The organism is Streptomyces sp. NPDC093598, from assembly GCF_044764825.1.
In the GTDB taxonomy this organism is placed as follows: domain Bacteria; phylum Actinomycetota; class Actinomycetes; order Streptomycetales; family Streptomycetaceae; genus Streptomyces.
In genome coordinates, this window is sequence record NZ_JBIWIV010000004.1 from 494,623 (window position 1) to 703,662 (window position 209,040).

Annotated in this window: 196 protein-coding genes, 1 tRNA gene, 2 rRNA genes, 4 pseudogenes and 1 riboswitch; of the genes and pseudogenes, 82 read left to right on the plus strand and 121 right to left on the minus strand. The window is 70.7% G+C overall.

Going from position 1 to position 209,040, the window contains the following annotated elements; genetic code table 11:
- Nucleotides 1-2,249: FxSxx-COOH system tetratricopeptide repeat protein (gene fxsT / locus ACIRDU_RS17590; protein WP_403580105.1), on the minus strand; the 2,249-nt coding region annotated here is incomplete at its 3' end.
- A 113-nt stretch (nt 2,250-2,362) separates the two neighbouring features.
- On the opposite strand from fxsT, the gene ACIRDU_RS17595 reads away from it, so the two are divergent.
- Together ACIRDU_RS17595 and ACIRDU_RS17600 are read left to right on the plus strand one after the other, a co-directional pair.
- The gene (locus tag ACIRDU_RS17595; RefSeq protein ID WP_403580107.1) at nt 2,363-2,896 is read left to right on the plus strand and encodes a hypothetical protein; all 534 of its coding nucleotides are present in this window, start codon (nt 2,363-2,365) and stop codon (nt 2,894-2,896) included.
- Nucleotides 2,897-3,093: 197 nt separating this feature from the next.
- A pseudogene (locus ACIRDU_RS17600) lies at nt 3,094-3,951 on the plus strand (tyrosine-type recombinase/integrase); the annotation flags it as partial.
- A gap of 164 nt (nt 3,952-4,115) precedes the next feature.
- On the opposite strand, the gene ACIRDU_RS17605 reads toward ACIRDU_RS17600, so the two are convergent.
- Nucleotides 4,116-4,197, minus strand: a tRNA-Tyr gene (locus ACIRDU_RS17605).
- A gap of 221 nt (nt 4,198-4,418) precedes the next feature.
- On the opposite strand from ACIRDU_RS17605, the gene ACIRDU_RS17610 reads away from it, so the two are divergent.
- Nucleotides 4,419-4,907, plus strand: a complete 489-nt coding sequence (locus ACIRDU_RS17610; RefSeq protein WP_033309004.1) for a YajQ family cyclic di-GMP-binding protein — start codon at nt 4,419-4,421, stop codon at nt 4,905-4,907.
- Between the two features lie 92 nt (nt 4,908-4,999).
- Here ACIRDU_RS17610 and ACIRDU_RS17615 read toward each other — a convergent pair whose 3' ends face one another.
- A complete protein-coding gene (locus ACIRDU_RS17615; protein ID WP_403580110.1) occupies nt 5,000-5,266 on the minus strand; it encodes a GlsB/YeaQ/YmgE family stress response membrane protein in 267 nt (88 codons plus the stop codon).
- 193 nt (nt 5,267-5,459) lie between these two features.
- Between ACIRDU_RS17615 and ACIRDU_RS17620 the strand changes: the two genes are divergently transcribed.
- Nucleotides 5,460-6,716 carry an APC family permease gene (locus ACIRDU_RS17620; protein ID WP_403580112.1) on the plus strand — a complete coding sequence of 419 codons (1,257 nt, stop codon included), beginning with the start codon at nt 5,460-5,462 and terminating at the stop codon, nt 6,714-6,716.
- Between the two features lie 243 nt (nt 6,717-6,959).
- Here the strand turns inward: ACIRDU_RS17620 and ACIRDU_RS17625 are convergent, their stop codons facing one another.
- The 12 genes from ACIRDU_RS17625 to ACIRDU_RS17680 all read right to left on the minus strand — a co-directional run bounded on the left by ACIRDU_RS17625 (nt 6,960) and on the right by ACIRDU_RS17680 (nt 18,731).
- Nucleotides 6,960-7,352, minus strand: coding sequence for a YccF domain-containing protein (locus ACIRDU_RS17625; RefSeq protein ID WP_142160641.1), 393 nt, complete (start codon nt 7,350-7,352; stop codon nt 6,960-6,962).
- Nucleotides 7,349-8,212 (minus strand): zinc metalloprotease HtpX, encoded by an 864-nt coding sequence (gene htpX, locus ACIRDU_RS17630; RefSeq protein WP_403580115.1) that lies wholly within the window; start codon nt 8,210-8,212, stop codon nt 7,349-7,351. The genes ACIRDU_RS17625 and htpX overlap by 4 nt, the downstream gene beginning before the upstream one ends.
- Nucleotides 8,213-8,467: 255 nt before the next feature.
- Nucleotides 8,468-9,991 (minus strand): NADH-quinone oxidoreductase subunit N, encoded by a 1,524-nt coding sequence (locus tag ACIRDU_RS17635; RefSeq protein WP_403580118.1) that lies wholly within the window; start codon nt 9,989-9,991, stop codon nt 8,468-8,470.
- Nucleotides 9,988-11,562, minus strand: a complete 1,575-nt coding sequence (locus ACIRDU_RS17640) for a NuoM family protein (protein ID WP_403580121.1) — start codon at nt 11,560-11,562, stop codon at nt 9,988-9,990. The genes ACIRDU_RS17635 and ACIRDU_RS17640 overlap by 4 nt, the downstream gene beginning before the upstream one ends.
- A 6-nt stretch (nt 11,563-11,568) precedes the next feature.
- Nucleotides 11,569-13,563, minus strand: coding sequence for an NADH-quinone oxidoreductase subunit L (locus ACIRDU_RS17645; protein ID WP_403580124.1), 1,995 nt, complete (start codon nt 13,561-13,563; stop codon nt 11,569-11,571).
- Nucleotides 13,560-13,958 carry an NADH-quinone oxidoreductase subunit NuoK gene (gene nuoK, locus ACIRDU_RS17650; RefSeq protein ID WP_403580127.1) on the minus strand — a complete coding sequence of 133 codons (399 nt, stop codon included), beginning with the start codon at nt 13,956-13,958 and terminating at the stop codon, nt 13,560-13,562. The genes ACIRDU_RS17645 and nuoK (ACIRDU_RS17650) overlap by 4 nt, the downstream gene beginning before the upstream one ends.
- Entirely contained in the window at nt 13,958-14,629 is a 672-nt protein-coding gene (locus ACIRDU_RS17655) for an NADH-quinone oxidoreductase subunit J (RefSeq protein WP_403580130.1), read from the minus strand. The genes nuoK (ACIRDU_RS17650) and ACIRDU_RS17655 overlap by 1 nt, the downstream gene beginning before the upstream one ends.
- Complete coding sequence (locus tag ACIRDU_RS17660) at nt 14,626-15,291, minus strand: 4Fe-4S binding protein (protein ID WP_403580133.1); 666 nt, start codon at nt 15,289-15,291, stop codon at nt 14,626-14,628. The genes ACIRDU_RS17655 and ACIRDU_RS17660 overlap by 4 nt, the downstream gene beginning before the upstream one ends.
- A gap of 2 nt (nt 15,292-15,293) precedes the next feature.
- The gene (locus ACIRDU_RS17665) at nt 15,294-16,262 is read right to left on the minus strand and encodes an NADH-quinone oxidoreductase subunit H (protein ID WP_403580136.1); all 969 of its coding nucleotides are present in this window, start codon (nt 16,260-16,262) and stop codon (nt 15,294-15,296) included.
- Complete coding sequence (locus ACIRDU_RS17670; RefSeq protein WP_403580139.1) at nt 16,259-17,722, minus strand: NADH-quinone oxidoreductase subunit C; 1,464 nt, start codon at nt 17,720-17,722, stop codon at nt 16,259-16,261. The genes ACIRDU_RS17665 and ACIRDU_RS17670 overlap by 4 nt, the downstream gene beginning before the upstream one ends.
- Nucleotides 17,719-18,333 (minus strand): NADH-quinone oxidoreductase subunit B, encoded by a 615-nt coding sequence (locus ACIRDU_RS17675; RefSeq protein ID WP_403580142.1) that lies wholly within the window; start codon nt 18,331-18,333, stop codon nt 17,719-17,721. Before ACIRDU_RS17675 ends, ACIRDU_RS17670 begins: the two co-directional genes overlap by 4 nt.
- The gene (locus ACIRDU_RS17680) at nt 18,324-18,731 is read right to left on the minus strand and encodes an NADH-quinone oxidoreductase subunit A (RefSeq protein WP_403580145.1); all 408 of its coding nucleotides are present in this window, start codon (nt 18,729-18,731) and stop codon (nt 18,324-18,326) included. Before ACIRDU_RS17680 ends, ACIRDU_RS17675 begins: the two co-directional genes overlap by 10 nt.
- A 223-nt stretch (nt 18,732-18,954) precedes the next feature.
- On the opposite strand from ACIRDU_RS17680, the gene ACIRDU_RS17685 reads away from it, so the two are divergent.
- From ACIRDU_RS17685 to ACIRDU_RS17705, 5 genes are all read left to right on the plus strand, one after another.
- Entirely contained in the window at nt 18,955-20,163 is a 1,209-nt protein-coding gene (locus ACIRDU_RS17685) for a sensor histidine kinase (RefSeq protein ID WP_403580148.1), read from the plus strand.
- A gap of 110 nt (nt 20,164-20,273) precedes the next feature.
- Nucleotides 20,274-21,635 carry a sensor histidine kinase gene (locus ACIRDU_RS17690; protein WP_403580150.1) on the plus strand — a complete coding sequence of 454 codons (1,362 nt, stop codon included), beginning with the start codon at nt 20,274-20,276 and terminating at the stop codon, nt 21,633-21,635.
- Between the two features lie 227 nt (nt 21,636-21,862).
- Complete coding sequence (locus ACIRDU_RS17695) at nt 21,863-22,522, plus strand: response regulator transcription factor (protein ID WP_283974152.1); 660 nt, start codon at nt 21,863-21,865, stop codon at nt 22,520-22,522.
- Nucleotides 22,523-22,750: 228 nt separating this feature from the next.
- A complete protein-coding gene (locus ACIRDU_RS17700) occupies nt 22,751-24,679 on the plus strand; it encodes a 2-oxoacid:acceptor oxidoreductase subunit alpha (protein WP_403580153.1) in 1,929 nt (642 codons plus the stop codon).
- Nucleotides 24,672-25,751, plus strand: a complete 1,080-nt coding sequence (locus ACIRDU_RS17705) for a 2-oxoacid:ferredoxin oxidoreductase subunit beta (protein ID WP_403580156.1) — start codon at nt 24,672-24,674, stop codon at nt 25,749-25,751. The genes ACIRDU_RS17700 and ACIRDU_RS17705 overlap by 8 nt, the downstream gene beginning before the upstream one ends.
- 34 nt (nt 25,752-25,785) lie before the next feature.
- Here the strand turns inward: ACIRDU_RS17705 and ACIRDU_RS17710 are convergent, their stop codons facing one another.
- A complete protein-coding gene (locus ACIRDU_RS17710; protein ID WP_403580159.1) occupies nt 25,786-26,166 on the minus strand; it encodes a winged helix-turn-helix transcriptional regulator in 381 nt (126 codons plus the stop codon).
- 91 nt (nt 26,167-26,257) lie between these two features.
- On the opposite strand from ACIRDU_RS17710, the gene ACIRDU_RS17715 reads away from it, so the two are divergent.
- Entirely contained in the window at nt 26,258-27,112 is an 855-nt protein-coding gene (locus ACIRDU_RS17715; protein WP_403580162.1) for an SDR family oxidoreductase, read from the plus strand.
- A gap of 124 nt (nt 27,113-27,236) precedes the next feature.
- The gene (rarD, locus tag ACIRDU_RS17720) at nt 27,237-28,250 is read left to right on the plus strand and encodes an EamA family transporter RarD (protein WP_403580165.1); all 1,014 of its coding nucleotides are present in this window, start codon (nt 27,237-27,239) and stop codon (nt 28,248-28,250) included.
- 219 nt (nt 28,251-28,469) lie between these two features.
- Here the strand turns inward: rarD and ACIRDU_RS17725 are convergent, their stop codons facing one another.
- Nucleotides 28,470-29,093, minus strand: a complete 624-nt coding sequence (locus ACIRDU_RS17725) for a CGNR zinc finger domain-containing protein (RefSeq protein WP_403580168.1) — start codon at nt 29,091-29,093, stop codon at nt 28,470-28,472.
- Between the two features lie 21 nt (nt 29,094-29,114).
- Here ACIRDU_RS17725 and ACIRDU_RS17730 point away from each other — a divergent pair, with 21 nt between their 5' ends.
- Together ACIRDU_RS17730 and ACIRDU_RS17735 are read left to right on the plus strand one after the other, a co-directional pair.
- Nucleotides 29,115-29,588, plus strand: coding sequence for a VOC family protein (locus ACIRDU_RS17730; protein ID WP_403580171.1), 474 nt, complete (start codon nt 29,115-29,117; stop codon nt 29,586-29,588).
- Between the two features lie 152 nt (nt 29,589-29,740).
- Complete coding sequence (locus ACIRDU_RS17735) at nt 29,741-30,691, plus strand: M28 family metallopeptidase (RefSeq protein ID WP_403580174.1); 951 nt, start codon at nt 29,741-29,743, stop codon at nt 30,689-30,691.
- A 14-nt stretch (nt 30,692-30,705) separates the two neighbouring features.
- Here the strand turns inward: ACIRDU_RS17735 and ACIRDU_RS17740 are convergent, their stop codons facing one another.
- Nucleotides 30,706-32,166, minus strand: coding sequence for a tetratricopeptide repeat protein (locus tag ACIRDU_RS17740; RefSeq protein ID WP_403580177.1), 1,461 nt, complete (start codon nt 32,164-32,166; stop codon nt 30,706-30,708).
- A 159-nt stretch (nt 32,167-32,325) separates the two neighbouring features.
- Between ACIRDU_RS17740 and ACIRDU_RS17745 the strand changes: the two genes are divergently transcribed.
- The 3 genes from ACIRDU_RS17745 (at nt 32,326) to ACIRDU_RS17755 (ending at nt 34,675) form a co-directional block, all read left to right on the plus strand.
- Nucleotides 32,326-32,829, plus strand: a complete 504-nt coding sequence (locus ACIRDU_RS17745) for a DUF6668 family protein (protein WP_403580180.1) — start codon at nt 32,326-32,328, stop codon at nt 32,827-32,829.
- A complete protein-coding gene (locus tag ACIRDU_RS17750) occupies nt 32,826-33,974 on the plus strand; it encodes an amidase (RefSeq protein ID WP_403580631.1) in 1,149 nt (382 codons plus the stop codon). The genes ACIRDU_RS17745 and ACIRDU_RS17750 overlap by 4 nt, the downstream gene beginning before the upstream one ends.
- A gap of 119 nt (nt 33,975-34,093) precedes the next feature.
- Nucleotides 34,094-34,675, plus strand: a complete 582-nt coding sequence (locus ACIRDU_RS17755) for a flavodoxin family protein (RefSeq protein ID WP_403580183.1) — start codon at nt 34,094-34,096, stop codon at nt 34,673-34,675.
- A gap of 16 nt (nt 34,676-34,691) precedes the next feature.
- Here ACIRDU_RS17755 and ACIRDU_RS17760 read toward each other — a convergent pair whose 3' ends face one another.
- The 4 genes from ACIRDU_RS17760 to ACIRDU_RS17775 all read right to left on the minus strand — a co-directional run bounded on the left by ACIRDU_RS17760 (nt 34,692) and on the right by ACIRDU_RS17775 (nt 39,077).
- On the minus strand, nt 34,692-35,570 hold the full coding sequence (locus ACIRDU_RS17760) for an ABC transporter permease (protein WP_403580186.1): 879 nt from the start codon (nt 35,568-35,570) through the stop codon (nt 34,692-34,694).
- On the minus strand, nt 35,557-36,543 hold the full coding sequence (locus ACIRDU_RS17765; RefSeq protein WP_403580189.1) for an ATP-binding cassette domain-containing protein: 987 nt from the start codon (nt 36,541-36,543) through the stop codon (nt 35,557-35,559). Before ACIRDU_RS17765 ends, ACIRDU_RS17760 begins: the two co-directional genes overlap by 14 nt.
- Nucleotides 36,544-36,584: 41 nt before the next feature.
- On the minus strand, nt 36,585-37,835 hold the full coding sequence (locus tag ACIRDU_RS17770; protein WP_403580192.1) for an outer membrane lipoprotein carrier protein LolA: 1,251 nt from the start codon (nt 37,833-37,835) through the stop codon (nt 36,585-36,587).
- A 231-nt stretch (nt 37,836-38,066) separates the two neighbouring features.
- Nucleotides 38,067-39,077: a polyprenyl synthetase family protein gene (locus ACIRDU_RS17775; RefSeq protein ID WP_403580195.1), complete on the minus strand. Its 1,011-nt coding sequence runs from the start codon at nt 39,075-39,077 to the stop codon at nt 38,067-38,069.
- Between the two features lie 502 nt (nt 39,078-39,579).
- Nucleotides 39,580-39,755: riboswitch (cyclic di-AMP (ydaO/yuaA leader) on the plus strand.
- Between the two features lie 5 nt (nt 39,756-39,760).
- On the opposite strand from ACIRDU_RS17775, the gene ACIRDU_RS17780 reads away from it, so the two are divergent.
- The gene (locus ACIRDU_RS17780; RefSeq protein WP_403580198.1) at nt 39,761-40,540 is read left to right on the plus strand and encodes a transglycosylase SLT domain-containing protein; all 780 of its coding nucleotides are present in this window, start codon (nt 39,761-39,763) and stop codon (nt 40,538-40,540) included.
- Here the strand turns inward: ACIRDU_RS17780 and ACIRDU_RS17785 are convergent.
- Nucleotides 40,504-41,352 (minus strand): HAD family hydrolase, encoded by an 849-nt coding sequence (locus ACIRDU_RS17785; RefSeq protein ID WP_403580201.1) that lies wholly within the window; start codon nt 41,350-41,352, stop codon nt 40,504-40,506. The genes ACIRDU_RS17780 and ACIRDU_RS17785 overlap by 37 nt on opposite strands.
- A gap of 171 nt (nt 41,353-41,523) precedes the next feature.
- On the opposite strand from ACIRDU_RS17785, the gene ACIRDU_RS17790 reads away from it, so the two are divergent.
- The 3 genes from ACIRDU_RS17790 to ACIRDU_RS17800 all read left to right on the plus strand — a co-directional run bounded on the left by ACIRDU_RS17790 (nt 41,524) and on the right by ACIRDU_RS17800 (nt 44,805).
- Entirely contained in the window at nt 41,524-42,609 is a 1,086-nt protein-coding gene (locus tag ACIRDU_RS17790; protein ID WP_403580203.1) for a GNAT family N-acetyltransferase, read from the plus strand.
- A gap of 34 nt (nt 42,610-42,643) precedes the next feature.
- Complete coding sequence (locus ACIRDU_RS17795; RefSeq protein ID WP_403580206.1) at nt 42,644-43,945, plus strand: glycosyltransferase; 1,302 nt, start codon at nt 42,644-42,646, stop codon at nt 43,943-43,945.
- 104 nt (nt 43,946-44,049) lie between these two features.
- Complete coding sequence (locus ACIRDU_RS17800) at nt 44,050-44,805, plus strand: polysaccharide deacetylase family protein (protein ID WP_403580209.1); 756 nt, start codon at nt 44,050-44,052, stop codon at nt 44,803-44,805.
- A 7-nt stretch (nt 44,806-44,812) separates the two neighbouring features.
- Here the strand turns inward: ACIRDU_RS17800 and ACIRDU_RS17805 are convergent, their stop codons facing one another.
- From ACIRDU_RS17805 to ACIRDU_RS17825, 5 genes are read right to left on the minus strand one after another with little or no spacing between them, the layout of a single operon-like run.
- On the minus strand, nt 44,813-45,991 hold the full coding sequence (locus ACIRDU_RS17805) for a glycoside hydrolase family 26 protein (RefSeq protein ID WP_403580212.1): 1,179 nt from the start codon (nt 45,989-45,991) through the stop codon (nt 44,813-44,815).
- Nucleotides 45,988-46,428, minus strand: coding sequence for a hypothetical protein (locus ACIRDU_RS17810; RefSeq protein WP_403580215.1), 441 nt, complete (start codon nt 46,426-46,428; stop codon nt 45,988-45,990). The genes ACIRDU_RS17805 and ACIRDU_RS17810 overlap by 4 nt, the downstream gene beginning before the upstream one ends.
- Nucleotides 46,425-48,386, minus strand: a complete 1,962-nt coding sequence (locus ACIRDU_RS17815) for a glycosyltransferase (RefSeq protein ID WP_403580218.1) — start codon at nt 48,384-48,386, stop codon at nt 46,425-46,427. The genes ACIRDU_RS17810 and ACIRDU_RS17815 overlap by 4 nt, the downstream gene beginning before the upstream one ends.
- Before the next feature lie 57 nt (nt 48,387-48,443).
- Nucleotides 48,444-50,699: a lipopolysaccharide biosynthesis protein gene (locus tag ACIRDU_RS17820; protein ID WP_403580221.1), complete on the minus strand. Its 2,256-nt coding sequence runs from the start codon at nt 50,697-50,699 to the stop codon at nt 48,444-48,446.
- Nucleotides 50,692-51,951, minus strand: coding sequence for a DegT/DnrJ/EryC1/StrS family aminotransferase (locus tag ACIRDU_RS17825; RefSeq protein WP_403580223.1), 1,260 nt, complete (start codon nt 51,949-51,951; stop codon nt 50,692-50,694). The genes ACIRDU_RS17820 and ACIRDU_RS17825 overlap by 8 nt, the downstream gene beginning before the upstream one ends.
- Nucleotides 51,952-52,261: 310 nt before the next feature.
- Here ACIRDU_RS17825 and fahA point away from each other — a divergent pair, with 310 nt between their 5' ends.
- From fahA to ACIRDU_RS17865, 8 genes are all read left to right on the plus strand, one after another.
- Nucleotides 52,262-53,473, plus strand: a complete 1,212-nt coding sequence (gene fahA / locus ACIRDU_RS17830) for a fumarylacetoacetase (RefSeq protein ID WP_403580226.1) — start codon at nt 52,262-52,264, stop codon at nt 53,471-53,473.
- A 229-nt stretch (nt 53,474-53,702) separates the two neighbouring features.
- Nucleotides 53,703-54,641 (plus strand): M56 family metallopeptidase, encoded by a 939-nt coding sequence (locus ACIRDU_RS17835; protein ID WP_403580634.1) that lies wholly within the window; start codon nt 53,703-53,705, stop codon nt 54,639-54,641.
- A gap of 239 nt (nt 54,642-54,880) precedes the next feature.
- The gene (locus tag ACIRDU_RS17840; RefSeq protein ID WP_403580229.1) at nt 54,881-55,669 is read left to right on the plus strand and encodes a GntR family transcriptional regulator; all 789 of its coding nucleotides are present in this window, start codon (nt 54,881-54,883) and stop codon (nt 55,667-55,669) included.
- Nucleotides 55,670-55,702: 33 nt separating this feature from the next.
- Nucleotides 55,703-55,930 carry a ferredoxin family protein gene (locus ACIRDU_RS17845; RefSeq protein ID WP_003992261.1) on the plus strand — a complete coding sequence of 76 codons (228 nt, stop codon included), beginning with the start codon at nt 55,703-55,705 and terminating at the stop codon, nt 55,928-55,930.
- A 15-nt stretch (nt 55,931-55,945) separates the two neighbouring features.
- Nucleotides 55,946-57,292 carry an ABC transporter substrate-binding protein gene (locus ACIRDU_RS17850; RefSeq protein WP_403580233.1) on the plus strand — a complete coding sequence of 449 codons (1,347 nt, stop codon included), beginning with the start codon at nt 55,946-55,948 and terminating at the stop codon, nt 57,290-57,292.
- A complete protein-coding gene (locus tag ACIRDU_RS17855) occupies nt 57,289-58,155 on the plus strand; it encodes an ABC transporter permease (RefSeq protein WP_403580236.1) in 867 nt (288 codons plus the stop codon). Before ACIRDU_RS17850 ends, ACIRDU_RS17855 begins: the two co-directional genes overlap by 4 nt.
- Nucleotides 58,152-58,997, plus strand: coding sequence for an ABC transporter ATP-binding protein (locus tag ACIRDU_RS17860; protein WP_403580239.1), 846 nt, complete (start codon nt 58,152-58,154; stop codon nt 58,995-58,997). The genes ACIRDU_RS17855 and ACIRDU_RS17860 overlap by 4 nt, the downstream gene beginning before the upstream one ends.
- An 11-nt stretch (nt 58,998-59,008) precedes the next feature.
- Complete coding sequence (locus ACIRDU_RS17865; protein ID WP_403580242.1) at nt 59,009-61,840, plus strand: fumarate reductase/succinate dehydrogenase flavoprotein subunit; 2,832 nt, start codon at nt 59,009-59,011, stop codon at nt 61,838-61,840.
- 44 nt (nt 61,841-61,884) lie between these two features.
- Here ACIRDU_RS17865 and recQ read toward each other — a convergent pair whose 3' ends face one another.
- From recQ to ACIRDU_RS17940, 15 genes are all read right to left on the minus strand, one after another.
- Complete coding sequence (gene recQ, locus ACIRDU_RS17870) at nt 61,885-63,930, minus strand: DNA helicase RecQ (protein WP_403580245.1); 2,046 nt, start codon at nt 63,928-63,930, stop codon at nt 61,885-61,887.
- Nucleotides 63,931-64,165: 235 nt separating this feature from the next.
- Complete coding sequence (gene nuoN / locus ACIRDU_RS17875) at nt 64,166-65,815, minus strand: NADH-quinone oxidoreductase subunit NuoN (RefSeq protein ID WP_403580248.1); 1,650 nt, start codon at nt 65,813-65,815, stop codon at nt 64,166-64,168.
- Nucleotides 65,812-67,383, minus strand: a complete 1,572-nt coding sequence (locus tag ACIRDU_RS17880; RefSeq protein WP_403580251.1) for an NADH-quinone oxidoreductase subunit M — start codon at nt 67,381-67,383, stop codon at nt 65,812-65,814. The genes nuoN and ACIRDU_RS17880 overlap by 4 nt, the downstream gene beginning before the upstream one ends.
- A 5-nt stretch (nt 67,384-67,388) precedes the next feature.
- Nucleotides 67,389-69,353, minus strand: coding sequence for an NADH-quinone oxidoreductase subunit L (gene nuoL, locus ACIRDU_RS17885; RefSeq protein WP_403580254.1), 1,965 nt, complete (start codon nt 69,351-69,353; stop codon nt 67,389-67,391).
- Nucleotides 69,354-69,368: 15 nt separating this feature from the next.
- Entirely contained in the window at nt 69,369-69,668 is a 300-nt protein-coding gene (gene nuoK, locus ACIRDU_RS17890) for an NADH-quinone oxidoreductase subunit NuoK (RefSeq protein WP_403580257.1), read from the minus strand.
- The gene (locus ACIRDU_RS17895; protein WP_403580261.1) at nt 69,665-70,504 is read right to left on the minus strand and encodes an NADH-quinone oxidoreductase subunit J; all 840 of its coding nucleotides are present in this window, start codon (nt 70,502-70,504) and stop codon (nt 69,665-69,667) included. Before ACIRDU_RS17895 ends, nuoK (ACIRDU_RS17890) begins: the two co-directional genes overlap by 4 nt.
- Nucleotides 70,501-71,166 carry an NADH-quinone oxidoreductase subunit NuoI gene (gene nuoI / locus ACIRDU_RS17900; protein ID WP_403580264.1) on the minus strand — a complete coding sequence of 222 codons (666 nt, stop codon included), beginning with the start codon at nt 71,164-71,166 and terminating at the stop codon, nt 70,501-70,503. The genes ACIRDU_RS17895 and nuoI overlap by 4 nt, the downstream gene beginning before the upstream one ends.
- A complete protein-coding gene (gene nuoH, locus ACIRDU_RS17905; RefSeq protein ID WP_403580267.1) occupies nt 71,159-72,535 on the minus strand; it encodes an NADH-quinone oxidoreductase subunit NuoH in 1,377 nt (458 codons plus the stop codon). The genes nuoI and nuoH overlap by 8 nt, the downstream gene beginning before the upstream one ends.
- Nucleotides 72,532-75,036, minus strand: coding sequence for an NADH-quinone oxidoreductase subunit G (locus ACIRDU_RS17910; RefSeq protein ID WP_403580270.1), 2,505 nt, complete (start codon nt 75,034-75,036; stop codon nt 72,532-72,534). Before ACIRDU_RS17910 ends, nuoH begins: the two co-directional genes overlap by 4 nt.
- Entirely contained in the window at nt 75,033-76,382 is a 1,350-nt protein-coding gene (gene nuoF / locus ACIRDU_RS17915) for an NADH-quinone oxidoreductase subunit NuoF (protein WP_403580273.1), read from the minus strand. Before nuoF ends, ACIRDU_RS17910 begins: the two co-directional genes overlap by 4 nt.
- A complete protein-coding gene (gene nuoE, locus ACIRDU_RS17920; protein WP_403580276.1) occupies nt 76,379-77,239 on the minus strand; it encodes an NADH-quinone oxidoreductase subunit NuoE in 861 nt (286 codons plus the stop codon). Before nuoE ends, nuoF begins: the two co-directional genes overlap by 4 nt.
- Nucleotides 77,236-78,558 carry an NADH-quinone oxidoreductase subunit D gene (locus tag ACIRDU_RS17925; protein WP_403580279.1) on the minus strand — a complete coding sequence of 441 codons (1,323 nt, stop codon included), beginning with the start codon at nt 78,556-78,558 and terminating at the stop codon, nt 77,236-77,238. The genes nuoE and ACIRDU_RS17925 overlap by 4 nt, the downstream gene beginning before the upstream one ends.
- Nucleotides 78,555-79,316 carry an NADH-quinone oxidoreductase subunit C gene (locus ACIRDU_RS17930; RefSeq protein ID WP_403580282.1) on the minus strand — a complete coding sequence of 254 codons (762 nt, stop codon included), beginning with the start codon at nt 79,314-79,316 and terminating at the stop codon, nt 78,555-78,557. Before ACIRDU_RS17930 ends, ACIRDU_RS17925 begins: the two co-directional genes overlap by 4 nt.
- Nucleotides 79,313-79,867, minus strand: coding sequence for an NADH-quinone oxidoreductase subunit B family protein (locus ACIRDU_RS17935; protein WP_007383964.1), 555 nt, complete (start codon nt 79,865-79,867; stop codon nt 79,313-79,315). The genes ACIRDU_RS17930 and ACIRDU_RS17935 overlap by 4 nt, the downstream gene beginning before the upstream one ends.
- A gap of 13 nt (nt 79,868-79,880) precedes the next feature.
- A complete protein-coding gene (locus ACIRDU_RS17940) occupies nt 79,881-80,240 on the minus strand; it encodes an NADH-quinone oxidoreductase subunit A (RefSeq protein ID WP_003974383.1) in 360 nt (119 codons plus the stop codon).
- A 723-nt stretch (nt 80,241-80,963) separates the two neighbouring features.
- Here ACIRDU_RS17940 and ACIRDU_RS17945 point away from each other — a divergent pair.
- Nucleotides 80,964-81,809: a C40 family peptidase gene (locus ACIRDU_RS17945; RefSeq protein ID WP_403580284.1), complete on the plus strand. Its 846-nt coding sequence runs from the start codon at nt 80,964-80,966 to the stop codon at nt 81,807-81,809.
- A gap of 112 nt (nt 81,810-81,921) precedes the next feature.
- Nucleotides 81,922-82,399, plus strand: a pseudogene (locus ACIRDU_RS17950) (peptide deformylase).
- Nucleotides 82,400-82,715: 316 nt separating this feature from the next.
- Here ACIRDU_RS17950 and ACIRDU_RS17955 read toward each other — a convergent pair.
- Nucleotides 82,716-84,008 (minus strand): geranylgeranyl reductase family protein, encoded by a 1,293-nt coding sequence (locus ACIRDU_RS17955; protein ID WP_402614863.1) that lies wholly within the window; start codon nt 84,006-84,008, stop codon nt 82,716-82,718.
- Nucleotides 84,009-84,108: 100 nt separating this feature from the next.
- Here ACIRDU_RS17955 and ACIRDU_RS17960 point away from each other — a divergent pair, with 100 nt between their 5' ends.
- On the plus strand, nt 84,109-84,633 hold the full coding sequence (locus ACIRDU_RS17960; protein WP_403580286.1) for a GNAT family N-acetyltransferase: 525 nt from the start codon (nt 84,109-84,111) through the stop codon (nt 84,631-84,633).
- An 89-nt stretch (nt 84,634-84,722) separates the two neighbouring features.
- Nucleotides 84,723-85,061, plus strand: a complete 339-nt coding sequence (locus ACIRDU_RS17965) for a PASTA domain-containing protein (RefSeq protein ID WP_403580289.1) — start codon at nt 84,723-84,725, stop codon at nt 85,059-85,061.
- Here the strand turns inward: ACIRDU_RS17965 and ACIRDU_RS17970 are convergent.
- Both ACIRDU_RS17970 and ACIRDU_RS17975 read right to left on the minus strand, forming a co-directional pair.
- The gene (locus ACIRDU_RS17970; RefSeq protein WP_403580292.1) at nt 85,048-85,743 is read right to left on the minus strand and encodes a demethylmenaquinone methyltransferase; all 696 of its coding nucleotides are present in this window, start codon (nt 85,741-85,743) and stop codon (nt 85,048-85,050) included. The two genes, ACIRDU_RS17965 and ACIRDU_RS17970, sit on opposite strands and share 14 nt — an antisense overlap.
- A 61-nt stretch (nt 85,744-85,804) precedes the next feature.
- Nucleotides 85,805-86,002: pseudogene (locus ACIRDU_RS17975) on the minus strand (hypothetical protein); the annotation flags it as partial.
- Between the two features lie 603 nt (nt 86,003-86,605).
- Here ACIRDU_RS17975 and ACIRDU_RS17980 point away from each other — a divergent pair.
- Nucleotides 86,606-87,616 carry a chitinase gene (locus ACIRDU_RS17980; RefSeq protein WP_403580295.1) on the plus strand — a complete coding sequence of 337 codons (1,011 nt, stop codon included), beginning with the start codon at nt 86,606-86,608 and terminating at the stop codon, nt 87,614-87,616.
- A 13-nt stretch (nt 87,617-87,629) separates the two neighbouring features.
- Here ACIRDU_RS17980 and ACIRDU_RS17985 read toward each other — a convergent pair whose 3' ends face one another.
- From ACIRDU_RS17985 to ACIRDU_RS18005, 5 genes are all read right to left on the minus strand, one after another.
- On the minus strand, nt 87,630-88,277 hold the full coding sequence (locus ACIRDU_RS17985) for an imidazolonepropionase-like domain-containing protein (protein ID WP_403580298.1): 648 nt from the start codon (nt 88,275-88,277) through the stop codon (nt 87,630-87,632).
- A gap of 7 nt (nt 88,278-88,284) precedes the next feature.
- Nucleotides 88,285-89,484, minus strand: coding sequence for a cyclic dehypoxanthinyl futalosine synthase (gene mqnC / locus ACIRDU_RS17990; RefSeq protein ID WP_403580301.1), 1,200 nt, complete (start codon nt 89,482-89,484; stop codon nt 88,285-88,287).
- Between the two features lie 70 nt (nt 89,485-89,554).
- A complete protein-coding gene (locus ACIRDU_RS17995; protein ID WP_403580304.1) occupies nt 89,555-90,544 on the minus strand; it encodes a lysostaphin resistance A-like protein in 990 nt (329 codons plus the stop codon).
- A gap of 90 nt (nt 90,545-90,634) precedes the next feature.
- Nucleotides 90,635-91,363, minus strand: a complete 729-nt coding sequence (locus ACIRDU_RS18000) for a prepilin peptidase (RefSeq protein WP_403580637.1) — start codon at nt 91,361-91,363, stop codon at nt 90,635-90,637.
- Nucleotides 91,360-94,245, minus strand: coding sequence for a BTAD domain-containing putative transcriptional regulator (locus ACIRDU_RS18005; protein WP_403580307.1), 2,886 nt, complete (start codon nt 94,243-94,245; stop codon nt 91,360-91,362). Before ACIRDU_RS18005 ends, ACIRDU_RS18000 begins: the two co-directional genes overlap by 4 nt.
- 433 nt (nt 94,246-94,678) lie before the next feature.
- Between ACIRDU_RS18005 and ACIRDU_RS18010 the strand changes: the two genes are divergently transcribed.
- The 6 genes from ACIRDU_RS18010 (at nt 94,679) to ACIRDU_RS18035 (ending at nt 97,982) form a co-directional block, all read left to right on the plus strand.
- Nucleotides 94,679-95,347 (plus strand): hypothetical protein, encoded by a 669-nt coding sequence (locus tag ACIRDU_RS18010; protein WP_403580310.1) that lies wholly within the window; start codon nt 94,679-94,681, stop codon nt 95,345-95,347.
- Nucleotides 95,335-96,417 carry a hypothetical protein gene (locus ACIRDU_RS18015; protein WP_403580313.1) on the plus strand — a complete coding sequence of 361 codons (1,083 nt, stop codon included), beginning with the start codon at nt 95,335-95,337 and terminating at the stop codon, nt 96,415-96,417. The genes ACIRDU_RS18010 and ACIRDU_RS18015 overlap by 13 nt, the downstream gene beginning before the upstream one ends.
- Nucleotides 96,418-96,537: 120 nt before the next feature.
- Nucleotides 96,538-96,669, plus strand: a complete 132-nt coding sequence (locus tag ACIRDU_RS18020; protein ID WP_403580316.1) for a hypothetical protein — start codon at nt 96,538-96,540, stop codon at nt 96,667-96,669.
- A gap of 26 nt (nt 96,670-96,695) precedes the next feature.
- Nucleotides 96,696-97,088, plus strand: coding sequence for a hypothetical protein (locus ACIRDU_RS18025; protein ID WP_403580319.1), 393 nt, complete (start codon nt 96,696-96,698; stop codon nt 97,086-97,088).
- 46 nt (nt 97,089-97,134) lie between these two features.
- Entirely contained in the window at nt 97,135-97,602 is a 468-nt protein-coding gene (locus ACIRDU_RS18030) for a hypothetical protein (RefSeq protein WP_403580322.1), read from the plus strand.
- A 26-nt stretch (nt 97,603-97,628) separates the two neighbouring features.
- Entirely contained in the window at nt 97,629-97,982 is a 354-nt protein-coding gene (locus tag ACIRDU_RS18035; protein WP_403580325.1) for a hypothetical protein, read from the plus strand.
- Between the two features lie 79 nt (nt 97,983-98,061).
- Here the strand turns inward: ACIRDU_RS18035 and ACIRDU_RS18040 are convergent, their stop codons facing one another.
- From ACIRDU_RS18040 to ACIRDU_RS18095, 12 genes are all read right to left on the minus strand, one after another.
- The gene (locus ACIRDU_RS18040) at nt 98,062-98,292 is read right to left on the minus strand and encodes a hypothetical protein (RefSeq protein WP_403580328.1); all 231 of its coding nucleotides are present in this window, start codon (nt 98,290-98,292) and stop codon (nt 98,062-98,064) included.
- A 306-nt stretch (nt 98,293-98,598) separates the two neighbouring features.
- Nucleotides 98,599-99,069, minus strand: coding sequence for a pilus assembly protein TadG-related protein (locus ACIRDU_RS18045; RefSeq protein ID WP_403580331.1), 471 nt, complete (start codon nt 99,067-99,069; stop codon nt 98,599-98,601).
- A complete protein-coding gene (locus tag ACIRDU_RS18050; protein WP_403580334.1) occupies nt 99,066-99,494 on the minus strand; it encodes a TadE/TadG family type IV pilus assembly protein in 429 nt (142 codons plus the stop codon). The genes ACIRDU_RS18045 and ACIRDU_RS18050 overlap by 4 nt, the downstream gene beginning before the upstream one ends.
- Before the next feature lies 1 nt (nt 99,495).
- On the minus strand, nt 99,496-99,957 hold the full coding sequence (locus tag ACIRDU_RS18055) for a TadE family protein (protein WP_403580337.1): 462 nt from the start codon (nt 99,955-99,957) through the stop codon (nt 99,496-99,498).
- A gap of 32 nt (nt 99,958-99,989) precedes the next feature.
- The gene (locus ACIRDU_RS18060; RefSeq protein WP_031107180.1) at nt 99,990-100,241 is read right to left on the minus strand and encodes a hypothetical protein; all 252 of its coding nucleotides are present in this window, start codon (nt 100,239-100,241) and stop codon (nt 99,990-99,992) included.
- Nucleotides 100,242-100,314: 73 nt separating this feature from the next.
- Nucleotides 100,315-101,238 carry a type II secretion system F family protein gene (locus ACIRDU_RS18065; protein WP_403580340.1) on the minus strand — a complete coding sequence of 308 codons (924 nt, stop codon included), beginning with the start codon at nt 101,236-101,238 and terminating at the stop codon, nt 100,315-100,317.
- Nucleotides 101,238-102,188, minus strand: a complete 951-nt coding sequence (locus tag ACIRDU_RS18070) for a type II secretion system F family protein (protein ID WP_403580639.1) — start codon at nt 102,186-102,188, stop codon at nt 101,238-101,240. Before ACIRDU_RS18070 ends, ACIRDU_RS18065 begins: the two co-directional genes overlap by 1 nt.
- A gap of 46 nt (nt 102,189-102,234) precedes the next feature.
- Nucleotides 102,235-103,542 carry a CpaF family protein gene (locus tag ACIRDU_RS18075; RefSeq protein ID WP_403580343.1) on the minus strand — a complete coding sequence of 436 codons (1,308 nt, stop codon included), beginning with the start codon at nt 103,540-103,542 and terminating at the stop codon, nt 102,235-102,237.
- Complete coding sequence (locus tag ACIRDU_RS18080; RefSeq protein WP_403580346.1) at nt 103,539-104,429, minus strand: hypothetical protein; 891 nt, start codon at nt 104,427-104,429, stop codon at nt 103,539-103,541. Before ACIRDU_RS18080 ends, ACIRDU_RS18075 begins: the two co-directional genes overlap by 4 nt.
- Before the next feature lie 17 nt (nt 104,430-104,446).
- Nucleotides 104,447-105,184, minus strand: coding sequence for a hypothetical protein (locus ACIRDU_RS18085; RefSeq protein WP_403580350.1), 738 nt, complete (start codon nt 105,182-105,184; stop codon nt 104,447-104,449).
- A gap of 587 nt (nt 105,185-105,771) precedes the next feature.
- The gene (locus tag ACIRDU_RS18090) at nt 105,772-105,969 is read right to left on the minus strand and encodes a hypothetical protein (protein WP_403580353.1); all 198 of its coding nucleotides are present in this window, start codon (nt 105,967-105,969) and stop codon (nt 105,772-105,774) included.
- Between the two features lie 118 nt (nt 105,970-106,087).
- Complete coding sequence (locus tag ACIRDU_RS18095) at nt 106,088-106,219, minus strand: hypothetical protein (RefSeq protein WP_403580356.1); 132 nt, start codon at nt 106,217-106,219, stop codon at nt 106,088-106,090.
- Between the two features lie 157 nt (nt 106,220-106,376).
- On the opposite strand from ACIRDU_RS18095, the gene ACIRDU_RS18100 reads away from it, so the two are divergent.
- The 6 genes from ACIRDU_RS18100 to ACIRDU_RS18125 all read left to right on the plus strand — a co-directional run bounded on the left by ACIRDU_RS18100 (nt 106,377) and on the right by ACIRDU_RS18125 (nt 112,768).
- A complete protein-coding gene (locus ACIRDU_RS18100; RefSeq protein ID WP_403580359.1) occupies nt 106,377-106,712 on the plus strand; it encodes a hypothetical protein in 336 nt (111 codons plus the stop codon).
- Between the two features lie 8 nt (nt 106,713-106,720).
- Entirely contained in the window at nt 106,721-107,908 is a 1,188-nt protein-coding gene (locus ACIRDU_RS18105; RefSeq protein WP_403580362.1) for a putative T7SS-secreted protein, read from the plus strand.
- A complete protein-coding gene (locus ACIRDU_RS18110; protein ID WP_403580365.1) occupies nt 107,905-108,534 on the plus strand; it encodes a hypothetical protein in 630 nt (209 codons plus the stop codon). Before ACIRDU_RS18105 ends, ACIRDU_RS18110 begins: the two co-directional genes overlap by 4 nt.
- Before the next feature lie 7 nt (nt 108,535-108,541).
- Nucleotides 108,542-109,432: a hypothetical protein gene (locus ACIRDU_RS18115; protein WP_403580368.1), complete on the plus strand. Its 891-nt coding sequence runs from the start codon at nt 108,542-108,544 to the stop codon at nt 109,430-109,432.
- Nucleotides 109,433-109,494: 62 nt separating this feature from the next.
- Nucleotides 109,495-111,537: a hypothetical protein gene (locus tag ACIRDU_RS18120; protein ID WP_403580371.1), complete on the plus strand. Its 2,043-nt coding sequence runs from the start codon at nt 109,495-109,497 to the stop codon at nt 111,535-111,537.
- Nucleotides 111,527-112,768 carry a hypothetical protein gene (locus ACIRDU_RS18125; RefSeq protein ID WP_403580373.1) on the plus strand — a complete coding sequence of 414 codons (1,242 nt, stop codon included), beginning with the start codon at nt 111,527-111,529 and terminating at the stop codon, nt 112,766-112,768. Before ACIRDU_RS18120 ends, ACIRDU_RS18125 begins: the two co-directional genes overlap by 11 nt.
- A gap of 65 nt (nt 112,769-112,833) precedes the next feature.
- Here ACIRDU_RS18125 and ACIRDU_RS18130 read toward each other — a convergent pair whose 3' ends face one another.
- Nucleotides 112,834-113,058 (minus strand): hypothetical protein, encoded by a 225-nt coding sequence (locus ACIRDU_RS18130; RefSeq protein ID WP_403580645.1) that lies wholly within the window; start codon nt 113,056-113,058, stop codon nt 112,834-112,836.
- Nucleotides 113,059-113,375: 317 nt separating this feature from the next.
- On the opposite strand from ACIRDU_RS18130, the gene ACIRDU_RS18135 reads away from it, so the two are divergent.
- The 7 genes from ACIRDU_RS18135 (at nt 113,376) to ACIRDU_RS18165 (ending at nt 118,936) form a co-directional block, all read left to right on the plus strand.
- On the plus strand, nt 113,376-114,047 hold the full coding sequence (locus tag ACIRDU_RS18135) for a hypothetical protein (protein WP_403580376.1): 672 nt from the start codon (nt 113,376-113,378) through the stop codon (nt 114,045-114,047).
- Between the two features lie 65 nt (nt 114,048-114,112).
- The gene (locus ACIRDU_RS18140) at nt 114,113-115,129 is read left to right on the plus strand and encodes a hypothetical protein (RefSeq protein WP_403580379.1); all 1,017 of its coding nucleotides are present in this window, start codon (nt 114,113-114,115) and stop codon (nt 115,127-115,129) included.
- A gap of 531 nt (nt 115,130-115,660) precedes the next feature.
- Nucleotides 115,661-115,966 (plus strand): WXG100 family type VII secretion target, encoded by a 306-nt coding sequence (locus tag ACIRDU_RS18145; RefSeq protein WP_403580381.1) that lies wholly within the window; start codon nt 115,661-115,663, stop codon nt 115,964-115,966.
- A complete protein-coding gene (locus tag ACIRDU_RS18150) occupies nt 115,963-117,315 on the plus strand; it encodes a hypothetical protein (protein WP_403580384.1) in 1,353 nt (450 codons plus the stop codon). The genes ACIRDU_RS18145 and ACIRDU_RS18150 overlap by 4 nt, the downstream gene beginning before the upstream one ends.
- A 46-nt stretch (nt 117,316-117,361) precedes the next feature.
- The gene (locus ACIRDU_RS18155; RefSeq protein WP_403580386.1) at nt 117,362-117,733 is read left to right on the plus strand and encodes a hypothetical protein; all 372 of its coding nucleotides are present in this window, start codon (nt 117,362-117,364) and stop codon (nt 117,731-117,733) included.
- On the plus strand, nt 117,726-118,358 hold the full coding sequence (locus ACIRDU_RS18160) for a hypothetical protein (protein ID WP_403580389.1): 633 nt from the start codon (nt 117,726-117,728) through the stop codon (nt 118,356-118,358). The genes ACIRDU_RS18155 and ACIRDU_RS18160 overlap by 8 nt, the downstream gene beginning before the upstream one ends.
- On the plus strand, nt 118,355-118,936 hold the full coding sequence (locus ACIRDU_RS18165; protein ID WP_403580392.1) for a hypothetical protein: 582 nt from the start codon (nt 118,355-118,357) through the stop codon (nt 118,934-118,936). The genes ACIRDU_RS18160 and ACIRDU_RS18165 overlap by 4 nt, the downstream gene beginning before the upstream one ends.
- Nucleotides 118,937-119,711: 775 nt before the next feature.
- Here the strand turns inward: ACIRDU_RS18165 and ACIRDU_RS18170 are convergent.
- Both ACIRDU_RS18170 and ACIRDU_RS18175 read right to left on the minus strand, forming a co-directional pair.
- Nucleotides 119,712-120,308 carry a hypothetical protein gene (locus tag ACIRDU_RS18170; protein WP_403580395.1) on the minus strand — a complete coding sequence of 199 codons (597 nt, stop codon included), beginning with the start codon at nt 120,306-120,308 and terminating at the stop codon, nt 119,712-119,714.
- 96 nt (nt 120,309-120,404) lie between these two features.
- The gene (locus ACIRDU_RS18175; protein WP_033309092.1) at nt 120,405-120,707 is read right to left on the minus strand and encodes a WXG100 family type VII secretion target; all 303 of its coding nucleotides are present in this window, start codon (nt 120,705-120,707) and stop codon (nt 120,405-120,407) included.
- A 376-nt stretch (nt 120,708-121,083) separates the two neighbouring features.
- Here ACIRDU_RS18175 and ACIRDU_RS18180 point away from each other — a divergent pair, with 376 nt between their 5' ends.
- Both ACIRDU_RS18180 and ACIRDU_RS18185 read left to right on the plus strand, forming a co-directional pair.
- Complete coding sequence (locus ACIRDU_RS18180; RefSeq protein WP_403580399.1) at nt 121,084-125,724, plus strand: FtsK/SpoIIIE domain-containing protein; 4,641 nt, start codon at nt 121,084-121,086, stop codon at nt 125,722-125,724.
- A 140-nt stretch (nt 125,725-125,864) separates the two neighbouring features.
- The gene (locus ACIRDU_RS18185) at nt 125,865-126,071 is read left to right on the plus strand and encodes a hypothetical protein (RefSeq protein WP_403580402.1); all 207 of its coding nucleotides are present in this window, start codon (nt 125,865-125,867) and stop codon (nt 126,069-126,071) included.
- A 142-nt stretch (nt 126,072-126,213) separates the two neighbouring features.
- Here the strand turns inward: ACIRDU_RS18185 and ACIRDU_RS18190 are convergent, their stop codons facing one another.
- Complete coding sequence (locus ACIRDU_RS18190) at nt 126,214-127,959, minus strand: serine/threonine-protein kinase (protein WP_403580405.1); 1,746 nt, start codon at nt 127,957-127,959, stop codon at nt 126,214-126,216.
- A 93-nt stretch (nt 127,960-128,052) separates the two neighbouring features.
- On the minus strand, nt 128,053-128,901 hold the full coding sequence (locus ACIRDU_RS18195) for a menaquinone biosynthetic enzyme MqnA/MqnD family protein (RefSeq protein WP_403580408.1): 849 nt from the start codon (nt 128,899-128,901) through the stop codon (nt 128,053-128,055).
- A 321-nt stretch (nt 128,902-129,222) separates the two neighbouring features.
- On the opposite strand from ACIRDU_RS18195, the gene ACIRDU_RS18200 reads away from it, so the two are divergent.
- From ACIRDU_RS18200 to ACIRDU_RS18210, 3 genes are all read left to right on the plus strand, one after another.
- Nucleotides 129,223-129,426, plus strand: coding sequence for a cold-shock protein (locus tag ACIRDU_RS18200; protein WP_003992177.1), 204 nt, complete (start codon nt 129,223-129,225; stop codon nt 129,424-129,426).
- A gap of 111 nt (nt 129,427-129,537) precedes the next feature.
- Complete coding sequence (locus ACIRDU_RS18205; protein ID WP_403580411.1) at nt 129,538-129,828, plus strand: hypothetical protein; 291 nt, start codon at nt 129,538-129,540, stop codon at nt 129,826-129,828.
- A gap of 90 nt (nt 129,829-129,918) precedes the next feature.
- Nucleotides 129,919-130,581, plus strand: coding sequence for a methyltransferase domain-containing protein (locus tag ACIRDU_RS18210; protein WP_403580414.1), 663 nt, complete (start codon nt 129,919-129,921; stop codon nt 130,579-130,581).
- 105 nt (nt 130,582-130,686) lie between these two features.
- Here ACIRDU_RS18210 and ACIRDU_RS18215 read toward each other — a convergent pair.
- From ACIRDU_RS18215 to ACIRDU_RS18230, 4 genes and pseudogenes are all read right to left on the minus strand, one after another.
- Nucleotides 130,687-132,310 (minus strand): annotated as a pseudogene (locus ACIRDU_RS18215) (FAD-binding protein).
- 273 nt (nt 132,311-132,583) lie between these two features.
- Nucleotides 132,584-133,675 carry a sugar ABC transporter substrate-binding protein gene (locus ACIRDU_RS18220; RefSeq protein ID WP_403580417.1) on the minus strand — a complete coding sequence of 364 codons (1,092 nt, stop codon included), beginning with the start codon at nt 133,673-133,675 and terminating at the stop codon, nt 132,584-132,586.
- Between the two features lie 137 nt (nt 133,676-133,812).
- Complete coding sequence (locus tag ACIRDU_RS18225; protein WP_403580420.1) at nt 133,813-135,732, minus strand: AMP-dependent synthetase/ligase; 1,920 nt, start codon at nt 135,730-135,732, stop codon at nt 133,813-133,815.
- 231 nt (nt 135,733-135,963) lie between these two features.
- The gene (locus tag ACIRDU_RS18230) at nt 135,964-137,253 is read right to left on the minus strand and encodes an acetyl-CoA C-acetyltransferase (RefSeq protein WP_403580423.1); all 1,290 of its coding nucleotides are present in this window, start codon (nt 137,251-137,253) and stop codon (nt 135,964-135,966) included.
- A gap of 107 nt (nt 137,254-137,360) precedes the next feature.
- On the opposite strand from ACIRDU_RS18230, the gene ACIRDU_RS18235 reads away from it, so the two are divergent.
- Both ACIRDU_RS18235 and ACIRDU_RS18240 read left to right on the plus strand, forming a co-directional pair.
- Entirely contained in the window at nt 137,361-138,665 is a 1,305-nt protein-coding gene (locus ACIRDU_RS18235; protein WP_403580425.1) for a 3-oxoacyl-ACP reductase, read from the plus strand.
- Nucleotides 138,665-139,516 carry a MaoC family dehydratase gene (locus tag ACIRDU_RS18240; RefSeq protein WP_403580428.1) on the plus strand — a complete coding sequence of 284 codons (852 nt, stop codon included), beginning with the start codon at nt 138,665-138,667 and terminating at the stop codon, nt 139,514-139,516. Before ACIRDU_RS18235 ends, ACIRDU_RS18240 begins: the two co-directional genes overlap by 1 nt.
- Here the strand turns inward: ACIRDU_RS18240 and ACIRDU_RS18245 are convergent.
- From ACIRDU_RS18245 to ACIRDU_RS18285, 9 genes are all read right to left on the minus strand, one after another.
- Nucleotides 139,504-140,169: a TetR/AcrR family transcriptional regulator gene (locus ACIRDU_RS18245; RefSeq protein ID WP_403580430.1), complete on the minus strand. Its 666-nt coding sequence runs from the start codon at nt 140,167-140,169 to the stop codon at nt 139,504-139,506. The two genes, ACIRDU_RS18240 and ACIRDU_RS18245, sit on opposite strands and share 13 nt — an antisense overlap.
- 95 nt (nt 140,170-140,264) lie before the next feature.
- Nucleotides 140,265-141,578, minus strand: coding sequence for a dicarboxylate/amino acid:cation symporter (locus ACIRDU_RS18250; RefSeq protein ID WP_403580433.1), 1,314 nt, complete (start codon nt 141,576-141,578; stop codon nt 140,265-140,267).
- A gap of 63 nt (nt 141,579-141,641) precedes the next feature.
- The gene (locus ACIRDU_RS18255; RefSeq protein WP_329503596.1) at nt 141,642-141,743 is read right to left on the minus strand and encodes a putative leader peptide; all 102 of its coding nucleotides are present in this window, start codon (nt 141,741-141,743) and stop codon (nt 141,642-141,644) included.
- A gap of 140 nt (nt 141,744-141,883) precedes the next feature.
- Nucleotides 141,884-142,183, minus strand: a complete 300-nt coding sequence (locus ACIRDU_RS18260; protein WP_403580436.1) for a DUF4229 domain-containing protein — start codon at nt 142,181-142,183, stop codon at nt 141,884-141,886.
- 91 nt (nt 142,184-142,274) lie between these two features.
- Nucleotides 142,275-142,799, minus strand: a complete 525-nt coding sequence (locus tag ACIRDU_RS18265; protein WP_403580439.1) for a GNAT family N-acetyltransferase — start codon at nt 142,797-142,799, stop codon at nt 142,275-142,277.
- Nucleotides 142,800-142,815: 16 nt separating this feature from the next.
- Nucleotides 142,816-143,466 carry a UdgX family uracil-DNA binding protein gene (locus tag ACIRDU_RS18270; RefSeq protein ID WP_403580441.1) on the minus strand — a complete coding sequence of 217 codons (651 nt, stop codon included), beginning with the start codon at nt 143,464-143,466 and terminating at the stop codon, nt 142,816-142,818.
- A 69-nt stretch (nt 143,467-143,535) separates the two neighbouring features.
- Nucleotides 143,536-144,699 carry an aminofutalosine synthase MqnE gene (mqnE, locus tag ACIRDU_RS18275; protein WP_403580444.1) on the minus strand — a complete coding sequence of 388 codons (1,164 nt, stop codon included), beginning with the start codon at nt 144,697-144,699 and terminating at the stop codon, nt 143,536-143,538.
- 38 nt (nt 144,700-144,737) lie between these two features.
- Nucleotides 144,738-145,193, minus strand: a complete 456-nt coding sequence (locus tag ACIRDU_RS18280) for an Lrp/AsnC family transcriptional regulator (RefSeq protein WP_053669556.1) — start codon at nt 145,191-145,193, stop codon at nt 144,738-144,740.
- A 57-nt stretch (nt 145,194-145,250) separates the two neighbouring features.
- Nucleotides 145,251-145,913, minus strand: a complete 663-nt coding sequence (locus ACIRDU_RS18285; RefSeq protein WP_062928462.1) for a UbiX family flavin prenyltransferase — start codon at nt 145,911-145,913, stop codon at nt 145,251-145,253.
- 115 nt (nt 145,914-146,028) lie between these two features.
- Here ACIRDU_RS18285 and ACIRDU_RS18290 point away from each other — a divergent pair, with 115 nt between their 5' ends.
- Nucleotides 146,029-146,637, plus strand: a complete 609-nt coding sequence (locus tag ACIRDU_RS18290; protein ID WP_403580448.1) for a rhomboid family intramembrane serine protease — start codon at nt 146,029-146,031, stop codon at nt 146,635-146,637.
- On the opposite strand, the gene mqnP is transcribed toward ACIRDU_RS18290, so the two are convergent.
- Both mqnP and ACIRDU_RS18300 read right to left on the minus strand, forming a co-directional pair.
- Entirely contained in the window at nt 146,638-147,540 is a 903-nt protein-coding gene (gene mqnP / locus ACIRDU_RS18295; protein WP_403580451.1) for a menaquinone biosynthesis prenyltransferase MqnP, read from the minus strand.
- Nucleotides 147,537-148,988, minus strand: coding sequence for a menaquinone biosynthesis decarboxylase (locus ACIRDU_RS18300; protein ID WP_403580454.1), 1,452 nt, complete (start codon nt 148,986-148,988; stop codon nt 147,537-147,539). Before ACIRDU_RS18300 ends, mqnP begins: the two co-directional genes overlap by 4 nt.
- Before the next feature lie 66 nt (nt 148,989-149,054).
- Here ACIRDU_RS18300 and ACIRDU_RS18305 point away from each other — a divergent pair, with 66 nt between their 5' ends.
- Nucleotides 149,055-149,345: a PLD nuclease N-terminal domain-containing protein gene (locus ACIRDU_RS18305; protein WP_403580457.1), complete on the plus strand. Its 291-nt coding sequence runs from the start codon at nt 149,055-149,057 to the stop codon at nt 149,343-149,345.
- A gap of 3 nt (nt 149,346-149,348) precedes the next feature.
- On the opposite strand, the gene ACIRDU_RS18310 is transcribed toward ACIRDU_RS18305, so the two are convergent.
- Entirely contained in the window at nt 149,349-149,459 is a 111-nt protein-coding gene (locus ACIRDU_RS18310; RefSeq protein ID WP_403580642.1) for a DUF397 domain-containing protein, read from the minus strand.
- On the minus strand, nt 149,407-150,354 hold the full coding sequence (locus ACIRDU_RS18315) for a Scr1 family TA system antitoxin-like transcriptional regulator (RefSeq protein ID WP_403580460.1): 948 nt from the start codon (nt 150,352-150,354) through the stop codon (nt 149,407-149,409). The genes ACIRDU_RS18310 and ACIRDU_RS18315 overlap by 53 nt, the downstream gene beginning before the upstream one ends.
- 106 nt (nt 150,355-150,460) lie before the next feature.
- On the opposite strand from ACIRDU_RS18315, the gene ACIRDU_RS18320 reads away from it, so the two are divergent.
- Nucleotides 150,461-151,066: a hypothetical protein gene (locus tag ACIRDU_RS18320; RefSeq protein ID WP_403580462.1), complete on the plus strand. Its 606-nt coding sequence runs from the start codon at nt 150,461-150,463 to the stop codon at nt 151,064-151,066.
- Between the two features lie 17 nt (nt 151,067-151,083).
- Here the strand turns inward: ACIRDU_RS18320 and ACIRDU_RS18325 are convergent, their stop codons facing one another.
- Together ACIRDU_RS18325 and uvrA are read right to left on the minus strand one after the other, a co-directional pair.
- On the minus strand, nt 151,084-151,509 hold the full coding sequence (locus ACIRDU_RS18325) for a DUF6281 family protein (RefSeq protein WP_403580465.1): 426 nt from the start codon (nt 151,507-151,509) through the stop codon (nt 151,084-151,086).
- A gap of 75 nt (nt 151,510-151,584) precedes the next feature.
- Entirely contained in the window at nt 151,585-154,032 is a 2,448-nt protein-coding gene (gene uvrA, locus ACIRDU_RS18330; protein WP_403580468.1) for an excinuclease ABC subunit UvrA, read from the minus strand.
- A gap of 81 nt (nt 154,033-154,113) precedes the next feature.
- Here uvrA and ACIRDU_RS18335 point away from each other — a divergent pair, with 81 nt between their 5' ends.
- Together ACIRDU_RS18335 and ACIRDU_RS18340 are read left to right on the plus strand one after the other, a co-directional pair.
- Entirely contained in the window at nt 154,114-154,815 is a 702-nt protein-coding gene (locus ACIRDU_RS18335; RefSeq protein WP_403580471.1) for a MerR family transcriptional regulator, read from the plus strand.
- A gap of 191 nt (nt 154,816-155,006) precedes the next feature.
- Entirely contained in the window at nt 155,007-156,419 is a 1,413-nt protein-coding gene (locus ACIRDU_RS18340) for a condensation domain-containing protein (RefSeq protein WP_403580474.1), read from the plus strand.
- 16 nt (nt 156,420-156,435) lie between these two features.
- Here ACIRDU_RS18340 and ccsB read toward each other — a convergent pair whose 3' ends face one another.
- From ccsB to ACIRDU_RS18365, 5 genes are all read right to left on the minus strand, one after another.
- Entirely contained in the window at nt 156,436-157,515 is a 1,080-nt protein-coding gene (ccsB, locus tag ACIRDU_RS18345) for a c-type cytochrome biogenesis protein CcsB (protein WP_403580477.1), read from the minus strand.
- On the minus strand, nt 157,512-159,257 hold the full coding sequence (locus ACIRDU_RS18350) for a cytochrome c biogenesis protein ResB (RefSeq protein ID WP_403580480.1): 1,746 nt from the start codon (nt 159,255-159,257) through the stop codon (nt 157,512-157,514). Before ACIRDU_RS18350 ends, ccsB begins: the two co-directional genes overlap by 4 nt.
- A 3-nt stretch (nt 159,258-159,260) precedes the next feature.
- Nucleotides 159,261-160,034: a cytochrome c biogenesis protein CcdA gene (locus tag ACIRDU_RS18355; RefSeq protein ID WP_363120904.1), complete on the minus strand. Its 774-nt coding sequence runs from the start codon at nt 160,032-160,034 to the stop codon at nt 159,261-159,263.
- A 13-nt stretch (nt 160,035-160,047) separates the two neighbouring features.
- The gene (locus tag ACIRDU_RS18360) at nt 160,048-160,698 is read right to left on the minus strand and encodes a TlpA family protein disulfide reductase (RefSeq protein ID WP_403580483.1); all 651 of its coding nucleotides are present in this window, start codon (nt 160,696-160,698) and stop codon (nt 160,048-160,050) included.
- Between the two features lie 66 nt (nt 160,699-160,764).
- The gene (locus ACIRDU_RS18365) at nt 160,765-162,063 is read right to left on the minus strand and encodes a hypothetical protein (protein WP_403580486.1); all 1,299 of its coding nucleotides are present in this window, start codon (nt 162,061-162,063) and stop codon (nt 160,765-160,767) included.
- A gap of 285 nt (nt 162,064-162,348) precedes the next feature.
- Here ACIRDU_RS18365 and ACIRDU_RS18370 point away from each other — a divergent pair, with 285 nt between their 5' ends.
- Nucleotides 162,349-162,924, plus strand: coding sequence for a CGNR zinc finger domain-containing protein (locus ACIRDU_RS18370; protein ID WP_403580489.1), 576 nt, complete (start codon nt 162,349-162,351; stop codon nt 162,922-162,924).
- Between the two features lie 209 nt (nt 162,925-163,133).
- Nucleotides 163,134-163,757, plus strand: coding sequence for a LysE family translocator (locus ACIRDU_RS18375; RefSeq protein WP_403580492.1), 624 nt, complete (start codon nt 163,134-163,136; stop codon nt 163,755-163,757).
- Nucleotides 163,758-163,820: 63 nt separating this feature from the next.
- Here the strand turns inward: ACIRDU_RS18375 and ACIRDU_RS18380 are convergent, their stop codons facing one another.
- A complete protein-coding gene (locus ACIRDU_RS18380; protein WP_403580495.1) occupies nt 163,821-164,519 on the minus strand; it encodes a histidine phosphatase family protein in 699 nt (232 codons plus the stop codon).
- On the minus strand, nt 164,516-165,832 hold the full coding sequence (hemL, locus tag ACIRDU_RS18385; RefSeq protein WP_403580498.1) for a glutamate-1-semialdehyde 2,1-aminomutase: 1,317 nt from the start codon (nt 165,830-165,832) through the stop codon (nt 164,516-164,518). The genes ACIRDU_RS18380 and hemL overlap by 4 nt, the downstream gene beginning before the upstream one ends.
- A gap of 511 nt (nt 165,833-166,343) precedes the next feature.
- Here hemL and ACIRDU_RS18390 point away from each other — a divergent pair.
- The gene (locus ACIRDU_RS18390; RefSeq protein WP_003974483.1) at nt 166,344-166,781 is read left to right on the plus strand and encodes a hypothetical protein; all 438 of its coding nucleotides are present in this window, start codon (nt 166,344-166,346) and stop codon (nt 166,779-166,781) included.
- A 275-nt stretch (nt 166,782-167,056) separates the two neighbouring features.
- Here ACIRDU_RS18390 and ACIRDU_RS18395 read toward each other — a convergent pair whose 3' ends face one another.
- A complete protein-coding gene (locus ACIRDU_RS18395; protein ID WP_390991608.1) occupies nt 167,057-167,416 on the minus strand; it encodes a hypothetical protein in 360 nt (119 codons plus the stop codon).
- 678 nt (nt 167,417-168,094) lie between these two features.
- Between ACIRDU_RS18395 and ACIRDU_RS18400 the strand changes: the two genes are divergently transcribed.
- The gene (locus ACIRDU_RS18400; protein ID WP_403580500.1) at nt 168,095-168,454 is read left to right on the plus strand and encodes a MerR family transcriptional regulator; all 360 of its coding nucleotides are present in this window, start codon (nt 168,095-168,097) and stop codon (nt 168,452-168,454) included.
- A 121-nt stretch (nt 168,455-168,575) separates the two neighbouring features.
- Nucleotides 168,576-169,376: a GNAT family N-acetyltransferase gene (locus ACIRDU_RS18405; RefSeq protein WP_403580503.1), complete on the plus strand. Its 801-nt coding sequence runs from the start codon at nt 168,576-168,578 to the stop codon at nt 169,374-169,376.
- Between the two features lie 41 nt (nt 169,377-169,417).
- Here ACIRDU_RS18405 and ACIRDU_RS18410 read toward each other — a convergent pair whose 3' ends face one another.
- From ACIRDU_RS18410 to ACIRDU_RS18420, 3 genes are all read right to left on the minus strand, one after another.
- The gene (locus tag ACIRDU_RS18410; protein WP_403580506.1) at nt 169,418-170,836 is read right to left on the minus strand and encodes an ATP-binding protein; all 1,419 of its coding nucleotides are present in this window, start codon (nt 170,834-170,836) and stop codon (nt 169,418-169,420) included.
- Entirely contained in the window at nt 170,837-171,556 is a 720-nt protein-coding gene (locus ACIRDU_RS18415) for a response regulator transcription factor (protein ID WP_403580508.1), read from the minus strand.
- Between the two features lie 116 nt (nt 171,557-171,672).
- Nucleotides 171,673-172,749: an LLM class flavin-dependent oxidoreductase gene (locus ACIRDU_RS18420; protein WP_403580511.1), complete on the minus strand. Its 1,077-nt coding sequence runs from the start codon at nt 172,747-172,749 to the stop codon at nt 171,673-171,675.
- A gap of 158 nt (nt 172,750-172,907) precedes the next feature.
- On the opposite strand from ACIRDU_RS18420, the gene ACIRDU_RS18425 reads away from it, so the two are divergent.
- Complete coding sequence (locus ACIRDU_RS18425; protein WP_403580514.1) at nt 172,908-173,243, plus strand: YnfA family protein; 336 nt, start codon at nt 172,908-172,910, stop codon at nt 173,241-173,243.
- Nucleotides 173,244-173,261: 18 nt separating this feature from the next.
- Here ACIRDU_RS18425 and ACIRDU_RS18430 read toward each other — a convergent pair whose 3' ends face one another.
- Nucleotides 173,262-173,696 (minus strand): ester cyclase, encoded by a 435-nt coding sequence (locus tag ACIRDU_RS18430; RefSeq protein WP_403580516.1) that lies wholly within the window; start codon nt 173,694-173,696, stop codon nt 173,262-173,264.
- A 118-nt stretch (nt 173,697-173,814) separates the two neighbouring features.
- Between ACIRDU_RS18430 and ACIRDU_RS18435 the strand changes: the two genes are divergently transcribed.
- A complete protein-coding gene (locus tag ACIRDU_RS18435; protein WP_403580519.1) occupies nt 173,815-174,591 on the plus strand; it encodes an SDR family NAD(P)-dependent oxidoreductase in 777 nt (258 codons plus the stop codon).
- Between the two features lie 9 nt (nt 174,592-174,600).
- On the opposite strand, the gene ACIRDU_RS18440 is transcribed toward ACIRDU_RS18435, so the two are convergent.
- A complete protein-coding gene (locus tag ACIRDU_RS18440; RefSeq protein ID WP_403580522.1) occupies nt 174,601-175,794 on the minus strand; it encodes an RtcB family protein in 1,194 nt (397 codons plus the stop codon).
- 170 nt (nt 175,795-175,964) lie between these two features.
- Here ACIRDU_RS18440 and ACIRDU_RS18445 point away from each other — a divergent pair, with 170 nt between their 5' ends.
- The 3 genes from ACIRDU_RS18445 to ACIRDU_RS18455 all read left to right on the plus strand — a co-directional run bounded on the left by ACIRDU_RS18445 (nt 175,965) and on the right by ACIRDU_RS18455 (nt 179,159).
- The gene (locus ACIRDU_RS18445; RefSeq protein ID WP_403580525.1) at nt 175,965-176,783 is read left to right on the plus strand and encodes a DUF3558 domain-containing protein; all 819 of its coding nucleotides are present in this window, start codon (nt 175,965-175,967) and stop codon (nt 176,781-176,783) included.
- Between the two features lie 119 nt (nt 176,784-176,902).
- Nucleotides 176,903-177,796 carry a DUF3558 family protein gene (locus ACIRDU_RS18450; RefSeq protein ID WP_403580528.1) on the plus strand — a complete coding sequence of 298 codons (894 nt, stop codon included), beginning with the start codon at nt 176,903-176,905 and terminating at the stop codon, nt 177,794-177,796.
- An 88-nt stretch (nt 177,797-177,884) separates the two neighbouring features.
- Entirely contained in the window at nt 177,885-179,159 is a 1,275-nt protein-coding gene (locus tag ACIRDU_RS18455; protein ID WP_403580531.1) for a DUF2637 domain-containing protein, read from the plus strand.
- A gap of 60 nt (nt 179,160-179,219) precedes the next feature.
- Here the strand turns inward: ACIRDU_RS18455 and lysS are convergent, their stop codons facing one another.
- Nucleotides 179,220-180,965, minus strand: a complete 1,746-nt coding sequence (gene lysS / locus ACIRDU_RS18460; RefSeq protein WP_403580533.1) for a lysine--tRNA ligase — start codon at nt 180,963-180,965, stop codon at nt 179,220-179,222.
- A 149-nt stretch (nt 180,966-181,114) separates the two neighbouring features.
- Here lysS and argS point away from each other — a divergent pair, with 149 nt between their 5' ends.
- Complete coding sequence (gene argS, locus ACIRDU_RS18465) at nt 181,115-182,878, plus strand: arginine--tRNA ligase (protein WP_403580536.1); 1,764 nt, start codon at nt 181,115-181,117, stop codon at nt 182,876-182,878.
- A gap of 227 nt (nt 182,879-183,105) precedes the next feature.
- Here argS and ACIRDU_RS18470 read toward each other — a convergent pair whose 3' ends face one another.
- Entirely contained in the window at nt 183,106-183,606 is a 501-nt protein-coding gene (locus tag ACIRDU_RS18470) for a DinB family protein (RefSeq protein ID WP_403580538.1), read from the minus strand.
- A 96-nt stretch (nt 183,607-183,702) separates the two neighbouring features.
- Between ACIRDU_RS18470 and ACIRDU_RS18475 the strand changes: the two genes are divergently transcribed.
- Nucleotides 183,703-184,488 (plus strand): DUF4253 domain-containing protein, encoded by a 786-nt coding sequence (locus ACIRDU_RS18475; protein ID WP_403580541.1) that lies wholly within the window; start codon nt 183,703-183,705, stop codon nt 184,486-184,488.
- On the opposite strand, the gene ACIRDU_RS18480 is transcribed toward ACIRDU_RS18475, so the two are convergent.
- Together ACIRDU_RS18480 and ACIRDU_RS18485 are read right to left on the minus strand one after the other, a co-directional pair.
- The gene (locus ACIRDU_RS18480) at nt 184,454-185,686 is read right to left on the minus strand and encodes a PLP-dependent aminotransferase family protein (RefSeq protein ID WP_403580544.1); all 1,233 of its coding nucleotides are present in this window, start codon (nt 185,684-185,686) and stop codon (nt 184,454-184,456) included. The genes ACIRDU_RS18475 and ACIRDU_RS18480 overlap by 35 nt on opposite strands.
- A 127-nt stretch (nt 185,687-185,813) precedes the next feature.
- Complete coding sequence (locus ACIRDU_RS18485) at nt 185,814-186,716, minus strand: SAM-dependent methyltransferase (protein ID WP_403580547.1); 903 nt, start codon at nt 186,714-186,716, stop codon at nt 185,814-185,816.
- A 77-nt stretch (nt 186,717-186,793) separates the two neighbouring features.
- Between ACIRDU_RS18485 and ACIRDU_RS18490 the strand changes: the two genes are divergently transcribed.
- Nucleotides 186,794-187,159, plus strand: a complete 366-nt coding sequence (locus ACIRDU_RS18490) for a hypothetical protein (protein WP_403580550.1) — start codon at nt 186,794-186,796, stop codon at nt 187,157-187,159.
- A gap of 10 nt (nt 187,160-187,169) precedes the next feature.
- On the opposite strand, the gene ACIRDU_RS18495 is transcribed toward ACIRDU_RS18490, so the two are convergent.
- Nucleotides 187,170-188,525, minus strand: coding sequence for a helix-turn-helix domain-containing protein (locus tag ACIRDU_RS18495; protein WP_403580553.1), 1,356 nt, complete (start codon nt 188,523-188,525; stop codon nt 187,170-187,172).
- Between the two features lie 228 nt (nt 188,526-188,753).
- On the opposite strand from ACIRDU_RS18495, the gene ACIRDU_RS18500 reads away from it, so the two are divergent.
- Nucleotides 188,754-189,491 carry a DUF4232 domain-containing protein gene (locus ACIRDU_RS18500; protein ID WP_403580556.1) on the plus strand — a complete coding sequence of 246 codons (738 nt, stop codon included), beginning with the start codon at nt 188,754-188,756 and terminating at the stop codon, nt 189,489-189,491.
- A 10-nt stretch (nt 189,492-189,501) separates the two neighbouring features.
- Here ACIRDU_RS18500 and hemB read toward each other — a convergent pair whose 3' ends face one another.
- Complete coding sequence (gene hemB, locus ACIRDU_RS18505; RefSeq protein WP_403580559.1) at nt 189,502-190,500, minus strand: porphobilinogen synthase; 999 nt, start codon at nt 190,498-190,500, stop codon at nt 189,502-189,504.
- Between the two features lie 205 nt (nt 190,501-190,705).
- Here hemB and ACIRDU_RS18510 point away from each other — a divergent pair, with 205 nt between their 5' ends.
- Nucleotides 190,706-192,094, plus strand: a complete 1,389-nt coding sequence (locus ACIRDU_RS18510) for an FAD-binding oxidoreductase (RefSeq protein ID WP_403580562.1) — start codon at nt 190,706-190,708, stop codon at nt 192,092-192,094.
- Between the two features lie 24 nt (nt 192,095-192,118).
- Here ACIRDU_RS18510 and ACIRDU_RS18515 read toward each other — a convergent pair whose 3' ends face one another.
- The 5 genes from ACIRDU_RS18515 to ACIRDU_RS18535 form a co-directional block, all read right to left on the minus strand.
- Nucleotides 192,119-193,825: a uroporphyrinogen-III synthase gene (locus ACIRDU_RS18515; RefSeq protein WP_403580565.1), complete on the minus strand. Its 1,707-nt coding sequence runs from the start codon at nt 193,823-193,825 to the stop codon at nt 192,119-192,121.
- Entirely contained in the window at nt 193,822-194,781 is a 960-nt protein-coding gene (hemC, locus tag ACIRDU_RS18520) for a hydroxymethylbilane synthase (RefSeq protein WP_403580567.1), read from the minus strand. The genes ACIRDU_RS18515 and hemC overlap by 4 nt, the downstream gene beginning before the upstream one ends.
- Nucleotides 194,778-196,547, minus strand: coding sequence for a glutamyl-tRNA reductase (locus ACIRDU_RS18525; protein WP_403580569.1), 1,770 nt, complete (start codon nt 196,545-196,547; stop codon nt 194,778-194,780). The genes hemC and ACIRDU_RS18525 overlap by 4 nt, the downstream gene beginning before the upstream one ends.
- Entirely contained in the window at nt 196,544-197,305 is a 762-nt protein-coding gene (locus ACIRDU_RS18530) for a redox-sensing transcriptional repressor Rex (protein WP_403580571.1), read from the minus strand. Before ACIRDU_RS18530 ends, ACIRDU_RS18525 begins: the two co-directional genes overlap by 4 nt.
- Nucleotides 197,306-197,618: 313 nt before the next feature.
- A complete protein-coding gene (locus tag ACIRDU_RS18535; RefSeq protein ID WP_086603661.1) occupies nt 197,619-197,897 on the minus strand; it encodes a glutaredoxin family protein in 279 nt (92 codons plus the stop codon).
- Between the two features lie 161 nt (nt 197,898-198,058).
- Between ACIRDU_RS18535 and ACIRDU_RS18540 the strand changes: the two genes are divergently transcribed.
- The 3 genes from ACIRDU_RS18540 to ACIRDU_RS18550 all read left to right on the plus strand — a co-directional run bounded on the left by ACIRDU_RS18540 (nt 198,059) and on the right by ACIRDU_RS18550 (nt 201,577).
- On the plus strand, nt 198,059-198,976 hold the full coding sequence (locus tag ACIRDU_RS18540) for an HAD family hydrolase (protein WP_403580574.1): 918 nt from the start codon (nt 198,059-198,061) through the stop codon (nt 198,974-198,976).
- 349 nt (nt 198,977-199,325) lie between these two features.
- Complete coding sequence (locus ACIRDU_RS18545; protein WP_030840376.1) at nt 199,326-200,096, plus strand: ECF subfamily RNA polymerase sigma factor, BldN family; 771 nt, start codon at nt 199,326-199,328, stop codon at nt 200,094-200,096.
- Between the two features lie 236 nt (nt 200,097-200,332).
- Nucleotides 200,333-201,577 carry a DUF5667 domain-containing protein gene (locus tag ACIRDU_RS18550; RefSeq protein WP_403580577.1) on the plus strand — a complete coding sequence of 415 codons (1,245 nt, stop codon included), beginning with the start codon at nt 200,333-200,335 and terminating at the stop codon, nt 201,575-201,577.
- A gap of 205 nt (nt 201,578-201,782) precedes the next feature.
- Here ACIRDU_RS18550 and ACIRDU_RS18555 read toward each other — a convergent pair whose 3' ends face one another.
- The 10 genes from ACIRDU_RS18555 to ACIRDU_RS18600 all read right to left on the minus strand — a co-directional run.
- Nucleotides 201,783-202,838: a 1-acyl-sn-glycerol-3-phosphate acyltransferase gene (locus ACIRDU_RS18555; RefSeq protein ID WP_403580580.1), complete on the minus strand. Its 1,056-nt coding sequence runs from the start codon at nt 202,836-202,838 to the stop codon at nt 201,783-201,785.
- A gap of 14 nt (nt 202,839-202,852) precedes the next feature.
- The gene (locus ACIRDU_RS18560) at nt 202,853-203,914 is read right to left on the minus strand and encodes an NAD-dependent epimerase/dehydratase family protein (protein WP_403580582.1); all 1,062 of its coding nucleotides are present in this window, start codon (nt 203,912-203,914) and stop codon (nt 202,853-202,855) included.
- A 201-nt stretch (nt 203,915-204,115) separates the two neighbouring features.
- The gene (locus ACIRDU_RS18565; protein WP_003948845.1) at nt 204,116-204,214 is read right to left on the minus strand and encodes a 30S ribosomal protein bS22; all 99 of its coding nucleotides are present in this window, start codon (nt 204,212-204,214) and stop codon (nt 204,116-204,118) included.
- 156 nt (nt 204,215-204,370) lie between these two features.
- Complete coding sequence (locus tag ACIRDU_RS18570) at nt 204,371-204,583, minus strand: helix-turn-helix domain-containing protein (RefSeq protein ID WP_004984898.1); 213 nt, start codon at nt 204,581-204,583, stop codon at nt 204,371-204,373.
- Between the two features lie 129 nt (nt 204,584-204,712).
- A complete protein-coding gene (locus tag ACIRDU_RS18575; RefSeq protein WP_403580584.1) occupies nt 204,713-205,528 on the minus strand; it encodes a phosphatase in 816 nt (271 codons plus the stop codon).
- Nucleotides 205,529-205,612: 84 nt separating this feature from the next.
- Complete coding sequence (locus ACIRDU_RS18580) at nt 205,613-206,785, minus strand: acetoin utilization protein AcuC (RefSeq protein ID WP_403580587.1); 1,173 nt, start codon at nt 206,783-206,785, stop codon at nt 205,613-205,615.
- A complete protein-coding gene (locus tag ACIRDU_RS18585) occupies nt 206,736-207,956 on the minus strand; it encodes an MFS transporter (RefSeq protein ID WP_403580589.1) in 1,221 nt (406 codons plus the stop codon). Before ACIRDU_RS18585 ends, ACIRDU_RS18580 begins: the two co-directional genes overlap by 50 nt.
- A 60-nt stretch (nt 207,957-208,016) precedes the next feature.
- Complete coding sequence (locus ACIRDU_RS18590) at nt 208,017-208,688, minus strand: HAD family hydrolase (RefSeq protein ID WP_403580591.1); 672 nt, start codon at nt 208,686-208,688, stop codon at nt 208,017-208,019.
- A gap of 61 nt (nt 208,689-208,749) precedes the next feature.
- Nucleotides 208,750-208,866: ribosomal RNA gene (gene rrf, locus ACIRDU_RS18595) — 5S ribosomal RNA — on the minus strand.
- Nucleotides 208,867-208,950: 84 nt separating this feature from the next.
- A 23S ribosomal RNA gene (locus tag ACIRDU_RS18600) occupies nt 208,951-209,040 on the minus strand; the annotation flags it as partial.

The window sequence follows — 209,040 nt, forward strand, 5'->3', positions numbered from 1 at the left end:
ACACGGCCACGACGCGCAAGAACATCCTCATGCATGCGGCGGGCCCCAGCATGCTCCCCCAAACCCTGCAGGGCGCTGGCGAGGTTGTTGGCGGAATTGAGGGTCTCGGGATGGTCCTCACCCAGAACACGGCCACGACGCGCAAGAACATCCTCATGCATGCGGCGGGCCTCCGCATATTCCCCCAAAGCATGCAGGGCGCTGGCGAAGTTGTTGGCGGAAGTGAGGGTGTCGGGATGGTCCTCACCCAGAACACGGCCACGACGCGCAAGAACATCCTCATGCATGCGGCGGGCCTCCGCATGCTCCCCCAAGGTGTTCAGGGTGCTGGCGAAGTTGTTGGCGGAAGTGAGGGTCTCGGGATGGTCCTCACCCAGAACACGGCGGCGGCGGACAAGGGTGTCCTCGATGACGAGGCGTCCCTTGGCGTAGTCGCCGAGTTCGACGGTCGCGTGCCCCAGAAACTGTGCGCAGGTAAGGGTGTCGGGATGATCTGGCCCCACATCGGTGCTCCATGCCTCATGCAGTACTGCGCTGAGGTCATGGGCGGCGCGTGGCAGACCGCTGCAGATGAGGAAGTGAGCCGCCTTCGAGAGGGTGGCGCGCAGTGCAGGCCGGTTGGTGATCGCGGTGGTGACGTGAGGGGCGGTGAGGTGGACGGCGAGAGAGGCCCACGCTGGCCAGTCAGCAGGAGATTGCGGATCGCCCGGGTTGACTGCTGCAAGGACAGCGGTGACGTCGTCGCGGATTACTGCGACCAGATCAGGACTGGGCTGGGTGCGGAGAATGGCCTGGGTCAGTCGGTGGACCTGAAAGGCGTCGAAGTCCGTGCGGGCCAGTCCGAAGCGGCCGAGGGGCTGGAGGGCGTTGCGCAGCCACATCGGGTCGTCTGGGTCGCCGGGAAGGGTGGCCAGGCGGGGGCGGGCTGTCTCCAGCCAGGCGGTGGGGATGGGTTCGGGGCCGAGGAACGCGCCGAGACGGAGCAGTGCGGTGGCATCGGGGTGGCCATCGTCTACGAGGCGGGTGACGGCGATGTTGACCGTCGCAGCCAGTGGCGCGGGATAGTCGCGCACGTCACTCTCCTGCAGGAGGCGTGCGGTGTCGGTGGTCAGAAGCTGACGGTAGCGGTCCAGGGTCATGCCGCTGCGCAGCACTCCCGCAGCTTGGGCGAGCGCAAGGGGTAGGTCGCCGAGATCCTGGGCCAGCAAATCGGCGTGCTCGGTGGTCATTCCCGGGATACGACTCTTGAGGTAGGCCAAGGAGTCGGTGCGGGTGAACACGTCCAGGTCACTCTGGTGAGCGGTCCCGTGCCAGTCTGGGTTGCGTGAGGTGATCAGAACGTGACCTGGCCCCTCGGGGAGCCAGGGCTCGATCTGGTCAGGGTGTTCAGCGTTGTCGAGAATGAGAAGCCAGCGGTGCCGCGTCCGCAGATGCTGAAGAAGAGCACGGGCGTTGGGTTCGGAGCCAGCGTCGGATTTGGCAATGCCGAGGCGGTCGGCGAGTTCGGTGTAGCGGACGGGTAACTGGTCGGCCTGTTCGGCATCGACCCACCACACGAGGTCGTACTGGCTGGCGAAGCGGTGAGCGTACTCCAAGGCAATCTGGGTCTTTCCGATGCCGCCCATGCCGTGGAGCGCTTGGACCACTGCTTGGTGTCCGCTGAGCAGACCGGTACGAAGCTGCCCCATAACAGCCTCGCGGCCGGCAAAGTCGGGGTTGCGGCGACGGACATTCCACACCTCGGGCAGACCGACGCTGCTGGGTAGTCGGGGACGCTGTGTATCGAGTTCCGTAGTCGTATTGGCGGAGGCGGCACCAGGAAAGGCGACCGGACCGGTAGGGGTGACCGGTCCATGGACGGCTTCGAGCAGGGCAGCAGTAGCGGCGGTCTCGTCCAGACCGTGAACGTCTGTGCGCAGCATCCCGGCCAGAAGGGCGGGGATGTCGTCGTCGGACAGAAGCTCGATCGCCACCGGAATGAGGCGTCCCCGAAGGGCCACGGTGGCCGACCACTCCTCTCGAGTCCATCGTTTGGGAGCGAAGTAGTGCCTGGAGAACAGAGCCACCACCGCGTCGGCCCTGTCGAGAGCAAGGTTCATCTTCTGGACGAAGTCGTCTCCGGTGCGCCAGTGCCACCGGTCCAGCTCAACTTGGTGCCCAGCCTGCTGGAGCTGCCAGCTGGCCCACTCCGCCCAGGCCCGGTCCGGGCCTGCGTAGCTGACAAAAATCCGTTGCGTGGTGTCGGTCACCGTTGACCCCCGAATACCCTGACCCTCGTAACGCGGAGCACCGGCCATGATCTCGCGTATGGCGTGGGACAGGGCAGAGAACGCCGAGATCTCGTAGGTAGGAAGAGTAGGAAATGGCCCAGGCGCCGAAGAACGTCGAAGTCAGGCTGAAGCTCCCCATGCTTGAGATCGCAGGCAGCTGGGAGCCAAACGACACGGAACGGCGAGCTGCCTGGGAGCTGTATGTAGAGCTGATCACCCGAGTGTCTGTAGTGCCGCTGCAGGAGGACGAGGGTCTGCTGCGAGAGGCACTGACGAGCCTGTACTCGCTGTTCGGCACCACTCGCGAGATCCTGCGCCGTCACGGGCCGCAGATCGCCGAACCGAAACGGAACGGCGAGTACAACTTCGGGTACCTGGCGGTGGCAATGCTCAACTACGGTGTACGCCCGTTCCTAGCTGCCTGGCACCCTGCGTTGGAGGATTGGGAGAGCCGCCGCCCTGCGGACCGCTCCCGCGGCGACCATGAGCGCGCCTGGCCCCAGTCAGCTCAGCTGCGAACCGCCTTGGATGACACCCGTCGCATCCTTGCTGCGTACGCCGACCTCCTCGCCACCGCCTGCGGCGTACCCAACCTCCTCGGCTCCTATCCCAACCCCCGCTCCTGACGCACCACAAGGCGGGAGGAGGGCGTTCCTCGTGATCGCGAGTGAGCATGGCACCCGTCGCCCTGGCTCGGCTCGGCAGCAGATTTACAGCGGCCGGGTTCGGGCGCTTTGAGCTGCAGTTTCCTCCCGGGGGCCGCTCTCGGGGGACACATGGGGGATCAAGGGCGCTCAGGCTGCGCCTCTCGCCTTTGAACCGGCAACTACGCGCCGCCCTGGACGCCTTGACCAAGAAACTGGACGGCACCACGGCGGCGGCGTCGACCATCCGCCGGAAGCGGGCCATCTTTCACAACGCTCTCGGCTACGCCGTAGACGCCGGACGCCTCACGGACAACCCCCTGCCACAGGTGCAGTGGAAGTCTCCGGAGCAAGTAGCGGAGGAACTGGACCCCGCCTCAGTGCCGGACCCCCGACAGGCTCTCGCCCTGCTCGATGCCGTGCGTACGCAGAGCCCCCGTGGGCGACGCCTGGTCGCATTCTTCGGCTGCATGTACTACGCGGCGGCGCGGCCGGCGGAAGTCATCGGCCTCCGTCTCCAGGACTGCGACCTGCCCCGCCGGGGGTGGGGCATTCTGCGCCTCCGGGAGACTCGCCCGCGCTCAGGGTCGGCCTGGACGGACAGCGGTGAGTCGCACGATCGGCGAGGGCTCAAGCACCGGCCCCGGAAAGCAATCCGCACCGTTCCGATCCCGCCCGATCTCGTGAACCTGCTCCGGTGGCACGTCACGGCGTACGGAGTCGCCCCCGATGGGCGGTTGTTCCGGACGCAACGCGGCGGGCTCATCCAGGACACCGGATACGGCGAGGTGTGGGCGGAAGCCCGTGCGCGCGCTCTCACGCCCGCCCAGTGCGCGTCGCTGCTGGCGAAGCGTCCGTATGATCTTCGCCACGCTGCTGTGTCCACATGGCTCAGTTCCGGGGTGGAACCGCAGGAGGTAGCCGCGCGTGCCGGCCACAGCGTGGCCGTGCTGTTCCGGGTATACGCGAAGTGCCTGGATGGCGGCGCCGCCACAGCGAACGCCCGGATCGAGCGGGCCTTGAAAAATGGCAGCTAGGACGCCCGGAAGCTGCCCCACGCCTGCCCCACACGCACTGGTCAGCACCCGAATCAGGGTGAGACACACTGGGAAAAAGCACCCATAACGATCAGGTCGGGCCCGTCAACGCCGAAAGGGCCTGCGATCAGCATTGCTGCTGGTCACAGACCCTTTCGGTCTTGTGGCGGCGCCAGGATTCGAACCTGGGAAGGCTGAGCCGGCAGATTTACAGTCTGCTCCCTTTGGCCGCTCGGGCACACCGCCGGGGTAGCTGCTCGTCGAGCCGCTTTTCCGCGGCGCTCCGTGGCAACGACGTAAACAATACCCGATGGGGAGGGGTGCTTCGCCACCCGATTGATCGGCGCTCGGAGGGCCGGGGGTGGCTAGGCTTGTCCGGATGCGGCCCGTGACCTGAACGGGCCCTGCGACCGCCCCCCATACGCCGGTACGCACGATACGCACCCCGATACAAGGAGCCACAGGACATGGCCGACTCCAGTTTCGACATCGTCTCGAAGGTCGAGCGGCAGGAGGTCGACAACGCACTCAACCAGGCCGCCAAGGAGATCTCGCAGCGCTACGACTTCAAGGGCGTGGGTGCCTCGATCTCGTGGTCCGGTGAGCAGATCCTCATGGAGGCGAACTCCGAGGACCGGGTGAAGGCCATCCTCGACGTCTTCCAGTCCAAGCTGATCAAGCGGGGCATCTCGCTGAAGGCTCTGGACGCGGGCGAGCCCCAGCTCTCCGGCAAGGAGTACAAGATCTTCTCGTCGATCAAGGAGGGCATCTCCCAGGAGAACGCGAAGAAGGTGGCGAAGACCATCCGCGACGAGGGCCCCAAGGGCGTGAAGGCGCAGGTGCAGGGCGAGGAGCTGCGAGTCAGCTCCAAGAGCCGTGACGATCTGCAGGCCGTCATCACCCTGCTGAAGGGCAAGGACTTCGACTTCGCGATGCAGTTCGTGAACTACCGGTAGGTCCGGCCTTCGGGGCTCCCGCCCGCACGGCTTCGAGGAAGGGTGGGCACTGCCGGTGCCCACCCTTCTCGTCGGCCGGCGGGCGGGCGCGGTCAGTCGCGCGAATTGCCGAACAACAGGCGGTAGGCGATCAGGAGGACGAGCGATCCGCCGATCGCCGCCGCCCACGTGGCACCGTCGTAGAAGTCCTTGGTGATCGGGTGGTCCATCCAGCGGGCCGATATCCAGCCGCCGATGAAGGCGCCCGCGACACCGATCAGAGTCGTGCCGATCAGGCCACCCGGGTCGCGCCCCGGCAGCAGGAACTTCGCGATGGCTCCGGCCAGCAGTCCGAGGATGATCCAGCCGATGATGGTCATGCCGTGAACCTGCCCTTTCACGCTGTGCCCGCACTGTCCCGGCCCTGTGATCTTGCTCCCGGCAGGCCGAGCCCGTGCGTCGTTCGTCGGGCGTCTCGCGTGCGGCTTCCTCACCCCGCGCGTTCTTGCCGTCTTGGTGAAGAGGACGTCCTGGCGGCACCCGCCGGTTGCGCCGATCAGTAGGGTGCGGCGCATGACAACCTCCGGTTCCGGACTGCGCCGCACCCTCGGTGTGGGGGACGCCGTCGTCATCGGACTGGGCTCGATGGTGGGGGCCGGGATCTTCGCCGCCCTCGCGCCCGCGGCCCACGCGGCCGGCTCCGGGCTGCTTTTCGGACTCGCCGTCGCCGCTGTGGTCGCGTACTGCAACGCCATGTCGTCGGCTCGCCTCGCCGCCCTGTATCCGGCCTCGGGCGGCACGTACGTGTACGGGCGGGAGCGGCTCGGGGAGTTCTGGGGGTACCTCGCGGGCTGGTCGTTCGTGGTCGGGAAGACGGCCTCCTGTGCGGCGATGGCGCTCACCGTGGGCACGTACGTCTGGCCGGGGCAGGCCCACGCGGTGGCGGTCGGGGCCGTGGTGGCGCTGACCGCGGTGAACTACGGCGGTGTCCAGAAGTCCGCGTGGCTGACGCGGGTGATCGTGGCGCTGGTCCTGGCCGTCCTCGCTTCCGTGGTGGTCATGTGTCTGGTGTCCGGTGAGGCCGATGCCGGGCGGCTGGACATCGGGGCCTCGGGTGGTGCGGACGGGGTGCTGCAGGCGGCGGGTCTGCTGTTCTTCGCGTTCGCCGGGTACGCCCGGATCGCGACCCTCGGTGAGGAGGTGCGGGACCCGGCGCACACCATTCCGCGCGCGATCCCGCTGGCGCTGGGCATCACGCTGGTGGTGTACGCGTGTGTGGCGGTGGCTGTCCTTTCCGTACTCGGGTCGGGCGGTCTCGGGGAGGCGACGGCACCGCTGACCGACGCGGTGCGGGTGGCCGGGGCGCCCTGGCTCGTGCCGATCGTGCGGACCGGTGCGGCCGTGGCCGCGACGGGGTCGCTGCTCGCGCTGATCCTGGGGGTGTCCCGGACGACACTGGCCATGGCCCGGGACCGGCATCTGCCGCCGGCGCTGGCCGCCGTGCATCACCGCTTCCAGGTGCCGCACCGGGCGGAGCTGGCCGTGGGTGCGGTGGTCGCGGTCCTGGCCGCCACGGTGGACGTCCGGGGCGCGATCGGGTTCTCCTCCTTCGGTGTGCTGGCGTACTACGCCGTGGCCAACGCGTCGGCCTGGACCCTGTCTTCAGCGCCGGCGGCGCGGGCCGTGCCGGTGGTGGGGCTGGTCGGGTGCGTGGTACTGGCGTTTTCGCTGCCCGGGGTGTCGGTCATCGTGGGCGCGGGGGTGCTGACGCTGGGAGCGGTTGCGTACGCGGTGCGGCGGAGGGTGAAGGCTGGGGCAGGGGGACGGTAGGTCCGGCCCTCCGCTACAGCCCGGCCCTGCAGGGGCCTCTCGGCTCGGATCTTTCGGCGACTCTCACCGGAGCGGCCGGGCCGCGGCGCGAAGCACTCGCCGCTCGGCGGGGGTTGTGGGTCTCGGTCGTCTCTTGGGTCGGCAACTGCTCGATCGCGGTCATGGGTTCATCATGCAGGCCGCCGCTGACAGCCGGGCGGGCCTGTGGATAACCCTGGCCTGTGGAAATCGAGGGCCCCGGTGTCAGCGCACCGCGAACGGCTCGTCCGTCCGTACGATGTCGCGGCCGAGTGGGAGCAGTGAGACCGGGATGAGCTTGAAGTTGGCGATGCCCAGCGGGATGCCGATGATCGTGACGCACAAGGCTATGCCGGTGGCGATGTGGCCGAGGGCGAGCCACCAGCCCGCGAGCACCAGCCACAGCACGTTGCCCACGCAGGACGGGGCGCCCGCGTCGTGGCGCTCGATCGTCGTGTACCCGAAAGGCCACAGGGCGTAGACGCCGATGCGGAAGGCCGCGATGCCGAACGGGATGCCGATGATGGTGATGCAGAGGAGCAGGCCCGCGAGCATGTAGGCGAGGAAGAGCCAGAAGCCGCTCAGGACGAGCCATATGACGTTCAGAATGGTTCTCACTGGTTCCCACCTGCCATCTTCTCGAGCCGGGCGATGCGTTCCGCCATCGGCGGGTGTGTGGAGAACATCTTCGAGAGGCCCTGGCCGGGCCGGAACGGGTTCGCGATCATCATGTGACTGGCGGTCTCGATACGCGGCTCGGGCGGCAGCGGGAGCTGCTTCGTGCCGAGTTCAAGCTTGCGCAGGGCACTGGCCAGGGCGAGCGGGTCGCCGGTGAGCTGGGCACCGGAGGCGTCCGCCTGGTACTCCCGGGAGCGGCTGATGGCCAGTTGGATGAGCGAGGCGGCGAGCGGGCCCAGGAACATGATCAGCAGCATGCCGAGCAGGCCGGGGCCGTCATCGTCGTCCGAGCGCCCGATGGGGATCAGCCAGGCGAAGTTGACCAGGAACATGATGACCGAGGCGAGGGCGCCGGCGACCGACGAGATGAGGATGTCGCGGTTGTAGACGTGGCTGAGCTCGTGGCCGATGACGCCGCGCAGCTCGCGCTCGTCCAGCAGGCGCAGGATGCCTTCGGTGCAGCACACGGCGGCGTTGCGCGGGTTGCGGCCGGTGGCGAAGGCGTTGGGGGCCTCCGTCGGGGAGATGTACAGGCGCGGCATGGGCTGGCGGGCCTGGGTGGAGAGCTCGCGGACCATGCGGTAGAGCCCGGGGGCCTCGAACTCGCTCACGGGGCGGGCGCGCATGGCGCGCAGTGCCAGTTTGTCGCTGTTCCAGTACGCGTACGCGTTGGTGGCCAGTGCGACCAGGACGGCGATGACGAGCCCCATGCGGCCGAAGAAGCTGCCGATGACGATGATGAGTGCGGACAGTCCTCCTAGGAGGATCGCTGTCCTGAGCCCGTTGTGCCGGCGGTGCACGGTGCGCCCTCCAAGTGGTGCGGCAGGGGGACCCTTGCTTGCTGAATCTGTGGTGCCACTGGTGCCGCGTTCTCACGTCCAGTGGACCCTCCCGTACTGGTCAACGCCGGGCGGGAGGCTCTAGTTCCCTGGTACGCGCGGCGGCGGGTGTGGGCGGTCCGGGTGGCGGCGCCGGGAAGCGGCACGCGCGCGTGGGAGCGAGTGCCCCACGCGCGCGAGGTGTAAGCGGCCGGTTTTCCGGGTAGCGCGGTGTGTTCAGAAGAGCCCGGTGTCGGTGAAGCGCAGGACCAGCTGGGGTGCGCCGGACAGGACGATGCCGAGGACGCCGGTCAGGGCGATCGCGGCGGTGACCGGGCCGGGGACGCGGTGTTTCTCGGGTTCGCCCTCGGGGGCGCGGAAGAGCAGGGCCGTCCACTGGAGGTAGTAGAACAGCGCGATGACGACGTTGACGGCCATGATCACGGCCAGCCAGCCGAGGCCGGCGTCGACGGCCGCCGAGAAGACGGTGACCTTGGCGAAGAGGCCGATGACGCCCGGCGGCAGCCCGGCGAGGCAGAGCAGGAAGAACGCCAGAAGCAGTGCGGACAGGGGGCTCGACGCGTAGAGGCCGCGGTAGTCGGCGACGCGGTTGAGGGACTTCGTGCGGCCGACGAGCGCGGCCACGGCGAAGGCGCCCAGGTTCACGGCGCCGTACATCAGGGCGTAGGCGACGGTGGAGCCGATCGACTTCTCGGCGTCCCCGGAGTACGCGGCGGCGGCGATCGGCACCAGGAGGTAGCCGGCCTGGCCGACGGAGGACCAGGCGAGCAGGCGTACCGCGCTGTACGCGCGCGTGGCCTGCTGGCGCAGGGCTCCGACGTTGCCCACGGTCATGGTGAGCGCGGCCAGCGCCGCCAGGGCGGGGCCCCACACGTCGGCGTACGACGGGAGGGCCACGACCGTGACGAGGATCAGGCCGCTGAAGCCGACCGCCTTGCCGATGACCGACAGGTAGGCCGCGATCGGCAGGGGCGCGCCCACGTAGGTGTCGGGCACCCAGAAGTGGAAGGGCACGGCGGCCGTCTTGAAGGCGAAGCCGACGAGGGTGAGGACGACGCCGGTCTGGGCGAGCGTGTGGAACTGCCCGTCGACGTTCTGGATACGGTCGGCGACCTGGGTGAGGTAGAGGGTGCCCGTGGTGGCGTACACGAAGCTGATGCCCATGAGGCTGACCGCGGTCGCGGTGACCGAGGACAGGAAGAACTTCAGGGCCGCTTCGGAGGACTTCCGGTCGCCGTACTTCAGGCCGACCAGCGCGAAGGCGGGCAGGGAGGCGACCTCCAGGGCGACGATCAGGGTCGCGAGGTCGCGGGAGGCGGGCAGCAGGGCGGCTCCGGCCGCGGAGGACAGCAGCAGGAACCAGTACTCGCCTTCGGGGAGCTCCTTGCGGGCGTCCTTCAGGGCGGTGACCGACAGGAGGGCGGCGAGCAGGGCGCCGCCGAGGACCAGGAACTGGATGACCAGGGTGAAGCGGTCGGCCGTGTAGCTGCACACGGCGGCGTCGCCGGTCAGGCAGAAGGTGCTGCGGTCGCCGTCCAGCAGGGGCAGCAGCATCAGCGTGGCGGCGGCCAGGCCTGCCACCGACGTCCAGCCGAGCAGGGCCTTGCGGTGCTCGGCGAGGAACAGGTCGGCGACCAGGACGACGAGTCCGACGACCGCCGCGATGGTGGGCGGCGCGATCGCGAGCCAGTCGACGGACTGGACCAGCGAGGCGGCCAGGGGCTGGGCCGGGGAGCTCATCGGGTGCCTCCTGCGAGGAGCTGCTGGACGGCCGGGTCGCTCAGGCCGAGGAGGGCCTTGGGCCACAGCCCCGCGACGACGGTGAGGACGACGAGCGGGGTCCACGCCGCGAACTCGTACGAACGGACGTCGGTGAGCCGGGGAGCGTCCTGGGGCAGGGCGCCCATACAGACGCGGCGTACCACGACCAGCAGGTACGCGGCCGTCAGCAGCGTGCCGAACGCGCCGATCGCCATGAAGGTGAGGAAGGCCGCGCGGTTGAGGCCCTCGGCGGGCTGGAACGCGCCGAACAGGGCCAGCATCTCGCCCCAGAATCCGGCCAGGCCCGGCAGGCCGAGCGAGGCGACGGCGGCGAAGGCGAGCAGGCCGCCGAGGCGCGGGGCCTTGCCGTAGAGGGCGGCTCCGGTCTCCTCGGCGAGGGTGTCGAGGTCGGTGGTGCCGGTGCGGTCCTTCAGCGCCCCGACCAGGAAGAACAACAGGCCGGTGATGAGGCCGTGGGCGATGTTGGCGAAGAGGGCGCCGTTCACGCCGGTCGGGGTCATCGTCGAGATGCCGAGCAGCACGAAGCCCATGTGGCCGACGGAGGAGTAGGCGATGAGGCGCTTGAGGTCGCCCTTCGCGCCCTGCTTGGCGAGGGCCAGGCAGGCCAGGGAGCCGTAGATGATGCCGACGACGGCCAGGGCGGCGAGGTAGGGCGCGAAGGTGCGGAACCCGTCCGGTGCGATGGGGAGGATGATCCGAACGAATCCGTACGTACCCATCTTCAACAGGACACCGGCCAGCAGGACCGAGCCGACGGTGGGCGCGGAGGTGTGGGCGTCGGGCAGCCAGCTGTGCAGCGGCCACATCGGCGTCTTCACCGCGAGCCCGATCCCGATCGCCAGAACGGCGATGACCTGCACGGATGCGGTCAGCGACCGGCCGTTGTCAGTGGCGAGTGCCATCATGTCGAACGTGCCCGCCTTGATCCCGATCAGGAGCAGGCCGAGCAGCATGACCACGGAGCCGAGCAGCGTGTAGAGGATGAATCGCCACGCGGCCTGGCTGCGGCCCTCGCCGCCCCAGCGGGCGATGAGGAAGTACATCGGGATGAGGACCATCTCGAAGGCGAGGAAGAACAGCAGCAGGTCGAGGACGGCGAAGGTCGCGAGCGTGCCGGACTCCAGGACGAGCAGCAGGGCGACGAAGGCCTTCGGGGTCGGACCCGCCGGCATCTTGAAGTACGAGTAGAGCGCGCAGAGGAAGGTCAGCAGCGCGGTCAGGACCAGTAGGGGGAGGGAAATGCCGTCGATGCCGAGGTGGATGCGTACGTCGAGCGCGGGGATCCAGCTGATGTCGGTGCTGGCCTGCATCTTCGACGGCTGGTCGTGGTCGAAGCCGAGCGCGAGGACGATCGCCGCGATGAGGACCGCGCCGGTGACGGTGACGCCGTGCCGGAGCACGGCCTGCTCGGGTGACTTCCCCTTCAGCCCGGGCGGGGCCGGCAGGAGAGCCGCCGCGGCGCCGAGGAGCGGGCCGACGACGACGAATGCCAGAAGGAACTGCATCACGGACTCGTTGATATCGATCACGCCTGCTCACGCTCCCGTGGCGACGAGGACGACGGCGACCGCGAGGACGACGGTGCCGGCGAGCAGCGCGCTCACATAGGTCTGGACGTTGCCGGTCTGGGCACGTCGTACGGCGGCGCCGAGCCAGCGGGGCAGCGCACCCGCACCGCGGACGTAGGTCTCGACGACCTCGCGGTCGAGGAACCGGACGAGGCTCGCTCCGGCCTGGACCGGGCGGACGAAGAGGGCCGTGTACACGGCGTCCAGGTGGAAGCCTGCGGCCGCGTGCCGGTGCAGGGGGCCGAGCAGCAGCCGCCCCGGGTCGGCGGGGTCGGGCGCGTAGGCGATGTCCCCGTAGGCCGGCTCGTGCGTGGCGATGGCCTCGGCCTCGACCTGGGCGGCGTCGCCCTCCGGGTGGGCCGCGACCGCGCCCAGCGGGACGCGGGCGCTGAGCGCGGTGGTGTGCCGCCAGGCGGCGTAGGTGACGATGCCGCCGACCAGAGCCACGCCCGTGCCGAGCACCGAGGTGGTCAGGGTCGGGCTGAGGTCGCGGCCGTCGAACCAGTCGGGCAGCAGGCGGAAGACGAACCCGCCGAGGGCCAGGGACGGGACGGCCAGCACCCACAGCACGACGGTCATCGTCAGCGGCTGCCTGCCGTGGTCGGGCACTTCGGTGCCCCGGCCCCGGAAGGCCAGCAGCCACAGGCGCATCGCGTAGGCGGCGGTGAACACGGCGGTGAGCAGGCCGGCGACGAGGACGATCCAACCCGCGGCGGCGGGGGCGTGCTCGGTGTGGCCGGTGACGACGTGCTCGGCGACGCCGAGGACGGCCTCCTTGGAGAAGAAGCCGCTGAACGGCGGGATCGCGGCGAGCGCGAGCAGCGCCACGGTCATCGTCCAATAGGCGTCGGGGACGCGGTCGCGCAGGTTCCGCATGCGGGACATGGCCGCGAGCGAGTTGGTGCCGGCGGCGTGGATGATCACGCCCGCCGCGAGGAACAGCAGCGCCTTGAAGGCGCCGTGGGACAGGAGGTGGAAGACGGCGGCCCCGCGGTCGCCGACGGCGAGGGCGCCCGTCATGTAGCCGAGCTGGCCGATCGTCGAGTAGGCGAGGACCCGCTTGATGTCGTCCTGGGCGAGCGCGGCGAGCGCCGAGCCGGTCATCGTGACGGCGGCCATGACGGCGAGGACGACCATCGCGGCCTGGGAGGCCTCGAAGACCGGGAGGAGACGGGCGATGAAGTAGACACCGGCGGCGACCATCGTCGCGGCGTGGATCAACGCGGAGACGGGGGTCGGGCCCGCCATCGCGTCGGGAAGCCAGGTGTGCAGCGGGAACTGCGCCGACTTGCCCGCCACGCCCGCGAGGAGCAGCAGGGCGATCAGCGTCGGGTGGTCGAGTCCACCGCTCGCGACGGTGCCCAGGACCCGGGTGATGCGGAACGAGCCGGCGTCGGTGGCCAGGGCGAACAGGCCGATGAGGAAGGGGACGTCGCCGAGTTTGGTGACCAGGAAGGCCTTGAGGGAGGCGGCGCGGGCCTCCGGGGTCTCCCAGTAGTGGCCGACGAGGAAGTAGGAGCAGATGCCCATGACTTCCCAGCCGACCAGCAGCACGATCAGGTCGCCGGAGTAGACGACCAGGAGCATCGCGGAGGTGAACAGGGAGACGAGGGCGGCGTAGGAGGGGTAGCGCGGGTCGTCGCGCAGGTAGCCCGTCGAGTAGATCTGCACGCAGGAGGCGACCAGGCCGACCAGGACGGCGACGAGGGCGGCGAAGCCGTCGATGTGAAGGGCGAGTTCGATCGGGACCGAGCCCGTGGGGGTGAGTTCCGTGGCCGAGTCGACGGCCGCGTCGCCGCCCTGGCGTACGGCGACCAGCGCGGCGAGCACCAGGGAGGTGAGCGTCGGCAGGACGGCGAGCGGGCGGACGAAGCCGGGTGCCGTGCGGCCGAGGAGCAGGCCGGCGGCGGAGCCGAGGAACGGAAGGAGGGGGACGAGGGCGGCGAGGGTGGTCGTGGTCACGCGGTGGCCTCAGCCTTCTGGGCCTCGTCGGACCGCTCGGCCGTGCGGGCGTCGTGGTCGGGGCCGTCGGGGTCGTGCCGTTCGGCGGTGTCGCGGAGTTTGTCGATGTTCGCGGTGCCGCGGTTGCGGTGGACGGCGAGGACGATCGCCAGGCCGATGCCGATCTCGGCGGCGGCGATGGCGATGGTGAACAGGGTCAGGGCCTGGCCGGAGTGCAGGGTCTCCTCGGCGGTCTTGCTGAGCCAGACGTCGAAGGCGACCAGGTTGAGGTTGACGGCGTTGAGCATCAGCTCGACCGACATCAGGACCAGGATCGCGTTGCGGCGGGCGAGGACGCCGTACAGGCCCGTGCAGAAGAGGAGGGCGGAGAGCACGGCGGGATAGGCGAGGTGCATCAGCGGGGCCTTTCCTGCTTGGAACTCTCTGCGACCATCCGGGAACTCTCTGTGCCGCTCCGGGCGTTCACGTGGGGAGAGCTCGACTCCGCCTTCGCCTTGCGGGACAGGACGATCGCGCCGACCAGGGCGGCGAGGAGGAGGACGGAGAGGGCCTCGAAGGGGAGGACCCAGTTCTGGAAGAGGCTCGCACCGGTGGCCTCGGTGGACCCGGCGGCGGGGCCGTCCAGGTCGATCCAGGTCGTGCGGAAGGCGTCGACGACGACCCAGACCAGAGCGGCGGCCGCGGCGACGGCCACGGTGAGGGCGGCCCAGCGGTTGGCCGAGTCGGCGTCCGGTGAGCGGCCGATGGGGGCCCTGGTGAGCATCAGACCGAACAGGAGGAGGACGACGACGGAACCGACGTAGATGAGGACCTGCACCCAGGCGATGAACTCGGCGGTGAGCAGGAGGTACTCGACGGCCAGGCCGCCGAGGGTGACCACCAGCCACAGGGCGGCGTGCACCAGCTGCTTGGTGGTGACGGTGACGAGCGCGGCGCCGAAGGTGACCAGGCCGACGAGGAGGAAGGCGATCTCGACGCCGGTCGGGGAGAGGAAGCCGTGGGTGTCGGCGGCGGCCCCGGTGGTCGGGCCCGTCGCGAGGAGGGCGGCGGTTGCGGTGAGGGTCATTCCGAGCCCTCCTGCCCTGGCGTCGGCCGGCCCGGCCTCGGCTGGTCGGTCTGCTGCTTGGAGTCGCCCTGGGGGCGGGTGGGCTGCTCGGCGGCGCGGGCCTGCTCGTCGGCGTGCGGTTCGGTGGCCGGCGGGGCCTGCTGGGCGGCCAGCTTGTCGGCGGTCTTGCGGGCGGCGGCGAGTTCCTTCGGTTCCTCCGCGCCGGGGTCGAGGGCCGGCGGGGCCGGGACGGTCCACATCCACTCGCGGAGCTTGTCTCGCTCGTGGGTGAGATCGCGGATGTCGGTCTCGGCGTATTCGAACTCCGGGGACCAGAACAGGGCGTCGAAAGGACAGACCTCGATGCAGATACCGCAGTACATGCACAGGGAGAAGTCGATGGCGAAGCGGTCGAGGACGTTGCGGCTGCGTTCGCGGCCGCCGGGGGTCGCCGCCGGGACGGTCTCCTTGTGGGAGTCGATGTAGATGCACCAGTCCGGGCACTCGCGGGCGCACAGCATGCAGACCGTGCAGTTCTCCTCGAACAGGCCGATCACACCGCGGGTGCGGGGCGGGAGGTCGGGCTGGGCGTCCGGGTACTGCGCGGTGACGGACTTCTTCGTCATCGTGCGGAGGGTGACGGCCAGGCCCTTGGCCAGGCCACTTCCTGGGATGGGGGCCATGGTTACTGGATCACCACCTTGACGATGCCGGTGAGGGCGATCTGGGCGAGGGAGAGGGGGACGAGGAGGGTCCAGGAGAGCTTCTGGAGCTGGTCCTCGCGCAGCCGGGGGTAGGTGACGCGCAGCCAGATCACGAGGAAGGCGAGGACCGCGGTCTTCAGCAGGGTCCAGACCCAGCCGAGGCCGTCGGCGCCCCAGGGGCCGTGCCAGCCGCCCAGGAAGAGGACGGTGGTCAGGCCGCACAGGACGACGATTCCGGCGTACTCGGCGAGGAGGAAGAGGGCGAAACGGAGGCCGGTGTATTCGGTGTAGGCACCGAAGATGATCTCCGAGTCGGCGACGGGCATGTCGAAGGGCGGGCGCTGGAGTTCGGCGAGACCGGCCACGAAGAAGACGATCGCGCCGACGATCTGCCAGGGCAGCCACCACCACTCGAAGGCATCGAGGATGCCGGGGAGGGAGACGGTGCCGGCCGCCATCGCCACCGAGGCGGCGGTCAGGAGCATCGGCAGTTCGTAGGCGAGGAGCTGGGCGGCGGTGCGCAGGCCGCCGAGGAGGGAGAACTTGTTCGCGGACGCCCAGCCGGCCATGAGCGAGCCGAGGACGCCGACGCCCATGACGGCCAGGACGAAGAAAACGCCCGCGTCGATGACCTGGCCGACGGCTCCCTCACCCGGGCCGATGGGGATGGCGAGCAGGACGAGGAGGTAGGGCAGGAGGGCGACGGCGGGGGCCAGTTGGAAGATGCGGCGGTCGGCGCCCGCGGGGACGACGTCCTCCTTCTGCGCGAACTTCACGCCGTCGGCGACCAGCTGGGCCCAGCCGTGGAAACCGCCGGCGTACATGGGGCCGAGGCGGCCCTGCATGTGGGCCATCACCTTGTGTTCGGTCTGGCCGATGACCAGGGGGAAGGTGAGGAAGACGACGAAGACGACCAGGAGTCGCAGGGCGACGTCGAGCACGTCGTTCACTGCGGGCCTCCTGTGGGGTCCTCGGGGTTGTCAGTGGGCTCTTCCGTGGGTTTCGCGTTGTCGGCCGTGGGTTTCGCGTTGTCGGCCGTGGGTTTCGCGTTGTCGGCCGTGGGTTTCGCGTTGTCGGCCGTGGGTTTCGCGTTGTCGCCCGTGGGCTTCGGGTGGTTCGCCGAGTCCGGGTCCGCGGGCTCCGGGGACGGCACCTGCGCTGCCTCCGGCGACGGTTCGGGTTTCGGTTCGTCGAAGGCCGGGCGGGCGTGGTGCCAGGGGGCGTCCGAGCTGCGGGGGGCGCTCGAAGCCCTGCCCGGACGGCTGTCGCCGGGGCCGGACGTGGCGCGCCGACTCGCGCCGCCCGCCGACTCGGGCGTCGCGGACTCGGACGTCGCGGACTCGGGGCCAGGCGTCGGGGATGCCGAGCCCGTGGGCTGCTGACTCACCGAACCTTCCGACGCCGAGCGGTTGCGCCGCGGTCGGGCCGGAGCAGGAGCGGTCGGCTCGCCGGACCCGGGCTGACCCGCCGAGCCCGGAGCACCCGCCTCACCGGACGCGGGCCGATCCGCCGAAGCAGGAGCAGCCGCCTCACCCGACGCGGACTGACCCGCCGAGCCCCGAGCAGTCGTCTCGCCCGACGCGGACTGACCCGCCGAGCCCGGAGCAGTCGTCTCACCTCGTGTGGACTGGCTCGCTGAGCCCTCCGCCGTCGTACGCGAGCGGCGTGGGGAAGTCGGTGTCGGAGTCTCCGCACCGGCAGCGGACTGGCTGGCCGAACCCTGCGACGCCGAGCGGGTCCGGCGCACCGGGCGTTCCGCTGTGGGAGGGGCTGCTGCTCGGGCGGGGCGTTCGCCTGCCGTGCGGCCCGCGCCTCGGGCCGGACGGGCGGGAGCCGGAGGGAGCTGGCCCTTCAGGGGGCCCCATTCGTTGGGGTCGGGGACGCCGGGCGGGAGCATCTGGCGGCGCTTGGGGCCGCCGTGTTCCGACTCGCCGGGTTCCTTCGCGCCGGGCCAGGCCTTGGCGACGCGGGCGGCGAGGACGAAGTCCTTGCGCAGGGGGTGCCCCTCGAAGTTCTCGGGCAGGAGCAGGTGGTCCAGCGCCGGGTGGCCTTCGAAGGTGATGCCGAACATCTCGTGCGTCTCGCGTTCGTGCCAGGCGGCACCCGCGTAGACGTCGACCGCCGAGGGCAGGGCGGGGGCCTCGTGCGGGACGGTCGTACGCAGGAGGAGGCGTCGTACGGGAGAGAGGGCCGCGACATGGGTCGTGACGCGGAAGCCCGTGCCCGGTTCGTCGACGGCGCTCAGCCAGTCGAAGTAGGTGCAGCCGAGCCGGTCGCGGGCGGTCTCCAGGGCGGCGATCCAAGCAGCCGGCGGTACGTCGACCGTCAGGACCTCGTAGGACTCCTCGGCGGTGGCGTCGGGGCCGAAGAGTTCCTCGGCGTCGGCGGGCAGCCAGCCGACGGCGGTCATCGTCCCTCCCCCGAGGTCGGGTCCGGAGCCGGCGGCTGTACCAGGTCGCTCTGCAGCGCCGCTGCCGACGGACGAGCGGCGCCGCTGCCGTACCGCTCCCCCAGCGACTCGCGGGCGATCTTCTCCTGGAGCTTGAGGATGCCTTGGAGCAGCGCCTCGGGCCGGGGCGGGCAGCCGGGGACGTAGACGTCGACGGGGATGATCTGGTCGACGCCCTTGGTGACGGAGTACGAGTCCCAGTACGGGCCGCCGCAGTTGCTGCACGCGCCGAAGGAGATGACGTACTTGGGTTCCGGCATCTGCTCGTAGAGGCGTTTCACGGCGGGTGCCATCTTGTCCGTGACCGTGCCGGACACCACCATCAGGTCGGCCTGGCGGGGGCCCGGGGCGAACGGGATGACGCCGAGCCGGATGAAGTCGTGGCGGGCCATCGACGCGGCGATGAATTCGATCGCGCAGCAGGCGAGGCCGAAGTTGAAGACCCAGAGCGAGTAGCGGCGTCCCCAGTTGAGGATCACCTTCATCGGCTCGGGGGCGAGGCGCGCGAGGGCGCCGAGCCGCTTCGGCTCGGGCAGCAGAACAGGCTCGGACACCGAGGGGTTCACGTCCATGCCAGGACGCCCTTCTTGTATGCGTAGAGCAGGCCCACGGCCAGGAAGCCGAGGAAGATGAACATCTCGACCAGGGTCGCGGCGCCGTAGCCGGGGGCGGCGAAGACGGTCGCCCAGGGGAACAGGAAGATCGAGTCGACGGCGAAGATCACGTAGAGGAAGGCGTACACGTAGTAGCGGACCTGGGTGTGGGCCCAGCCCTCGCCGACGGGGTCGACTCCGCACTCGTACGTCAGGAGCTTCTCGGGCGTGGGGACCACGGGGCGCAGCAGGCGGCCGGCCCCGAAGGCGACGGCGACGAACAGCACGCCGACGACGGCGAGCAGTCCGACGACCGAGTAGGACTGGAAGTAGTCCGCCGCGACGACGGTCGTGGTGTCGACGGTCGGTTCCGGCACGTCCGTCCCTCGCTCCCTGAAACTCGGACCTGGATCCTGCGACGATGCTGCGGCTCGCTCGGATGCCGCCGTTCGACGATCTGTACGCACGGGAGTCTAGGCCCTGATAAGGGCAGGGTAAGCAGCCCGTCACGGCCCGGCATGCGGGGGTGGGGTTTTCCACAGTCGATCCTGGCGGCCTACCTCATGGCGCGGCCGCCCGCCGCCGGGCACGCTGACGCATATGACCCAACGCATCCCGTCCCCGGGCACGAAGGCGGCCTCCACGGCGGCCGGGCCGGACGACCGTCCGCCGCCTCCGCGTCTCGCCTATGACCGGCACACCTGGAAAGAGATCGCGCACCTGCTGGCCAACCTGCCGGTCGCGCTGCTCGGTTTCACTTATGTCGTGACGATGCTGTCCATCGGTTTCGGGCTGACCGTCACGGTGATCGGGTTCCCGCTGCTCGCGGCCGGACTCGGGGGTGCGCGGCAGTTGGGCAGGTTGGAGCGGGCGCGGGCCAGGGCGCTGCTCGGGGTGCGGGTGGACGAGCCGAGCCGGCTGCGGCTGCGTGGCGGAGGCGGCTTCTTCCAGCGGCTGTGGATGCAGCTGAAGGACCCGGTGGGCTGGCGCACGGTCCTGTACGAATTCATCCGCCTGCCGTGGGGCGTCCTCACCTTCACCATCGCGCTGACCTCGCTGTTCGTGCTGTGGCCGGTGCTGCCGTTCATCGCCCGGGGGCTGACCAACGCCGACCGGGCCATGGTGCGGGCGCTGCTGTCGCCCTCCGACGAGTTGGAGCGGCGGATCGCCGAGCTGGAGTCGGACCGGGGGGTCGTGGTGGACACGGCCGCGGCCGACCTGCGGCGCATCGAGCGGGATCTGCACGACGGGGCACAGGCGCGGCTGGTCAACTTGGCCATGGGTCTCGGCCTGGCCAAGGAGAAGGTGCTGGAGGATCCCGACGCGGCCGCGGCGATGGTCGAGGAGGCGCACGGCGAGGTGAAGCTGGCGCTTCAGGAGCTGCGGGATCTGGCGCGTGGCATCCATCCGGCGGTCCTGACCGACCGCGGGCTGGACGCGGCCCTGTCGTCGGTCGCCTCGCGCTGCACGGTCCCGGTGAAGGTGACGGTCGATCTGCCGGAGCGCCCGGCCGCGGCCATCGAGGGCATCGCCTACTTCACCGTCTCGGAGCTGCTCCAGAACGTCAGCAAGCACAGCGGGGCGAAGTCGGCCTCGGTGGATGTGTGGCGGACGAACACCCGGCTGCTCATACAGGTGTGGGACGACGGGCGTGGGGGCGCGAGCCTGGACGGCGGTACGGGGATGAAGGGCCTGGCGGACCGGCTGGACGCCGTCGACGGGCTGTTCGTCCTGGAGTCGCCCGAAGGCGGCCCGACGACGGTCACGGCGGAACTGCCGTGGCGCGACCGGTCCGGGGCCCCGGGGTAGGGAAAACCCCCCTCCGCAGACGCCGACGGACTCCATGGTCCGCCGACCTGCGGCGGAGCAGGGTGGAGGTACGGGAGCACAGCCGCAGGACGAGGAGAAGGACGACGCCGATGGCCACGGAGTACGGACAGGGATACGGGCTCGACAGCGGGCCCGGGGTCCCCGGGAGCACCGAACGGCGGTACCGGCTGCCGGCCGCGCTGCGGGCGCCGGTCGAGGGCCGCACCTGGCTCGAGCTCACCCATGTGCTGCTCAGCCTGCCGCTCAGCATCCTGCTGTTCACCTACGCGGTCACGATGGTGTCGCTGGGGGCGGGGCTGCTCGTCACGTTCCTCGGCATCCCGGTGCTGGCGGGGGCGCTCGCCGGGTGCCGCGGCTTCGGGGCGCTGGAGCGGATGCGGGCGCGGGGGCTGCTGGGTCTGGAGGTGGCCGAGCCGGAGCCGCTGCGGATGAAGAAGCCGGGCGCGATGGCGTGGATGGGGGCCGTCCTCAAGAGCGGCGCCTCGTGGCGGGCCCTGCTGTACGCGGTGCTGCATCTGCCCTGGGCGGTGTTCTCGTTCGTCGTCGCCGTGAACGTCTGGGTGCTCGGCTGGGCGCTGCTGACGTACCCGCTGTGGTTCTGGGTGTTCCCGGTGTACGCCGGACAGGAAGGGATCCAGCTGTACGGCGACGAGACGCACCGGATCTACCTCGACAACCCCTTCGAGATCACGGTGACCGCGCTGGTGGGTCTGCTGTTCACGATCGCCGCGCCGTGGATCGTGCGGGCGCTGACGATGGTGGACCGGCTGCTGGTGCACGGCCTGCTCGGGCCGTCGCGGCTGGCCTCGCGGGTGGTGGAGCTGGAGTCGGACCGGGGGGTCGTGGTCGACACGGCGGCGGCCGACCTGCGGCGCATCGAGCGGGATCTGCACGACGGGGCGCAGGCCCGGCTGGTGGCGCTGGCCATGGATCTGGGGCTGGCGAAGGAGAAGCTCCACGAGGATCCGGAAACGGCCGCGCGGATGGTCGACGAGGCGCACGGCGAGGTGAAGACGGCGCTTCAGGAGCTGCGGGACCTGGCCCGGGGGATCCATCCGGCGGTGCTGACGGACCGCGGTCTGGACGCGGCCCTGTCGGCGGTGGCGTCGCGGTGCACGGTGCCGGTGCGGGTCGAGGTCGACCTGGTGGAGAGGCCGGCGCCGGCGATCGAGGGGATCGCGTACTTCACGGTGTCGGAGCTGCTCCAGAACGTCAGCAAGCACGCGCGGGCCACCTGGGCGGGCGTGGAGGTGTGGCGGACGGAGAACCGGCTGATGCTCCAGGTCGTGGACAACGGCGTGGGCGGGGCCGACACCGCGCGGGGGTCCGGTCTCGCGGGGCTGGCGGAGCGGCTCGACGCGGTGGACGGGATCCTGGTGGTGGACTCGCCGGCCGGCGGGCCGACCCGGGTGACAGCGGAGTTGCCGTGGCGGGGGGAGCACATGCGGTGACCCTCGCGGGGCTCGGCCCCCGCGAGCCGTGACGGGGCCAGGGGTCTTCACCCCTGGCCCCACAGCTTCCCTCCACCACCCGATGTGCCGGCCAAGAAGCCGGTCCCGTCCCCATACACGTCCCGATACTGAAATGCTGGACCCGTCGCACGGGTGGGCGCGGAGCCGTCGAGGGCTGCGGACGGGCGGCGTCGGGCTGTGGGGGGCCGAACATCGTGGAGGACAGGGTGCGGGTGGTCATCGCCGAGGATTCAGTGCTGCTCAGGGAGGGCCTGACCCGGCTGCTGACCGACCGCGGGCACGACGTCGTCGCCGGTGTCGGTGACGGCGAGGCACTGATCAAGACCATCACGGAGCTCGACGCGCAGGGCGAACTGCCGGACGTGGTGGTGGCGGACGTGCGGATGCCGCCGACGCACACCGACGAGGGAGTGCGGGCTGCGGTGCAGCTGCGCAAGGCGCACCCGGGGCTCGGGGTGCTGGTGCTGTCGCAGTACGTGGAGGAGCGCTACGCGACGGAGCTGCTGGCGGGGTCCAGCCGGGGCGTCGGCTATCTGCTGAAGGACCGGGTGGCCGAGGTGCGGGAGTTCGTGGACGCGGTGGTACGGGTGGCCGAGGGCGGTACGGCGCTCGACCCGGAGGTGGTCGCGCAGTTGCTGGGCCGCAGCCGTAAGCAGGACGTGCTCGCGGGGCTCACCCCGAGGGAGCGGGAGGTGCTGGGGCTGATGGCCGAGGGGCGGACGAACTCGGCGATCGCGCGGCAGCTCGTGGTCAGCGACGGGGCGGTCGAGAAGCACGTCAGCAACATCTTCCTGAAGCTGGGGCTGTCTCCGAGCGAGGGGGACCACCGCAGGGTGCTGGCCGTGCTGACGTATCTGAACTCCTGACGTGCCTCACGTCCTGACGTGCTTCACGTCCTGACGTCCCTCACGTCCTGACGTGCCTCACGTCCTGACGTCGGAATTCCGGACAAGTCCGGGCGCATGATCATCCCAAAGTCGTGTCCAAGATGCGAATGACCCGAAGAAGGCGACCCTTGCGGTCGTAGTGTTGATCCTGGGAGGGCCTGCGGGAAGGCCTCTCCCGGACAGCCGCCTCGAGGGAGGTCCAGTTCAGTGACCAGCCAGGTCAGTAGCCCAGCGGAGCAGGCCGACGAAGCAGTCGTAGGAGAGCAGCGCAAAGCGGCGGGCGCGAAGGATGTCCGTCGCCTCGACCGGGTGATCATCAGGTTCGCGGGGGACTCGGGTGACGGTATGCAGCTCACCGGTGACCGTTTCACCTCGGAGACCGCGTCGTTCGGCAACGACCTGTCGACGCTGCCGAACTTCCCGGCCGAGATCAGGGCGCCCGCCGGGACACTGCCGGGTGTGTCGTCCTTCCAGGTGCACTTCGCCGATCACGACATCCTCACGCCCGGTGACGCGCCGAACGTGCTCGTGGCGATGAACCCGGCCGCGCTGAAGGCGAACATCGGCGACCTGCCGCGCGGCGCCGAGGTGATCGTCAACACGGACGAGTTCACCAAGCGGGCGATGCAGAAGGTCGGCTACGAGACCAGTCCGCTGGAGGACGGGTCGCTGGACGGCTACCACCTGCACCCGGTGCCGCTGACCACGCTCACGGTCGAGGCGCTGAAGGAGTTCGACCTCAGCCGCAAGGAGGCCGAGCGCAGCAAGAACATGTTCGCGCTGGGCCTGCTGAGCTGGATGTACCACCGGCCCACCGAGGGCACGGAGAAGTTCCTGAAGTCGAAGTTCGCGAGGAAGCCCGACATCGCGGCGGCCAACATCGCGGCGTACCGGGCCGGCTGGAACTTCGGCGAGACCACCGAGGACTTCGCCGTCTCCTACGAGGTCGCCCCGGCGGCCACGGCGTTCCCGCCGGGTGTCTACCGCAACATCTCCGGCAACCTCGCCCTGTCGTACGGGCTGGTCGCGGCGAGCCGGCAGGCTGATCTGCCGCTGTACCTGGGGTCGTACCCCATCACTCCGGCGTCGGACATCCTGCACGAGCTGAGCAAGCACAAGAACTTCGGCGTGCGGACCTTCCAGGCGGAGGACGAGATCGCCGGTATCGGGGCCGCTCTGGGCGCGGCCTTCGGTGGTTCGCTGGCCGTGACGACGACGAGCGGCCCGGGCGTGGCGCTGAAGTCGGAGACCATCGGCCTCGCGGTCTCCCTGGAGCTGCCGCTGCTGATCGTGGACATCCAGCGCGGTGGGCCGTCGACGGGTCTGCCCACCAAGACCGAGCAGGCGGACCTGCTCCAGGCGATGTACGGGCGCAATGGCGAGGCTCCGGTGCCGGTGGTCGCGCCGCGCACCCCGGCGGACTGTTTCGACGCCGCGCTGGAGGCGGCGCGGATCGCGCTGACGTACCGCACGCCGGTGTTCCTGCTGTCCGACGGTTACCTGGCCAACGGTTCCGAGCCCTGGCGGATCCCGGACATCGAGGAGCTGCCCGACCTGCGGGTGCAGTTCGCGCAGGGCCCGAACCACACGCTCGACGACGGCTCCGAGGTGTTCTGGCCGTACAAGCGGGACCCGCAGACGCTGGCCCGCCCCTGGGCGATCCCGGGCACACCGGGTCTGGAGCACCGGATCGGCGGCATCGAGAAGCAGGACGGCACGGGCAACATCTCCTACGACCCGGCCAACCACGACTTCATGGTGCGCACCCGGCAGGCGAAGATCGACGGCATCGACGTCCCGGACGTCGAGGTGGACGATCCCCACGGGGCGAGGACGCTGGTCCTGGGCTGGGGTTCGACGTACGGGCCGATCACGGCGGCCGTGCGGCGGCTGCGCAGAGCCGGGGAGTCCGTCGCGCAGGCGCATCTGCGCCATCTCAACCCCTTCCCGCGGAATCTGGGCTCTGTGCTGGAGCGTTACGACAAGGTGGTGATCCCCGAGATGAACCTCGGGCAGCTCGCCACGCTCATCCGGGCGAAGTACCTGGTCGACGCCCACTCGTACACCCAGGTCAACGGCATGCCGTTCAAGGCGGAGCAGCTCGCCGCGGCTCTGAAGGAGGCCATCGATGGCTGAGACGTCCACGCAAGGCACGGGCACCATCGAGGCGCTTTCCCTCGTTCCCAAGGCCGAGGGCAAGCAGTCGATGAAGGACTTCAAGTCCGATCAGGAAGTGCGCTGGTGCCCCGGCTGCGGCGACTACGCCATCCTCGCCGCGGTGCAGGGCTTCATGCCCGAGCTGGGGCTGGCGAAGGAGAACATCGTCTTCGTCTCGGGCATCGGCTGCTCCTCCCGCTTCCCGTACTACATGAACACGTACGGGATGCACTCCATCCACGGCCGCGCCCCCGCCATCGCCACCGGTCTGGCGAGTTCGCGCCGCGATCTGTCGGTGTGGGTCGTCACGGGTGACGGCGACGCGCTGTCCATCGGCGGCAACCACCTGATCCACGCGCTGCGCCGCAACGTCAACCTCAAGATCCTGCTGTTCAACAACCGGATCTACGGCCTGACCAAGGGCCAGTACTCGCCGACCTCCGAGGTCGGGAAGATCACGAAGTCGACGCCGATGGGTTCGCTGGACGCGCCTTTCAACCCGGTGTCGCTGGCGCTCGGCGCGGAGGCGTCGTTCGTGGCGCGGACGGTGGACTCCGACCGCAAGCACCTCACAGAGGTGCTGCGACAGGCCGCCGCCCACCAGGGCACGGCCCTGATCGAGATCTACCAGAACTGCAACATCTTCAACGACGGCGCCTTCGACGCCCTCAAGGACAAGCAGCAGGCCGAGGAGGCCGTGATCCGCCTGGAGCACGGCGAGCCGATCCGCTTCGGCGCGGACCGGGCCAAGGGCGTCGTGCGGGACCCGCTGACCGGGGACCTGAAGGTGGTCGCGGTGACGCCGGACAACGAGGGCCAGGTGCTCGTGCACGACGCGCACTCCCCGTCCCCGACCACGGCGTTCGCGCTGTCCCGCCTCGCCGACCCGGACACCCTGCACCACACGCCGATCGGTGTCCTGCGCTCGGTCGACCGGCCCGTCTACGACACGCAGATGGCCGACCAGCTCGACACCGCGATCGAGCAGCACGGCAAGGGAGACCTTGGCGCGCTGCTGGCGGGCGGCGACACCTGGACGGTCGTCGGCTGACCCGGCCGACGAGGACCCTCGGGGCCCGGGCCGCCTAGGAGGCGGCCCGGGCCTCGTCGTACGCCCGCCGGGACTTTTCCACCTCGTCCATGCGCTGATGCGTCCACGCCGCGAGGCCCCGCACCTGCTCGGCGGCCTCGCGGCCCAGGTCGGTGAGGGAGTAGTCGACGCGCGGCGGGATGACGGGCTTGGCGTCGCGGTGGACGAGTCCGTCCCGCTCCAGGGTCTGGAGGGTCTGCGTGAGCATTTTCTCGCTGACACCCCGGCCGCCGTATGCGCCGATCGTCCGGCGCAGCTCGCTGAACCGGTACGGGCGGTCCAGGAGCTCGATCAGGACGAGCACGCCCCAGCGGCTGGTCACGTGCTCCAGGACCAGCCGGTACGGGCACAGGGCTTCGTTATCACTTACCGCCATGCCAGTACCTTACTTCAAAGTGGGTACTTTCCAATAGTTAGCGCATCTCCTAGGGTTAGTACCAACGCACCCCACAAGGAGAGTCCCCATCATGAGCATCGTCGTCACCGGAGCCACCGGACACCTCGGCCGCCACGTCGTGGAGCAGCTGCTGGAGAAGGTCCCCGCCGAGCAGATCACCGCGGTCGTGCGCAACGCGGAGAAGGCCGCCGACTTCGCGGACCGCGGTGTGAGGATCGCGCTCGCCGACTACAACACCCCCGCCTCCTTCGACAGCCTGTTCTCCGCCGGTGACAAGGTGCTGCTGATCTCCGGCAACGAGTTCGACAAGGGCCGCGTGCAGCAGCACAAGGTCGTCATCGACGCCGCCGCGGCGGCCGGTGTCGCCCTGCTCGCCTACACCAGCGCCCCCGGCAGCCTGACCGCCGCGCTCGCCGACGACCACCGCGGCACCGAGGAGCTCCTGCTGGGCTCCGGTGTGCCCTACACGCTGCTGCGCAACGGCTGGTACCACGAGAACTACACCGAGAACCTCGCCCCGGTGCTGGAGCACAACGCGGTCGTGGCCGCCGCCGGCGAGGGCAAGGTCTCCTCCGCCTCGCGCGCCGACTACGCCGCCGCCGCCGTCGCCGTGCTGACCGGCGAGGGGCACGAGAACAAGACGTACGAGCTGGGCGGCGACACCCCCTGGAGCTTCGCCGAGTACGCGGCCGAGCTGAGCCGCCGGACCGGCAAGGAGATCACCTACGACGCCGTCTCCCCCGAAGCCCTCGTCGGCATCCTGACCGGCGCGGGCCTGCCCGAGCCGTTCGCGCAGATCCTCGCGGGCGTCGACGCCGCCATCGAGAAGGGCCAGCTGGTCGTCTCCACCGGCGACCTGTCCCGCCTCATCGGCCGCCCGACCACCCCGTTCGCCGAGGCCATCGAGGCCGCCCTCAAGAGCTGACACCCCGCTCCCCCGTACCACCCCCGGACTGTCATGACCGTATGCCGATACGGGCATGACAGCCGGGGGCGCTCGGCGTTACCGTCGTCCAGGCGGACACACGCCAGGCGCGAAGGAGGGGCCCGTGACCGGCAAGCCGAAGGGTGAGCGGCACATAGGACTGCTGAACGGGCTCGCGGCCTACGGGATGTGGGGGCTCGTGCCCCTCTTCTGGCCCCTGCTGAAGCCGGCCGGCGCGGTGGAGATCCTGGCCCACCGGATGGTGTGGTCGCTGGTCTTCGTGGGCGCCGCCCTGCTCGTGCTGCGGCGCTGGGCCTGGGCCGGTGAGCTGCTGCGGCAGCCGCGCAAGCTGGCGCTGATCACGGTCGCGGCGGCGGTCATCACCGTCAACTGGGGCCTGTACATCTGGTCCGTGAACTCCGGGCACGTGGTCGAGGCCTCGCTCGGGTACTTCATCAACCCCCTGGTCACCATCGCGATCGGCGTGCTGCTGCTGAAGGAGCGGCTGCGGCCGGTGCAGTGGGCGGCGGTCGGGACCGGCTGCGCCGCCGTCGTCGTGCTGACCATCGGCTATGGGCAGCCTCCGTGGATCTCGCTCTGCCTCGCCTTCTCCTTCGCCACGTACGGGCTGGTGAAGAAGAAGGTGGGCCTCGGCGGCATCGAGTCGCTGGCCGCAGAGACCGCGATCCAGTTCCTGCCCGCGCTCGGCTTCCTGGCGTGGCTGACCGCGCAGGGCGATTCCACCTTCACCACCGAGGGTGCGGGGCACGCGGCGCTGCTCGCCTCGGCCGGCATCGTCACCGCGCTCCCCCTGGTCTGCTTCGGCGCGGCCGCCATCCGGGTGCCCCTGTCCACCATCGGCCTGCTGCAGTACTCGACGCCGGTCATCCAGTTCCTGCTCGGCATTCTCTACTTCCACGAGGAGATGCCGCCGGAACGCTGGGCCGGATTCACGCTCGTGTGGCTGGCGTTGGCGCTGCTCACCTGGGACGCGTTGCGCACCGCCCGCCGGGCCTCCCGCACGCTCACCGACGAGATGAGCGCGCCCAGCACCACCAGGGCGACCGGCCCGGACAGTGCCACCCGGAACGCCGACCGTGTGGCCTTGGAGCCGGACCCGGTGGACGCCAGGCCGTAGACCGCGGCCACCGCCGAGATGCCGGTCGCCGAGCCGAACGGGTACGGTTCCCGGCCGGTGTGCTCACGGCGGTGACCGGGAATGGCGGTGGTCAGCAGTCCGCCGGCCAGACCCTGCTGCCCCGACTCCGCGCCCCGTCCGTGACTCCGCGCTCACCGGCGGAGGAGATCGCGGCGGCCCGGGCCGCCTACGACACCCGCGCCGCAAAGGCCGCGGAGGCTACGGCTTCGCAGGAGCGTGGCGGGCCCGGTGTGCCCGGACCTTCTCGCGGTTTCCGCAGTGCTCCATCGCGCACCAGCGACGGCGGCCCGGGCGGGAGGTGTCGACGAAGAGCAGGGAGCAGTTGTGGGCGCCGCACTCGCGGATCCGGTCGGCGAAGGGCCCGGTGAACAGGTCGATCGCGTCGCGGGCGACGGTGGAGAGCAGCTGCGTGCCGGTGGCGCCCGGGGCCCAGGAGCGGGTGCCGCCGGGCTCGATGCGGGCGACCAGCGGGGGCCCGGCCGCGGCGGAGTTGACGACGTCCAGGTGGGCGGCGCCCAGGGAGCGCCCGTGGGCACGGTCGGCGGCGAGCAGGAACACGGCGTCGCGCAGGGTGCGCGCCCGCTCCAGTTCCCCGGTGGAGACGGTGAGGTCAAGACCCTCCGGCAGCCGGCTGCGCCCGGCCCACGCGACCAGGTCATGGGGTTCGTGCAGCACTTCCCAGCGGGCGAAGGCCCCGGGGCCGCCCGTCGCCGTGAGCTCGAGGCACAGGGTGCCCGGATCGAAGCGGTAGGACTTCCCCTCGCGCGAGACCAGCGTCAGGCCGGGCGGTCGATCCGGCGTTTCCCCAGCACGTCCACTCACCTAACCAGTATAAGTGGTTACATGACGCAGACACCCGCATCGCCCACTCCCCTGCACTGGAAACTCGTCATCGACGCGAACGACCCGCACGCACAGGCCGACTTCTGGGCCGCCGCCCTCCGGTACGAGGTAGAGGACAACAGCGCCCTCATCGGGAAGCTGCTCGGCTTCGGCGCCCTGCCGGAGGAGGCCACGGTCGACTTCCACGGCCGCCGGGCCTTCCGGGATCTGGTCGCCGTACGGCACCCCGAGGACCCGTTCGAGGAGGAGAGCGGGACCGGGCTCGGCCGGCGGCTGCTGTTCCAGCGGGTGCCGGAGGCGAAGACGGTCAAGAACCGGCTGCACCTCGATCTGCACCCGGGCGAGGGGCGGCGCGACGAGGAGGTCGCGCGGCTGGAGGGCCTCGGGGCGAGCGCGCTGCGGCGGGTGAAGGAGCAGGGCGGCGAGTGGGTCGTGATGGCGGACCCGGAGGGGAACGAGTTCTGCGTGCAGTGACAGGGGAGCCGGAGGCCTGCACTCCGTAACGCCCTGACTCAATAAGAGCCTTGACGGAGAGTCAGTATCAGCTTCACCATCCAGGCACCCCATTCACTGTGGGCGGCCCGTGGACACCCCACGGGCTTCCCGACGGAATCCGGAGCCCCCACATGAAGCTCTCCGTTTCCGCGCGCGCCGTCGTGGCAGGCGGCATGGCAACAGCCATGCTCCTGACCGGCGGTGCCGTGGCCGACGCCGCGTCCTCCGCTCCCTCCAGAGCGGCCGCCGCGCCGGACATACCCGTGGCGAACGTCAAGGCCCACCTGTCCCAGCTGCAGTCCATAGCCACCGCCAACGGCGGCAACCGCGCGCACGGCCGGGCCGGCTACAAGGCCTCGCTCGACTACATGAAGGCCAAGCTGGACGCGGCCGGATACACCACCACGGTCCAGCAGTTCACCGCCTCCGGCCGCACCGGCTACAACCTGATCGCCGACTGGCCGGGTGGTGACGCGAACCAGGTCGTGATGGCCGGCTCGCACCTCGACAGCGTCTCCTCGGGGCCCGGCATCAACGACAACGGCTCCGGCTCGGCCGCCGTCCTGGAGACCGCCCTCGCCGTGTCCCGGGCGCAGTACAAGCCCACCAAGCATCTGCGGTTCGCCTGGTGGGGAGCGGAGGAGCTCGGCCTGGTCGGCTCCCGCTACTACGTCAACCGGCTGGCCACCGGCGACCGTTCGAGGATCAGCGCCTACCTGAACTTCGACATGATCGGCTCCCCGAACCCCGGTTACTTCGTCTACGACGACGACCCCGCGATCGAGAAGACCTTCAAGGACTACTTCGGCGGCATCGGCGTCCCGACCGAGATCGAGACCGAGGGCGACGGCCGCTCCGACCACGCGCCCTTCAACAGCGCGGGCGTGCCGGTGGGCGGTCTGTTCACCGGGGCCAGCCGGACGATGACGGCGGCGCAGGCGGCCAAGTGGGGCGGTACCGCGGGGCGGGCCTTCGACCGCTGCTACCACTCCTCCTGCGACACCACCGCCAACATCAACGACACCGCCCTGAACCGCAACAGCGACGCCCTCGCGTACGCGGTGTGGGAGCTGTCGGAGTAGCCCCCTGGGCCACGCTACTGCGTGCGGGCGCGTTCGGTGAGGCGGCCCATGCGGGCGCGGGCCGACTCCAGTTGCTCGACCTCCAGGGCGGCCGGGCCGTCCTCGGCGGCAAGCTCCGTCCACAGGCCGATCAGGTCGCGTCCCAGCTCCAGCCCCAGCGCCGGGTCCCGCACCGCGCGCCAGGCCGTGGCCGCGCTCTCCACGTTCCCGTAGGCGGCCTCCGCGTCACCGGCCCGGCGGCGGGCACCGGCCAGGTCGAGCGACAGGTGGAAGGCCCGGAGCGGGTCGCCCGCCAAGTAGGCGACGTATGCGGTGAGTTCGCGCAGCCGGAGCACCTCGGGGTGCTCCGGCCCCAGCGTCCCCGACGCCTGCACGAGGGTCTGCTCCGCCAGCCCGGCGGCCGCGTCGATCCTGCCTTCCTTCACGGCCTCGTTGATCCGCGTGATCGGCTCCGCGAGGAGCGCGGGCGCGGTGGAATCGCCCGGGGCGGTGAGGGGCTCGTCCCCGAGCACGGCCTCCGCGACGGCGTCGAAGCCGCGGGGAGGCGTGGGCTTGGGGTCGGGGTCGGCGGCGATCAGGGCGTCTTCCAGGGCCGGTTCGGGTCGTGGCGCCGGGTGGGCTTCGGGGACGGGGAGCGGCCTCGCGTCCATGGGCGGGGGCGGGCCGAACTCGCCGGTGGGCGGCGCGACGGTGCCGGGCGGCATCGCCGTGCCCGCGGCCGGTGGCGCGTCTTCCGGCGCGGGCTCCGCCGACTCCGGTACGGCTCGCAGTTCGAACGTCGGTACGGGTTCATCGACCGGCTGCGGCTCGGGCACCGCCCGCAGCCCGAACGTCGGGGCCGAGCCTCGGCCGGACTCCGGAACGGGACGCAGCACGTGCGTGGCGCTGTCGCCCGGGGCCGGCGGGGCGTGCCGCGGCTCGGGCGGGGTCGCGGCACTGTTGCCCGGGACGGGCCGCGGCTCGGGCGGGGTGACGCCCTCGCGCTCTGCGGGCTGCGGCTCCGACGGCGTAGGAGCGCCGTTGCCCTCGGCGTGCTGGAGCGGCGGCGGGGTCGGGGCGCCGTTGCCTGCGGCGTGCCGGGGCGGCGGTGGGGGCGTGGCCCCGCCGCCTCCGGCGGGCTGGCGCGCCGGTGAGGTCGTGGCGATCGGCTCGGCCGTGAAGTGGCTGGAGCCGTCCGGGTCGACCTGGAGTGGGACGACGTAGCCGATGCGCTCGTCGTGGATCGTGGCGAGGACGGGGTGGCCGGTGGCGAGGGCGATGTGGTGGAGGCGGTTCAGGACGGCCCGCTGGATCTCCTCGCCGGGGGCCGCGAAGACCGGAACGCCTCCGACCGAGGCACCGTCGGACGCCCCACCGGTGCCGCCTCCCACGTCCGTTCCGGCCCCGGGGACATGGACGTCGATCGGCGCCGCCGGGGTCGCCGCGCGTGCGGCCTGCTTCTGTTCCCGCTTCTTCTCGCGGCTGAGTCGCGACATCGTCCCCTCACTGGGCGTCGTACACCTACTGTCGAGTGTGTCCGCTCGCCCCCGTTTCTCACGTCACCACGGTGTCACAGGCTCGTCCCAAGGGCCGTCGGCCCCGGCGCGGTCGTCGCGGAGGGCATGAAGGCCGGGCGTACGAGGGAGGAGAGGGGCATGCACACAGGGATGCGACAGGGACCGGAGATCTGGCTGCGCGGCCCGGTGACCACCCCGGAGCCGGGGCCGCCGGAGCCCGCGCACGCCCATGCCGCGGCGCGGCGCTTCTCCTGGGTCGGCACGCACGGCGGCGCGGGCGTCTCCACCCTCGCCACGGTCTACGGCGGCCATGACAGCGGCCGGTCCTGGCCCGGACCCGGCGATCCCGCGTCGGTGCTGCTGGTCGCCCGGACGCACGCGGCCGGGCTGGACACGATCGCCGGGGCGGTGGAGCTGTTCCGGCGCGGTCAGGCTCCGCCGGGGCTCGATCTGGACGCCGTCGTCCTCGTGGCGGACGCCCCGGGCCGGCTGCCGCGCCCGCTCGCCCAGCGGATCAAGTCCCTGGAGTCGGTCATCGACGTGTACCGCGTGCCGTGGGTGCCGTCCTGGCGGCTCGGCGAACCGGGCCACCCGCCGCGCGAGACGGCGCCCCTGGCCCGGCTGACGGGAGCGGCACACTGACCGCCGTGCCGCTGTCGGCCGGGGAGATCGCGGCGGGTGTACGGGCCCGGGAGCTGCGCGCGGCGGACGTCGTCGCGGAGGCCCTGGGCCGGATCGAGCGGGCCGATCCGGAGCTGTGCGCGTTCGTCGAGGTGTGGGGCGAGGAGGCGTTGCTGCGGGCGGGTGAGGTGGACCGGCGACTCGACCGGCGGGGCCCGGATCCGTCCCTGCCGCTGGCCGGTGTACCGGTCGCCGTGAAGGGGCGGCGCGGGCTGCGCACGGCCGGTCCGCTGCTCGCGGCCGGCTGTGTGGCCGTGGGGGCGACGTCCGTACCCGGGCCGGGAACGCCCTGGCAGACCTGGGGGCTCGGGGCCCGGGGCCGGACCGTCAATCCGTGGCGGGCCGACCGTACGCCGGGCGGCTCGTCGGCCGGGGCCGCGGCGGCCGTGGCGGCCGGGCTGGTGCCGCTGGCGACGGGCAGCGACGGGGCCGGGTCGGTGCGGATCCCGGCGGCGTGGTGCGGGGTGGCCGGGCTGAAGACGACGAGCGGACGACTGCCGTCGGGCGACCGTACGGGGCTGGCCGTGCCGGGGGTGCTCGCCCGCTCGGCGTCGGACGCCGGGCTGTGGTGGCGTGTGGTGGCGAAGGAGCCGCTGCCGGCCGAGACGGCTCTCCCCGTCACGGCCGTCTGGTCCCCCGACCTCGGTTTCGCCGAACCCGACCCGGAACCCGTCGCGCTCGCCCGGGCCGCGGTGGAACGGCTCGTGGCGGCGGGCGTCGTACGGCTCGTACGGCCGCGGACGCCGTTGCGGCTCACGGACCCCGGGCCCGCCTGGTTCGCCCTGCGCACGCCCGGTGCCGACCTGGCCGGGGCCGAGCGGGTCCGGGCGGAGAACGACCGGCGGCTCGCCGCGCTGTTCGCCGATGCCGAGCTGCTGCTGACCCCGACGGCACCGACCGCCCCGCACGGCCACGAGGGGCCCGGGGACCGCTACTCCACCTCTCTCACCTGGGCGTTCAACCTCAGCGGACATCCCGCGCTGAGCCTGCCCGCGGGGTTCGGCGGCGACGGCTGCCCGGCCGGGCTGCAGCTGGTGGCGCCGCGCGGGCGGGAGGTACTGCTGCTGGCCGTGGCGCGGGAGGCGGAGAGGCGTGTCAAGGGCTGACACCCCGGGCGGAGACTTCTCGTGCACACCCCTGACGAAGACCCCTGGCACATTTACTTGCACGCGCATATGATGCACATGCGTGTAATTGCCGTACGCCGACTTTCCAGGGGGCACCCATGACCCGCCGTTTCCTCTTCGTCCTGGGCAGCGCTCGCGCCGAGGGCAACTCCGAGCTGCTGGCCCGCCGGGCCGCCGAGCAACTGGCCCCGGACGTCGAGCAGGAGTGGATCGACCTCACCGAGCTCCCCGTGCCGGACTTCGAGGACCTGCGGCACGACAGCGACCACGTCCGCCCGACCGAGGGCAACGTGGCCCGCCTGCTCGACGCCACGCTCGCGGCGACGGACATCGTGATCGTCTCGCCGCTGTACTGGTACTCGGTCTCCGCACAGACCAAGCGCTACCTGGACTACTGGTCGGGCTGGCTGCGCACGCCGGGCCTCGACTTCAAGGCGACCCTGGCCGGCCGCACCCTGTGGGGCGTCACCGCCCTCGCGCACCGGGAGGAGGTCGTCGCCGACCCCCTGATCGGGACGCTGCACAACTCGGCCGCGTACATGGGCATGCGCTTCGGCGGGGTGCTGCTCGGCAACGGCAGCAAGCCCGGTGACGTACTGGCCGACGGCGAGGCGCTGACCCGCGCGAAGACGTTCTTCGCCCAGGAGGCTCCGCCCGCCCGGTTCCTGTACGAGAAGTGAGTACGGGCCGGTTTCTCTAGGCCGTGATGTCCTTCGCCGTGAAGCGCGCCCACGCCGCCGACCCGAACACCACCGCGTACAGAGCCTGGAGGCCGAGGTTCTTCGCCAGGTCGTCCCAGTAGACCGGCTCGCGCATGAGGTCGGCGAAGGAGAGCCAGTAGTGGGAGAAGAAGTACGGCTGGAGGGCGTGCAGTTGCGGGATCTGGTCGAGGATCTGGACCGTGATCAGCAGACCGACCGTCGTCGCCATCGCAGCGATGCCGCTGCCCGTCAGGGTGGACACGAACAGGCCGAGCGCGGCGACGCCGATCAGTGACGCGGCGACGGCCAGGGCGATCAGCAGGGCTCTGCCCAGGCCCTCGGCGAAGCTGATCTGCGTACCGGAGATGGTCGTCAGGTCCCCGAGCGGGAACAGCAACGCGCCGACGGTCAGGGCCGATACGGCGACCACCAGCGTGGCGACCAGGCAGAAGAGGACGACCGTCGCGTACTTGGTGAGCAGCAGGCGGCTGCGGCCGGCCGGGGCGACCAGCAGATAGCGCAGTGTGCCGGAGTTGGCCTCGCCGGCGATCGCGTCGCCCGCCACGACCCCGACCGCCATGGGCAGGAAGAACGGGAGCGTGGCGGCCAGGGCGGTGAAGACGAGGAACAGGCCGTTGTTGGTGATCTGCGCGATGAAGGCCGGTCCTCCGCCGCCCCCGCCGCCGGGCGACGCACCGTCACCCGTCTCGATCTTGACGGCGATGCCGACGAGGATCGGCACGCCCGCCAGCACGGCCAGCAGCGCGAGCGTGCGCCAGCGCCGGAAGGTGGTGACGAGCTCGTTGCGCAGCAGCCCGAAGGTCCACAGCGGGCTCACCGGCCGTACGGATCCCACGACTTCAGCCCGCGACATCGAAGCCCTCCCCGGTCAGTGCCACGAACGCGTCCTCCAGCGAAGCCCGTTCGACCGTGAAACCGCGCACGCGGATCCCGGCCGTCACCAGCGCGGCGTTCACTTCGGCGAGGTCGCGCTCCGGCGGTTCGCCGGTCACCCGGTCGTCGGTGACGGCGATGTCCGCGACGCCCTGCTCCTTCAGGACCCGGGCCGCCTCCGCCGGGTCCGGCGTGATCACCACCAGCCGGCCGCGCGCCCCGGCGGACAGCTCGGCGACCGGGCCCTGCGTGATCAGCCGGCCCTGCGCCATCACGGCCGCGTGCGTGCAGACCTGCTCGATCTCGTCGAGGAGGTGGGAGGAGAGGAAGACGGTCGTGCCGTCCGAGGCCAGTTCCCGGACGAGCGTGCGGATCTCGCGCATGCCCTGCGGGTCGAGGCCGTTGGTCGGCTCGTCGAGGACGAGCAGCCGACGCGGCTGGAGCAGCGCGGCCGCGAGACCCAGGCGCTGTTTCATGCCGAGGGAGTACGCCCTGGCCTTCTTGCCCGCCGCGGCCGTCAGGCCCACCCGGTCCAGGGCGGAGGCGACCCGGTCGCGCCGCGTGCGCGGGTCGGCGGCCGGGTCGGCGCTGTCGTAGCGGATGAGGTTGTCGCGGCCGGAGAGGAAGCCGTAGAGGGCCGGGCCCTCGATGAGGGCGCCGACGTGCGGCAGCACGGCGCGGGTGGCCCGGGGCATGGGCTGCCCGAGCACCCGGGCCGTGCCGGAGGTGGGCTCGATGAGTCCCATCAGCATGCGGATGGTGGTGGTCTTGCCGGAGCCGTTGGGGCCGAGGAAGCCGAAGACGCTGCCCGCCGGGACGGTCAGGTCGAGACCGTCGACGGCGAGCTGTCCGCCGCGGTAGCGCTTGGTGAGCGCGCGGGTGGCGATGACCGGTTCCCCGGCCTCGGCCCGCGCCGCGCGTCGCTCCGGTTCCGTGGCGGACGCTTCGCCCATCGGCTTCCTCGTTCTCTCGACGTCCCGTACGGCTACGGGACCTACTTCCCGGCGTCGGCCGCCTTCACGAGCGCGTCCTTGGTGACCAGGCCCGCGTAGACCTTGCCGTCGTCGGTGACGAGCGCGTTGACCAGGCGGGTCGAGAAGACCGTGCCCGAGCCGAACTTGCCGTGGACCTTGTCACCGAGCGAGTCCATGAAGCCGCCGAGTTCGCCGCCGGCCTTGCCCGAGGGCACGCCCTCGCCGCCCGTGTCGAAGGTGGCTATGGAGGTCCAGCCCTCGCCGATGGTCTTCATGCCGTCGAGGCCCTTGCCGAAGTCCTCCCCGGCCTTGGGACCGTGCCCCGGTGCCTCACCGAGGTCGAAGGGCTTGCCGGGAGCCTTGCGCGGAGCCTCGTCCGAGGCCCTGGAGTCCTTCTCCTCGGTGACCTTCGCCCCCTTGGGCGGGGTGAAGTCGAAGGTCGAGGCGGCCGGCTTGGCGAAGCTGACCTTCGTGAAGCCCACGTCGACGACGGCGGCGCCGCCGCTCGCCGGGGTGAGGGTGAACTTCAGAGGCATGCCGGTCTTCGCGTCCACGGCCACGGTGATCGCGCCGACCGTCGAGCCGGACTGCTTGGGCTTGACGACCAGCTTGTAGGCGTCCCGGCCGGCGACCTGGGCGGTGCCGTCCACGGTCACGGACGTCGTGCCGTCGACCGCCTTCAGGGCCTCCTCGGCGAAGTCCTTCGGCATGGCCGGCGGCTGCTGGTCCTTCCCGCGCTCCGGGCTCTCGGAGGAGGTGCCGTGGTAGACCTCGTTGGACTTGCTGTCGTAGCCCCAGACGTCCTTGCCGTTGTGGATGACGCTGTACTCGGCGGCGTTCTCCAGCAGCGACAGCTTCTGCCTGTCCGGGCCGTCGGCGGCGACCCGCAGGGTGTGCGTGCCGGAGGCCAGTTCGGTGAGCTTGGCCGTCGGGTCGGCGGAGGAGCCGCCGTCACCCTTGCCCGCGGCGCCGGACAGCAGGCCGGACTCCAGGCCGCCGAGGTTCGGCAGACCGAGGTCGGTGCTGATCTTCACCGTGCCGGACAGCTGCTCGACGTCGGACTTGGCGATCTTCTCGATGAGCTGCTGGGCGGTGATCTTCGGGAGGTCGGGGTCACCGGAGTCGGCGAGTGCGGGGACCAGCCCGATGGTCGCGGCCGCCACCCCCACCACCGTGACCGGAACGATGTACCGCGCGGCTTTGCGCCGCCCGGAGCGCTGCTCGTCGACCTCCCCGGCGGTCGTGCTGTCGTCGGATGCGTACGGTGCCATGTGTGCCCTACCTCCGTGGTCGGCGGCGGCTGTCCGTGTCGTGCACGCACTCGTCCCTGAGCCGCCATTCTCACCCGAACAGGTGAGGAGTGGTGTTTTCCGTGGTTTCCATCTGACCAAATCGGCCAGGGAGATACGTCAGACCCCGGACTCAACTCCGTGTACTGCTGGGGTATGACACGGAAGGGCGGCTTCTCCCCCGACCCGTAGGGGTCGTACGGGAAAGACGTGCTAACCGGCCCGGTGCACGACCGCGTCGCACAGCTCCAGGAGCGCCGTCTTCGCGGTGCACTCCCGCAGGGGTGCCAGCGCCGAGCGGGCGTCCTGCGCGTAGCGGACGGTGTCCCGCCTGGCCTGCTCCAGCGCCGGGTGGGCCCGCAGCAGGCGCAGGGCCTCGGCGTGCCGTTCGTCGTCGGTGAGGTCGGAGTCCAGCAGCTCGCACAGGGCGATGTCCTCGGCGAGCCCGAGCCGGGCCGCCCGCTCGCGCAGCCGCAGCACCGGCAGCGTGGGGATGCCCTCGCGCAGGTCGGTGCCGGGGGTCTTGCCGGACTCGTGGGAGTCGGAGGCGATGTCCAGGACGTCGTCCGCGAGCTGGAAGGCGACGCCGAGCCGCTCGCCGTACTGGGTGAGGACGTCCACCACCGTCTCGTCGGCGCCGGACATCATCGCGCCGAACCGGCACGACACCGCGACCAGCGAGCCGGTCTTGCCGCCCAGCACGTCCAGGTAGTGCTCGACGGGGTCCCGGCCGTCCTGCGGTCCGGCCGTCTCCAGGATCTGGCCGGTCACCAGGCGCTCGAACGCCTCGGCCTGTACCCGCACGGCCTCCGGACCGAGGTCGGCCAGGATGTGGGAGGCACGGGCGAAGAGGAAGTCGCCGGTGAGGACCGCGACGGAGTTGCCCCAGCGGGTGTTCGCGCTCGCGACCCCGCGGCGCACGGCGGCCTCGTCCATGACGTCGTCGTGGTACAGCGTGGCGAGGTGGGTCAGCTCCACGACGACGGCCGACGGCACGATCCCGGGTGCGTGCCGGTCACCGAACTGGGCGGAGAGCATCACGAGCAGCGGCCGGAACCGCTTGCCGCCGGCCCGCACCAGATGCTGGGCGGCCTCCGTGATGAAGGGCACCTCACTCTTGGTGGCCTCGAGCAAGCCTTCCTCGACAGCCGCCAGTCCGGCATGGACATCGGCTTCCAGAGCCTGGTCCCGCACGCTCAGCCCGAACGGCCCGACGTCGGTCACGAGGGGTCTCCTGTCTGCTGTGTCTGCCGGTGATTACGCGGATTGTCGATAGGTCGCTGCCCTCACTCGAGTCAGCGTATCCGGTCACGTTTCGATCACTGCCAGCGCCCACGGTTACAGGCCGGGCGGTATGCGATCACGACCGCTATGTTTTCGATCAACCCATAAGAACAGATATTTATCGACTTACCCAAGGGTAGCGAACTATGCACGATTTGCCGCGTTGATTAAGCGAATCCCTTTTGGTGGAAATTGCCCTAGGGACTCGTGATCAGTGAGTTGAATCACTTCCTCCCCTTTTCCGTCCCACCACGGCACCGGCCCGTACCCCCTTCCCCACAAAGCCAGTTGAGCCTTGGCTCCCGCAAAGGATCAAGCGGCTCAAACACCCCCGACCAAGGTCAACCGCGCGATATGTGACTGAGCTGCTTGTTCCCGACATGTGCTCTCGCATACGTTCCCGGCCTGTCCGGCGGACGCCTAATCCTGCCGCCGCCCGGACTCCCCACAGGAACCGACTCACTCACGCGTGGCAGGAGCGGGGGACCCAGGTAAGTCGCCGGTCCGCACAGCGGCACGGCTCGGGGTGAAGCCGCGTACGGCACACAGTGCCGTACGCGGCCGGGCACCTCCCGGCCCGAACCCGACAGCTCACCTCGCAGGCGCCGGAGAGGAATATCGCCATGGCCGGACGAGGCAAGCACCGTCGCCCCAGAACCAACCCGCTGACCCGAGGCATCATCGCCGCCGGTACCGGCGGAGCAGCACTCACCCTGCCGCTCCTCGGCGCCACGCACGCGAGCGCCGCCGAGCCCCAGAGCGCACCCGCCGCCGCACAGTCCGTGCCGCAGGCGGCCCAGCCCGCCAAGTCCCTCATGTACACCGTGATCAAGGGCGACTCGCTCGCCCGCATCGCGGACAAGTACGACGTCTCGGGCGGCTGGAAGCAGCTCTACAAGGACAACCGCGCCGCCGTCGGCGACGACCCGAAGCTGATCCACCCGGGTCTGAAGCTGACGGTGAAGACCACCAAGACGGACGCCGCGAAGAAGACGGCGACCAAGTCGTCCGCCCCCGCCAAGCCGGCCGCCAAGCCCGCCGGCGGTGTCGCCCAGGCCACCCAGGCGTCCGCGAAGACCTACGCGAACAACCTCGACGGGTGGATCCGCGAGGCGCTGGACATCATGGCGCAGAAGGGGATCCCCGGGTCCTACGACGGCATCTACCGCAACATCATGCGCGAGTCGTCCGGCAACCCGCTGGCGATCAACAACTGGGACTCCAACGCCGCCAAGGGCACCCCGTCCAAGGGCCTGCTCCAGACCATCGACCCGACCTTCCAGGCCTACCACGTGGACGGCACGTCGTGGGACCCGTACGACCCGGTCGCCAACATCACAGCGGCCTGCAACTACGCGGCCGACCGCTACGGCTCGATCGACAACGTCAACGGCCCGTACTGAGCCGACCCGCCCAGCAGTCGCTCGAGGACGACGGCGATGCCGTCGTCCTCGTTCGACAGGGTCACCTCGTCGGCCACGGCCTTGAGTTCGGGATGGGCGTTGGCCATCGCGACGCCGTGGCCGGCCCAGTCGAACATCGGGATGTCGTTGGGCATGTCGCCGAAGGCGATGGTGTCCGCCGACCGCAGCCCCAGATGCTCGGCCGCCAGCGCCAGGCCCGTCGCCTTGGTGATCCCGCACGGCTGGAGCTCGACCGTGCCGGGCCCCGACATCGTCACCGTCGCCAGTGAGCCGACCACCGAGCGGGCCGTCGCCGCCAACTCGTCGTCCGACAGGTGGGGATGGCGCAGCAGCACCTTGCTGATGGGCTCGTCCCACAGTTCGTCGCGCCGGTCGACCCGTACCGCGGGCAGGGTCGGGTGCGGCATGAGATAGCCGGGCTCGATCAGCGTGAGCCCGTCGACCCCGTCCTGGTCGACCGCCGCGTACACCTGCCCCACCTCGGCCTCGATCTTGCCGAGGGCGGTCTCGGCCAGTTCCCGGTCCAGGGTGATGGACCACAGCAGCCGGTCCGCGCCGGCGTCGTACACCTGCGCGCCCTGCCCGCACACCGCGAGCCCCGTGCATGCGAGGTCGTCCAGGAGCGGCCGCACTCTCGGCGCCGGCCGGCCCGTCACCACGAGGTGCTGGGCACCGGCGTCCGCCACCCGCGCGAGCACGGCGAGAGACCGGTCGGAGAGGGTGTCGTCGCCGCGCAGCAGCGTCCCGTCCAGATCGGTGGCGATGAGTGAATATGCGAGGGGTGCGGCCATGATCAGAGAATACGGACAACGCGCCCCTTCGTTTCATCGCACGGCGCACGCCGATTGCCCGGTTGAAGGCCTCTGCACCAGTTGGCAACAACATGCTCCGCTACCTACCCGAGGGGCCGCATAGAGCGGTACCTTCCATGTGTCCAGGGGGGACTTGATCGGGGGGTCAGGTTGAGCAGTGGGCGCGTTCGCGTGGCTGGGCCCGGGGAGCTCGGTGAAGGGGAAAGGGAGCACTGGCGTGCGCTGCGCGCGGCTTCCGAAACACCGCGCAACCCCTTCATGGAACCGGAGTTCACCGAAGCCGTCGGCCGGGTCAGGCCGGGGGCCCGGGTCGCCGTGGTGTACGAGGGGCCGGAGCCGGCCGGCTTCCTGCCCTACGAGCGGGGCCCGTTGGGGCAGGGCCGGGCGATCGGGCTCGGCGTCTCGGACGCCCAGGGCGCGATCCTGCGGCCGGGCCTGGACCTGGAGACGGGCGAACTGCTGAAGGCCTGCTCGGTGTCGAGCTTCGCCTTCGACAATCTGGAGGCCGAGCAGCGGCTGTTCGTCCGGTACGCGGCCGAGGAGCACGCCACCTACGTCATCGACGTGGAGAAGGGCTACGAGACGTACGAGTCGGTGCTGCGGGCGCAGTCGCCGAAGTTTCTGAAGACCACGCTGGCCAAGGAGCGCAGGCTGGGCCGGCAGGCCGGCGAGCTGCGGTTCGTGTTCGACGAACGCGATCCGGCGGCGCTGCGCACGCTCATGGACTGGAAGTCGGCGCAGTACCGCAGGACCGGCCGCCGGGACCGGTTCGCCCAGGAGTGGATCACCCGCCTCGTCGGGCAGCTGGCCAGGACCCGGGCGCCGGAGTGCAGCGGCACCCTGTCCGTGCTGTACGCCGGTGAGCGGCCCGTCGCCGCGCACTTCGGGCTGCGCTCGGCCTCCGTTCTGGCCTGCTGGTTCCCGGCCTACGACCCGGAGTTCGCGAAGTTCTCGCCCGGTCTGGTGCTGCACCTGCGCATGGCCGAGGCGGCGGCCGGGGACGGCATCGGCATGCTGGACCTGGGGCGGGGCGCGGCCGAGTACAAGGACGCGCTGAAGACGGGCGAACTGCCCGTGTACGAGGGGGCGGTGACCCGCCCGGGGGCGGGCGCGGCACTGCACTGGCTGAGCCGCGAGCCGGCCCGCCGCGCGCACCGCTTCGTCCGCGGCCGGCCGCGGCTCGCGTCGCTGGCCGCGCGGACGCTGAAGGGCGCGGCACGGCTGCGCCGTACCTGAGGCAAGGCGTACCTGACACAAGGGGGGTGGGCGCATGGCGCGTTCGGCGCGTGCGCAGGAGGAGATACGGCGGTTCCTGGACATCGGCGCGGTGCAGGTCGCCGAGCTGGACCTCGACGGCGACGAGGCGGTGCTCAGACCGGGCCCGGGGAGTCCGCCGGTGACGCACGGAGAGGTCTTCGTGCTGGTCAGAAGGGCCGGCCGACCCGTGGGCACGCTGCTCGGGCGGGTGCCGGAGGGGGCGGATGCCAGGGCCGTGCTGGCGGCGCGGGCCCGGGCGGAGTGCGGGCCCGCCGTCTTCGGCGAACCCGGGGAGCCGCCGTACACGAGTGTCGTCGTCGCGACCCGGGAGCGCGCCGGGCAGCTGGCCAGGGCTCTGGACTCGCTGCTGGCGCAGGACCATCCGCGGTTCGAGATCGTCGTCGTCGACAACGCGCCCGTCACGAGCGAGACGCGGGAGCTGATCGAGCGGAAGTACGCCGAGCGCGTGCGGTACGTCTGTGAACCTGTTCCGGGGCTCGCAGGCGCGCACAACACGGGGCTGGACGCCGTGCACGGCGAGGTGGTGGCCTTCACCGACGACGACGTGGTCGCCGACCCGCGCTGGCTGACCGAGCTGACCGCGCCCTTCGCCGCCGACGCCGGGCTCGGGTGCAGCACGGGGCTGATCCTGCCCGCGCGGCTGACCACCCCGGCCCAGGTGCTGCTGGAGAGCCACGGCGGCTTCGCGAAGGGCTTCACTCCAAGGACGTACGACCCGGCGCGCCCGCCGGGCGACGAGCCGCTGTTCCCGTTCACTGCCGGGCGGTTCGGCTCGGGGGCGAACATGGCGTTCCGTACGGCGGTGCTGCGTTCCGTCGGCGGTTTCGACCCGGCCACCGGAGCCGGGACGGCCGCCCGGGGCGGGGACGACCTCTACGGCTTCGTGCGGATCCTGGCCCAGGGCCACCGGCTGCGCTACACGCCGTACGCCCTGGTGTGGCACCACCACCGGGAGACCTGGCGGGACCTGGAGACCCAGGCGTACGGCTACGGCGCCGGACTCACCGCGTATCTCACCGCGGTGCTCGTGAACCGGCCCGCGCTGCTGCCGGCGTTCCTCGCGAGGCTGCCCCGCGGCCTCGCCCACGCCCGCGCGCTGACGGCCGTGCGCGAGACCGAGGGAGCGGACGGCGCGGGCACGCCGGGCGATCATGACGCGCGGACCCATCCCTGGCCGCGGCGGCTGTCGCGGTTGCAGCGCCGCGGGATGGTGTACGGGCCTGTCGGCTATCTGCGGGCGCGGCGGGCGCTGCGCGCGACTTCTCGTGAGAAGACGGCTCGGGGGGCGAGATGAAGACGGAGGGCAGAGGCCGGGCGGAGCGGGCTGCGCCGGACGGTGAGGGGCCGATACCGCCCCCGGCCGCGCCGCCCATCCCCGTCTTCCTGTATCACTCGGTGATGGACGATCCGCCGGACTGGATCGCCGAGTTCACGGTCACGCCGGAGCAGTTCGCGGCGCACCTCGATGCCGTGGTCCGCAGTGGCCGTACGCCCGTCACGATCAGCGCGATCGCCGATCACCTGGCCGGGCGGGCGCCGCTGCCGCCCCGGCCCGTGCTGCTCACCTTCGACGACGGGTTCGCCGATCTGCCCGGCCCCACGGCCGAGGCCCTGGCCGAACGCGCGCTGCCTGCCACCGCCTACCTCACCACCGGCGCCATCGCCCCGGGCGGCCGCAGTCTGCTGCCGCCCGCCCCGATGATGACCCTGGCCCGGGCGGCGGAGCTGGAACGTTCCGGCATGGAGATCGGCAGCCACACCGTCACCCACGCGCAGCTCGACACCCTGTCCGCCAAGGCTCTGGCGTACGAACTGCGCACCTCCAAGGCCGTGCTGGAGGACGCCCTCGGGCACGAGATCCGGCACCTCGCCTACCCGCACGGCTACAACAGCCGCCGCGTGCGCGCCATGTCGGCGCGGGCCGGCTACGAGACGGCGACCGCCGTACGGCACGCGCTCAGCTCCGACCGCGACGAGCGGTACCGCATCGCCCGGCTCATCGTCCGGCGCACCCACACCGTCGCCGATGTCGAGGGCTGGCTGGCGGGGGCGGGCGCGCGGGTCGCGCCGTACCGCGACGGGCCGAAGACGATCGCGTGGCGCTGGTACCGGCGAGCCCGTGCGATGGTGCACGGGCCCGAGTTCGCGGGCTGATCCCGGCCTACCTCAGCGGCTGGTTGAGGTACGGGTCGGCGACCGCCTTGCGCAGGCTGTCCCAGGCCGCGTCGTCGGCCAGCGCCAGGTTGCAGTGCGGTCCGGGGTCGCGGTAGTTCCACTGGAGGGCGGCCTTGACGCCCTCCAGGCCCTTCAGCACCCCGGGCACCTGCGCGTACCACTCGGCCTGCCGCTGCGGACGGGCCGTGTCCACGGCGGTGCCGAACTCGGAGAGCATCAGCGGCTTGTCGTCGGAGATGTTCGCGCGGATCCACTCGTGCGTGGCCTTCTGGGTCTGCGCGAAGGTCAGCCAGCCCGCGTCGTGACAGCGGTAGTAGTTGTACTGGTTGTAGCCGATCCAGTCGACGTAGTCGTCGCCCGGGTACATCCTCTTGATCTCGTCGGCGTGGTCGAGGTACCCGGTGGTGATCCACGTCCACACCACGTTGTCGACGCCCAGTTCGCGGAAGCGGTCGTGGATGTGCCGGTACGCCCTCACGTAGTCGGCGGGCGTGCCGCTGGCCGGGGTGCGGGTGTCCATCTCCAGGTCGAAGGAGAGGAACACCTTCCTGCCGTAGTCCTTGATGCGCCGGGCCTGGACGTCGATGACCCTGTCGTCCAGCTCGCCGGCCGCGATCTGTTCCCAGGTGGGCTGCTGCCGCTTCGTGCCGCCCCACCACTTGCTCTCCCAGGAGAGCAGCAGCAGGTGGTCCTCGCCGACGCGCCGCTCCTCCGGGGTGAGCAGTTGACCCTCGCGCCGGGAGCCCGAGGCCAGGGACATGTCGTGGTACGTGTACACGATGTCGAGTTCGCGGCCCACGCGCTTCTCGTAGGCGCGCACCTTCTCGGGCAGGTCGTCCCGCTCGTGCGGCACGAACGCGCCGAACCAGGCGCCGCAGGGCGGTTCGAGGAGGGCCGTGGGGCGGCAGTCCGCCTCGGAACCGGCTGCCCCCTGCTCCTGCGGTCCGGAGGCGTCCCGCAGGGCGAGTACGGCGACCAGGACGGCGCTGACGACCGTGGCGGACGTGATCAGCAGGCGGCGCCGGCTCGACGCCGTCGGGCGGGCGGCCCGCTCCTCGTGCGGCTTCTCGTCGTGCGGCTTCTCCGTGTGCGGTGTCCTGCGGTGCTGTCCTCCGGTCGTGCTCGGCTTGCTGCGGAAGGGACGGTGGGGGCGGTTGAACCTCACTGAGCGGAACCCTTCGGTGTCCTCGGCGTCGTGCGGGGCGGCGGGGAGGCGCGCAGCGGCGGACAGAACGCGGTGAGTGTGGTCAGCAGTGTCAGCGTCAGCAGCACCCGCTGCGCGCTGAAGGTGTGCGTGGCGATCAGCACGGTCGCGACGAGCATCACGGCGCCGATGCTCAGGAAGAGCACCAGCATCAGCCGCTCCAGCAGGTCGGAGTGGCGGGCGAACTCCGCGTCCCGGCGCTCCACGGGCCCTTCGGCGGGCCGCGCCCCCAGGGCGGGGGCGCAGACTCTGACCGCGGCCGCGCCCGGGCCGGCCGCCAGGAAGAGCACGACAGCGGCGCCCCGCAGCGGCGACCCGCCGGGCAGGGCGAGCGCGGCCAGCGCAAGCCAGCCGCCGAACGGGGGCAGCATCCGGACCACGAGTTCCTGCGGTGTCATCGCTCCGCTCCCCCTGCCTGCTTCAGTACGTAGAGCCATCCGGCGCTGTTCTCCGCCACGAGCCGGAAGCGCGGCGAGGCGGCGACGGACTTCCGGATGCGGTCCAGCTGCGCCTTGTCGAGCTGCCCGTTCATCTCGGAGTTGGCCAACTGTCCCTGGGTGAGCAGGAAGTAGGCCCGGGCCGGCCGCTCCACCCCGGCCATGTCACGGGCGAGGGTGCCGGCGGGGCTCCTGACGATCTGGTCGACGTGACTGCGTGCGTCGTCGAGGAACCAGTAGTGGTCGACGCTCCAGTAGGAGGCGTACGCGTCCGGGTAGTTGCGGTTGGCGGCCACGACCAGCGAGCCGTCGGGCGCCTGGTCGAAGAGCTGCCGTACGAGGGCCACTTCCTGCGGCGGGAAGTAGTTGATCCGGTCCTTGCCGGAGTAGGCCGGGACGAACGCCAGCGTGCTGCCGAGCAGTGCGGCCAGCGGCACCCAGACGCCGATGCCCCGGCGGCTCTCGGCGGGGGCGCCCTGCCGGCTGCCTGCCTCCTGCGCGGCGGCGTCGGCGGCCAGGGTGCGGACCTTGGGCAGCAGCGCCGCCGCGGCGAAGAAGGCGGCGCCGGGCAGCATGAACAGCAGCACCCGGAAGATCATCTCGCTGCCGTAGCTGCTCGCCGCGAACATCGGCAGCGGGGCCGCGGCGACCAGCAGCAGGGGCCGGGCGCGATGGCGCAGCACCCGCTGGCGCAGCACGCCGACGGCCGCGAGCAGCAGGACGGAACCGGACAGCAGCCGGGCCGCCCAGGAGGTCACGATCGCTCCGGTGCCGGTCGGGGTGGCGCCGTAGCCCGTCTCGACGTTGGCGCCGACGTCGCCGATGGAGCGGATCATGTCCGGCATCGCCGCGGACAGGAAGGGCAGCGCGGCCGTGAGACACCAGGCCAGGAAGATCACGACGGTGGTGACCACCGGGACCCAGTCGCGGTAGCGGCGGCTCAGACACAGGGCGACCAGGCAGACGGCCAGCATGCCCGGGGTGAGCTGGTGGGAGATGACGATCGCCACGATCATGACGGTGATCACCACCGTCCACACGGCCTGCCGCGGCCGCCCGCGCCGCACGGCGGACCGGCCGAAGCGGCGCAGGACGACGGCGAGGACGCCCACGTGCAGCGCGTACGCCACGGACTGGGGCGAGAAGTAGTCCTGGCCGACCCAGTTGGCGACGTAGAAGAGCCAGACCGCGGTCCAGACGAGCCGCCGGTCCTCGGTGAAGGTGCGGTAGATCAGCAGCAGCGGGAGCAGGAGCATCAGGCTGGAGGCCAGGGGCCACCAGGCCATGAACATCGCCGCCGAGTCCACGCCCAGCAGCCGTTGCAGGGCGGCCTGGGCGGCGAAGAAGCCCGGCCACTGGTCGTACACCGCCATGTCGCCGACCTGATCGGCCGTCTGCAGACCGCCGGCCGTCAGCAGATGGTCGATGACCGCCTCGTGCTTCCACGCCCAGGCGTACAGGGGGGTCGGGTAGAGCACGGCCTGTGTGGCCCGCTCCATCACCAGCAGACCGAGCACGTACGCCGCCGACCAGGCGCCCGGCCGGCGCGCGTCGCGGACCGTGAACCAGAACCCGGTGGTGAGCACCGCGAGCCCGGCCCAGAAGGCCGGATGCAGCGCGCTGACCAGCCCGTAGTCGTCGAGCCGCGAGACGTCGGTGTGCCGCACGGCGTACGCCCAGAGCGCGAGCGCGACGAGCAGCGGAACTCCCGGCCAGGCGAGCGCGCGGCGCCCGGACCAGGCGGGGGGCAGGTCGGACAGATCCGTCACGGGCTCATGGGCGGGGCTCGACGACTCCGAGGAGGAGGGGCTGGAGGACTGGCTGGCCGTCTCGGGGCCGCTGCCGGGGGTGCTCGCGCCGTCCCGGGCGGGTGCGGGTTCCGGCGTGGATCTCTCCCTCGGTGTGACTGGCGGACGCACGGTGGTTCCCCCCTGGCGGTTCGGCTCTGTGTGGCTCTGTTCGGTTCTGGTGATCGATCAGTCGGCGGTCGGGCCGTTCGGTTCTGTGCGGTGCGGCAGCCCTCGGGCCGACGCGGCACGGCGCCAGCGCGGCAGAACCAGGACGAGTACGACGAGCACGACGAGTACGAGAAGCAGGGGCGGCGCGACCGGTGCGAGCGCATCGCGCCACACCCAGCCGCCGACCGCGACGAGATACAGAACCCCCCAGCGCCCCTGCCACGGCAGCCGTCCGCCCACGCTCGCGAGCAGCAGCCCCAGCGGTACGAGATACAGCAACTGGCAGGCCGGCGGCGCCCAGCGCAGCAGCGGCTCGGGCCCGTCGAGGCCCACCGCGTCCGCGAGGAAGCCGGCCGTCTGCGAGTAGAACGCCCCGTCCACCGGTCGTGGTTCCCGCCCGAGGGCGACCGGTGCGGCGTACAGGGCGCACAGGGCGGCGCACAACGCCGTGCCGGGCAACCACGGTTCGCGCCGGGCGCAGAGGGTGACCGCGGCGACGAACACCACGAGCAGCAGGCCTCCCGCGGTGAGCGACGGCAGCGGCAGGCCCTCCAGCAACTGACGCCCCGCCAGCTCTGTCACGGTGGCGCCGCCGAGCCAGGGCAGCTCGCGCAGCGGCGCCCAGAAGAAGACGACGGCGACACCGAGCAGGCTCCAGAGGGCACCGCGCAGCCGCCGTTCTCGTGGCTCCTCGTCCGTGAGCTCGCGGGGTGGTTCGCGGGGTGGTGGTTCGCGGGTCGGGCCCTCCGGCCGCACGATCAGCGCCAGCGTGTCCGCCTGCAACGCCTCACGCTCGTACCCGGGGCGCCCGATGAACAACGTGACCGTGTCCTCGTCACCCTCCTTGGGCTGGTACGCGGCCCGGCGGGCCCAGCTCGTGCCGAACCCGGCGGTGGCGTTCAGTTTCGCCCAGCGGGTGCCGTAGGAGGGGGCGGCGGGCGCACGGACGGCGGGCGCGCTGTCGTCGTGGCGCAGGGCCGCGCGCAGCCCGGCCGTGGCGACGACGGCGATCAGCGTCATGCTCAGCAGCACCGCCCAGCCGGCGCCCGCGATCCCCGACGGGGTGAACAGCACGGCCGCGCTGCCCAGCACCAGGGCGCACATGGATCCTTGGAGCGCGGCCAGCACTCCTGTGCGCCCCTGGACGCGCAGCACGCCGATGTACAGCTCCACCACGACCCGCGGCAGGGCGCCGAGGGCGAGCAGCCGCAGCACGGTCGAGCCGTGCTCGGCGTAGTCCGGGCTGAAGGGCGTGAGGATGTACGGGGCGAAGACGACGAGCACCAGCACGACCGGGACGAGCAGCAGCGTCATCCGCCGCAGCGCGCCCCGGACGCCGTCGGCGAGCTGGCGCGGGTCGTGCGAGGCGTGCGCGGTGAGCGACGAGGCCATGTTGATGGCCATGAACTCCATCGTGCCGCCGACGGTGTAGGCCACGTAGAAGTAGCCGTTCTCCGCGGCGCTGAAGCGGACCGCGACCATCACCGGCAGCAGGTTGATCATCGCCAGGCTGAACAGCGCACCCAGCGAATCCCCGGCCAGGAAGCGGCCCATGTCCCTGATCTTGGGGGGCTCTTTGTGGCGGTCGGCCTCCGCCTGGCGGGGGATGAGCCGGCGGAAGATCAGCCAGCCCAGCGGCAGGGTGGAGAAGGCGATCGCGACCGCCCAGGAGACGAAGATGCCGAGGACGGGCAGCGTGCCGGCGAAGACGGCCAGGAGGACCAGCTTCCCGACCGAGAACACGGCGTTCCCGGCGGGCACCCACTCCGCCTTGCGCAGCCCGGTGAGCACCCCGTCCTGAAGCGTGAGCAACGCCCAGGCGACGCACGCCGCGACGAACACCGCCCCCGCCATGGGCGTGCCCAGAGGCGCGTAGGACGCTCCCCACGCGTCGAGCGTGAGCAGGAAGACGGCGGCGGCGAGCGCCACGACCAGCGAACTGGCCACGTACGTGCCCCACACCAGGCGTCCGGTCTCCCGGCCCGCGCGCGGGACGAAGCGGACGACGGCGCCGATCATCGTCGTCGCCGTGATGCTGGCGAGCAGCCGCATCGCGGCGATCGCGGCCGAGCCCTGGCCGACGGCCTCCTCCGTGTAGTAGCGGGCGGCCACCAGCCAGAATCCCAGGCCCAGTACGGCGGAGACGCCGGTGCTGAGCATGAGGAAGTAGGCGTTCTTGAACAGCGAGTCGTGGGTGTGGTCACTGCCGGCGGGCTTCGGTCCGCCGCCGTCGGTACGCGCGGCGGCAGGCTCGTGCACCTGGATCTCAGCCACGGGACTGTCCCAGCCCTCCCGGTGTCGGCCTGTTCCCGGGCAGTTCTCCCGGAGCCCGGACGGGTTGCGCCCCGGACCGCTCCAGTACCTCGGCGACCGTGCGCGCCCGCAGCGGGTCCACGGGCAGCGCGTGCCGCGCGAACCAGCGAGCCGCTTCGGGGGACGGTGAGGGGTCGGTGAATTCCCCACCGGCGTAGTCGTCCAGAGGCGGGTCGTAGAGGTAGCCGACGACGATGCCCCGCCGCGCCAGCGCCGCGATCGCCGCGTCCCGGTCCGCCACGAACAGCGGCACACGGAACAACGGCTGCGTGCCGTAGGCGTCGCGCGGCTTGGCCCAGGGCGTGGACAGCAGCAGCTCCGTGCCCGCCCGGCAGGCCTCCAGCACGTCGTCCAGCCGGTCGAGCCCCCGCCCGATGCGCCGCAGCCGCAGCCGGCCGGACTCCAGGCGGTAGTCGTGCATGTCGACGCGCAGCCACGGGTGGTGGGCGTCGAGCCCGGGCGTCTCGCGGGCGGCGAGGGCGAGTTCGTCCGGGCGCAGCGGCATCCGGATCTCCTCACGGTCCGCCAGTCCCAGCAGCCGGATCGCGGACCGGGCGGCGCGCCGCAGCCGCAGCCCGCGCACCGTCGCCTCCGCGTACGGCCGGACCAGGTAGGCGAGTTCGGCGCTCGTCCGGCGCGGCGCGAGCAGTCCCGCGCAGGTCTTCTGCACCGCCTCCCGCAGCCCCGGATCGGCGAGCGAGAGCATGCCTCCGGCTTTGGCCCCGACGTGCTTGGACAGACTGAACACGGAGGCCTCGCCCCAGGCCCCGACCGGCCGGTCCCCCACCCGGCTGCCGATCGCGTGCGCCGCGTCCTCGAACAGCGGGATTCCCAGCGCGTCGCACTTCTGTCTGAGGCGCGGCGCCGGGTCCGGGTTTCCGTACAGGTTCGTCGTGAGCACGGCCGAGACCGAGCCCCACACCTCGTCCGGCACGGCGTCGATGTCGATGGACGCGTCGAGCGGGTTCAACGGGGCCTGCACCGGACGCAGTCCGGCCGCGAGCACGACGAAGAAGATCACGTCGTCGTTGACCGGCGACATCAGCACCCGTCCGCCGGGCGGGCACCAGTGGCGCAGCGCCACGTACAGCCCGAAACGGCACGACGGCACGTACACACATTCCCGGCCGAGCCGGACGCGCATGGTCTCTTCCAGCCGCTTCGGCTGTGCACCACGCCGCGCCGAACCCGGACCGGCCTCCCCTATGGCCATCCGCCCCCCAGATGTGCCGTGGGAAAGCCCCCTCCCCGAGGCCTTCCGGCACCCGCCCAGAGTCGCCCCGTTCGCACCGCTCCGTCAAGATTGCGTCGCGTCCTGTGGATAACTTCCGGCTCGTACGAATGGGGCGTCCCGTCCGGCGCGCCGGAGCCGCCCCGTCCGGTCCCACCCGGGCCCACCTGCCCCGTTCGCCCCTGTGCGCCTCCACGGACTCTGCACAGGAGCGGCGCGTCACCCGTAACGTGTGGCATGACCACGAACACGTGGCGACGACATGGCACACCCGAAAGCGAGGCAGCACCCGATGCCCCCCTTCGATGTCCCCGAGGGCGATCCCTTCGGCCCGCACAACCTGCCGTACGGCGTGTTCTCCCTCCCCGGCTCGTCCCACCGGGCCGTGGGCGTCCGGCTCGGTGACCATGTGCTGGACGCGGGCGCGGCGGCCCACGCGCTGGGCTCGCCGTACGCCTCCCTGCTCGCGCAGCCGACCCTCAACCCGCTGCTGGCCGCGGGCCGCACGGCCTGGTCCGACGTGCGCCGGGCACTGACCGCCTGGGTGACCGTGCCGTCCCACCGCGAGACCGTCGCACCCCTGTTCCACCCCCTGTCGTCGGTGACCCTGCACCTGCCCTTCGAGGTCGCGGACTACGTCGACTTCTACGCCTCGGAGAACCACGCCCGGAACGTCGGCCGGATCTTCCGCCCCGACGCGGAGGACTCCCTCACCCCCAACTGGAAGCACCTGCCGATCGGCTACCACGGCCGCTCCGGCACGGTCGTCGTCTCCGGCACGGAGGTCGCCCGCCCGTCCGGCCAGCGCAAGGCCCCCACGGACGCCGCTCCCGTCTTCGGCCCGTCCGTCCGCCTGGACATCGAGGCCGAGGTCGGTTTCGTCGTCGGCGTGCCCTCCCGGATGGGCGCGCCGGTGGCCCTCGGGGACTTCCGCGAGCACGTGTTCGGGCTGTGCCTCCTCAACGACTGGTCCGCCCGCGACATCCAGGCCTGGGAGTACGTCCCCCTCGGTCCGTTCCTCGGCAAGTCCTTCGCCACGTCGGTGTCGGCGTGGATCACGCCGCTGGACGCCCTGGAGGAGGCGCTCGTGGCGCCTCCGGCCCGGACGCACGAGCTGCTGCCCTACCTGGACGACAGCGGCGAGGAGCCCGGCGGCTACGATCTGCGGATCAGCGTCGCCGTCAACGGCCACGTCGTCTCCGAGCCGCCCTTCTCCACCATGTACTGGACGGCCGCCCAGCAGCTGGCCCACATGACCGTCAACGGCGCCTCCCTGCGCACCGGCGACCTCTACGGCTCCGGCACGGTCAGCGGCCCGGCGGAAGGGGAGCGCGGCTCCCTGCTGGAGCTGACCTGGAACGGCCAAGAGCCGCTCGAACTGCCGGACGGGAAGCGGACGTTCCTGGAGGACGGCGACGAGGTGACCCTCTCGGCGTGGGCTCCTGGGCCGCACGGCGTGCGGGTGGGGCTGGGCGAGGTGACGGGACGGGTGGTCCAGGGCTGACACCGGCCGGGCGAGGGCCGGCCGACCGCCGCCCCTCCGGTCTCTTCTGTTGCCGTTCGGCCCCTGACGCACACTGCCCGGCCCGTCATACTGGGCGCAGGGCGGTGTGCCCGCACCTCCGCCACGCTCGTCGTCGAGGCGCGCGTGGTCACCGGTGCGCACGGCGACCGCCCACCCCCGCACGACCCGTAGCCGCCCCTCTTCCGACGAGGAACCGGAGCCCGTGGCCATGACCGTCTGCCTGCTCCTGCTGAGCGTCGTCGCCCTGACGGCCGCCGTCCCTGTTCCCCGTGCGCTGACCCGGGCCGCGTGGCCCGAACGGGAACCGGTGGTCGCGCTGTGGGTGTGGCAGTGCCTGGTCGCCACTGTCCTGCTGTGTTGCGTCACGGCGCTCTCCCTGGGCGCCGCCGCCGTCTTCGGCACCGTCCGCGCCCAGCTCTTCGCCCCGGCACCGCCGGCGGTGACCGCGGCGTACGACCTGTCCACCGCCCCGCCGGGGGCAGCCGCCCTCACCCTGCTGCTGGCCTGCGGTGCCGCCTGGACGACCGCGATGCTCGCGCGGGAACTCGTCGAGGCCCGCCGGCGCCGCGCCCAGGCCCGCGCCCACCTGCGCGAGCGCGCCCCCGACCTGCCGGCCGGCCTGCCCGCGGCGCGCGGGCCGCTGCTGGTCCTGGAGGACGAGTACCCGGACGCCTGGTGGATGCCCGGCAGCCCGCCCCAGCTGATCGTCACCACGGGCGCCCTGCACCGCCTCACCGGCCACCAGCTCGACGCCGTCCTCACCCACGAGCGGGGCCACGCCCGGGCCCGCCACGACTGGTTGCTGCACCTGTCCACCGCCCTGGCCACCGGCTTCCCCCGCATCCCGCTGTTCGCCCACTTCTGCGACCAGACCCACCGCCTGGTCGAACTGGCCGCCGACGACACGGCCTCCCGCCGTTGCGGCCACCTGACCACCGCCCTGGCCCTGATCGAGCTCAACCAGCACCGCGGCGTCCTGTCCTGCGCCTCGAGCCACCGCCTGCTGGGCGAGCGGGTCGACCGGCTCCTGGAACCGCCGCCCCGGCTGGGCCGCCGGCACCGGGCCCTGACCACCACGACGGCCGCGCTCGTCCCGCTGTTGCCCCTGCTGATCGCCTTCGCCCCGGGCTTGACGGCGCTGTCGTAGCCGCACCGGTCCGGCTGTGGGCGGCTGTCGCAGGCGTACCGGTCAGGTTGTGGGCGGCTGTCGCAGGCGTACCGGTGCGGCTGTGTGCAGCTGTCGTAGCCGCACGGGCCGTGTGGCCGGTGGCGGATCCGCTCGCGGGTTGACCAAAAGGCCAGCTCATCCGTCGAACCGGTCACATTCCCGGTGGCGCAACATTCCCGCAACACCACTTTTCCTATCGGATAGGTATGGTCCGAGCCATGCCCAGTGACCGCATCCGAGACCACGCCGGACAGGGAGCCGCGACCACCGTCGCCGCCCACCGCGCGCGGCGACGGCTGCGCGCCGACCGGGCCCGGCAACTGGCCGACCTGCTCCGTCGGCTGCTGCTCACCGGCGCCTTCCCCGACGGCGTCCTCCCCCACGAGTCGACCGTCGCCACCGAGTACGGCGCCAGCCGCAACACGGTTCGCGAGGCGCTCGACCTGCTGCGGGCCGAGGGCCTCGTGGAGCGCCAGCCCGGCGTCGGCACCGTGGTCGTGGCCCACAAGTACCCCCACGGCCTGGACCGGCTGATGGGTCTCGCGGAAACCCTCCGCGAACACGGGCAGGTCACCAACGAGGTCCGCACCATGGGCCCCGCCCCGGCACCCGCGCCGGTCGCCGACCGCCTCCGGCTCACGCCCGGCACCGACGTCCTCTACATCGAACGCCTGCGCAGACTGGGCGGTCTGCCCCTGTCCCTCGACCTCACCTACATCCCCCTCGACATCGGCACCGGCCTGCTCGGCGCCGATCTGGAGAACACCGACGTCTTCCGCCTTCTGGAAGCCGCCACCGGCCAGCGCCTCGGCCACGCCGAGATCACCCTGGAAGCGGTCAGCGCGGACACCCACTCGGCCGCCGTGCTCGAGGCTCCGCGCGGCGCCGCCGTCCTCATGCTGGAACGCCTCACCCACCTCGCGGACGGCCGCCCGGTCGACCTGGAGTTCATCCGTTTCCGCGGCGACCGCATCACCATGAGCGGCCTGCTGCACCGGACCCGGTGACCACCCCGCTCGCGCACACTCCTGGAGACAGCCATGCCCTTGGCGCCCCAGCGGGCCGACGTGCCCGTGACCATCGACGAGTCGAAGTGCATCGACGGCTGCACGCTCTGCGTGGACATGTGCCCGCTGGACTCCCTCGCCATCGACGAGCGCAACGGCAAGGCCTACATGCATGTCGACGAGTGCTGGTACTGCGGCCCGTGCGCGGCCCGCTGCCCCACCGGAGCCGTCACGGTCAACATGCCCTATCTGCTCCGGTGAGAGGCCCGAACCATCATGAAACGCACAGCAGTCGCCATATCCGCCGTCGTTCTCCTGTTCCCGCTCAGCGCCTGCGGCGGTGACGCCGAAGCGGGCAGCGGCTCCACGGTCACCGTCACCGTCGGCTACCAGTCCAGGACGATCAACACCGTCACGGCGGGCACCCTGCTCCGCTCCCTCGGCGCCTTCGAGAAGCAGCTGAACTCCCTGCACGACGGCATCCACTACAAGGTGAACTGGCAGGACTACGCCACCGGCGCCCCCATCACCGCCCAGATGACCGCCGGGAAGATCGACATCGGCTCGATGGGCGACTTCCCGCTGCTCATCAACGCGGCCCGCGGCAAGCAGCTGGGCAGCCCCACCCGCCTGGTGTCGGTCACCGGCTACAACCTGCGCGGCGGCCTCAACACCATCGTCACCGCACCCGGTTCCAAGCTGACCTCCCTGAAGGACCTGAAGGGCAAGAAGGTCTCCACGAGCGTCGGGTCGGCCGCCGACGGCACCCTCGTACGGGCCCTGCAACGCGCCGGCATCGACCCGAACAGCGGCATCGACAAGCTCAACCAGCAGCCTTCCGTCGGCGCCTCCGCCCTCGCGGCGGGCAGCACGGACGCACTGTCCCAGTTCGTCGCCTGGCCGGGCCTGCTCGCCTACCAGGGCAAGGCGAAGGCGATCTACGACGGGGCCCGGCTGAACCTGCCCACCTTCCACGGCGTCACCGCCCGCGAGGACTTCGCGAAGCAGCGCCCGGCCGTGCTGGAGGCGTTCCTGAAGGCGCAGGCGGAGGCGACCGACTACCTGAACGACCACCCGGTGGACGCCGCCGAGAAGGTCGCGAAGGCGACCGGCCTGCCCGCCGAGGTCGTCTACCTCTACAACGGCGCTCACGGCATCGCCACCTTCGACCCGGCACTCAAGCCCCAGCTCGTCTCCGCGCTGAAACAGGACGTGTCGATCCTCAAGTCGGCGAAGTTCACCGGCGACGTGGACGTCGACTCCTTCGTCGACGACCAGTACGTGAAGAAGGCCCTCGGCCCGGCGGCGTACGCCGAACACCTCGCCACGAAGCCCGCACCGGCCGCGAGCGAGGCCTGGCCCGAGGGCGCCTCGAAGACCGTCACCTTCAACTCCCCCTCCCTGCTGCTGCGTTACATCGCCGGGCACCGCGACACCCTGCGCGCCGCCTACGTCCCCGACACCACCACCGGCACCCTCTGGTTCGCCGACAAGGCCGTGTGGGTGGCCGACGGCGACAAGCTGCTGCCCTTCGTCGCCCCCGACACCGCGCAGGCGTACATCGCCGGGCACGGCGGAGCGCGGGTCGTCCCGTACGCCGACGCGCTGGAGCGGGCCTCGTGAAGCGGTACGCGCTCCGCGTGGTGTCGCTGGCCGCAGCCCTCGGCCTGTGGCAGGCGCTGACCAGCCTGAACATCAACCTGTGGCTGCGCTTCTCGCAGTTCCCGACGGTCACCGACGTGGCCCGGACCTTCGCCGCCCGGGTGTCCGGGCCGGACTACTGGACGGACCTCACCGACAGCCTCACCCGGATCCTCACCGGTTTCCTGCTGGCCGCCGTCCTCGGTGTGGCCACGGGCGTGCTCGTGGCACGCTCGCGCCTCGCCGAGGACCTGCTCGGCCCGGTGCTGGAGGTGATCCGCCCGATCCCGGCCATCGCCCTGGTCCCCGTCGCGATCCTGCTGTTCCCCTCCAACGAGCAGGGCATCGTCTTCATCACCTGCACCGCCGCCTTCTTCCCGGTCCTGGTCTCCACCCGGCACGCGGTGCGCGCCCTGACTCCCGTGTGGGAGGAGGCGGTGCGCACGATGGGCGGCGGCCGGTGGCGGATCCTCGGCTCGGTCGTCCTGCCGGGCGCGCTGCCCGGCGTGTTCGGCGGTCTGTCCGTCGGCATCGGCGTCTCGTGGATCTGTGTGATCTCCGCCGAGATGATCTCCGGCCAGTACGGCGTCGGCTACCGCACCTGGCAGGACTACACCGTCGTCGACTACCCCGGCGTGTTCGTCGGCATGGTCACCATCGGCGTCCTCGGCTGGCTCACCTCCACCGCCGTCGAACTGCTGGGCAGCCGCCTCACCCGCTGGCTGCCGCGCACCGCGTACGTCCCCGGCGTCCGGCCGCCCCGGTCCGACCGGTCCGTGACGCCGGCACCGGCCGCCCCCGCCGCCGTCCCCGGCGGGGCCCGATCCGAGGAGAACACGCGATGAGCACCTCGTCTGAGACCGTCTCGAACATCCCGCCCGGGGCTGTCCCGAACACCTCGTCCGGCACCGGCCCGAAAGCCTCGTCCGAGACCGCCGCCCCCGCAGCCCCGGTACGCGGCACCCGGCTCGCCCTCGCCGGCGCCTGTCTCGGCCGGCCCGGCGCGCCCGCCCTGGACAAGGTCGACCTGGACATCGCCCCCGGCGAGATCCTCACCGTCGTCGGCCCCTCGGGCTGCGGCAAGTCGACCCTGCTGCGCACCCTGGCCGGCCTGCTGTCGCCGCTCGCCGGCGAGATCACCCAGGACGGCCGGCGGCTGACCGGCCCCTCGGCCGACCGCGCCCTGGTCTTCCAGGAGGACGCCCTGCTCCCCTGGCGCACCCTGCGCGCCAACGTCGAACTTCCCCTCGCCATCCGCGGCGTGTCCCGCGCCGAGCGCCGGGAGCAGGCCCAGACCTGGCTGGAGCGGGTCGGACTCGGCTCGCAGGCACGGCAGTTGCCGCACCGGGTCTCCGGCGGGCAGCGCCAGCGCGTCCAGCTGGCCCGCGCCCTGGCCGGACGCCCGCGCGCCGTCCTGATGGACGAGCCGTTCGGCGCGCTCGACGCGCAGACCCGCGCGGGCATGCAGGACCTGCTGGTGGAGGTGCTCCAGGGCACGGGCGCCACCGTCGTCTTCGTCACCCACGACGTGGACGAGGCCCTGTTCCTCGGCGACCGCGTGGCCCTGCTCGGCGCGGGCGGCCTCCTCGCCGTCCGGGACATCCCCCGCCCGCGCGACCGCGGCGCACACGACGACCCGGCGCGCGTGGCCCTGCGGCGCGACGTCCTCACCTCGCTCGGTACGTGAAAGGCACCCCGGTGACCACCTCCGTGAACCCTCCTGCGGACATCCCCCTGGCCGTCCCGTCGCTCGCCGACGCCGAGGAACTGACCTGCGACGTCCTCGTCATCGGCGGCGGCACCGCCGGCACCATGGCCGCCCTGACCGCCGCCGAGCACGGCGCGAACGTGCTTCTCCTGGAGAAGGCGCACGTCCGCCACTCCGGCGCGCTCGCCATGGGCATGGACGGCGTCAACAACGCGGTCATCCCGGGCCGCGCCGAACCCGACGACTACGTCGCCGAGATCACCCGCGCCAACGACGGCATCGTCGACCAGTCCACCGTCCGCCAGACCGCCACCCGCGGCTTCGACATGGTGCAGCGGCTGGAGTCCTACGGCGTGAAGTTCGAGAAGGACGAGCACGGCGACTACTCCGTCCGCCAGGTGCACCGCTCCGGCTCCTACGTGCTGCCGATGCCGGAGGGCAAGGACGTCAAGAAGGTCCTGTACCGGCAGCTGCGGCGCCGCGAGATGCGGGAGAGGATCCGCATCGAGAACCGCGTGATGCCGGTGCGCGTCCTCACTACGCAAGGGCGAGCTGTCGGGGCGGCCGGCTTCAACACCCGCACCGGGCGGTTCGTCCAGGTCCGCGCGGGTGCGGTGATCCTCGCGACCGGCGCCTGCGGCCGCCTCGGCCTGCCCGCCTCCGGCTACCTCTACGGCACCTACGAGAACCCCACGAACGCGGGCGACGGCTACGCCATGGCCTACCACGCGGGCGCCGAACTCACCGGCATCGAGTGCTTCCAGATCAACCCGCTGATCAAGGACTACAACGGCCCGGCCTGCGCCTACGTCGCCAACCCCTTCGGCGGCTACCAGGTCAACCGGCACGGCGAACGCTTCGTCGACTCCGACTACTGGTCGGGCCAGATGATGGCCGAGTTCGCCGCCGAGGTGGCGTCCGACCGCGGCCCCGTCTACCTGAAGCTGAGCCATCTGCCCGAGGAGTCGGTCTCGGCCCTGGAGACGATCCTCCATTCCACCGAGCGCCCCACCCGCGGCACCTTCCACTCCGGCCGCGGCCACGACTACCGCACCCACGACGTCGAGATGCACATCTCCGAGATCGGCCTGTGCGGCGGGCACTCCGCCTCCGGCGTCCGTGTGGACGACCACGCCCGTACGACCGTCCCCCGGCTGTACGCGGCCGGTGACCTGGCCTGCGTCCCGCACAACTACATGATCGGCGCGTTCGTCTTCGGTGACCTGGCGGGAGCGGACGCGTCCCAGTACCAGGCGTACGCGGGCGAGTTGCCCGCGGACCAGCTCCGGGAGGCGCACGAGCTGATCTACCGCCCGCTGCGCAACCCCGACGGCCCGCCGCAGCCCCAGGTCGAGTACAAGCTGCGCCGCTTCGTGAACGACTACGTGGCCCCGCCCAAGTCCGGCGCCCGGCTGTCGCTGGCCCTGGAGGCCTTCGAGCGGATGCACACCGACATCGCCGAGATGGGCGCCCGCACCGCGCACGAGCTGATGCGCTGCGCCGAGGTCACCTTCATCCGCGACTGCGCGGAGATGGCCGCGCGGTCCTCCCTGGCCCGCACGGAGTCCCGCTGGGGCCTCTACCACGACCGTCTCGACCACCCCCAGCGCGACGACGTGTCCTGGTTCCACCACCTCGATCTGCACAAGTCCCCCTCTGGTGCGATGGAGTTCACGGCCCGGCCCGTGGCTCCCTATCTCGTTCCGGTCGACGGCTTCGACCCCGTCGGTGGTCCCTCCCGTGCCCTCGGCGAGGTCCACGCCGAGGATGTGGCCACGGCCGGGTCGCGGGACCTGGCGCCGGTGGCGGCCACCAGCAGTGACCGGTCCGGCCGGGCGGGGACGGCGGAGCCGGCTTCGGCTCCGCAGGCCCCGACCACCGCGCCGTCCGGCGAGCGGTCCGCCGCCCGCCTCCTCGAACTCGTCGCCCTCGCCGAGGAGGAGCCCGAACTGGACGCCCTCCTCCCCTACCTGACCGACCCGGTGCCCGCCGTCCGCCGCGAGGCCGTCGCCGTGCTCACCGAGACCCTGCCGCCGGGGACGGGCACCGCCCTCGCCGCCGCCCTGCGCGACACCGCCGCCGAGGTCCGTGCCGCCGCTGCCGCGTCACTGCGCGAGCTCGTCGAGACGCTCCCGGCCGAGCCCGACCTGCGCGACGGTCTCACCGCCGCGCTGGCCGAGCCGGACCCGGTGGTGCGCGCCGCGGCGCTGGACGTCCTGCGTGCCCTGCGGCTCGGAGACGCCGGCCTGTTCGCGGACTCCCTGGCCGACTCCGACATCGCCGTCCGCATCGAGGCCGTACGCGCCCTGGTGTCGGTCGACGCTTCCGGCGAACTGGCCCGAGCAGCGGCCGGCGACCCGTCCCGCGAGGTCCGCGTGGCGATCGCCAAGGGCCTCGCCACGGTGGGTGCCGAGCGGCTGGCGCGTGACACCCCGGCCGCCGCCGATCCCTCCGCCGACGCGATCGAAGCGGCCCTCACCGGCCTCCTCGGCGACGCCGATGCCCTGGTGCGCGCAGCGGCCTATGGAGCCCTGGGCACCACCGGCTGCCCGGCGCCCCTCACCACGCGCGCGGTGGCCGCTCTGTCCGAGTCGGCCTGGCAGGTCCGGGCCGGAGCCGCCACAGCCCTGTCCGTCGCGGACCCCGACATGGCCGTCCCGGCTCTCGCCAAGGCCCTGGCGGACCCCAACGCCGACGTCCGCAAGGCCGCCGTCCTCGCACTGACCCGGCACCGCGCCACCGAGGAGGCCCGGGCGGCCCTCGCCACGGCGACGACGGACTCCGACGCGGATGTCAGGGCGTACGCGGGACGGGCATGGTGACCGGACCGGCTCCCGGACCCCGGTGACCTGGCCGGAGCCCGGCCCTATATCCAGTCGTCGGGCTCGGGCTCCGCGTCCATCTCCGGCCAGTGGTCCGGCTCACCCGCGTCCTGACCGGGGGCGTGAGCCGGGGCCGGGCCCGCTTGCGGAGCCGGGCCCGCCGGCCCGCCCAGAGTGGCGAGCACCTCCAGCACACCCTCCCCGTACGTCGCCAGCTTCTTCTCGCCGACCCCGCTGATCCCGCCCAGCTCCCCCACCGACGTCGGCCACGCCATGGCGATCTCCCGCAGCGTGGCGTCGTGGAAGATCACATACGCCGGGACGCCCTGCTCACGGGCCTGCTCGGCGCGCCAGGCGCGCAGTGCCTCGAAGGCCGGCAGCAGCTCCTCGGGCAGCTCGGCGGCGACAGCCTTGCCCTTGCGCTCGCCCCGTCCGGAGCCCGAGGACGACGAGGACCCCGACCGGGAGGTGACCGGCTTCTTCGGCTCCTTGCGCAGCGGCACGTCCCGCTCCCGCCGCAGCACCGCCCCGCTGGCCTCGGTCAGCACCAGCGTGCCGTACTCGCCCTCCACCGCGAGCAGCCCCTGGGCGAGCAACTGCCGGATGACGCCCCGCCATTCGCCCTCGGTGAGCTCCTCGCCGATGCCGAACACGGACAGCTGGTCGTGGTCGAACTGGATGACCTTGCCGGTCCGCTTCCCCAGCAGGATGTCGACGATCTGCACCGCGCCGAACTTCTGCCCGCGCTCCCGCTGCAGCCGGACCACCGTCGACAGTGCCTTCTGCGCGGCGATGGTGCCGTCCCAGGTCTCCGGCGGTGTCAGGCACGTGTCGCAGTTGCCGCAGCCGGACGGGTCCGGGTCCTGGCCGAAGTAGGCGAGGAGCTGGCCCCGGCGGCACTGGGCCGTCTCGCACAGCGCCAGCATCGAGTCCAGGTGGGCCTGGGCCCGGCGTCGGAAGGCCTCGTCGCCTTCGCCGGACTGGATCAGCTTGCGCTGCTGTATGACGTCGTTCAGCCCGTAGGCCATCCAGGCCGTCGACGGCAGCCCGTCGCGGCCGGCCCGGCCCGTCTCCTGGTAGTAGCCCTCGACCGACTTGGGCAGGTCGAGGTGGGCGACGAAGCGGACGTCCGGCTTGTCGATGCCCATGCCGAAGGCGATGGTCGCCACCACGACCAGGCCGTCCTCCCGCAGGAAGCGGGACTGGTGGGCGGCGCGCGTCCCCGCGTCCAGGCCCGCGTGGTACGGCACCGCCTCGACGCCGTTGCGGCTGAGGAACTCGGCGGTCTTGTCCACCGAATTGCGTGACAGGCAGTAGACGATGCCGGCGTCGCCCGCGTGCTCCTCGCGCAGGAAGCTCAGCAGCTGCTTCTTCGGGTCGGCCTTGGGCACGATTCGGTACTGGATGTTGGGCCGGTCGAAGCTCGCCACGAAGTGGCGGGCCGTCGGCATGTTCAGCCGCTCGGTGATCTCCTGGTGCGTCGCGCGTGTGGCCGTCGCCGTCAGCGCGATCCGCGGTACGTCCGGCCAGCGCTCGCCGAGCAGGGACAGTGCCAGGTAGTCGGGGCGGAAGTCGTGGCCCCACTGGGAGACGCAGTGCGCCTCGTCGATGGCGAAGAGGGAGATCTTGCCGCGGGAGAGCAGATCGAGGGTGCTCTGAAGGCGCAGCCGCTCCGGCGCCAGGTACAGCAGGTCCAGCTCGCCGGCCAGGAACTCGGCCTCCACCATCCGCCGCTCGTCGAAGTCCTGCGTGGAGTTCATGAACCCGGCCCGCACGCCCAGCGCCCGCAGCGCGTCCACCTGGTCCTGCATCAGGGCGATGAGCGGGGAGACGACCACGCCCGTACCGGGCCTGACCAGGGACGGGATCTGGTAGCACAGCGACTTGCCGCCGCCGGTCGGCATGAGCACGACGGCGTCGCCGCCCGCCACGACATGGTCGATGACGGCTTCCTGCTCACCGCGGAAGGCCTCGTAGCCGAAGACCCGGTGCAGCGCGGCCAGCGCCTCGCTCGCGTCGGCGCCGAGGGGCCCGGCGGAGCCGCTGCCCGCGCCGATCCCGGCCCCGGTCACCGCGTCCAGTTCCGTCATCACACCTGTCCCGCCCGTAGCGCCCATCGTTGCGTCCCCCGTGCGTCGCGCCTCGACCACTGCGTCCACCATAGGCTCCCGCACCGACAGCCCCGGAGTTATCCACAGGTCCCGCCCGGTGGAGACGGTGCCCATACATCCGTTCGACTCGATTGGTGGACCGCCCGCCTGCCCGGGAACGCCGTGGGACCCGGCTCCCGAAGGAGACCGGGTCCCACATCGACGTACGAGGACGTCAGCGGACGAACACCCCCGCCTGCCCCGCCAGATCCAGGAAGTACTGCGGCGCCACACCGAGCACCAGCGTGACCGCCACGCCCACCCCGATCGCCGTCATCGTCAGGGGCGACGGCACGGCCACCGTCGGGCCCTCCGGCCGCGGCTCGCTGAAGAACATCAGCACGATGACGCGGATGTAGAAGAACGCCGCGATCGCCGACGAGATCACACCGATCACGACGAGCGGGGCCGCCCCGCCCTCCGCCGCCGCCTTGAACACGGCGAACTTCCCGGCGAAACCGGACGTCAGCGGAATGCCCGCGAAGGCCAGCAGGAACACCGCGAACACCGCCGCCACCAGCGGGGACCTGCGTCCGAGCCCGGCCCACTTGGACAGGTGCGTCGCCTCACCGCCCGCGTCGCGGACGAGGGTGACCACCGCGAAGGCGCCGATCGTCACGAACGAGTACGCCGCCAGGTAGAACAGCACCGACGAGACACCGTCGGGCGTGGTCGCGATGACACCGGCGAGGATGAACCCGGCGTGCGCGATCGACGAGTACGCCAGCAGCCGCTTGATGTCGGTCTGCGTGATCGCGACGATCGCACCGCCCAGCATGGTGACGATGGCCACGGCCCACATGACCGGCCGCCAGTCCCAGCGCAGACCCGGCAGGACGACGTACAGCAGCCGCAGCAGCGCACCGAACGCCGCCACCTTCGTCGCCGCCGCCATGAAGCCGGTCACCGGCGTCGGAGCGCCCTGGTACACGTCCGGCGTCCACATGTGGAACGGCACCGCGCCCACCTTGAACAGCAGACCCATCACCAGCAGCGCGGCGCCGATCAGCAGCAGCGCGTCGTTGCCCATGGTGTCGGCGAGTGCCGGGTTGACGTCCTGCACGGTGCCGTCGACGACCTGCGCGATCGTCGCGTACGACATCGAGCCCGCGTAGCCGTACAGCAGGGCGATGCCGAACAGGGTGAACGCGGAGGCGAAGGCGCCGAGCAGGAAGTACTTGACCGCCGCCTCCTGTGACATGAGCCGCTTGCGGCGGGCCAGGGCGCACAGCAGGTACAGCGGCAGGGAGAGGACCTCCAGCGCCACGAACAGCGTCACCAGGTCGTTGGCCGCCGGGAAGATCAGCATGCCGGCGACGGCGAACAGCAGCAGCGGGAACACCTCGGTGGTGGTGAACCCGGCCTTGACCGCGGCCTTCTCGCTCTCGCTGCCCGGCACGGAGGCGGCCTGCGCGGCGAAGGAGTCGACACGGTTGCCGTGCACCACCGGGTCGAGGCGCCGCTCGGCGAAGGTGAACAGGCCCACCAGGGCCGCCAGCAGGATCGTGCCTTGCAGGAACAGGGCCGGCCCGTCGACGGCGATCGCGCCCATCGCCGCGATGCGCGCCTTGGTCGTGCCGTACCCGTCGGCCGCGAGCGCCACGACCGCGGCGAAGGCGGCGGCGAGCGCGACGACGGACACGAACATCTGGGCGTAGTAACGCGACTTTCGCGGGACGAACGCCTCGATCAGGATCCCGATGATCGCCGCACCGACGACGATCAGGGTCGGCGACAACTGGCCGTACTCGAACTTCGGCGCGTCGATCTTGGTGATCGAGTCGGCCGCGGTTGTCCACAGGCTGTGGACGGCTGTTGCGCTCACTTGGCCGCCTCCACCTCGGGCTGGGGGTCCTTCTTCTGTACATCGGACATGGTCTGTTTGACCGCCGGGTCGATGATCTGGGTGACGGGCTTCGGGTAGACGCCCAGGAAGATCAGCAGGACGACCAGCGGGGCGACGACCACGAGTTCACGAACCCTGAGGTCCGGCATCGCGCTGACCTCCGGTTTCACCGGGCCCGTCATCGTCCGCTGGTAGAGGACGAGGGTGTAGAGCGCGGCGAGGACGATGCCGAACGTGGCGATGATGCCGATCACCGGGTAGCGCGTGAACGTGCCGACCAGGACCAGGAACTCACTGACGAACGGCGCCAGCCCCGGCAGCGACAGCGTCGCGAGGCTGCCGATCAGGAACGTGCCGGCGAGCACCGGGGCGACCTTCTGCACTCCGCCGTAGTCGGCGATGAGCCGCGAGCCGCGGCGGGAGATCAGGAAGCCCGCCACCAGCATCAGCGCGGCCGTCGAGATGCCGTGGTTGATCATGTAGAGCGTCGCCCCGGACTGGCCCTGGCTGGTCATCGCGAAGATGCCCATGATGATGAAGCCGAAGTGGGAGATCGACGCGTAGGCGATCAGCCGCTTGATGTCGCGCTGGCCGACCGCCAGCAGCGCCCCGTAGATGATGCTGATCAGGGCGAGGACGAGGATCGCGGGCGTGGCCCACTTGCTGGCCTCCGGGAAGAGCTGGAGGCAGAAGCGGAGCATCGCGAAGGTGCCGACCTTGTCGACGACCGCCGTGATGAGCACGGCGACCGGGGCGGTGGACTCCTGCATCGCGTTGGGCAGCCAGGTGTGCAGCGGCCACAGCGGCGCCTTCACCGCGAAGGCGAAGAAGAAGCCGAGGAACAGCCACCGCTCGGTGTTGGTCGCCATGTCGAGCGAGCCGTTGGCGCGGGCCTCGGCGATCTCCTGGAGCGAAAAGTTCCCGGCGACGACGTACAGGCCGATCACCGCGGCCAGCATGATCAGACCGCCGGCCAGGTTGTAGAGCAGGAACTTCACCGCCGCGTACGACCGTTGGGTCGCCGCCGCCTTCTCGCCGTGCTCGTGGGCACGGTCCCCGAAGCCGCCGATGAGGAAGTACATCGGGATCAGCATGGCTTCGAAGAAGATGTAGAAGAGGAAGACGTCGGTGGCCTCGAAGGAGAGGATCACCATCGCCTCGACGGCGAGGATCAAGGCGAAGAAGCCCTGCGTCGGCCGCCAGCGGCTGCTGCCGGTCTCCAGGGGGTCGGCGTCGTGCCAGCCGGCGAGGATGATGAACGGGATCAGCAGGGCGGTCAGCGCGATCAGCGCCACCCCGATGCCGTCCACACCCAGTTCGTAGCGGACGCCGAAGTCCGCGATCCAGGCGTGGGACTCGGTGAGCTGGTAGCGGTCGCCGCCCGGGTCGAAGCGGACCAGGACGGTGATCGCCAGGACGAGCGTGGCGAGCGAGAAGAGCAGCGCCAGCCACTTGGCGGCGGTGCGCTTCGCGGCCGGTACGGCGGCCGTGGCGATCGCCCCGACGGCCGGGAGCGCCGCTGTCACTGTCAGCAGAGGAAAGGACATCGGTATCAGACCGCCCTCATCAGCAGGGTCGCGGCGACGATGAGCGCCGCACCCCCGAACATCGAGACCGCGTAGGAGCGGGCGAAGCCGTTCTGCAGCCTGCGCATCCGCCCGGAGAGGCCGCCGACCGAGGCCGCCGTGCCGTTGACGACGCCGTCGACCAGGGTGTGGTCGACGTAGACCAGGGACCGCGTGAGGTGCTCGCCGCCGCGGACCAGGACCACGTGGTTGAAGTCGTCCTGGAGCAGGTCGCGCCGGGCGGCCCGGGTGAGCAGCGAGCCGCGCGGGGCGACGGCCGGGACCGGGCGGCGGCCGTACTGGGCCCAGGCGAGGGCGACGCCGATGACCATGCACGCGACGGTCGCGCCGGTGACCACGCCCGCGCTGATCGGCGGGTTGCCGTGGCTGTGCCCGGTGACCGGCTCCAGCCAGTGCATGAACCGGTCGCCGATGCTGAAGAACGCGCCGCCGGCCACCGACCCGACGGCCAGCACGATCATCGGGATCGTCATGACCTTGGGCGACTCGTGCGGATGCGGCGGGGTGTACTCGCCGCGCGTCTCGGCGGCGGGTTCCGCGCTCGGCTCGGCCGGGGACGGCGTCGGGGCGTTGCGCCAGCGTTCCTCGCCGAAGAAGGTCATCAGCATCACGCGCGTCATGTAGAACGCGGTGATGGCCGCGCCGAGCAGGGCGCAGGCGCCGAGGATCCAGCCCTCGGTGCCGCCCTTGGCGAACGCCGCCTCGATGATCTTGTCCTTGGAGAAGAACCCGGACAGGCCCGGGAAGCCGATGATGGCCAGGTAGCCGAGGCCGAAGGTGACGAAGGTGACCGGCATGTACTTCCGCAGTCCGCCGTAGCGGCGCATGTCGACCTCGTCGTTCATGCCGTGCATGACGGAACCGGCGCCGAGGAACAGACCGGCCTTGAAGAAGCCGTGCGTCACCAGGTGCATGATCGCGAAGACGTAGCCGATGGGGCCGAGGCCCGCGGCGAGGATCATGTAGCCGATCTGCGACATGGTCGAGCCTGCCAGGGCCTTCTTGATGTCGTCCTTCGCGCAACCGACGATCGCACCGAACAGGAGCGTGACCGCACCGACGATGGTGACGACCAGCTGAGCGTCCGGCGCGCCGTTGAAGACCGCCGCGGAGCGGACGATCAGGTAGACGCCCGCGGTCACCATGGTCGCGGCGTGGATGAGGGCCGAGACCGGGGTCGGGCCCTCCATCGCGTCCCCGAGCCAGGACTGCAGCGGCACCTGGGCCGACTTGCCGCACGCGGCGAGCAGCAGCATCAGCGCGATCGCGGTCAGCTTGTCCTCACCGGCGGCACCGGCCAGCCCGGCCTCACCGTGGTCGCCGAGCACCGGCCCGAAGGCGAAGGTGCCGAACCACAGGAACATCAGCATGATCGCGATGGACAGGCCCATGTCGCCGACGCGGTTGACCAGGAAGGCCTTCTTCGCGGCCGTGGCGGCGCTGGGCTTGTGCTGCCAGAAGCCGATCAGCAGGTAGGAGGCGAGACCGACGCCCTCCCAGCCGACGTACAACAGCAGGTAGTTGTCGGCGAGGACGAGGATCAGCATCGCCGCGAGGAACAGGTTCAGATAGCCGAAGAAGCGGCGGCGCCGCTCGTCGTGCTCCATGTACCCGACGGAGTACAGGTGGATCAGTGATCCGACGCCCGTGATCAGCAGCACGAACGTCATGGACAACTGGTCGAGCTGGAAGGCGACGTCCGCCTGGAAGCCCTCGACCGGGATCCAGCTGAACAGATGCTGGCTCATGACGCGGTTTTCGGCGTCCTGGCCCAGCATGTCGGTGAACAGCACCAGGCCGAGCACGAAGGAGACGGCCGCGAGCGCGGTGCCGAGCCAGTGGCCGACGGCGTCCAGCAGCCGTCCGCCGCACAGCAGGACCGCAGCTCCGAGCAGGGGCGCCGCCACCAGCAGCGCAATGAGGTTCTCCACGATTCTTCCGACCCCTTACAGCTTCATCAGGCTGGTGTCGTCGACCGAGGCCGAGTGGCGGGCACGGAACAGGGACACGATGATCGCGAGCCCGACCACGACCTCGGCGGCGGCGACGACCATCGTGAAGAAGGCGATGATCTGGCCGTCGAGGTTGCCGTGCATCCGGGAGAAGGCGACGAACGCGAGGTTGCAGGCGTTGAGCATGAGCTCGATGCACATGAACACGACGATCGCGTTGCGCCTGATCAGCACGCCGGTGGCGCCGATCGTGAACAACAGGGCCGCGAGGTAGAGGTAGTTGACGGGGTTCACTTCGACGCCTCCTCGGACCGGAACTTCGTCGGCCCGACCGCCCTGCGCTCCAGACGCTCCTCGGACCGCTGCTCCAGGGCCTTGAGGTCGTTGAGCGCCTCCTGCGACACGTCGCGGATCTGGCCGCGCTCGCGCAGCGTCTTGCTGACGGTGAGGTCGGACGGGGTGCCGTCGGGCAGCAGGCCCGCGATGTCGACCGCGTTGTGCCGGGCGTACACACCGGGTGCCGGCAGCGGCGGCAGGTACTTGCCCTCGCGGACGCGCTCTTCGGCGAGCTCCCGCTGCGTCTTGGCGCGCTCGGTGCGCTCGCGGTGGGTGAGCACCATGGCGCCGACGGCGGCCGTGATGAGCAGGGCGCCGGTGATCTCGAACGCGAAGACGTACTTGGTGAAGAGGAGGGCGGCCAGGCCCTCCACGTTGCCCCCGGCGTTCGCCTGGCCGGTGCCGTTGAACTCCTTCAGGGACGCGTTGCCGATCCCGGCGACCAGCAGGACGCCGAAGCCGAGCCCGCACAGCAGGGCCAGCCAGCGCTGTCCCTTGATGGTCTCCTTCAGGGAGTCCGCCGCGGTGACGCCGACGAGCATCACCACGAACAGGAACAGCATCATGATCGCGCCGGTGTAGACGACGATCTGTACGACGCCCAGGAAGTAGGCGCCGTTGGCGAGGTAGAACACCGCCAGGATGATCATGGTGCCGGCGAGGCAGAGCGCGCTGTGCACGGCCCTCTTCATGAGGATGGTGCACAGGGCGCCGATCACCGCGACGGTGCCGAGGATCCAGAACTGGACGGCCTCTCCGGTGGAGGTGGAGTAGGCGGCGAGCTGTGTGGTCATCGGCCGGCCACCTTCCCCGACGCCGGTTCCGTCCCGCCGAAGGTCGAGTCGGCCTCCTGCACGACCTCGCCCTCGGAGTGGGCGACCTGCCGCTCGGTGCCGGGCGCGGCCTCCGTGACCAGGCCCCGGTAGTAGTCCTGTTCGTCCGTCCCCGGATAGATGGCGTGGGGCGAGTCGACCATGCCGTCCTCGAGACCGGCGAGCAGCTGCTCCTTGGTGTAGATGAGGTTGGCCCGGCTGGAGTCGGCCAGCTCGAACTCGTTGGTCATCGTGAGCGCGCGCGTGGGGCAGGCCTCGATGCACAGGCCGCACAGGATGCAGCGGGCGTAGTTGATCTGGTAGACGCGGCCGTACCGCTCGCCCGGCGAGTAGCGCTCCTCGTCGGTGTTGTCCGCGCCCTCCACGTAGATGGCGTCGGCGGGGCAGGCCCAGGCGCACAGTTCACAGCCGACGCACTTCTCCAGGCCGTCCGGATGGCGGTTGAGCTGGTGCCGTCCGTGGAAGCGCGGAGCCGTGGTCTTCTGCTGCTCCGGGTACTGCTCGGTCAGCCGCTTCTTGAACATGGCCTTGAAGGTCACGCCGAAGCCGGCCACGGGGTTCTGGAAACCGGGCTTGGTGTCCTTGGGTTCCTCAGCCTTCGAACGCTCGAGTTCCTCAGCCATCGGACGCCTCCTTTCCATCCGTAGATCCGCCCAGAGATCCGTCACTCTGAGTATCGGGCCCGCCACTGACAATCAGCTCCCGCTCACGGCGCGAGCTGCGGCGCGGGACCGGCGGGAGTTCCTGTCCGGGCAGCGGCGGTACGGGGAATCCGCCCGCCATCGGGTCGAAGGCGGCCGGGGTCTCGGCCGGCTCTTCGGCCTTCTTGGCCTTCTCGCGGAAGATGTCGGCGACGAAGGAGAGCAGCAGCAGGGCGAGGACGCCGCCGCCCACGTAGAGGGCGATGTCGGCGAAGTCGTAGCCCTCGTTCCGGAAGGCCCGCACGCTCGCGACGAGCATCAGCCAGACCAGCGAGACGGGGATGAGGACCTTCCAGCCGAGCTTCATCAGCTGGTCGTAGCGGACGCGCGGGAGGGTGCCGCGGATCCAGATGAACATGAACAGCAGCAACTGGACCTTGACCGTGAACCAGAGGAGCGGCCACCAGCCGTGGTTGGCGCCCTCCCAGAAGGTGCTGATCGGCCAGGGGGCCCGCCAGCCGCCGAGGAACAGCGTCGTGGCGACGGCCGAGACGGTCACCATGTTGACGTACTCGGCGAGCATGAACATCGCGAACTTGATCGACGAGTACTCGGTGTTGAAGCCGCCGACCAGGTCGCCCTCGGACTCCGGCATGTCGAAGGGGGCGCGGTTGGTCTCGCCGACCATCGTCACGATGTAGATGATGAAGGAGACCGGCAGCAGCACGATGTACCAGCGGTCGGCCTGCTGCTCGACGATGGTCGAGGTCGACATCGAGCCCGAGTAGAGGAACACGGAGGCGAAGGCGGCGCCCATCGCGATCTCGTAGGAGATCATCTGCGCGCAGGAGCGCAAGCCCCCCAGCAGCGGGTACGTCGAGCCGGAGCTCCAGCCCGCGAGCACGATGCCGTAGATGCCGACCGAGGCGACCGCGAGGATGTAGAGCATCGCGATCGGCAGGTCGGTGAGCTGCATCGTGGTGCGCTGGCCGAAGATCGAGATCTCGTTGCCGGCCGGCCCGAAGGGGATCACCGCGATCGCCATGAAAGCCGGAATGGCCGCGATGACCGGCGCGAGGACGTACACCACCTTGTCCGCGCGCTTGACGATCACGTCCTCCTTCAGCATCAGCTTGATGCCGTCGGCGAGCGACTGGAGCATGCCCCAGGGGCCGTGCCGGTTGGGGCCGATGCGCAGCTGCATCCAGGCGACGACCTTGCGCTCCATGACGATGGAGACCAGCACGGTCACCATCAGGAAGGCGAAGCAGAACACCGCCTTGATGACGACCAGCCACCACGGGTCGGTGCCGAACATCGAGAGGTCTTCAGCGGCGAGGTACGGGCTCATGCCTCCACCTCCTTGGGGGCCTCGCCGGCGAGCGTCGCCGGGCCGATGCGGACGAGGGAGCCGGGCCGCGCCCCGGTGTCGGAGGCGACGCCGCCGCCGGTGGAGTTCAGCGGGAGCCACACCACCCGGTCGGGCATGTCACTGATCTGGAGCGGGAGTTCCACGACTCCCTGCGGACCGGTCACAGCGAGCAGGTCGCCGTCCTTGACGCCCGCCTCGGCGGCCGTCGGGGCCGACACACGCGCGCGTGCCGCGTGCCGGGTTCCGGCGAGTGCCTCGTCGCCCTGCTGGAGGACGCCCTGGTCGAGCAGCAGCCGGTGCCCCGCGAGGACCGCTTCTCCGGCGGCGGGCCTGGGCAGCACGGCCGCGGTCTCCAGGGGTTCGCCGGCCCGCGGGCCGTCCCAGGCGCCGAGCCGGTCGATCTCGCCGCGCACGGTGCGCAGATCGGGCAGTCCGAGGTGGACGTCCATGGCGTCGGCCAGCATCTGCAGCACGCGCGCGTCGGCGGGCGCCGAGCGGCGGGTCATCTGGTCGGGCTTGAGCGCGGCCTCGAAGAAGCGGATGCGGCCTTCCCAGTTGAGGAAGGTGCCGGCCTTCTCGGCGACCGCGGCGACGGGCAGGACCACGTCGGCCTTGCGCGTGATCTCGCTGGGCCGCAGTTCGAGCGAGACCAGGAAGCCGACCTCGTCGAGGGCCGCACGCGCGCGTGCCGGGTCGGGCAGGTCGGCGATCTCCACGCCCGCCACCAGCAGGGCCTGGAGCTCTCCGGTCGCGGCGGCCTCCACGATCTGTCCGGTGTCCCGGCCGTAGCGGTGCGGGAGGCCCGCGACGCCCCAGACGGCGGCGACCTCGTCACGCGCGCGTGGGTCGGTGGCCGGGCGCCCGCCCGGCAGCAGCGACGGCAGCGCGCCCGCCTCGATCGCACCGCGTTCCCCGGCCCGGCGCGGGATCCACACCAGCCGGGCACCGGTCGCGGAGGCCGTGCGTGCGGCGGCGGTGAGCCCGCCCTCCACGGCGGCCAGCCGCTCGCCGACGACGATCACCGCGCCCTCGGTGCGCAGTGCCTCGGCGGCGAGCGCACCGTCGTCCTCGAGGCCGTCGCCGTTCGCGAGCGCGTCCAGCCACTCGGTCTCGGTGCCGGGAGCGGCCGGCAGCAGCGTGCCACCGGCCTTCGTCAGACCGCGCGTGGCGTGCGTGGCCAGGGAGTAGACCTTCTGTCCGTGTTTGCGCCAGGCCTTGCGCAGCCGCAGGAAGACGCCGGGCGCCTCCTCCTCCGCCTCGAACCCGACCAGCAGGACGGCCGGTGCCTTCTCCAGCGCGGTGTACGTGACGCCCGTGCCGTCGAGGTCCCGGCCGCGCCCGGCGATCTCGGCCGCGAGGAAGTCGGCCTCCTCGCTGCTGTGCACGCGCGCGCGGAAGTCGATGTCGTTGGTGTCGAGCGCCACGCGCGCGAACTTGCTGTACGCGTAGGCGTCCTCGACGGTGAGGCGACCGCCGGTCAGGACTCCGGTGCGGCCCCGGGAGGCCAGCAGCCCCTGGGCCGCGATCTGCAGCGCCTCCGGCCAGGAGGCCGGCTCCAGCTCACCCTCGGCGTTGCGCACCAGCGGCGTCTCGAGCCGGTCGCGCTGCTGCGCGTACCGGAACGCGAACCGCCCCTTGTCGCAGATCCACTCCTCGTTGACCTCGGGGTCCTGGGCGGCGAGCCGCCTCATGACCTTGCCGCGCCGGTGGTCGGTGCGCGTGGCGCAGCCGCCGGAGCAGTGCTCGCAGACCGACGGGGAGGAGACCAGGTCGAAGGGCCGGGAGCGGAATCGGTACGCCGCCGAGGTGAGCGCGCCGACCGGACAGATCTGGATGGTGTTGCCGGAGAAGTACGACTCGAAGGGGTCGCCCTCGCCGGTGCCGACCTGCTGGAGCGCGCCGCGCTCGACCAGCTCGATCATCGGGTCGCCCGCGACCTGGTTGGAGAACCGGGTGCAGCGGGCGCACAGCACGCACCGCTCGCGGTCGAGCAGCACCTGGGTGGAGATCGGGACGGGCTTCTCGAAGGTCCGCTTGCGGCCCTCGAAGCGGGAATCGGCGTCGCCGTGCGACATGGCCTGGTTCTGCAGCGGGCACTCACCGCCCTTGTCGCAGACCGGGCAGTCCAGCGGGTGGTTGATGAGCAGCAGCTCCATCACACCCTTCTGGGCCTTCTCCGCGACCGGGGAGGTGAGGTGGGTCTTGACCACCATCCCGTCGGTGCAGGTGATGGTGCAGGACGCCATGGGCTTGCGCTGGCCCTCGACCTCGACGATGCACTGGCGGCAGGCGCCGGCCGGGTCGAGCAGGGGGTGGTCGCAGAACCGGGGGATCTCGATGCCGAGCTGTTCGGCGGCCCGGATGACCAGGGTGCCCTTGGGCACACTGATCTCCGCGCCGTCGATCGTCAGCGACACGAGGTCCTCCGGCGGGACCGCCGCCTCTCCCCCGCCTGAGGGAGCGTTGGTGGTCACGGTCATGCGTTCACCTCCGTGCGGTCGGCCCAGGCCGTCGACTTGGCCGGGTCGAAGGGGCAGCCCCGGCCCGTGATGTGCTGCTCGTACTCCTCGCGGAAGTACTTCAGCGAGGAGAAGATCGGCGAGGCGGCGCCGTCGCCGAGGGCGCAGAAGGACTTGCCGTTGATGTTGTCGGCGATGTCGTTCAGCTTGTCGAGGTCGGACATCTGCCCCTTGCCGGCCTCGATGTCGCGCAGCAGCTGCACGAGCCAGTAGGTGCCTTCGCGGCAGGGCGTGCACTTGCCGCAGGACTCGTGGGCGTAGAACTCGGTCCAGCGGGTGACGGCACGGACCACGCAGGTCGTCTCGTCGAAGCACTGGAGAGCTTTGGTGCCGAGCATGGAACCCGCGGCGCCCACTCCTTCGTAGTCAAGAGGGACGTCGAGGTGCTCGTCGGTGAACATCGGGGTCGAGGAGCCGCCCGGCGTCCAGAACTTGAGGCGGTGCCCGGGGCGCATCCCGCCGCTCATGTCGAGGAGCTGGCGGAGCGTGATCCCGAGCGGCGCCTCGTACTGGCCGGGGCTGGCGACGTGGCCGGACAGGGAGTAGAGCGTGAAGCCGGGCGACTTCTCACTCCCCATCGAGCGGAACCATTCCTTGCCCCGCTGCATGATCGCGGGAACCGACGCGATCGATTCGACGTTGTTCACCACAGTCGGGCACGCATAGAGGCCCGCGACGGCAGGGAAGGGGGGACGGAGCCGCGGTTGGCCCCGGCGGCCTTCGAGCGAGTCCAGCAGCGCGGTCTCCTCACCGCAGATGTACGCGCCCGCGCCCGCGTGCACGGTGATGTCGAGGTCGAGTCCGCTGCCCAGGATGTTCTCGCCGAGGAAGCCCGCCTGGTAGGCCTCGCGCACGGCGGAGTGCAACCGCCGCAGCACGGGGACGACTTCACCACGCAGATAGATGAAGGCGTGCGACGACCTGATGGCGTAACACGCGATGATCATGCCCTCGATGAGGCTGTGCGGGTTCGCGAAGAGGAGCGGGATGTCCTTGCACGTCCCCGGCTCCGACTCGTCGGCGTTGACAACAAGATAGTGCGGCTTGCCGTCTCCCTGAGGGATGAACTGCCACTTCATGCCCGTGGGGAAGCCCGCGCCGCCGCGTCCGCGCAGACCGGAGTCCTTGACGTACGCGATCACGTCGTCCGGCGACATGGCGAGCGCCTTGCGAAGCCCCTCGTAACCGTCGTGCCTTCGGTACACGTCCAGCGTCCAGGACTTGTCCTCGTCCCAGAAGGCCGACAGCACCGGTGCGAGCAGCTTCTCGGGGCTCATGTCTTTCAGCTCGGCTGCCAAGGTCATCACTCCCCCTCCTCGGCGGCAGGCCCGGCCGGGTGGGCAGGGTCGGATGCCGACGTGTCCTGCGGCGCGTCGTGCGAGCTCAAGTGCTCCGTGGGCGACGGATCGTGCGGTGCGTCGGTCCGAGCGGACTCACCGCGCGGGTGCACCACGCGCGCGGGAGAGGCCTCACCCTTGGCGAGCTTCAGGCCGACCAGGGAGGCGGGTCCCGCGCTCCCCCCGGACTCCACGGCCCCGTCCCGCTCGTCGGGGAAGCCGGCCAGGACCCGGGCGGTCTCCTTGAAGGTGCACATGCGCGCCCCGCGAGTGGGCGTGACCGGCCGTCCCGCGCGCAGGTCGTCCACGAGGCTCTTGGCGCTGGCCGGTGTCTGGTTGTCGAAGAACTCCCAGTTGACCATCACGACCGGCGCGAAGTCGCAGGCCGCGTTGCACTCGATGTGCTCCAGGGTGACCTTGCCGTCGCCGGTGGTCTCGCCGTTGCCGACGCCCAGGTGCTCCTGGAGTTCCTCGAAGATCGCGTCCCCGCCCATCACGGCGCACAGGGTGTTGGTGCACACCCCGACCTGGTAGTCACCGCTCGGCCGGCGGCGGTACATCGTGTAGAAGGTGGCGACGGCGGTGACCTCGGCGGTGGTCAGGCTGAGCACGTCCGCGCAGAACTGCATGCCGGTGCGGGTGACGTGCCCCTCCTCCGCCTGCACCAGGTGCAGCAGCGGCAGCAGGGCGGACCGGGAGTCCGGGTAGCGGGCGATGACCTCGCGCGCGTCGGTCTCCAGACGGGCCCGGACGTCGTCCGGGTAGGCGGGTGCGGGCAGTTCGGGCATGCCCAGGCTGACGCCCCGCTCGGAGGATGAGGTGGTCACCGGTCGACGCCTCCCATCACGGGGTCGATGGACGCGACGGCGACGATGACGTCGGCGACCTGGCCGCCCTCGCACATCGCCGCCATGGCCTGAAGGTTGGTGAAGGACGGGTCGCGGAAGTGGACCCGGTAGGGGCGGGTGCCGCCGTCGGAGACGACATGCACCCCGAGTTCGCCCTTGGGCGACTCGACCGCCACGTACGCCTGTCCCGGCGGGACGCGGAAGCCCTCGGTGACCAGCTTGAAGTGGTGGATCAGGGCCTCCATGGAGGTGCCCATGATCTTCTTGATGTGGTCGAGGGAGTTGCCGAGCCCGTCGGGACCCAGGGCGAGCTGGGCGGGCCAGGCGATCTTCTTGTCGGCGACCATGACCGGGCCGGGCTGGAGCCGGTCCAGGCACTGCTCGACGATCCTGAGGGACTGGCGCATCTCCTCCAGCCGGATGAGGAAGCGGCCGTAGGAGTCGCAGGTGTCGGCGGTCGGGATGTCGAAGTCGTACGTCTCGTAGCCGCAGTACGGCTGCGCCTTGCGCAGGTCGTGCGGCAGACCGGTGGAGCGCAGGATCGGGCCCGTCGCGCCGAGGGCCATGCAGCCGGCCAGGTCGAGGTAGCCGACGTCCTGCATACGGGCCTTGAAGATGGGGTTCCCGGTGGCGAGCTTGTCGTACTCCGGGAGGTTCTTCTTCATCTTCTTCACGAACTCGCGGATCTGGTCCACCGCGCCGGGCGGCAGGTCCTGGGCGAGTCCGCCGGGGCGGATGTACGCGTGGTTCATCCGCAGGCCGGTGATCAGCTCGTAGATATCGAGAATGAGTTCACGATCACGGAACCCGTAGATCATGATCGTGGTCGCGCCGAGCTCCATGCCGCCGGTGGCGATGCACACCAGGTGCGAGGAGAGCCGGTTCAGCTCCATCAGGAGCACGCGGATGATCGAGGCGCGGTCCGGGATCTGGTCCTCGATGCCGAGGAGCTTCTCGACGCCGAGGCAGTACGCCGTCTCGTTGAAGAACGGCGTCAGGTAGTCCATGCGCGTCACGAACGTGGTGCCCTGCGTCCACGTCCGGTACTCGAGGTTCTTCTCGATCCCGGTGTGCAGGTAACCGATTCCGCAGCGGGCCTCGGTGACGGTCTCCCCCTCGATCTCCAGGATCAGGCGGAGCACGCCGTGCGTGGACGGGTGCTGCGGGCCCATGTTGACGACGATGCGCTCGTCGTCGGCGCGGGCCGCGGACTGGACGACCTCGTCCCAGTCGCCGCCGGTGACCGTATATACGGTGCCCTCGGTGGTCTCCCGGGGGGAGGCGTGCGATGTGCTCATGAGTACGACCTCCGCTGGTCCGGAGCCGGGATCTGGGCGCCCTTGTACTCGACGGGGATGCCGCCGAGGGCATAGTCCTTGCGCTGCGGAAAGCCCTGCCAGTCGTCCGGCATCATGATCCGCGTCAGGGCCGGGTGGCCGTCGAAGACGATTCCGAAGAAGTCGTACGTCTCGCGCTCGTGCCAGTCGTTCGTCGGATAGACCGAGAACAGCGACGGGATGTGCGGGTCGCTGTCGGGGGCGCTGACCTCCAGGCGGATCACCCGGTTGTGGGTGATCGAGCGCAGGTGGTAGACGGCGTGCAGCTCGCGGCCCTTGTCGTTCGGGTAGTGGACGCCGCTGACGCCGGTGCACAGCTCGAAGCGCAGGGCCGGGTCGTCGCGCAGGGTGCGGGCGACGCGGACGAGGTGCTCGCGCTCGATGTGGAAGGTCAGCTCGTCGCGGTCGACGACCGTCCTCTCGATGGCGTTCTCGGGAAGCAGGCCCTGTTCCTCCAGGGCCCCCTCCAGCTCGTCGGCGACCTCGTCGAACCAGCCGCCGTAGGGGCGGGTCGCCGGTCCCGGGAGCCGGACCGAGCGGACCAGGCCGCCGTAGCCGGTGGTGTCGCCGCCGTTGTTGGCGCCGAACATGCCGCGCTGGACGCGGATCTCCTCGCCGCCCCGGCCGCGCTGGCCCGGGAGGTTCTCCGCGGAGAGGTCCTTCTCGGGGTTGACCCCGTCCGACCCGTTCGCGCCGTTGGTGCCGTTCGCGTCGCTCACCGCAGCAGCCCCTTCATCTCGATGGTGGGCAGCGCCTTGAGCGCCGCTTCCTCCGCCTCGCGGGCCGCTTCCTCGGCGTTCACGCCGAGCTTGGAGCTCTGGATCTTCTGGTGGAGCTTGAGGATCGCGTCCATCAGCATCTCCGGCCGGGGCGGGCAGCCGGGGAGGTAGATGTCGACCGGCACGATGTGGTCGACGCCCTGGACGATGGCGTAGTTGTTGAACATGCCGCCGGAGGAGGCGCAGACCCCCATGGAGATCACCCACTTGGGGTTCGGCATCTGGTCGTAGACCTGCCGCAGCACCGGCGCCATCTTCTGGCTCACCCGGCCGGCGACGATCATCAGGTCCGCCTGGCGCGGCGAGCCCCGGAAGACCTCCATGCCGAAGCGCGCCAGGTCGTAGCGGCCCGCGCCGGTGGTCATCATCTCGATGGCACAGCAGGCGAGGCCGAACGTGGCGGGGAAGACCGAGGCCTTGCGCACCCAGCCCGCGGCCTGCTCGACGGTGGTCAGCAGGAAGCCGCTCGGCAGCTTTTCTTCGAGTCCCATGACGTGTGGCCCCTCAGTCCCATTCCAGGCCGCCGCGCCGCCATACGTACGCGTACGCGACGAAGACGGTGAGCACGAAGAGCAGCATCTCCACGAGCCCGAAGATCCCCAGGGCGTCGAAGGTGACGGCCCAGGGGTAGAGGAAGACGATCTCGATATCGAAAATGATGAAGAGCATCGCCGTCAGGTAGTACTTGATGGGGAAGCGCCCGCCGCCGGCCGGCGTGGGGGTCGGCTCGATGCCGCACTCGTAGGCCTCGAGCTTGGCCCGGTTGTACCGCTTGGGCCCGATCAACGTGGCCATGACCACGGAGAAGATCGCAAAGCCTGCCCCGAGGGCTCCCAGTACGAGGATGGGCGCATAAGCGTTCACCGCTCCTCGCTCCTCTCAGTCGGCACTGACTGCTGGCGGATTGCGTCGGGCTCACATCCGCCCCACCTGTCCCTCGAACCCCGCCCGCCCCGGCGAAGATCGGGAACATGTGAAGCAGGTCACAAGCCCAACCGCGTGCATCTTATGCCCGACGCTCTGTGATCTGCGACACGGGGTATTGCACAAGCTTTGTGATCTCCACCACCTGACGATCGATCATGAAGTCGGATGAGCGGTGATCTTCACACGCGAAGCGTCCGAGTGATCACGAGAGGTGACATTTTGGCTCGTCGGTGCAGGTCGCAGGGGCGTCTCAATATCAAGAGGGTTCCTTTGCATGCAAATTGGCGATGGACTTGATCTCTTGATAGAGGCGCGTTCACACATCAGGGGGCGTGCGAGGCGAGGTGTGGACGCGTGCACGCGTTCACGATCTTCGCGAGGCCGTGACCCGGCCGTGATCTACGCGCCGGGACGCGACCTTCGGGGCAACCGTTCCGTGATCCCCGTCACACTGATGAGAGATCCATGAGAACGGGGCTTGGCCAATCAACCCAACCGGTGGTAGGCGCGGGGCAATTCGGGCGTATTGATCAAACACCGTGATCACAGGCCGGTCACGGTGCGCCCGCAATGTCCGTTACGGCGTCAATGAAGGGCCCGGTTCGGGGGTTTTGAGGGCCCGATTGAACAACTGTGGCGCAGCACACGTTTCTTGAAGATATGAAGGAGCCCCTGGTACCGGTTGTTCCCATGTCCCACACCGCTCACATACGCAGCCACCGGAAACCCCGCCGCAGCGCGACCTCTTCGATCGCCATGCGTGCCGGAGTGACCGGTGGCGTCCTCAGCATGGCGGCGGCAGGTGCGTCGGCTTCGGCGAACGCCGCCGAGCCGGTGACGCAGACCATCGAACTGCCCACCCTGACAGCCGACCTGTCCGCTCAGGTCGCCCAGTCCGCGGCCGCCACCCAGCAGGCCGCCGCCAACTACGAGCTGCGCGCCGAGCGTGATGCGGCCGCCGCCAAGGCCGCCGCGGAGGCCAAGAAGGACCTCGCCGAGGCGAAGAAGAAGGCGGAGGCCAAGAAGAAGGCCGCCGAGGCCGCCCGCAAGGCCGCCGCCGAGCGCGCCACGCGCAGCGCCGAGCGCGCCACGCTCTCCGCCTCCGCTTCCGCGTCCGTGTCCACCTCCACGTCCGTGTCGGCGCCCGCCAGCGGCAGCGTCGCGACGGTCATCTCGTTCCTCAAGGCCCAGCTGGGCGACGCCTACGTCATGGGCGCCACCGGTCCCAACGCCTGGGACTGCTCCTCCCTCGTGCAGGCCGCGTACAAGCAGGTTGGTGTGGACCTGCCGCGCGTCTCGCAGGACCAGTCGATGGCCGGCACGGACGTCCCGCTGTCCAGCATCCAGGTCGGCGACATCCTGTACTGGGGTGGCAAGGGCTCCGCGTACCACGTGGGTGTCTACATCGGCAACGGCCAGTACCTCGACGCGGCCAACCCCTCCAAGGGCGTCGTCATCCAGGACCTTTCCGGCTACCCGGCGTCGGGCGCGGTGCGCGTCCTGTGACGTCCCACGCCGTCTGACACATCCGCACCTACGGGCTCGAGGGCCGCTGCCACTCCGAGGCAACGGCCCTCCCGGCCCGTCCGGGGCATCATCGGACCCCCGCGCCCCCCGGCTGTCCTCGGTCTACTTCCGAGGCGCTCAGGGCCCCTCAGGGCCCTTGTCGGGGCCACCCGTCACCGCAGGCCGCCCATGCGCTCCCGTCACTCCGGCGCCATGTGCCCGAATTGTCCTGGCTTGGCAGGGTGTTGACGCCGCGTCGAGGCCCGGCGGGGAAGGTCCGGCGAATCACGGGGCCGACGAGGGAGCCCTCATGCATGTCGGGCCCATCGTCATCCAGTCCTGGAACCGCTCGACGCCTCGCGCAGGAGGCTCCTCGACGAAGCGGAGGGCTGCCCCTCGGTGCCGGGCGCACGAGGGGGCACCGGCTACTTCGCCCGGTGCCTCGCGCACGGGGCCGATCACTGCGACGGGCAGTTCTGTCAGGACCGGCTCTCCGCGGGGAGCGGACGGACGCGCTGCGGCAGACGGCGGACCGGCGGGAGGCGGTGCAGGCGCGCCGGGCCGCCGACGTCGCGGCGCTGAGCGCCTGATGGGGACACCGGCCGCGCGGGCGGGCGGCCCACTCGGACCGTCGGCATCACGAACCGGAACCCCACGCAGGCCACCGGCACCGCGAGCCGACAAGCCGCTCGAGCCACCGGCACCGCGGGTCGACACCCGCTCAACCCGCCGACACCGCAAACCGGACACCCGCTCAAGCCACCGGCACGCCGAACCGGACACCCGCTCGAGCCACCGGCACCGCAGGCCGACAACCCGCTCGACCCGCCGGCACCCCGAACCGGACACCCGAGCAGGCCGACCACCCGACGCTCAAGCCCCCGGCTCCACAAGCCGGCCGCCAGCTCAGGCTTTCGGGGCCACCCTGCTCAGGCCGTTGATGATGCGGTCCATCGCGTCGCCGCCCGTCGGGTCGGTGAGGTTCGCGAGGAGCTTCAGGGTGAACTTCATCAGCAGGGGGTGCGTGAGGCCGCGCTGGGCCGCGATCTGCATGACCTTCGGATTGCCGATGAGCTTCACGAAGGCCCGGCCGAGCGTGTAGTAGCCGCCGTAGGTGTCCTTCAGGACGCGCGGGTAGCGCTGGAGGGCGAGTTCGCGGCTCGCGGGCGTCGGCCGGGCGTGGGCCTGGACGATGACGTCGGCGGCGATCTGGCCGGACTCCATGGCGTAGGCGATGCCCTCGCCGTTGAAGGGGTTCACCAGGCCGCCGGCGTCGCCGACGAGCAGCAGGCCCTTGGTGTAGTGAGGTTGGCGGTTGAAGGCCATCGGCAGGGCGGCGCCGCGGATCGGACCGGTCATGTTGTCCGGCGTGTAGCCCCAGTCCTCCGGCATCGACGCGCACCAGGCCTTCAGGACCTCGCGCCAGTCCAGCTCCTTGAAGGAGTCGGAGGTGTTGAGGACGCCCAGGCCGACGTTCGAGGTGCCGTCGCCCATGCCGAAGATCCAGCCGTAGCCGGGCAGGAGACGGTCCTCGGCGCCGCGGCGGTCCCACAGCTCCAGCCAGGACTCCAGGTAGTCGTCCTCGTGGCGCGGGCTGGTGAAGTACGTGCGCACCGCCACGCCCATCGGGCGGTCCTCGCGGCGGTGCAGGCCCATCGCCAAGGACAGCCGGGTGGAGTTGCCGTCGGCGGCCACGACGAGCGGCGCGCGGAAGGTGACCTCGCGCTTCTCCTCACCGAGCTTGGCGTGCACACCGGTGATGCGGCCGGTGCGGTCGTCGATGATCGGCGCGCCCACGTTGCACCGCTCGAAGAGCCGGGCGCCGGCCTTCTGGGCCTGCCGGGCGAGCTGCTCGTCGAAGTCGTCGCGCTTGCGGACGAGGCCGTAGTCGGGGAAGGAGGCGAGATCCGGCCAGTCGAGCTGGAGCCGCACCCCGCCGCCGATGATGCGCAGACCCTTGTTGCGCAGCCAGCCGGCCTCCTCCGAGATGTCGATGCCCATCGCCACCAACTGCTTGACGGCACGCGGGGTGAGGCCGTCGCCGCAGACCTTCTCGCGGGGGAACTCGGTCTTCTCCAGCAGGAGGACGTCGAGTCCGGCCTTGGCGAGGTGGTAGGCGGTGGTGGAGCCGGCCGGCCCCGCGCCCACGACGATCACATCGGCGGTGTTCTCGGAGAGGGGCTCGGTCACGACGGTCACGGCGGGATCTCCCCAAGTTCGTCAATCTTGCGTGCCGACCGGCACTGGACATGGGCAGTCTATGCAGCAGCATTCATCACCCGGCTGAAGGGCTGCCTCCGTGAACCGAGCTCTCCCCGCTGTACGGCTCCGCGTCCCCACTCACGAGGACGCGTTCGTCTGGCACCGGATCTTCGACGACCCGGACGTCATGGAGTTCCAGGGCGGCAAGGCCGCGGAACTCTCGGTCTACGAGGAGCTCACCGCCCGCCAGCGCCGGCACGACGCCGAGCTCGGCTTCTGCCTGTGGACCGTGCTCGACGAGTCGGAGCAGGTCATCGGGTTCACCGGCGCCCAGCCGTGGGAGCGGGCCTGGGGCCCGGCGGGTGAGATCGAGATCGGCTGGCGGCTGGGCCGGGAGCACTGGGGCAAGGGCTACGTCACCGCGGCCGCGCGGCAGACGCTGGAGCGGATGCGGGCGACCGGCGTACCGGGCGTCGTCGCGATGGTCGACGCCCGCAACAGCCGGTCCATCGCGGTGACCCGGCGTCTGGGGATGCGTCTCGCCGAGACGTTCACGACACCGGCCTCACAGCGGGCGGGGCACTGCTATCGGCTCGACCTCCAGGGCGATGACGGAGCGTAGTCGACTGTCACAGAAAGACACCTGTCGCTTCCGGCCGGTGCGGGGCGGGAGTTACCCTTCCTGTACCGCTGGGGGTGACATCTGTGCACATGTCCCGCAAGACACCCGAGGTGCGCGTACCGCGTCTGGTCGGCCTGATGGCCGTGGACGCGCGGGAGACGGCCCGGGCACAGGGTCTCCTCCTCAACGCGCCGGACCGGCCCGATGTCCACCTGGCCGTCGTCGACTACGTCGTACGCCAGTACCCGCAGGCCGGTGCCGAGGTGCCGCGGGACTCGATGGTCTACGTGTGGTTCGACTTCGGCCCGGGCGAGGGCGGCGGGGGCGTGCACGAACCGCGGCTCCCGCGTCCGCCCCGGGGTGGACTCCAGCGGGAGCTGGACGAGCCGGGTGAACCGTCCCCGGCCAGGGCGCTCAGCTCTCCTTGAAGCCCCGGTGCAGGGCGACGATTCCGCCGCTCAGGTTGCGCCAGGCCACCCGGGACCAGCCGGCCTTGCCCAGCCGCCCGGCCAGGGCGGGCTGGTCGGGCCAGGCGCGGATGGACTCGGCGAGGTAGACGTAGGCGTCGGGGTTGGAGGACACGGTCCGGGCGACCGGCGGCAGGGCGCGCATCAGGTACTCGGTGTAGACCGTGCGGAACGGCGCCCACGTCGGGTGCGAGAACTCGCAGATCACGATGCGCCCGCCGGGCCGGGTCACCCGGTGCATCTCGCGCAGCGCGGCGTCCGTGTCCTGCACGTTGCGCAGCCCGAAGGAGATGGTGACGGCGTCGAAGGTGCCGTCCTTGAAGGGGAGCCTCGTCGCGTCGCCTGCGGTGTACGGCAGCCAGGACCGGCGCTGCTTGCCGACCTGGAGCATGCCCTGGGAGAAGTCGCACGGGACGACGTAGGCGCCGGTGCGGGCGAAGGGCAGCGAAGAGGTTCCCGTGCCCGCGGCCAGGTCGAGGATCTTCTGCGCGGGGCGCGCGTCGACGGCCTTGGCGACCTCCTTGCGCCATCGCCGGTCCTGGCCGAGGGACAGCACGTCGTTGGTCAGGTCGTACCGTTCCGCCACGTCGTCGAACATCGAGGCGACTTCGTGCGGCTGCTTGTCCAGGGATGCGCGGGTCACGGGCCCATTCTTGCAGCACCCCCTCCGGGCAGGAGCCTTGGCTTCTTCCGTGCCGCCAGCCGGCCCCGGTGCGCAGGCGCTGGTCGCCGCCGACCTCGGCGCGCAGATAGCCGTCGAGGAGCATCACGCAGACCAGCGCGAGCAGGAGCAGCAGGGCGAGGATGACGCGCGGCCTCCGCAGCGCGGCGGCCTTGCCGGCGGCCCGCTCCGTCCGGGAGGGGGCGCGGCGCCGGCCGCGGGAGGGTGTGGTCGTGGTCATGGGGGCCAGGTCACTTGGCGCCGGCGGAGGCGGACGGGGACGGGACGGTGCCGCTCACGGCTCCCCGGGCCGGAGCCGACGGGAGGCCGCTGGGCCGGACGCCCGGGCCGCCGGGACCGCCGGGAACCCCCTCCGGTCGACCACCGCCGGGCTCCGCACCCGCGAACGGCGGCAAATGCGACGAAGTCGGGGACGTCCCCCAGCCCATGAAGGCCGCGCCGAGGACGGCCGCGTACCCGAGGCAGACGGCCCCGAGGAGGAGGCCGAACCGGCGCAGCAGCCGGGCTCGGCGACCGGAGTTGTCAACGAACACGGGGCCTTCGGCGGACCCGTTGCCGCGTTTGCGGCGGCGACCGCGAGGCGCGCGGTTTTCGATGGCGGGCTCGGAATGCATTCCCCGGACAGTAGGGCGTCTTTATCTGCTCTAAACTGGGGTTTCCTTATGAGAGACCCATGAGAGACGACGCAAACTGTCCTTTCTCTGAGAGTTCTCGGGAATGCCCGCGGAACTCGCCGTGCGCAATCGACATCGTGAGACGTTTGCTGCCGGGAAACGTACTTCCTGTCCGACCCCCAGACCTCGCAAGAACGGGAGCGCACGTCATGAGGAGTTACCGGAAACCGGTGGCGGCCGGGCTGGGCTGTCTGTTCGCCCTCGCCGCCGCGGGATGCTCCGGGCAGGGCGACGCGGCCCCCGCGGTGACGGCCGGGTCCGGCACCCCGTCCTCCGCCGGAACCGGCACGTCGTACGCCCCGTACGTCAGCGCCACCGAGGCCGCCGGCACCGACTCGGCCGGCTCCCCCACGACGTACAACCTGGCGTTCGTCATAGCCGACGGCGACGACTGCACCCCGCGCTGGAACGGCACGCACGCCATCGGCGACTCGGCCGTCACGTCCCGGATCGCCAAGCTCAAGGAAGACGGCGCCCGGGTACGGGTCTCCTTCGGCGGCGCCTCCGGCGACGAACTCGCGGTGAACTGCGACAGCGCTTCGGAGCTTGCGGCGGCGTACGGCACGGCACTCGACGCGGCCGGCACGGCCCTCGCGGACTTCGACATCGAGGGCGACGAACTCGCCGACGCCGCCTCCATCGCGCGGCGTTCGCAGGCGATCTCCCGGTTGCAGGAGGAACGGGCCGACCTGGACGTCTCGTTCACGCTCCCGGTCATGCCCTCGGGCCTGGAGGAGGACAGCCTCGCGCTGCTCGACGCCGCCAACGACAACGGCGTACAGGTCTCCACCGTCAACCTCATGACGATGAACTACGGCCCGTCGTACGACGGTGACATGGGCGGTTACGCCCTCACGGCCGCCAAGGCCGCGCACACCCAGCTGAAGAAGGCCTTCGGCACCTCGGACGCGACGGCCTGGCAGGGCATGGCGCTCACCTCGATGATCGGCGTCAACGACGTCGCCGGCGAGACGTTCACGCTCGCGGACGCCGCCGAGGTCCGCGCCTTCGCCGAGGAGAAGGACATCGCCTGGGTGTCGATGTGGTCGACGGCCCGGGACCGTCAGTGCGCGGACGGATCCGACACGGCCGAGGCGGCGACCGATTGCAGCGGGGTGACCCAGGAGCCGGGGGCGTTCGGGGAGGCGTTCGCGGGCTGACCCGTCCCGGGGGTCAGCGGCGGCGGTAGAGCAGGCGGCCCTCGACGACCGTCGCCACGCACCTCCGCGCGCCGTCTTCGGCCAGTGCGGCCTCGTCCGGTACGTCGAAGACGGCGAACGTCGCATCCATGCCCTCGTACGGCGGCAGGGGCATCAGGATGGCCTCCGTCAGGCTCCGCCCTGCCAGCGGGTCGAGGGTCGGCGTCCCCGGCGGGTCCCCGAACCGCTCCTCGGCCGTCATCCCCACCCGGTACACGGCGTCCAGCACCGCCGGCCGCAGCAAGTCGCCGGCCACCGCGACCGTTCCGTGCGCCAGCATCCGCTGCACTCCCCGCCGGGCGCTCGCGCCCCAGCGGGCGTCAGTCATCTCCAGCGACCCCAGGCGCTCGCCCATGAGCGGCTCGGTGCCCAGCTCAGCGACCTCGCGCGGGTCCGGATGATAGGCCCGCTCCAGCAGTTCGGGGCCGTACGGATTGAGCAGCCCAGGGGTCAGGAGTCCCGGCCAGCGCCGAACACGCGCCGTCGGATGCGCGGACGCCAGCTCCTCGTACGGACCCACGGCCGCGATCTGCCGGCCTTCGACCAGCACCCCGCCGCCCGGCAGCGGAGGCCACTGGGCAGCTCCCGACACCACGAGGTCCGCGGTGTGGATCGTCAGCACGGTCGGGTCAGTTGGAAGCCAGCAGCTTCAGCTCGGGGTGAGCCGTGCCGCCCTCGATGGCCGTCGAGGAGATGTGCGAGACCACACGGTCGTCGACCGGGTCGTTGGCCGGGTCGTCGTGGACGACGAGGTGCTCGTACGTGGTCGCGCGCTGGGCGGGCACCCGGCCCGCCTTCCGGATCAGATCGATGATCTCCATCCGGTTGGACCGGTGCTTGGCACCGGCCGACGACACCACGTTCTCCTCCAGCATGATCGAGCCGAGGTCGTCGGCACCGTAGTGCAGGGAGAGCTGCCCGACCTCCTTGCCCGTGGTCAGCCACGAGCCCTGGATGTGGGCGACGTTGTCCATGAACAGCCGCGCGACGGCGATCATCCGCAGGTACTCGAAGAGCGTCGCCTGCGTGCGGCCCTTCAGGTGGTTGTTCTCGGGCTGGTAGGTGTACGGGATGAAGGCGCGGAAGCCGCCCGTGCGGTCCTGGACGTCCCGGATCATCCGCAGGTGCTCGATGCGCTCGGCGTTGGTCTCGCCGGTGCCCATGAGCATGGTGGAGGTGGATTCGACGCCCAGGTTGTGCGCGATCTCCATGATCTCCAGCCAGCGCTCGCCGGACTCCTTCAGCGGGGCGATGGCCTTGCGGGGCCGCTCGGGCAGCAGCTCGGCACCGGCGCCGGCGAAGGAGTCGAGCCCGGCGGCGTGAATCCGCTGGATGGCCTCCTCCACGCTCACCTTGGAGATCCGGGCCATGTGCTCGACCTCGGACGCCCCCAGGCTGTGGATGACCAGCTGCGGGAACTCCTTCTTGATCGCCGCGAAGTGCTTCTCGTAGTACTCGACGCCGTAGTCCGGGTGGTGCCCGCCCTGGAACATGATCTGCGTGCCGCCCAGCTCGACGGTCTCCGCGCACCGGCGCAGGATGTCGTCCAGGTCGCGCGTCCAGCCCTTGGCGGTGTCCTTGGGAGCGGCGTAGAACGCGCAGAACCGGCACGCCGTCACGCAGACGTTCGTGTAGTTGATGTTGCGCTCGATGATGTACGTCGCGATGTGCTCGGTCCCGGCGTACCGGCGGCGGCGCACGGCGTCGGCGGCGGCGCCCAGCGCGTGCAGCGGGGCGTCCCGGTAGAGCACGAGCGCTTCGTCCGGGGTGATCCGCCCACCGGCGGCTGCACGGTCGAGGATGGGCTGAAGGTCGGCCTTCTCGGTCACCGGGCGTCCCTTTCGTAAGGGTTGTGGACGGACCAGCCCAGCGTACGCCAGGGGTTCGGGCGGCTGGACGTCAGGCCGTGCGGGCGGGGCCGGGGTACGGGGTGGGCGGCGGCGCCGGGGCCGAGAGGCGCTGCGGCTTGCGCCGCCGGGCGAGCCACAGCACGATCGCGGCGTAGAGCAGGTCGGTGGCCATGGCGGCGAGGGCCAGCTGCCAGGGCGCGTCGGCCGCGGTCTCGTCCGACACCAGTCCGTCGACGACCGCGGCGGAGGCGCCGAAGGCCAGCAGGTTGTTCAGGACGTGCAGGGCGATGGCCGCTTCCAGTCCCCCGGTGCGGATCGTGAGCAGCCCCATCACCAGGCCGTTCACCAGCAGACCGAGGAAGCCCCATCGGGTGCCCCAGCCGTGGGCCGCGGCGAACAGCACGGCCTGCGGGACGACCACGAGCCACGGGGAACGCAGGAAGGCGCCGACCGCCTGGATCAGCCAGCCGCGGAAGACGTACTCCTCGGCCGCGGCCTGCAACGGGACGAGGACGGCCAGCACGGCCAGGGCCGCGAGGAAGCTGCGCCAGCCCACCCACGTGTCGGACTCACCCGACTCGCCCGGCAGGAGGAAGGCCGTCACCGTGAGCAGCAGGATGGGCGGCAGCCCGGCCAGCAGACACCACCCGAGCCAGCCGATCCGCAGCCGTCCGGTCACCGACGAGACGGTGCCGACGGGCCGTCTCGCCGGCCACAGCGTGGCCAGCAGCACCAGGGGCAGGGCTATCGCGATGGACACGAGATCCATCGCCGTGTTCCCGACCGGCCCTAAGTCGGCACCGCCGTCCGGCAGTTCAGGGGCACCGAGCGCTGTTCCGAGAACGTAGGAGACGACGGCCAGCACCAGGACGAGCACGACGTAGGCGACGGCCATCAGCAAGGTGCCGACCGACGACCGCCACCAGCGGTGACGACCTGTGGCGCGGTCCAGGCGGTGGTAGGGGTGGCCGGTGGGGTCGGGGGACGGGGCGGTGGGGTACGGGGGCATACCGACGGGGTACGGGGGTGTATTTGTCATGATCAGCATCATGACAGTGCCGGTCGGGCAGATCCCAGGCGTTCCAGCGACGGCATGGCCTGATGCCCCTGCGAGGGCCGGGCGCCGGTGTCAGGCCGTGTACGCGCCCACGAGCAGGCCCAGGAACGCCCCCGCGATCAGGAACGGGCCGAACGGGATGGCTGTCTTGCGGTTGGCCCGGCGGAGGATCATCAGGGCGACGCCGTACAGCGCGCCCAGGAGGAAGCCCGCGAAGGTGCCGAGCATGACCGTCGGCCAGCCGTACCAGCCGAGGGCGGCGCCGGTGCCGAGGGCGAGTTTGACGTCGCCGAAGCCCATGCCCGCGGGGTTGATGAGGAACAGGACGACATAGCCGCCGCCCAGGGCGAGGGAGCCGAGCAGCGCGGTCGTCCAGTGGCCCGCGTGTTCGGGGACCAGGGCGGTGAGGCCGAGCAGAGCCAGGGCGGCACCGGCGAAGGGGAGCGTGAGCGGGTCGGGCAGGCGCCGTACGCGGAAGTCGACCACCGTGAGCAGGACGCCGACCGGCGCGAGCAGCAGCCAGACCGCGAGCTCGGGGCGGGTGCCGGTCGCGGCGGCGAGAACCGCGCAGACCAGGGCGGTGGCGATCACCAGGGGGGCCGTACGCGGCCCGTATCCGGGCTCCGCGCACTCCGGGCATGCCGCCCGCCCGAGCCAGCCCCTGACGGCGTGCCCGCCTGGACACTCCTTTCGCCACCCCTCCCCCGAGGGCGCCGAGAACCGGTAGGCCGCGCGCGGCAGCACCGCTCCCGCCGCCGCGCCCCACAACGCGGCGGCGACGACCAGCAGCCCGGTGCTCATCCCGCCGCGGCGATCGCGTCGCGCCACGCCGGCAGCAGCTCGTCGAGCAGTGCCTCGGTGCGCGGCGGCAGCCCGCGGGCCCCGCTGCGGCCGATGAGGTCGGTGGCGAGGACGGTCAGCCGGTCCGTGTCGCCCGTGGCGTGCGTGGCACGCAGCAGCTCGTGCCACAGGCGCTCGTCGGCCGGGGCGGTGCGCAGAGCCGCGTTCAGCGCCTCGATGGCCTTCTCCGCGCGGTTCTTCTCCATGTGGAACTCGCACAGCGCCAGCCCCGTGTCCGCGACCAGCAGCGGCAGTTGGGCATCGACGATCTCGTGGGTGAGCCACCGGTAGCGGCCCTCGGGCCGGTCGGCGAGCAGCGGCCCGCGCACCAGCACGAGCGCGTCGGTGAGCAGCCGCCCGCGCACGGCCCGGCTGTCGACGCCCTTGCCCTGCGTGGCCTCGTGGTAGAGGGACCGCAGCACGTCCAGGTCGGAGACGACGGTCTTGGCGAGCGTGAGCCGGCCCGAGGCGTCGGTGGCGAGGCGGGGCGTGCCGTCGGGGTCGGTGCCGAGCCAGTCGCGCAGCCGGTCCAGCAGCGCGTTGCGTACGTCGTCGGTGACGCCGCGCGGCCACAGCGCGGAGGACAGCACGCGCGGGTGCACGCCCTCGCGGTGCAGGAGCAGCAGGGCGAGCGCCTCGTGCAGCAGCGCGCTGCGCTCCCCGTCCGGGTCGTCCAGGCCGATGATCTCGTACGGCCCGACGAGCCGGGCGTACACGGCCGGCCGCCCCTGCTCGCTGATGTCGACGAGGAACGGCGGGGCGGTCGCGGGCCCGTCGGTGTCACGCTCCGGGTCGGCCTCGACGAACAGCTCGACCACGGCCCGCTGCTGGGCGGCCGGCAGCAGCTGGGCGTCGAGTTCGAGGCCGAGAAGCGGCGCCAGCAGCTTGCCCTGGCCGGTGATCTCCATCTCCCAGGCGGCGCCCGGCAGATCGCCGGTCTCGGTGCCGACGAGGTACCCGATGCCGAGGCGGCTGGCGTCGGCGGCGAGTTCGGCGAGCTTGACGGCGTCCTCGGCGGACGGCTGGGCGGCGAGCAGGACCAGGTGCGGGGCCCAGCGGGTGTGCTGGGCGGGCCCGGTGCGGCCGGTGAGGACGGAGTCGTGCCCGGCGGCGCCCAGCGCTCCGCGCCGCTGCCGCGTCTCGGCCTCCATGGTCTCGACGAGCGCCTCGATGTCCTCGAGGTGCCGGATCCGGTTCGGGGCGAGGGGGGTGAGGTCCTCCCCGAAGCCGACGAGCGTGATGGTCATGCGGTCGGACCAGCCGTTGGTCGCCAACTCGGCGGCCACCGAAGCGAAGACGGCGGCCCGGTCGGCCTCGCGGCCGCTGAGCGACACGATGCCGGGCACGGCCTCCAGATTGAGCAGCAGCCGAGAGTCGTCCATGGTGCCGAGGCTGACGAGACCCGGGTAGGGCGCGGCCGTGTCGACGTCCTCGTAGCGCTCGGCGTCGGTCCGGGAGAGCATCCAGAAGGTCTGGTCCTGCCCCTGCTGCCAGGGGGCCGGGGGTTTCCCGGCGGGCTGGGCGAGCTGGAGGTGCAGGTCGCCGTTGCTGAGCCAGGCCGCGTAGACGACCGGCAGCGCGCGCGACTCCTCGGCCAGGGAGGCGGCGAGACCGCGCAGAGACCGGTCGAGCAGCCGTACGCCCTCGGGGTCGGCGCCGACGAGCAGCGCGTCCTGGACGTCCTGCGCGTCCCCGGTCGGCGTGGGCGGCTCCATGCCGCGCCGCCCGCCGACGGCCCCGAACGCCGACTGCCACAGCGCCTGCCGGCGCCGCCGTCCCAGGGCGCCGAGGAGACCGGCGGCGAGGAGGGGCGCGGTGAGGAGGGCTTCGGGGAGGCCGAAGGAGCTGTCGGACTCGGCGCCGACGGCGGTGGCCTGCTGGTGCCCGGTGTCGTGGGCGGGCCGCTGCTGGTCGGGGACGGACACCTGGGTGGCGCCGCCACCGGCGTGCTCGTGTCCGCCGCCCTGGGCACCTGCGCCTTGCGCATGGTCGCCGGTCTGGGCGTAGTCGCTGATCTGCTGCTGCACGTCGGGCGACACGTTGGGCGCCTCGTCGGGCATCTCGACGAGGTCGCCGCCGCGGGCGTCGCCCGGCATCTCCATGATCCACCCGGGCCGAATGAGACTGGCCTCGGAGAGCTTGGACCCGTCCGGCTGCACGCGGTCCTTGTTGAGCTCGAAGATCTCCTTGTAGCGACGCCCGTCACCGAGGTGCCGTTGCGCTATCTCCCACAGGGAGTCGTGGTGACGCCCCTCGGGCGGCTGGATCCGGTAGTACTTCGTGTCGCCCTGCTTGGCGGTGCTGCCGCCGGCGTCGGCGTGGGCGGCGGCGTGCGAGGCCTGCTCGGCGAGGACGGCCGCGGCGCCGGCGGCCTGATCCTGCTGCTGGGCGAAGAGCCCCGGGGTGGCCTGGGCGGCCGCGACGGTCGGCTTCTGGTTGGCGTCGTAGCTGTTCCCGAGCTGCGACAGCCCGGGTGCGAAGCTGGCGGCGGTGGCGCCGACGAGCAGCAGCGCGGCGACGAGCTGCCGCGCCAGCAACTGACTCGGCCCCGCACCGGGCACCCGCCCCGGCACGCCGACACCCGACAGCGCGGCCTTCATCTCCACGAGCACACACGCCGTGAACTGCGCCCACGCCAGCCACACGATGACGGTGAGAATGTTCAGGAACGTGTGGACCGTGATCTCTTGCTGCAGCCAGTCGAAACTCGGCACCCCGTTCGGCAGCGGCCACCCGATCTGCGTGGCCAGCGCGCCCGGCACGCCGACGAGCAGCACGGCCAGGGCGACGAAGGCGAAGAACGCCTTGACGCAGTCCCCGAACGACCGCCGCCGGAGCCTCACCGGCTGCGGCGTCCGGTTCCTGGGGGCGGCCGTGGCTCCCGTCGTTCCCGTCGTACTTCCCGTCGAGCTTGACGAGCTTGAGGTGCGGCGTCGCGGCATGGCGGGTGTCCTGGGGTCGTGTGTGGAGTGAGGTGAGGCCGAGCTGTGAGGTGAGGGGTGTGCGCTGAGCCTACAGAGATCTTATGGACTCTTACGGAGGGCGTCGAAGGGCGGATCGAAGGAAGCGCATGGGCGTCCGATTTGCCCATGAAGTCACGGGAGTTCGCTCCTGGACCGGGCAACCGGGACCATCACCTTCGCATTCGCCACGCATGCCTCTCACAATCCCCACGCAGTCCACCACGGCCTGTCAAGGCCGCATTACCCACCCTTGATAGCTTCGTTCTCTACCGCACACGCAATACGACGATCGAACAACGGGGGAGATCCGCCAGTGGCTCGCCGCGCTCTGAAGACAACAGCCGCCGCGCTCACTGCGGCAGCGGCCCTGCTGCTCACCGCCTGCGGCGGGGGTGGCAACGACTCGTCGGACGACATCAAGGGAGCCGACAAGGGGGCCGGCAGCCCTTCCGCTTCGGCCTCCGGGGCGACGTCGACCGATGTCGAGCGGCCTGACGTGAGTGTCCCGAAGGACCTGGATCTGGTCTTCGACTTCGAGAAGCCGTCGGACCGGAACAGCGCGGCAGCCCTCGAAGACGCCGCGAACTACATTCGGGCGCTGAACCACGGCATCACAAAGCAGGATCCGAATGATCCCGCCTTCCAGTTCTACTCGTCGGGTCAGGCTGCCCAGTACGCGCACTCGCAGATCAAGGAGTACGTGGACGGCGGCTGGACGCTGACGGGCAGGGACCGGTATTACGACGCCGACATCAGCCCTGGCGACGAGTCCGAGAAGGTCAAGACGGTCAACGTCACCTTCTGTGAGGACCAGTCCAAGGTCTTCGGCAGGGAAGTCAAGAGCAAGAAGGTCCACCGCACGAAGGAAAGCCTGGCCAGTTATCAGAAGTTCACCCTCCTCATGACGTCCGTGCAGGACAACCCGGTCTGGCGGGCCCAGCGGGTCACCGTCGAGGGGAAGGCAGCCGAATGCCGAGGGTGACCGCGTCCCGGCGGACGAAGCTGATCGTGGGGCTGGCGGCTGGTTGCGTCCTGTGGACCGCTGGTACGGCTCACGCCGACAAACCGGTCGGCGGCGAAGCGGCACCGCCTCCGCAAGGCGGAAGCGACGGCAAGGGGGGCCTGTCGGCCTCGGTCTCCAACATCCGGGTCACGTACCCGAGTGGTGGAGACGGCGGCGGGAAGGAAGGCAACCTCGGCACCGTCGATCCCACCTGGAAGCCCCCCGCCTGCTGGTACGAGCCCGCCTTCAGCCCGGAGCAGTTGAAGAAGTTCGTGGACTCGGACGGCGGCGGCGATGTCGGAATCCACGAGTCCTGGTTCGGCAAGGGCCTGTGGACCGACCACTACCGGGACGGCAAACCGGCCGACAACTTCGATCTGAAGGCGGCGACGAACAGCTCCGCCGAGGGCTACAAGGACTACAACCTCGGCAAGGACGGCTACTTCTGGCGTGGTGTCGCCCCTGACCCCGACGCCTCGGACTCGTGGGACTGCGGCCGCATCATGTTCTGGGTCGACGCCGGTGAGGTCCCGGACGATCCGAACGCGCCCACCCCGAAGACGCTCGCCGAGTACGCCTATAACAAAGTCAAGGTCCCCGAGACCGAGGTGGAGCTCAAGCCGGCCGGCAAGTCGACGGTGAACCTCCCGACCTGGGTCTGGCTCGACAAGGGCACCTTCAAGGACGTCAAGGTCCGCGCCGCACTGCCGAACACGGGCCTGTGGGCGGAGACCACCGCCAAGCCGGTCGCCCTGCACCTGGACCCGGGCACCGAGGACGCCGAGGTCTTCCCCGCCTCCGGCGACTGCGAGATCAACGACGACGGCTCCATCGGCACGCCGTACACCAAGGGCGCCGCCGACAAGACCCCGCCGTGCGGCATCCGCTACCTCCGCGCGACCGACGGCACCCCGTACCAGCTCTCCGCCAGCGTCACCTGGAAGATCACCTGGCAAGGCTCCGACGGCTCCGACGGCGACCTGCCCGACGGCACCTTCGAGACCACCCAGGACATGAACGTCCAGGAGATCCAGTCGATCAACCGCTGAGTGACTCCAGCGGCGTGTGACGTGAAGGAAGGGCATGGGCGAGGAACCCGAGCGCTGCCGGGTCGAGTCCGCGTGCTCACCTGCCATTCCGGAGCCGCCCAGCCGCAAGTAATCCAGGAGATGGCGAACTCTCTGGGAGTCCCCGTCAAGGCTCCTGCCAACGCGGTCGGTGTGCCCAGCTTCGGCGAAGGTCCCTTCACCCCGCACATCAGGGACGAGGGCGTGTGGCTCACCTTCCTTCCGATGGCCTGAAGACGGCGGCAGCACAAGGAGTTTCGATGATTCGTCCCGTAGGGTTCTTCTCCGAACTCTCCCCCGGCTGGGGCCTGGCGGAGTCTGGTTCGATCAAGGATGCCGTGAGGTCCTCGGCCGGGCCGGACGAGAGCCGCATCCTCGACTATCTCAGGAACGGCACGGCAATCTGGAGTGAGATGAGTGCGGGACCGGACGTCCTGGACCCCGACGCACCCGACCTGACAGGCGTCGGCTCGCTCTTCACCGACGGCACCTGGCTCTGGCGCGAGGATCTCCCCTATTACGTGGCCAAGTATCACGTTTCTCTGCCAGACGAATTCGTCGAGCACATCAGGGCCCTGAACTACGAGACCCCGCCGGTACCCGATACCAGGTTGATCGATATTGCGACCCAGGATCTCGGAATCCACATGTGACGGAATCACCGGCAGCAAAAGAACAGGTGTTCCGTACCGCGCTGACATGAGCTCCATGCTCCGCAAGATGGCCAAGGACGCGCACGACTCCGGTGCGCTGTACCTGGGCTGCATGGCGGAGAACTTCGACGGCATCCCGCTCTCCGCGACCGTCACCGTCTCCGTCCTCGGCGCGCGGAACAAGCAGGGCGTTCCCCTGTCGACGGACCCCCGGGCCATCGCCGACAGCCTTCGCGCCATCACCGCCCGCCGTGAAGGCGACGCCTGGCGCAAGGTCACGACGGTCGACATCCCGGAGCTCGGTCCGGCCGCGCGCACGTACGGCGTCGAGGACGTGCCCGTCGCGGAGGGGGACAGCCGTACCCTGCGTATGGTGCTCACTCAGACGTACGTCCCCGTACCGAAAACCGCCGACCAGGTCGTCCTCATCTCCGGAGCCAGCCCCGTGCTGGACCTGGCCGACGCCTTCCATGACATCTTCGACGCTGTGACGAGTACCTTCCGCTTCGTCTGACCGTCCGACCCGCTGGGGGAATCCGCATGGGCAAGGGCAAGAGCGACCTCGCGCTTCCGCTGACCGAGCTGGAGAGCTACGGACGCCGGCTGCGGTCCATCAAGACCCGTCTGAATCACACCAAGAAGCTCTTCGCGTCGTACAAGGACGACATCGGCGACGGCAGTGTCAATGACGCGCTCGACGATTTCGAGTCCAACTGGGAAGACGGGCGCGAGGACATCACGCAGCAGCTGGATGCGCTGGCGAGTATGTCCGATGCCGTGGTGCGCGAGTTCAAGAAGTTGGATGACGAACTCGCCAAGAAGGTGAACGACGCCATGAAGACCGAGGACAAGCGGGGCGGTAAGGGCGGCAAGGGGGACGCCGGGGGGAAATAGACCGCCGGCCCGAGACGCGAGACACACCAAAAAAGGGCCCCTGGATCCGGAGATCCGAGGCCCTTTTCGTGTGCGTTCGTCAGGAAGCGACGGCCGCGTTGAGGTGCAGGTCCGCCGCGATGCCCTGCGGCGAGACGGCGACGCCCAGGCCGCCGCCGACGCCGGCGGTGAGGCCGGCGGCCGTGGTCTCGACGTAGAGACCGGCAGCGGCGCCGGCACCCGCGGCAGCACCGCCCGCCTGGCCGCCGGCGATGGTGTCCAGCTCGGCGTCGGACATCTGGGCGGTCTGGATCTGCGGGGTGAAGGCCATGGAGGGCGGTTCCCTTCGGTTTAATGGTTCGAAGTGCTCGAGCGTGACCGATCAAAGCACGTCGGGAGAAGGGGCGGCCAGTCAGTGCTCAGTCCGTGGATATGAGTGTGAGTGGAATTCGGGGCGCGCATACACGGGTGTGACCATTCGGTCACCTGAAACCTCACGGCCTTCACACCTTCTGCCACTTCGCGATACAGGAATGCAGCCCACAGTGCGGGAAATGAGCCGGTCTCGCTTACTGCCCCACTCCGTCCCGACCTCACGGTGAACGGTGTGCAGATTCGCCGAATGTTCCGGACCGGCTCAGCCGACCTCGTTCTGCGCCACTGCCTGCCCGTGGACCACCACGTCACCGCCGTAGAACATCCCCGTGAAGACCGGGGAGTACGTGAGTTGCACCTCGACCTCGACCTGCTCGGCGTTCGCGGCCACGCAGTGGGTCGCGCCGATGTCCGCGCCCGTCATGTCCATCTCGCGGGCGAAGGCCTTCACGCGGGCGTCGCAGTTCTCGAAGTTGATCGGCGCGGGGCCGCCCTCGTTCTCGTAGAGGGCGTCGCGGTCGATGTCCTGGGCGGCGTAACGAGCGGCCTGTTCGGCGATGTCCGCGGCGCGTTCCCGCTTGGAGATGGACAGGCCGCCGTCGATGACGAACGCGGAGAGCGACAGGAAGACGAGCGTGAAGATGATGACCGCGCCGGCGCCCGAGCCCCGGTCGTCCACCTGTGCGCGGCGGGCCGCCCAACGCGCCCGCCAGTACGGCCGGAAGTGTTTCACGCCGACCTCCGGAACGGGTCGAGCGGGGAGCTGAAGCTCGACGACAGGGTCGTCGGGACGTCGAGGCCGAGCATGGCGAGGCCCCGCACCTGGCAGCTCACCTCGACCGTGAAGATGGTGTCCGGTTCGAAGCCCTGACTGGTCTGCGTGACGGACACCGGGCCCGAGCAGACGTCCGCCAGGTTGGCCTCCGCGGCCTTCTTGGCCTCGGCCATGGCCGTCGCGTGGTCCTTCTGGATCGAACCCGCGCGGGCCGCGTCCCGGGCCGCGCCGTCCAGCGCTCCACGGCCGTCCACGAGTTGGCCGAAGGCCACCAGGACCAGGATGAACAGGATCATCACCGGTGCGAGGATCACGACCTCGACGGTGGACAGGCCTCGGTCGTCCGCGGCCCGGCGGACCTTCTCGACAGAGGGGACGGACATGTCAGTTCCCCTCTTCCTGTACGAACCGCTCCACCGGCCCCACCGACTGCGCGTGCACCGTCAGATCCAGCCCCGGAAACACCGTCGGCACCCGCGCCGCGATCTCCACGCCCACCGTGTTCTGCTCCGGCTGCACCATCGTCACGTCCGGGGAGAGGACCAGCTGCGGGCCGAGCTGGCGGATGTAGCTGTCCACCACGTCCCGCGCCTCGCCCCGCCACGCGCCCGGCTGTTCGTCGGCCGTGGCGCGGGCCTTGCGGGCACCGGCCTGGGCCGCCGCCTGGGCGACGTGGTCCGCGAAGAAGTACAGGGCGAACTGCACGGTCGCGAAGATCAAGAAGAAGAGGACCGGGGTGAGCAGCACGAACTCGATCGCGGTCATGCCTGAGTCGCCGCGGGTGGCCGCCCGTTTCCGTGCGGCCCGCACCCAGCGGCGTGCCCGTCTGCTGACGTCTGCCGGCATCCCCGTGAACCCCGTTGCTCCTGAGACGACGATCAGCAGGTCTTGCCCGCGTCGGCACCCTTGATGCAGTCGCCGACCTTGTTCGCGCCCTCGCTCAGCGCGGCGTTGATGATGGCGGCCACCACACCGACGATCGCCACGACGACCGCGGAGATGATGACCCACTCGACCGCGGAGGCACCGCGGTCGAGCTCACCGGAGCGGGCACGCTCGGTGCGGGCCTGGAGGAAGGTGACGAGGAAGTCCACGGCCGGGATGCCGGTGTGGAAGGTACGTCCGTTCATGACGTCTTGTCCTTTCGAAATCGGTTCACGAGGTTCTGGAGTTGTGAAGGTCGCTGCAAGGCTCATGCACGGCTCACTGCACCTGGAACACCCGCATCGCCGCCGGAAAGATCAGGAACACCAGGAACCCGGCGCACAGCAGCAGCTGCGCCACGAGCATCGACTGGGACTTCTCGCCCGCGCTGCCCTCGATCTCGGCGAGTTCGCGGTGCCGCATGGTCTCGGCACGGGAGGCGAGGGACTCGCGGACCTTGGCGCCGTCGTCCGCGACCAGGGCCAGGGAGGCGGAGAGGTCCTTGAGCTCCTCGACGCCGATCTCCTCGCCGAGCGCGCCGAGCGCCTGCCACTGACTGACGCCGGTGATGCGGGCGTCGGACAGGGCGTTGCGGATGCGCTGGTTGGCCCAGCCGTCGGAGACCTCGGCCGCCGCCATCAGGGCCTCGGGCAGACCGCGTCCGCCGGCGAGGCTCATCGACACCAGGTCGAGGTACGCGCCGATCACGCGCCGCAGGTCGCGCCGCTTCTCGGCCGCGTCCCGCCGTACCTCCAGGTCGGGCAGGAAGAAGAAGACGGCCGCGAAGAGCAGGGCCAGCCAGACCGGGATGATCGGACTCCTGCCGAAGCCCAGCGTGTAGACGATGGCGAACAGGAACGGGCCGAAGAACAGGCCGGCCACACCCAGCAGCACCTTCGTCGCCAGGAACTTCTCCCAGCTGCGGTCCAGCACCGCGAGGTCCGCGCGCAGCGAGCGCTGCTCCCAGCCCTGCTGCAGGTAGAACTCCGAGACGCGCAGGCCGACTTCGGCCCGCAGCGCGCCCAGGCGTCCCTTCTCCCGTTCGACGCGGGCCGACTCGTAGGCGGAGCCGCGGGCCCGCATCGCGTCGATCCGCGCGACCTGTGAGACCGCGCTGCGCTTGCTGGGCATGAGGGCGCGGACGAGGGCGTAGATGCCCAGGCCGAGGACGGCGCCGACGACGAGCGGCATCGTGAGGTCCATCAGCGTGCCCCCTCTTCCTGCGGCAGCCGCTGCTGGGACTGCGCGTGCGACGGCGTCCTGGGGCGGACAAACTGGACGGAGGCCTCGTCGCGGACGAGGAAGCGCTCGGGCGTCTCGATGGTGGACAGCTTGCGCAGCCACCAGAAGCCGAGTGCGAACAGGCCGCAGACACAGGCCAGGACGAGCTGGCCGACGGCCGTTCCGTACGGCGCCACGAAGTCGCGGTTGAAGATCGACAGGCCGAGGACGAACGCGATGGAGACCGCGACGACGATCTGCACCGACCTGCGGGTGGACGCGCGCTGGGCCATGACCCGCTGGCGCATGTCGACCTCCTCGCGGGCCGACTTGGCCAGGGCGCCGAGCACTTGGCGCAGACCCGGGCCGCGCAGGCGGGCGTTGAGGATGAGGGCCGCGACGATGATGTCGGCGGAGGCGTCGTCGATCTCGTCGGCGAGCTGCTGGAGCGCCTCGGGCAGCGGGGTGCGGGCGCGCAACCGGTCCACGAGGGCGTCGAGGTGGGGCCGCAGGACGGGGGCCGCGGCGCGGGCGGAGGCCGGGATGGCCTGCTCCAGGCCGACGGCGCCGGCGATGGTGTCGCGCAGGGACTCCGTCCAGGAGGCCAGGGCCTCCACGCGGCGCATGGCGGCCCGTTCCTCGCCGGCACCGCCGAACAGGCGGTCCCAGAAGAAGACGAGGACACCGGCCGCGATGCCCGCGACGGCCCAGCGGGTGAGGACGAGGACGACCAGGCCGACGATGGCGGCGAGTGAGCCGCGCCGGCCGGCGAAGCGGATGAGTTCGCTCGCCCGCTCGGCGGCCTTCTGCTTCTCGTGGTCGGGCTTGGCGGGCAGTCCGCGGACGGCGATGAGCAGGAGGGCGAGTCCGCCGCCGACGGCGACGCCGCTCCCTATCGCGTACAGGACGGTGGTGGAGAACAGGCCGCCCATGGAGCCGAGCGAGCCGATGGCCGTGTAGGTCGTGTTCATGCCCGGCTCACCCCCAGGTCCCGGACGGCCGGTAGCCGTGTGCCATCAGTTCCTCCAGGCAGGCTATGGGGGCGTGCGGCACGATCCGGCCGTCGGGAGCCTCCGCGAACACCTCGCTGGACAGCACGCGTCCGTCGACGCCGTTGACCTCGCGGACGGAGGTGACCATGCGCTGGAGGCGGCCGCCGTTGCCGTAGTTGTTGCGCCGCTGGATGAAGACGACGAAGTTGACCGCGCCCGCGATCAGCATCTGGCTGGCCTCGATGGGCAGCCGTTCCGTGGCCTGCAGCGCGTAGGTGGAAATACGGTTGAAGACCTCGTGCGAGCTGTTGGCGTGGATCGTGGACAGGGAGCCGTCGTTGCCCTGCGACATCGCGTTGAGCATGGTGACGATCTCGTCGCCGAGGACCTCACCGACGATGACGCGGGAGGGGTTCATACGCAGCGAGCGCCGCACCAGTTCCGCCATCGAGATGGTGCCCTGTCCCTCGGAGTTGGGCAGGCGTTCCTCGAAGGCGACGACGTTGGGGTGCAGGTCGGGGAAGGTGTCGAGGCCGAGCTCCAGGGCCCGTTCGACGGTGATGAGGCGCTCGTGCGGCGGGATTTCGTTGGCGAGTGCACGCAGGAGCGTGGTCTTACCGGCGTTGGTGGCGCCGGCGATCATGATGTTCTTGCGGGCGCGGACCGCGCAGGCCATGAAGTGGGCGACCTCGGGCGTGAGGGTGCCGTTGCCGACGAGGTCGGAGATGAACACCTTGCCCATGCGCGCCCGGCGGATGGACAGCGCGGGGCGCCGGGTGACGTCCATGACGGCCGACAGTCGCGAACCGTCGGGCAGCCGCAGGTCGAGCTGCGGGTTGGCGGAGTCGAAGGGACGCGAGGACAGACCCGAGTACGCGCCCAGCACCTGGATGAGCTCGATGAGCTCCTCGTCGGTCTCGGCGACGGGTTCGCCCTGCACCTCGCGGCCGTCGGCGTACCCGACGAACACCTGGTCGCAGCCGTTGATGTCGATGTTCTCGACCTCGGGGTTGTCCAGCAGCGGCTGGAGCCGGCCGACGCCGAACAGCGCGGCGTGCACGGCGGCCGCGTACTGCTCCTCGGTCTCGGCGTCCAGCGGCGTACGGCCCGCGTTGATCTCGGTGCGGGCGTACTCCTCCAGGATCTGGGCGATGACGGCACGGGCGTACTGCCGTTCGTCCTCCGTGGACATCGGAGTGACGCCCGCGACCTGGTCCTGCCGGCGCTGCTCGGCGATGCGGTCGCCGGCGTCCTGGCGGAACCGCTTGACCAACTGGTGGTCGACAGCGGTCATGCGCCGGCCCCCGCGTGGCCCTGCATCTGGCCCGGGGCGTGCGGGGCGTGGTGGGCCTGGGGTGTCTGGTTGGCCTGGGCGGAGGCGGCCCACGCGGCGCCGTACTGCTGGTAGAGGTCGGCGGCGACCTTGCGGGCCGAGCGGATCAGCAGCGACTTGTCGAGACGCCCGCGCTTACGGCCGGCCAACTGGTCGGCGCCGGCCGGGTCGTCGGCGATGGTGCCGACCACGCGGGCCCCGGTCTGGGCGTGCACGAGCATGTCGTTGACCTGCGAGGCGAGCTTGCCGGCCGTGCCGGTGTCGGCGATCAGGACGACGCCGATCATCGGAGTGCCGAGGCTCGCGGCGCCGCGCGGTCCGCCGTGCAGCTTGCCCGCGAGGGCGGCGGCGCGGTCACGGACGCGGGCGATGGCCTCCGGCTCGGTGCGCGAGATCAGCAGCACGAGCGCGGCGTGCGGGAACAGTTCGACGGCCGGGGTGTCCCCGCTGATGCGTCCGCAGTCGGCGATGACGTCGGCGGCGGCGTGCGGGGAGTCGGCGAGGGAGTTGAAGGCGTGCCCGAGGGTCGGCCACAGCCCGGCCAGGCCGGCTGCCTGCTCGGCGATCCCGAGCCCCACGAGCACCTCGAGCCCGCCGCTCAGCGGCTGGACGTGGTCCCACAGCTGGTCGGGCACGAGGCCGCGGCGGGCGGTCGCGGCGATGGAGAGCATGCCGGTGTTGGGGTTGAGCGGTCCGCCGTGCGCGGCGGCACTGCGGTAGACGAGGTCACCGCCCGCCGGGTCCGCCTCGGCGAGCAGGACACGCCGCGGCCAGACCGCCGCGAGTGCGACGGCCGCGGTGGTGACGCCGGGGGAACCCTTGTCGGCGGCGAGAGCGATGAGCGCCATGGGTTGGGTGCCGCCTTCTAGTTGCCGGAGGTACCGGGGACCTGGACGAGAGCGACCTCGCCGTTGGAGGCGGCCTGGGCCAGGTCGGCGGCCTTGTCGCTGTCGACGGTCAGGGTGACCGCCAGGTTGGTGCTGCTGACGAGTTCGTCGCCGCTGTCCTTGGCGCTCGGGACGTAGGTGACGCGGGCGTTGTCGACGATGACGGAGTTGCTGGACGCCGACGACGACGAGGAGTTGCTGTTGCTGTTGCCCGAGCCGGTGGCGGAGCTGACGCGGTAGGCCGCGACGGTGTCGCCCTGCTTGATGCCGGTCGGGTACTGGCCGGCCTTGAGGGACAGACCCACGGTGGCCTTGCCGGCGGCGACACCCGCCTCGTCTCCGAACATCTCGCCGACCGCGACGACTCCGGCGGGGATGGCGCTGACGGCCTTCAGCTTCTTCAGCTGGTTCAGCTGGGTCCACTCGACGTAGTGGATGCTGTCGTCCTTGGCGACCATGACGGGGGTCGTGTTCGACGTGCTGACCGAGCCGCCCGCGGGGATGGCCTGCGTGACCTTGACGACCTCGATCCGGTCACCGGCCTGGAGCACGAGCATGGTCGCACCCAGCGCGCCCACCAGGATCAGCAGCACCGCGAGCGCGGCCAGCGCCGGTTTGCGCTCGCGAGGCGGGGTGGGAAGCCGGTCACCGACCGACGGCTGAGCCGGAGCGGCAGAACGACCTGCGCCCGCCCCCGTACGCTCTTGGATCTTCACGCAACCGCTCCCCGTACACCCAAGAAGATGTCTGTCATGTGCCTTCAAATTCGGACACTTCGCCCGCGGCGACCCGCACGGAGACGTGTGGGACGGGCCGGACGTACCCGCCCGACCTGGGCGAATAGCCAGCACTGGGGGTGAGTGTCAAGCCATCGCACCGTATCAGCCGCACATAAGCCCCTCAAGGCGCGTCCGGCCTCACGGGCCGCAGGGCGCGGCCTGTTATCCATCTGCAACGTCACGCCCGCCCAACCCGGCCGGGACCAGCGCCATATGACAGCCGGACCTGTGCGCCAGCGAATCGCCACCCGGCCCAACAGGCTTGCGCGAGCGGCTCGTTCGTTACCTGTCGGCCATCAGGCCTGCACGATTCACTCACGAAGTCGGGTGAGGCGTGGCACAGTCCTGCCCTCGTGAGGGTGACGGTCGTGAGCGTCGACGTCGCCCCTTCAGGGCATCGAGGTCCGGGGGGTTCAGGAGGCCAAGTCCGCCGACGACGTCACGGTCGACAAGCCGGCCCCTGCCCCGCCGGCCCTCGCGATGAACCAACTGGCCGTCGGAGAGCCGCAGGCGGATCCGACCCACTACGTCCCGAAGGGCAGCGCTTTGACGTACAACACGCTCATGACGTACGCCTCCCCGGGCAAAGCCGAGGCGGCGTCCGCCGGGCTGTCCAAGGGCGTGAACACCTGCGGCGACGGCTTCACGGCGAAGGCGAAGCCGGTGGCGCAGGCCGATGACGAGTCACTCGCGTTCCGCGCCACGACGACCTTCCAGGGCATCACCCACACCCATGCACGCCCAGACCATGCTCAGCGGTGGCATCGCCGCCGTCTCCTGCTCCGTCGACGGCATGGCCATGGTCCAGGACAGGCCGGGAGACGCGAAGCTGGACTGAAGTCACCGGTACCAGTCCTCTCCCCCGCTCTCCAGCGCTCTGCGCACATAGCCGGCCAGGTCCGAGGCCACGAGATTGCGTTCGTCCGTCTCGTGGTCCCAGACGTGGACACCGGCCCGCTCGGGCGTCCGCACGAAGGCGCCCCACGACCGCCCTCACCTCAAGCCCCGGCAAACCCGCTCCCATTCCCGACCCAAGCAACGCCCATCCTTTCACCAGCACCGGTCACACGCCGTGAACCCCTGCCTAGGATCACGAACGCCCCGCCCACCGGACCGCCGGGAACGCAAAGTGAGTGATCTGCGGCTCGAGGACACCGTCTTCGAGGACCTGAAGCGAACCTTCTCGACGATCTCCGACCGTATGGACGGCGCCCGGCGGACGTTGCGCGGTACGGACGGTTCGGTCGTCGGGGCGCCCCGGCTCGTCGACGACGTGCACGACTTCGCCGACGACTGGGCCTACGGCATCAAACAGCTCGGCAAGCACACCCATAACGCCGTCAAGATGATCAACAAGATCGGCGCGACCTTCGACAAGCTCGACCTGGAGCTTGCCGAGTCGATGACGGCCTCCAAGGCCTCCAAGGCCTCCAAGGCCTCCAAGGCCGCCGAAAAGGGGCGCTGACAGGCCGTATGGGACGCCCCTCCTTCCCTCACATCGGCTGGGACCCCACCCCCGGCGACGTCGAGCAGACCCGTGAGCTGGCCAAGCGGATCGGCGCTCTCGCGAGCGAACTCGGCACCGCCGTACGGGAACTGGAGCGCATCGAGTGCGGCGCCTGGAAGGGCAAGACCGCCGTCGCGTTCAGCGAGCACATCTCCACCGACGTCACGCCCCTGATCAGGAAGAGCTACGAGTCCTTCGACAAGGCCTCCCGGGCCCTGCACCGATGGGCCGGTCAGCTCGACGGGTTCCAGGACGAGGCGGACCGGCTGGAGAAGGAGGCCGCGGAGAAGCTCGACGCGCAGGCGGACGCCAAGGAGGGGACCGAGGCGTACGGCAAGGCCTCCGGGGACGTGAACGGCGTCATCCAGAGGGTGCACGGCCTGGAGGAGAGGTACCGGCACGCCGCCGGACTCGTCGGCCGGGACCTCGACAAGGCCGCCGGCATCGCACCCGACGAGCCCGGCTTCTGGGACCAGCTCGGGCACGGCATCGCCGACGCCTGGAACGCCACCGGCGAGTGGTTCAAGGACCACGCCGACCTCATCAAGACCATCGGCGACGTCCTGAGCCTGGCCGGCGGCGTACTCGGCATGCTCGCCATCATCACCGCCCCCTTCGAACCCCTCGGCGCGATCTTCGCCGCCGGCGCGATGATCGCCGGCGGCGCGGCCCTGCTGACCCACGCCGTCGCCAAGGCGGCAGGCGCGGACGTCTCCTGGACCGACATCGGCTTCGACGCGCTGGGCATCCTGCCGGGCGTGAAGGGGCTGACCGGCAGTGCCGAGCTGGCCAAGGGAGTCAGTGCGACCGCGCGGGCCGCGGAGCTGGGCGAGGGGTACCGCGGAGTCACCAGCGTCGGCAAGTCGTTCGTGCTGTTCGGCCCCTTGAAGGCCGCGCCCGTGGTGAAGCTCGGCGAGGGCGGCAGCCGTCTGACGCTGGCCGTCGAGAGCGGGCTGCAGAACGTCCGCAAGGGCCAGATCCTCGGCACCCAGGGCATCAACACCATCGCCTCGAAGCTGCCGTTCATCAAGGGCGAGGAGGCCATCGCCCCGATGAGCCGGGCGGGACGCGCACTCGACGCCTCGATCAAGGGCGGACTCAACGCCCTGAAGCTGCACACCATCGCCACGCACGACTTCGGGACCCACGCATGACCGCCCTGACCGTCGCCGACGCCACCCTGCCGCCCCTGGCCCTCCGCCTCCCCGAGGGCATCCACGCCATCGAGGTCTCCCTCGACCCGCAGGAACGCGCCGAGGCGGCACGGCGTCTCGTCCGGGACATCTATCCGCAGGGGGAGGAACCCCTGTGGAACACCATGAGCTCCCTCTACGGCGCCATGGCCGACGAACTGCTCACCGACGGCGTCGCGTTCTTCGGGATCGGCCTCTACGAGATCGCGGACGGCGGCGGAGTGGCGCACTGCGCGCTCACCCTGGCCGTCCACGAGCGCGGGGACGCGGACCCCGATGTCGTCGCCGAGGGCACCCGGGCCGCGCTGCTGGGCGACCCGCTGCGCGAGGTGGCCTGGCTGGACCTGCCGTGCGGCCCGGCCGTCTACGGCATCACCTTCCGGAAGCTGCTGGTGGACGGCGCGTACACCACGTCCGGGGTGGACGAGGAACTGGTCATGGGCCAGATCCAGGTGCACATCCCGTTCCCGGCGGGCCCCTACACGGCCGTACTGACCCTCGACACCGCCTCGGTGGCGCAGTGGGAGGAGTTCTCGCACGCCATGGCCGAGATCATCGGCTCGGTCGAGTTCCCCGGAGGGAAGTGACGCACTGATGGACTGGTACCCCGGCGCCGACGAGGATCTGCTGCTGCGCACCCCGGCCCGGTTCGCGAGCGGACTGGCCGCACCGGTCGCCGGATGCCGCTGGTTCCGCGACCCGCGGCGCGACGACATCCAGGGCGAACTCCCGGGCTGGCCCCCCGGCCCGGTCCACACCCTGCGCGGCACGGGCGACCGCGTGGCCCGGCGCACCGGCCGTGCCCTGGCGTTCGGAATCCCGCTCCTCGCCAACCTGGTCGCCAACATCGCAGGCGCCTCGGGCAGCCCTTTCGGCAGCGTGCCCACGACCGGAACGCCCGAGGAACGCGAGAACGAGATCGACGACTTCCCCGTCATGTGGGCCGCCCCCGGCACGCTCGCCCGCACCACCCCCTGGCAACTCGACCCGGACCGCCGCCCCGAGGGCTACACCACCGATCTGGTCCTGACCAGCCGCCGCCTGCTGTTCCTCGGCACCCGCACCGGCACCATCGCCAAGGCCGACGTCCTGGCCGAGTACCCGCGCGAGGCCCTCGCCGGCGCCCGGCGGATGCGCTTCAGCGAGGTCGAGGCGGATGTGAAGCTGACCTTCGAGGACGGTTCCTGGATCCGCCTGTTCACCGGCAACCCCGACAGCGCCAAGCGCCTGGCGAAGGTCCTCGAAGGCACCGTCGACGCCCTCCGGGAGAGCGACCTCACCCCCGGACAGCGCGACCGCGTCACCCGCTTCCTCGCCGCCCTCCCGGCCGGCGCTCAACTGCCCACCTTTCGACGCCTGTCGAGCGGCATCGTCCTGGCCGAGGCCCGTGTCCCGGTGAAGGCGGGCAAGGACCTCCACGAGACCCACTCGATCCTGATGGGCCCCTCCGGCGAACCGGCCAAGCCGCAACCGGGCGACCTGTAGCACTCGCGAAGCCCCGAGTAGAGTGCCGCGCGGACATCGAACGGACCGCGGGGGACTCACCGGTGAGAGCAGCCACGACCAACAACGCCTGCGCAGCACGGACACGGACACGGGCAAGGAGCAACGGCAGCGCCCGCGTTCTCCGACTGCTCCTCGCCCTCTGCTCGCTGACGGTTCTCTTCGCAACCGCCACACCCGCCGGCGCCGCGGACGCCCCCACTCAGGCCGCCTACCTCGCCGACCGCCTCCGCGAGAATCCGGTCTACGTCACCGACCAGCTCCCGCGCGAGGTCCCACGGTCGACAGCCCCCGACTTCGCCAGGCTCGCGAAGAAGACCGGCGTCCCGACCTTCGTCCTGGTCCTGCCCATGCAGAGCAGCACGGACGGCCGGCAGCTTCTCGGCGCGGTGCACGACCGGCTCGGGCGCGACGGGCTGTACGTCCTGTTCGAGGGGGCGGATATCGCGGAGGCCATGGCCTTCGGGGTCCGCGCCCCCGCTGATGCAGCCGTCACTGTCACCCGGTACGAAACTCCCTACGACGCGGGCCCGTTGCTCAGTTTCGAGCACTTCGCCGATGTCATCGCGCAGGGCGACGAGAAGGCCACCGCCCGCGCCGAGGCCGCTCGCGAGACGTACCGGGACGACGAGCCCGCCGAGATGTACATCGGCCCCTCCGACCGCCGCAACCAGTCCTTCCTCACGGGCATCCTGCTCACCGGTGTGCCCCTGTCGATCCTGTTGCTGGCGGCCTTCGCGACGCGCGGGCGTCCGAAGAAGCCCGCCCTGCGCCGGCTCGCCCTGGGCGCGGCTCTCCTCTCCGCCGCCGCCGTCACCCTCACCGCCACCGTCGTGTTCGACCAGACCAAGTCGAGCGCGGCGAAGCCGCCCACCCCCGCCGACCTGTCCGCCCGTGCGGAGCGAGTCGCGGCGGGTCTGAAACAGGACCCGGTGTACGCAGACCCGGAGAGCCCGCGCGTGCTCGACGCCCGGCAACTCGACCGTCTGCAAGAGCGGATCCGAGACTTCCGGCGCTCCGCCGGCGGCGGCCCGGTGTACGTCTCCCTCGTGCCGCAGACGCCGGAGAGCGAGTCGGCCGGTGACTCGGAACTGTTCGCCGCGGCGGTGCACGCCAAGGTGGGCGGGGACGGGGTGTACGTGGTCGCCGACCCGGACGACGGCACGATCGACGTCTACAACCACGGCCTGCGCCTGGACTCCGGCCACCTGTCCTTCGATCTGCCGGACTCCGTGACACTAGGTGACAGCAGGGCGGACGAGGCCGACGACCACCTCCTCGGCGAGCGTCTCGACACGCTGATGACCTTCCTCGACAAGACCCCGCGCACCGACCGGCCACAGTCCGAGCCCGCCCCGGCCGCCGCCCCGAGGGCCGCGGACGAGAACACCCTCCCGCCCCTGTTCTCAACGGACTTCTGGCCGGGCCTGTTCGTGGGCGCCTTCGCGGCGCTCCTGCTGTCGGGCCTCGTGGCCGGGGCGGTGTGGATCGTCCGGGTCCTGCTGCGGCGGCGCTCCCCCGTGCCCGAGCCGTCCGACCGGCTGCCGCTCACCGCCCCGACGGAACCGACCACGTCCTACCTCCGGCACACCGCCTATGCCGAACTCACCGCCCTGGTCGCCGGGTTCACCGATCCTGACGACCGCGCCCGCGCCTGGGACCACCTCGACGCGGCGTTGCTCCTGGTAGACGGCGACCCCGGCCGCACCCGGGAACCGGGGACGGATCCCGCGACCCTGGTCGCCGTCATCGTGCTCGCCCGAGCGGGCCGGGCCGCGCTCACCGGAGGGGCGGCCGACCGGTGCTGCGGCGTCAACCCGCTCCACGGGCCCGCCGCGCACCGCCACCACGTCCGCGTCTCGGCCGAGGGCAACAGGCGCCGCCTGCTTCCCGTCTGCGAGCCCTGCCGCGACACCGCCGTCGCCGAACCCGGCGGCATCCCGGGCCGGTTGCTGAAACTGCCCGACCCCTCCCTCGGCAACACCCGCATCCCCTACTACGACATGACCGACGGCCCCCTGACCGCCGTACCCGACGGCATCGCCCGGCTCATCGACAAGGTGAGGGAGACCGCAGGTGTCCACTGACGTGAAGCGCGTGATCACCACCCTCGCGGCGCTACTGCTGACCGCGCTCACCACCGCCACCGCCACCGCGGCGGACGGCGCCACCCCGAGTGCGGGGCAGCGCATCGCGACCGCCCTGCGCACCTCGCCCGTCTACGTCGACGAGGCCTACGCAGACGCCGTACCGCCGACCCGGCAGCGGCAATTGGCGGACCGGATCCGCCGCACGGGCCTGCCCATCAAGGTCGTGCTCACGCCCCTCACCAAGGGCGACGCCTTCGACGGCGACTCCGAGGTGCTGGCCGGGATCGTCCGTGACCGGTTCCCGGACCAGCGCGAACTCATCGTCATCACGACGGACAGCGAGTTTCCCGACTCCCTGGAGGGCTACGAGTGGCCCGCTGACAGCCACCAGGCTCGGGATGCCGTCGCCGCCACAGGCTTCCTGGACGAGATGCGGGACTCGGGGCTGGCGGACCTGACCGCGAAGGCCGTGGACCTGGTGGCGGAGGGCAAGGGGGCGCAGCGCTACGAGGAGGCGACGAGGGACCTGGGCGGATCGTCCCCACCCGCGGAATCCGGTTCCAAATCCGGTTCTGAGTCCGGGTCCGGGTCCGGGTCCGGCATGACCGGCTGGTGGCTGTTCCTCGCCGTACCGGCCCTTGCCCTGACCGTGCTCGTGACCCGCGCCGCCCTGCTCCGTTCCCGGCGGCCCTCCCCGGCCGTCCCCCAACTGGTCTTCGCCACGGCCCGCGCGGCCGACGAGGCGCAGGTACGGCGCCGTGCGGAGTCGGAGATCCTGGCGCTGGGCGAGGCGACCCAGGCCGCCGACGCGGCCGCGACCCCCGGTCTCCAGCAGGCCCTCGACGCGTACGCGGCGGCCGGCACGGTCCTCGACGAGGCCCGGGGCCTGCCGGACCTGGCGGGCGCCCTGGCCCTGGCGCAGGAGGGCCGCGACGCGCTGACCGGCTCTCCCGGCCTACCCCTCTGCTTCTTCAACCCCCTGCACGGCCGCGCCGACCTCCGCACCGGCTGGCGTCCGCTAGGCCGCCGGGACCGGCTCGACGTGGCGGTGTGCCAGGAGTGCGCTGACGCGCTGCGGAACCGCCGCGCCCCGGAGGTGCTCACCGACACGGACGAGAACGGCCGTACGGTGCCCTACTTCGAGGTCCCGGCCGGACGGAGCGCGTGGGCGGCGAGCGGGTACGGGTCGCTGATGCCCACGTCGGCCGGTCTGAGCAGGACGCGTTGATCAGCCGGGCGGCCGGTTCTCGCGCAGGGCGCTGAACAGCGCGCGGGCCCGGCGGTCGTTCCACTTCACTCGGTGTCCTCGGCGAGGGTGTCCTCGCTGACCCCACCGACACCGAGCACGGCGTCCCGCCGGAACGCCCCGATGGCACCCGGCTCGGTCGGGGCGCTGTGGGGCCTCCTGGCGGGAGCGGCATTGGGCATGCGTGTCGGTGCGCTGCTCACGAGGTCAGCGGACAGCAGGCGCAGGATGACCGGCGACGCGAAGTCCTTCGCCCGCACCTCGACGGCCATGCTGGGGTGGTGCCTGTGCGTCTCCCAACTGGGTTGGCTCCTGCCGACGTGGGCAATGGTGGCCGTCGGGGTCCCGGCGCCGTTTGTGTTGTTCGTGGTGGCGGCGCGCGATGAAGGGCGACTGGGGCGGTGGGTACAGCTGAGGCAGATCGAGCTACCGCGGGGAGCACTCCACTGAGGCAAGTCGGCTCACGCCGGAATGACCTGTACATCCGGCAATGCCCGTGTCTTCGCGGAAGTTCGCGCTGGTGAAACTGGAAAGCTCACCGGTACCGTCAGTGCACCAACCAAACTTCTGTCTCTCACGGGGAGTCACTGTGAAGCGCCGCTCATTGCCCGTTGCTGCCGCCTTGACGGTGACGGCAGCACTGCTGTCGACGGCCTGCGGTAGCGGGGACGACAAGTCCGGCGACAACAACAAGATCGCCGGCGTCGGCCAGGCAGCGGAGTCCCCGAAGAAATCTGCGGATTCCCCGGCTGCACCGGCGGAGGACAAGCCGGACGGCGTGGACGTGTCCCTGCCGAAGGACATGAACCTGGTCTTCGACTGGGACAAGCCGAAGGACAAGAACGAGGCGGCTGCGATGGATGATGCCGCGAACTACCTCCGGGCCATTTATCGGGGCGTCGCCAAACGCACGACCAAGGACGCGGCAGTCACCACCTACTCCACCGGCGAAGGGCTCCACTACGCCCAGGTGCAGATCAACGAATGGATCAAGGGCGGCTGGACGGCCGAAGGCACGCGACGCCACTACGACTCCACCACACGCTCCGCCCCGAACGGCAAGTCCGTTGAGGTGGCGTTCTGCGCGGACACGGGGAAGTTTTACGGCAAAGAGGTCAAGACGGGGAAGGTCGTGAAGACCAAGCCGAGCCTCAAGGACTTCGGCTACTACAAGGTTGTCATGGTCAAGGTCCCGACAGGCGAAGGCCTGTGGCAGGCATCCAAGGTGTTCGTCGAGACGAGCGCGGAGAAGTGCCGGTGAGCCGTTCCCTCTCCTCAGTTCTCGGCGTCGGCACTGCTGCCTTGATTTTTGCGGCCAGTGCTCTCTTGCTCACGGCACCCGACGCTGCGGCGGAACCCGTGGACTTCGGCAAGGGAGGTGGCAAACAGGAGACGGGCGGCACCAATGAAACTGGCATCTATGCCGCCGCCCGCATCCAGTACTCCGGATCCGTGGCCAAGGGTGGCGGCACCGGAAATGTGACGTCCTCGGATGTCAACTGGACGCCACCGCCGTGCTGGTACGCGCCCTACCTCGGAGCCAAGGACTTCAAGGCGAAGATGTCCAAGGACATCGAGCGGGAGCTGAACACACCGGGAATGGGCGGGACCGCGGGCTCGGCGATCGGCGAGAAGAAGCGCCACTACGAAGACAACTACGGTTGGACCGACACTCCCGGCTACAAGGACTACAACGTCGAGAACGACGGCAAGGGGATGTTCTGGGCCGGCGTCGAGAACCCCGACGAGCCGGACTACCTCAAGCGGACCTCATGCACCGACCTCCCCTTCTGGGTCGAGAACGGCGAGGCCCCGCCGCCCCAGTACGAAGAGGCCATCTCACCGGAGATACTCGCCGCTCTCGCCTACCAGCACATGCAGCTGCCCGACACCAAGGTCACTCTCGCCCCCGAGGCCAACACCAAGGTGAACCTTCCGACCTGGGCCTGGCTCGACAAGGCCGTCTTCGACGAGGTCCAGGCGACGGCGGCCCTCAACGTACCCGGCTTTAACATCCAGGCCACCACCACCGCCAAGCCGGTGTCCCTCAAGCTGGAGCCGGGCACCAAGGACGCCGTGACGTACCCGGCCTCGGGCGAGTGCGTCATCAACGCCGACAACTCCATCGGCGAGCCATACGCCAAGGGGAGGGCCGATGAGACACCGCCGTGCGGAATCAGGTACCTCCGCTCCTCCGGCGACGGCACGTACAAGCTCCGGGCCACCATCACGTGGGAAATCGACTGGACCGGCACCGGCGGCGCGGGCGGAGACCTCCCGGACGGCACCTTCGGCAACGCCCAAGACGTCACCGTCCAGGAGATCCAGTCCGTCAACAGGTAACTCGACGGCCGGCCTGCGGCTCCCCATGCGCAGGCCGGCAATCACTTCACGAGCGACGGTCACGGCTCGATAGGGGTAGTCGCACTGAAGGGCTGGGCGCAGCAGCTTCCCTGGTGCCTTGACCGGTACAGCAACGGCCGGGAGAGGACACAGGCGCTGCCTCTGCGACTGGCTCTCTCGCGGCGCTCCGTGCGCCGCTCATGAGGGTCCAGACCTTCACGACAGCCTCACCAGACCTCTGGGTACGCTCACCAAACCCTTCCCGTCCCACAGGGGGATTAGTCCGTCATCGCCCCTTCTGCTCACGCCCCTACAGCTGTTCGCTGTGGCGAAACCAGCAACACCAGCGCTAGCGTTCGGATGCTTGACTAAGCCTTTAGCCTCACGGGGGAGTTACCTTGAACCGCCAGCCTTTGCTGGTTGCTGCCGCGCCGAACATGCACGCCCAACCTCCGCCCGCGCAACACGAATGCCGACAAACCCGACAAAGCACCGTCACGCGGCATCCGTGCGAGAAGCGAGGCTGATCTCATGACAGACGACTCCGACCTCATCGTCAACGTCGACCTACTCGTGAAGTCGGAAAGCAGACTCAAGAGTATTCACAAAGAGCTCAAAAACCTCAATAACCGCAAAGATGACATGAGCTCTTATTGGGGCAGTGGCGAAATAGCGGATGCCATGGGCGAATTCGTCAACAACTGGGACGACCACCGCAGCAAGCTGCTCGAAAACCTCGAAGGAGTGAGCAAGCTCGTGAAGTCGACAATCGACGGCTTCACCGGCGCGGACAAGCAGTTGGCCGACGAGCTGCGGAAAGCAAGGAAGAAGAAGTGACGACCCCTTCTAAAGCCCGCCCGCGCGACTGGCACCCCCTTGCGGACTCCGACCCTGTGCCGGGCGACCCGGAGGAGATCCGGCGCGAAGTACGACACATGAAGTCCGTCGCGAGTTCGCTCCGCGAGCAGACGAAGATGTTGCGCGGAATCGGGAACGACAACGAGCTCAAGGGAAAGTACGCCGCAAAACTCAAGGACGAAGCGGACGACCTCGAGAAGCGCTTGGGCCAGGTGGCGGACCGCTATGAGCGAGTTCACGGGCACCTGACCAACTGGGCGAACGACCTTGAGGATTTCCAGACCGAGGCCGACAAGGTCCTGGCCAACGCGAAGAAGGAACAGGAGAACCTCGACGCGGAGAAGGCCAAGAAGGAGGCCGGGGACGACAAGAAGCCGAGCGCGTCGCCCAGCGGCACGAAGGGCGACCCACTCCAGGACTATCGAGACCAGCTCGACCGCATCAAGGGCAACCGTGACGAGCGCGCCCGCCACCACGCCAACAAGATCCGCGACCAATTGGACGACGCGATCGAGGACAGCCTGTGGGATGACTTCAAGGGCTGGATGCACGACAACATCGACACGATCAAAATCGTGCTGGACGCCCTGGGCTGGGCGGCCACGATCATCGGCGTCATCGCCCTGTTCATTCCCGGCCTGAATCTTCTGGCGCTCGCCCTCGGTGGCATCATCCTCGTCACGAGAGGCCTGCTGGCGGCGGCGGGCGAGGCGAGCTGGATGGAAGTGGCGATGGATTCGATCGGCCTTCTCACCATGGGGGCCGGACGGGCAGGGCTGACCATGTTGAAGGGGGCCAACGCCGCGACGAAGACCGCCGCCATCGCCTCCCGCACCTCTCGCGTCAAGACTGGGCTGGCCGCGCACAGGTCCATGATGAACTCGCTACAGCGGGACATCGCGAATACCGCGGACGAGGGCGCGAAGAAGTTCTACAAGGACCTTCTCACCTACACTCGGAAGAAGATCTCAGGCGAAGCCGGACTGGTGACGAAGGAACTTCCCCAGCCAAGTGCGGCGTCCAAGTGGGCGCATCTCGGTGACGACGAGCTCGCCGCCCATGCGTCACAGTTCGCCAAGAACGCGGCTGCCTTCCCGGAGGCGGCCGTCGGGAACACCGCGAAGGCTCGGGCCGGCTACGGCATTGCCATGGCCTCCATCTACGCTGGAGCCGGCGCCGACGCCACGGACAAAATTTTCGGTCAGAGCGACGCATGGAGTGCGGCGTCCAAGGGCACGGACGGCATCCTCCCCGACAAGTGGTCCAGCGACGGTTACAACGACTGGAAAGAGAACACATGGAAAGCGCCGATCGGCTCCACGTGGTAAGTGCCGGCACAGGAAGTTTGAGAGTCACATGACATCACAGGGGAACATGTCCGGCTCCCTCGTCGACCGACTGGGCGGCGGGGGCGTGGCACTGGCACGACTCTGCACCATCGTGCCCTTTGCGTACCTTTTTGTCTACGTCGGCGGCGCCTTCTTCATCCCCAAATCACTGGGTCCCGCCTGGGTGTGGCTTCAGCGGGGAGTCGTCACGGCCGCCATCGTGTGCCTGCTGGTCCTTTTCGTTCAACACCCGCGCCCCGACCGCCGCCCCGCGGGCCTGACCCACGCGATGGCCATCTCGTTCATGCTCGTCCTGCCAGCAATCGTCACGAGTTACTGGGTGGGAGTTTTCGGGGCTCTCCTGACACCTCTTCTGGTACTCGGCTCCGCGATCCGGGAAAGGGCTCGACGTGCCTGAGACCATCGACACCACGACCGCAGCCCCCATCGGCTACAACCTCGTACCGCCGCCCGGCTGGGCCATGATCCCGCTGCGGGAGGGCACAAGCGAGGCCATCAAGCGCATCGTCGACCGTTCCGTGGACGAGCTGCCGGACAACATCCCTCGAGATGACCTGTCCAAGGCGCGGATGGAGCTGATCAAGCGGCTCAAGAGAGTGGCCCGGCAGGCTCGCGAAACGCGCGCCATGGATATCCATCTGCCGGTCGAACGCGTGGACGGAATGGCCCTTCCGGCCTCCTTCATCGTCTCCGAACCCCTTACCGCGCCAGCGGCGTCCCTGGATTCCGGTTTGATCCTGAGCTCGCTCCGTCCCGATGCCTCGCAGAGCGAGGAAGTCACCATCGACGGCGCAACCGGCTTCCGTATGGACGGCGTGGCCCAGCCCGACACCGACAAGGATGTCGAATTTGCCTCACGGCGCGTCGAATACCTCCTCCAGATTCCGGACTCTACCCCGCCCGCATGGCTGACGATCTCTTTCAGCACCGTCGCGGACGGGCGTCCGGACGGCGAGATGGCGGACCTTCTGGTCGATCTCTTCGACGCCGTGATGACTACGTTCCGCTGGAGCCATCGATGAAGTATGTGGACACGGACTCGGAGACGCTCCAGTGGTTTCCGACCCCTATGCACTGGAGCAGTGAGGGTGAGCGGGAGGAATGGGCTGAGCTCTGCGCCTTGGCTGTACTTCACGCGCACGAGGAAAAGCCCAAACGACGCAGGGTCAAGGCGCTCCGCACGTTCCTCGCCGCATATGTCAAGGACTTCTCGAAGCTGACGCCAGCGGACCAAGCCTTCCTGTTCATCCCAGTCCCCGACCAGATGCCGATCCCGGCCTTCCTCCTCATGGCCGAGAGCGAAGGCGACCGTGACACCACCCTGCGGCAGATCATCCAGGCCGACGCCGAGAGCCTGATCCGCCCCGTGGAGGTGGAACCGTTTCCTACCGAGCGCCTGGGCGAAGGCCTCCGTTCTACCCGCTACTGGTCGACCAAAGAAGACCAGCTCATGGTGACCGTCCGATACGGCTGGCGCGCCGAAGAGTCCGGAGTCGACCTCTGCTTCTACATAGTCTGGAACGACCCGGGTCACATGGCGGCCTACGCGGACGCGGTGGACGATTTCGCCAGAAGCCTGTGGATCAGTGACGCCCAGTAAGAAGCAGGGAATTACGTAGAGTACGCCTTCTGCTTGTCAGTACTTTCAGGGTAGATCGCTCTGATGAGAGACTGGTGATCACCGAGACCGTTCGCGCTGTCGCGTAGCCCGTTCCCTCAGGGAAATGCACCTCAAGCGCCACCTCTTCGCCGTTGCTGCCGTGCTGCTGGAGACCGGGCGAGATCGCAGGGGCGCTTCAGCGTGAACACCTGCGGGTTACTCGGCTGAGCACCGCGATCTTCGTCGCCGCAAACCCGCAAGATGCTTCCAACCTTGCCATAGCGGGCTGGATGGCATTGCTGCTTCACGTGCTGGATGGCCCAAGGTTGAACGCATGCGCCATCGTGCGGGTTCAACTCGATTGCGCAGCGAGTTCCGTAGCGTCGGCCTTCTCCGATGGAGCCGTGGTGCATTCTGTGCGCTACGTCGGGACATTGGTCAGCCAGTTCGCCGAGGCGATGTCCTCTGCCTGGGCCGCGGGCACCGGGTCCTTATTGCAGTCGACGCGGGTGCTCTGCCGGTCCGTGGGACAAACGGTGCTGTCCCGACCCACAGCTCGCCGAAGTACAGGGTGCGGTCCTCATCGGCAGTGGAGTGGCGTGGCTCTTCGTCTGCCGTCGACGCGCTGCTTCGTTCGGGAGACGCCAGCGAACTCGGGCCGCCCGCCTCCAAGGCCACCACCGAGGCGCTGTCCGACGCGGGCATGCCGGTAACGAAAGCTTAGTCGGGATACAGATACCGGGTGGTGCGGCCAGTGAGGCCGCGGCTTTGCGTGCTAACGCCGCCGTGCCGCCCGACTCTTTCCCTTGCCCTTCTTTCGAAGCCTCCGCACCCTCTCCCGCTCCTGAGCCCGCCGTTCCTCGGCCCGTGCCCTGTTCCAGCGATACAGGAGCCAGCCCACCAGACCGGCACTGACGGCGTAGGTCAGGAACGCGGTGCCGGTCCCGGGAATGTACGCACAGTCCGAGGACCGGCAGTTCTTGCTGCGCAGCCCGCTGAGCAGATACAGAAACGGGCCGAACGCCAGCGCACAGCAGACGGCCGTGAGGACGGCATGCCAGGCGCGTGTCAGGCGGGTCGTGGCTGTGGTCAGAGACGCGGCGCGGAGGCCTGCCGTCGCACCGAAGACGGTGATCAGTCCGAGGGCCGCACCGACCGTCCAGAAGCCGCCCGGTACTTCCGCCAGTTCAGGGATCGTCTCGCGCGCGAGGCGTTTGGACAGGCCCATCACCAGCAAGATCGCTGCCAAGGTTGCGACAAGGAAGACAACCACCCCGGCGACACCGAAACCGTTGCGAACCCCGGATCGGCCGCCATCCTCGGCTTCTCCGTCGGCCGGCTTTCCGGTCTGTTCGGCGAGAGGCTCAGCCACTCGTCGTCCCCCTCCCCCGCTAACCCGTCCTCAGTGCGGGCGGTGCGGCGGTGCGTCCGCACACCCCGCCGCACCGCCCGCACGCTCAGCAGAACGTCACTTGCTCCGAGCCTGCTTCGCAAGCTCCTCATCGATCTGCTCGAACTTGTCCGCAGCCATGGTCAGGTAGTCACCCATGCCGTCCAGACCGTCCAGCGTGTCCTTCATGCCGCGTACGAACTCGTCGAAGTTCTCGTCGAACGCCTTCGACGAGCTCTTCGTGACGTAGCCGCCCTGCACGAGGTTGTTGATGTACTTCTTCAGCCCCTCGAGCTTCTCCTGGAGCTTTTCCTTCTCCTTCACGACATGCTTGGCTGCATCCCGCATGTCCTGATATGTGACATCAAGGTCCTTGGCCATGAAGCCGCTCCCTTTCGCAACGCCGCAGGGCCAACCCCCGTGGCTTCCCTGTTTGCGGACTCATCGGCCTGGAAGCCGAGTTGGCGGCCGCGGCCGGCAACCGATGTGATCGTCCGCTCTTGCGTCAGCAGCTTACGGGTGTGGCCTGTGGTGCCACATCCCCGGCTTGTGAACGAGCCGTCATGAAAGCGTGTACGCCGTTGCCATCGGGAACGGCGCGGCGCCTCCCCATTGCCCCGCCGTCGTACTGAACGGATATCGTCCCTGTACCGCTGTGACGAGCGTGACTGAAGAGCACAGCGTGCGATCAGCACAGCGGACCAGCGACAGACACCACAGCGGCCGTACCGGCCCAGTGGCACGGGGAGGACAAGTCGTGCGCCTGACTCTGACCGTCGTCGACCCGTACGGCGGTGGCACCGCCGACGTCGTGCTCGATGCCGATCCTGAGTCCACCGTGGGGGACATCGCGCAGGAGCTGGCCAAGCAGGTGGGGCACAGCGGGGCGCAGGTCATCCCGCTCGGGCAGCACCGGCACGCGCCGGCCAACAACGCGCCCCTCGTGTACGTGGACGGGTACGCCGTCGACCCTTCGGCCACCGTCGTGGGGTCGCCCCTGCGCGAGGGTGCCGTCGTCAGTCTTCAGGATCCGTCCGGGTGTCTGCCGGGTGAGCCCACCGGGCTCGTCGAGCTGCGCGTGGTCGGCGGGCCCGCCGCCGGGTTCGTGCACCGGCTCGGCGTGGGGCGGTACGACATCGGCAGCGGGGCGGCGTCGTACGTGCGGATCGACGATCCCGAGGTCGACGCCCGGGCCCTCACCCTCTCCGTCGCCACCGACGGCACCTGCCAGGTCGCCGTGCACATGGACAAGGAGCACGTCACCCTCGACGGCGCCTCCCTCGCGGAGGACGAGGACAAGGACGAGCCCAGCGGCAAGAAGCGCGGCAAGAAGAAGGACCAGGAGAAGAAGGAAGAGAAGAAGGACGGCCCCACCGAGTGGCCCCTCGGCGCTCAGATCGGGCTCGGGAACACCCTTCTCGAACTGACCCGTTACACACCGCCGAACGCCGCCCTCAAGTGGTCCGACGACGGTGTCGGTCTCGACTACAACCGGCCCCCGCGGCTGCGTCCGCCCGAGCGGCAGACCAACTTCCGGCTGCCGTCGTCGCCCCGCGAGTACGAGGCCAGGCCACTGCCCTGGCTGATGGCGCTGACGCCGCTGGTCGGTGCCGTCGTGTCGGTGATGATCTTCCAGCGCTGGTACTACCTGATCATGGCGGCCCTCAGCCCGATCCTGCTCTTCGCCAACTACTACAACGACAAGAAGCACGGGCGTAAGTCGCACGCCAAGCAGGTCAAGGAGTACGAGGAGCAGAAGGAGCGGATCGAGAAGGACGCCCAGGACGCGCTCGTCGCCGAGCGGAACGACCGGCGGCAGGCCATCCCCGACCCGGCGACCGTGCTCGCCCTCGGGACCGGGCCGCGCACGCGTCTGTGGGAGCGGCGGCGGACCGACCGCGATCACCTTCTGATCCGTTTCGGGACCGGGCAGTTGCCCTCCGAGGTGGTGCTCGACGACCCCGAGCAGGACGACCACCGCCGCCAGGTGACCTGGAAGATCGAGGACGCCCCGGTCGCGCTGCACCTGCGCACCCTCGGTGTCGTCGGCATGGCCGGGCCGGGGGACTCCGCCCGCGCCCTCGGGCGCTGGGCCGTCGCGCAGACCGCGGCGCTGCACAGCCCGATGGACGTGCAGTTCTACGTGCTCAGCGACAACGCCGCGCGGGAGTCCTGGGACTGGGTGCGCTGGCTGCCGCACGCCCGGCCGTCCGGCGGGCAGGACGTCAACGCGCTCATCGGGACCGACGCCGAGACCGTCGGCGCCCGTATCGGTGAGCTGACGCAGATCCTCGACGCGCGCAAGAAGGCCGCCGAGGAGAACAAGTCGCAGGGCAATTCGAGCTTCAGCGACCCCGACATCGTCGTCGTGTGGGACGGGTCGCGGCGGCTGCGGTCGCTGCCGGGTGTGGTACGGCTGCTGCGCGAAGGGCCGTCCGTGTCCATGTTCGCCATCTGCCTGGACGCCGAGGAGCGGTTCCTGCCCGGTGAGTGCCAGGCATACGTCGTGGCCGAACCGAAGGCCGAGGAGTACCAGCCGGCCGCCCAGCAGGTGCAGCAGCAGTCCCAGCAGGCCGCCGGAGGGTTTCCGTCCTTCCAGGCCTGGCACACCGCCGCTCAGCAGCCCGAACAGGCCGGGCACGCCGAGAAGTTGCGGCTGCGGGTCGAGGAGGCCGGTGCGGAGCGTCTGAAGGACGTACGGCCCGACTTCGTCTCCGCCGCCTGGTGTCTGCGCCTGGCCCGGTCGCTGTCGCCGCTGCGGGACATCAGCGGCGAGACCGAGGACTCGGCGCTGCCGGGTTCGAGCCGGCTGCTGGACGTGCTGCAGTTGGAGCCGCCGACCAGTGACGCGATCGTGGCCCGCTGGCGGATGGGCGGGCAGTCGACGCTGGCCGTCATCGGTGAGTCGTACGACGGGCCGTTCGGCATCGACATCCGCAAGGACGGGCCGCACGGTCTGATCGCCGGTACGACCGGTTCGGGTAAGTCGGAGCTGCTGCAGACGATCGTGGCGGCGCTGGCGGTGGCGAACACGCCCGAGAACATGACGTTCGTGCTCGTCGACTACAAGGGTGGCGCGGCCTTCAAGGACTGTGTGCATCTGCCGCACACCGTCGGCATGGTGACCGACCTCGACGCCCACTTGGTGGAGCGCGCCCTGGAGTCGCTCGGTGCGGAGCTGCACCGGCGCGAGCACATCCTGGCCGCGGCCGACGCCAAGGACATCGAGGACTACCAGGACCTGGTGCGCCGGGACCCCTCGCACCAGCCGGTGCCCCGACTGCTCATCGTCATCGACGAGTTCGCCTCGATGGTGCGTGACCTGCCCGACTTCGTGACGGGGCTGGTGAACATCGCCCAGCGTGGCCGGTCCCTCGGCATTCACCTGCTGCTGGCCACGCAGCGGCCGTCCGGTGTCGTGTCGCCCGAGATCCGCGCCAACACCAACCTTCGGATCGCGCTGCGCGTGACGGACGGCGGTGAGTCGTCGGACGTCATCGACTCGCCCGAGGCCGGGCACATCTCCAAGAACACCCCGGGTCGCGCGTACGCCCGGCTCGGGCACGCCTCCCTGGTGCCGTTCCAGTCGGGCCGGGTCGGTGGCCGTCGGCCCGGTGCGGCCGACCCGGCGGTGCTCATGCCGTGGGTGGGTCCGCTGACCTGGGAGGATCTGGGCCGGGCGGCGCTGGTCAAGCCGAAGGCCGAGTCGCGGGAGGACGAGGAGATCACCGACCTGAAGGTCCTCGTCGACACCATCCGCGACGCCAACCGCTCCCTCGGGATCCCGCCGCAGCACAGCCCGTGGCTGCCCGCCCTGGACGAGACGCTGCTGCTGGACGACGTGGAGCTGCCCGCGTTCGCCGGTGGGCCCGGCAAGCTGCCGCCGGCGCCGTACGGCATCGAGGACCTGCCCGCGAGCCAGTCGCGCCGCCCGGTCGCCGTGGACTTCTCCACGTTCGGCCATCTGATGATCGGCGGCGCCCCGCGCAGCGGCCGCTCCCAGGTGCTGCGCACCCTCGCGGGTTCCATCGCCCGTACGCACTCGGTCGCCGACGTGCATCTCTACGGCATCGACTGCGGCAACGGCGCGCTCAACGCCCTGACGCGGCTGCCGCACTGCGGCGCGGTCGTGAGCCGCAACCAGACCGAGCGGGTCGTGCGGCTGGTCAACCGGCTCAAGGGCGAGATGAGCCGCCGCCAGGACGTGCTGGCGGAGAAGGGCTTCGCGGACATCGGGGAGCAGCGGGCGTCGGTCGCCGAGGACGAACGGCTGCCGCACATCGTCGTGCTGCTGGACCGCTGGGAGGGCTGGGTGCCCACGCTCGGCGAGGTCGACCACGGGTCGCTGACCGACGAGTTGCAGACGATGATGCGCGAGGGCGCGAGCGTCGGCATCCACCTGGTCCTGACGGGTGACCGGACCCTTCTGGTCGGCCGGATCGCGACCCTCACCGAGGACAAGTACGGTCTGCGGCTCGCCGACCGCAGCGACTTCTCGGCGCTCGGCATCCCGGCGCGCAAGGTTCCGGAGGAGATCCCGCCGGGGCGTGCGTTCCGCAACGAGTTCGGTACGGAGACGCAGTTCGCGCTCCTCGCGGAGGACACGACCGGTCAGGGGCAGGCCGCGGCGCTGGCGGCGATCGGCGAGGCGGCCGCGGCCCGCGACGCCTCCGTCCCGCGCTCGCGCCGGCCGTTCCGCGTCGACAGCCTGCCCAGCCGCATCTCCTTCCCTGAGGCCTGGGAACTGCGCGACCCCGACCTGTCCCGCTCGCGTCTGTGGGGCCTGGTCGGCATCGGCGGCGACGAGATCATCGGCTTCGGCCCCGATCTGGCGCAGGGTGTACCGGCGTTCGTGGTCGCGGGCCCGGCCAAGTCGGGCCGCTCGACGGTGCTGATGAACTTCGCGCAGTCGTTCCTGGCCCAGGGCACCCGGCTGGTCATCGCTGCTCCGCGTCAGTCCCCGCTGCGCCAACTCGACGGCGCGGACGGCGTGCTGAAGGTCTTCACCGGCGACGACATCGACGAGGACGAGTTCGAGGAGCTCGTCGACCAGGCGTCGCTGGAGGAGCCGATCGCGGTCCTCGTCGACGACGGTGAGCTCCTGGAGGACTGCGACGCCGAGAGCCAGATGAAGAAGCTGGTCTCGCGCGGCGCCGAACGCGGCCTCGCACTCGTCATCGCCGGTGACGAGGAGGACGTGTGCAGCGGCTTCTCGGGCTGGCAGGTCGACGCGAAGAAGGCCCGCCGCGGCATCCTGCTCTCCCCGCAGGAGTCCTCCAGCGGCGATCTCGTGGGTGTCCGCCTCAACCGCAGCATGGTCGGCGGCCAGGTCGCCCCGGGCAAGGGCATGCTGCACCTCGGCGACGGGGAGCTGCGCACGGTCGTCATCCCGGGGTGAGGTGTTGAGCGGGGGTTCGGCGAAGCCGAAGCGGAGGCGGGCGGCGGGGTCGGCGCTGCGGTACGAGACCAGGGCGCCGACGGCCGCGGCGAAGACGTAACCACCGCCGGGCCACGCGGGAGCGAGTCCCTCCAGGGCTCATGGCCCCAGAACATGTCGAGGAGAACCGGCGGCGTCCGCCGCTGGTCCTCCTCGCCTGGGTGACACCGCTGACCCGGATGGACCGGAAGAAGAGCAGGCTGCGTTCGCCGGCCTGGGCGGTCGCGTCCCTGCCCGGGCCGGCCGCGGGCTACCTGGTCGCCGGGGTGGTCGGCACGACCGTACGGCCCAAGCGGCGTCGCGACTGAGGTTACGACTGCTACGGCGAGGGCGGCCCCTGCTGGGTGCACGTGCACTACCCGTGGCTCTGTGCCGTCGGCCTGCTCGCCCCCCTCACAGCGGCCGCGCTGCTGATCACCCTGCTGGTCAAGCTCAGCCGCGGGGCGCCCCCTACCGCACCTTCGACATCCGAGCCTGAGGCCGCCCCGACTCCGCACTCTCCGACCGGTACTGGAGGTCGTCGCCCACCGGCTTGAGGTGGACGGTCGTCTTCGCCGGGTTGCAGCCGCTGTGGTTGGTCTTGGCGCCGACCGACGTCGCGACGAGCTCCTGCTTCGTCACCTGCTTCAGGGTGAGTACGTCGACGCAGACGCCGCCGATCTGGTCGGTCTGGCGCAGCTTGCCCAACTCCTCCCCGGCAGCCGCCTGTTGGACGGTGATACGGAACGTGCCGAGGGGCAGTCTGCCGTCGAGGGCGACGCCCTGGCCCTCCCAGGTGCCGAGGTACGCGGCGGGCACCGCGCCGGCGGAGGGGGCGGAGCTCGCGGTCGCCGCCGGGGGCGAGTCGGACCCGCTGCCCGAGTCCGCGTCGTCCTGGCCGCCCCGGCCCGGCAGCAGGTCGAACACGAACACCGACCCGATCGTCACGGCCGCCACCGCCCCCGCGACCGCTAGCGCCACGGAGCAGCTCAGCCTCCGCACCCGCCCGCCGCCCTCCGGCGTGGACGTCGCCGCCACGGAGACGGAGACCCTGCCGGGCCGACGCCCGGAGGTCGGGGCGGTGTCCTGCGGATGGTCTCCGTCCCGGGGTTCGGGCACGGCGGCGGAGAGGGGCGCGGGCGGCGTCGCCACCGGCGGCGTCGCCGCAGACGGCATGACCGCCGACGGCATCACCGGCGGTGGTCCGAACACGCCGAGCCCGTCGCCCGCACCCCCGGCCCCGTCCGGCACCCCCACCGACGGGCTGCTGAACCCGACCGGCCCGGAAGGCGCCCCGGCCCCCGGCCTCGCCCCCGCCCCGGTCGCCTCCAGATTCAGCAGTTGCACGGCACTGCGGCTCACCTGCTCCACCAGCGCCCCCGGCAGCCAGCCGCCCGCCACCAGCCGGGCCGCGCCCTCGGGGGCCAGTCGGCGGGCCAGCTCCGCGGGGGCGGGTCGCGCGTCCGGGTCCTTCGTGAGGCACTCCGCCGTCAGGGCCCGCAACTCGCCGTCCAGCGCACCGAGTTCCGGCTCCTCGTGGACGACCTTGTAGAGCAGGGCGGCGGAGGAGTCCCCGGGGAAGGGCGGTCGGCCGGTCGCCGCGTACGCGAGGACCGCACCCAGCGAGAAGACGTCGGCCGCGCCCGTGACGCCCTTGCCCAGGATCTGCTCGGGCGACATGTAGCCGGGCGAGCCGATGGACACGCCGGTGGAGGTGAGGGACGCCGTGCCGTCCGTGGCCCGGGCGATCCCGAAGTCGATCAGCAGCGGGCCGTCGAGGGTCAGCAGGACGTTCGACGGCTTCACGTCCCGGTGCACCAGCCCCAGCTCGTGCACCGCCGCCAACGCCTCGGCGAGCCCCGCGCCCAGGGCCCGTACGGTGTGGGCCGGCAGGGGCCCGCCGTCGGCGACCGCGGCCGACAGCGACGGGCCGGCGGCGTACGCCGTCGCCACCCACGGCACCCGCGCCCCCGGGTCCGCGTCCAGGACGGGGGCCGTCCAGGCACCGCCCACCCGGCGCGCGGCGTCGACCTCGCGCCGGAAACGGGCCCGGAACTCCTCGTCCAGGGCGAAGTGCGGATGCACGATCTTCACGGCGACCGTACGGCCACCGGCGCTGCGGCCCAGGTAGACCCGGCCCATGCCGCCGGAGCCCAGCCGGCCGAGCAGCCGGTAGGGCCCCACGACGGTGGGTTCGTCGACGTCGAGCGGCCGCATGGGCGTCACCCCTCCCCCGTGGGCAGGCGGGGACGGCTCCGGTCCCGGTACGCCTGCACTCCCCAGCAGAGTAGTGGGGGAGCACCGCCCGGCTCACGGCTGGAGCAGGTCCACCTTCACGTCCGCCGGGAAGCCGGTGGTCGGGCCGACCCGCCGGGCGAACTCGGCGACCGCCGCCAGCTGCGGGCCGCCGAAGCGGAAGTCGAGGGTCGTGAAGTAGCGGGCGAGGGTCTCCTCGTCGAAGGCCTCCCAGCGGGCGGCCTGCTCGGCGACCTTGCCGACCTCCTCCAGGGAGAGGTTGCGGGAGTCGAGGAAGGCCTCGTGCACCCGGCGGGTGATGACCGGCTCGCGCTCCAGGTAGTCGCGGCGGGCCGCCCAGACCGCGAAGACGAACGGCAGGCCCGTCCACTCCTTCCACAGCGCGCCCAGGTCGTGCACCTCAAGGCCGAAGCGCGGCCCGTCGAGCATGTTCGCGCGCAGCGCCGCGTCGCCGATGAGGACGGCGGCGTCGGCCTCCTGCATCATCAGGCTCAGGTCGGGCGGGCAGGTGTAGTAGTCCGGCTGGACGCCGTAGCGCTCGGCGAGGAGCAGCTGGGCGAGGCGGACGGAGGTGCGGGAGGTCGACCCGAGGGCGACGCGGGCGCCGTCCAGCCGGTTCAGCGGGACCTGCGAGACGATCACGCAGGACATCACCGGGCCGTCGCAGCCGACGGCGATGTCGGGGAAGGCGACCAGGTCGTCGGCGTGCCGGAGGAACTCGACGAGGGTGATCGGACCGATGTCGAGTTCGCCCTGCACCAGCTTCTCGCTGAGCTTCTCCGGGGTGTCCTTGGAGAGCTCGAAGTCGAGGAGCGTGCCTGTTCTCGCGAGCCCCCAGTACAGGGGCAGGCAGTTCAGGAACTGGATGTGGCCGACGCGCGGCCGGGTGCGAGGATTGTCCACATCGTGAGGCTAGCCCTCGGGGCGCGCGGACCGGCGCGCGGGCCCGTCGTCGGGCTGTGGGCCGTCGTGAGCACGCACTCCGCCACTCGGCCGGAGGATGTTCAAACATTCGGGTGACGTGATCTTGACCCCTATTGCATTCCGGAGCCTGCGTGCTAGGCTCGTCGCAAGTTGCAGTTTGGTTTCCCTTGCAGTACAGAGCCTGCGGAGCATGTGACCGCGGGCTCTCGTCATTCTCAGACATATGCACTTGTGCGGAATTCATCTTCACACTTGCTGGTTCTGGAGCAGGGCAACCCTTTTGAAGCCCAAGGAGGGCTTATGGCTACCGGAACCGTCAAGTGGTTCAACGCCGAAAAGGGCTTTGGTTTCATCGCCCAGGAGGGCGGCGGCCCCGACGTCTTCGTCCACTACTCCGCGATCAACGCGAGCGGCTTCCGTTCGCTCGAGGAGAACCAGCAGGTGTCTTTCGACGTCACGCAGGGCCCGAAGGGTCCGCAGGCTGAGAACGTCACGCCGGTCTGATTTGTAGTACCCAAGGAGCCCCGCGCCGCCAGGCGACGGGGCTCCTGCCCTTTTCGGGCCCTTCCGCTCGGTGAATTCCCGGCGAATTCTGCGCCATGGGACGATGAGCGGATGCGGAAAGATCCAGAGAACAGTGGGGAGGCCGACGGCGCTCCCGCCGACACGTCCCTGGCCACAGGCCTGTCCATCGGCCTGTCCCTCGGCACGGCCCTAGGACTCGTGCTCGGCCTGACCGTCTTCGACAACCTCGCCCTGGGCCTGGCCCTGGGCCTCGGCTTCGGCACGGCGATCGGAGCGGGGGCGGGTATCGGCGCGGGGCGGGCACGGGGCGGCCAAGGGGACGGGGAGCAGGGCGGGAAGCAGGGGGACGGCTGGTCGGGCGAGGGCCCGCGCGAGGACTAGACGGGGGCGCGAGGGCTGGTCGGGCTTGCGAGCTTCCGAGGTGGCTGACGGGCGCCCTTGAGAAACGGGGTCACGCTAGGGTCTCCGGCCATGACCGACGCCGCTGACTTCGTGACCGACACCCGCGTGTTCTACGACACCGTCGCCGAGGAGTACGCCGTCCACTTCAGTGATCTGGGCCCGGGGACGCCCCTGGACCGGGGCGTGCTCCACGGTTTCGCCGAGCTCGTGGGCGAGGGGGGCGAGGTCGCCGACCTGGGGTGTGGGCCCGGGCGGGTGACGGCGTTCCTGGCGTCGCGGGGGCTGTCGGTGTTCGGCCTGGACCTGTCGGAGTCGATGCTCGCGATCGCCCGCCGCGAGAATCCGGGCCTGCGGTTCGAGCAGGGCTCGATGCAGGAGCTGGACCTGCCGGACGGTTCGCTCGACGGTGTCGTGTCCTGGTACTCGACCATCCACACACCCGAGGAGCACCTGCCCGCCCTCTTCGCCGGTTTTCACCGCGTCCTGCGTCCCGGCGGCCATCTGCTCCTCGGTTTCCAGGCGGGTGACGAACCCCGCCATTACGAGGAGGCCTTCGGCCACTCGGTGGCCCTGACCTTCCGCCGCCGCCGGCCGGAGCACATCGCGGCCCTGCTGGAAGCCGCCGGTTTCACCCTGCGTGCCCGCACGCTGCGCGAGCCGGACGAGACAAGCGGTGAGCCGGTAGCCCAGGCGAGCCTGGTGGCCCGCAAGCCGGCGCGGGCCATCGCCTAGGAACCTCCGTCACCGGCCGCTCGAGGCATCGATCCAGCCCCACGTGCGATGCCCGAGCGGCCCCCGCAGCCGGGCACGCGCTCCCCAGAGCGGGCCCGCTGCCGGTCACACGGCCCAGTCGCCCCCCTGAAGCACCCCTGCGATATCCCGCGCCGCCACATACCCGAACGTCATCGCCGGGCCGATCGTCGAGCCCGCGCCCGCGTAGCTGTGGCCCATCACGGCCGCGCTGGCGTTTCCCGCCGCGTACAGGCCCGGGATCACGGAGCCGTCCTCCCGCAGGACCCGGGCGCGGGCGTCCGTGCGGAGGCCGCCCTTCGTGCCGAGGTCGCCGGGGACGATGCGGAAGGCGTGGTACGGGGGGAGCCAGAGGGGGGCCAGGCAGGAGTTGGGGAGGACCGACGGGTCCGTGTAGTAGTGGTCGTAGGCGCTGTCGCCCCGGTGGAAGTCGGGGTCCTCGCCCCGCCGCGCCTGGGCGTTGAAGCGATTGACGCTGGTGCGCAGGGCCGCCGCGGGGACGCCGATCGAGGCCGCCAGCGCGTCCAGGGTCCATTCCTTGTGTGCCGCCCCGGAGTCGTACCAGGCGTCGGGGAGGGGGAGCGTCGGCAGAACGTCCTTGAAGAGGTACCGGTTGCGGTAGTTCTGGTCGACGATGAGCCAGCACGGGATGGCCGGGTCGGTGTCGTGGACGTCGTACATGGTGTGCACGACGTCGCTGTACGGCGCGGCCTCGTTGACGAAGCGGCGGCCCGAGCCGTTCACCAGCAGGCCGCCGGGCAGGGTGCGTTCGGCGAGGCAGAAGTAGGGCCGGCCGGGGAGGGGGATGGCCGGGCCCCACCAGGCGTCGTCCATCAGGTCGAGCGCCGCGCCGAGCCGCTCCCCCGCCCGGATGCCGTCACCGGTGTTCTCCTTCGCCCCGACGGTCCACTCCGTGCCGATGGGCTGCCGCTGGAAACGTTCCCGCATCGCCGCGTTGTGCTCGAATCCGCCCGAGCCGACGATCACGCCCCGGCGGGCGCGGAGCAGGCCGGGAGCGCCGTCGCGGGTGACGACGGCTCCCGTCACCGTGCCGTTCTCGACGTGCAGGTCCGTCAGGGGGGTGTTCAGCCATACGGGGACCCCGGCCGACCGCAGCCCCGCGCGCAGTCCGGCCGCCAGCGCCTGGCCCATCGTCAGGGGTTTCTGGCCGAGCGTCGCCGCCTTCGTGCCGCGGGCGAGGCACTGGGCGGCGACGGCCGCGCCCCGGGCGTTCACCGCGGCGAGGGCGATCCACTTGTAGTCGGCGCTGAAGACCACCATGCCGGCGGGGACGTCCATGTACGGCGGGTTGAGGTGCGCCAGCTCGGCGCCCAGGAGGGTGCCGTCGAGCTGGTCCGGCTCGATGGAGCGGCCGTTCGGCAGGCCGCCGGGCAGCTCGGGGTAGTAGTCGCTGTAGCCCTCCATCCAGCGGAACCGGAGCGGGCTGTTCGCCATGACGAAGGAGATCGTCGCCGGGCCGTGGGTGAGGAAAGGCCCGCTGCCGGTCGGCGGGGACGTCCGGGCCGACGACCGCGGCGAGGTAGGCGGCGGCCTTCGCGGGCGTGTCGGGGACCCCGGCCGCGAGGAGCACCGGGTTGTTCGGGATCCAGATCCCGGCACCGGAGCGGGCGGCCGAGCCGCCGAAGGTCGGGGCCTTCTCCACGACGACGCAGCTCAGGCCCTGGTGGGCGGCCGTCAGCGCGGCGGTCATGCCGGCGGCGCCGGAGCCGATGACGACGACGTCGTACGTGCCGAGCGGGGGTGAGTCGGCCGCCCGGGCGCCCTGGGGCACTCCCGTGGCGACCGCGAGACCGGCACCGGCGGCCCCGGCCAGCAGTCGTCTTCGGGAGGGGGCGCCGGCAGTCCCTGCGGAGTGCGTGCGTGTGGTCATGGCCGCTCCAGCCCGACGAGACCGCGAAAGGGGTGGGGAATGTCGCGCGGGGGTCTTGCGAAGTCAAGACCCGTGCGGCACCCACCGGGTCCGCTACTCGAGGCCGATGGCCGCGCAGTCCGCCTTGTACTTGGAGGTGCAGATGTCCTTGACGGTGTACACGCCGTCCGTGATCACCGTGTCCTTGATGTTGTCCTTGGTGAGGGCGACCACCGGGACCAGCATGGCCGGGATGTTCTGCTGTGTGGGGCTGTCGACCGTCTCCCGGGTCAGCGCGGCGAACTCGATCGAGCGGCCCTGGACTTTGGCCACCGCGATCTTCGCGGCGTTGGTCGCCTCCAGCAGGAAGGACTTGTACACGGTCATGTACTGCTCGCCCGAGACGATCCGCTGCACCGCGTCGAGGTTGGCGTCCTGCCCGGTGACCGGCGGCATCCTGGTGGCACCGGCCTCCCGCAGCGCCTCGATGACGGCGCCCGCCATGCCGTCGTTGGCCGAGTAGACGGCGGCGATGTTGTTCAGCCCGACGGCCTGGATCGCCTTCTTCATGTTCGCCTCGGCGATCGCGGGCTTCCACTCCTTGGTGTCGTACTGCTTGACGATGTCGACCTGGCCCTGGAGTTCGCTGAGCGCGCCGTCCTTGAAGCGTGCGGTGTTGGGGTCGGCGGGGTCGCCGTTCATCATGACGACCTTGCTCTTCTCGGCCTTGTCGCCGAGCTCCCCGAGGATGGCGCGGCCCTGCACCTGGCCGACGAGTTCGTTGTCGTGGGAGACGTAGGCGTCGATGGGGCCCTCGGCGAGCCGGTCGTAGGCGATGACCGGGATGCCGGCGTCCTTGGCCTTCTGGACGTCCGTGGCGATGGTCTTGGAGTTCAGCGCGTCGACGAGGATGACGTCGACCTTGTCGTCGATCATCTTCCGGAACTGCTCGCTCTGTCTGGACGCGCTGGCCTCGGCGTTGGCGTAGCGGACCGTGCCCTGGTCGTCCGTGAGGGACGCGACCTCCTGCTTGATCAGCGGGTAGTCGAACTTCTCGAAACGTGCCGTGTCCCGGTCGGGCAGCAGGAGGCCCACCGTGATGTCGTTGCCCTTCTTCACGGCGGTGTCGTCACTCCCGCCGTCGCCGCAGGCGGCGAGGGACAACGCCGACACGGAGACCGCCAGGGCGATGGAAACACGCCGCACGGCGGCTCGACGGGGGTTGCGCGGTATCACTGGTGGAGCCTTCCGATGGGGGGAGCATCGTGACGAGGTGGTCGAAAGCCAACGGGCAGACGCCTTGCGTCGTCAAGAACCACGTGTGAAGAGATCGCAAAGGTGCCTCACCGCGAGTACAGGCCCTCCACTTCCGCGGCGAAGGCGCGCAGCACGGCCTCCCGGCGGAGCTTCATCGACGGGGTGAGGTGGCCCGCCTCTTCCGTGAAGTCCTCGGGGAGGACGGCGAAGCGGCGGATGGACTCCGGGCGGGAGACCATCTTGTTGGCCTCGTCGACGGCCCGTTGCAGCACGGCGCGCAGTTCCTCGTCGTCGACGAGGAGACCCGGCGGTACGGGGTGCTTGCCGTTCATCTGGCGCCAGTGGGTGATGCCGGCCGGGTCGAGGGTGATCAGGGCCGAGACGAAGGGGCGGCCGTCGCCCAGGACCAGGCACTGGGAGATCAGCGGGTGCGCGCGCAGCCAGTTCTCCAGCGGGGCGGGGGCGACGGACTTGCCACCCGCGGTGATCAGCAGTTCCTTCTTGCGGCCGGTGATCGTCAGATAGCCCTCGTCGTCCAGTTCGCCGAGGTCGCCGGTGGCGAGCCAGCCGTCGGGGGCGGCGGGGACGACGCCGCCGGCCTGCGGGTCCCAGTAGCCGCGCAGCACGTGGCCACCGGCGACGAGGATCTCCCCGTCGGCGGCGATGCGGACGCGGGTGCCGGGCAGGGGCCAGCCGACGGTGCCCAGGCGGGGTTTCAGGGGCGGGGTGACGGTGCTCGCGCCGGTGGTCTCCGTCAGCCCGTAGCCCTCGAAGATCTCGATGCCGGCCCCGGCGTAGAACGCGGCGAGGCGGCGGCCGAGCGGGGAGCCGCCGCAGATGGCGTAGCGGACCCTGCCGCCCATGGCGTTGCGGATCCGGCGGTAGACCAGCGGGTCGTAGAAGGCCCGGGCGGTCTTGAGGGCGCGGGAGGGGCCGGGGCCGGTGCCCGTCTGCTGGGCCTCCAGGGCCTCTCCGTAGCGCCGCGCCACCGCCACCGCGCGGTCGAACGAGGAAGCCCGGCCGCCCGCCTCGGCTTTGGCGCGGGCCGAGTTGAAGACCTTCTCCAGCATGTACGGGATGGCCAGCAGACAGGTCGGCCGGAAGCCGGCCAGGTCCGGGAGCAGGCGCTCCGCCTTGATGCTCGGCGCGTGGCCCAGCCGGACGCGGGCCCGGATGCAGGCGATGGCCACCATGCGGCCGAAGATGTGGGACATCGGCAGGAACAGCAGGACGGAGGCCTCTTCGTCGGTCTTCGTCCGGAAGACGGGGTAGAGCAGCTCGATGGCGTTGTCGACCTCGGCGAAGAAGTTGCCGTGGGTGAGCGCGCAGCCCTTGGGGCGGCCGGTGGTGCCCGAGGTGTAGACGAGGGTGGCGAGGGTGTCGGGGCCGAGCATGCCGCGCCGCACCTCGACCTCTTGGTCGGGCAGGTGCGCCCCGGCTTCCGCGAGCCGCTCCACGTGGCCCTTCTCGACGACCCACAGGTGCTTGAGGTCGGGCAGGCGTTCCCGCTCGGGGCCGAGGGCGGCGGCCTGCGCGGCGGTCTCGGTGACCAGGGCGACCGCGCCGGAGTCCTGGAGGATCCAGCGGGCCTGGAAGACGGAGGAGGTGGGGTAGACGGGGACGGTGACCAGTCCGGCCGCCCAGGCGGCGAAGTCCAGGACCGTCCACTCGTAGATCGTGCGGGCCATCACGGCGACCCGGTCGCCCGGCATCAGGCCCTCGGCGACCAGGCCCTTCGCCACGGCCATGACCTGCGCGGCGAACTCGGCCGCGGTGACCTCGCCCCAGCGCCCGTCGGCGTCCTTGCGGCTGAGCGCCACGGCCTCCGGGTTCGCGCTCGCGTTGTCGAACGGCAGGTCGGCGAGCGACCCGTGGGCCCACGGCGGGGCCAGCGGCGGTACGGAGGCCTCCCGCACGACCCCGTCCAGCCGCCGCACCTCGGGCTCGACCAGCACCGGCCCGCCGTACGCGTCACCGTAGGCGGAGGAGGGATACGCAGTGGACACGGGCGGCTCCTGGGGCGTGCAGCGGAGGACTGCTTGCTGCATGACATACGTGCCTCGCACGCCGAGGCGCTCAACCGGCGGAACCCCCAGAAAGGGGTTACTGCCGGCAGGAACGGGATCGTACGGCGCTCACGTGGCGGGTTTGTGCGGGTTCGGGGATGGTCCGGAGCCAGGCTTGTGCATGCTCGGGGGTTACGTGAGGGTTCCTCAGGTTCCGTTCGCCCGCCGCGCTCAGGGCCGCTCCAGGATCGCCGTCACCCCCTGGCCGCCCGCCGCGCAGACGGAGATCAGCCCGCGGGCGGGGGCGTCCCGTTCGGTGAGGAGCTTGGCCAGGGTGGCGACGATCCGGGCGCCGGTGGCGGCGAAGGGGTGGCCGGTCGCGAGGGACGAACCGGCGACGTTCAGCCGGGCGCGGTCCACCGTGCCGAGGCCGCGCTTCTCCCAGGCGGCGAGCGTCGCCAGCACCTGGGAGGCGAACGCCTCGTGGATCTCGACGAGGTCGAAGTCGTCCAGGCCGAGGCCGGCCCGCTCCAGCATGCGCGGGACGGCGTGGGCGGGCGCCATGAGCAGCCCGTCCTCGCCGCCGGCCACGTCGCCGCCCACGAAGTCGACGGCCGTCGTCTCGTACGCGGTGAGGTACGCCATCGGCTCCAGGCCGCGCTCGCGGGCCCACTCCTCGCTCGCCAGCAGGACGGTCGCGGCGCCGTCCGTCAGCGGGGTGGAGTTCCCGGCCGTCATGGTCGGGTCGGGGTGGCCGAGGCCGAACACCGGCTTCAGCGAGGCGAGTTTCTCCGGCGTCGAGCCGGGGCGCAGGTTCTGGTCGCGGGCCAGGCCGCGGAAGGGGACCACCAGGTCCTGGAAGAAGCCACGTTCGTACGCCGCGGCCAGCCGCTGGTGACTGGTGGCCGCGAGGTCGTCCTGCGCCGCGCGGGGGATGTGCCGGGCGCGGGCGGTGACGGCGGCGTGTTCACCCATGGACAGGCCGGTGCGCGGCTCGGCGTTGCGCGGGATGTCGGGAACGAGGTGGGCCGGGCGCACCTTCGCCAGGGCCTTCAGGCGCCCGCCGGGCGTCTTCGCCCGGCGGGCCTCCAGCAGGATGCGCCGCAGGGAGTCGTTGACGCCGAGAGGCGCGTCGCTGGCGGTGTCGGCGCCGCCCGCCACCGCCGACTCGATCTGACCGAGGGCGATCTTGTTGGCGGCGGCGATGACGGCCTGGAGGCCGGTGCCGCAGGCCTGCTGGATGTCGTAGGCGGGGGTGCGGGGGTGGAGTCTCGAGCCGAGGACGGTCTCCCGGGCGAGGTTGAAGTCGCGGGCGTGCTTGAGCACGGCCCCGGCGACGAACTCGCCTACCGCGCCGGGCTCCTGGAGTCCGTACCGCTCGACGAGGCCGTCGAGGGCGGCGGTGAGCATCTGCTGGTTGGAGGCGGTGGCGTAGGGGCCGTCGGAACGGGCGAAGGGAATGCGCGCTCCGCCGATGATCGCCACGCGCCGCACCGACGGCGACAGCTGCTGGGGGCTCATCTCGACCTGCTCCTCGTCCGTGACGTAGCCTTACCTCCGGTAACCTTACTCCAGAGTAAGTCAGGAGTGGGGCTTCAGCGAGCCGTCGTCGGAACTGGGAGTTGGACATGGCCGACCGCTATCTACGTTTCACCGGTACCGCGCCCGGCCGCTTCCTCACCCGCCGGCTGGGTCTGCCGCAGCCCGCGGCGCTGACCCGCTGGTCCCCCGGGCGGCCTGCCCTGGACGGCGGCCTGCTGCGTCTCACCGCCGGCCGGTCCGGTCTCGACCTGGCGCCGGTCCTCGCCCGCACGGGGATCGGCCCGGCCGGTTCCGACAGTGCGGCCGCCGTCGTCCTGGACGCGACCGGGGTGCGGGACGTCGAGGCCCTGGCCGAGGTGCATGCCGCCCTGCATCCGGTCGTACGGTCCGTCGCCTCGAGCGGGCGCGTGGTCGTGCTCGGCGCGCCGCTCGACCCCGCCGATCACCACCAGGCCGCGGCCCAGCAGGCCCTGGAGGGCTTCACACGCTCCCTCGGCAAGGAGATCGGCCGGGGCAGGACGGTGAACCTGGTCCGGCTCACGGACGCCGTCGCCGCGGAGTCCACGCTGCGCTTCCTGCTGTCGCCGAAGTCGGCGTACGTGAGCGGGCAGGTGATCGAGGTGGGAGCACCCCAGGAGACCGCTGCCCCGGACTGGGACCGCCCCCTGGCCGGCCGCACCGCCCTGGTCACCGGCGCCGCCCGGGGCATCGGTGAGGCGGTCGCCGAGACCCTCGCGCGGGACGGGGCCCGGGTCGTCGTCCTCGATGTGCCGCAGGCCGGGCAGGACGCCCGGCGGGTCGCCGAGCGGCTCGGCGGCACCGCGCTGCTGCTCGACATCACGGCCGCCGACGCGGGTGCGCGCATCGCCGACGCCCTGCCCGACGGCCTGGACCTGCTGGTCCACAACGCGGGCATCACCCGCGACCGGCGCCTGGTGAACATGCCGGCCGAACGCTGGATCTCCGTCCTCGAAGTGAACCTGGCGAGCGTGCTGCGCACCACGGACGCCCTGCTGAAGGCCGGGACGCTGAAGCGCGGCGGCCGGATCGTCGCCACCGCCTCGATCGCGGGGATCGCCGGCAACGCCGGCCAGACCAACTACGGCGCCAGCAAGGCGGGCGTCGTCGGAATGGTCCGCTCCCTCGCCCCGCGCGCGCTCGAAGAGCACGGCGTGACGGTCAACGCGGTCGCGCCCGGCTTCATCGAGACGAAGATGACGGCCGCCGTCCCGCTGTTCATCCGCGAGGCGGGCCGCCGTATGAACTCCCTCGCCCAGGGCGGCCTCCCGGCCGATGTCGCCGAGACCACCGCCTGGCTGGCCCACCCGGCCTCGGGCGCGGTCAACGGCCAGGTCGTCCGCGTCTGCGGCCAGAGCCTGCTGGGGGCGTGATGGCCGGTCCCACCGATCTCGCTCTCACCCGGTCCCCCTCCCTCGCCCCGCTCCTCGCCCGCGGTGCCCTGCTGTCCCCCTTCAAACGCCCGGGCCCCGACGCGGAGTTCCCCCGCACCCGGCTCGTCCTGCCCGGCCTGCGCGTCGACCTCGCGCGGCTCGCGGCGTACGAGCGGGTCTGCGGGTTCCCGACCGGGGAGGACGCCCTGCCCGTGACCTATCCGCAGGTGCTCGGGTTCCCCCTGGCCATGCGGCTGATGAGCGGCCGGAACTTCCCGCTGCCGCTGCTCGGCCTCGTCCACACGTCGATCACCGTCACCCGGCACGCCCGGATGCCCGCGAGCGGCGCGTACGAACTCTCCGTGCACGTCGAGGGGTTGGTCCCCCATCGGCGCGGCACGGAGGCGACGGTCGTCACCGAAGTGCGCGGCGGCGGAGACCTCGTGTGGGAGTCGAGGAGCACGTACCTGGCCCGGCACCGCACGCACCAGCTGACCGCCGCTCCCCGGGAGACGGAGGCACGCAAGCCGCTGCCCGAGGTCGCCGAGTGGCGGCTCGCCGGGGATGTCGGGCGCCGCTACGGGGCCGCCTCCGGGGACCGCAATCCGATCCACCTGCACCCGCTCACGGCCCGGCTGTTCGGCTTCCCCCGGGCCATCGCCCACGGCATGTGGACCGTGGCCCGCTGCCTCGCCGCGCACGGCGTCCCCGAGTCCTGCCATCTGCGGGCGGAGTTCAGGGCACCGGTCCTGCTGCCCGGGACGGTGACGTACGCGGCGCAGGACGGCCGGTTCGAACTGCGCGGCCGGGAGGACCGGATCCATGTGACGGGGGACGTCTACCCGGCGTGAAGGCCCGGCTGCTCCTCCGGAGGTGCCCAGGGCCGCCCCGCCATCAGGTCACCGAGCCCCGCCCAGGCGAAGTTCATCAGCGTGGCCGCGGCCTGGCGGGCCGTGACGCCCGGGGTGGCGTTGGCCCAGGCGGCGAGCGACTCGGCGGCGCCGACCAGGGCCTCGGCAAGCCCGGCGACCTCGCGCTCGGGCAGGTCGGGGTCGTGGTGCGCCTCGCGGGCACCGGCGAGGATCAGCTGCGTCACGAACGCGACGATCTCCTCGCGCATCGCGGTGACCTCGGCGGCGAAGGGCTCGCCGTGCGTACGCGCCTGGAGGTGCAGGACCGCCCACGCGTCGGGGTTCTCGCCGGTGTGTGCGAAGAAGGCGCCGAGGCCTTCCCACAGTTGCCGGTCGGCGGGCAGGTCGCGGCGGACCCCGGCCCGTACCGCCTCGACGAGGGCCCCCGCCTCCCGGCGGATGCAGGCGGTGAAAAGGTCTTCCTTCGAGTTGAGGTACAGGTAGACCAACGGCTTGGACACGCCGGCGAGTTCGGCTATCTCGTCCATCGACGCGGCCATGTAGCCGCGTTGGCCGAAGATCTGCACGGCGGCGTCCAGCATCTGCTGTTCACGGACCGCGCGCGGCATCCGCTTGGTCTTCACGGCACCCATACCGCTTAGCGTACGGGCCCCCTGGACGGCCCTCGCCCGGGAAACCGGGGAGGACCGCTCAGGGGGCCCGTCAACTCATCAGACCGATCGGCCCGTCAGGCGGCCGCGGGGACCGGCTCGGTCTTGTCGCGCGGCTCCTCGTCGAGCGGCTCGTCCAGCGAGGAGCCGTCGGCCGTGGCGTAGGCGTCGCGGTCGAGCAGGTTCTCGCGGGCGGAGACCAGCACCGGGATCAGCGCCTGCCCGGCGACGTTGGTCGCGGTGCGGATCATGTCCAGGATCGGGTCGATCGCGAGGAGCAGGCCCACGCCCTCCATCGGCAGACCGAGGGTGGAGAGGGTGAGGGTCAGCATGACCGTCGCGCCGGTGAGACCGGCCGTGGCGGCGGAGCCGACCACCGAGACGAACGCGATCAGCAGGTAGTCGCCGACGCCCAGCTGGATGTCGAAGATCTGGGCGACGAAGATCGCGGCGATGGCCGGGTAGATCGCGGCGCAGCCGTCCATCTTGGTCGTCGCGCCGAACGGCACGGCGAAGGAGGCGTACTCCTTCGGCACGCCGAGCCGCTCGGTGACCTTCTGCGTCAGCGGCATGGTGCCCACGGACGAGCGGGAGACGAAGGCCAGCTGGATCGCGGGCCAGGCGCCCTTGAAGAACTGGATCGGGTTGACCTTGGCGACGGTCGCGAGCAGCGTCGGGTAGACGCCGAACAGCACGATGAGGCAGCCGATGTAGATGTCGGCGGTGAACGTCGCGTACTTGCCGATCAGGTTCCAGCCGTAGGTGGCGATGGCGTGGCCGATGAGGCCGACGGTGCCGAGCGGGGCGAGCCGGATGACCCACCACAGCGCCTTCTGGAGCAGGCTCAGCACGGACTCGCTCAGGGTGAGGATCGGCTGGGCCTTCTCACCGAGCTGGAGCGCGGCGATACCGGCGACGGCGGCCATGAAGACGATCTGCAGCACGTTCAGCTCGGTGAACGGCGTGATGACGTCGGTCGGGACGATGCCCGTCAGGAAGTCGATCCAGGAGCCGGTGCTCTCGGGCTTCGCGCCGTCCTTGGGCGTGAGGCCGGTACCGGCGCCGGGGTTGGTCAGCAGGCCGATGACCAGGCCGATGCTGACCGCGATCAGCGACGTGATCATGAACCAGAGGAGGGTGCGCGAGGCCAGGCGGGCCGCGTTGTTGACCTTCCGCAGGTTGGTGATCGAGACCAGGATCGCGAAGAAGACGAGCGGGGCGACGGCCAGCTTCAGCAGGCCGATGAAGGTGTCGCCGACCTTCTCCAGGGTCGTGACCAGCCAGGGCAGGTCCAGATCGCGGGCGACCCAGCCGAGCAGGGCGCCCAGGGCGAGGCCGGAGAGTATCTGGACCCAGAAGGGGACGTTGAAGAACTTCAGACGTGAGGACACGCGACTGACTCCGTTGGGGGGACGCGTAGGGAAACTGACGTGGGACGGCGGGGGGGCGTTACGTCAGGGACGACAGAAAGCGGACGCGCACCGACAGAGATCCACGTGCAGGCGCGCCACGAGCGGAACGCTCAGGGGCGAATGGGGCGCGACTGCTGACTTCATACAACGACCTTAACACCTGAACTTTGGGGACCTCAAAGCCTGGCTTTGACAGGTGACGACGCACACACGCCCATACAACGCAAAGCGCCCCGTTTCCGAGCATGTACGGAAACGGGGCGCCGGAAGGCGTGTGAGGGACCTTACGAGGTCTGCCCCTGGGCCCGGGCGGTGTCGTCGGCCACGTCCTCCTGGCTGCGGTTGGCGTCCAGGTTGGCCTTCATCCGGTCGACGCGCTGCGCGACCTGCACGGACGCCCGGTCCCGCTCCTTGCGCAGCACGACGAAGCTGATCGGCGCGGAGATCAGCAGGGCGAGCAGCACGACCCACAGCCCGTTGCTGTTGCCGAGCCCGCGCGGGGCGATGCCGGAGTAGACAGCGCCCCAGACGACCACGAGGCATGCCACGAAGATTCCGAGGCGCATCAGCGTGTAGCGGAGCATCTCAATCCACTCTTCCGGTTCGAACGGCCAGAACGCACCCAAAGGGGCACCATCCAGTGAAGCACGCCGAACGGCCGATCTTGCAGGGGGGTCAGGCCAGGGGCAGCAGCATGATGACGTCGTCCCGGTCGTCCCCCGGCGCCACCCGGATCGCTCCGGGAACCCGGCCGACCTCCTTGTACCCGCAGGACGCGTAGAACCGCTCCAGCCCGACGCCGCCCCGGCAGGTCAGCCGGATCGCCTCGATCCCGTCCATCCCCCGGGCCGCGTCGGCGGCAGCGGCGAGCAGATCGCGGCCGTAGCCCTTCCCCTGGTGCCGCGGATGCACCATCACCGTGTACAGCCACAGCCAGTGCGTCATCAGATGGTGCGTGTTGAAGGTCAGGAACGCGGTCGCCGCGACCCGCCCCTCCTCGTCGTGCCCGACGAGCAGTCTGACCCGCCCCTCCGCCATCGACGCGAAGTGCTGCACCAGCGCGGGGCGGATCTCCTCCCGCGTCACGGGAGGCACGAACCCGACGGCTCCGTCGGCGTTGGTGACATCGGTCCACAGATCGAGCAGGCCGTCACGCAGCTCGGAGGTGACGGCGGGGCCGAGCGTGAAGGTAAGGGGCATGGGCGGATTGTAGCCATTACGCCAGGGCGTTCGCCGCCACTTCCAGATCCGACACCAGCCCCCGGTAGGCCGCCTCCCGGTCGTCGGCCCGCAGCACCGACGACGGATGCACGGTCGGCACCAGCCGCTCCGGCCGCCCGTGGATCTCCTCCTCCAGCACGGTGCCGCGCACCTGCGTGACCCGGAAGGAGGACCCGAGCAGCGCCTTGCCGGCGGTGGCCCCCAGCACGACGATCAGCTCCGGCTCCACGACCGCGAGCTCCGCGGCGAGCCAGGGCCCGCACGCGGTCATCTCCCGCAGGTTCGGCGCCTTGTGGATCCGCCGCTTCCGGGGCTCGGCCTGCGTGAACTTGAAGTGCTTCACGGCATTGGTGACATAGGCCTCGGAGGGATCGATGCCGGCTTCCGCCAGGGCCCGGTCCAGCAGCTGCCCGGCCGGCCCGACGAACGGCTTCCCCTGCCGGTCCTCCTGATCCCCGGGCTGCTCCCCCACGAGCATGACCCGGGCGTCCGCGTCACCGGCCCCGAACACGGTCTGCGTGGCGTCCCGGTGCAAGGGACACCCCCGGCATTCAGCAGCGGCCCGCCGGAGAGCGGGAAGACCGCCCCGCTCGGGAAGGAAAGGCTCAGCGGTATAGGCATCCTCAGAAGCCTCGGTCCTGACCATGCCCTCCGGGTACCCCACCCAGGGGCGCGGGGAACTGCGCGACCAGCCCCCACGCACCGGCACCCGCCATCACACCCGCATCGGCTGCGGCGATTCGCGACGCGAAGGGTCAGCCCCCTCATACTCCCGGATGATCTCGTACCGCGTGTTCCGCTCCACGGGCCGGAACCCGGCATCCCGGATCAGGTCCAGCAGATCCTCACGCGTCAGCTTGTTCGGCGTCCCGTAGTTGTCCGCGTCGTGCGTGATCTTGTACTCGACGACCGACCCGTCCATGTCGTCCGCACCGTGCTGCAAGGCCAGCTGCGCCGTCTGCACACCGTGCATGACCCAGAAGACCTTCACATGCGGCACGTTGTCGAACAGCAGTCGCGACACGGCGAAGGTCTTCAGCGCCTCGGCCCCCGTCGCCATCTGCGTCCGCGCCTGAAGGCGGTTGCGCACCTTGCCGTCCTGCATGTCGACGAAGTCGTGCTGGTACCGCAGCGGGATGAAGACCTGGAAGCCGCCGGTCTCGTCCTGGAGCTCACGCAGCCGCAGCACGTGGTCCACCCGGTGACGGGGCTCCTCGATGTGCCCGTACAGCATCGTGCAGGGGGTCTTCAGCCCCTTCTCGTGCGCGAGCCGGTGGATCCGGGACCAGTCCTCCCAGTGGGTGCGGTGGTCCACGATGTGCTGCCGGACCTCCCAGTCGAAGATCTCCGCGCCACCACCGGTGAGGGACTCCAGCCCGGCGTCGATGAGCTCGTCGAGGATCTCCGACGCCGACATCCCCGAGATGGTCTCGAAGTGGTGGATCTCCGTGGCCGTGAACGCCTTCAGGGAGACGTCCGGCAGCGCGGCCTTCAACTCCCGCAGCGACCGCGGGTAGTACCGCCACGGCAGGTTCGGGTGCAGCCCGTTGACGATGTGCAGCTCGGTGAGGTTCTCCGACTCCATCGCCTTCGCGAGCTTCACGGCCTCCTCGATCCGCATCGTGTACGCGTCCTTCTCCCCCGGCTTGCGCTGGAAGGAGCAGTACGCGCAGGAGGCCGTGCACACGTTCGTCATGTTGAGGTGCCGGTTGACGTTGAAGTGCACGACGTCACCGTTCTTGCGGGTGCGCACCTCGTGCGCGAGGCCGCCGAGCCAGGCCAGGTCGTCCGACTCGTACAGCGCGATGCCGTCCTCACGGCTCAGGCGGACACCCGCCCTGACCTTCTCCTCCAGCTCGCGCTTGAGCCCGAGATCCATGCCCACACCTTTCATCGACGACGTCCCCAACGGTACGACTACTCCTCTTCCGGCAGCTCCCCGACCCGGTTCTCCCACTTCGTGGAGAGCACGATCGTCGTACGCGTGCGGGAGACGCCCTCGATCCCGCTGAGCCGCCGGATCATCTTCTCCAGCCCGTCCACGTCCGCCGCCCGCACCTTGAGCATGTACGAGTCGTCGCCCGCGATGAACCAGCAGTCCTCGATCTCCGAGAGGTCCTTCAGCCGCTGCGCCACGTCCTCGTGGTCGGTGGCGTCGGAGAGTGAGACGCCGATCAGGGCGGTGACGCCGAGGCCGAGCGAGGCGGCGTCGACGGTGGCCCGGTAGCCGGTGATGACTCCCGCCGCCTCCAGCCGGTTGATGCGGTCGGTGACACTGGGTCCCGACAGTCCGACGAGGCGTCCCAGCTCCGCGTAGGAGGCCCGGCCGTTCTCCCTCAGGGCCTGGATGAGCTGCCTGTCCACCGCGTCCATTGCGATCGAAGCCTTCCGCTGAAGTTGTAGTTGAGTCCGATGGGGTTCGGGTACTGCTCAGCCGTCGCGGTGCGCACCGCCGCCGAGTTCACCCTGCCAACGGCGGTAGAGCCGGTGCGGCACGCCCGCCGCGTCGAGTACGCGTCCGGCGACGAAGTCCACCAGGTCCTGGATGTGCGTCGCGCCCGCGTAGAAGGCGGGTGAGGCGGGCACGACCGTCGCGCCCGCGTCGTCGAGGGTGACCAGGTGCCGCAGGGTCTGGCCGTTCAGCGGGGTCTCGCGCACGGCCACGATCAGCTTGCGTCCCTCTTTGAGGGTGACGCTCGCCGCCCGCTGCAACAGGTCCTTCGACAGGCCGAGCGCGACCCCGGCCACGCTCGCCGTGGAGGCGGGCACGATGAGCATGCCCTTGGTGGGGTACGACCCCGAGGAGGGCCCGGCGGCCAGGTCACCGGCGCTCCAGTGCCGTACGGCGCCGATGTCGACGGAGAAGGTGTCCGGCTTGCCGTCGGCGCCCCGGGACAGCCATTCCCGCAGGTCGGCCTGCCAGTGGGCGTCCCGGAAGGAGATTCCGGTCTCGTCCAGCAGGGTCAGCCGGGAGGCCCGGGACACGACGAGGTCGACGCTCTCGCCGGCGGCGAGGAGGGCCCGCAGCACGGCAGCGGCATACGGGGTGCCGGAGGCCCCGGACACCCCTACGATCCAAGGCGTACGCGGCATCTCGCCTGGCTTGACTGGGTTCACAAGACCGAGCCTATCCGGCGTCGCGGGGTGGGAACCGGCCAAGGGGTGCGGGCCGTTGCACGGAGAGGACGAGCGAGCACTGGGGGTCGCCATGTCGGGTCCGCAAGCCGAGTGGTCACAGGGCGATCGCGCGCTGGCCGCGGGCAAGCTGATGCTCGCCTGGGTGGCGCTGCTGTGGCTGCTGGAAGTGGTGGACGTGGCGACGGGCCACGCGTTGGACGGTTCCGGTGTCACCCCGCGTGACCCCTCCGAGCTGGTCGATGTCGTGCCCTCGGCCTTCCTGCACTTCGGTTTCGCCCATCTGGCCGCGAACACCGTGCCGTTGCTGGTCCTCGGTTTCCTCGCCGCGCTCGCGGGCCTGCGCCGGTTCCTGCTGGTGTGCGCGCTGATCATCGTCGTGGACGGGCTGGGCGTCTGGCTCATAGCCCCGGCCCACACCAACACCGCGGGCGCCTCGGGCGTGATCTTCGGCCTGTTCGGCTTCCTCCTGGTCAGCGGCTTCGTCGAGCGCCGCGCCCTGGGCGTCCTCGCCGGAGTCCTGATCGCCGCGGTCTGGGGCGGCTCCATCCTCACGGGCCTGGCCCCCACCCAGACGGGCGTCAGCTGGCAGGGCCACCTGATAGGCCTGCTCGCGGGCGTGGCGGCGGCGTTCCTGTTCCGCCGCCGCCCGGAGCAGAGCCGCGCGCTCACCGCACCGTGATCAGACGGTCAGACCCCGCACGAGCAGATCCAGCAGCGCGCACACGAACAGGGCAATGCCGATGAAGCCGTTGACGCTGAAGAACGCTCGGTTGACGCGGGACAGGTCGTGGGGGCGGACGATCGAGTGTTCGTAGAGGAACGCGGCGGCGACGATCAGGAGGCCCAGCCAGAAGAAGGCACCGGCGTCCGTGGCCAGGGCGTACCAGACGAAGAGGGCCGTCGTGAGGGTGTGGCAGGCCCGGGCGCCCCAGATCGCGGACGGGATGCCGAAGCGGGCCGGGACGGACATGACGCCGATCTCGCGGTCGGTCTCCACGTCCTGGCAGGCGTAGATCAGGTCGAAGCCGCCGATCCAGATCCCGACGGCGAGACCGAGTATCACCGCGTCCCAGGACCACTCACCCGAGATCGCGAGCCAGCCGCCGATCGGGCCCATCGCCTGGGCGAGGCCGAGGATGGCCTGCGGGAAGTTCGTGAACCGCTTGCCGTACGGGTAGACCACCATCGGGATCACCGCGATGGGGGCCAGCGCCAGGCACAGCGGGTTGAGCAGGGCCGCCGCGCCGAGGAACACGGCCAGGGCGATCAGCGCACCCGTCCACGCGTGCTTCACCGACATCGCGCCCGTCACCAGCTCGCGCTGCGCCGTGCGCGGATTCCTCGCGTCGATCTCCCGGTCGATGATCCGGTTGACCGCCATCGCGAAGGTGCGCAGGCCCACCATGCAGACGGTGACCAGCAGCAGCCGGCCCCAGTGGACGTTCTTGTCCCACTGGAACATCGCCGTGAGCGCGGCGATGTAGGCGAAGGGCAGCGCGAAGACCGAGTGCTCGATCATCACCAGCCGGAGGAAGGCCTTGGTGCGTCCCGGCTGCGGGATCGCGGCGGAAGCGGAAGTCACAGCCCGTACTCCTTCCAGCGGCGGTCCACCTTCGCCGCCGTCTCCGGATCGGACTCCACCATGTCGGGCCAGCCGCCGTCGCGGGTGTAGCCCTCCTCGGGCCACTTCTTCGTCGCGTCGATACCGGCCTTGCCGCCCCAGAATTGCTGGTAGGAGGCGTGGTCCAGGTGGTCGACCGGGCCCTCGACGATGCTCAGGTCCCGGGCGTAGTCCGTGTTGCCCAGCGCCCGCCAGGCGACCTCGTGCAGATCGTGCACATCGCAGTCTGAGTCGACGACCACGATCAGCTTGGTCAGCGACATCATGTGCGCGCCCCAGACGGCGTGCATGACCTTCTGCGCGTGCTTCGGGTACTTCTTGTCGATCGAGACGATCGCGCAGTTGTGGAAACCGCCCGCCTCCGGCAGGTGGTAGTCCACGATGTCCGGCATGATGATCTTCAGGAGGGGGAGGAAGAAGCGTTCCGTCGCCCGGCCGAGCGGTCCGTCCTCCGTCGGGGGCCTGCCCACGACGATCGACTGGAGCAGCGGCCGCTTCCGCATCGTCACGCAGTCGATCTTCAGCGCCGGGAAGGGCTCTTGCGGCGTGTAGAAGCCGGTGTGGTCGCCGAACGGCCCCTCGGGCAGCATCTCGCCCGGCTCCAGCCAGCCCTCGATCACGACCTCGGCCTGCGCCGGCACTTGGAGCGGCACGGTCTTGCAGTCGACCATCTCGATCCGCTTGCCTGCGAGGAACCCGGCGAACAGGTACTCGTCGATGTCCCCGGGCAGCGGGGCGGTGGAGGCGTACGTCACGGCGGGCGGACACCCGAAGGCGATCGCGACGGGCAGTCGCTCCCCCCGGCGCGCGGCCACCTGGTAGTGGTTCCGGCTGTCCTTGTGGATCTGCCAGTGCATGCCGATGGTGCGCTTGTCGTGCCGCTGGAGCCGGTACAGCCCGAGGTTGCGGACGCCGCTCTCCGGGTCCTTCGTGTGGGTCAGCCCCAGGTTGAAGAACGACCCGCCGTCCTTCGGCCAGGTGAAGAGGGCGGGCAGCTGGTCGAGGTCCACGTCGTCCCCGGTGAGCACGACCTCCTGGACCGGGCCGTCCTTCACCTTCTTCGGCGGTACGTGCGTCATCGCGCCGAGCTTGCCGAAGGCCTCCCGCACGCCGACGAAGCCGTGCGGCAGCTCCGGCTTCAGCAGCCCGCCGATCCGCTCGGAGATCTCGGCGTACGACTTGAGGCCCAGAGCCTTCAGCAGCCGCCGGTCCGTGCCGAACACGTTCATCGCGAGCGGCATGCTCGCACCGCGCACGTTCTCGAAGAGGAGAGCGGGACCGCCGGACTTCTGCACCCGGTCGACGATCTCCCCGACCTCCAGATACGGGTCGACCTCGGCCTTGATGCGCTTGAGGTCACCCTCGCGCTCCAGCGCCCTGAGCAGGGAGCGAAGATCGTCGTAAGCCATGGGGTCCAGTATCCTCGAGCCGCTACCCTGGCCTGGAACCGCCCACCGCTTTCGCTGAGAGGCCGCATGCTCCGGGTACTGATGTTCCTCGTGCCGCTGGCGCTCAGCGTGTACGCGTTCATCGACTGCATCAGCACGAAGGACGACGAGATCCGTCACATGCCCAAGCCGCTGTGGGCGCTCCTCGTGCTGCTGTTTCCGCTCGTCGGGTCGATCTCCTGGCTGATCGCCGGCAAGAAGCGGGTGCCTGCGGCGGAGCGCCCCCGGCAGTGGGTGGCGCCCGACGACAATCCCGACTTCCTGAAGTCCCTCGACGAGGAGAAGAGGGACGAGGACCCCAAGCGGGACGAGCCGTGATCGTCAGAGAGCGGCCGTGAACGCCGCCCAGGCGGACCGGCCTACGACCAGGACCGGACCGTCAGGGTTCTTGCTGTCGCGGACGGGGACGGTTTCGGGGAAATCGGGGGCTATTTCTATGCAGTTGCCGCCGTTTTCGCCGCTGTAGCTGCTCTTGATCCAGATCGCCGCGCAGAGTTCGTGCCTGTTCATGCTGCTCGTACCCCTCCATCGCGTCGCTGATCAGGGCGACGGACTCGCGGACTGACAGAGCGTCTGCCCTGAGCACATCATAGGCGTGGCTATGACGTGTGTAGACGGCCGGATCGTCCGTGAAGTGGCCATGATCCAGTGACTCTGAGTACACCCATCGGTGCCCGTCCGGCAGCTCGATCAGGGACATGGAGACATTGGGCCGCAGGAGGTCCGAGAAGCTCGCCGGAGCAACCTGGACACGGACGTTGGGGCGCTGCCCGACGCTGAGCAGATGGGCGCACTGGTCTCTCATGATTGCCGGGCTGCCGACCACGTTGCGTAGACAGCTCTCGTCCAAGATGACGATGTACAGCGGGCCGCCCTCCGCCAGGAACCGTCGCTGCCTACTCAGTCGGGCACGGGCACGTTCCTCGACCTCGTCCCCGCTGGCGACACGGGAGAACAGCGCGCGCACGTAATCACCTGTTTGCAACAAGCCCGGGATCAGACGCTCTTGGTACTCCCGGAGGGTGACGGCCACCTCATCCATCTCAGCCCTGCGCCGGAACCAATCAGGATGCTCCACCTGCGGATACCAGTCGATCCGGCCCCACAGCCGCGCCAACACCCCACCCGTGTCCAGCAGTTCGTCACAGGTCTTGGCGAACGTGTCCTGCGGAACCCTCGTACCCGCCTCCACCCGCGCCACATGCGAACGGTCGCACGGGATTTGTCTGGCCAGACCCTCCTGCGTGAGCAGCGCGGCCTCACGGAAGTGCCGCAGGACCTCCCCGAATACCGCCGCCGTACTCGCTCCACCGTTCCGTCGGCTCACGTCTCCCCCCTCCGTGACAGTGCACCGGTGTCACACGCCAAGCATTGAACCGGACTGTTCCCGTGCGCAACGCTCGATACACCCAGAGTGACGGAGGTAGAGGAAAATGGAACCGGGAACGCTCGTCTACGACCCTCGGACGCGCAAGGTCGGCGAGTACCAGGACAGGACCGGCCCGTATGTGATGCTGCGCCCGGTCGGCGGCGGCCGGGAATGGCAGGCGGATCCGGCGCGGATCCGGGAGGCGACTCCGGAGGAGCGGCTCAGTGCGGGCGTCCGCGCGGCCAACGACCGTTCCAGGGAAGGAATGTCGGCGGATCCGGCCCGGCCCCCGGTACCCGTGCCGGGGTGCGCGGCCTGCGAGGAACTGGCGCTCCGGCGGGACCGGGCGCGGGCGGCGTTCGACGGCAGCGCCGTGACGGACGCGAACGTGCTGCTGCGCCAGCACCAACGCGCGGAGCACGGTGGGGAACCGGGCGGCCGCAGGATCTTCCGGTACGTGCCGTACACGATCGTGCAGGACGCGTCGGCCCTGCCCGAGTACGAGGCGTACTGCGTCTCCGGCAAGGAGGAGGACTGCGGGGCGGGTTCGGGCCGGTGTCAGGCGCCCGGCGAGGTCGAGGAGTGGCAGCGCAGGCACACCCAGGAGACGGGGCACCTGCGCTACCGCCGCAGCTTCGCGGACTACGCGGTGCTGGAGAGGCAGGGCTGAGCAGGCCAGGACCGGCGTCAAAAGCGGTCGGTCAGCTTCTTCAGCTCGGGCGGAAGGTCCTTGACGGTGTCGGCGACGACGAGACGGTACTGGTCGGTGTCCTCGGCCACCGCGACGGCGACGCCGGGGTCGACCCCCTGCACGGTGAACGCGGTCATCAGGGCCGGGCCCTCCCCGTCGTCACCGTCGCCCGGAGTGTCGTCGCACGCCTGGCGGGTGGCGGCGCCGAGCGACTTGCCGACGGGGATGCCGGTCTCCTCCCTGCCCAGGTAGCTGCGGCCGTCGTACTCGACGACGTACGCGCAGGACGCCTCGGGTCGGGCGCCGTCGGTGTCGTCGTCGGACGACGACACCGACGTGCAGCCCACGGACAGCGAGAGGAGGGCCGCCGCCAGGAGCGCCCCCACGGGTCCGCGGTCGACGAGCGGGAGTGACGCCTTCATCGGTGGGCCTCCTTCGGGAGCCGGGGCTCCGGCTCGGTGGATACGCAACGAAGACGTCCGGGGCACCGGATCGGTTCAGATCCCGGGCACTCCCTGCGCCACCAAGCGTCCGCCCCGCGCGCCGCCTTCCGGTCCCAGGTCGATCAGCCAGTCTGAGGCGCGGACGACGTCGAGGTTGTGCTCGATGGTGACGACCGAGTGGCCGGCGTCGACGAGGCGCTGGAGGACGTCGAGGAGGCGGGCGGTGTCGGCGCAGTGCAGGCCCGTCGTCGGCTCGTCCAGCAGGTACAGGGAGCGTCCGGTCGTCCGACGTCCCAGTTCCCTGGCGAGTTTCAGGCGCTGGGCCTCGCCGCCGGAGAGGGTGGTGGCGGGCTGGCCGAGGGGGAGGTAACCGAGGCCGACGTCCGCCATCCGTTTCAGCCGGGTGGCCACCGGCGGGACGTCCCTGAACACCGTCAGGGCCTCGTCCACCGTCGCCCGGAGCACCTCGGCGATGTCATGGCCCTCGTGGCGGACCGACAGCACCTCCGGCCGGAAGCGGCGGCCCTTGCACGTGGGGCAACGCACCTCCACGGCCGGGAGGAAGTGCATGTGGACGGTGAGGACGCCCGCCCCTTCGCAGCGTTCGCAGCGTCCGCCGGGCACGTTGAAGGAGAAGTGGCCGGCGGTCAGGCGGCCTCTGCTGCGCGCCGCGAACACCTCCCTGATCGGTGTGAACACCTCCGCGTAGGTGGCCGCGTTGGAGCGTGGCAGGCGGCTGACGGGCTCCTGGTCGACGGTCACGATCTTGCCGAGGTGCTCCCAGCCGTCGATGCCGTCGTGTTCGCCGGGCTGCTCCCCCGCCCCGTGGAACCGCCGCCGCGCGGCCCGGCCCAGGATGTCGAGGAGGAGGGTGGACTTGCCCGACCCGGACGGGCCCGTGACCGTGACCAGCCGGCCGAGCGGGACGCGCACGGTCAGGTCCTTGAGGTTGTGGGCCCGGGCGCCCCGGATCACCAGGGCCGTTCCGCCGTCGCCGCGTCCCCGGGAGACCGGTGACGCCGCCCGTCCGGACAGGTACGCCCCGGTCGGTGACCCCTCCGTCCCCGCGACCTCGTCCGGCGTGCCCTGGGCGACGATCCGCCCGCCGTCCCGGCCGGCCCCCGGCCCGATGTCCACGACGTGGTCCGCCGCCTTCAGGACGTCCAGGTCGTGCTCGATGACCAGCACGGTGTTGCCCAGGTCGCGGAGCCTGCGCAGGACACGGACCAGCCGTTCGGTGTCGGAGGGGTGCAGACCGATCGTCGGCTCGTCGAGGACGTAGAGGACTCCCGTGAGGCCCGAGCCGAGCAGGGCGGCCAGCCGCAGCCGCTGGGTCTCCCCCGCCGACAGGCTCGGTGTGGACTGGTCGAGGGTGAGGTATCCGACGCCGACGTCGACGAGCCGTCCGACCCGTTCCGCCAGATCCGCGACGACCGGCTCGACGAACAGCCACTCGTCCGGTGAGACCCGGTCCCGCAACCCGCCGAGCCACGCGGCCAGTTCGTCGAGCGGGAGCCGGGCCGCCTCGACGATGCCGAGCCCGTGCACGGTCACCGCCCGGCTGTCCGCCCGCAGCCGGGTTCCGCCGCACTCCCCGCAGGGCTGCTTCACCAGGCCCTGCTGCTCGGCCCGTTCGCGGTACTCGGGGTCCTCGGCGCGTTCGCTGTAGCGGCGCAGCAGGGCCGTCGCGACCCCTTCGAAGCGGCCCGCCGCCACGGTCGCGGGAGGAGCGGTGTCGGGGAAGTGCCGCCGGAACTCGGGGCTTTCGACGCCGTACAGCAGCAGGTCCCGCTGTCTGTCGTCCAGTTCGCCGAGCGGCGCGTGCGCGTCGAAGGAGAAGCCGTAGTGGCCGGCCGCGGCCCGCAGCACGGGGAGGCTCCAGTCGGTGAACTTCGCGTTCCAGCCCCGCACGGCCCCCTCGGCCACCGACTTGCCGTCGTCGACCAGGCGCCGTACGTCGGGCCGGATCACCTCGCCCAGGCCGGTGCAGGCCGGGCAGGCCCCGGCGGGCTTGTTGAAGGAGAAGGAGCCCATGACCAGGTCGGGCACGGCGGTGCCGCAGTGCGGGCAGGGCCGCTGCCCGGCCTCGGCGTCCTCGTCGGCCTCGGTGTCGTCGGTGTACGGCGGCGGGATGTCCTTGCCGCAGCCGGGGCACGGCCGTACCCCGATGCGCGACCACAGCAGCCGCAGGTAGGTGAAGACCTCGGTGACCGTGCCGACCGTGGAGCGCGGGCTGCGGTTGGTGAGGTGCTGGTCGACGCTGATGGACGGGGACAGGCCGGTGATCGAGTCGACGGCGGGCTTGCTGACGAAGCCGGTGACCATGCCCAGCGACTCCATGTACTGCCGCTGGCCCTCCCGGTGGAGGGTGTCGAAGGCGAGGGTGGACTTGCCCGAGCCGGACAGGCCGGTCAGGACGACCAGCTTGTTCTTCGGCAGGGAGAGGGAGACGTTCCGGAGGTTGTGGAGGCGTGCGCCGGTGACGCGGATGCAGTCGTCCATTCCTTCAAGTCTTCCATTGAAGTGCGGTGTTGAGACTTGAGAGGCGTCAGCGGCCTGCCTCCTGCCGTAACCTTCAAATCGATGACGAACGACCGCCGCCTCCGCCCCGTCGACCTGGCCCGGCTGGCCGGTGTCTCGACGCAGCAGATCCGCAACTACGAGGACGCCGGTGTGCTCCCGCCGGCCGCGCGGACCGCGTCCGGCTACCGCGTCTTCGGGGAAGCGCACCGCCGTGCGCTGCTGGCGTACCGGGCGCTGATGCGGGGGTACGGGCCGGTGACGGCGACGGCCATCATGCGGACGGTGCACGAGGGGGACGTCCCGGGCGCGCTCGCGCTGGTCGACGCCGCACACGCGGCCCTGCACGAGGAGCGGGTGTCGCTGCGGGCGGCGAGCGAGGCCCTGGAGCTGCTGGCGGCGGAACCGCCCGCCGCACTGCCGCGTTCGGGCGGGCTGCGCATCGGCGAGGTGGCCGTGCTGCTGGGCGTACGGACGTCGGCGCTGCGGGTGTGGGAGGGGGCCGGGCTGCTCACGCCGGGGCGCGAACGCGGGACGGGGTACCGCGTCTACGAGCCGGCCGATGTGCGCGATGCCCGGCTCGTGCACACCCTGCGCCGCAGTCACTACCTGTTCGACCAGATCAGGCCGGTGCTGGAGGGGTTGCGGCGGGAGGGCAGCAGTGCCGCGCTGCGGGCGGCCGTCGCGGCCCGCGGTGAGGCGCTGACGGCCCGCACCAGAGTCATGATCGAGGGTGCGGGCGCCCTGCACGCCTACCTGGACTGACGGCCGGCGGGCCCTCCGGCCCGGCTCCCTGGAACGAGGACATCGGCGTCAACCGAGTGCACCGGCCAGGGCTCGCATCATCGTTCGGGTTGCCATCCGTTCCATTGAATTGTGGCGACACCCGGTGTCGCCGGTAGCGGGTTCGCCATTCCTTTGGTCGGGTCTATCCCACCTGCGAACGGAGACGCCCTGTGCGAATGACTGACATCCAGCGCTGCGAGGTGCGACCTGGGCGGCTTGTGGAATGGACGCTCAGCCCGGCGACCGTCGCGACGGCGAAGGCCCTGCCGGAGGACTCCAGACCGCCCGCCTACATCCAGGAGTCACATCTGCGGACGGCGCGGTCCGTGCGCGAGGACGGTCTGTTCGTGCCGACCTGGCTGGGCGCGGCGTTCGACATCCCGGGACGGGCCGACCTGGACGCTCTGGGTGAGGCGCTGCGCGGCTGGACCCTGCGGCACGAGACCCTGCGCAGCGGCTTCCGCTGGGCGGGCGGCCCCGGCGACTCGATCCGCCGCTTCACGCTCGACGCCGACGCCGTGGCGCTGCACCGCGAGGACGCCGGCGAGTTCACCGACCCCTCCGCCCTGGCCCAGCACCTCCAGGACCGCTTCGACACCACGGCGGACGCGCTGCGCTGGCCGAACCTCATCTACACGGCCGTCGTCCGGGACGACAGCACCAGCGTCTACATGGCCTTCGACCACAGCAACGTCGACGCGTTCTCCATCTACCGCATCCCGGCCGAGATCCACGAGCTGTACACCGGCCACGTCACCGGCCGCACCCCGGATCAGGCGCCGGTCAGCAGCTACGTCGACTTCTGCGAGGCCGAGCGGGCGGACGCGGACCGGATCGACGCGGACCACGAGATCGTCGCCCGCTGGCGGGAGTTCATCCACCGCTGCGACGGGCGGCTGCCGAGCTTCCCCATCGACCTCGGGCTGGAGCCCGGCGGCGGGCTGCCGACCCAGAAGCTCATGCGCGAGATGCTGGTGGACGCGGACGCCGCCGCCGCGTTCGAGGCGTACTGCCGGCCCTACGGCGGTTCCCTGGTGGGGCTCCTCGCGGCCACGGCCCTGATCGTCCACGAGATCGGCGGTGAGCCCGTCTACCGGACGGTGGTGCCCTTCCACACCCGGGCGAAGTCCGCCTACTCGGACTCGGTGGGCTGGTACGTCGGCGGCGCGCCGATCGAGGTGCCCGTGGCGGAGGCGCCCGACTTCCCGGCCGCGCTGAAGACCGTACGCGCCGCGCTGCACGCCACCCGGCCGCTGGCCCGCATGCCGCTGGCCCGGGTGCTGCGGCTGCTCGGCGCGGACTTCCGGCCCACGTCCCCCGACATGTACTCCATCGTGTCCTTCGCCGACGCCCGGGGCATCCCCGACTCCACGCTCTGGACCGAGCGCAACGCCTACGGCCTGATCCGGGTGTCGTACGGCGACCAGGTCTGCGCCTGGGTCACCCGCCTCCACGAGGGCCTGTGGTTCGCGGCCCGCTACCCGGACACCGATGTCGCGCACAAGAACCTGCGGCTGTACGCCGACCGGCTGCGCGACATCATCGCGTCCGTCGCGGACCACGCCCCCTGTCCCCGGCGGTGAGGTGCCCTGACGGGACCTACACGCCCGCGTACGAGTGCTTGCCGGAGACGAAGATGTTCACGCCGTAGTAGTTGAACAGCCAGCAGCCGAAGGCGAGGAGGGCCAGGTAGGCGGCCTTGCGGCCCTTCCAGCCGGCGGTGGCGCGGGCGTGCAGGTAGCAGGCGTAGGCGACCCACGTGATGAACGACCAGGTCTCCTTCGGGTCCCAGCCCCAGTAGCGGCCCCAGGCGTCACCGGCCCAGATGGCGCCCGCGATGATCGTGAACGTCCACAGCGGGAAGACGGCCGCGTTCACACGGTAGGAGAACTTGTCGAGGGAGGCGGAGGAGGGCAGCCGCTCCAGGACGGAGGTCGCGAAGGTGCCGGGCGTGCCGCCGCTCGCGAGCTTGCTCTCGTAGGAGTCCTTGAAGAGGTACAGGATCGTGGCGACCGCGCCCACGTAGAAGACCGCGCCGCAGAAGATCGCCGTCGAGACGTGGATGTACAGCCAGTACGAGTGCAGGGCCGGGACCAGCTGGTCGCTGGCGGTGTAGAGGACCGTGACCGCCAGGCCCAGGTCGAGCAGGACCGAGGTGATCAGGAACAGGCCGAGCCAGCGCACGTTCTTCTTCAGGGCCAGCAGCCCGAGGTACACGCCGACCGCGACCGTGGAGAACGTGATGTTGAACTCGTACATGTTGCCCCACGGGGCGCGCTCCACCGAGGCCGCGCGGGCGACGACACCGCCCAGCTCGACCAGGAAGGCGAGCACCGTGAGGGAGATGGCGATCCGGCCGTACAGGTCGCCCTGCGCGTCCCCGCCGTGCGCCCCGGGGCCGTCCGGCACGTCGCGCTGACCGGCCGCGGCCCGCACGGTGACCTTCGGCCGCTCCAGCACGGCGGTGCCGCCGGCCTGGTTCACGGTGACGGCCGGTGCCTTCTCGGCGCCGGGCTTGGTGGTGAGCGCGGCGGCGGTCCGGGCGACCTTGCTGCGGCTGCCGAAGAGCCATTCGGCGATGTACGCGAAGAAGGCCAGGGTGTAGACGGCCATCGCGGAGTAGATCAGCACATTGCTGATCTGCGCGAGATTTTCATTGGTGGCGGCGGCGAGAGTCACTGCTTCTCAGCCCCTTCGGCAGGTACGGGGGTTTCGGTACCCGGCTCCTGGTCGGGGTCGGGGGAATCTGCGGGATCGTCGGGGCCGGGGGCGCCCGGTGCCTGCTCGTAGAGGTCACCGGCAAGGTGTCCCAGCTCCTCGGGGACCTTGGCGGACTCGCTGCGGCCGAGGCCGGCCATCTCGACGACGGTGACGCCGTCGGCGCCCTTGACCGCGCGCACCCAGACGCGGCGGCGCTGGATGAACAGGGAGGCGGCGAGGCCGCCGATCGCGGCGAGGGCACCGGCGAGGGCCCAGCCGCTGCCGGGCTGCTGGACGACCTGGAAGCCGGCCCACTCCTTGATGTCCTTGCCGAAGGTGACCGAACCGGCGCCGTTCGGGAGCTTCATGGTCTCGCCGGGCTTCAGCAGCTTCTTGAACAGCTTGCCCTGGGAGTCCTTGAACTCCTTCATGTTGGTCCGGTCCATCTGGTACACGCTCTGCGGGATGCCCGAGTCGGCCCCCAGGTCGCCGTGGTAGGCGGACAGCGCGAGCAGCGGATTGTCCAGCGCGGGGAACTGCGACAGCATCGTGCCGCTGGCGGAGCCGCCGAAGGTCGGCACGAAGAACGCGTTGAAGCCGAGCTGCTCCTTCTTGCCCTGGGCGTTGCGGTAGCCGTCGAGGACCTTCACGACACCGGAGGAGGTGACGTTGGCGTCCAGCGGCAGCAGCGGTACGGCGTCGTCGAAGACGACCTTGCCCTGGGCGTCGCGGACAGTGATCACGGGGGCGTAGCCGTGGCTGACGAGGTAGACCTTGGAGTCGCCGATCTCCAGCGGGTGGTTCACCTCGACGGTGTCGTTCTCGTCCTTGCCGTAGGCGCCGGCGCTGTAGGTGATGTCGGCCTTGTAGACGCGTGGGGTGCCCTTGTTGGGGCCGGTGCGCTCGTAGGTGCCGGTGAACTTCTTCAGGTTGAAGCTGAACGGCACCAGGTCGTCGGACGTGAAGAGGTTGCCGGACTTGAAGTCGTCGTACTGGGTGAGGGTGTTGGAGAAGCCGTCACCCTCGACGACCAGCTTGTTGCCCTCGGACTTGTACAGCTGGCCCCAGGCGAAGGCGACCAGCATCACGATGAGGGCGATGTGGAAGACGAGGTTGCCCACCTCGCGCAGGTAGCCCTTCTCGGCGGCGACGGCGTCCCCGGTGAGGTGGGTGCGGAAGCGGCGCTTCTTCAGCAGGGCCAGGGCGGCCTGGTGGACCTGCTCGGGTTCGGCCGTGGTGCGCCAGGTGGTGTGGGCGGGCAGCCGGTTCAGCCGCCGGGGCGCGCCGGGCGGCAGGCCGCGCAGCTGGCCGACGAACTGCCAGGTGCGGGGCACGATGCAGCCGATGAGGGAGACGAACAGCAGGATGTAGATCGCGGAGAACCACACCGAGCTGTAGACGTGGAACAGTCCGAGCTTGTCGTAGAGGTCACCGAGGGTGGGGTTGCCCTTGCGGAAGTCGGCGACCTTCGTCTCGTCCTGGCCGGACTGCGGGATGAGCGAGCCGGGGATCGCGCCGAGGGAGAGCAGCAGGAGCAGCAGCAGGGCGACCCGCATGGAGGTCAGCTGCCGCCAGAACCAGCGGACCCAGCCGACGACGCCCAGGGCGGGCAGGTTGGGCGCGTCCTCCTTGGGGGCGGTGGACAGCTGGGAGCCGGCGGCGCCCAGCTCCTGGTCCTCGGCGGCGGACGGGGCCGGGTCGGAGGCGGTGGTCTTGCTCATCGATCAGATCCCCACAGTGAAGCCGTCGGACCAGACCTGCATCTCCTGCACGATGCGGTCCCACGCGCCGGTCAGCAGCAGCAGACCGGTCACGATCATCATGGTGCCGCCGACCCGCATCACCCAGACGTAGTGGCGCTTGATCCAGCCGAAGGCTCCGAGGGCCTTGCGGAAGGCGACGGCGGCGAGCACGAACGGCACGCCCAGGCCCAGACAGTACGCGACGGTGAGAACGGCGCCGCGTCCGGCGCTCCCCTGGTCGGAGGAGAGGGCCAGCACGGAGGCGAGGGTGGGGCCGATGCAGGGTGTCCAGCCGATGCCGAAGAGCGCGCCGAGCAGGGGCGCACCGGCCAGCCCGGCCACCGGCTTGCGGTGGAGGCGGAACTCGCGCTGGGTGAACCAGGGCATCAGGCCCATGAAGAAGACGCCCATGAGGATCATGAGCACGCCGAGCACCTTGGACAGGACGTCCTTGTGCTCCTGGAGCGTGGCACCGAAGTAGCCGAACAGCGCCCCGGAGGAGACGAACACCGCGGTGAAGCCGAGCACGAACAGGGAGGCGCCCGCGACCATCCGGCCGCGCCGCGCCTCGGCGAGGTCGGTGCCGGCGACCCCCGTCACATAGGACAGATAGCCGGGCACCAGCGGCAGGACGCAGGGCGAGAAGAAGGAGACGAGACCGCCGAGCAGCGCGATCGGCAGGGCCGCCAGCAGGGCGCCCTTGAGCACCGTGCCGTTGGGGTCCGCGACCGCGGCGAGCGTGGTGACTGCGCTCACGTCACTACTCCGCTCACTTCTCGGCGACGACAGGCTTGAGCATCTTCAGCAGCCGTTCCTCGCTGAGCGCGGACAGGGAGCGGGCCGCGATCTTGCCGTCCCGGTCGAGGATGAGCGTGGAGGGGATCGCCTGCGGGTTGAGCGTGCCCTTCTTGAAGCGCAGCAGCAGCTTGCCGGTGGGGTCGTAGAGGCTGGGGTAGGTGATGCCCCAGTCCTTCTCGAAGGCCAGGGCCGCGCCGGTGGAGGTGTCCCGGGTGTTGATGCCGACGAACTGCACGCCCTTGCCGGCGTACTCCTTGGAGACCTTGGCGAAGTACTTGGCCTCGGCGCGGCAGGGGTTGCACCAGGACCCCCACACGTTGAGGACGACGACCTTGCCCTTGTAGTCGGCGACGTCGAGCGTCTTGCCGGCGATGGTCTTGCCGGACAGGTCGGGTGCCGGAGTGCGCTTGCCCTCGGCGACCGTGGCGACGCCGTCGGTGCCGGTGACGAAGTTGGTGTTGCCGCCCCCGCCGGAGGTGCCGCCGGAGCCGCACGCGGAGACGAGCAGCGCGGTGGCGGCGAGAGCGGCGGTCAGGGCGGCGTCACGGCGGACACGACGGGTGCGCTCGGTGGCACGCGGCGAGCGGTTCGAACGCAGGGGGGCGCGGCTGACGGCACTCATGTGAAAAGTTTCGCATGCCCGTTCCGGGGCTCTCGCCCACCCCCCTTGTGGGTGGAAAACCGCATTTCAGGCAGCGTTCCGCGAGGCGTCTCCGCTCGGCGTGGGGGCCTGGCCGGTGAACTGCCGCCAGCCACCGGCCGGCTGCTGTCCGACGCCGAGCGTGCGGAGCCTGTCGAGCACCTCGGGCTTCTGCGCGTCCAGCCAGTCGGTGAACTGCCGGAAGGAGACGAGACGCACATCGGCGCCCTTCTCCTTCTCGCGCGCGATGTACGTGAAGGCCTCCTCGACGGCGTCCATGTAGAGGCCGCCGTTCCACTGCTCGAAGTGGTTGCCGATGAAGAAGGGTGCCCGATTTGTCTCGTATGCTCGCTTGAATCCCTGGATGTACGCCTGCGCCGACTGCTTCCGCCAGCCCGGGTAGTTGTGGGCCGGGGCCTTCGTGGAGTTGAGGGACTGGTTGGCCAGCATGTTGTAGTCCATCGACAGGACCTCGAAGCCGCGCCCGGGGAAAGGTATCTGCTGAAGGGGCAGGTCCCATATGCCCTGGCGCTTGCGGGGCCAGACCTGGAGGCCGCCGGGCGAGGAGGCGTCGTAGCGCCAGCCGAGCTCGCGGGCGGTGGGCAGCAGGTTGTCCTGGCCGAGCAGGCAGGGCGTACGGCCGCCGACGAGCTCCTTGTCGTAGTCGAAGGGCAGCGACGGCAGGTCGGTCCAACCGGTGTTGGTGCGCCACTCCTTCACGAAGGACTTCGCCTGGTCGATCTCGCTGCGCCACTGCCGGGGCGTCCAGTTCTTGACCGAGCCGTGGGACTCGCCGCAGAAGTGCCCGTTGAAGTGGGTGCCGATCTCGTGGCCCTCCAGCCAGGCGCGGCGGACGTTCTTCAGCGTGTCCTTGATGTGCGCGTCGGTGAGGTAGCCGATGTCGGAGGCGCCGCGCGGGTTGTTCGGCGGGTCGTAGAGGCGCTTCTTCGACTCGGGCAGCAGGTACAGCCCGGACAGGAAGAACGTCATGCTCGCGCCGTGCTCCTCGGCGAGGTCCAGGAAGCGCGGGAAGAGGCCGTTGCCGACCTCGCCGGCGCCGTCCCAGGAGAACACGACGAACTGCGGCGGGGTCTGACCCGGCTCCAGCGGCTCGGGCTTCGCGGGCTGGTGGGGCTGCTTGCCGGTGTGGGCGGTGGAGCCGTCGCCGATGGGGCGGGCGGTCGGCTCGGGCTTCGGCTTCGATCCGCCCTGGGCGGAGTCGCCGCCGGAACCGTCGGCGTGGCCGGAGTCGTCCGAGCCCGTGAGACCGCCGCAGCCGGCGAGCGAGACAGCGGCGGCGGCTCCCGCGCCGATTCCGAGCATTCCCCTGCGGGAGAGAGCGCGCATGGCATCCCCGATTCGTACGTCGTGCTGGTCGCCCAGTGAGAGGACGTGACGAACGCAGAGGTTCCGCTAAAATGCGCAGATTCCGTAACGAAGCAGTCGTAAGTGATCAGAAGGGGCCGAACCGTAGGTGCCTTCGCGCCTACCGAACGCCCCGCGCGGGGTGCACCCACCCCCGCCGACCACTCCGGCGACGAGCCCGCGAGCTTACGCGCTCCCGGGCCGGCCGGTCTCCATCGAATCCGACTTATGCTGGCGCCGCAGGCGACAACCGGCTGAGGAGGTTCCATGGCGGTCGCACAATTCCCTGAGTTCCGTCTGGGCAAGGTGCTCGCGACCAGCTTCACGGGGACCCTGTCGGAGCGTTACGGCGAGGCGCTGGAGCGTATTCCTGTGCCATCCCGGCTCGCGGACTGGCTGGAAATCCATGGACTCGCCGTCGACTTCTGCAGCCACTCCCAGCTCGACCACGCCCGGGAGCTACGGGAATCGATTCACGCAGCCGCCACCGCCGTCGCGAACCAGGACCCGCTTCCCTCTTCAGCTGTCCAAGTCATCAATGACTGCAGTATTCAGGGACGCGCCTCGGCGATCTTGACGCCCGAGGGAAAGCGTGAATGGAGGCTGGCTTCCGCTTCTGTGGAAGACGCGCTCAGCGTGGTCGCCGCCGATGCGATCAGCCTCCTGGCGGGAGAACGAGAAGGAAAAATCTCGTTGTGCGCATCGCCGACGTGCCGAGCCGCCTTCTTCGACACCAGCCGCGGCCACACCCGCAGATGGTGCGACATGAACACGTGTGGGAATCGCGAGAAAAAGGCACGCTTCCTCGCCAACAAGCGCAACCGGTCAAGCCTTTCAGACTGACCGTGCCGTCCGATCGCTGGTCGCGCCACCGCGCTGCTGGGTACTCTGGAACCACCTCAGGTGGTTCCATCCCGACCGGGAGGTCTCATGACACTCTCCAAGGCCGGCATCGGGTGCTCGTGCCCCGTCGACGGCAGCCCAGCGTGCAGTGATCGCTACCGGCACTGCGGAGTACGCATACGCGACGCCGGGGCTGGAGGTCGCTGACCATGGTGGATCTGACGGTGCTGCCGGGCTACGTGGCAGTGATCCTGCTCTTCCTCGGTCCCCCCGGGCCCGATATGGCCTACATGCTCGCGGTGGGCCTCGAAGGCGGTCGCCGGGCTGCGGTGAAAGCCATCCTCGGCATCGGAACCGGCATGAGTGTCTACGCCGCCGCCGTCGTCGCGGGCTTGGGAGAAGTCGCGCGATCGTACCCATTAGTACTGGATACGATCAGGATATTAGGTGCCGCGTATCTGCTATGGCTGGCATACATGACGATGCGTCATGCACGTCGCGCGATCAGCGAGAACAACGATGTCACGGCCGGACACTGGTATCTGCGAGGCGTCTTCGTCAGCATCACGAATCCGAAGATCATTCTCTTTTTCCTCGCGGTGCTCCCGCAGTTCATCGGAAGCGCGGACAACCCGTCATTGCAGATGGCGATGCTTGGCGCGCTCAACGTTCTGATGGAAGTGATCCTGTACGGATGCATCGGAGTTCTGGCGGGATTCTTTCACGCACGTCTTGTCGACTCGACCAAAGCAACGACCGTGCTGAACCGCATCGCGTGCACGGTTTATGTCGTGCTGGCCGGGACGATCTTCGGCGAGATCCTGCTGGCTTGATCGTCACTGCACAGCACGGGCCCGCGGGTCGGCCGCTCCGGCAGCCGACCCGCGGGCCACGCGCTACGCGCCGAAGGCCTTGTTCTGGCCCTTCACCGGCTTCGCACCGGCGAGGAGGTGGGCGGGGACCAGATCGCGCGCCGGTTCGCTGTAACCGACGGAGACGATGCGGTCGCCCTGGTACGTGAAGGTCGTCAGCGAGGCCAGCGTGCACTGGCGCTTGCGCGGGTCGTGCCACAGGCGGCGGCGCTCGACGTACGACCGGACGATCCAGATGGGCAGCTGGTGGCTGACCACGACCGCCTCGTGCCCGCGGGCCTTGTCCTTCGCCGCCCCCAGCGCACTCATCATGCGGACGACCTGATCGACGTACGGCTCGCCCCAGGACGGCCGGAACGGGTTGACCAGGTGCTTCCAGTTGCCGGGCTTGCGCAGCGCCCCGTCCCCGACCCCGAACGTCTTGCCCTGGAAGATGTTCCCGGCCTCGATCAGCCGCTCGTCGGTGGCGAGGTCCAGCCCGTGCGCCTTGGCGATCGGCTCGGCCGTCTCCTGCGCACGCTCCAGCGGTGAGGCGACGACATGTGTCACGTCGCGGCCGGACAGGTGCTCGGCGACCCGGTCGGCCATGCGGCGGCCCAGGTCGGAGAGGTGGTAGCCGGGGAGGCGGCCGTAGAGGATGCCGTCCGGGTTGGCGACCTCGCCATGCCGCATGACGTGGACGACGGTGATGTCCTCGGCGCTGTTGTTCTTCTGCTCGCTCATGCCGTCGCCTCCGCCGCCGCGCGGGCCGCCGCCGGAAGGGCGTCGGCGATCCGCTGCACGGCCCGCTCGTCGTGCGCGGTCGACACGAACCAGGACTCGAAGGAGGACGGCGGCAGGTAGACGCCGTCTGCGAGCAGCGAGTGGAAGAACGCGGTGAAGCGGAAGGACTCCTGCGCCTTGGCGTCCTCGTAGTTCCGCACGGGCCGGTCGGTGAAGAACACGGAGAACATGTTGGAGGCGGTCTGCAGCCGGTGCGCGACGCCCTCCTTGGCCAGGGCCTCGGTGACGAGCCCCTGGATCTGCTTCGACACGGCGTCGACCTTGGCGTACGCGGCGTCGTCGAGGAGCCGCAGCTGGGCGAGCCCGGCGGCGGTGGCGACGGGGTTACCGGAGAGGGTGCCGGCCTGGTAGACGGGGCCCGCCGGGGCGAGGTGGGCCATCACGTCCGCCCGTCCGCCGAAGGCCGCCGCGGGGAAGCCGCCGCCCATGACCTTGCCGAAGGTCATCAGGTCGGGGACGACCCCGTCGATCCCGAACCACCCGGCGCGGCTGGTCCGGAAACCGGTCATGACCTCGTCGGAGATGTAGAGGGCGCCGTTCTCGGAGCAGATGTCCTTCAGGCCCTGGTTGAACCCGTCGGCGGGCGGTACGACGCCCATGTTGCCCGGGGAGGCCTCGGTGATCACGCAGGCGATCTCGCCCGGGTGGGCCCGGAAGGCCTCACGGACGGCGTCGAGGTCGTTGTAGGGCAGGACGATGGTGTCGCCGGCCTGGGCGCCGGTGACGCCCGGGGTGTCGGGCAGCGCGAAGGTGGCGACACCGCTGCCGGCCGCGGCGAGCAGCGAGTCGACGTGCCCGTGGTAGCACCCGGCGAACTTGATCACCTTGGTGCGCTGCGTGAACCCTCGCGCGAGCCGGATCGCGGACATGGTCGCCTCGGTCCCGCTGGACACGAGCCGCACCTGCTCCAGCGGCCCGACCCGCGCGACCATCTCCTCCGCGAGGGCGACCTCGCCCTCACCGGGCGTACCGAAGGACGTGCCGCGGGCGACGGCGTCCTGCACGGCGGCGATGACCTCGGGATGCGCGTGCCCGAGGATCATGGGACCCCAGGAGCAGACGAGGTCCACGTACTCCCGTCCGTCCGCGTCGGTCAGATACGGGCCCGTGCCGGACACCATGAACCGCGGTGTGCCGCCGACGGCTCGGAAGGCCCGCACCGGTGAGTTCACGCCGCCGGGCGTGACGGCCTCCGCGCGGTCGAAAAGAGCCTGCGAGGCCGGTGCTTCATACGGATATGCCAGTTCACTCATGACCTGCGACTTCTCCGACCTTCTCCGACGTTGTCGGGCTCCGGGTGCCAGTGACCTGTTCAGGGTAGGCCAGGGGAGTGGGCGGGCGGGGCGTGGGACAACCGGCCCCCCGGCCCCCGTCGTCTGCGAGACTGGTCCCTGATACACACAGCTCAAGCGGCCCGGGGTGGTCGGAGGCTGCGAAGATCCCTCGCGGGCAGATGTTTCAGCGCACGTTTCGGCGGGCGGCCGTGGGGGAGGTCACTGACACGATGATCGGGTTGCGCGGCGGGGGCGACGCGTCCTAGAAAAGCAGTCGGGTGGAGATATGCATCGCGGTGGCGGACTGGGCGAGGGGACTGATGACCTGGGTCCTCGACGTGCCCGGCGGGGAAGGCACCGGCGCGAGGCGGAGGACGCTCAGGAGCCGCGTCCGACACAGGGTCTACCGAGTGAACCGGAGCGGACCGCCGGACGTACTGAACGTCGGGTGGACGATCTTCGGGCCGGGAGCAGCGGGAATGGTGGTCGGGTGGGGGTGACGTACAAGTACTTCGGTGCGCCCGACGGCGCGACCGCGGCCCGCGTACCGATCTCGATGCGCCCCGAGGAGCTCGGCGGCGACGAGCTCGGCATGAACGGCATGTTCACGAAGATCAAGCCGGAGACCATGGCGGCCATGGTCCTCACGGGCATCGAGGGCGTCCCCCTGCACAAGGTCCCGCCCCTGGAACTGGTCGTCCTGCACCCCGACTACGCGGTGGTCAAACTCCCCATGACGGTCGTCGACCCCCTGCGCGGCATCGGCGAGGAGGCCGTGGGCGCGGCGGCCTTCATCTGGTCCACGGTCCCGGACCGCGGCGGCCCCCGCGACGCGTTCAACGTCTACCAACTACTGCACGAGTGGCAGGACTTCAGCCATCGGTTGCATGAGGCCGGGCATCAGCCGTATTGCCTTGTGTGGCCCTGAGCTGAGGTTCTTCGGGTTCGGGCGGGGTTTTCGGACCCCGCCTTCGTCGTGTGCCGGGAGCGAGGAACACTTCTTCGCCCGCGCAAGCACCCGGAGCACTGCACCACCGCCTCGCCTCATCGCCCGACAGCCCTCGAGCGGGCGTTGCGGTTGACGGCGTCGAGGGCCCCCCGTCGGACCGGGGTATCTCTACGGCCATGGTGAGGGGTGCGTCAGGGGACATCCATGCGGGAACGGACTGCTCCCACATGGATGTCTGATGCCGGGTCGGTGGCTCAGTGGTCGGAGTAGCTGAAGTCCCCCACGGTCCAGGCGCTGACATCCTCGATGGCGACGCGGTACATCCCGCCCGTCTCCGGGATCCCCACCGTGCCCTGGAGGATGCGGGCGACATGGAAGTGCAGATGCGTGGGCGGACCGTCCTTCTTCGTGGGGGTGTCGAAGACAGTGGAAAACTCGCCGAGTCGGGCGGAGTTGGTCAGCACCTCCGAAACCCTCTGCCTCCACACGGCTTCTGGGGCCAGCCGACCTGTGATGACAGCACCACCGGCGACCACGGTCAAGGACATCTGGTTGCTCTGCCCGGACTCCACAAGGGCAGCGATGTCAACGATCAGCTCGTCAGGCTTCCGCATGGGACCGGATTCTATGCACCGGCTCGTCCGGGCGCCTCGGGTGGTGGCACTACCGAGACGTAACGGGCGGCCCCCGTGGCGCCGCCGGAAGCCCGGACGTCCCGGGCGTCGCGGGCGGCCCCTCGGTGCGCGCAGATCGGCCGACCCGGAACCTCACCGCCGAGCAGACCAAAATCTGTGCTCGCCAGAGTAGACATTCTCGACTCGACTCTTTATCGTTTCTCTCGTAGCCGAGATCCAGTGAGGCCCGGCAGACACGAACTGCCGGGCAGCAGTACCCGCATGACGGTGCGGTGGTGGAGTTTCGAAGCCAGGTGGTTGCACGACGGCGACGGAACTGGCGACCGGACCGGGTGGCCCGCAGGACGAGGGGCTGCCATCAGCAGTACGCAGTTCCCGTTTGGCAAATGATGGATTCAGAGGGAAGAACGGAGGACGCGAGCGCCATCAGGATCGCCCGGGCGCAAGACATGAGTCCGGGTGCCGCAGGACATCGATAGGCAGGTGGTCTCCGGTCACGCATCCGCGATCCCCGCACCCCCGTCGGAGTATCGGACGGCAGGGCGGAAACAGAAGGCCGGCGAGGTATTAGGGCCGGCAGATGGTGTTGCAGTCCCTTCGGGGCCCTGGTGCCGTACGGCGCCAGGGCCCCTCTACGCGTTCCACCAGAGAGGTGAGATGACAGCAGACGAGACACTGGCCCGTCTCGACGACGACCACTACCCCGCCTACACGACGGGCCGGGCAGCCGCGTTGCTCGGCACCACTCCCGGCTTCCTCCGTGCCCTCGACGAGGCCTCCCTGATCACACCCCTGCGCTCCCGGGGTGGCCACCGCCGCTACTCCCGCCACCAACTCCGCACCGCCGCCCGCGCCCGTCGGCTCGTCGACCGGGGCACGCCGATCGAGGCCGCCTGCCGGATCATCATGCTCGAAGACCAGCTCGAAGAAGCCCGGCACCTCAACTCCGAACAGCGCCGCGCCGGCGGATCGCCCCGTCCGTCGACCGCCGCCCGAGGCGTGATGGCCGGAATGTGACGCGCAGAGCCTCCCCTCCGAGGGGCAGGATCTGTACGCGTCGTGGGGTCGCACCAAGGCATCCCGTGACGGGCGGGACGAGTACGGCGGCCGTCGCCGACCGTGACCTGAGGGGGCCCTTGTGCGTGATCTCGCGGACTCGATCGAATCGATGGAGCAGCTCGCCACCGTCTGGCGGACCATGGTGCTCGACCGGGATCCGCAGGCCGATGTGCGGGACCTGCCGGGCGTCGCCGTGCGGTGGGCCGACTGCCGGTTCGCCTTCTGGAACTGCGTGACCCTGACCGACGTCGGCGCGGACGCCGGGCTGCTGAAGCAGCGGCTGCACGAGACCGCCGAGATCATGCGGTCGAAGACCCACCCCGGGTTCCTGTGGGTCTTCGAGGATCTGCTCGACCCGCAGGCGCGAGCAGGGCTCGCAGAAGCCGCCGAGCGGGCGGGCCTGCGCTACGCCTTCCCCGGCACCGGCATGGCGGGAGACCTGCTGCCGATTCCCGAGCCCGTCCATCCCGAGCTGACCTTCGTGCGCGTGACCGACGACGACCTGCTGCGGGCCTACGCCGACATCAATTCGCGTGCCTACGGATTCCCGCTGGAGGACGGGCGGGACGGGCTCGCCGGGTCCGCGTGGTGGAAGAGCGAGGTGTTCGCGTACCTGGGTGTGCGGGACGGAGTCCCCGTGACCTGTGCCGCCGCGGTCGAGGCCGACGGGCGGCTCTTCGTCGCGCTGGTCGCCACCGACCCGGCGTGGGAGCGGCGGGGGTACGGCGAGGCCGTGACCCGCAAGGCGCTCTACGAGGGGGCCCGGGCGACCGGGCTGACCCGGGCGACGTTGCACGCGACCGCCGCCGGAGCGCCCGTGTACCCGAGGATCGGGTTCCGGCCCAACTCCCCGATGCGGTTCTACTCTCTCGGGGACTGACCGGCCCACGGCGCGTACGGGCTGCCGCAAGGCCCGCGGAGTCAGTCCAGGCCCCCGCCCACCGTGAACCCGATCGCCGTCCCGCCTCCCTCCCGCCGGAACGCGAAGGGCGCTCCCCCGTGGGCGAGGGCCACCTCGCGGACGATGGACAGGCCCAGGCCGGAACCCGGCAGGGAGCGGGCGTCGGCGGCGCGGTAGAAGCGGTCGAAGACCCGGGTGAGGTCGCTTTCGGCGATGCCCGGGCCGCGGTCGAGGACCTCGACCCGGATCCTGCCGGGCCGGGCGGGCCCGGAGACGACGATCTCGATGGGGGCCCGGCCGCCCTGGTCGAACTTCACGGCGTTCTCGACGAGGTTGGACAGCGCCCGGGTCAGCATGCCGGCCCGCCCGTCGGTCGTGGTGTCGCCGCTCGCGCGCAGCAGGATCTCCCGGCCGCTGCGGCGCCGGGCCAGCCCCGCCACCTCCTCGGCGATGTCGGCGACGTCCACCTGCCGCGGCGGCTCGGTGTCGGACTGCCCGGCCGCGAGGTCCACCAGCTCGTTGACCAGGTCGGTCAGTTCCCTGGCCTCCTGGCCGAGGTCGGCGACCAGTTCCTCCCGCGTCTCCGGCGGGAGTTCGTCGATCCGGCGCAGCAGGGAGATGTTGGTGCGCAGCGAGGTGAGCGGCGTGCGCAGCTCATGGCCCGCGTCCTGGACCAGGCGGCGCTGGTCCTCCTCGGACTGGGCGAGCCGGCCCAGCATGCGGTCGAAGGCCCGGCCGAGGCGGCCCACCTCGTCATGACCGGCCACCGGCACCTGGATGCCCAGCCGGCGGGTGCGGGCGACGTCCTCGGCGGCGTCGGTCAGCACGACCAGGCGGCGCGTGATCCGCCGGGCCAGCCACCAGCCGAACAGCCCGGCGCCGATCACCACGGCGGCCACCAGCAGCAGCGTCCGCTGCTGGAGCACCCGCAGCAGATCCTCGACGTCGCTGAACTCCTGCGCGACCTGCACCGCACCCCGCCCGCCGCCGAGGGAGACGGTGGCGACGCGGTAGACGTCGTCGCCCACGTCGACGTCCTTGTGTTCGGCCACCTCCCCGGACGAGGCCGCGGCGGCGATCCGCACGTCGGTTCCGGTGACCGGCAGCCCAGGACTGCCCGCGTCGACGACATGCCCGTCCGGGCCGAGCACCTGCACGTCCGTGCGGGCCGGACGCACCAGGTCGTGGCCCGGCGCGGCGGACGAGAAGTCGCCGGGTGTCATGTGGTTCTGCCGCACCTCGCCGCGCAGGTCCTGCACGACCTCGTCGAACACCGTCTGCTGGTCCACCCGCACCAGCCGGGCGGCGGCGCTGTAGGACAGGATGCCGACCAGGATCGTCACGGCCGCCGTCACCGCCGCGAACGACACCGCGAACGTGGTGCGCAGCGAGACCAGCTTCGGCCGCCGCCCGGTCAGCAGCGGGCGCAGGCGGCCCACTCAGTCCTCCCGCAGCACGTAACCCACGCCCCGGACCGTGTGGATCAGCTGCGGCGCGTCCGGCTCGTCGAGCTTGCGGCGCAGATAGCCGACGTAGACGGCGAGGTTCTTCGAGCCGGGCCCGAAGTCGTAGCCCCAGATGCGGTCGTAGATCGTCGAGTGGTCGAGGACGATGCCCGCGTTGCGCACCAGCAGTTCCAGCAGCTCGAACTCGGTGCGGGTCAGTTCCAGCTCGCGCGCGCCCCGCCAGGCCCGGCGCGCCTGCGGGTCCATGCGGATCCCGGCCGCGTCGATGAACCGCTCCGGGAGCGGCTTGGGCGCCTCGGCCGCCGGTGCGCTCCCGGCGGCCACCGGGCTGGTGCGGCGCAGCAGGGCACGCAGCCGGGCGAAGACCTCCTCCACGTCGAAGGGCTTCACCACGTAGTCGTCGGCGCCCGCGTCCAGGCCGGCGATCCGGTCGGCGGTCTCCACGAGGGCCGTCAGCATCAGCACCGGCGTCCGGTCGCCCTCGGCGCGCAGCACCCGGCACACCTGGAGCCCGTCGATGCCGGGCATCATCACGTCGAGGACGAGCACGTCCGGACGGTTGCGGTGGGCCTGCGCCAGCGCCTCGACACCGTCGGCGACCGCCATGACCTGGTAGCCCTCCAGGGTCAGGGCACGCTCCAGGGCGTGGCGGATGGCGCGGTCGTCTTCGGCGAGCAGCACGGTGTGGGGCACGCGTCCAGTGTGCCAAGCCGCCGGGTCCCTGGAACCCTGTGCGCGGCGCCGGAGCGTCCTTCTTACTGCCCTCTCACCGGGGCCGACGCAACCGGGAGCCGGGCCCTACCGTCCTCTCACCCCCGGGCGGAGCCGAGCCGGGCCGCGTGCGTCGGGGCGTCCGGCACGTCCGCCGGCCGGCCCACGGCGAACTCCTTGCGCAGCACCGGCACGACCTCCTCGCCCAGCAGGTCGATCTGCTCCAGCACGGTCTTCAGGGGCAGCCCGGCGTGGTCGATCAGGAACAGCTGGCGCTGGTAGTCGCCGGCGTACTCGCGGAAGGCCAGCGTCTTCTCGATGACCTGCTGCGGGGAGCCGACGGTCAGCGGCGTCTGGTCCATGAAGTCCTCCAGCGACGGTCCGTGCCCGTACACCGGCGCGACGTCGAAGTAGGGCCGGAACTCGCGCACCGCGTCCTGCGCGTTCCTCCGCATGAACACATGCCCGCCGAGCCCGACGATCGCCTGCTCGGGCGTGCCGTGCCCGTAGTGGGCGTAGCGCGTCCGGTACAGCTCGACCATGCGCTTGGTGTGGTCGGCCGGCCAGAAGATGTTGTTGTGGAAGAAGCCGTCGCCGTAGTACGCGGCCTGCTCGGCGATCTCCGGGGAGCGGATGGAGCCGTGCCAGACGAACGGTGGTACGCCGTCCAGCGGGCGGGGCGTGGCCGTGAAGCCCTCGAGGGGCGTGCGGAACGTGCCCTCCCAGTCGACGGCGTCCTCGCGCCACAGCCGGTGCAGCAGGGCGTAGTTCTCCACGGCGAGCGGGATGCCCTGCCGGATGTCCTGCCCGAACCAGGGGTAGACCGGGCCGGTGTTCCCGCGCCCCAGCATCAGGTCCACCCGGCCGTCGGCCAGGTGCTGGAGCATCGCGAAGTCCTCGGCGATCTTCACCGGGTCGTTCGTCGTGATCAGGGTCGTGGCCGTGGAGAGGATCAGCCGCTCGGTGCGGGCCGCGACGTAGCCGAGCATCGTGGTCGGGGACGACGGCACGAACGGCGGGTTGTGGTGCTCACCGGTCGCGAAGACGTCGAGCCCCACCTCCTCGGCCTTCTGCGCGATGGCGACCATGGCCTTGATCCGCTCGCGCTCGGTCGGTGTCCGGCCGGTGGTGGGGTCGGGCGTGACGTCGCCGACGCTGAAGATCCCGAACTGCATGGTCGCTCACCCTCCAGGTTGTTTACGGTTCAACCATACCTGGGGAACGGCGGCCCACGTGAGGCTGTTCCCCCGGCGCCGGCTCGTCCACCGCGCCGCCCGGCTCCGCCACGACCGCCTCGTCGGCGCCCGGGAACGGGCATGCGAAGCTGACCGCCATGTCCGTTCTCCGCTCCGCCGCCCTCTTCGTCCTCGCCGCCCTCCTCGAGATCGGCGGCGCGTGGCTCGTCTGGCAGGGCGTGCGCGAGCACAAGGGCTGGCTCTGGGCGGCCGGCGGCGTCCTCGCGCTCGGCGCCTACGGCTTCGTCGCGACGTTCCAGCCCGACGCCCACTTCGGCCGCGTCCTCGCCGCCTACGGCGGGATCTTCGTCGCCGGTTCGATCCTGTGGGGTGTGGTCGCCGACGGCTACCGCCCGGACCGCTGGGACATCACGGGCGCACTGGTCTGCCTCGCGGGCATGGCGATCATCATGTACGCCCCGCGAGGAAACTGACCGGCCCCCGCGAGGGCCTCAGAACGGCTCGTCCGACAGCAGCCCCAGCTGCCCGAGGAAGTCCATCTCGTCGAAGTACAGCCGGTAGTCGACGATCCGCCCGTCCTTCACGGTGGCGATGTCCACCCCGCGGATCCGGACCTCCTTCTGCGTCGGCGGCAGCGTCTCACCGTTGGGCAGCTCCAGCGGACCGGTGTTGCGCCCGCTGTAGATCCCCTCGTCGATGGCCGTGTCACCGGCCTCGTAGGAGTGCAGCACCTCGAACGTCGCCTCGGGGACCGCCTCGGTCATCGTCCGCCAGTACTCGACGATCGCGTCGCGCCCGCGCAGTTCACCCTCGTCGGGGGTGAAGGCGACCGCGTCCTCGGCGTAGAGCTCGCCGAGAACCTTCAGATCGGCGTGTGTGGTGACCGCGTCCGTGAGCCGGTCCATGACCTCACGTGCCTCACCCATGATCCACCTCCGGGAAACAGGGGACCACCCAGCCTCATTCTCCCACCGCGGGGCCCACCTATCCTGGCCGCAAGCACCTGCGCACCACCGCCCCGCACACCACGCCCGAGGAGCTTCCATGGCCACCGCCGCCCCGCCCGCAGCCTCCCGCATCGCCGTCGTCACGGGTGCGAGCAGCGGAATCGGCGCCGCCACGGCCCGGCAGCTCGCCGCGGCGGGCTACCGCGTCGTCCTGACCGCACGCCGCAAGGACCGCATCGAGGCCCTGGCCGAGGAGATCACCAAGGCCGGCCACCAGGCCACGGCGTACCCCCTCGACGTCACGGACCGCGCCGCGGTCGACGAGTTCGCCACGGCGTTCAAGACGATCGGCGTACTGGTCAACAACGCGGGCGGCGCGCTCGGCGCCGACCCGATCGCGACCGGCGACCCGGCCGACTGGCGCCGGATGTACGAGACGAACGTCCTCGGCACCCTCAACCTCACCCAGGCCCTGCTGCCCAAGCTGATCGCGAGCGGCGACGGCACGGTCGTGGTCGTCTCCTCCACCGCGGGCCACGGCACCTACGAGGGCGGCGGGGGCTACGTCGCCGCCAAGCACGGCGCCCACGTCCTCGCCGAGACCCTCCGCCTGGAGATCGTCGGCCGGCCGGTCCGCGTCATCGAGATCGCCCCCGGCATGGTCAAGACCGACGAGTTCGCCCTGACCCGCTTCGGCGGCGACGAGGACAAGGCGGCCAAGGTCTACGAGGGCGTCGCCGAGCCCCTCACGGCCGACGACGTCGCCGAAACGATCACGTGGGCGATCACCCGCCCCGCCCACGTCAACGTCGACCTCCTGGTCCTGCGCCCCCGCGCCCAGGCGTCGAACACGAAGGTGCACCGGGAGTCGTAGCGGGGCAGGTCACCCCTTGACGCAGACGACCTGCTTCAGCTTCGCCACGACCTCCACCAAGTCCCGCTGCTGGTCGATGACCTGCTCGATCGGCTTGTAGGCGCCCGGAATCTCGTCCACGACGCCAGAGTCCTTGCGGCACTCCACGCCCCGGGTCTGCTCCTCCAGGTCCTTCGTCGAGAACCGGCGCTTGGCCGCGGTGCGGGACATGCGCCGACCGGCGCCGTGCGAGGCGGAGTTGAAGGACTTGGCGTTGCCGAGGCCCTTCACGATGTACGACCCCGTGCCCATCGAGCCGGGGATGATCCCGTACTCGCCGGAACCGGCCCGGATCGCGCCCTTGCGGGTCACGAGCAGGTCCATCCCGTCGTAGCGCTCCTCGGCTACGTAGTTGTGGTGCGCGCTGATCTCCGGCTCGAAGGTGGGCTTCGCCTTCTTGAACTCCTTGCGGACCACGTCCTTCAGGAGCGCCATCATGATCGAGCGGTTGTGCCTGGCGTACTCCTGCGCCCAGAACAGGTCATTGCGGTACGCCGCCATCTCCGGGGTGTCCGCGACGAAGACAGCGAGGTCGCGGTCGACCAGGCCCTGGTTGTGCGGGAGCTTCCGGGCCACGCCGATGTGATGCTCGGCCAGTTCCTTGCCGATGTTCCGGGAACCGGAGTGCAGCATCAGCCAGACAGAACCGGTCGTGTCCGTGCAAACTTCGACAAAGTGGTTGCCTCCACCGAGCGTTCCCATCTGCTTGGTGGCGCGTTCCTGGCGGAACTTGACCGCATCCGCCACCCCGCCGAACCGCGACCAGAAGTCGTCCCACCCGGCCGTGGCCAGCCCATGGAACCGCCCCGGGTCCACGGGATCGTCGTGCATCCCCCGCCCCACCGGAATCACCTGCTCGATCCCCGACCGCAGCCGGGACAGGTCGCCGGGCAGGTCGTTCGCCGTCAGGGACGTTTTCACGGCCGACATTCCGCAGCCGATGTCGACGCCCACCGCCGCCGGGCACACCGCATCCTTCATGGCGATGACCGAGCCGACCGTGGCACCCTTGCCGTAGTGCACGTCGGGCATGACGGCCAGGCCCTTGATCCACGGCAGCGTGGCGACGTTCTGGAGCTGCTGGAGCGCCGAGCCCTCGACCGAGGCCGGGTCGGTCCACATCCGGATCGGTACCTTCGCACCCGGTATCTCTACATACGACATAACACCCTCAATCCCCCGTAACGAACAGAAGTCTTCAACAGCAAATACCGGAGCCAAGGTCGACGAAAGGGAAATCGGACCGGCGTCCACGGCAGTGCGTGCGATACACATTGTGTTCATCGCCCGCCTTACGGCGGCAAGCCAATATCCGTGTCGAGAGGAGCCACCGCGTGCAACGGAAGGCGTACGTACCCGGTATCGCCGTGCTCCTCGCGGCGGCACTGGCCGGCTGCACCGGCGGCTCGGGCGACGGCGGCCCGGCGGACGACTCCAACCCGGGCGACACCGGCACGGCATCGCCCGCCGCCGAGCCCGGCCGCTACCGCACGCTTCCCGAGCCGTGCGCCGCGGTCAGCGAGAGCACGCTCGACGAACTCCTGCCCGGCATCCGGCGGATCCGTGACGAGGAGCAGCGCGAGAGGGCCTACGAGGGCGAGCCGACGAGCACGTTCGACACCGACCGCAAGGTCGGCTGCCGCTGGAAGGTGGACTCCCCGGAGGCCACCGACCATCTGCTGATCGACTTCGAGCGGGTCGTCGCCTACGACAACTCCGTCAGCGACGAAAGCCAGGCCGAGCAGCTCTTCGCGGAGCAGGAGGCGTCGGCCCACCTGCCCGAGCCGACCGCCACCGAGACGGCGGTCACCGGGAGCACCCCGGCGGGCGGTTCGGCCGCGTCCGCGAGCGGTTCCCCTTCTCCGTCCGGCTCCTCCTCGCCCTCGGTGTCCCCCTCCGTGACCCCGACCGACCTGCAGCCCCGGGTGCTGGAGGACCTCGGCGACGAGGCCTTCCTCGACGACGGGCTGAGCAGTTCCGGCTCGACGGCCAAGCAGCGGACGGTGACTGTGGCGTTCCGCACGTCCAACGTCATCGTGACCATCGAGTACACGGAGCAGCCGGCGACCGTGGGCGTCGTCCCGGACAGCAAGGAAATGCAGGACAGGACGCAGAAACTGGCCTCCCAGCTGGCGGATTCGCTGGGCGACTGAGGCCCCTTCACGGCCCCTTCACCCGTACCCGCAAAGCGCGCGAAGGAAGAACACACCGGTGCCTCACCGCGTACCGTGACCACTCGGACCCGTTCCGACCGCAGGGAACCACGAGCGTCATGAGTGAAGGAACCATGCAGCGACGAGCACAGCGAGACCAGCGAGACCAGCGAGCGAAGCGACTCAACCGCGTCCTTGTCTGCGCGGCCGCCGTCCCCGTGATGCTGGTCGCCGCCGGCTGCTCCTCGGACTCCGGCTCCGGCGACAGCACGGACAAGGCCGAGAAGGCCGCGGCGTCGGCGTCCGCGAGCCCGGAGCCGACCGTGCAGGCGGCGGCGTACAGCAAGCTTCCGGAGCCGTGCAAGGCGTTCTCGAAGAAGACGCTGAAGGACCTCGTACCGGAGAGCAAGTCCGGCAAGGAGGGCAAGTCGGACGACATTTCGACCCGCGGCAGCTGCTCCTGGAACAGCCTGGACAACAACGGCGTGAAGGGCTCGCAGTTCCGCTGGCTGAACGTGTCGATGCTGCGCTTCGAGTCGGACGTCACCCGTGGCCCGGCCGACAAGCTGGCCCAGCAGTACTTCGAGAAGCAGGTCCAGGAGGCCCAGGCCGTCGAGGGCGCGAAGAGCGTCAAGACGGAGCCGGTGACGGACACGGGCGACCAGGCGACGGCCGTGCACTACGACCTGAAGAAGAAGGAAGGCACCTTCAAGCAGCAGACGATCGTGGCACGCGTCGAGAACGTCGTCGTCACGCTCGACTACAACGGTGCGGGGCTGGCCGGCGACAAGACGCCGAGCGGTGGCGACATGCTGAAGGACGCGAAGAAGGCCGCCAAGGAGGCGGTGGCCGCGGTGTCCGAAGCGAACGGCACCGGCGGCGGCAAGGCGAGCGGCAGCCCTTCGAAGTCGCCGTCGACGTCCCCCTCGAAGTCGGCGTCCAAGGAGGCCTCGGACGAGCCCTCGAAGGACGCCTCGAAGTCGCCGTCCAAGAAGCCCGCGGCGAAGAGCTGAGCAGTTCCGACGGGAACCGGCCACCCGCCCTCCGCACACATGTGCCACCCTGTTGCGCGCAACAGCACGCAAGGGGAGGGGAGTACGGGTGGCCGCGCCACTGCAGCTGACTCGGATGCACCGCGTTCTCATCGGCGTGGTCGTGGCAGGCGCCGTGATCATCGCCGGTATCGGCTTTGCCGGTTCGTACGCGGCGGTCCGCGAGTTGGCCCTCAAGAAGGGCTTCGGGAACTTCTCCTACGTCTTCCCGATCGGCATCGACGCGGGCATCTGCGTCCTGCTGGCCCTGGATCTGCTCCTCACCTGGATCAGGATCCCGTTCCCCCTCCTGCGTCAGACGGCGTGGCTGCTGACGGCGGCGACGATCGCCTTCAACGGCGCGGCCGCGTGGCCGGATCCGCTCGGTGTGGGCATGCACGCGGTGATCCCGATCCTGTTCGTGGTCTCGGTCGAGGCGGCCCGGCACGCGATCGGCCGCATCGCGGACATCACGGCCGACAAGCACATGGAGGGCGTCCGCCTCACCCGCTGGCTGCTCTCCCCCGTCCCCACGTTCCTCCTCTGGCGCCGCATGAAGCTCTGGGAGCTCCGCTCCTACGAGCAGGTCATCAAGCTGGAGCAGGAGCGCCTCGTGTACCAGGCGCGGCTGCGGTCGCGGTTCGGGCGGGCGTGGCGCAGGAAGGCGCCGGTGGAGTCCCTGATGCCGCTGCGGCTGGCGCGGTACGGGGTGCCGCTGGCGGAGACGGCTCCGGCGGGGCTGGCGGCGGCGGGCATAGAGCCGGCGCTGATTCCCCCGGCGCCGCAGCAGGCCGACGTGGCCGCGGACGGTCGTGCCGATGGGCCGGTGCCTGTCCCGCAGAGGGCGGCGCCTTCCGCCGAGCAGCGGCCGCAGCTCGAGAGCAACCAGAGCGCCGAGCAGCCGGACCGGGTCCCGGAGCCCGAGCAGAGCCCGTGGTTCAACACCCCCCGCGAGGTCGAGTACCAGGGCGGCTACGACCCGTCCTACGACCCCGACCAGTACGCCCAGTGGATCGCGGAACAGCAGGAGGCCGAGCAGTACCAGGCCCGGTTCGAGCAGGAGCCCTCCCCGGAGGACACCGGCGGTTTCCCCATCCCCGTGGGTCCGGGCCGCACCCGTGAACTGGGCGACGGCGGCGGCCCGCCGGAGCCGTCCGAGGAGGACTACTACCAGGTCTTCCGTGAGTCGACCAAGGGCGGGAACGGAGCGCCGACCCCGCGTGGGTTCATCTCCGACGTCGAGGCGACGTACGGCGTCGCCCTGGACGAGGCCGAGGTGAAGCGCATGATGAAACGCTTCTCGAACCGCCTCAACGCGGAGCTGACGGACGAGCACATCGCCTGAACCGCACAAGGAAAGGGGCCCTCACCTGAGGGCCCCTTCCTTCACCGCGCCGGTACTCCCCTACTCCCCGAGCAGGGACCGCACCCGGTCCTGCCCCACCGCCAGCAGCAGCGTGGGCAGCCGGGGCCCGGTGTCCCGGCCCACCAGCAGGTGGTACAGCAGCGCGAAGAAGGACCGCTGGGCGGTCTTGATCTCCGGCGGCAGCTCCTTCGGCGTGGCGTCGGCGGAGAACCCGGCCTGCACCTTCGGCACGCCGTAGACCAGGTGCGTCAGCCCGTCCAGCGACCAGTGGCCGGCCAGCCCGTCGAGCAGCAGCCGCAGCGACTCGCGGCCCTGCTCGTCGAGCGACTTCAGCAGCTCGGCGTCCGGCTCGTCCCGCACGATCGTCCGCTGGTCGGCCGGGACGTGCGTGTTGATCCAGGCCTCGGCCTTGTCGTACCGCGGCCGTGCCTCCTCCAGCGAGCCCAGCGGCTGCTCCGGGTCCAGCTCGCTGAGGATCCGCAGCGCCTGGTCCTCGTGCCCGGCGGTGATGTCGGCGACCGACGCCAGCGTCCGGTACGGCAGCGGCCGGGCCGTCCGCGGCAGCTCACCGGCGGCCGTCCGCACCGCACGGGAGTGCGCGGCGACGTCGGCCGGCAGGGCGCTGCCGTCGGCGACCTTGGCGTCCAGCCGGTCCCACTCGTCGTAGAGCCGCTGGATCTCCTGGTCGAAGGCGACCTTGAAGGACTGGTTGGGCCGACGCCGGGCGTAGAGCCAGCGCAGCAGCTGCGGCTCCATGATCTTCAGGGCGTCGGCCGGGGTGGGCACGCCGCCCTTCGAGGACGACATCTTCGCCATGCCGGAGATCCCGACGAAGGCGTACATCGGCCCGATCGGCTGCTTCCCGCCGAAGATCCCGACGATCTGCCCGCCGACCTGGAACGACGAGCCCGGCGAGGAGTGGTCGACACCGGAGGGCTCGAACACGACCCCCTCGTACGCCCACCGCATCGGCCAGTCGACCTTCCAGACCAGCTTGCCGCGGTTGAACTCGCTCAGCCGGACCGTCTCCGAGAAGCCGCACGCGGTGCAGGCGTACGTCAGCTCGGTGGAGTCGTCGTCGTAGGACGTGACGGTGGTGAGGTCCTTCTCGCAGTTGCCGCAGTACGGCTTGTACGGGAAGTACCCGACGGTGCCGGAGCTGCCGTCGTCCTCAGCGGCCGCGCCGGAGCCCTCGGCGGCCTCCAGCTCGGCCTCGTCGACCGGCTTCTGCCCCTGCTGCTTCTTGGCCGGGGCCTTCTTCGTGCGGTACTGGTCGAGGATCGCGTCGATGTCGCCGCGGTGCTTGATGGCGTGCAGGATCTGCTCGCGGTACACACCCGAGGTGTACTGCTCGGTCTGGCTGATCCCGTCGAACTCCACGCCCAGCTCGGCCAGCGACTCGATCATCGCGGCCTTGAAGTGCTCGGCCCAGTTGGCGTACGAGGAGCCCTTGGGCGCCGGCACGGACGTCAGCGGCTTGCCGATGTGCTCGGCCCAGCCGTCGTCGACGCCCGCGATACCGGCCGGCACCTTGCGGTACCGGTCGTAGTCGTCCCAGGAGATCAGGTGCCGCACCTGGTGGCCCCGGCGGCGGATCTCGTCGGCGACCAGGTGCGGGGTCATGACCTCGCGCAGGTTCCCGAGGTGGATGGGGCCGGACGGCGACAGGCCGGACGCGACGACGACGGGTTTGCCCGGGGCCCGGCGCTCCGACTCCTCGATGACCTCATCCGCGAAACGGGAGACCCAGTCGGTGGTCTCGGTGCTCTGAGCCACGATCGGCACGTCCTTCTTTCTGCATCGGGCAGCCGGTACGGTCGCACGGCTGACCGCACCATTCTCCCAGACCACCGTGCGCCCGGAAAAACGGCTTTACCCCCATGGGATACTGGGCGTGTCTATCGATTCCCTCGAGGAGAACGGCACCCCTACCTATGGCCTCGGTCACGTCCCTCACCGACTCCGTCCACCAGCGCCTCGCGGCGGCCCTGTCGGCGGCTGTGCCGCAGGCCGGCTCCGCGGACCCGCTGCTGCGACGAAGCGACAGGGCCGACTTCCAGGCCAACGGGATCCTGGCCCTCGCGAAGAAGGAGAAGGCCAACCCGCGCGAGCTGGCCACGCAGGTCGTCTCGCGGGTCGAGTCGGGTGACGTGATCAAGGACGTCGAGGTCTCCGGTCCCGGCTTCCTGAACATCACCGTCACCGACCGCGCGATCATCCAGAACCTCGCCGCGCGCTACGCCGACGACACCGGCCGCCTCGGCGTGCCGACCGCGGAGCAGCCGGGCACCACGGTCATCGACTACGCCCAGCCGAACGTGGCGAAGGAGATGCACGTCGGCCACCTGCGCTCCGCGGTGATCGGCGACTCGGTGGTGCAGCTGCTGGAGTTCACCGGCGAGAACGTGGTCCGGCGTCACCACATCGGCGACTGGGGCACCCAGTTCGGCATGCTCATCCAGTACCTGGAGGAGCACCCGCACGAGCTGGACCACAAGGCCGACGAGGTCTCCGGCGAAGAGGCGATGTCGAATCTCGACCGCCTCTACAAGGCCGCCCGCAAGCTCTTCGACTCCGACGAGGAGTTCAAGACGCGTGCGCGGCGCCGGGTGGTGGACCTCCAGGCGGGCGACCCGCGGACCCTCGCCATGTGGCAGAAGTTCGTCGACGAGTCGAAGATCTACTTCTTCTCCGTCTTCGAGAAGCTGGACATGGAGATCCGCGACGAGGACATCGTCGGCGAGTCGGGTTACAACGACATGCTCGCCGAGACCTGCCGCCTCCTGGAGGAGTCGGGCGTGGCGGTCCGCTCCGAGGGCGCCCTCTGCGTCTTCTTCGACGACGTCAAGGGCCCGGACGGCAACCCGGTCCCGCTGATCGTGCAGAAGTCGGACGGCGGCTACGGCTACGCGGCGACCGACCTGTCGGCGATCCGCGACCGCGTCTTCCGCCTCAAGGCGAACACGCTCCTCTACGTCGTGGACGCCCGGCAGTCGCTGCACTTCAAGATGGTCTTCGAGACGGCCCGCCGTGCCGGCTGGCTGAACGACGACGTCGAAGCGGTCCAGCTCGCCTTCGGCACGGTCCTCGGCAAGGACGGCAAGCCGTTCAAGACCCGTGAGGGCGAGACGGTCCGCCTGGTCGACCTCCTCGACGAGGCGATCGACCGTGCCTCGGCGGTCGTCCGGGAGAAGGCCCAGGACCTCTCCGAGGCGGAGATCGCCGAGCGGGGCACCCAGGTGGGCATCGGCGCGGTGAAGTACGCCGACCTGTCGACGTCGGCCAACCGCGACTACAAGTTCGACCTGGACCAGATGGTCTCGCTCAACGGCGACACCTCCGTCTACCTCCAGTACGCCTACGCCCGTATCCAGTCGATCCTGCGCAAGGCCGGCGCCTCCCGCCCGGTCGCACACCCCGAGCTGGACCTGCACGAGGCGGAGCGCGCACTCGGTCTGCACGCGGACTCGTTCGCGGCGACGGTCGCGGAGGCGGCGGCGGAGCACGCCCCGCACAAGCTGACGGCGTACCTGTACCAGTTGGCGTCCCTCTACACGACGTTCTACGACAAGTGCCCGGTCCTGAAGGCCGAGACGCCCGAGCAGATCGAGAACCGCCTGTTCCTCTGCGACGTCACGGCCCGCACCCTCCACCAGGGCATGGCCCTGCTGGGCATCCGGACGCCTGAGCGGCTCTGAGTCCGGCTGCTCCCGACAGCCCCGAGGGCGGCACTCCCCCGTTCGAGTGCCGCCCTCGGGCGTTACGGGCCGCAGGCCAGCGGCAGTTGGTCGTACGTCTGCACCCCATGTCCGAGGCGAGCCCCGGGACGACGATCGGGGCCTGCTTCCGCCCCATGACGGGAGACGACCCCATGACGGGAGACGGCCCCGAGTGCTTCGACGCCCGCGTCTGATGCCGCACCGGGTCAGCGCTGCGCCGTGGTGCTCGCCCCGTCCAGGGCCTCCCGGACGATGTCCGCGTGCCCCGCGTGTTGGGCGGTCTCCCTGATCAGGTGCAACAGGATCCGGCGCACGGACCAGTACTCGGGCTCCGGCGGGGACCAGGGCGTCCTCGGCAGCGGCACGCCGAGGCCCAGGTCCGGCAGCGCCGCCACGGCTTCTTCGGTGGCCCGCGCGGCTCGTGCGTAACGCTCCAGCAGCGCGGGGAGCGTGTCGCCCCCGGCCATGCGGTACTGGCCCGAGTCGAGCATGCCGTCGGGCAGTTCACCGTCCCCTTCGGTGATGATCTGCGTCCACACCTCTTCCCCCTGGGCGAGGTGCTTCACTATTCCGCCGAGGGTCAGCTCGCTCACGGTCGTGCGCCGCGCGGCCTGCGCGTCGGTGAGTCCGCGCACGGTGATGAGCAGCAACGCGCGCTGCTCCGCGAACGAGGCCAGCAGGTCCGTCTTCTCCGAGGAAAAGGTCATGTCCGAACCGTACGGAGCCATTAGGTCAGGTACTGGCCGCTACTGCGGATCACCGGGCCGGTCGGATTGTCAGTGGCCGGCTCTACAGTCACCCCCATGGCGACTCTTCCGAACCCCCTGCCGAAGCTGGCGGCAGACCCGAGCGGCCGCGCGCTCGGGCTTCAACTCCCCGCCGGGGTACTCGTCGACACCACCGACGAGGGCTCCTGGCACGAGCCGCTGCTGTGGTGCGGGGACGGGCGCGCTCTCCCGGGCGGCTGGGCGGCGCTGGAGCCGGCCCGCCGGGCGGGACTGCTGCCGGTCGTCCTGGAGACGGGCGACGGCCATGGCGGGCCGGACCGCTGGGAGTTGATGCCCGGCGAGGTCTCCTACCCCGGCGACCACGACGCCGAAGAGGTCCTGGCGGAGTACTGGGAGGAGCAGGCCGCGCAGGGCGAGGCCTGGCCCGGCCCTGCGGATGCCGCCCCCGGGGACCAGGACCCGGACTCCGCGGCCATCGGCATCGTGGACGCCCTGCTCGGGGACGGCGGCCCGCTCAAGGATCCCCGTCTCGCCCTCGTCCCGGCCCGCCGCAGCGCGGACATCCCGGCGGCGATCGGCTGGACGGGCCCGGCGAACCACGAGAGCGACACGGCCCGGCTCAGCGCGGTGCTGCGCTCCTGGGAGGACCGCTTCGGCATACGGGTCACGGCGCTCGGCTTCGCTCACCTGCTGGTGTCCGTGGCCAACCCGCCCACCACCCCCGCCGCCGCACGAGCCGTCGCCGCCGAGCACTTCGCGTTCTGCCCGGATAACATCCGCCAGGGCACGGCCCCGACCCTCCGGGCCTACGCCGAGCAGCAGGTCCTCAACCAGCCGACGTGGCACTTCTGGTGGGACTGAGCCCCTCCCCCAGCCTGCGCAGCCCCTCCCCGATCTCCTCCGGCGTCTGCGTCACGAAGCACAGCCGGAGGGTGGTGCGGTCGGGCGGTCCGGCGTAGAAGGGGGCGCCGGGGACGTAGGCCACGTTCTGGCGGACGACCTGCGGCAGCAGGGCCGTCGTGTCGTACGGCTCCGGCAGGCGCGCCCAGAGGAACATGCCGCCCTCGGGCCGGCTCCAGACCGACCCTTCGGGCAGCGCCCCCGCGAGCCCGGCGAGCATCGTGTCGCGGCGGTCGCGGTACACACCGGCGACGCGGGCGACATGGGTGTCGAGGTCGTTGTCGGCGAGGTAGCGGGCCGCTGCGAGCTGGTTGAGCGTCGGGGTGTGCAGGTCGGCGGCCTGCTTGGCGACGGCACAGGCGCGCCGCAGCTCCCCGGGTGCCCGCAGCCAGCCCAGCCGCAGCCCGGGCGCCATGACCTTGGAGAAGCTGCCGAGCAGCACCGTCCGGTCCCCGGCGCCCGGGTGGGCGGCGATCCACGGCACGCGCTCACCGTCGTAGCGCAGCTCCCCGTAGGGATCGTCCTCGACGATCCACAGCCCGCGCCGGGCGGCGACGGCTGCCACGGCGGCGCGCCGTTCGGCGGGCAGGGTCCGGCCGGTGGGGTTCTGGAAGGTGGGCACGGTGTAGAGCAGCTTGGGCCGCTCGCGCACGACGAGTTCCTCCAGTGCCTCGGGATCGACGCCGTGCTCGTCGCCGGGCACGGCCACGATCCGCGCTCCGGCGAAGCCGAAGGCCTGAAGTGCCGCCAGATAGCAGGGGTTCTCGACGAGGACGGTGTCCCCGGGTTCGAGGAGCGCGGTGGCCAGGAGGGAGAGGGCCTGCTGGGAGCCGGTGGTGACGAGCAGGTCGTCGGGGCCGGTGGGCAGGCCGCGCACGGTGGTGCGGGCGGCGAGCGCGTCCCGCAGCGCGGGTTCGCCCTCGGTCGTGGAGTACTGCAACGCCCGTGCGGGTGCCTCGGCGAGCACCGCCTCGTACGCGGCGGCGATGCCCTCGGTGTCGAACAGCTCCGGTGCCGGGAGCCCGCCCGCGAAGTTGATCACCTCGGGGCGGGCGGTGACGGCGAGGATGTCCCGTACGGGAGAGCCGCCAACGGCCCGCGCCCGCGCGGCCAGGGGCGGCACGGGAGAGTGGGTGAGCAGGGGCTCGGCGGTGGTCATGACACGGCTCCTTCGGCTGCGGTGACGCCTGGTGCCCCGCAGCCTAAGGAAGTACGTGCCGCCTACAAGCAGGTTTCCGGGATCCGGACGCCGGGCGTGCACGGAGGTCGGCCCGGGGCCCGACGGCTCACTCCTTGGCGCCGATCGCCGCGTACACGTTGATGTCCGCGTCCGTGACGTCGTTGATGTCGCGGTACCGCACCTTCTCGATCTCCTCGAGTCCGGCGAGGAAGGACTCCTCCGGCTGCTCGGGCACGGGGGCGGCGTGGTCGGGCCGCCAGCGGTGCGCGGGGACGACCCCCGGGTCTGCGATCTCCAGCCGGTTCTCCGTGAAGAACCGCTCGACGTCGGCCCGGGACCGCAGCACGAAGGTGAACCCGCGCTCGGTGTACGTCCGCTGGACCGCGCGGATGTTCTCGGGGTTGAGGTCATCGGTGAGGTGGCTCAGCACCAGCCGGCTGCCGCCGGGCAGCTCGTCGAGGAGCCCGCGCACCAGCGGATACGCCTCCTCGTCCGCGACGAAGTGCAGGATCGCGACCAGGCAGAGCACGACCGGCTGGTCGAAGTCCAGGGTTTTGGCGGCCTGTTCGAGGATGCGGGCCGGCTCCCGCAGATCGGCGTCGATGTAGTCCGTACGCCCCTCGGGGCCGCTGGTCAGCAGGGCGCGTGCGTGCGCGAGCACCACGGGGTCGTTGTCGACGTACACGACCCGCGACTCGGGCGCGAGGCGCTGCGCGATCTGGTGCACGTTCTCGGCGGTGGGCAGCCCGGTCCCGATGTCGAGGAACTGCCGGATGCCGTCCTGCTCCACGAGCGTGGTCACCGCACGCCGCAGGAAGTCACGGTTGTGACGTACGTCGAGGTACCCGCGGGGGTTGGCGGCCAGCGCGGCGGCGGCCGCGTCCCGGTCGGCAGGGTAATGGTCCTTGCCGCCGAGGAAGACGTCGTAGACCCGGGCCGGGTGCGCCTTGCTGCTGTCGATCCTCCTGCGCAGCTCGGCGGGATCCTGGCTGAGGGCGTCACCGGACATGGACGTCTCCCTGAAGAGTAGGTGGTTCAATCAGCAACTACTACGACGGTCAACAACCTAACGGTTCAACTGATTTGATGGTGCCCGTGCGGAGTGACACGCGAGCGACGACGACCCTCTGGCGCCCCACCGGCCCCGCGGAACTGGACCTGGTCCGCGACCTCGACTGGCGCGCCTGGCCGCCCCGGCTCCCCGAGCAGCCGATCTTCTACCCGGTCCTGAACGAGGACTACGCGGTCAGGATCGCCCGGGACTGGAACGTCAAGCACGACGGCGCCGGCTTCGTCACCCGCTTCGAGGTCGACTCCGACTTCCTGGCCCGCTACCCGGTCCAGCAGGCCGGCGGCCGCACCATCCTCGAACTGTGGGTCCCGGCCGAGGAACTCGACGAGTTCAACGCCCACATCGTCGGAAGGATCGAGCTGGTCCACGAGTTCCACTGAGCCTGTGCCTTCAGGACTGCTCCGTGGTCCCCTCCTCCACCCACTTCTCGCCGTCCAGCGGGAACTCGTACGCCGGACGCCCGTTGTTGCCACTGGTCCGGAAGGGCCGGCCGTGGTCGTCCACGGTCAGCGTGCCCGTCCGGTTGCCGCTGGACCAGGCCAGCTCCAGGTACCAGCTGACGTCGTACGCGGAGGCATCGGCCCGGATGTAGTACACCTCCGGGTCGCTCTCACTCACCTTGAAGGGGAAGTTCGCGTGCCCCGCCTCGGGCACGACTCCCGGGCGTGCGGCGTCGAGGGCGACCGTGAAGAACCGGGTCGGCACGCCACCGCCGCAGCCGACGCCCGGATACCCCATGGCGTAGTCGTTCCAGGCGAGCGGCGCCCGCTTGCCGGCCATACGGACCGTCAGCCGCTTGACGACCACGGTCTCCTTCCCCGTCCCCTGCACGGTCAGCTTCAGGAACTGCTCCCCCGACGGCACGGCCCCCGTCGCCGCCACCCAGCCGGGCGCGTCCTGCTCCGGCGGCGGCGGCCCGACCCGCCCCGGCGGCAGATTCACGAGATAGCGCTGGGAGCACGGGCTCTCCCAGGCGTGCGGTTCCGTGTCCACGGTGAGGGGAGCGGAGGCGGGGGCGGTGTCACGCCCGGGGCGGTCGCCGCCGGTGCCGGTGCCGCTGCCGCTGCCGCTGCCCGGGGAGGCTGAGGAGGGGGACGCGGAGGCAGCCCCCTCGCCCTTGTCCTTGCCTTTCCCCTTGTTCTTGTCTTCGCCGCCCGCGGCGGACGAACTGGCCGAGGGCGACACGGAAGCCGCCGTCCCCTGCTCCTCCTGCCCGCCACCGCCACGGGAGACCGCCGCCGCGCCACGCCGCCCCTCGTCGTCCGATCCGCCCGAGGGAACGGCCACGGCGAGACCGACGCCGCCGAGGACCACGGCCGCGGCGACACCGGCCAGCAGCGCACGGCGCGGGCGCCGGACCGCGGGTTCCTTCGACGCGAGAACGTCGGCATCCTCGACCCCGGCCTCCGACGCGAGAACGTCGGCCCCCGAAGTGGCCACTTCCGGAGAGGTCACCTCCGAAGAGCCACTCCCCACACCCCCGCTCCCCTTGCGCACCCGCCCGGCATCCGCCAGCACCCACCGCCGGTGCAACTCGACGAGCTCCGTGGACGACGCCTTGCACACCCGGGCCAGCCGCTCCACCGGCGCGTAATCGGTCGGCACGGCATCCCCGTTGCAGTACCGGTGCAGCGTCGACGTACTCATGTGGAGCCGCTTGGCGAGCACCCCGTAGCTCAGCCCCGAGCGCTCCTTCAACTCCCCCAGCAGCGCGGCGAAATCAGCCGCGGCCGTGCCTTCCGACACCGTTCCTCCATGCCCCGTGTCCCGTTCCCCCGTTCCAGGGAATGACTGTTCTCCCTGGTCAGAGCATGCGCGGGCGTTCCAACGTCCCTGATCGTCCGCCGGGTCCGGCGGCCGGGACGGATCACCGCACAAGCTCTGGTCATCCAAGCACGCCGCTCCCGGCCCACCGGCAGCGCGACCCGCCTGAGCGTGCTTCCCCACCGCCTTTGTCCGAAAGGAAACGCAAGTATGCGCAAGCACCACGCCCTCCCCGTCGCACTCCTCGCCGCCCTCGCCCTGACGGCGTGCCAGGACGGCACCGGCACGAAGGACGAGGGCGCGGCCCAGCCCCAGTCGGCCTCGGCGACCGTCACGGCGACACACCCGGCCGAAGAGGGGAACAGCGGGAAGGGCTCGAACGGCGCGACGGCCACGAACAACACGCGGAACACAAGCGGCGCACAGAACACGAGCGGAACGCGGAACACGAGCGGAACGCAGGGCACGAAGGACAACGGACACGCCAAGAGCACCGGCTCCGCGAAGAGCACCACGGCGACCCGCGTCTCCTGCAACGGCTCCAACACCACCGTCACCGCCCAGCCGGTCCGCCGTCCCGTCAACCACATGCTGCTCACCGTGAGAAACACCGGCTCGAAGACGTGCGACCTCTACTACTACCCGGTGCTGCGCTTCGGCGAGATGCAGTGGGTCCCGCAGCCGATCAAGGACTCCAAGCCGCAGGCGGTGACGACCCTGGCCCCCGGCGAGTCCGGCTACGCGGGCGTCTCACTGTCGGCGGCCGACGGCAGCGGCGAGTGGGGCACCACCAGTCACAAGCTCACCGTCGGCTTCCAGGGCCGCACGCCGAACAGCGACGGCGGCCCCTCGGCGCTCCCGGCCCTGCCCGCCAAGGGCGTGTACTACGACAGCACCCTGACGGTCACCTACTGGCTGCGCGACAGGGACCACGCGCTGTCCTACTGAAGCCTGAGACCTACTGATCCTTGAGCTTCTGGGCCACTTCGGTGGCCCAGTAGGTGAGGATGCTGCGCGCACCCGCCCGGCGGATGCCGGTCAGCGCCTCCAGGATCGCCCGGTCCCGGTCGATCCAGCCCTTCTCGGCGGCGGCCTCGATCATCGAGTACTCGCCGGAGATCTGATAGGCGGCGACGGGCACGTCCACGGCGTCCGCGACCCGGGCGAGGATGTCCAGGTAGGGCCCGGCCGGCTTGACCATCACCATGTCGGCGCCCTCCTCCAGGTCGAGGGCGAGCTCGCGCAGCGACTCCCGGACGTTCGCGGGATCCTGCTGATACGTCTTCCGGTCGCCCTGGAGCGACGAGCCGACGGCCTCCCGGAAGGGCCCGTAGAAGGCGGAGGCGTACTTGACCGTATAGGCGAGGATGGCGACGTCCTCCCGCCCGATCTGGTCGAGGGCGTCGCGGACGACCCCGACCTGCCCGTCCATCATCCCGCTGGGCCCGACGACATGGGCGCCGGCATCGGCCTGCACCTGCGCCATCTCGGCGTACCGCTCCAGGGTCGCGTCGTTGTCGACCCGCCCCTCGGCGTCCAGAACCCCGCAGTGCCCGTGATCGGTGGTCTCGTCGAGACACAGATCGGACATGACGAGCAGGTCGTCGCCGACCTCGGCCCGCACGTCCCGGAGGGCGACCTGGAGGATCCCGTCCGGATCGGTCCCCGGCGTGCCGAACGCGTCCTTCTTCGACTCCTCCGGCACACCGAACAGCATGATCCCGGAGATCCCCGCCGCGACCGCCTCGGCGGCGGCCTTCTTCAGACTGTCCCGGGTGTGCTGCACGACCCCCGGCATCGCGGCGATCGGCACGGGCTCGCTGACGCCCTCCCGCACGAAGGCCGGCAGGATGAGATCGGCGGGGTGCAGCCGGGTCTCGGCGACCATCCGACGCATCACGGGGTTGCTCCGCAACCGCCGCGGCCGAGTACCGGGAAATGATCCGTACGTCGTCATGCCCCCTACGCTACGCCCGCCCGAAAAGCCCCGATGCCGACGCGATGTCGGTGCGCTCGGGGCAAGAACTCCACCGGCCGCACACCCCCACAATGCGCCCCCGTGCACCGAGGTCCATCCTTAAATCAACAACGACAAGGACATGGACCCCGACGGCCCGCCCCCGCCGCCGCCGTCCCTCCGTACCGCCCCCACGGAGGACGCGATGACCGCCACCCACCACACCCCCGACCTGTTCGCCCTCTCGGAGATCAACGGCCCCGTCCTGCGTCCCGGCGAACGCGCTTACGCCGACGAGGTCACCGGATTCAACGTGGCCGCCCTGCACACCCCGGACGTCGTCATCGGAGCAACGGGCCCGGACGACATCGTCACCGCCATGCGCTGGGCGAACGCCACCCGCACCCCGGTCGCCGTCCAGGCCACCGGCCACGGCGCCAACTTCCCGATCGAACAGGGCCTGCTGATCAACACGGCCCGCATGACGGACGTGACGATCGACCCCACCACCCGCACCGCCACCATCGCCGCGGGCGCGAAGTGGAGTGACGTCATGGCCGCGACCGCCCCCCACGGCCTGGCCGGCCTCTGCGGCACCTCCACCGACGCGGGCGTCATCGGCTACACCCTCGGCGGCGGACTCCCGGTCCTCGGCCGGGCCTACGGCTACGCCGCCGACCTGGTCCGCTCCTTCCAGGTCGTCACCCCGGACGGGCACCTGCGCGAATCGGACCCGCAGCACGAACCGGAACTGTTCTGGGCCCTGCGCGGCGGCAAGGGCAACGTAGGCATCGTCACCTCGCTCGTCACCGAACTGCTGCCCCTGTCACGGCTCTACGGCGGCGGCATCCACTGCCACGCCGAACACACGGAGACCCTGCTCCGGGCCTGGACGGACTGGACCCGCACCGTCCCGGACGAGATGTGCAGCATGTTCTCGGTCCTGCGTCTGCCGCCCATCCCCCAGATCCCCGAGCCCCTGCGCGGCGGCTTCTGGGCCCGGGTCGCGATCGCCTGGCCGGGCGACACGGCCGAAGGCGAAGCCCTGATCGCGCCGCTGCGCCAAGCCGCCCCCGTGGCCGTCGACACGGTCGAGGAGATGGACTACGCGGCCCTGGACCGCATCCACATGGAACCCCAGGACCCGCTCCCGGCACGGGAGTGCTGCATGCTCCTGCGCGACCTGACCCCCGACGCGATCGCCACGTACCTGGAGCAGGTCGGCCCCGGAGCCGGCCCCGACCACCCACTCCTCGTCGCCTCGGTGCGCCACATGGGCGGCGCACTGGCCCGCCCGTCCGCCGTCGAGGACGCCGTCTGCGCCCGCGATGCCCGCTACTTCATGGAGTCGGTCGGGATCATGCCCGCCCCACCCGTGGCCGAGGCCGTCGAACAGGCGACGCGCCGCCTGTACACCGCCATGGCCCCGTACGGCACGGGGCGCACCATGGTCAACATCCACGGCACCCCGGGCGACGAACAGGACCGCGCCCGCGCCTGGACCCCGGAGGTCTACGAACGCCTACGCCACGACAAGGCCACCTACGACCCGTCGAACCTGCTGCGCTACGGCCACGCGGTGACACCCGCGTAGCCGCAGCGACAGCACCGGATGCGCTTACGTCGTCGAACGCCTCCGCCGAGCCCCCGGCCGCCGCTCGCTCGGCCGCGTCACCGGATCGCCGGCCTCCACCGCCGCCACCCGGCGCTTCGCGCCGAAGTCGGCCAGGGCTTCCGCCAGCTTGTGGACGGACGGCTCCGGAGCCATGACGTCCACCCGGAGCCCGTGCTCCTCGGCGGTCTTCGCCGTGGCCGGGCCGATACAGGCGATCACCGTGACGTTGTGCGGCTTGCCGGCGATGCCGACCAGGTTCCGCACGGTCGACGAGGAGGTGAAGAGAACGGCGTCGAATCCGCCGCCCTTGATCGCCTCCCGGGTCTCCGCCGGCGGCGGCGAGGCCCGCACGGTCCGGTAGGCCGTGACGTCGTCGACCTCCCAGCCGAGCTCGATCAGCCCGGCCACCAGCGTCTCCGTGGCGATGTCGGCGCGCGGCAGGAAGACTCTGTCGATCGGGTCGAAGACCGGGTCGTAGGGCGGCCAGTCCTCCAGCAGACCGGCGGCCGACTGCTCACCGCTCGGCACCAGGTCCGGCTTCACACCGAACGCGATCAGCGCCTTCGCCGTCTGCTCGCCGACGGCCGCGACCTTGATGCCCGCGAAGGCACGCGCGTCGAGCCCGTACTCCTCGAACTTCTCCCGCACGGCCTTGACCGCGTTCACCGAGGTGAAGGCGATCCACTCGTAGCGGCCCGTCACCAGGCCCTTGACCGCCCGTTCCATCTGCTGGGGCGTGCGCGGCGGTTCGACGGCGATCGTCGGCACCTCGTGCGGCACGGCCCCGTACGACCGCAGCTGGTCGGAGAGCGACGCCGCCTGCTCCTTCGTACGCGGCACGAGCACCTTCCAGCCGAACAGCGGCTTGGACTCGAACCACGCGAGCTGGTCGCGCTGGGCGGCGGCGGAACGCTCACCGACCACGGCTATCACCGGCCGGCCGCCGTCGGGCGAGGGCAGCACCTTGGCCTGCTTCAGCGTCTGCGCGATCGTGCCGAGCGTGGCGGCCCAGGTGCGCTGCCGGGTGGTCGTACCGGCGACGGTGACCGTCATCGGGGTGTCCGGCTTGCGCCCGGCGGAGACGAGCTCGCCGGCCGCCGCCGCGACGGAGTCCAGCGTCGTGGAGACGACGACCGTGCCGTCCGACGCCCCGACCTCCGTCCAGCACCGGTCCGACGCCGTCCGCGCGTCCACGAACCGCACGTCCGCGCCCTGCGCGTCCCGCAGCGGCACACCGGCGTACGCGGGCACACCGACGGCGCTCGCGATGCCGGGGACGACCTCGAAGGGCACCCCGGCGGCGGCGCACGCCAGCATCTCCTCGGCGGCGTACGTGTCGAGGCCCGGGTCCCCGGACACCGCACGCACGACCCGCCTGCCGCCCCGCGCGGCCTCCATGACAAGATGTGCGGCATCCCGCACCGCGGGGGTGGCCACGGTGGTTGACGTGCCGTCAACTACCGTCAGCTGGGGCGTTCCTGTGCCCGGAGCCGGCTCCTGGGAAGGATCCGGATCCGTATGCACTTCGGAGACGCCCTGCCTGGCGTGCTGACGTACGACGTCGAGCACCTCGTGCTCGGCGACGAGGACGTCCGCGTTCGCCAGCGCCTCCACGGCGCGCAAGGTCAGCAGTCCCGGATCTCCGGGTCCGGCACCCAGGAAGGTGACGTGCCCGTGTTCAGGACCGGCGGAAAGGGTGGTGGGGCTCAATGTGCTCGCTCCCCCATCAGACCGGCCGCGCCCTGGGCGAGCATCTCGGCCGCGAGTTCGCGACCGAGCGCCATTGCCCCGTCGTGCGTCTCGGGCGCGGGACCGGTGGTGGACAGCTGCACCATGCGCGTGCCGTCGGGGGTCCCGACGACGCCGCGCAGGCGCATTTCCTTGACAATCTGCCCGTCGGCCAGCAAGTCGGCCAGTGCGCCCACAGGGGCACTGCAACCGGCTTCCAGGGCGGCGAGCAGTGATCGCTCGGCCGTCACGGCGATCCGCGTGAACGGGTCGTCGAGCTCGGCGAGCGCGGCGATGAGGTCCGCGTTGCCCGCGGCACACTCGATCGCCAGTGCCCCCTGGCCGGGGGCGGGCAAAACCGTGTCGACCGACAGGAAGTCGGTCACTTCGTCACCCCGGCCGATCCGGTTCAGTCCGGCGGCGGCCAGCACGACGGCGTCGAGCTCACCGCCCCGTACGAACCCGATGCGGGTGTCGACGTTGCCGCGGATCGGGACCGTCCGTATGTCCAGCGAGTGGCTGCGGGCGTACGCGTTGAGCTGCGCCATGCGGCGCGGCGAACCCGTACCGATGCGGGCCCCGGAGGGCAGGTCGGTGAACTTCAGCTCATCCCGGGCGACGATCACGTCCCGCGGGTCCTCCCGCACGGGCACGGCGGCCACGACCAGCTCGTCGGGCTGCGTGGTCGGCAGGTCCTTCAGCGAGTGCACCGCGAAGTCGACCTCGCCCTTGAGCAGCGCGTCGCGCAGGGCGGTCACGAACACGCCGGTGCCGCCGATCTGGGCGAGCGCCTCACGCGAGACATCCCCGTACGTGGTGATCTCGACGAGCTCGACGGACCGCCCGGTCACCCTGCTCACGGCTTCCGCCACCTGCCCGGACTGGGCCATGGCGAGCCTGCTGCGCCGGGTACCGAGCCGTAGCGCCTTGTCGTTCATGCCGGCCCTCGGTCTTTCTCGGGGGTGCTGTCCTCGGCCCGGGAGACGGCGGCAACCGTCTCCGGGTCGAGGTCGAACAGGGTCCGCAGCGCGTCCGCGTACCCGGCGCCGCCGGGTTCGGCCGCGAGTTGCTTGACCCGCACGGTCGGCGCGTGGAGCAGTTTGTCGACCACGCGCCGCACGGTCTGGGTGATCTCCGCTCGGTGTTTGTCGTCGAGACCGGGCAGCCGCCCGTCCAGCCGGGCGATCTCGCCGGCCACGACATCGGCGGCCATGGTGCGCAGGGCGACCACGGTCGGTGTGATGTGCGCGGCCCGCAGTGCTGCCCCGAACGCCGCGACCTCGTCGGAGACGATACGCCTGACCTGGTCCACATCGGCAGCCATCGGAGCGCCCGCGGAGGCCTCCGCCAGCGACTCGATGTCCACCAGCCGCACCCCGGCCAGCCGGTGCACGGCCGCGTCGATGTCGCGGGGCATCGCCAGGTCCAGCAGGAAGAGCACGGGCTCGGGCCGCTGCGGCTCCTCGACCGGCTCGGGCCGGCGCCGCTCGGGGATGCGTCCGACGGTGGCGACGGTCGCGGCGAGCGCGGCGATGGCGTCGGTGTCCGCGGCCGGGTCGAGCGTGCGGGCCGTTCCCGGCCGGGCCGGGCCGCCCGCGCGCTGGGCGCCGCCCACCGTGCCGTTGTCCACCCACGCCGCGTGCTGCTCCAGGTCGGCGGCGGCCATTCCGGCCACGGCGGCCTCGCCCAGCACGGAGAATCCGGCGGTGCCCTGCACCGCGGACAGCTCCAGCGGACAGCCGTCCTCGCCGCCGAGGCCGGCGCCCGGCGCACCGCCCCGCTGCGCGCCCAAAGCGGCCGCGGGGCCGGACTCGCCGCCCGGCGCCACCGGTCCGTCGCCGGGCACGGCCGACGGCGCGGGCACCCGGCCCTCGACCGCCTCCGCGACCGACTCGGCCGTCAGGACCAGGCCCGTCGCGCCGGTGCAGGAGACGGCGACGTCGGCACGTGTCAGCTCGGCCGGCACCGACTCCATCGGTACCGCGCGGGCCGTCACGTCCGTGTCGTCGCCCTCCATGAGGATCTGGGCGAGGCGCTCGGCACGGTCGAAGGTGCGGTTGGCGACGACGATCTCGGCGACACCGGCCCGCGCGAGCGTGGCCGCGGCCAGGGAGGACATCGACCCGGCCCCGATGACCAGGGCCTTCTTGCCGCGGGCCCACTGCTGTACGTCGCCGCCCCGGGCCAGTTGCTCCAGGCCGAAGGTGACCAGGGACTGGCCGGCGCGGTCGATGCCGGTCTCGGAGTGGGCGCGCTTGCCGACCCGCAGGGCCTGCTGGAACAGGTCGTTCAGCAGGCGGCCGGCGGAGTGCAGGTCCTGGGCGCGGGCCAGGGAGTCCTTGATCTGGCCGAGGATCTGCCCCTCGCCGACGACCATCGAGTCCAGCCCGCAGGCCACCGAGAACAGGTGGTGGACGGCGCGGTCCTCGTAGTGCACGTAGAGATAGGGAGTGAGCTCCTCCAGGCCGACCCCGCTGTGCTGGGCGAGCAGCGTGGACAGCTCGGCGACACCGGCGTGGAACTTGTCCACGTCGGCGTAGAGCTCGATGCGGTTGCAGGTGGCGAGCACCGCGGCCTCGGAGGCCGGTTCGGCGGCGACCGTGTCCTGGAGCAGCTTGACCTGCGCGTCCGCGTTCAGCGCGGCCCGCTCCAGCACGCTGACCGGGGCGCTGCGGTGGCTCAGACCGACGACGAGGAGACTCATGCCGGCATCACGGCGGGCATGTCCCCGTCGGGCCCCTGGTCGGCGGACTCGGTGCGGGCGGCGGCGGCCGGGACGCCCCCGTCGGAGGCGGCCTCCTCCCCGGCCTTGCGCTGCTCGTGGAAGGCGAGGATCTGCAGCTCGATCGAGAGGTCGACCTTGCGCACGTCGACGCCCTCGGGGACGGACAGCACGGTCGGCGCGAAGTTCAGGATGGAGGTGACACCGGCGGCCACGAGCCGGTCGCAGACCGCCTGGGCGGCACCGGCGGGGGTGGCGATGACACCGATGGACACGCCGTTGTCCTGGATGATCTTCTCCAGGTCGTCGGAGTGCTGCACCGGGATCCCGGCGACGGGCTTGCCGGCCATGGCCGGATCGGCGTCGATCAGCGCGGCGACCCGGAAACCACGGGAGGCGAAACCGCCGTAGTTGGCGAGGGCGGCGCCGAGGTTGCCGATACCGACGATCACGACCGGCCAGTCCTGGGTGAGCCCCAGTTCGCGGGAGATCTGGTACACGAGATACTCGACGTCGTAGCCGACGCCCCTGGTCCCGTACGACCCGAGGTAGGAGAAGTCCTTGCGCAGCTTCGCGGAGTTGACCCCCGCCGCGGCCGCGAGCTCCTCGGAGGAGACCGTGGGAACCGAGCGCTCCGACAGCGTGGTCAGAGCGCGGAGGTACAGCGGAAGCCGGGCGACGGTGGCCTCGGGAATCCCTCGGCTGCGGGTCGCCGGTCGGTGAGTTCGGCCAGTTGCCACGGTGCTCCTGCGGGTAGAGCGGGGCTGTAGGCGGTCATACGTCCCTACATGACCGCCCCGTCGAAAGCAGGCTATGTCTTTGTGAACGCGTGCACAAAGATGGTGTCCGATTTGCCCGGCCAACGTGACCGGGGTCACGCGCCCCCGGCGCATACGCAGGGAACCGGCGCATACGCACCACCGTTCCTTGTCTTCTGGGGGCAAAACCGCACACTCTCCTCAGCGAATCCCGCCCCCGAGACCAAGTCACCATCGATCCTAAGCGACCGGGCGGCCACTTTGGACTGATCGGTCAGTCGCTCACCTGGCGGGATCAGTCGGTCAGCGCCTTGCGCAGGCGGTCCTCGTTCACGCGCCAGAACGTGTGCTGCCTGCCGTCCACCAGCACGACCGGGATCTGCTCCCAGTACTGGTCGTGCAGTTCCCGATCCTCGGTGATGTCCTTCTGCTCCCAGGGGACTCCGAGATCACCGCACACCTTCTCCACAACGACCTGTGCGTCATCACACAGATGACAGCCGGGCTTGCGGATCAGGGTGACGAGCCGGTCCCGAGGGGGCCTGCGACGGAAGAGGGGACTCATGTCGGCCATTGTCCCGCGCCCGTGGACAAGGGGACCCTCACGAAAGCGCCAGGGGACACGCCGGGCGCGCCCGTCCCGCGCGACGTCTTTAACGACATGCTTGCCGAGAGTTCACAGGCTCCCGACCTCACGACTCCGGAACCCCCGAACGAACTGGCTATGCTCACGCCATGGCCGCTCTCGGATGGCTCACTCCCCGTAGGCGCTCCGCCACGGCGCGGAGCGTTTTGGCAGGCGAGGCCTCGGCGGAGGCTGCCCGCAAGTCCTCACAGGAAGTCGCCGGCACCGCCGAGGAACCGCAGTTCCCGGTGCACGGCGACGACCGGGCCGCCGCCTTCTTCGACCTGGACAACACCGTCATGCAGGGCGCCGCGATCTTCCACTTCGGGCGGGGCCTGTACAAGCGGAAGTTCTTCGAGACGCGCGACCTCGCGAAGTTCGCCTGGCAGCAGGCGTGGTTCCGGCTCGCCGGGGTCGAGGATCCCGAGCACATGCAGGAGGCCCGCGAGTCGGCCCTGTCGATCGTCAAGGGCCACCGCGTCGCCGAACTGCAGTCGATCGGCGAGGAGATCTACGACGAGTACATGGCCGAGCGCATCTGGCCCGGCACCCGCGCCCTCGCCCAGGCCCACCTGGACGCCGGCCAGAAGGTGTGGCTGGTGACGGCCGCCCCCGTCGAGATCGCCACGGTCATCGCCCGCCGCCTCGGCCTGACCGGCGCCCTCGGCACGGTCGCCGAGTCCGTCGACGGCGTCTACACCGGCAAGCTCGTCGGCGAACCGCTGCACGGCCCCGCGAAGGCCGAGGCGGTCCGCGCCCTGGCCGCCGCCGAGGGCCTGGACCTCGGCCGCTGCGCCGCCTACAGCGACTCGCACAACGACATCCCGATGCTGTCGCTGGTCGGCCACCCCTACGCCATCAACCCGGACAGCAAGCTGCGCAAGCACGCCCGCAAGCTGGACTGGCGCCTGCGCGACTACCGCACGGGCCGCAAGGCGGCCAAGGTCGGCATCCCGGCCGCGGCGGGCGTCGGCGCGGTCGCCGGCGGCACGGCCGCCGCCATCGCCCTGCACCGCCGGCGCCGCTGACCAGCCGATCAAAGCGGGACACCATCGTTTACGGGATGACAAGCCCCGTAAATCCAACTGGCGTACCCCCACAACCTCGTTTCCAGTCCTCTTGGCTGCACACGGCCACAACACGCCCTGGACATAGCCACAATCCGAACCCTTCCGATCAACAACCGCTCACTCTCCGGCACTTGATCCGGCGTCAATCGGTTACGGAAGCGACGTAATCGATGATTTGAGCAACTCGGTGTAGCAGTGCCTGCACGAAGCGTTATTCTCCTCAGACGCAATCCGGTACCCCTCCGTCGCTACGACGGGTGAAAGGTCCCGCACTGCACGTGATGGAAGCTCTGCCTCTGGGAGTCCCGTGTACCCACACGTCGGGGTTGACGCCTCGGGCCTGGCTACGCTGCGCGCAACGGTCCAAGACCTGTTGCGCGGCTTCGTCCCCACCGCGTACGCCGTCCCCGCATTCGCCACCGCCGCGCCCGTAGGCCCTTGCTACGCACTGGCCGACGGCAGCGCCGCGGTCGGCAGACGAGGGCGCCCGTCCGGCGCGGCCACCGCACGCCGGCCTGCCGCGGACAGCGACAGCGCCCGCATGATGGATCTCGTGGAGCGTGCCCAGGCGGGCGAGTCCGACGCCTTCGGCCGCCTCTACGACCAGTACAGCGACACCGTCTACCGGTACATCTACTACCGGGTCGGAGGAAAGGCGACCGCCGAGGACCTCACCAGCGAGACCTTTCTGCGTGCCCTGCGCCGCATCGGCACGTTCACCTGGCAGGGCCGTGACTTCGGCGCCTGGCTCGTCACCATCGCCCGCAACCTCGTCGCGGACCACTTCAAGTCCAGCCGCTTCCGCCTCGAGGTCACCACCGGCGAGATGCTCGACGCCAACGAGGTCGAGCGCTCCCCCGAGGACTCCGTCCTGGAGTCCCTCTCCAACGCCGCCCTGCTCGACGCCGTACGGCGGCTCAACCCCCAGCAGCAGGAGTGCGTCACGCTCCGCTTCCTCCAGGGCCTCTCCGTCGCCGAGACCGCCCGGGTGATGGGCAAGAACGAGGGCGCCATCAAGACCCTCCAGTACCGGGCCGTCCGCACCCTCGCCCGCCTCCTCCCGGAAGACGCCCGCTGACCGCCCCGCACGCTCGGCGACATCCAACTCACGTTCCGTGAAAGTCCGTTGACTTCGGCATCCGATCAGCCGACGTCCGTAACCCAAGTGCCGCGCCACTCGTTGTGCGGGATGCAGGCTCCCTGTGGTCACCCCCCGGCCGACTCCGATCACTCGATCGTGTGGTCGTAGTCAGGGTGTGCAACCCTCAGGACCCCCTGGGGAGTCGACCGTCATGACGAGAGGAGGTGCCGCCAGTGATCGCGAACGTATCGGCGCACCGGCGGGCGAACGCCTTCGCCCAGGCCCTGGAGGAGCAGTCCGAGCAGGGCCCGGCGGCCGAACAGCCCGAAGGATCGGCACCGGCCCCGGCAGCCGCGGAACCGAGCGAACAGGCGCGTCATCTGGCGCTCGCCTCGGGTCTCGGCGCGTTGCCCAAGCCGGAGCTCGACCCCGAGGTCAAAGTCGTCCAGCGGGCCCAGCTGGTGGCCGCTTTCGAGGCCATGCTGCAGGAGGGCACCGCAGGCGGCGGGGCGACGGACGGCGCGCTCCCCGAGCAGCGCTCCCGGACCCGTGGCGCGCACCGCGCAAGTTCGCTGAAGAAGTTCCGGCCGCGTTCCCGGCTCGCCAAGGGCCTCACCGCGGGCGGACTCAGTGTCGGGGTGGCCGCGAGCGCCTTCGGCGGAGTCTCCGCCGCCAGCTCGGACGCCCTGCCCGGTGACTCGCTCTACGGCCTCAAGCGCGGCATCGAGGACGTCAAGCTCGGCCTCGCCGACGGGGCGGACGAGCGCGGCCGGGTCTACCTCGACCACGCCTCCACCCGGCTCAGCGAAGCCCGGCGCCTGATGGAGCGCGGCCGCAGCGGCCCCCTGGACCACGAGTCCCTCGGCGAGATCCGCCGCGCCCTGTCCGGCATGCGGCACGACGCGTCCGAGGGCCACCGGCTGCTGAGCGAGGCGTACGAGCACGACCCGGACTCACTCGGCCCCATCCAGGCCCTGTCCGCGTTCTCCCGCTCCCACCGCGAAGCCTGGGGCGAACTGCGCGAGCGACTGCCCGTCCAGCTCGGGGACGTCAGCGAGCAGGTCTCCTCGGTGTTCGACGCCATAGAGGAGGACGTCGCCCCGCTGCGGTCCCTGCTGCCCGAGCCCCCGGCCACGAGCGGCGGCGGCAGCAAACGGCAGGGCGCCTCCGAGTCGGCCCCCAGCGGCTCCTCGGGCACCGGCCGCTCGGCCCGCCCCAGCGACAGCGGCGGCCGGCACAGCGACGAGAGCCGCACCGGCAGCGGCAGCCCCAGCCGCTCGGCCGGCTCCGGCAGCGACAGCGACGGCCTGCTGGGCGGCAACACCGGGGGCCTGCTCGACCCGCCGAAGGACAGCGAGGCGAGCACCTCCCCGTCGGCGGAGGGCACCACGCCGGTCCCCCGGCCGGACGTGACGCTCCCGCCGCTGCTGCCCGGACTGCTGCCCGGCCTGGGCATCGACGGCGAGGACGCGGACTAGACGGCGACCGTGGGGGCGCTCCTTGTGCAAAGGGGCGCCCCCGTCGTCGTCCGCGGGCAGGGTCGGAAGAACACCGGCCGCCGCTGCACCAGCAGCTTGGCCCCTCCTGTCTGCTGCCCTCGCACTGCTCCGCTGGCTTCGGACGGCTGCGCCGGACTCCGTCCGGCGGCTCCGAGCGACCGGCGGGCTGTTGCGAACGTCGGCGTCAGAAGAACACCGACCGCCGCTGCACCAGCAGCTTGTACAGCGTGTGCTGGATCTGCTCCCTGACCTGGTCGGTCAGGTTGAACATCAGCATCGGGTCCTCGGCCGCCTCCGGCGGATAACCGTCCGTGGGGATCGGCTCCCCGAACTGGATCGTCCACTTGGTCGGCAGCGGAACCGCCCCGAGCGGCCCGAGCCACGGGAACGTGGGCGTGAGCGGGAAGTACGGGAAGCCCAGCAGCCGCGCGACCGTCTTGGCGTTGCCGATCATCGGGTAGATCTCCTCCGCCCCGACGATCGAGCAGGGCACGATCGGCGTCCTCGCGCGCAGAGCCGTCGAGACGAAACCGCCGCGGCCGAAGCGCTGCAGCTTGTAGCGGTCCGCGAAGGGCTTGCCGAGGCCTTTGAACCCCTCCGGCATCACCCCGACCAGTTCGCCCTGCTCCAGCAGCCGGGAGGCGTCCTCGGCGCACGCCAGGGTGTGGCCGAGCTTGCGGGCCAGCTCGTTGACCACCGGCAGCATGAACACCAGGTCCGCGGCGAGCAGGCGCAGATGCCGGCCCGCCGGGTGGTTGTCGTGCACGGCGACCTGCATCATCAGCCCGTCCATCGGCAGCGTGCCGGAATGGTTGGCGACGATCAGGGCGCCGCCCTCGGACGGGATGTTCTCGATGCCCTTCACCTCGACCCGGAAGTACCGGTCGTACAGCGGGCGCAGCAGGGACATCAGGACCTGGTCGGTGAGCTCCTCGTCATAACCGAAGTCGTCGACCTCGTAGTCCCCGGTGAGGCGGCGGCGCAGGAAGGCCAGGCCGCCCGCGATCCGCCGTTCCAGGCCGCCGTCGCCGTCCCGGGCAGGCTCCGGCGGGTGTTCCTCAGAAGTCACAGGAACATCATCCTGCGGAACGGCCCTGGTGGGCAGGGGCTGCACCTCACGGACCGGCACGGACTCGGCGCCCGGGCGGCGGTTCCCGGCGCTCCGGCGCCGCTGGGGGCGCTGCGCGGCGCTCCCCCGGGACCGGTCGTCGTCGAACGGAATGACCTTGGCGTCCGCCATCGTTGATGCGCTCCTCAGTTGGCGCTCTGCGTCGGGGAGTGTCCGCCGCCCGCGAGAGGCAGGTCGGCGATCCGGTCGACGGCCCCCGCGAGGGCCTCCGGCGGAAGAAGTCCGGGACCCTGGCTGCGGGCGAAGTCCGCGAACGTCTCCGCGGTTGTGTACTTGGGCTGGAATCCCAGCGTCTCGCGCATCTGGCCCGTCGCCACGACCCGGCCGTGGGTGAGCAGCCGGATCTGCTCGGGCGAGAAGTCCGTCATGCCCAGGGTACGCACCAGCGAGCCCGCCCAGGTGACGGCCGGGAGCAGCAGGGGCACAGTGGGGCGCCCGAGGCGCCGGGAGCACTGGGAGAGCAGCAGCACGCCGTCGCCGGCGATGTTGAAGGTGCCGCTGTTGAGGGTGCCGCGCCGGGGCTCGTGCGAGCCGATCCGCAGCACCTCGATCACGTCGTCCTCGTGCACGAACTGCAACCGCGGGTCGTAGCCGAACACGGTGGGCAGGACCGGCAGCGCGAAGTACGAGGCGAGCGGGGTGTCCGCGGTCGGGCCCAGGATGTTGGCGAACCGCAGCACGCACACGGCCACATCGGGCCGGCGGCGCGCGAAGCCGCGGACGTAGCCCTCCACCTCGACGGTGTCCTTGGCGAAGCCGCCGCTGGGCAGGGACTTGGGCGGGGTCGTCTCGGTGAAGACGGCCGGGTCGCGGGGTGCGGAGCCGTAGACGTTGGTGCTGGACTTCACGACCAGCCGCTGCACGGCCGGGGACTTCTGGCAGGCACCGAGCAGCTGCATGGTGCCGATGACGTTGTTCTCCTTCAGGGACGCCCGGTTGCCGCTGCCCAGCGGCGTGCCCGTCACGTCCAGGTGGACGATCGTGTCGGCGCCCGTCTCGGCGAGCACCCGCGCGATGCCGGGCTGCCGGATGTCGGCCTGGACGAAGTCCGCACCGCCCAGATGGTGCTCGGGCGGCACCGCGTCCACGGCGACGACCCGGTCCACCTCGGGGTCCCGCTGGATCCGCCGGACGAACCGGCCCCCCAGCTGGCGGGCCACTCCGGTCACGAGCACGACCTTGCCCAAGATCAGCGCCTTCCTTCCAGAACCTCTTGTCCCGCCGCGTTCCCCCCTGGGGCCAACTTAGCGGTTCGTCGTTGCGCTGTGATGACCGCCCGATGCGCGAAGTGACCGAAGCCAGCCGGACGCAGGAGCGGATATGCGTGTGGCCCCCCACCGGTGGGTGGGGGGCCACAGCAACGCTCTCGCGGCGTCCGCGTCGCGAACTTACTTCTTGTTGCGACGCTGAACGCGCGTGCGCTTGAGCAGCTTGCGGTGCTTCTTCTTAGCCATCCGCTTGCGCCGCTTCTTGATAACAGAGCCCACGACTACCCTCGCTCACTTCTCATCACTCGGTGTTTGGGCGCCATGGGCCCATACGACCTACGAGGGGCTAGCCTACCCGTCCGAGCGCTGAGGTCGTAATCGAGGAGGCCGGGGGGATCCCGAAGTGCCCTGTGGGGGATCGCCCCGGCCCTGCCGTCAGGCGGTTTCCACCCCCACGTAACTCTCGCGGAGGTACTCGTGAACCGCTTGCTCCGGGACGCGGAAGGACCGCCCCACACGGATCGCGGGCAGATGACCGCTGTGCACCAAGCGGTACACGGTCATCTTCGACACTCGCATCACCGAGGCGACTTCCGCCACGGTAAGGAACTGAACCTCGTTCAGAGGCCTCTCGCCAGCTGCAGCCATGACACACCTGAACCTTCCGCACTCGACGGCCACCGGCTTCCCCTTCCGGTGACTCTTCGTCGCTGCGTGCTCACTCCCCAATGTAGGGGCCAGTGATGCGAGTGGGGAAGAGGTGCACCCATCGGCGGCCTACTGTGACAGACACGCCCGATTGAGTACGTAGCGGGTAAGCGGCAGGTAGTAATCAGACCGCACGCCGTCATCAAGTGGAACGACGACGGACACGGACCCCTCGGCCTCCCCCACGAACAGCGCCGGGTCGTCCGTATCGGCCGGCCCGATGGCCTCGAACCCCAGCTGACCTGCTCCGCAGACCCACCCGTGGTCCCCGATCACCAGCTCGGGAAGGGGCCCGCCGGCCTCCGCACAAGCGGCCAGTACGGTACGAACCGGGAGAGGTGAGTGCGTATGTGCGCCGGGCTCACAACCGGGGCGTTCCGCGCCAGGGGTCCGCACCAGCGCGACTCCTCGTACGTAGTCGAGGTTGTACGTACGTAGGCCGAACCGGGTCGTTATGTCGACACGGCGACCCTGCGCGGGGGTGAGAACGGTACATCCCGCCGCCGACAGCGCGTCTGCCAGAGCGCCGTAGAAACCGAGCAGCCGGTGCGGGTGCCCGGTGCCGAGGAGCACGGGGGCACGGCGCCGGGCAGCCTCGGCGAGGCGTTCCGCGAAGGCGTCCAGCGCCGCCAGGGTCCGCTCCGGATCGATCACGTCCTGGCCGGAAACCTGCCGGGAATCGGCCGAAACACCGCACCTGTCCGCCATCAGCTCGATCAACTCCCCCTGCTTCCAGACCCCTTCGGGATCGATGCCCAGCAGCACCCGAGGGTCCCGGGCGGCGAAGAGCCGATAGCTGCGCAGGCTGACCTCACGAGAGGTCGCCACGGTCCCGGCGAGCCGTGCGCCCACCAGGTGCGCACGCAGGGCTTCGGTGGTCAGCACGGAAAGATCGTGCGTGATCGGCACTCCGCCTGTCCCGTGAACCGGCGAACACCGCACGGTCGGCCTACGCCCGGCGTCCCCCCCTCACGCCAGCAGCCCCCGCAGCGGGAACACCGCCCGCCGGGCCGCCAGCACCGCCTGGTCCAGCCGGTCCGCCGGGTCGTAGCCCTCCTCCCAGCTGCTCCAGGCCACGGGCCAGCGCCCGTCCGTCATCCGCGCCGGGGCCAACTGCCGCGTCCTCGCGAACACTTCCTGTCGCCAGCCCTCGGGGATCATCGCCTCGGGCTCCACGGCCCGCCCGGCCGCGATCGCGACCAGATGCGTCCACGACCGCGGCACGACGTCGACCACCGCGTAACCGCCCCCGCCCAGCGCCACCCACCGCCCGTCGGCGTACTCGTGCGCCAGGTCGTGACAGGCCACCTGCACCGCCCGCTGCGCGTCCAGCGACACCGCCAGATGCGCCAGCGGATCCTCGAAGTGCGTATCGGCCCCGTGCTGGGTGACCAGCACCTGCGGCCGGAAGTCGGCGATCAGCTCCGGCACGATCGCGTGGAACGCCCGCAGCCACCCCGCGTCCCCGGTCCCGGCCGGCAGCGCCACGTTCACCGCCGAGCCCTCCGCGGAGTCCGCCCCGGTCTCCTCCGGCCACCCGGTCTGCGGGAACAGCGTCCGCGGATGCTCGTGCAGCGAGATCGTCAGCACCCGCGGGTCCTCCCAGAACGCCGCCTGGACTCCGTCCCCGTGGTGCACGTCGACGTCGATGTACGCGACCCGCTCCGCCCCGAGCTCCAGCAGCCGCGCGATGGCCAGCGAGGCGTCGTTGTAGATGCAGAACCCGGACGCCCCGCCCGGCATCGCGTGGTGCAGCCCGCCCGCGAAGTTCACCGCGTGCAGCGCCTCACCGCGCCACACGGCCTCCGCCGCCCCCACCGACTGCCCGGCGATCAGCGACGACACCTCGTGCATCCCGGCGAACGCCGGATCGTCCATCGTCCCCAGCCCGTACGACTGGTCCGCCGCCGCCGGATCCACCGACGCGGCCTTCACCGCCCCGATGTAGTCCTCCCGGTGGACGAGCCGCAGTGTCGACTCCCCGGCCGCCTTGGCGGCGACCACCTCCACCTCACGGTCCAGCCCGAAGGCATCGACCAGTCTCCGGGTCAGGGCGAGCCGGACGGGGTCCATCGGATGCCCCGGACCGAAGTCATAGCCCGTTACTGCCTCGTCCCACATCAGCTGTGCGCGGCCGCTCATGCCCGCCACCGTATCGGTCCGGTTGAGCCGCGAACGACCGGGCGTACACCAGCGTCACCAGCACCAACACCATCGGCACGAGCATGGCCCCGCGGTAGCTCCACAGATCCCCGAGCGCCCCGACCAACGGCGAACCGATCAGGAACCCCACATAGTTGAAGACATTCAGCCGAGCGACGGCCGCATCCGAGGCCCCCGGGAACAGCCGGCCGGCCGCCGCGAACGTCTGCGGCACCAGCACACACAACCCCAGCCCCAGCAGCGTGAACCCCAGCATCCCCACCCACGCCCCGGGCGCCCCGGCCACCACCGCGAACCCACCCGCCGCCACCAGCGCCCCGCACCGCACCACCGCGACCGCCCCGAACCGCCGCACCCCGAGGTCCCCGATCGCCCGCCCCAGCAGCGTGGTCACCATGTACACGTTGTACGGCACGGTCGCCATCTGCTCCGAGGACCCCAGCACGTCCTGGAGGTACTTCGCGCTCCAGTTGGAAACCGTCGAGTCCCCGATGTACGCGACCGTCATCACCAGGCACAACGGCAGCAGCCACTTGAAGACGACGACCTGGCCCTCCCCCGCCGTCTCCGCCACCTCGGCCACCGCACCGCCCCGGTCGTCGACATACCAGCGGCTCCCCACCAGCACGGCCGGCAACAGCACCAGCACGACCGGCAGATACGACACCCACAACGCCAGATGCCAGTGCGCCCCCACCCACGCCAGCGACGCCCCGACGATCCCGCCCAGGCTGTACACCGCGTGGAAACTGAGCATGATGCTGCGCCCGTACGCCCGTTGAAGGCTCACCCCGAGCATGTTCATCGACGCGTCCAGCACCCCGACGGCGAGCCCGAAGGCCGCCAGCGCGACCCCGAGCTCCACCATCCGCTCCCCGGCCCCCACCCCGAGCAGCGCCAGCAGCACCACGGGCTGCGACCACCGCAGCAGCCGGCTCGGCCGCACCCGCTTCACCAGCCGCTCGGTGGTCACGCTCCCGATCCCGGCGAGGATCGGGACGGCGGCCAGAAACGCGGGCAGCAGCGCGTCGGAGACCCCGTACCGGTTCTGGATGGCCGGGATCCTCGTCACGAGCAGAGCGAAGGCGACCCCCTGCACCAAGAAGCTGAACGCCAACGAGCCCCTGCCGTGCCGCAGCACATCAGTCATGGCGGCGAGCGTAGGGCCCCGGCCTACCCGTGGGTAGATCCAGCCGAAGATGAATTGGCCTCAGCTTTGCCGGGCCCCGGGATCGGCTGACGCCAGCAGATCGGCCAGCTCACCCATGTCGGAGAAGAGCCGGTCGGCCCCGGCCAGTTTGTCCGCCGGCGTCATGGCGGTGAACCCGTAGACGTCCATCCCCGCCGCGACCGCCGCCTGCACGCCCAGCGGACTGTCCTCGACGACGACACACCGCTCCGGCGCGACCCCCATCCGCTCGGCGGCGTACAGGAACAGATCGGGGGCGGGCTTCCCCCGCCCGACGTCCTGCGAACTGAAGATCCGCCCCTCGTCGAACCACCGGTCGAGGCCCGTCGTCCGGTGCCCCACTCGAATCCGCTCATGGCTTCCGGACGAGGCCACGCAGTACCGCACCCCGTCCGCGGCCAGCTTCTCCAGGACCTCGGAGGCACCGGCCACGGCCACCAGTTCCTGTTCGAACGCCGCGAACACCCGCGCGTGAAAGACGTCGTCGAAGCTCTCCGGCAGCCGCTGCCCCGTCCGCTCGAGGACCAGCTCATGAATCCGGTGCATCGCCGATCCCATGTAGTCCCGAATGGACTCCTCATACGAGGTGGGGTGCCCCAGCTCGGTGAGGTATGCCGCGAGCAACCGGTTGGAAATGGGCTCACTGTCGACGAGAACACCGTCGTTGTCGAAGATCACGAGGTCATAGCGCATACATGGAGCCTAAACGCAGAAAACCCCCGCATCCGAAGATGCGGGGGTTTTCCCAAAAATTGTTCGGCGGCGTCCTACTCTCCCACAGGGTCCCCCCTGCAGTACCATCGGCGCTGTAAGGCTTAGCTTCCGGGTTCGGAATGTAACCGGGCGTTTCCCCTACGCTATAACCACCGAAACACTATGAAACTGTCAGCCGCACCACGTGTGGCACGTGGGGCTGTTCGTGGTTTCAGAACCAACACAGTGGACGCGAGCAACTGAGGACAAGCCCTCGGCCTATTAGTACCGGTCAACTCCACACGTTACCGTGCTTCCATATCCGGCCTATCAACCCAGTCGTCTACTGGGA

Bases quoted from the DNA above. Each gene is read 5' to 3' on its own strand.
- ACIRDU_RS17740 (WP_403580177.1), bottom strand. From the start codon at position 32,166: ATGTCGCGACTCAGCCGCGAGAAGAAGCGGGAACAGAAGCAGGCCGCA.
- uvrA (WP_403580468.1), bottom strand. From the start codon at position 154,032: ATGGACGACTGCATCCGCGTCACCGGCGCACGCCTCCACAACCTCCGG.
- ACIRDU_RS18050 (WP_403580334.1), bottom strand. From the start codon at position 99,494: ATGTCCGTCCCCTCTGTCGAGAAGGTCCGCCGGGCCGCGGACGACCGA.
- ACIRDU_RS18155 (WP_403580386.1), top strand. From the start codon at position 117,362: ATGTCCGGCTCCCTCGTCGACCGACTGGGCGGCGGGGGCGTGGCACTG.
- ACIRDU_RS18070 (WP_403580639.1), bottom strand. From the start codon at position 102,188: ATGGGCGGCCTGTTCTCCACCACCGTCCTGTACGCGATAGGGAGCGGC.
- ACIRDU_RS18375 (WP_403580492.1), top strand. From the start codon at position 163,134: ATGGTGGATCTGACGGTGCTGCCGGGCTACGTGGCAGTGATCCTGCTC.
- ACIRDU_RS17840 (WP_403580229.1), top strand. From the start codon at position 54,881: ATGCCCAGTGACCGCATCCGAGACCACGCCGGACAGGGAGCCGCGACC.
- ACIRDU_RS18240 (WP_403580428.1), top strand. From the start codon at position 138,665: ATGGCCGGTCCCACCGATCTCGCTCTCACCCGGTCCCCCTCCCTCGCC.
- ACIRDU_RS18585 (WP_403580589.1), bottom strand. From the start codon at position 207,956: ATGACTGATGTGCTGCGGCACGGCAGGGGCTCGTTGGCGTTCAGCTTC.
- argS (WP_403580536.1), top strand. From the start codon at position 181,115: ATGGCCTCGGTCACGTCCCTCACCGACTCCGTCCACCAGCGCCTCGCG.
- ACIRDU_RS18115 (WP_403580368.1), top strand. From the start codon at position 108,542: ATGGACTGGTACCCCGGCGCCGACGAGGATCTGCTGCTGCGCACCCCG.
- ACIRDU_RS18400 (WP_403580500.1), top strand. From the start codon at position 168,095: ATGACAGCAGACGAGACACTGGCCCGTCTCGACGACGACCACTACCCC.
- ACIRDU_RS18555 (WP_403580580.1), bottom strand. From the start codon at position 202,838: ATGGCGGACGCCAAGGTCATTCCGTTCGACGACGACCGGTCCCGGGGG.
- ACIRDU_RS18060 (WP_031107180.1), bottom strand. From the start codon at position 100,241: ATGAACGGACGTACCTTCCACACCGGCATCCCGGCCGTGGACTTCCTC.
- ACIRDU_RS17735 (WP_403580174.1), top strand. From the start codon at position 29,741: ATGAAGCTCTCCGTTTCCGCGCGCGCCGTCGTGGCAGGCGGCATGGCA.
- ACIRDU_RS17995 (WP_403580304.1), bottom strand. From the start codon at position 90,544: ATGACAAATACACCCCCGTACCCCGTCGGTATGCCCCCGTACCCCACC.
- ACIRDU_RS17910 (WP_403580270.1), bottom strand. From the start codon at position 75,036: ATGACCGTGACCACCAACGCTCCCTCAGGCGGGGGAGAGGCGGCGGTC.
- ACIRDU_RS18470 (WP_403580538.1), bottom strand. From the start codon at position 183,606: ATGACCTTTTCCTCGGAGAAGACGGACCTGCTGGCCTCGTTCGCGGAG.
- ACIRDU_RS17610 (WP_033309004.1), top strand. From the start codon at position 4,419: ATGGCCGACTCCAGTTTCGACATCGTCTCGAAGGTCGAGCGGCAGGAG.
- ACIRDU_RS17635 (WP_403580118.1), bottom strand. From the start codon at position 9,991: ATGAGCTCCCCGGCCCAGCCCCTGGCCGCCTCGCTGGTCCAGTCCGTC.
- recQ (WP_403580245.1), bottom strand. From the start codon at position 63,930: ATGACGGAACTGGACGCGGTGACCGGGGCCGGGATCGGCGCGGGCAGC.
- ACIRDU_RS17685 (WP_403580148.1), top strand. From the start codon at position 18,955: ATGACCCAACGCATCCCGTCCCCGGGCACGAAGGCGGCCTCCACGGCG.
- ACIRDU_RS17620 (WP_403580112.1), top strand. From the start codon at position 5,460: ATGACAACCTCCGGTTCCGGACTGCGCCGCACCCTCGGTGTGGGGGAC.
- ACIRDU_RS18035 (WP_403580325.1), top strand. From the start codon at position 97,629: ATGGGCAAGGGCAAGAGCGACCTCGCGCTTCCGCTGACCGAGCTGGAG.
- ACIRDU_RS18370 (WP_403580489.1), top strand. From the start codon at position 162,349: ATGGCGGTCGCACAATTCCCTGAGTTCCGTCTGGGCAAGGTGCTCGCG.
- ACIRDU_RS18365 (WP_403580486.1), bottom strand. From the start codon at position 162,063: ATGCGCGCTCTCTCCCGCAGGGGAATGCTCGGAATCGGCGCGGGAGCC.
- ACIRDU_RS18290 (WP_403580448.1), top strand. From the start codon at position 146,029: ATGTCGGGTCCGCAAGCCGAGTGGTCACAGGGCGATCGCGCGCTGGCC.
- nuoK (WP_403580127.1), bottom strand. From the start codon at position 13,958: ATGCACCTCGCCTATCCCGCCGTGCTCTCCGCCCTCCTCTTCTGCACG.
- ACIRDU_RS17780 (WP_403580198.1), top strand. From the start codon at position 39,761: ATGGCCGGACGAGGCAAGCACCGTCGCCCCAGAACCAACCCGCTGACC.
- ACIRDU_RS18420 (WP_403580511.1), bottom strand. From the start codon at position 172,749: ATGCAGTTCGGGATCTTCAGCGTCGGCGACGTCACGCCCGACCCCACC.
- ACIRDU_RS18000 (WP_403580637.1), bottom strand. From the start codon at position 91,363: ATGAGCACCGGGCTGCTGGTCGTCGCCGCCGCGTTGTGGGGCGCGGCG.
- ACIRDU_RS18380 (WP_403580495.1), bottom strand. From the start codon at position 164,519: ATGAGCGAGCAGAAGAACAACAGCGCCGAGGACATCACCGTCGTCCAC.
- ACIRDU_RS17860 (WP_403580239.1), top strand. From the start codon at position 58,152: ATGAGCACCTCGTCTGAGACCGTCTCGAACATCCCGCCCGGGGCTGTC.
- ACIRDU_RS18425 (WP_403580514.1), top strand. From the start codon at position 172,908: ATGTCCGTTCTCCGCTCCGCCGCCCTCTTCGTCCTCGCCGCCCTCCTC.
- ACIRDU_RS17770 (WP_403580192.1), bottom strand. From the start codon at position 37,835: ATGGCACCGTACGCATCCGACGACAGCACGACCGCCGGGGAGGTCGAC.
- ACIRDU_RS18270 (WP_403580441.1), bottom strand. From the start codon at position 143,466: ATGGTCAGGACCGAGGCTTCTGAGGATGCCTATACCGCTGAGCCTTTC.
- ACIRDU_RS18440 (WP_403580522.1), bottom strand. From the start codon at position 175,794: ATGTCGTATGTAGAGATACCGGGTGCGAAGGTACCGATCCGGATGTGG.
- ACIRDU_RS17690 (WP_403580150.1), top strand. From the start codon at position 20,274: ATGGCCACGGAGTACGGACAGGGATACGGGCTCGACAGCGGGCCCGGG.
- ACIRDU_RS17710 (WP_403580159.1), bottom strand. From the start codon at position 26,166: ATGGCGGTAAGTGATAACGAAGCCCTGTGCCCGTACCGGCTGGTCCTG.
- ACIRDU_RS18350 (WP_403580480.1), bottom strand. From the start codon at position 159,257: ATGAGCAAGACCACCGCCTCCGACCCGGCCCCGTCCGCCGCCGAGGAC.
- ACIRDU_RS17705 (WP_403580156.1), top strand. From the start codon at position 24,672: ATGGCTGAGACGTCCACGCAAGGCACGGGCACCATCGAGGCGCTTTCC.
- ACIRDU_RS18175 (WP_033309092.1), bottom strand. From the start codon at position 120,707: ATGGCCAAGGACCTTGATGTCACATATCAGGACATGCGGGATGCAGCC.
- ACIRDU_RS18305 (WP_403580457.1), top strand. From the start codon at position 149,055: ATGCTCCGGGTACTGATGTTCCTCGTGCCGCTGGCGCTCAGCGTGTAC.
- ACIRDU_RS18535 (WP_086603661.1), bottom strand. From the start codon at position 197,897: ATGGCCGACATGAGTCCCCTCTTCCGTCGCAGGCCCCCTCGGGACCGG.
- ACIRDU_RS18430 (WP_403580516.1), bottom strand. From the start codon at position 173,696: ATGGGTGAGGCACGTGAGGTCATGGACCGGCTCACGGACGCGGTCACC.
- ACIRDU_RS18510 (WP_403580562.1), top strand. From the start codon at position 190,706: ATGACCGCCACCCACCACACCCCCGACCTGTTCGCCCTCTCGGAGATC.
- ACIRDU_RS17845 (WP_003992261.1), top strand. From the start codon at position 55,703: ATGCCCTTGGCGCCCCAGCGGGCCGACGTGCCCGTGACCATCGACGAG.
- ACIRDU_RS17785 (WP_403580201.1), bottom strand. From the start codon at position 41,352: ATGGCCGCACCCCTCGCATATTCACTCATCGCCACCGATCTGGACGGG.
- nuoI (WP_403580264.1), bottom strand. From the start codon at position 71,166: ATGGCTGAGGAACTCGAGCGTTCGAAGGCTGAGGAACCCAAGGACACC.
- ACIRDU_RS18230 (WP_403580423.1), bottom strand. From the start codon at position 137,253: ATGAGCCCCCAGCAGCTGTCGCCGTCGGTGCGGCGCGTGGCGATCATC.
- ACIRDU_RS17800 (WP_403580209.1), top strand. From the start codon at position 44,050: ATGGACGATCCGCCGGACTGGATCGCCGAGTTCACGGTCACGCCGGAG.
- ACIRDU_RS17675 (WP_403580142.1), bottom strand. From the start codon at position 18,333: ATGGACGTGAACCCCTCGGTGTCCGAGCCTGTTCTGCTGCCCGAGCCG.
- ACIRDU_RS17935 (WP_007383964.1), bottom strand. From the start codon at position 79,867: ATGGGACTCGAAGAAAAGCTGCCGAGCGGCTTCCTGCTGACCACCGTC.
- ACIRDU_RS18450 (WP_403580528.1), top strand. From the start codon at position 176,903: ATGAGTGAAGGAACCATGCAGCGACGAGCACAGCGAGACCAGCGAGAC.
- ACIRDU_RS17850 (WP_403580233.1), top strand. From the start codon at position 55,946: ATGAAACGCACAGCAGTCGCCATATCCGCCGTCGTTCTCCTGTTCCCG.
- ACIRDU_RS18015 (WP_403580313.1), top strand. From the start codon at position 95,335: ATGCCGAGGGTGACCGCGTCCCGGCGGACGAAGCTGATCGTGGGGCTG.
- ACIRDU_RS18030 (WP_403580322.1), top strand. From the start codon at position 97,135: ATGAGCTCCATGCTCCGCAAGATGGCCAAGGACGCGCACGACTCCGGT.
- ACIRDU_RS17980 (WP_403580295.1), top strand. From the start codon at position 86,606: ATGAGGAGTTACCGGAAACCGGTGGCGGCCGGGCTGGGCTGTCTGTTC.
- ACIRDU_RS18200 (WP_003992177.1), top strand. From the start codon at position 129,223: ATGGCTACCGGAACCGTCAAGTGGTTCAACGCCGAAAAGGGCTTTGGT.
- ACIRDU_RS18165 (WP_403580392.1), top strand. From the start codon at position 118,355: ATGAAGTATGTGGACACGGACTCGGAGACGCTCCAGTGGTTTCCGACC.
- ACIRDU_RS18040 (WP_403580328.1), bottom strand. From the start codon at position 98,292: ATGGCCTTCACCCCGCAGATCCAGACCGCCCAGATGTCCGACGCCGAG.
- ACIRDU_RS17715 (WP_403580162.1), top strand. From the start codon at position 26,258: ATGAGCATCGTCGTCACCGGAGCCACCGGACACCTCGGCCGCCACGTC.
- ACIRDU_RS18570 (WP_004984898.1), bottom strand. From the start codon at position 204,583: ATGGCTGCAGCTGGCGAGAGGCCTCTGAACGAGGTTCAGTTCCTTACC.
- ACIRDU_RS18130 (WP_403580645.1), bottom strand. From the start codon at position 113,058: ATGGCCGTCGAGGTGCGGGCGAAGGACTTCGCGTCGCCGGTCATCCTG.
- ACIRDU_RS18190 (WP_403580405.1), bottom strand. From the start codon at position 127,959: ATGCGGCCGCTCGACGTCGACGAACCCACCGTCGTGGGGCCCTACCGG.
- ACIRDU_RS18590 (WP_403580591.1), bottom strand. From the start codon at position 208,688: ATGCGCTATGACCTCGTGATCTTCGACAACGACGGTGTTCTCGTCGAC.
- ACIRDU_RS18540 (WP_403580574.1), top strand. From the start codon at position 198,059: ATGGCCGCTCTCGGATGGCTCACTCCCCGTAGGCGCTCCGCCACGGCG.
- ACIRDU_RS17965 (WP_403580289.1), top strand. From the start codon at position 84,723: ATGTCCCGCAAGACACCCGAGGTGCGCGTACCGCGTCTGGTCGGCCTG.
- ACIRDU_RS18485 (WP_403580547.1), bottom strand. From the start codon at position 186,716: ATGTCCGGTGACGCCCTCAGCCAGGATCCCGCCGAGCTGCGCAGGAGG.
- ACIRDU_RS17795 (WP_403580206.1), top strand. From the start codon at position 42,644: ATGGCGCGTTCGGCGCGTGCGCAGGAGGAGATACGGCGGTTCCTGGAC.
- ACIRDU_RS17945 (WP_403580284.1), top strand. From the start codon at position 80,964: ATGAAGGAGCCCCTGGTACCGGTTGTTCCCATGTCCCACACCGCTCAC.
- ACIRDU_RS18500 (WP_403580556.1), top strand. From the start codon at position 188,754: ATGCGCAAGCACCACGCCCTCCCCGTCGCACTCCTCGCCGCCCTCGCC.
- mqnE (WP_403580444.1), bottom strand. From the start codon at position 144,699: ATGGATCTCGGGCTCAAGCGCGAGCTGGAGGAGAAGGTCAGGGCGGGT.
- ACIRDU_RS18285 (WP_062928462.1), bottom strand. From the start codon at position 145,913: ATGCCGCGTACGCCTTGGATCGTAGGGGTGTCCGGGGCCTCCGGCACC.
- ACIRDU_RS17655 (WP_403580130.1), bottom strand. From the start codon at position 14,629: ATGACCCTCACCGCAACCGCCGCCCTCCTCGCGACGGGCCCGACCACC.
- ACIRDU_RS18280 (WP_053669556.1), bottom strand. From the start codon at position 145,193: ATGGACGCGGTGGACAGGCAGCTCATCCAGGCCCTGAGGGAGAACGGC.
- ACIRDU_RS18480 (WP_403580544.1), bottom strand. From the start codon at position 185,686: ATGACCACCGCCGAGCCCCTGCTCACCCACTCTCCCGTGCCGCCCCTG.
- ACIRDU_RS18245 (WP_403580430.1), bottom strand. From the start codon at position 140,169: ATGGGTGCCGTGAAGACCAAGCGGATGCCGCGCGCGGTCCGTGAACAG.
- ACIRDU_RS17755 (WP_403580183.1), top strand. From the start codon at position 34,094: ATGACCCGCCGTTTCCTCTTCGTCCTGGGCAGCGCTCGCGCCGAGGGC.
- ACIRDU_RS18205 (WP_403580411.1), top strand. From the start codon at position 129,538: ATGCGGAAAGATCCAGAGAACAGTGGGGAGGCCGACGGCGCTCCCGCC.
- ACIRDU_RS18020 (WP_403580316.1), top strand. From the start codon at position 96,538: ATGGCGAACTCTCTGGGAGTCCCCGTCAAGGCTCCTGCCAACGCGGTC.
- ACIRDU_RS17880 (WP_403580251.1), bottom strand. From the start codon at position 67,383: ATGTCCTTTCCTCTGCTGACAGTGACAGCGGCGCTCCCGGCCGTCGGG.
- ACIRDU_RS18090 (WP_403580353.1), bottom strand. From the start codon at position 105,969: ATGCCCTGGAAGGTCGTCGTGGCGCGGAACGCGAGTGACTCGTCATCG.
- ACIRDU_RS17615 (WP_403580110.1), bottom strand. From the start codon at position 5,266: ATGACCATCATCGGCTGGATCATCCTCGGACTGCTGGCCGGAGCCATC.
- ACIRDU_RS18260 (WP_403580436.1), bottom strand. From the start codon at position 142,183: ATGCTCCGCTACACGCTGATGCGCCTCGGAATCTTCGTGGCATGCCTC.
- hemC (WP_403580567.1), bottom strand. From the start codon at position 194,781: ATGAACGACAAGGCGCTACGGCTCGGTACCCGGCGCAGCAGGCTCGCC.
- fahA (WP_403580226.1), top strand. From the start codon at position 52,262: ATGCCCCCCTTCGATGTCCCCGAGGGCGATCCCTTCGGCCCGCACAAC.
- ACIRDU_RS18105 (WP_403580362.1), top strand. From the start codon at position 106,721: ATGGGACGCCCCTCCTTCCCTCACATCGGCTGGGACCCCACCCCCGGC.
- ACIRDU_RS17760 (WP_403580186.1), bottom strand. From the start codon at position 35,570: ATGTCGCGGGCTGAAGTCGTGGGATCCGTACGGCCGGTGAGCCCGCTG.
- ACIRDU_RS17730 (WP_403580171.1), top strand. From the start codon at position 29,115: ATGACGCAGACACCCGCATCGCCCACTCCCCTGCACTGGAAACTCGTC.
- ACIRDU_RS18255 (WP_329503596.1), bottom strand. From the start codon at position 141,743: ATGAAGTCAGCAGTCGCGCCCCATTCGCCCCTGAGCGTTCCGCTCGTG.
- ACIRDU_RS18580 (WP_403580587.1), bottom strand. From the start codon at position 206,785: ATGAGCGGCCGCGCACAGCTGATGTGGGACGAGGCAGTAACGGGCTAT.
- ACIRDU_RS17810 (WP_403580215.1), bottom strand. From the start codon at position 46,428: ATGACACCGCAGGAACTCGTGGTCCGGATGCTGCCCCCGTTCGGCGGC.
- ACIRDU_RS18210 (WP_403580414.1), top strand. From the start codon at position 129,919: ATGACCGACGCCGCTGACTTCGTGACCGACACCCGCGTGTTCTACGAC.
- ACIRDU_RS17595 (WP_403580107.1), top strand. From the start codon at position 2,363: ATGGCCCAGGCGCCGAAGAACGTCGAAGTCAGGCTGAAGCTCCCCATG.
- ACIRDU_RS17745 (WP_403580180.1), top strand. From the start codon at position 32,326: ATGCACACAGGGATGCGACAGGGACCGGAGATCTGGCTGCGCGGCCCG.
- ACIRDU_RS18145 (WP_403580381.1), top strand. From the start codon at position 115,661: ATGACAGACGACTCCGACCTCATCGTCAACGTCGACCTACTCGTGAAG.
- ACIRDU_RS18185 (WP_403580402.1), top strand. From the start codon at position 125,865: ATGGCCCCAGAACATGTCGAGGAGAACCGGCGGCGTCCGCCGCTGGTC.
- ACIRDU_RS18265 (WP_403580439.1), bottom strand. From the start codon at position 142,799: ATGCCCCTTACCTTCACGCTCGGCCCCGCCGTCACCTCCGAGCTGCGT.
- ACIRDU_RS18335 (WP_403580471.1), top strand. From the start codon at position 154,114: ATGACGAACGACCGCCGCCTCCGCCCCGTCGACCTGGCCCGGCTGGCC.
- ACIRDU_RS17925 (WP_403580279.1), bottom strand. From the start codon at position 78,558: ATGAGCACATCGCACGCCTCCCCCCGGGAGACCACCGAGGGCACCGTA.
- ACIRDU_RS18435 (WP_403580519.1), top strand. From the start codon at position 173,815: ATGGCCACCGCCGCCCCGCCCGCAGCCTCCCGCATCGCCGTCGTCACG.
- ACIRDU_RS17660 (WP_403580133.1), bottom strand. From the start codon at position 15,291: ATGGCCCCCATCCCAGGAAGTGGCCTGGCCAAGGGCCTGGCCGTCACC.
- ACIRDU_RS17825 (WP_403580223.1), bottom strand. From the start codon at position 51,951: ATGGCCATAGGGGAGGCCGGTCCGGGTTCGGCGCGGCGTGGTGCACAG.
- ACIRDU_RS17765 (WP_403580189.1), bottom strand. From the start codon at position 36,543: ATGGGCGAAGCGTCCGCCACGGAACCGGAGCGACGCGCGGCGCGGGCC.
- ACIRDU_RS18055 (WP_403580337.1), bottom strand. From the start codon at position 99,957: ATGCCGGCAGACGTCAGCAGACGGGCACGCCGCTGGGTGCGGGCCGCA.
- hemL (WP_403580498.1), bottom strand. From the start codon at position 165,832: ATGAGTGAACTGGCATATCCGTATGAAGCACCGGCCTCGCAGGCTCTT.
- nuoH (WP_403580267.1), bottom strand. From the start codon at position 72,535: ATGAGCCCGTACCTCGCCGCTGAAGACCTCTCGATGTTCGGCACCGAC.
- ACIRDU_RS18320 (WP_403580462.1), top strand. From the start codon at position 150,461: ATGGAACCGGGAACGCTCGTCTACGACCCTCGGACGCGCAAGGTCGGC.
- ACIRDU_RS18300 (WP_403580454.1), bottom strand. From the start codon at position 148,988: ATGGCTTACGACGATCTTCGCTCCCTGCTCAGGGCGCTGGAGCGCGAG.
- ACIRDU_RS18025 (WP_403580319.1), top strand. From the start codon at position 96,696: ATGATTCGTCCCGTAGGGTTCTTCTCCGAACTCTCCCCCGGCTGGGGC.
- ACIRDU_RS17895 (WP_403580261.1), bottom strand. From the start codon at position 70,504: ATGACCACACAGCTCGCCGCCTACTCCACCTCCACCGGAGAGGCCGTC.
- ACIRDU_RS18065 (WP_403580340.1), bottom strand. From the start codon at position 101,238: ATGGACCTCACGATGCCGCTCGTCGTCGGCGCCGTCCTCGGCCTGGGC.
- ACIRDU_RS18110 (WP_403580365.1), top strand. From the start codon at position 107,905: ATGACCGCCCTGACCGTCGCCGACGCCACCCTGCCGCCCCTGGCCCTC.
- ACIRDU_RS18525 (WP_403580569.1), bottom strand. From the start codon at position 196,547: ATGAGTCTCCTCGTCGTCGGTCTGAGCCACCGCAGCGCCCCGGTCAGC.
- ACIRDU_RS18475 (WP_403580541.1), top strand. From the start codon at position 183,703: ATGGCGACTCTTCCGAACCCCCTGCCGAAGCTGGCGGCAGACCCGAGC.
- hemB (WP_403580559.1), bottom strand. From the start codon at position 190,500: ATGACGACGTACGGATCATTTCCCGGTACTCGGCCGCGGCGGTTGCGG.
- ACIRDU_RS18325 (WP_403580465.1), bottom strand. From the start codon at position 151,509: ATGAAGGCGTCACTCCCGCTCGTCGACCGCGGACCCGTGGGGGCGCTC.
- ACIRDU_RS17835 (WP_403580634.1), top strand. From the start codon at position 53,703: ATGACCGTCTGCCTGCTCCTGCTGAGCGTCGTCGCCCTGACGGCCGCC.
- ACIRDU_RS18235 (WP_403580425.1), top strand. From the start codon at position 137,361: ATGGCCGACCGCTATCTACGTTTCACCGGTACCGCGCCCGGCCGCTTC.
- ACIRDU_RS18395 (WP_390991608.1), bottom strand. From the start codon at position 167,416: ATGCGGAAGCCTGACGAGCTGATCGTTGACATCGCTGCCCTTGTGGAG.
- ACIRDU_RS18075 (WP_403580343.1), bottom strand. From the start codon at position 103,542: ATGACCGCTGTCGACCACCAGTTGGTCAAGCGGTTCCGCCAGGACGCC.
- ACIRDU_RS18360 (WP_403580483.1), bottom strand. From the start codon at position 160,698: ATGAGTGCCGTCAGCCGCGCCCCCCTGCGTTCGAACCGCTCGCCGCGT.
- ACIRDU_RS18080 (WP_403580346.1), bottom strand. From the start codon at position 104,429: ATGGCGCTCATCGCTCTCGCCGCCGACAAGGGTTCCCCCGGCGTCACC.
- ACIRDU_RS17670 (WP_403580139.1), bottom strand. From the start codon at position 17,722: ATGACCGCCGTCGGCTGGCTGCCCGCCGACGCCGAGGAACTCTTCGGC.
- ACIRDU_RS18490 (WP_403580550.1), top strand. From the start codon at position 186,794: ATGGTGCCCGTGCGGAGTGACACGCGAGCGACGACGACCCTCTGGCGC.